General features: G+C 71.8%; 185 protein-coding genes and 3 pseudogenes (2 of these 188 cut by a window edge). 98 read left to right on the top strand and 90 right to left on the bottom strand.

Going from position 1 to position 230,686, the window contains the following annotated elements; translation table 11 throughout:
- From AB852_RS19075 to AB852_RS19015, 13 genes are all read left to right on the top strand, one after another.
- Positions 1-335 carry the 3' portion of a helix-turn-helix domain-containing protein gene (locus AB852_RS19075; protein WP_245876831.1) on the top strand. It extends 868 nt beyond the left edge of the window, so 335 of the gene's 1,203 nt are visible here — the last part of the coding sequence; its start codon lies beyond the left edge, outside the window; its stop codon occupies positions 333-335.
- Between the two features lie 774 nt (positions 336-1,109).
- Positions 1,110-1,559 (top strand): hypothetical protein, encoded by a 450-nt coding sequence (locus AB852_RS39285; RefSeq protein ID WP_073789896.1) that lies wholly within the window; start codon positions 1,110-1,112, stop codon positions 1,557-1,559.
- 211 nt (positions 1,560-1,770) lie between these two features.
- Positions 1,771-4,689 (top strand): Na+/H+ antiporter subunit A, encoded by a 2,919-nt coding sequence (locus AB852_RS19065; protein WP_073789893.1) that lies wholly within the window; start codon positions 1,771-1,773, stop codon positions 4,687-4,689.
- The gene (locus AB852_RS19060) at positions 4,686-5,357 is read left to right on the top strand and encodes a Na(+)/H(+) antiporter subunit C (protein ID WP_079184756.1); all 672 of its coding nucleotides are present in this window, start codon (positions 4,686-4,688) and stop codon (positions 5,355-5,357) included. Before AB852_RS19065 ends, AB852_RS19060 begins: the two co-directional genes overlap by 4 nt.
- A complete protein-coding gene (locus tag AB852_RS19055; protein WP_073789891.1) occupies positions 5,354-6,985 on the top strand; it encodes a Na+/H+ antiporter subunit D in 1,632 nt (543 codons plus the stop codon). Before AB852_RS19060 ends, AB852_RS19055 begins: the two co-directional genes overlap by 4 nt.
- 7 nt (positions 6,986-6,992) lie before the next feature.
- Positions 6,993-7,598 (top strand): Na+/H+ antiporter subunit E, encoded by a 606-nt coding sequence (locus AB852_RS19050; RefSeq protein ID WP_073789889.1) that lies wholly within the window; start codon positions 6,993-6,995, stop codon positions 7,596-7,598.
- Positions 7,595-7,912, top strand: a complete 318-nt coding sequence (locus AB852_RS19045; RefSeq protein WP_073789887.1) for an MrpF/PhaF family protein — start codon at positions 7,595-7,597, stop codon at positions 7,910-7,912. The genes AB852_RS19050 and AB852_RS19045 overlap by 4 nt, the downstream gene beginning before the upstream one ends.
- Positions 7,909-8,301, top strand: coding sequence for a monovalent cation/H(+) antiporter subunit G (gene mnhG, locus AB852_RS19040; RefSeq protein WP_073789885.1), 393 nt, complete (start codon positions 7,909-7,911; stop codon positions 8,299-8,301). Before AB852_RS19045 ends, mnhG begins: the two co-directional genes overlap by 4 nt.
- A 106-nt stretch (positions 8,302-8,407) precedes the next feature.
- The gene (locus AB852_RS19035; RefSeq protein WP_073789883.1) at positions 8,408-9,493 is read left to right on the top strand and encodes a CdaR family transcriptional regulator; all 1,086 of its coding nucleotides are present in this window, start codon (positions 8,408-8,410) and stop codon (positions 9,491-9,493) included.
- 366 nt (positions 9,494-9,859) lie between these two features.
- The gene (locus AB852_RS19030; RefSeq protein ID WP_218623274.1) at positions 9,860-10,993 is read left to right on the top strand and encodes a glycerate kinase; all 1,134 of its coding nucleotides are present in this window, start codon (positions 9,860-9,862) and stop codon (positions 10,991-10,993) included.
- A gap of 273 nt (positions 10,994-11,266) precedes the next feature.
- Positions 11,267-12,694 carry a GntP family permease gene (locus tag AB852_RS19025; RefSeq protein ID WP_073789881.1) on the top strand — a complete coding sequence of 476 codons (1,428 nt, stop codon included), beginning with the start codon at positions 11,267-11,269 and terminating at the stop codon, positions 12,692-12,694.
- Between the two features lie 152 nt (positions 12,695-12,846).
- Entirely contained in the window at positions 12,847-14,904 is a 2,058-nt protein-coding gene (locus AB852_RS19020; RefSeq protein ID WP_073789879.1) for a PhoX family protein, read from the top strand.
- 215 nt (positions 14,905-15,119) lie between these two features.
- Entirely contained in the window at positions 15,120-15,887 is a 768-nt protein-coding gene (locus AB852_RS19015) for a FadR/GntR family transcriptional regulator (RefSeq protein WP_202535702.1), read from the top strand.
- Positions 15,888-16,088: 201 nt separating this feature from the next.
- Here AB852_RS19015 and AB852_RS19010 read toward each other — a convergent pair whose 3' ends face one another.
- Complete coding sequence (locus AB852_RS19010; RefSeq protein WP_073789876.1) at positions 16,089-16,946, bottom strand: enoyl-CoA hydratase/isomerase family protein; 858 nt, start codon at positions 16,944-16,946, stop codon at positions 16,089-16,091.
- A gap of 316 nt (positions 16,947-17,262) precedes the next feature.
- Here AB852_RS19010 and AB852_RS19005 point away from each other — a divergent pair, with 316 nt between their 5' ends.
- Positions 17,263-18,111: a 1-deoxy-D-xylulose-5-phosphate synthase N-terminal domain-containing protein gene (locus AB852_RS19005; RefSeq protein WP_218623273.1), complete on the top strand. Its 849-nt coding sequence runs from the start codon at positions 17,263-17,265 to the stop codon at positions 18,109-18,111.
- Entirely contained in the window at positions 18,104-19,117 is a 1,014-nt protein-coding gene (locus AB852_RS19000) for a transketolase family protein (RefSeq protein WP_073789874.1), read from the top strand. The genes AB852_RS19005 and AB852_RS19000 overlap by 8 nt, the downstream gene beginning before the upstream one ends.
- Positions 19,118-19,144: 27 nt before the next feature.
- Here the strand turns inward: AB852_RS19000 and AB852_RS18995 are convergent, their stop codons facing one another.
- A complete protein-coding gene (locus tag AB852_RS18995) occupies positions 19,145-19,849 on the bottom strand; it encodes an SAM-dependent methyltransferase (protein WP_073789872.1) in 705 nt (234 codons plus the stop codon).
- A gap of 80 nt (positions 19,850-19,929) precedes the next feature.
- Positions 19,930-20,415: a hypothetical protein gene (locus AB852_RS18990; RefSeq protein WP_073789870.1), complete on the bottom strand. Its 486-nt coding sequence runs from the start codon at positions 20,413-20,415 to the stop codon at positions 19,930-19,932.
- A gap of 214 nt (positions 20,416-20,629) precedes the next feature.
- Here AB852_RS18990 and AB852_RS18985 point away from each other — a divergent pair, with 214 nt between their 5' ends.
- The 5 genes from AB852_RS18985 to AB852_RS18965 all read left to right on the top strand — a co-directional run bounded on the left by AB852_RS18985 (position 20,630) and on the right by AB852_RS18965 (position 26,134).
- Positions 20,630-21,877 (top strand): helix-turn-helix domain-containing protein, encoded by a 1,248-nt coding sequence (locus tag AB852_RS18985; RefSeq protein WP_073789868.1) that lies wholly within the window; start codon positions 20,630-20,632, stop codon positions 21,875-21,877.
- An 84-nt stretch (positions 21,878-21,961) separates the two neighbouring features.
- Positions 21,962-23,146: a helix-turn-helix domain-containing protein gene (locus AB852_RS18980; protein WP_073789866.1), complete on the top strand. Its 1,185-nt coding sequence runs from the start codon at positions 21,962-21,964 to the stop codon at positions 23,144-23,146.
- A 169-nt stretch (positions 23,147-23,315) separates the two neighbouring features.
- Positions 23,316-23,720 (top strand): hypothetical protein, encoded by a 405-nt coding sequence (locus AB852_RS18975; protein ID WP_143201255.1) that lies wholly within the window; start codon positions 23,316-23,318, stop codon positions 23,718-23,720.
- The gene (locus AB852_RS18970) at positions 23,717-24,112 is read left to right on the top strand and encodes a hypothetical protein (RefSeq protein ID WP_073789862.1); all 396 of its coding nucleotides are present in this window, start codon (positions 23,717-23,719) and stop codon (positions 24,110-24,112) included. The genes AB852_RS18975 and AB852_RS18970 overlap by 4 nt, the downstream gene beginning before the upstream one ends.
- Before the next feature lie 465 nt (positions 24,113-24,577).
- Positions 24,578-26,134, top strand: a complete 1,557-nt coding sequence (locus AB852_RS18965; RefSeq protein WP_079184753.1) for an alpha/beta hydrolase — start codon at positions 24,578-24,580, stop codon at positions 26,132-26,134.
- A gap of 111 nt (positions 26,135-26,245) precedes the next feature.
- Here AB852_RS18965 and AB852_RS18960 read toward each other — a convergent pair whose 3' ends face one another.
- Positions 26,246-28,123, bottom strand: a complete 1,878-nt coding sequence (locus tag AB852_RS18960; RefSeq protein ID WP_073789858.1) for a siderophore-interacting protein — start codon at positions 28,121-28,123, stop codon at positions 26,246-26,248.
- Positions 28,124-28,386: 263 nt separating this feature from the next.
- On the opposite strand from AB852_RS18960, the gene AB852_RS18955 reads away from it, so the two are divergent.
- Positions 28,387-30,105: an ABC transporter transmembrane domain-containing protein gene (locus tag AB852_RS18955; RefSeq protein ID WP_073789856.1), complete on the top strand. Its 1,719-nt coding sequence runs from the start codon at positions 28,387-28,389 to the stop codon at positions 30,103-30,105.
- Positions 30,098-31,798, top strand: coding sequence for an ABC transporter ATP-binding protein (locus tag AB852_RS18950; RefSeq protein ID WP_073790477.1), 1,701 nt, complete (start codon positions 30,098-30,100; stop codon positions 31,796-31,798). Before AB852_RS18955 ends, AB852_RS18950 begins: the two co-directional genes overlap by 8 nt.
- Positions 31,799-31,871: 73 nt before the next feature.
- Here the strand turns inward: AB852_RS18950 and AB852_RS18945 are convergent, their stop codons facing one another.
- Genes AB852_RS18945 through AB852_RS18930 form a run of 4 tightly spaced genes read right to left on the bottom strand, consistent with a single transcriptional unit; the run spans position 31,872 to position 35,927 of the window.
- Entirely contained in the window at positions 31,872-32,921 is a 1,050-nt protein-coding gene (locus AB852_RS18945; protein WP_073789854.1) for an ABC transporter substrate-binding protein, read from the bottom strand.
- A complete protein-coding gene (locus AB852_RS18940; protein WP_073789851.1) occupies positions 32,918-33,784 on the bottom strand; it encodes an ABC transporter ATP-binding protein in 867 nt (288 codons plus the stop codon). Before AB852_RS18940 ends, AB852_RS18945 begins: the two co-directional genes overlap by 4 nt.
- Positions 33,781-34,875, bottom strand: coding sequence for a FecCD family ABC transporter permease (locus AB852_RS18935; protein WP_079184752.1), 1,095 nt, complete (start codon positions 34,873-34,875; stop codon positions 33,781-33,783). The genes AB852_RS18940 and AB852_RS18935 overlap by 4 nt, the downstream gene beginning before the upstream one ends.
- Positions 34,876-34,880: 5 nt before the next feature.
- Positions 34,881-35,927: a FecCD family ABC transporter permease gene (locus AB852_RS18930; protein ID WP_073789848.1), complete on the bottom strand. Its 1,047-nt coding sequence runs from the start codon at positions 35,925-35,927 to the stop codon at positions 34,881-34,883.
- A gap of 146 nt (positions 35,928-36,073) precedes the next feature.
- Here AB852_RS18930 and AB852_RS18925 point away from each other — a divergent pair, with 146 nt between their 5' ends.
- Entirely contained in the window at positions 36,074-36,865 is a 792-nt protein-coding gene (locus AB852_RS18925; RefSeq protein ID WP_241561900.1) for a helix-turn-helix transcriptional regulator, read from the top strand.
- A 30-nt stretch (positions 36,866-36,895) separates the two neighbouring features.
- Here the strand turns inward: AB852_RS18925 and AB852_RS18920 are convergent, their stop codons facing one another.
- Positions 36,896-37,885 (bottom strand): ABC transporter substrate-binding protein, encoded by a 990-nt coding sequence (locus tag AB852_RS18920; RefSeq protein ID WP_073789843.1) that lies wholly within the window; start codon positions 37,883-37,885, stop codon positions 36,896-36,898.
- Between the two features lie 712 nt (positions 37,886-38,597).
- Here AB852_RS18920 and AB852_RS18915 point away from each other — a divergent pair.
- The 4 genes from AB852_RS18915 to AB852_RS18900 all read left to right on the top strand — a co-directional run bounded on the left by AB852_RS18915 (position 38,598) and on the right by AB852_RS18900 (position 43,343).
- Positions 38,598-38,936, top strand: coding sequence for an RNHCP domain-containing protein (locus tag AB852_RS18915; RefSeq protein WP_073790469.1), 339 nt, complete (start codon positions 38,598-38,600; stop codon positions 38,934-38,936).
- A gap of 12 nt (positions 38,937-38,948) precedes the next feature.
- Positions 38,949-39,380, top strand: coding sequence for an RNHCP domain-containing protein (locus AB852_RS18910; RefSeq protein ID WP_073789841.1), 432 nt, complete (start codon positions 38,949-38,951; stop codon positions 39,378-39,380).
- Between the two features lie 1,040 nt (positions 39,381-40,420).
- Positions 40,421-42,058, top strand: a complete 1,638-nt coding sequence (locus AB852_RS18905) for a M48 family metallopeptidase (protein ID WP_073789838.1) — start codon at positions 40,421-40,423, stop codon at positions 42,056-42,058.
- 169 nt (positions 42,059-42,227) lie between these two features.
- Positions 42,228-43,343 carry a hypothetical protein gene (locus AB852_RS18900; RefSeq protein ID WP_073789835.1) on the top strand — a complete coding sequence of 372 codons (1,116 nt, stop codon included), beginning with the start codon at positions 42,228-42,230 and terminating at the stop codon, positions 43,341-43,343.
- A 75-nt stretch (positions 43,344-43,418) separates the two neighbouring features.
- Here AB852_RS18900 and aztD read toward each other — a convergent pair whose 3' ends face one another.
- The 4 genes and pseudogenes from aztD to aztB all read right to left on the bottom strand — a co-directional run.
- Positions 43,419-44,612: a zinc metallochaperone AztD gene (gene aztD / locus AB852_RS18895; protein ID WP_073789833.1), complete on the bottom strand. Its 1,194-nt coding sequence runs from the start codon at positions 44,610-44,612 to the stop codon at positions 43,419-43,421.
- A gap of 43 nt (positions 44,613-44,655) precedes the next feature.
- Positions 44,656-45,594 carry a zinc ABC transporter substrate-binding protein AztC gene (gene aztC, locus AB852_RS18890; RefSeq protein WP_073789830.1) on the bottom strand — a complete coding sequence of 313 codons (939 nt, stop codon included), beginning with the start codon at positions 45,592-45,594 and terminating at the stop codon, positions 44,656-44,658.
- Positions 45,591-46,835, bottom strand: a complete 1,245-nt coding sequence (locus AB852_RS18885; RefSeq protein ID WP_073789828.1) for a hypothetical protein — start codon at positions 46,833-46,835, stop codon at positions 45,591-45,593. The genes aztC and AB852_RS18885 overlap by 4 nt, the downstream gene beginning before the upstream one ends.
- Positions 46,836-47,065: 230 nt before the next feature.
- Positions 47,066-47,902 (bottom strand): annotated as a pseudogene (gene aztB, locus AB852_RS18880) (zinc ABC transporter permease AztB); the annotation flags it as partial.
- Positions 47,903-47,952: 50 nt separating this feature from the next.
- Between aztB and aztA the strand changes: the two are divergent.
- The gene (aztA, locus tag AB852_RS18875; protein ID WP_245876830.1) at positions 47,953-48,825 is read left to right on the top strand and encodes a zinc ABC transporter ATP-binding protein AztA; all 873 of its coding nucleotides are present in this window, start codon (positions 47,953-47,955) and stop codon (positions 48,823-48,825) included.
- Between the two features lie 100 nt (positions 48,826-48,925).
- On the opposite strand, the gene AB852_RS18870 is transcribed toward aztA, so the two are convergent.
- The 6 genes from AB852_RS18870 to kdpF form a co-directional block, all read right to left on the bottom strand.
- Positions 48,926-51,466: a sensor histidine kinase gene (locus tag AB852_RS18870; RefSeq protein ID WP_073789826.1), complete on the bottom strand. Its 2,541-nt coding sequence runs from the start codon at positions 51,464-51,466 to the stop codon at positions 48,926-48,928.
- 13 nt (positions 51,467-51,479) lie between these two features.
- On the bottom strand, positions 51,480-52,160 hold the full coding sequence (locus AB852_RS18865) for a response regulator (RefSeq protein WP_073789823.1): 681 nt from the start codon (positions 52,158-52,160) through the stop codon (positions 51,480-51,482).
- A gap of 82 nt (positions 52,161-52,242) precedes the next feature.
- A complete protein-coding gene (locus tag AB852_RS18860; RefSeq protein WP_073789821.1) occupies positions 52,243-52,908 on the bottom strand; it encodes a potassium-transporting ATPase subunit C in 666 nt (221 codons plus the stop codon).
- A 5-nt stretch (positions 52,909-52,913) separates the two neighbouring features.
- Positions 52,914-55,031, bottom strand: a complete 2,118-nt coding sequence (gene kdpB, locus AB852_RS18855) for a potassium-transporting ATPase subunit KdpB (RefSeq protein WP_107499283.1) — start codon at positions 55,029-55,031, stop codon at positions 52,914-52,916.
- 35 nt (positions 55,032-55,066) lie between these two features.
- Positions 55,067-56,728: a potassium-transporting ATPase subunit KdpA gene (gene kdpA, locus AB852_RS18850; RefSeq protein ID WP_073789817.1), complete on the bottom strand. Its 1,662-nt coding sequence runs from the start codon at positions 56,726-56,728 to the stop codon at positions 55,067-55,069.
- A gap of 7 nt (positions 56,729-56,735) precedes the next feature.
- Positions 56,736-56,825: a K(+)-transporting ATPase subunit F gene (gene kdpF / locus AB852_RS18845; protein ID WP_073789815.1), complete on the bottom strand. Its 90-nt coding sequence runs from the start codon at positions 56,823-56,825 to the stop codon at positions 56,736-56,738.
- 1,171 nt (positions 56,826-57,996) lie between these two features.
- Here kdpF and AB852_RS18840 point away from each other — a divergent pair.
- The 3 genes from AB852_RS18840 to AB852_RS18830 are packed head-to-tail and all read left to right on the top strand — an operon-like array spanning position 57,997 to position 60,192.
- Positions 57,997-58,791, top strand: a complete 795-nt coding sequence (locus tag AB852_RS18840) for a polysaccharide deacetylase family protein (protein WP_399505061.1) — start codon at positions 57,997-57,999, stop codon at positions 58,789-58,791.
- A gap of 29 nt (positions 58,792-58,820) precedes the next feature.
- Positions 58,821-59,255, top strand: coding sequence for an SRPBCC family protein (locus AB852_RS18835; RefSeq protein WP_073789811.1), 435 nt, complete (start codon positions 58,821-58,823; stop codon positions 59,253-59,255).
- 49 nt (positions 59,256-59,304) lie between these two features.
- Positions 59,305-60,192: a hypothetical protein gene (locus AB852_RS18830; RefSeq protein WP_143201254.1), complete on the top strand. Its 888-nt coding sequence runs from the start codon at positions 59,305-59,307 to the stop codon at positions 60,190-60,192.
- Here AB852_RS18830 and AB852_RS18825 read toward each other — a convergent pair.
- Genes AB852_RS18825 through AB852_RS18810 form a run of 4 tightly spaced genes read right to left on the bottom strand, consistent with a single transcriptional unit; the run spans position 60,149 to position 65,194 of the window.
- Entirely contained in the window at positions 60,149-61,321 is a 1,173-nt protein-coding gene (locus tag AB852_RS18825) for an XdhC family protein (RefSeq protein ID WP_073789807.1), read from the bottom strand. The two genes, AB852_RS18830 and AB852_RS18825, sit on opposite strands and share 44 nt — an antisense overlap.
- A gap of 30 nt (positions 61,322-61,351) precedes the next feature.
- Positions 61,352-63,736, bottom strand: coding sequence for a xanthine dehydrogenase subunit D (gene pucD, locus AB852_RS18820; RefSeq protein WP_073789805.1), 2,385 nt, complete (start codon positions 63,734-63,736; stop codon positions 61,352-61,354).
- 1 nt (position 63,737) lies between these two features.
- On the bottom strand, positions 63,738-64,304 hold the full coding sequence (locus AB852_RS18815) for a (2Fe-2S)-binding protein (RefSeq protein ID WP_073789803.1): 567 nt from the start codon (positions 64,302-64,304) through the stop codon (positions 63,738-63,740).
- Positions 64,304-65,194 (bottom strand): FAD binding domain-containing protein, encoded by an 891-nt coding sequence (locus AB852_RS18810; protein WP_073789801.1) that lies wholly within the window; start codon positions 65,192-65,194, stop codon positions 64,304-64,306. Before AB852_RS18810 ends, AB852_RS18815 begins: the two co-directional genes overlap by 1 nt.
- 404 nt (positions 65,195-65,598) lie before the next feature.
- Between AB852_RS18810 and AB852_RS18805 the strand changes: the two genes are divergently transcribed.
- Together AB852_RS18805 and AB852_RS18800 are read left to right on the top strand one after the other, a co-directional pair.
- Positions 65,599-67,302 (top strand): PucR family transcriptional regulator, encoded by a 1,704-nt coding sequence (locus AB852_RS18805; RefSeq protein WP_073790464.1) that lies wholly within the window; start codon positions 65,599-65,601, stop codon positions 67,300-67,302.
- Positions 67,303-67,472: 170 nt separating this feature from the next.
- Positions 67,473-68,267: a hypothetical protein gene (locus tag AB852_RS18800; RefSeq protein WP_073789799.1), complete on the top strand. Its 795-nt coding sequence runs from the start codon at positions 67,473-67,475 to the stop codon at positions 68,265-68,267.
- 609 nt (positions 68,268-68,876) lie between these two features.
- Here the strand turns inward: AB852_RS18800 and AB852_RS18795 are convergent.
- Positions 68,877-69,554 (bottom strand): GntR family transcriptional regulator, encoded by a 678-nt coding sequence (locus AB852_RS18795; protein WP_073789797.1) that lies wholly within the window; start codon positions 69,552-69,554, stop codon positions 68,877-68,879.
- A gap of 439 nt (positions 69,555-69,993) precedes the next feature.
- Between AB852_RS18795 and AB852_RS18790 the strand changes: the two genes are divergently transcribed.
- Both AB852_RS18790 and AB852_RS18785 read left to right on the top strand, forming a co-directional pair.
- Positions 69,994-70,851: a (2Fe-2S)-binding protein gene (locus AB852_RS18790; protein ID WP_073789795.1), complete on the top strand. Its 858-nt coding sequence runs from the start codon at positions 69,994-69,996 to the stop codon at positions 70,849-70,851.
- Positions 70,852-71,038: 187 nt separating this feature from the next.
- Positions 71,039-72,106 (top strand): DUF2637 domain-containing protein, encoded by a 1,068-nt coding sequence (locus AB852_RS18785; RefSeq protein ID WP_073789793.1) that lies wholly within the window; start codon positions 71,039-71,041, stop codon positions 72,104-72,106.
- 116 nt (positions 72,107-72,222) lie between these two features.
- Here AB852_RS18785 and AB852_RS18780 read toward each other — a convergent pair whose 3' ends face one another.
- The 3 genes from AB852_RS18780 to AB852_RS18770 form a co-directional block, all read right to left on the bottom strand.
- A complete protein-coding gene (locus tag AB852_RS18780) occupies positions 72,223-72,624 on the bottom strand; it encodes an ATP-binding protein (protein WP_245876829.1) in 402 nt (133 codons plus the stop codon).
- Positions 72,625-72,811: 187 nt separating this feature from the next.
- Positions 72,812-74,554 (bottom strand): pyruvate dehydrogenase, encoded by a 1,743-nt coding sequence (locus AB852_RS18775; RefSeq protein ID WP_073789791.1) that lies wholly within the window; start codon positions 74,552-74,554, stop codon positions 72,812-72,814.
- A 128-nt stretch (positions 74,555-74,682) separates the two neighbouring features.
- Positions 74,683-75,978 (bottom strand): protein phosphatase 2C domain-containing protein, encoded by a 1,296-nt coding sequence (locus tag AB852_RS18770; protein ID WP_073789789.1) that lies wholly within the window; start codon positions 75,976-75,978, stop codon positions 74,683-74,685.
- A gap of 1,161 nt (positions 75,979-77,139) precedes the next feature.
- Between AB852_RS18770 and AB852_RS18765 the strand changes: the two genes are divergently transcribed.
- Together AB852_RS18765 and AB852_RS18760 are read left to right on the top strand one after the other, a co-directional pair.
- A complete protein-coding gene (locus AB852_RS18765; protein ID WP_073789786.1) occupies positions 77,140-78,126 on the top strand; it encodes a helix-turn-helix domain-containing protein in 987 nt (328 codons plus the stop codon).
- Positions 78,127-78,212: 86 nt separating this feature from the next.
- The gene (locus tag AB852_RS18760) at positions 78,213-78,695 is read left to right on the top strand and encodes a DUF456 domain-containing protein (protein WP_073789784.1); all 483 of its coding nucleotides are present in this window, start codon (positions 78,213-78,215) and stop codon (positions 78,693-78,695) included.
- Positions 78,696-78,807: 112 nt separating this feature from the next.
- On the opposite strand, the gene AB852_RS18755 is transcribed toward AB852_RS18760, so the two are convergent.
- The 4 genes from AB852_RS18755 to rsgA form a co-directional block, all read right to left on the bottom strand.
- A complete protein-coding gene (locus tag AB852_RS18755) occupies positions 78,808-79,800 on the bottom strand; it encodes an arsenic resistance protein (protein ID WP_073789782.1) in 993 nt (330 codons plus the stop codon).
- Positions 79,801-79,877: 77 nt separating this feature from the next.
- Entirely contained in the window at positions 79,878-80,423 is a 546-nt protein-coding gene (locus tag AB852_RS18750) for a methylated-DNA--[protein]-cysteine S-methyltransferase (RefSeq protein WP_107499293.1), read from the bottom strand.
- Between the two features lie 5 nt (positions 80,424-80,428).
- Positions 80,429-81,910, bottom strand: a complete 1,482-nt coding sequence (locus AB852_RS18745) for a bifunctional transcriptional activator/DNA repair enzyme AdaA (RefSeq protein ID WP_107499282.1) — start codon at positions 81,908-81,910, stop codon at positions 80,429-80,431.
- A gap of 283 nt (positions 81,911-82,193) precedes the next feature.
- Positions 82,194-83,318, bottom strand: coding sequence for a ribosome small subunit-dependent GTPase A (gene rsgA / locus AB852_RS18740; RefSeq protein ID WP_079184793.1), 1,125 nt, complete (start codon positions 83,316-83,318; stop codon positions 82,194-82,196).
- Positions 83,319-83,718: 400 nt separating this feature from the next.
- Here rsgA and AB852_RS18735 point away from each other — a divergent pair, with 400 nt between their 5' ends.
- Positions 83,719-84,276, top strand: coding sequence for a PASTA domain-containing protein (locus tag AB852_RS18735; RefSeq protein ID WP_245876828.1), 558 nt, complete (start codon positions 83,719-83,721; stop codon positions 84,274-84,276).
- 123 nt (positions 84,277-84,399) lie between these two features.
- On the opposite strand, the gene AB852_RS18730 is transcribed toward AB852_RS18735, so the two are convergent.
- On the bottom strand, positions 84,400-85,773 hold the full coding sequence (locus AB852_RS18730) for a radical SAM protein (RefSeq protein WP_073789780.1): 1,374 nt from the start codon (positions 85,771-85,773) through the stop codon (positions 84,400-84,402).
- Positions 85,774-86,026: 253 nt separating this feature from the next.
- Between AB852_RS18730 and AB852_RS18725 the strand changes: the two genes are divergently transcribed.
- Positions 86,027-86,413 carry a VOC family protein gene (locus AB852_RS18725; RefSeq protein WP_079184749.1) on the top strand — a complete coding sequence of 129 codons (387 nt, stop codon included), beginning with the start codon at positions 86,027-86,029 and terminating at the stop codon, positions 86,411-86,413.
- A gap of 16 nt (positions 86,414-86,429) precedes the next feature.
- Here AB852_RS18725 and AB852_RS18720 read toward each other — a convergent pair whose 3' ends face one another.
- The 3 genes and pseudogenes from AB852_RS18720 to AB852_RS18710 form a co-directional block, all read right to left on the bottom strand.
- Positions 86,430-87,125 carry a helix-turn-helix transcriptional regulator gene (locus AB852_RS18720; protein WP_073789778.1) on the bottom strand — a complete coding sequence of 232 codons (696 nt, stop codon included), beginning with the start codon at positions 87,123-87,125 and terminating at the stop codon, positions 86,430-86,432.
- Between the two features lie 11 nt (positions 87,126-87,136).
- Positions 87,137-88,066 carry an AraC family transcriptional regulator gene (locus AB852_RS18715; protein ID WP_073789776.1) on the bottom strand — a complete coding sequence of 310 codons (930 nt, stop codon included), beginning with the start codon at positions 88,064-88,066 and terminating at the stop codon, positions 87,137-87,139.
- A gap of 537 nt (positions 88,067-88,603) precedes the next feature.
- Positions 88,604-89,785, bottom strand: a pseudogene (locus AB852_RS18710) (YihY/virulence factor BrkB family protein); the annotation flags it as partial.
- Between the two features lie 17 nt (positions 89,786-89,802).
- On the opposite strand from AB852_RS18710, the gene AB852_RS18705 reads away from it, so the two are divergent.
- Complete coding sequence (locus tag AB852_RS18705; protein ID WP_073789774.1) at positions 89,803-91,455, top strand: acyl-CoA dehydrogenase family protein; 1,653 nt, start codon at positions 89,803-89,805, stop codon at positions 91,453-91,455.
- A gap of 403 nt (positions 91,456-91,858) precedes the next feature.
- Positions 91,859-93,133 carry a helix-turn-helix domain-containing protein gene (locus AB852_RS18700; RefSeq protein WP_245876827.1) on the top strand — a complete coding sequence of 425 codons (1,275 nt, stop codon included), beginning with the start codon at positions 91,859-91,861 and terminating at the stop codon, positions 93,131-93,133.
- Positions 93,134-93,179: 46 nt separating this feature from the next.
- Here the strand turns inward: AB852_RS18700 and AB852_RS18695 are convergent, their stop codons facing one another.
- Positions 93,180-93,422 (bottom strand): ATP-binding protein, encoded by a 243-nt coding sequence (locus tag AB852_RS18695; protein WP_073789770.1) that lies wholly within the window; start codon positions 93,420-93,422, stop codon positions 93,180-93,182.
- A 304-nt stretch (positions 93,423-93,726) separates the two neighbouring features.
- On the opposite strand from AB852_RS18695, the gene AB852_RS18690 reads away from it, so the two are divergent.
- The 14 genes from AB852_RS18690 (at position 93,727) to AB852_RS18635 (ending at position 104,619) form a co-directional block, all read left to right on the top strand.
- A complete protein-coding gene (locus AB852_RS18690) occupies positions 93,727-93,909 on the top strand; it encodes a DUF397 domain-containing protein (RefSeq protein ID WP_073789768.1) in 183 nt (60 codons plus the stop codon).
- 116 nt (positions 93,910-94,025) lie between these two features.
- Positions 94,026-94,595, top strand: coding sequence for a GNAT family N-acetyltransferase (locus tag AB852_RS18685; protein ID WP_073789766.1), 570 nt, complete (start codon positions 94,026-94,028; stop codon positions 94,593-94,595).
- A gap of 150 nt (positions 94,596-94,745) precedes the next feature.
- Positions 94,746-94,829 (top strand): putative leader peptide, encoded by an 84-nt coding sequence (locus AB852_RS41650; RefSeq protein ID WP_353961789.1) that lies wholly within the window; start codon positions 94,746-94,748, stop codon positions 94,827-94,829.
- A 173-nt stretch (positions 94,830-95,002) separates the two neighbouring features.
- Positions 95,003-96,712: a nitrite/sulfite reductase gene (locus AB852_RS18680; protein WP_073789764.1), complete on the top strand. Its 1,710-nt coding sequence runs from the start codon at positions 95,003-95,005 to the stop codon at positions 96,710-96,712.
- Positions 96,709-96,888, top strand: coding sequence for a hypothetical protein (locus tag AB852_RS18675; RefSeq protein WP_073789762.1), 180 nt, complete (start codon positions 96,709-96,711; stop codon positions 96,886-96,888). Before AB852_RS18680 ends, AB852_RS18675 begins: the two co-directional genes overlap by 4 nt.
- Positions 96,885-97,664, top strand: a complete 780-nt coding sequence (locus tag AB852_RS18670; RefSeq protein WP_079184747.1) for a phosphoadenylyl-sulfate reductase — start codon at positions 96,885-96,887, stop codon at positions 97,662-97,664. Before AB852_RS18675 ends, AB852_RS18670 begins: the two co-directional genes overlap by 4 nt.
- Positions 97,661-98,260: an adenylyl-sulfate kinase gene (gene cysC, locus AB852_RS18665; protein ID WP_073789760.1), complete on the top strand. Its 600-nt coding sequence runs from the start codon at positions 97,661-97,663 to the stop codon at positions 98,258-98,260. Before AB852_RS18670 ends, cysC begins: the two co-directional genes overlap by 4 nt.
- Positions 98,257-99,246 (top strand): sulfate adenylyltransferase subunit CysD, encoded by a 990-nt coding sequence (gene cysD, locus AB852_RS18660; RefSeq protein WP_245876826.1) that lies wholly within the window; start codon positions 98,257-98,259, stop codon positions 99,244-99,246. Before cysC ends, cysD begins: the two co-directional genes overlap by 4 nt.
- Positions 99,247-99,248: 2 nt before the next feature.
- Positions 99,249-100,607: a sulfate adenylyltransferase subunit 1 gene (locus AB852_RS18655; protein ID WP_073789758.1), complete on the top strand. Its 1,359-nt coding sequence runs from the start codon at positions 99,249-99,251 to the stop codon at positions 100,605-100,607.
- Positions 100,608-100,609: 2 nt separating this feature from the next.
- Positions 100,610-100,777, top strand: coding sequence for a hypothetical protein (locus AB852_RS39845; protein ID WP_178391046.1), 168 nt, complete (start codon positions 100,610-100,612; stop codon positions 100,775-100,777).
- Positions 100,778-100,891: 114 nt separating this feature from the next.
- Positions 100,892-102,013 (top strand): aliphatic sulfonate ABC transporter substrate-binding protein, encoded by a 1,122-nt coding sequence (locus AB852_RS18650; RefSeq protein ID WP_073789756.1) that lies wholly within the window; start codon positions 100,892-100,894, stop codon positions 102,011-102,013.
- Between the two features lie 29 nt (positions 102,014-102,042).
- Positions 102,043-102,831 carry an ABC transporter ATP-binding protein gene (locus tag AB852_RS18645; protein ID WP_073789754.1) on the top strand — a complete coding sequence of 263 codons (789 nt, stop codon included), beginning with the start codon at positions 102,043-102,045 and terminating at the stop codon, positions 102,829-102,831.
- Complete coding sequence (locus tag AB852_RS18640; RefSeq protein ID WP_079184746.1) at positions 102,818-103,813, top strand: ABC transporter permease; 996 nt, start codon at positions 102,818-102,820, stop codon at positions 103,811-103,813. The genes AB852_RS18645 and AB852_RS18640 overlap by 14 nt, the downstream gene beginning before the upstream one ends.
- Before the next feature lie 5 nt (positions 103,814-103,818).
- Positions 103,819-104,619 (top strand): sirohydrochlorin chelatase, encoded by an 801-nt coding sequence (locus AB852_RS18635; RefSeq protein WP_079184745.1) that lies wholly within the window; start codon positions 103,819-103,821, stop codon positions 104,617-104,619.
- Between the two features lie 118 nt (positions 104,620-104,737).
- On the opposite strand, the gene AB852_RS18630 is transcribed toward AB852_RS18635, so the two are convergent.
- The 7 genes and pseudogenes from AB852_RS18630 to AB852_RS18600 all read right to left on the bottom strand — a co-directional run bounded on the left by AB852_RS18630 (position 104,738) and on the right by AB852_RS18600 (position 112,099).
- On the bottom strand, positions 104,738-106,237 hold the full coding sequence (locus tag AB852_RS18630; RefSeq protein WP_178391058.1) for an outer membrane protein assembly factor BamB family protein: 1,500 nt from the start codon (positions 106,235-106,237) through the stop codon (positions 104,738-104,740).
- 95 nt (positions 106,238-106,332) lie between these two features.
- On the bottom strand, positions 106,333-106,731 hold the full coding sequence (locus AB852_RS18625; RefSeq protein WP_245876825.1) for a nuclear transport factor 2 family protein: 399 nt from the start codon (positions 106,729-106,731) through the stop codon (positions 106,333-106,335).
- A complete protein-coding gene (locus AB852_RS18620) occupies positions 106,724-107,341 on the bottom strand; it encodes a DUF1697 domain-containing protein (RefSeq protein ID WP_073790444.1) in 618 nt (205 codons plus the stop codon). Before AB852_RS18620 ends, AB852_RS18625 begins: the two co-directional genes overlap by 8 nt.
- Before the next feature lie 111 nt (positions 107,342-107,452).
- Positions 107,453-108,704: pseudogene (mgt, locus tag AB852_RS18615) on the bottom strand (macrolide-inactivating glycosyltransferase).
- A gap of 208 nt (positions 108,705-108,912) precedes the next feature.
- Positions 108,913-110,205, bottom strand: a complete 1,293-nt coding sequence (locus AB852_RS18610) for an extracellular solute-binding protein (RefSeq protein ID WP_073789746.1) — start codon at positions 110,203-110,205, stop codon at positions 108,913-108,915.
- Between the two features lie 38 nt (positions 110,206-110,243).
- Complete coding sequence (locus AB852_RS18605) at positions 110,244-111,167, bottom strand: carbohydrate ABC transporter permease (RefSeq protein WP_079184744.1); 924 nt, start codon at positions 111,165-111,167, stop codon at positions 110,244-110,246.
- A complete protein-coding gene (locus AB852_RS18600) occupies positions 111,164-112,099 on the bottom strand; it encodes a carbohydrate ABC transporter permease (protein WP_425444175.1) in 936 nt (311 codons plus the stop codon). The genes AB852_RS18605 and AB852_RS18600 overlap by 4 nt, the downstream gene beginning before the upstream one ends.
- A gap of 201 nt (positions 112,100-112,300) precedes the next feature.
- On the opposite strand from AB852_RS18600, the gene AB852_RS18595 reads away from it, so the two are divergent.
- Entirely contained in the window at positions 112,301-113,257 is a 957-nt protein-coding gene (locus AB852_RS18595; protein ID WP_073789743.1) for a phosphotransferase enzyme family protein, read from the top strand.
- A gap of 578 nt (positions 113,258-113,835) precedes the next feature.
- On the opposite strand, the gene AB852_RS18590 is transcribed toward AB852_RS18595, so the two are convergent.
- The 6 genes from AB852_RS18590 to AB852_RS18565 all read right to left on the bottom strand — a co-directional run bounded on the left by AB852_RS18590 (position 113,836) and on the right by AB852_RS18565 (position 120,053).
- Positions 113,836-114,051: a ferredoxin gene (locus tag AB852_RS18590; RefSeq protein WP_178391057.1), complete on the bottom strand. Its 216-nt coding sequence runs from the start codon at positions 114,049-114,051 to the stop codon at positions 113,836-113,838.
- A 5-nt stretch (positions 114,052-114,056) separates the two neighbouring features.
- The gene (locus AB852_RS18585) at positions 114,057-115,283 is read right to left on the bottom strand and encodes a cytochrome P450 (protein ID WP_073789741.1); all 1,227 of its coding nucleotides are present in this window, start codon (positions 115,281-115,283) and stop codon (positions 114,057-114,059) included.
- Between the two features lie 338 nt (positions 115,284-115,621).
- Entirely contained in the window at positions 115,622-116,353 is a 732-nt protein-coding gene (locus AB852_RS18580; RefSeq protein ID WP_073789739.1) for a 3'-5' exonuclease, read from the bottom strand.
- Positions 116,354-116,449: 96 nt separating this feature from the next.
- Positions 116,450-117,691 (bottom strand): SAV2148 family HEPN domain-containing protein, encoded by a 1,242-nt coding sequence (locus AB852_RS18575; RefSeq protein ID WP_073789737.1) that lies wholly within the window; start codon positions 117,689-117,691, stop codon positions 116,450-116,452.
- 126 nt (positions 117,692-117,817) lie between these two features.
- Positions 117,818-119,119 carry a copper amine oxidase gene (locus AB852_RS18570; RefSeq protein WP_073789735.1) on the bottom strand — a complete coding sequence of 434 codons (1,302 nt, stop codon included), beginning with the start codon at positions 119,117-119,119 and terminating at the stop codon, positions 117,818-117,820.
- 40 nt (positions 119,120-119,159) lie between these two features.
- On the bottom strand, positions 119,160-120,053 hold the full coding sequence (locus tag AB852_RS18565; RefSeq protein WP_342748482.1) for a Tat pathway signal sequence domain protein: 894 nt from the start codon (positions 120,051-120,053) through the stop codon (positions 119,160-119,162).
- Between the two features lie 171 nt (positions 120,054-120,224).
- Here AB852_RS18565 and glgX point away from each other — a divergent pair, with 171 nt between their 5' ends.
- Both glgX and treY read left to right on the top strand, forming a co-directional pair.
- Positions 120,225-122,390 (top strand): glycogen debranching protein GlgX, encoded by a 2,166-nt coding sequence (gene glgX, locus AB852_RS18560; RefSeq protein WP_073789731.1) that lies wholly within the window; start codon positions 120,225-120,227, stop codon positions 122,388-122,390.
- Positions 122,391-122,559: 169 nt separating this feature from the next.
- Positions 122,560-124,992 (top strand): malto-oligosyltrehalose synthase, encoded by a 2,433-nt coding sequence (gene treY, locus AB852_RS18555; RefSeq protein ID WP_073789729.1) that lies wholly within the window; start codon positions 122,560-122,562, stop codon positions 124,990-124,992.
- 119 nt (positions 124,993-125,111) lie between these two features.
- Here treY and AB852_RS18550 read toward each other — a convergent pair whose 3' ends face one another.
- Positions 125,112-125,663, bottom strand: coding sequence for an FHA domain-containing protein (locus AB852_RS18550; protein ID WP_073789727.1), 552 nt, complete (start codon positions 125,661-125,663; stop codon positions 125,112-125,114).
- A 259-nt stretch (positions 125,664-125,922) separates the two neighbouring features.
- Between AB852_RS18550 and treZ the strand changes: the two genes are divergently transcribed.
- Together treZ and AB852_RS18540 are read left to right on the top strand one after the other, a co-directional pair.
- Positions 125,923-127,668 (top strand): malto-oligosyltrehalose trehalohydrolase, encoded by a 1,746-nt coding sequence (gene treZ, locus AB852_RS18545; protein WP_073789725.1) that lies wholly within the window; start codon positions 125,923-125,925, stop codon positions 127,666-127,668.
- A 133-nt stretch (positions 127,669-127,801) separates the two neighbouring features.
- Positions 127,802-128,818: an aldo/keto reductase gene (locus AB852_RS18540; RefSeq protein WP_073789723.1), complete on the top strand. Its 1,017-nt coding sequence runs from the start codon at positions 127,802-127,804 to the stop codon at positions 128,816-128,818.
- Positions 128,819-129,062: 244 nt separating this feature from the next.
- Here the strand turns inward: AB852_RS18540 and AB852_RS18535 are convergent, their stop codons facing one another.
- Together AB852_RS18535 and AB852_RS18530 are read right to left on the bottom strand one after the other, a co-directional pair.
- Positions 129,063-130,190: a phosphotransferase gene (locus AB852_RS18535; RefSeq protein ID WP_079184743.1), complete on the bottom strand. Its 1,128-nt coding sequence runs from the start codon at positions 130,188-130,190 to the stop codon at positions 129,063-129,065.
- A gap of 31 nt (positions 130,191-130,221) precedes the next feature.
- The gene (locus AB852_RS18530) at positions 130,222-131,346 is read right to left on the bottom strand and encodes an aminopeptidase P family protein (RefSeq protein WP_073789721.1); all 1,125 of its coding nucleotides are present in this window, start codon (positions 131,344-131,346) and stop codon (positions 130,222-130,224) included.
- Positions 131,347-131,678: 332 nt separating this feature from the next.
- Here AB852_RS18530 and AB852_RS18525 point away from each other — a divergent pair, with 332 nt between their 5' ends.
- Complete coding sequence (locus AB852_RS18525) at positions 131,679-132,431, top strand: metallophosphoesterase (protein WP_073789719.1); 753 nt, start codon at positions 131,679-131,681, stop codon at positions 132,429-132,431.
- A 240-nt stretch (positions 132,432-132,671) separates the two neighbouring features.
- On the opposite strand, the gene AB852_RS40860 is transcribed toward AB852_RS18525, so the two are convergent.
- From AB852_RS40860 to AB852_RS18500, 5 genes are all read right to left on the bottom strand, one after another.
- The gene (locus AB852_RS40860; protein WP_245876824.1) at positions 132,672-135,029 is read right to left on the bottom strand and encodes a terpene synthase family protein; all 2,358 of its coding nucleotides are present in this window, start codon (positions 135,027-135,029) and stop codon (positions 132,672-132,674) included.
- Between the two features lie 377 nt (positions 135,030-135,406).
- On the bottom strand, positions 135,407-135,814 hold the full coding sequence (gene msrB, locus AB852_RS18515; RefSeq protein WP_073789717.1) for a peptide-methionine (R)-S-oxide reductase MsrB: 408 nt from the start codon (positions 135,812-135,814) through the stop codon (positions 135,407-135,409).
- 78 nt (positions 135,815-135,892) lie between these two features.
- On the bottom strand, positions 135,893-137,278 hold the full coding sequence (murC, locus tag AB852_RS18510) for a UDP-N-acetylmuramate--L-alanine ligase (RefSeq protein WP_073789715.1): 1,386 nt from the start codon (positions 137,276-137,278) through the stop codon (positions 135,893-135,895).
- Positions 137,279-137,410: 132 nt separating this feature from the next.
- Positions 137,411-137,884 carry an indole-3-glycerol phosphate synthase gene (locus AB852_RS18505; RefSeq protein ID WP_073789713.1) on the bottom strand — a complete coding sequence of 158 codons (474 nt, stop codon included), beginning with the start codon at positions 137,882-137,884 and terminating at the stop codon, positions 137,411-137,413.
- A gap of 121 nt (positions 137,885-138,005) precedes the next feature.
- Positions 138,006-138,884, bottom strand: a complete 879-nt coding sequence (locus AB852_RS18500) for a pyrimidine reductase family protein (protein WP_079184742.1) — start codon at positions 138,882-138,884, stop codon at positions 138,006-138,008.
- Positions 138,885-138,920: 36 nt separating this feature from the next.
- Between AB852_RS18500 and zapE the strand changes: the two genes are divergently transcribed.
- The 13 genes from zapE to AB852_RS18435 all read left to right on the top strand — a co-directional run bounded on the left by zapE (position 138,921) and on the right by AB852_RS18435 (position 154,420).
- On the top strand, positions 138,921-140,015 hold the full coding sequence (gene zapE / locus AB852_RS18495; RefSeq protein WP_073789711.1) for a cell division protein ZapE: 1,095 nt from the start codon (positions 138,921-138,923) through the stop codon (positions 140,013-140,015).
- 540 nt (positions 140,016-140,555) lie between these two features.
- Positions 140,556-141,050, top strand: a complete 495-nt coding sequence (locus AB852_RS18490; RefSeq protein ID WP_073789709.1) for a hypothetical protein — start codon at positions 140,556-140,558, stop codon at positions 141,048-141,050.
- Positions 141,051-141,338: 288 nt separating this feature from the next.
- On the top strand, positions 141,339-142,880 hold the full coding sequence (locus tag AB852_RS18485) for a SulP family inorganic anion transporter (RefSeq protein ID WP_073789708.1): 1,542 nt from the start codon (positions 141,339-141,341) through the stop codon (positions 142,878-142,880).
- Positions 142,881-143,082: 202 nt separating this feature from the next.
- Positions 143,083-143,772 carry an alpha/beta fold hydrolase gene (locus tag AB852_RS18480; RefSeq protein WP_073789706.1) on the top strand — a complete coding sequence of 230 codons (690 nt, stop codon included), beginning with the start codon at positions 143,083-143,085 and terminating at the stop codon, positions 143,770-143,772.
- A gap of 172 nt (positions 143,773-143,944) precedes the next feature.
- Positions 143,945-144,862, top strand: a complete 918-nt coding sequence (locus AB852_RS18475) for a polysaccharide deacetylase family protein (RefSeq protein ID WP_073789704.1) — start codon at positions 143,945-143,947, stop codon at positions 144,860-144,862.
- A 23-nt stretch (positions 144,863-144,885) separates the two neighbouring features.
- Complete coding sequence (locus AB852_RS18470) at positions 144,886-145,080, top strand: hypothetical protein (protein ID WP_073789702.1); 195 nt, start codon at positions 144,886-144,888, stop codon at positions 145,078-145,080.
- Between the two features lie 191 nt (positions 145,081-145,271).
- The gene (locus tag AB852_RS18465) at positions 145,272-146,030 is read left to right on the top strand and encodes an aminoacyl-tRNA hydrolase (protein ID WP_073789699.1); all 759 of its coding nucleotides are present in this window, start codon (positions 145,272-145,274) and stop codon (positions 146,028-146,030) included.
- A 175-nt stretch (positions 146,031-146,205) separates the two neighbouring features.
- Positions 146,206-147,075, top strand: coding sequence for a hypothetical protein (locus AB852_RS39840; protein ID WP_178391056.1), 870 nt, complete (start codon positions 146,206-146,208; stop codon positions 147,073-147,075).
- A 236-nt stretch (positions 147,076-147,311) separates the two neighbouring features.
- Positions 147,312-148,073, top strand: a complete 762-nt coding sequence (locus AB852_RS18455) for a DUF4142 domain-containing protein (protein ID WP_178391067.1) — start codon at positions 147,312-147,314, stop codon at positions 148,071-148,073.
- A gap of 435 nt (positions 148,074-148,508) precedes the next feature.
- Positions 148,509-149,864, top strand: coding sequence for an MbnB/TglH/ChrH family RiPP precursor modification enzyme (locus AB852_RS18450; protein ID WP_245876850.1), 1,356 nt, complete (start codon positions 148,509-148,511; stop codon positions 149,862-149,864).
- A 7-nt stretch (positions 149,865-149,871) separates the two neighbouring features.
- On the top strand, positions 149,872-150,999 hold the full coding sequence (locus AB852_RS18445) for a TIGR04222 domain-containing membrane protein (RefSeq protein ID WP_073789693.1): 1,128 nt from the start codon (positions 149,872-149,874) through the stop codon (positions 150,997-150,999).
- 529 nt (positions 151,000-151,528) lie between these two features.
- Positions 151,529-152,362 carry a TIGR04222 domain-containing membrane protein gene (locus AB852_RS18440; protein WP_073789691.1) on the top strand — a complete coding sequence of 278 codons (834 nt, stop codon included), beginning with the start codon at positions 151,529-151,531 and terminating at the stop codon, positions 152,360-152,362.
- Positions 152,363-152,707: 345 nt separating this feature from the next.
- A complete protein-coding gene (locus tag AB852_RS18435) occupies positions 152,708-154,420 on the top strand; it encodes an alpha/beta hydrolase (protein ID WP_107499279.1) in 1,713 nt (570 codons plus the stop codon).
- 136 nt (positions 154,421-154,556) lie between these two features.
- Here the strand turns inward: AB852_RS18435 and hemQ are convergent, their stop codons facing one another.
- Together hemQ and hemG are read right to left on the bottom strand one after the other, a co-directional pair.
- The gene (gene hemQ / locus AB852_RS18430; protein WP_073789689.1) at positions 154,557-155,276 is read right to left on the bottom strand and encodes a hydrogen peroxide-dependent heme synthase; all 720 of its coding nucleotides are present in this window, start codon (positions 155,274-155,276) and stop codon (positions 154,557-154,559) included.
- A 4-nt stretch (positions 155,277-155,280) separates the two neighbouring features.
- Positions 155,281-156,756: a protoporphyrinogen oxidase gene (hemG, locus tag AB852_RS18425; protein ID WP_073789687.1), complete on the bottom strand. Its 1,476-nt coding sequence runs from the start codon at positions 156,754-156,756 to the stop codon at positions 155,281-155,283.
- 182 nt (positions 156,757-156,938) lie between these two features.
- Between hemG and AB852_RS18420 the strand changes: the two genes are divergently transcribed.
- On the top strand, positions 156,939-157,985 hold the full coding sequence (locus tag AB852_RS18420) for a DUF4349 domain-containing protein (protein ID WP_073790432.1): 1,047 nt from the start codon (positions 156,939-156,941) through the stop codon (positions 157,983-157,985).
- A 27-nt stretch (positions 157,986-158,012) separates the two neighbouring features.
- On the top strand, positions 158,013-159,407 hold the full coding sequence (locus tag AB852_RS18415) for an FAD-dependent oxidoreductase (protein ID WP_073789685.1): 1,395 nt from the start codon (positions 158,013-158,015) through the stop codon (positions 159,405-159,407).
- A gap of 165 nt (positions 159,408-159,572) precedes the next feature.
- On the opposite strand, the gene hemE is transcribed toward AB852_RS18415, so the two are convergent.
- The gene (gene hemE / locus AB852_RS18410) at positions 159,573-160,649 is read right to left on the bottom strand and encodes a uroporphyrinogen decarboxylase (protein WP_073789682.1); all 1,077 of its coding nucleotides are present in this window, start codon (positions 160,647-160,649) and stop codon (positions 159,573-159,575) included.
- Between the two features lie 103 nt (positions 160,650-160,752).
- Here hemE and AB852_RS18405 point away from each other — a divergent pair, with 103 nt between their 5' ends.
- The 5 genes from AB852_RS18405 to AB852_RS18385 all read left to right on the top strand — a co-directional run bounded on the left by AB852_RS18405 (position 160,753) and on the right by AB852_RS18385 (position 167,836).
- Positions 160,753-161,424, top strand: a complete 672-nt coding sequence (locus AB852_RS18405; protein ID WP_073789680.1) for a DUF3000 domain-containing protein — start codon at positions 160,753-160,755, stop codon at positions 161,422-161,424.
- Positions 161,425-162,159: 735 nt separating this feature from the next.
- Positions 162,160-162,822 (top strand): response regulator transcription factor, encoded by a 663-nt coding sequence (locus AB852_RS18400; RefSeq protein WP_030687574.1) that lies wholly within the window; start codon positions 162,160-162,162, stop codon positions 162,820-162,822.
- A gap of 77 nt (positions 162,823-162,899) precedes the next feature.
- On the top strand, positions 162,900-164,192 hold the full coding sequence (locus AB852_RS18395; RefSeq protein ID WP_073789678.1) for a ribonuclease D: 1,293 nt from the start codon (positions 162,900-162,902) through the stop codon (positions 164,190-164,192).
- A 294-nt stretch (positions 164,193-164,486) separates the two neighbouring features.
- Positions 164,487-165,707, top strand: a complete 1,221-nt coding sequence (locus AB852_RS18390; protein ID WP_073789676.1) for a thiolase family protein — start codon at positions 164,487-164,489, stop codon at positions 165,705-165,707.
- A complete protein-coding gene (locus tag AB852_RS18385) occupies positions 165,704-167,836 on the top strand; it encodes a 3-hydroxyacyl-CoA dehydrogenase NAD-binding domain-containing protein (protein ID WP_073789674.1) in 2,133 nt (710 codons plus the stop codon). Before AB852_RS18390 ends, AB852_RS18385 begins: the two co-directional genes overlap by 4 nt.
- A 208-nt stretch (positions 167,837-168,044) precedes the next feature.
- Here AB852_RS18385 and AB852_RS18380 read toward each other — a convergent pair whose 3' ends face one another.
- The 7 genes from AB852_RS18380 to AB852_RS18350 form a co-directional block, all read right to left on the bottom strand.
- On the bottom strand, positions 168,045-168,419 hold the full coding sequence (locus tag AB852_RS18380; protein ID WP_073789672.1) for a PIN domain-containing protein: 375 nt from the start codon (positions 168,417-168,419) through the stop codon (positions 168,045-168,047).
- 113 nt (positions 168,420-168,532) lie between these two features.
- Complete coding sequence (locus tag AB852_RS18375; protein WP_073789670.1) at positions 168,533-170,092, bottom strand: amino acid permease; 1,560 nt, start codon at positions 170,090-170,092, stop codon at positions 168,533-168,535.
- Between the two features lie 129 nt (positions 170,093-170,221).
- Complete coding sequence (gene dxs, locus AB852_RS18370; RefSeq protein WP_073789667.1) at positions 170,222-172,144, bottom strand: 1-deoxy-D-xylulose-5-phosphate synthase; 1,923 nt, start codon at positions 172,142-172,144, stop codon at positions 170,222-170,224.
- A gap of 762 nt (positions 172,145-172,906) precedes the next feature.
- Entirely contained in the window at positions 172,907-174,274 is a 1,368-nt protein-coding gene (locus tag AB852_RS18365; RefSeq protein ID WP_079184740.1) for a sugar ABC transporter permease, read from the bottom strand.
- The gene (locus tag AB852_RS18360) at positions 174,271-175,050 is read right to left on the bottom strand and encodes an ATP-binding cassette domain-containing protein (protein ID WP_073789664.1); all 780 of its coding nucleotides are present in this window, start codon (positions 175,048-175,050) and stop codon (positions 174,271-174,273) included. Before AB852_RS18360 ends, AB852_RS18365 begins: the two co-directional genes overlap by 4 nt.
- 217 nt (positions 175,051-175,267) lie before the next feature.
- The gene (locus AB852_RS18355; protein WP_245876823.1) at positions 175,268-176,386 is read right to left on the bottom strand and encodes an ABC transporter substrate-binding protein; all 1,119 of its coding nucleotides are present in this window, start codon (positions 176,384-176,386) and stop codon (positions 175,268-175,270) included.
- Between the two features lie 121 nt (positions 176,387-176,507).
- Entirely contained in the window at positions 176,508-177,716 is a 1,209-nt protein-coding gene (locus AB852_RS18350; RefSeq protein WP_073789660.1) for an ROK family transcriptional regulator, read from the bottom strand.
- 605 nt (positions 177,717-178,321) lie between these two features.
- Here AB852_RS18350 and AB852_RS37910 point away from each other — a divergent pair.
- Positions 178,322-178,966 (top strand): response regulator transcription factor, encoded by a 645-nt coding sequence (locus AB852_RS37910; protein WP_178391054.1) that lies wholly within the window; start codon positions 178,322-178,324, stop codon positions 178,964-178,966.
- A 137-nt stretch (positions 178,967-179,103) separates the two neighbouring features.
- Here AB852_RS37910 and AB852_RS18340 read toward each other — a convergent pair whose 3' ends face one another.
- Genes AB852_RS18340 through ngcE form a run of 3 tightly spaced genes read right to left on the bottom strand, consistent with a single transcriptional unit; the run spans position 179,104 to position 182,449 of the window.
- Positions 179,104-180,024, bottom strand: a complete 921-nt coding sequence (locus AB852_RS18340; RefSeq protein ID WP_073789655.1) for a carbohydrate ABC transporter permease — start codon at positions 180,022-180,024, stop codon at positions 179,104-179,106.
- Positions 180,024-180,950 (bottom strand): carbohydrate ABC transporter permease, encoded by a 927-nt coding sequence (locus AB852_RS18335; protein ID WP_073789650.1) that lies wholly within the window; start codon positions 180,948-180,950, stop codon positions 180,024-180,026. The genes AB852_RS18340 and AB852_RS18335 overlap by 1 nt, the downstream gene beginning before the upstream one ends.
- A gap of 50 nt (positions 180,951-181,000) precedes the next feature.
- The gene (gene ngcE / locus AB852_RS18330) at positions 181,001-182,449 is read right to left on the bottom strand and encodes an N-acetylglucosamine/diacetylchitobiose ABC transporter substrate-binding protein (RefSeq protein ID WP_073789647.1); all 1,449 of its coding nucleotides are present in this window, start codon (positions 182,447-182,449) and stop codon (positions 181,001-181,003) included.
- Positions 182,450-182,953: 504 nt separating this feature from the next.
- On the opposite strand from ngcE, the gene AB852_RS18325 reads away from it, so the two are divergent.
- Positions 182,954-186,352 carry a GH92 family glycosyl hydrolase gene (locus AB852_RS18325; protein WP_073789645.1) on the top strand — a complete coding sequence of 1,133 codons (3,399 nt, stop codon included), beginning with the start codon at positions 182,954-182,956 and terminating at the stop codon, positions 186,350-186,352.
- Between the two features lie 134 nt (positions 186,353-186,486).
- Here the strand turns inward: AB852_RS18325 and acnA are convergent, their stop codons facing one another.
- Positions 186,487-189,213, bottom strand: coding sequence for an aconitate hydratase AcnA (acnA, locus tag AB852_RS18320; protein ID WP_073790427.1), 2,727 nt, complete (start codon positions 189,211-189,213; stop codon positions 186,487-186,489).
- Positions 189,214-189,858: 645 nt separating this feature from the next.
- Positions 189,859-190,521, bottom strand: a complete 663-nt coding sequence (locus tag AB852_RS18315) for a TetR/AcrR family transcriptional regulator (protein ID WP_073789643.1) — start codon at positions 190,519-190,521, stop codon at positions 189,859-189,861.
- Positions 190,522-190,694: 173 nt separating this feature from the next.
- Here AB852_RS18315 and AB852_RS18310 point away from each other — a divergent pair, with 173 nt between their 5' ends.
- Together AB852_RS18310 and AB852_RS18305 are read left to right on the top strand one after the other, a co-directional pair.
- Positions 190,695-191,207 (top strand): SgcJ/EcaC family oxidoreductase, encoded by a 513-nt coding sequence (locus tag AB852_RS18310; protein WP_079184737.1) that lies wholly within the window; start codon positions 190,695-190,697, stop codon positions 191,205-191,207.
- Positions 191,208-191,457: 250 nt separating this feature from the next.
- Positions 191,458-192,987 carry a helix-turn-helix domain-containing protein gene (locus AB852_RS18305; protein ID WP_073789641.1) on the top strand — a complete coding sequence of 510 codons (1,530 nt, stop codon included), beginning with the start codon at positions 191,458-191,460 and terminating at the stop codon, positions 192,985-192,987.
- A 122-nt stretch (positions 192,988-193,109) separates the two neighbouring features.
- Here AB852_RS18305 and AB852_RS40855 read toward each other — a convergent pair whose 3' ends face one another.
- From AB852_RS40855 to AB852_RS39270, 4 genes are all read right to left on the bottom strand, one after another.
- Complete coding sequence (locus AB852_RS40855) at positions 193,110-193,433, bottom strand: site-specific integrase (protein ID WP_245876822.1); 324 nt, start codon at positions 193,431-193,433, stop codon at positions 193,110-193,112.
- Complete coding sequence (locus tag AB852_RS18300) at positions 193,430-194,326, bottom strand: tyrosine-type recombinase/integrase (RefSeq protein WP_245876821.1); 897 nt, start codon at positions 194,324-194,326, stop codon at positions 193,430-193,432. Before AB852_RS18300 ends, AB852_RS40855 begins: the two co-directional genes overlap by 4 nt.
- 66 nt (positions 194,327-194,392) lie before the next feature.
- Complete coding sequence (locus AB852_RS18295) at positions 194,393-194,686, bottom strand: helix-turn-helix transcriptional regulator (RefSeq protein WP_073789638.1); 294 nt, start codon at positions 194,684-194,686, stop codon at positions 194,393-194,395.
- Positions 194,687-194,815: 129 nt separating this feature from the next.
- Entirely contained in the window at positions 194,816-195,505 is a 690-nt protein-coding gene (locus AB852_RS39270; RefSeq protein ID WP_143201252.1) for a hypothetical protein, read from the bottom strand.
- 812 nt (positions 195,506-196,317) lie between these two features.
- On the opposite strand from AB852_RS39270, the gene AB852_RS39265 reads away from it, so the two are divergent.
- Positions 196,318-196,803: an ATP-binding protein gene (locus AB852_RS39265; protein ID WP_143201251.1), complete on the top strand. Its 486-nt coding sequence runs from the start codon at positions 196,318-196,320 to the stop codon at positions 196,801-196,803.
- An 83-nt stretch (positions 196,804-196,886) separates the two neighbouring features.
- Here the strand turns inward: AB852_RS39265 and AB852_RS18290 are convergent, their stop codons facing one another.
- Positions 196,887-197,360 (bottom strand): MarR family winged helix-turn-helix transcriptional regulator, encoded by a 474-nt coding sequence (locus AB852_RS18290; RefSeq protein WP_073789635.1) that lies wholly within the window; start codon positions 197,358-197,360, stop codon positions 196,887-196,889.
- A gap of 57 nt (positions 197,361-197,417) precedes the next feature.
- On the opposite strand from AB852_RS18290, the gene AB852_RS18285 reads away from it, so the two are divergent.
- A complete protein-coding gene (locus AB852_RS18285) occupies positions 197,418-198,194 on the top strand; it encodes an alpha/beta fold hydrolase (RefSeq protein ID WP_079184736.1) in 777 nt (258 codons plus the stop codon).
- Between the two features lie 415 nt (positions 198,195-198,609).
- Here AB852_RS18285 and AB852_RS18280 read toward each other — a convergent pair whose 3' ends face one another.
- Positions 198,610-206,103, bottom strand: a complete 7,494-nt coding sequence (locus tag AB852_RS18280) for a laminin G domain-containing protein (RefSeq protein ID WP_266507392.1) — start codon at positions 206,101-206,103, stop codon at positions 198,610-198,612.
- A gap of 814 nt (positions 206,104-206,917) precedes the next feature.
- Between AB852_RS18280 and AB852_RS18275 the strand changes: the two genes are divergently transcribed.
- Positions 206,918-208,009: a polyprenyl synthetase family protein gene (locus AB852_RS18275; RefSeq protein WP_073789630.1), complete on the top strand. Its 1,092-nt coding sequence runs from the start codon at positions 206,918-206,920 to the stop codon at positions 208,007-208,009.
- A gap of 136 nt (positions 208,010-208,145) precedes the next feature.
- Positions 208,146-209,063 carry an isopentenyl phosphate kinase gene (locus tag AB852_RS18270; protein ID WP_073789627.1) on the top strand — a complete coding sequence of 306 codons (918 nt, stop codon included), beginning with the start codon at positions 208,146-208,148 and terminating at the stop codon, positions 209,061-209,063.
- A 241-nt stretch (positions 209,064-209,304) separates the two neighbouring features.
- Here the strand turns inward: AB852_RS18270 and AB852_RS18265 are convergent, their stop codons facing one another.
- The 4 genes from AB852_RS18265 to AB852_RS18250 all read right to left on the bottom strand — a co-directional run bounded on the left by AB852_RS18265 (position 209,305) and on the right by AB852_RS18250 (position 212,374).
- On the bottom strand, positions 209,305-209,823 hold the full coding sequence (locus AB852_RS18265; protein ID WP_073789624.1) for a pyridoxamine 5'-phosphate oxidase family protein: 519 nt from the start codon (positions 209,821-209,823) through the stop codon (positions 209,305-209,307).
- The gene (locus AB852_RS41375) at positions 209,816-210,169 is read right to left on the bottom strand and encodes an Imm21 family immunity protein (RefSeq protein ID WP_281257802.1); all 354 of its coding nucleotides are present in this window, start codon (positions 210,167-210,169) and stop codon (positions 209,816-209,818) included. The genes AB852_RS18265 and AB852_RS41375 overlap by 8 nt, the downstream gene beginning before the upstream one ends.
- A gap of 411 nt (positions 210,170-210,580) precedes the next feature.
- The gene (locus tag AB852_RS18255) at positions 210,581-211,426 is read right to left on the bottom strand and encodes a helix-turn-helix domain-containing protein (protein WP_073789619.1); all 846 of its coding nucleotides are present in this window, start codon (positions 211,424-211,426) and stop codon (positions 210,581-210,583) included.
- Positions 211,427-211,483: 57 nt separating this feature from the next.
- Positions 211,484-212,374 (bottom strand): SRPBCC domain-containing protein, encoded by an 891-nt coding sequence (locus AB852_RS18250; protein WP_073789617.1) that lies wholly within the window; start codon positions 212,372-212,374, stop codon positions 211,484-211,486.
- A gap of 345 nt (positions 212,375-212,719) precedes the next feature.
- Here AB852_RS18250 and AB852_RS18245 point away from each other — a divergent pair, with 345 nt between their 5' ends.
- Positions 212,720-214,930 carry a methyltransferase domain-containing protein gene (locus AB852_RS18245; RefSeq protein WP_073789614.1) on the top strand — a complete coding sequence of 737 codons (2,211 nt, stop codon included), beginning with the start codon at positions 212,720-212,722 and terminating at the stop codon, positions 214,928-214,930.
- A gap of 228 nt (positions 214,931-215,158) precedes the next feature.
- On the opposite strand, the gene AB852_RS18240 is transcribed toward AB852_RS18245, so the two are convergent.
- Both AB852_RS18240 and AB852_RS18235 read right to left on the bottom strand, forming a co-directional pair.
- On the bottom strand, positions 215,159-215,950 hold the full coding sequence (locus AB852_RS18240; protein WP_073789611.1) for an SDR family NAD(P)-dependent oxidoreductase: 792 nt from the start codon (positions 215,948-215,950) through the stop codon (positions 215,159-215,161).
- Positions 215,951-216,034: 84 nt separating this feature from the next.
- On the bottom strand, positions 216,035-216,742 hold the full coding sequence (locus AB852_RS18235; protein WP_073789609.1) for a winged helix-turn-helix transcriptional regulator: 708 nt from the start codon (positions 216,740-216,742) through the stop codon (positions 216,035-216,037).
- Positions 216,743-216,967: 225 nt separating this feature from the next.
- Between AB852_RS18235 and AB852_RS18230 the strand changes: the two genes are divergently transcribed.
- The 3 genes from AB852_RS18230 to AB852_RS18220 are packed head-to-tail and all read left to right on the top strand — an operon-like array spanning position 216,968 to position 221,032.
- Positions 216,968-218,038 (top strand): class I SAM-dependent methyltransferase, encoded by a 1,071-nt coding sequence (locus AB852_RS18230; RefSeq protein ID WP_073789607.1) that lies wholly within the window; start codon positions 216,968-216,970, stop codon positions 218,036-218,038.
- A 46-nt stretch (positions 218,039-218,084) separates the two neighbouring features.
- Positions 218,085-219,596, top strand: a complete 1,512-nt coding sequence (locus tag AB852_RS18225) for an alpha/beta fold hydrolase (RefSeq protein ID WP_073789604.1) — start codon at positions 218,085-218,087, stop codon at positions 219,594-219,596.
- Positions 219,593-221,032: an alpha/beta fold hydrolase gene (locus AB852_RS18220; RefSeq protein WP_073789602.1), complete on the top strand. Its 1,440-nt coding sequence runs from the start codon at positions 219,593-219,595 to the stop codon at positions 221,030-221,032. The genes AB852_RS18225 and AB852_RS18220 overlap by 4 nt, the downstream gene beginning before the upstream one ends.
- 65 nt (positions 221,033-221,097) lie before the next feature.
- On the opposite strand, the gene AB852_RS18215 is transcribed toward AB852_RS18220, so the two are convergent.
- Positions 221,098-222,120 carry a Rieske 2Fe-2S domain-containing protein gene (locus AB852_RS18215; RefSeq protein WP_073789600.1) on the bottom strand — a complete coding sequence of 341 codons (1,023 nt, stop codon included), beginning with the start codon at positions 222,118-222,120 and terminating at the stop codon, positions 221,098-221,100.
- A 214-nt stretch (positions 222,121-222,334) separates the two neighbouring features.
- Here AB852_RS18215 and AB852_RS18210 point away from each other — a divergent pair, with 214 nt between their 5' ends.
- Genes AB852_RS18210 through AB852_RS18195 form a run of 4 tightly spaced genes read left to right on the top strand, consistent with a single transcriptional unit; the run spans position 222,335 to position 225,895 of the window.
- Positions 222,335-222,811, top strand: a complete 477-nt coding sequence (locus AB852_RS18210) for an ester cyclase (RefSeq protein ID WP_079184733.1) — start codon at positions 222,335-222,337, stop codon at positions 222,809-222,811.
- 52 nt (positions 222,812-222,863) lie between these two features.
- The gene (locus AB852_RS18205) at positions 222,864-223,385 is read left to right on the top strand and encodes an ester cyclase (RefSeq protein WP_079184732.1); all 522 of its coding nucleotides are present in this window, start codon (positions 222,864-222,866) and stop codon (positions 223,383-223,385) included.
- On the top strand, positions 223,382-224,524 hold the full coding sequence (locus AB852_RS18200) for an FAD-dependent monooxygenase (RefSeq protein ID WP_073789583.1): 1,143 nt from the start codon (positions 223,382-223,384) through the stop codon (positions 224,522-224,524). Before AB852_RS18205 ends, AB852_RS18200 begins: the two co-directional genes overlap by 4 nt.
- 42 nt (positions 224,525-224,566) lie before the next feature.
- Positions 224,567-225,895 carry an ABC1 kinase family protein gene (locus tag AB852_RS18195; RefSeq protein WP_079184730.1) on the top strand — a complete coding sequence of 443 codons (1,329 nt, stop codon included), beginning with the start codon at positions 224,567-224,569 and terminating at the stop codon, positions 225,893-225,895.
- Between the two features lie 84 nt (positions 225,896-225,979).
- Here AB852_RS18195 and AB852_RS18190 read toward each other — a convergent pair whose 3' ends face one another.
- From AB852_RS18190 to AB852_RS18170, 5 genes are all read right to left on the bottom strand, one after another.
- Complete coding sequence (locus tag AB852_RS18190; protein ID WP_073789581.1) at positions 225,980-226,360, bottom strand: VOC family protein; 381 nt, start codon at positions 226,358-226,360, stop codon at positions 225,980-225,982.
- 77 nt (positions 226,361-226,437) lie between these two features.
- Positions 226,438-228,102, bottom strand: a complete 1,665-nt coding sequence (locus AB852_RS18185) for an MFS transporter (RefSeq protein ID WP_073789578.1) — start codon at positions 228,100-228,102, stop codon at positions 226,438-226,440.
- Between the two features lie 27 nt (positions 228,103-228,129).
- Positions 228,130-228,537, bottom strand: a complete 408-nt coding sequence (locus AB852_RS18180) for a VOC family protein (RefSeq protein WP_073789575.1) — start codon at positions 228,535-228,537, stop codon at positions 228,130-228,132.
- A gap of 42 nt (positions 228,538-228,579) precedes the next feature.
- Entirely contained in the window at positions 228,580-229,116 is a 537-nt protein-coding gene (locus AB852_RS18175; protein ID WP_073789573.1) for a helix-turn-helix transcriptional regulator, read from the bottom strand.
- A 355-nt stretch (positions 229,117-229,471) separates the two neighbouring features.
- A complete protein-coding gene (locus AB852_RS18170; RefSeq protein ID WP_073789571.1) occupies positions 229,472-229,846 on the bottom strand; it encodes a VOC family protein in 375 nt (124 codons plus the stop codon).
- Positions 229,847-230,399: 553 nt separating this feature from the next.
- Between AB852_RS18170 and AB852_RS18165 the strand changes: the two genes are divergently transcribed.
- Positions 230,400-230,686: the start of a DUF1702 family protein gene (locus AB852_RS18165; protein WP_218623272.1), read on the top strand. Its footprint extends 691 nt past the window's final position; 287 of the gene's 978 nt are visible here — the first part of the coding sequence; the start codon lies at positions 230,400-230,402; its stop codon lies beyond the right edge, outside the window.

Genomic DNA, 230,686 nt, shown 5'->3' with positions numbered 1-230,686 from the left:
TGTTCGGTCCGGTGACCGCGACCACTCAGGCCGTTGGTGTCAACCTGTCGCTCGGACAGGCCGGAAAGGCCCTGGCCCTGGTGAACTCCATCCATGACGTCACGAGCCTGAGCGAAGCCGCGCAGAACCGCTACCAGCTCGACAAGGCACTCGCCCTGGCGGACGCGAAGATGTGGGACGCGAGCCTGGACACGTTGGAGGCGGCCGTACGGGCAGCACCGCACTGGGCTCGCCACCAAGCGCTCCCCCAGGTGATCGTGTCGAAGATCGGCCGCGCGTCCACTGTCCGGCTGCGCAGGGTGGCGAAGCTGATCGGCGCCAATCCGATCGTCTGACCAATCACCCCGACTCGTACGTCGCGTACGACCCGAACCCCGAACGGTGCGGGGAACTCGTACGCGACGGGCGGCTCCCACCGCGCAGCGATCGCAGAAGTCGTACAGCCCCGATCTGTACTGTCACCCGCTGTAGCGGAAGGGTTACGGGCATGAGTGAGAGCCCTCTCCGGACACCGCGCCAGCGTCAGCGCCGCCGCGCCTTGCACAGCGCCGCCGCCGGTCGCACCGCCGTGATCCTCTACATCTGCCTGCGAGACCCGGACCATGGGGCGAACGAGGCCGCAACCATCCTGCGCGGGTACGCACTCGCCCGGGACTGGGAAGTCACCGAAATCGTCTTCTGCGAGGCCCCCACACCAACACCGCTCAACGAGCGTGCCCAGTGGGCCCATGTCCGGCACGCGATCACCGAACATCACATCCAAGGCGTCATCAGCTTGGAGGGGCAACTCATCCCCGTAGAGTCTGCCGATCACGTCTGGATCGCTGAACACGGCGCATTCCTCTGCGAAGTATCGGCAGATGTCCACTCCTCATCACCGACAACGGCACCACCCTCCACTGCGACTGGCCCCGCTTCGAAACCCGCTACCGCACCACCCTCGCCCTGGACGACGAGGAAGACGCCTTCCTCACCCTCGTCATCGCCACCGCCTTCCCCCGCCTCGTCGCCCTCTGGAAAGTCGAAGCACTCGGCAGACGCCGACTCACCATCATCCTGCGCGCCATCGAACACCTCGCCACAACCAGCACCACCGTCCAGGAGCCGACATGATCTGCTCCCACTGCGACCAACCCATCCAGGACCACGAGGCATACGAGGGACAGTCGTCGCCCTCCGCGTCCGGGCCGGGGACGAACCTGTACCGGCACGCGGTGCCGTGCCGGGAGCGGACGGGACCCATGCGCGGGGGCGCCGACACGGACGCGGTCGGACTCGTCTGGGGGCGGCTCCTCACCCATCTGGACAACTGTGCCGAATGCCTCGGCGACGACCCCTGGGACTGCCGGACCGCGCACACGCTCCGCAGGGCATGGCGAGCGGCACGGTCCGCACCCCGGCGAACGCCTGCCGTCTGCGCGGGATGCCTGTCCGCCCGGCTCCTGGGACGCGCCGACGACATCCACATGTGCCACGGCGTCACCTGGATGCGGGTGGAGGGACGGCTCCTCGCGGTGGGCGCGGCGCGCGAGCCGTGTCCGTGTCCGTGCGCCTCGTGAGCCGGGGGTCGCGGGCGGGTGCCCCTGGTCTCCGCCCGGGTCCGGCCCGGGTGGGGGCGCTGGGCCGGAGGGGGGCACCTGGGGGCCGGTCCCGGGGGAACCGGGCGTGCCGGAGGGGGAAACGGGTCGCGGGCTTATAGCAATGGCCCATGCGTGATGTCCGTGTTCCCGACCCTGCCGCGGGGCTCGCTCCGTCGGCCACCGGGGCCTGATGGCGGCGCTGATCCTCGCTCATTTCCTGCTCGCCGCGTGCGCGGGGCCGCTCGTGGGGCGGCTGGGGCCACGGGCGTTTTTGGTACTGGCGGTGCCGCCCGCCGTGACCGTGGGGTGGGCCGCGTTCCAGTGGGGCACCGCCGCCGGGGGCGGTGCGGTCACCTGGTCGCTGGCGTGGCTGCCCGCGTACGACGTGTGGCTCGCGCTGCGGATGGACGCGCTCGCGCTGCTGATGGTGCTGCTCGCGGCCGGGGTGGGTGCGCTGGTCCTGGTGTACTGCGTGCGGTACTTCGACGCCGGGACGCCGATGCTGGGGCGGTTCGCGGGGAATCTGCTGGCGTTCGCGGGGGCGATGCTCGGGCTGGTGCTCGCGGACGATCTGGTGGTGCTCTATGTGTTCTGGGAGCTGACCACCGTCTTCTCCTATCTGCTGATCGGGCACGGCAGCGAACGCAAGCAGAACCGGCGCTCCGCGCTCCAGGCGCTGACGGTGACGACGCTGGGCGGGCTCGCGATGCTCGTCGGGTTCCTGATGCTCGGTCGGGCAGCGGGCACGTACCGGATCTCGGAGCTGGTGGCGAACCCGCCGACACCGTCCACCGCCGTGTCGGTGGCCGTGGTGCTGGTGCTGGTGGGCGCGCTGTCGAAGTCCGCGATCTGGCCGTTCAGTCTGTGGCTGCCGAACGCGATGGCCGCGCCGACGCCGGTGAGCGCGTATCTGCACGCGGCGGCGATGGTGAAGGCGGGGGTCTATCTGGTGGCGCGGCTGGCGCCCGCGTTCGCGGACGCGCCGCCGTGGCGGCCGATGCTGCTGGTGCTCGGTTCGGCGACGATGCTGCTCGGGGGCTGGCGGGCGCTGCGGCTCAACGATCTGAAGCTGGTGCTCGCGTACGGCACGGTCAGTCAGCTGGGGTTCCTCACCGTGCTGGCCGGGGCGGGGAACCGGGACGCCGCGCTGGCCGCCGCCGTGATGATCCTGGCGCACGCGCTGTTCAAGGCCCCGCTGTTCCTCGTCACCGGGATCGTGGACCACGCGACGGGCACCCGGGACCTGCGGCGGCTGTCCGGGGTGGGGCGGACGCTGCCATGGGTGGCGGGCATGGCGTGTGTCGCGGGCGCGTCGATGGCGGCGCTGCCGCCGCTGCTCGGGTTCGCCGCGAAGGAGGCCGCGTTCGAGGCGCTGCTGCACGGCGGCACGGCGGACCGCTGGGCGCTGGCCGCCACGACGGTGGGTTCGGCGCTGACCTGCGCGTACACCCTGCGTTTCCTGTGGGGGGCGTTCGCCCGCAAGCCCGGTCTCGCGGACACGCCCGCGCGCCGGGTGGACGTGGCGTTCCTCGGGGCGCCCGCGGTGCTGGCGGTGGCGTGTCTGGTGCTGGGGCCCGGGGTGCCCTGGCTGAACGGGCTGCTCGGCGCGTACGCGGACACCTTCCCGGCGCCCGCGCACCCCTATGAGCTGGCGCTGTGGCACGGGTTCGGTACCGCCCTGCTGCTGTCGGCGGCGGCCTGGGCGGGCGGTGTGGCGCTGTTCGTGCTGCGTGGGCCGGTGGTGCTGCTGTCGCGGCGGGTGGCCTGGCCGACGGCGGACCGGATGTTCGGGCTGGGGCTGCTGGGCCTGGAGCGGCTGGCGCTCCAGGTCACCGGGTTCTTCCAGCGCGGTTCGGTGTCCGTGTATCTGGCGACGGTCCTGCTGGTGCTGTTCGGCGGGCAGCTCGCCGTGCTGGTGGTGGACGAGCCGTGGACGGGGGCCGCGCCGCCCCGGCTGTGGGACTCGCCGGTGCAGGGCGGGGTCGCCCTGCTGACGTGCGCGGCGGCGCTGCTGTGTCTGCCGGTGCGGCGGCGGATGAAGGTCGTGGTGCTGGCGGGGCTCACCGGCTACGGCACGGCGCTGCTGTTCGTGGTGCACGGGGCGCCGGATCTGGCGCTCACCCAGTTCTGTGTGGAGACGGTCTCGCTGCTGGTGTTCGTGCTGGTGCTGCGGCGGATGCCGGTGTACTTCCAGGAGACGATCAGCCGCCGCCGGCTGCTGATGCGGGTGCCCTTCGCGCTGGCCGCGGCGGCGGTCGCCGGGACGTCGATGTGGGTGGTGGCCGCCGCGCGCGTGGCCGACCCGGCGGGCGGCGCCCTGGTCCGGGCCACCGCCGAGCACGGGGTGAAGGACGTGGTGGCGACGATCCTGGTGGAGTACCGGGCGTGGGACACCCTGGGTGAGTCGGCGGTGCTCGCGGTCGCCGCCGTCGGGGTGACGAGTCTGATCTATCTGCACCGCAGGACCGGGCCCGTCGAGGGCGGTGAGACGCTGCTCGCGCCGGGCGCCGCCGAGGCGCCCACCGCCCCGGCCGGTCCGACGGCGTGGTCGTACGGCTCACGGTTCGTCACCCGGGGGCCGGTCGCGGAGGACACCGCGCCCGAGCGGACGTGGCTGGCCGCCGGGGGCACGCTGGCGCCCGAGTACCGGTCGGTGGTGTTCGAGGTCGTCGCGCGGCTGGTGTTCCACCCGATCCTCGTGCTGTCGGTATATCTGCTGCTGTGCGCGGAGAACCTGCCGGGCGGCGGCTTCGTGGCCGGTCTGGTGGCGGGGCTCGCGATGATGGCGCGGTATCTGGCGGGCGGTCGGCACGAGCTGGCCGACGCGGCGCCCGGCCATCCCGGGCTGCTCACCGGGCTCGGACTGCTGCTGTCCGCGTCGGTCGCCGTCGTCGGACTCGTCGACGGGACGGTGCTCCACGCGTTCTCCTACGACGGGCATCTGCCGGTCGTGGGCCACTTCCACCTGGGCACCCCGGTCCTCTTCGACACGGGGGTGTATCTGCTGGTGCTCGGGGTGGTCCTGGACATCGTGCGGGCGCTCGGGGCCCGGGTCGACCGGCAGATCGAGCACGCGGCCCGCGCGGCGCACCGGGAGGCCGGCCGGTGACCGTCAGTCTGACGCTGCTGGCGACCGGGTCGCTGCTGTGCGCGGTGGGCGGGGTGCTGCTGCTGATGCGGGCGCTGACCCGCATCCTGACCGGTGCGGTGATCCTCAGCAACGGGATCAACGTCCTGATGCTGACGGCCGCCGGGGCCGCCGGTCCACCGCCGCTGCTCTACCCCCGGGTGGACATCGCGCGGGTCACCGATCCGCTGCCGCAGGCCATCGCGCTGACCGCGATCGTCATCACCCTCGCCACCACGGCGTTCCTGCTGGCGATGGCGTACCGCAGCCAGCGTGTCAACGGCTCCGACGAGGTCATCGACGACATCGAGGACCGGCGGGTCGCGCTGCGCGCGGAGGTGCAGGAGCAGCGGGCCGCGCTGCGGGAGCTGCACGGGCCCCGGGGGCGGGGCCCGGAGGGCGACCGGGACGAGTACCTCTCGGAGCGCAAGCGGCTGCGGGCGATGCTGCGGGAGGACCGGGCCCTCCAGGCGCGGGCCCGGGACGCGTCGGGCGATCTGTGGAACGACATCCTCGGCGAGGACCCGGGCGACCACCCGGACCCGTCCGCGCCTCCCGCGGCCCCCGACCACCGCGACCCGTCCGAGCCCCCCGTACCCCCCGAACACCGTGAACCGCCGCCCGGCGGCGCCGAGGAGGGCCGTCCGTGAACGCGCTCGTGCCGCTGCCCGTCCTGCTGCCGCTGCTGGCCGCCGGGTCCGAACTCGTCCTCGGCACCCGCTACCCGCGCGCCCAGCGGTTCGTCGGTGTCGCCGTGCTGACGGCCGTGCTGGGGCTGTCGCTGACGCTGCTGGTGGCCGCCGACAGCCGGGGGCCGATCGTGATGCACCTGGGGGACTTCGCGCCGCCGCTCGGCATCACGCTGGTCGCCGACCGGCTGTCCGCGCTGATGCTGACGGTGTCGGCGGCGGTCACGCTGTGCGTGCTGGTCTACTCGGTCGGCCAGGGCATGGCCGACCGGGAGGAACAGTCGCCGCTCGCGGTCTTCCACCCGGCCTACATGGTGCTGGTGGCCGGGGTGTCGTGCACGTTCCTCGCCGGTGACCTGGTCAATCTGTACGTCGGCTTCGAGATCATGCTGGTGGCGAGCTTCGTGCTGCTGACCCTCGGCGGTACGGCGGCCCGGCTGCGCGCGGGAGCGACGTACGTCCTGGTGTCGCTGGTCTCGTCGATGGTGTTCTTCACGGCGGTCGCCCTGACCTACGCGGCGGCGGGCACGGTGAACCTCGCGCAGCTCGCCGTCCGGCTGGCGGAGCTGCCGATCGGGGTGCGGACCCTGCTGGAGGCGACGCTGCTGACGGTGTTCGCCGTGAAGGCCGCCGTCTTCCCGCTCGCCGCCTGGCTGCCCGACTCGTACCCGACGACCCCGGCGCCGGTCACGGCGGTGTTCGCGGGACTGCTCACCAAGGTCGGCGTGTACTGCGTGCTGCGCACCGAGACCCTGCTGTTCCCCGGCAACCGGCTGGGGGACCTGCTGCTGGTGGCGGCCCTCGCGTCGCTGGTGGTCGGGGTGCTCGGCGCGGTCGCCCAGACCGATCTGAAGCGGGTGCTGTCCTTCGTCCTGATCAGCCACATCGGGTACATGATCTTCGGGATCGGGATCGGTACCCGGGCGGGACTGGGCGGCGCGATCGTGTACGTCGTCCATCACATCACCGTGCAGACCGCGCTGTTCCTGGTGGCCGGGCTGATCGAGCGGCGGACGGGCACCACCGAGCTCACCCGGGTCGGCGGACTCGCGGCGGCCGTCCCCGCGCTGGGGGCGCTGTTCCTGCTGCCCGCGCTGAACCTCGCCGGGATTCCGCCGATGTCCGGGTTCATCGGGAAGCTGGAGCTGCTGCGGGCGGGTGTCGCGGACGCCGGGGTCCTCGCGTACGTCCTGGTGGGGGCGGCCTCGCTGACCAGTCTGCTGACCCTGTACGTGATGGCGAAGGTGTGGAACCTCGCGTTCTGGCGGGCGGCCCCGGCGGGAGCGGCCGAACGCGGGACGGTGCTGGAGGAACCCGACACCGACGACTCCGGCCCGGACCCGGACGACGTGGTGCGGCGGCCCGCGCCCGCCGGGCAGGCCGTGACCGCGACGCTGTCCGGGCGGGCCATCACCGTCACCACCACCACGGACCGGCTGCCGCGCACCATGACCTGGGCGACGGCCGCGCTGGTGCTGCTGTCCCTCGCGTACACGGTGCTGGGCGACCCGTTCACCGCGGTCACCGGGCGGGCGGCGGACGAGCTCCTGGAACGTTCCCCCTACATCGAGGCGGTGCTCGGCCAATGACGTCCCCGTGATCTCGGTCAGGTTCCATGACCCGGGGCTGCCCCCGTACAGCTGTGTGGTGGTGGGGCGCCGGCGGCGGGTGCTCGATCTGCCGCTGATCGCCTGGCTCACCGTCGTATGGGTGCTGCTGTGGGGCAATCTCAGCGTCGTCAATGTGGTCGGCGGGGCGCTGGTCGCGGTGGTGGTGTGCCTGGTCTTCCCGCTGCCGCTGGTCAACATCGGGCTGCGGCTGCATCCGCTGGGCATCGCGCGGCTGGCGGTGCGGCTGGTGTGGGAGATGTACACGGCCGGGCTGAAGGTCTCGCACCAGATGCTCGACAACCGTCCGTTCCTCGCGGCCGTCCTCGCCGTCCCGCTGCGCTGCCGCGGCGATCTGATGCTCACCGCGACCGCGGTGGCCGTCTCCAACATCCCCGACGGCTCGGTGGTCGAGGTCCACCGGGCGCAGGCCACCCTCTTCGTGCACGTCCTGGAGGCCGACGACCCGCGGACCCCGGAGCGGACCCGGCAGGCCGTGTGGCGGATGGAGGAGCTGGTCGTACGCGCGTTCGGCGACCGGGACGAGATCGCCCGGGTCCGCGAAGCGCCGCCCCGGCCGGAGGGCGCCCGGTGAGCGCCGCGCGGAACGTCGACCAGGTGCTGCTCACGGCCGCCGCGGTGATGATCCTGCTCGCCGGGGCGCTGGTGCTGTACCGGGTGTGGCGCGGCCCCTCGATGCTGGACCGCGCGATGGCGCTGGACGTGTGCGCCGCGCTGATGATCGCGGGCATCGCGGTGCGCTCCGCGCTGAACCGGGACGCCTTCTACTTCCCGGTGATGCTGGTGCTGGCGTTCCTCGGCTTCACCGGGTCCGTCGGCATCGCGCGGTTCATCGCCGTCCGGGACCGGCCGCCGGACCCGACCCGGGCCGGGGAGGAGGGCCGGTGAGCGCGGGCACGCAGATCGCGGACACCGCCGGGGCGGTGCTGCTGTTCCTCGGGGCGGCGGTGAGTCTGCTGGGCGCCATCGGGATGGTGCGGATGCCCGATGTCCTCTCCCGCAGCCACGCGGCCACCAACCCCCAGGCGCTGGGCATGCTGCTGGTGCTCGCGGGGGTCGCGCTGCGGCTGCGCAGCGGTATCGACCTGGGGACGCTCGGACTGGTCGGCTTCTTCCAGCTGCTGACCGGCCCGGTCTCGGCGCATCTGGTGGCCCGGGTCGCCTACCGCACCGGGTACGCGGGCCGCGAGGGCCTCGTCTTCGACGATCTGGACGCGCAGCTGAGCGCGGTGCCGCAGGACGGGGAAGGGGGCACGGGGGCGGGTGGGGGACGGTGATCCGCCGGGACGGTGGGGCGGCCGGGGTGGGCGGTTCGCCGCGGCCGCCGGTCCCCCGGTGGCACTGCGGCCACAGTGGTGACATGTTCAAGCTATGTTTGGCCGGGTGATTGCGGAAGCTACGGCACAGTCGATCGTGGACGACATCGCCGGCCGCCTCGGGGTCAGCGTGAACATCATGGACGAGCGCGGGGTGATCATCGCCAGCAGCGACCGTTCCCGGGTGGGCGGCGCGCACGGCGGGGCGCTGCACGTGCTGTCCACCGGGATGCCGCTGTCGGTGACCGCCAAGGAGGCCCGTTCGCTGGACGGGACCCGGGCGGGCGTCAATCTCCCGCTGTGGCTGAACGGGAACGTCGTCGGGGTCGTCGGGGTGCGGGGCGAACCGCGCGAGGTCGGGGAGATCGCGCGCGCGGTCGCGCGGCTGGCCGAACTGATGGTGATGCAGGAGGCGTTCCTCGGTGAGGCCGGCTGGCGCCACCGGGTGCGTCAGCAGATCATGGAGGATCTGCTCGCGGCCCGGCTGACCGAGGAGGGCTTCCGCCAGCGCCAGCAGCTCGCGGGGTGCCGGGTCGAGGCGCCGTACTCGCTGTTCGCGCTCCGGCACGCGCCCGCCGCCGGGTACACCGAGCCCCGGGACCTGTACCGGCTGCTGGAGGTGGACGAACGCTCCGCGCTGGTCGTGGCGGACGCCGCCGGGGTGGTGTGGACGGTGACCGGCGGCTCCACCTCCGTCGCGCTGCGGTACCGGCTGTCGGGACTGTGCGCGGCGCACCCCGACACGGGCGTCCTGGACGCGGGCCGGGTGGACGACTTCGGGGCGCTGACGGAACTGACCGGGCAGGCCCGCTTCGCGCTGCGCCGCAGACTGGTCGGCGAGGTGCGGCTGGCGGACCTGGAGCTGCCGGTGCTGCTGGCGCGGCTCGATCCGGGGGTACGGGTCGAGACCGCGGAACGTGTCCTCGGGGCGCTGTCCGCGGAGCTGCGCAACACCCTGCGGGCGTACTTCGCGCACGACTGCGGTGTGGTGGAGGCCGCCCACGCCCTGAACGTGCACCGCAACACCCTCGCGTACCGGCTGGGCCGGGTCGCCGAGCTGACCGGCCGCGATCCGCGGGCGTTCCAGGACGCGGTGGTGCTCCAGATCGCGCTGCACCTCGCCGAGATCGACCAGGACCAGCCGCCCCGCTGAGACGGGGTCCGGCGCCTTGGGCCGGGTCGGGTCCGCCGCTTCGTCGAGGGGCCGGGTCCGCCGCCCCGCCGCGCGACCCGCCCCGCCGCGCGACCAGGTTCCGCCGCCCCGCTGAGACGGCGTCCGGTGCCTTGCCGGGCAGGGCCGCGCGAAGGGCCGCAGGGCGTCCAGCGGAACGGCCGTCACGCTGTGTCGTGCGCTGTTCTCGTGCGTGGTGCACAAATCCAGGGGTGCCCGGGGGCGGAAAATCCGGTCGCCCCGCCGATGCCGCCCTTGCCTTCCCGTACCTAAAGTGCCGACACAGCTCAAGCAGAGCCGCCCCTCCCCGGAGTTCCCCTCCGCCCGGGTGTTCTCCCACGAAAGGCCGTGGACGTGCGTGTCGTCATCGCTCCGGACTCCTTCAAGGGCAGTCTGACCGCCGCCGAGGTCTGTGCGGCCATCGAGAACGGGGTGCTGCGTGCCCTCCCCCACGCGGAGGTGGCCCGGGTGCCGATGGCCGACGGGGGTGAGGGCACCCTGGACTGCGTCGGCGCGGCGACCGGCGGCCGGGAGATCACCCTGACCGTCGGCGGTCCGATGGGCCGTCCCGTCGATGCCCGGTACCTGCTGTCCGCCGACGGGACCTCCGCCGTCGTCGAACTCGCCGCCGCCTCGGGGCTGCCGCTGGTGGAGCCCGGCGAGGTCGACGCGCTGCGCGCCGACACCACCGGCACCGGTGAGCTGATCGCGGACGCCGTGCGCCGGGGCGCCCGTGAGGTGCTGGTGTGCATCGGCGGCAGTGCCAGCACCGACGGCGGCACCGGGCTGATGCGGGCCCTCGGCGCCCGCTTCCTGGACGCCGACGGCGCCGAACTCCCGCCGGGCGGCGGCGCCCTCACCGAACTGGCCCGTATCGACCTGGACGGGCTGGGCGACGAGGTCCGGGGCACCCGGTTCCGGATCGCCTGCGATGTGACCAATCCGCTGGTCGGGCCGGAGGGCGCCGCCGCGGTGTTCGGCCCGCAGAAGGGCGCCACCGCCGACCAGGTCCGGCGGCTGGACGAGGGGCTGACCCGCTTCGCGGACGTCCTCGACCGGCAGTTCGGCGTCCGGGTCCATGATCTGCCGGGCGCGGGCGCGGCGGGCGGCACCTGCGGCGGGATGCTCGCGGTACTGGACGCCGAGGCCGTCAGCGGCTGCGAACTGGTCGCCGACACGGTGGGCCTCGCCCGTCAACTGGACGGCGCGGAGCTGGTGTTCACCGGTGAGGGCCGGGTGGACCGGCAGAGCGCGGGCGGCAAGGTCGTCTCGCTGGTCGCCCGGCTCGCCGCGGAGCGCGGCATCCCCGTCGTCGCGCTCGCCGGTCAGCTCGTCCCCCCGCTCGACGATCTGCACGCGCTGGGTCTCACGGCCGCGTTCAGCATCGCGGACGGTCCGCGCCCCCTCGCGGACATGACCGTCTCGGCCGCGGAGCTGCTGTCCGGCGCGGCCGAACAGATCGTGCGGCTGCGGGTCGGCTGACCCGGCCGGGCAGGCACCCGTACGACCGGTTCCGCCGGGCCCCGACGCCCCCGGGACGCTGCACGGCCCGTACCCCGCCCTGCCCCCGCTCCCCCACACCCGTCACCTCCCCCACATCCACGGCGTCCCCCCGCACCCGGACCGCCCAGGACTTCCCCGGTTCCCCACCCTGGGCGGTCCGGTCCTCCGCGCCAAGGCCCCACCCGCCCCCCACAGCCCAAGGTCCCCACCGCCCCCACAGTCCCTTCCTCTCCGGTCCCTACGAGGAGTTCCATGAGCACCGCCGGCCCCGCCCTGCTCGCAGCTCTGGCGGCGAGCATCGCCCTGATCATCTTTTTGTGCGGCCGCTTCAAGCTGCATCCGTTCCTCGCCATCGTCCTGTCCACCTACGCGTTCGGCATGATGGCGATGGGCATCGGTGCCGCGACGGGCGCCGACGAGCGCTTCGTCGACAATCTCGGCACCACCATCGCCGAGGGCTTCGGGACGATCCTCGCCAGCATCGGTCTGGTGATCCTCTTCGGCACGATCATCGGCAAGGTGCTGGAGCGCACCGGCGCGGCCGTCACCCTGGCCGAGGCCGTGCTGAAGGTGGTCGGCAAGCGGCATCCCGCGCTCGCCATGTCGCTGATCGGCTGGGTCGTCTCGATCCCCGTGTTCTGCGACTCGGGCTATGTGGTGCTGTCCCCGCTCCAGCGCTCGATCGCCCGTAAGACGGGCAAGAACCCGGTGGTGCTCGGTACGGCGCTGGCCACCGGTCTGTACGCGTCGCACACCTTCGTCCCGCCGACGCCAGGCCCGATCGCCGCCGCGGGGAACGTGGGCATCGGTTCCGACGGCCTCATCTGGGTGATCCTCTTCAGCATCCCGGTCTCGCTGGTCGCCGCGCTCGCCGGTCTCGCCTGGGCGCTGCGCCGTACGGGCAACCTGGAGAGCAAGCTGCCCGACGCGCACCAGACGTTCGAGGAGTACAAGGCCCAGTTCGACCGCCTGCCGAGCCTGAGCCGGGCGCTGACCCCGATCCTGCTGCCGATCGTGCTGATGGCCGTCGGTTCGGTCGCGGCGTTCCCCTCGGGTGACGGCACCCTGGTCGACGGGGCGTTCGGCAGTCTGCTCAAGGACCTGGGCAACCCGGTCAACGCGCTGCTGATCGGTGTGCTGCTGGCGCTGGCGCTGCTGCCCAGCAAGCTGGACGCGAAGGCGCTGACCACCTGGGTCGCCGAGGGTCTGGTGGACGCGGCCCCGATCCTGGTGATCACCGGTGCGGGCGGCGCGTTCGGCGCGGTGATCAAGGGCACCCCGATCGCGGACTACATCGCCACGCTGATCGGCGACGGTTCGGCGGTCAGCGGTGTCACCGCGCTGCTGGTGCTGTTCGCGCTGGCCGCGCTGCTGAAGACGGCCCAGGGCAGCAGTACGGCGGCCCTGATCATCACCTCCACCCTGGCGCAGCCGCTGCTGCCCGCGCTGGGGCTGGACGGGAACCTCGGCTCCATACCCATCGGCCAGGTGATGGCCGTGATGGCGATCGGCGCGGGCGCGATGGTCGTCAGCCATGTCAACGACTCGTACTTCTGGGTGGTGTCGCAGTTCTCCGGGATGGACGTGAAGACCGCGTACCGGGCCCAGACGGCGGCCACTCTCGTGCAGGGACTCTCCGCTCTGGTCGTGGTGCTTGTCATGGGTGCCTTGCTGCTGTAGCCATCGGCCCGGGGGCGGCAGACCCGCCGCCCCCGGGCCCAGGGAAGTGGAGGAGTCGGTCGTACGGCGGCGGGGCAGGGCGAGCCCCGCCGTTCGCTGTCCCCGGATGATCCGAGATTTCGTCGGTGCGTCACGCACCTGAGGAGGACGACGTGCACGAACTGCTGCCGGTTCTGAGCACCCCGCGCCACGCGGGCGGCCGGTCCGCGCTCACCTGCCGCTACCGCTGCGGTGACGCGTGTTTCCAGGAGGTCCCCAACACCAGCGCCAACGCGTACGCCGGTGACATCATCGCCGGGGCGCTCTCCCGGCGTTCGATGATGCGGGCCGCCGCCGTGGTGACGGTCGCCGCCGCGGCCGGGGCCACCGCCGTCGGTCCGGGCGCGGGGCGGGCCGAGGCCGCTGCCGCCGCCCGGCCGACGAGTTCCCGGCACGGCCGGACGGACGGGGCCCGGGGCCTGCGCTTCACCCCGGTCGCCCCCAACGAGCACGACACGGTGACCGTACCGGCGGGCCATGCGCAGAGCGTGGTGATCCGCTGGGGCGAACCGATCCTGCGCGGTGCGCCGGACTTCGACCCCGAACGCCAGAGCGCACGGGCGCAGTCCGGTCAGTTCGGCTACAACAACGACTTCCTGTCCCTGCTGCCGCTGCGGGGCGAGCACGGGCGCCAGGTGATGGTGGCGAACCACGAATACACCACCGAGACGCTGATGTTCCGCGACTACGACCCGGAGAACCCGACGCGCGAGCAGGTGGAGATCGCCTGGGCCGCGCACGGTCTGTCGGTGGTCGTGGTGGAGGAGCGGCGGCGGTCGGGCGCGCTGGCGCCGGTGCCCCGGCACCGGCTGAACCGGCGGATCACCGCGACCACCCCGTTCCGGATCACCGGCCCGGCGGCGGGCGCGCCCCTGCTGCGCACGGGCGCCGATCCGTCGGGGACCCGCGCGCTCGGTACGTTCAACAACTGCGCGGGCGGTACGACGCCGTGGGGCACCACGCTGCACGGCGAGGAGAACATCAACATCTACTTCGCCAACGGCTCCCGCCCCACGGACCAGCGGTACGGCATCGCGCCGGGTGCCACCGAGCGGAAATGGGAGCGGTTCGACCAGCGGTTCGACGTGGCCCGGGAGCCGAACGAGGCGCATCGTTTCGGCTGGGTGGTCGAGCTGGACCCGTTCGACCCGGACTCGGTGCCGCGCAAGCGGACCGCGCTGGGCCGCTTCAAGCACGAGGGGGCGCAGCCCCGGCTGACCGACGACGGCCGTCCGGTGGTGTACATGGGCGACGACGAGCGGTTCGAGTACTTCTACAAGTTCGTGTCGTCGCAGCGGATGATGCGGGGCACCTCGCGGGCGGCGCGGGAGCACAACCTCACGCTGCTGGACGAGGGCACCCTGTACGTGGCGAAGCTGACGGGCGACAGTCCCGGCGAGATCGACGGCAGCGGGCGGCATCCCGCCGACGGCGAGTTCGACGGCGCCGGTGAGTGGATCCCGCTGGCGACGGGTGAGGTCTCGCACGTACCGGGGATGACGGCGGAGGAGGTGTACGTGTTCACCCGGCTGGCGGCCGACCGGGCCGGGGCGACGAAGATGGACCGTCCCGAGGACGTGGAGCCGTCCCCGCGCACCGGGCGGGTGTACGTGGCGCTGACGAACAACACCGAGCGCGGCAAGCCGGGCAAGCCCGGCGCGGACGAGGCCAATCCGCGCGTCCTCAACAAGCACGGGCAGATCCTGGAGCTGGCGGAGGAGCGCGACGACCCGGCGCGGGAACGTTTCGCGTGGCGGCTGTTCCTGGTGGCGGGCGATCCGGCGGACCCGGCGACGTACTTCGCGGGGTTCCCCAAGGAGCGGGTCTCCCCGATCTCGTGCCCGGACAATGTCGCGTTCGACCCGCACGGCAATATGTGGATCTCCACCGACGGCAACAAGCTCGGTTCGAACGACGGGCTGTTCGGGGTGGCGACCCGGGGCGAGCGGCGCGGTGAGCTGAAGCAGTTCCTGACGGTGCCGGTGGGTGCGGAGACCTGCGGTCCCGTCATCCAGGACCGCAGGGTGCTGGTCGCCGTGCAGCACCCCGGGGAGCTGGACGGCGCGTCGGTCGAGAACCCGGCGAGCACCTGGCCCGACGGTCCGGGCCGGATCGTCCGCCCGGCCGTGGTCGCGGTGTGGCGCACCGACGGGCGTGACATCGGCGTCTGAGCCCACGCCGCGCCCGGTGCCCTGGCTCCCGCCGCCCCGCTCTCCGGGGTGACGGGAGCCTTCGCGGTCCCCGGACCCCTTCGCCGGCGGACCGGCGGGACCCGCGCACCCGGGCCGGTCCGGCCCCGTCCGGACGGCGCGGGGGCGGGCCGGGGCTGGGGTAACGTACCGGGCGCGGGTGCCGGACCCGGGTCATGAGCGGTGGAGGTGGTCGCGTGACGCGTACGAAGCAACTCCCGCCGGACAGTCCCTGGCAGGCACTCCAGGGCATCGGCGCGGCCGGGCAGGACGGGGTCGCGCAGGAGATCGCCGCGCAGGTCCAGCAGCTGATCCTGTCCCGTGAGCTGAGCGACGGCTCGCGTATTCCGTCGGAGCGGGATCTCGCGGTGCTGCTGTCGACCAGCCGCCCCACGGTGAGCCAGGCCATCCGCATCCTGGTCGTCAAGGGTCTGGTGGAGTCGCGGCGCGGATCGGGCGCGTACGTACGGCTGCGGCCCGAGGTCAACCTGGCCGCCTCGATGAGCCTGATGCTGGAGGTGGACCCGGAGTCGGTGGGTTCGCTGGCCGAGCTGCGGCTGTCGCTGGAGTCGACCGGGGTCGTCCGGGCGATCGAGCGGGCGACACCGGAGGAGCTCGCGGAGGCGGAGCGGGCGCTGCGGCGGCTGGCGGGCAGCGCGGGCGACATCGCGAGCTGGATGAGCGCGGACACCTACTTCCACGCGACGCTGATCGGCGCCTCGCACAACACGTACCTCGCGGCGATGTTCGACAGCGCGCACACCGCGCTGATCGACTACGAGTACCGCGCGTGGGTCGACAGCGGCACGGTCCCCCGGTGGCTGGAGCCCGACCGGATCGGGGACCTGACGGCGATCCACGAGCCGATCCTGCGGGCGGTGCAGCGCCGGGACGTGGACGCGGCGCTGTACGCGGTGCGCCATCACCATGAGGTGATGAGCCGCCATCTGCGGCTGAGCGCGTGAGCCCCCTGAGACGTGTGAGCCCGAGGCGCGTAGGCCGCTGAGCGCGTGGGCCCCGCGCCCGCCCCGGCCTGTGAGGGCGAGGGTCGGGGGCGGGGCCCATGGTCGCGCCGCACCGCGACGGAAAGGCGCGCCCCGGCCGGGCCGGGGCGCGCGGGAACCGGGCGCGCGGGAAAGCGGGTGCGCGGGCCCTGGGTGCGCGGGTCAGTCGAAGTTGTTGGGACGGCCCTCACGCACATACGCGACGGTGTCCGCGATGTGCTTCTTGCTGTGGATGGACTTCTGCTTGGCCAGATGACCGAACATCTGGATGCCGAAACCGCCGTCGAGGTCGTCGGTGATCCGGCGGCGCCAGGGCCTGCGGACGATCTGGGTGGTCAGCCGCCGGGTGACCCGGGGCTTGGACATGATGTGGGCGGCGATCGTCCGGGCGCGCTCCAGCAGCTCCGCGCGCGGCAGCAGCTCGTTGACCATGCCCCACTCCAGCGCCTGCTGGGCGCTGATGGCCTCGCCGGTGAGCAGCGCGTACGCGGCGCGCTTGACGCCGAGGAGTTCCTGGAAGCAGCTGTGGATTCCGTCGCCGGGTACCGAGCTGATGTCGTAGTGCAGGTCGAAGACGGTGGCGTCCTCGGCGCACAGGGTGATGTCGCACATCAGGACGATCTCGGAGTGGAACCCCGAGCCGTTGAAGATCCCGATGGTGGGGATCTCCAGGTCGTTGATCAGCGAGCTGACATTGATCCGGCCGTCCTTGTAGGCGTACTCGTACGCCCAGTGCGGCAGGTCCTCGTCCTCCAGCGCGAACCCTTCCGGGTCGGCGTCCATCATGAACTCCTCACCGCTGCCGGTGAGGATCAGGACCTCGTTCTCGGGGTCGGCGCCGATCGTCTTGAGCATCTGGCCGAGGGCCCGGTGGTTCTGGACGCTGAGCTGGATCGGGCCGCCGAGGGTGTGCGCGCGGGCGACGATGACACCGTCGGTCCGTTCGAGGTGGAAGAAGTCCTTGAACGTCTCGCGGTACTCCTCGAAATCCGGGGTGGGAATGAACTCCTGGAGCGACATCGGGTGCCCCCTCCTTGGCTGGCGTGCGGGTGGGTGGTGCTGCTGGGTGGCGCTTCGGGTGCTGCTGGTGGTGCCGGTGACACGCGTGGTGCCCGTGCTTCTGGTGGTGCTGTGGTGCGGCCGATAGTCGGCCGCGCGGCAACTTAATTGGCTTAACCACTTACGACCGTAGATCGACAGCAAACCCCCGGTCAAGGCCCTCTTCGCTCACCACTTGCCCTGAAAGGCCCTCGCAGGGCGATTGACGACCCCCGCCACCCTCCCTACATTGGCTAGGCCACTCAGTGCTCCATGTCTTCTGGAGGGATCACCACCGATGCTGATGCCCACCGTGCGGCGCTTCTCCGACCCGGGAAGCCGCTGGACAGTCACCGATCCCGTGGAGCTGGCGCTGCGCGTCCGGCTCAACGCGGTCCGCATGGTCGCCCCGCAGGGCTTCGGCTATCTCGGACAGGCCCTTTCCTCCGCCGAGCAGGTCGCCGCGCTGTTCAGCGCCGCGCGGCCCGGCCGGGACCGGCTGGTCTGCTCACCCGGCCACTACGTCATCGGCCCGTTCGCCGCCGCCGTCGCGCTCGGGCTGCTGGACGAGAGCGCGCTCAGGGACTACGGGAAGAACGGCTCCGGGGTCGAGGCCATCGGCAGCGAGCGCTCCCCGGTCGTCGACCACACCTGCGGCTCGCTCGGGCAGGGGCTGTCCGCCGCCGCCGGCTTCGCCCTGTCGGACCGGATGCGCGGACGGGACGTCCGCACCTTCGCGATGGTCAGCGACGGCGAGCTGGAGGAAGGCCAGGTATGGGAGGCCGCCATGTTCGCCGCGCACCACGGGCTCGCCTCGCTCACGGTGCTGGTGGACGCCAACAACTCGCAGGTCGACGGGCCCGTCGACACCGTCACCACCCTGGAGCCGATCGCCGCGAAGTGGGAGTCCTTCGGCTGGCACACGGCCGATGTCGACGGTCATGACCCGGTGGCCCTGGCCGCCGCGCTGGCGGACGCGGACGCGGAGCCGGACCGCCCGAGCGTGGTCGTGTGCCGGACCTCCACCAGCCATGGACTGGACTGTCTGCCGCCGGACGCCGACGGCCACTTCATCAAACTGTCCCCGGAGCTGGCCTGGCGGGCGATCGACGAGCTGACCCGCGAGCTGGAGGCACTCCATGCGTAGGCCCCCTTACCCCGTACGCACCAAGCCGTACGGCACCGCGTTCCTCGAACTGGCCCGGGAGCGGCCCGAGATCGTGTGCCTCAGCGGGGATCTGACCCGGCAGTGCGAGATCGATCTGTTCCAGGCGGAGTTCCCCGAACGGTTCGTGCACGCGGGGATGGCCGAGGCGAACATGATGGGTGTCGCCGGGGCCCTGGCACGCTCCGGTCATCTGCCGTTCGTCCACACCTTCGGGGTCTTCGCGACCCGCCGCGCCTACGACCAGATCGCCAACGCCATCGCCTACCCGGCGCTGCCGGTACGGATCATCGGCTTCATGCCCGGGGTGTCCACCCCCGGCGGACCGAGCCACCAGGCCATCGACGATGTGGCGCTGATGCGGGCCCTGCCCAACATGACGGTCGTCGATGTGGCGGACGCGGTGGAGACGGCGCAGGTGGCACGCGCCGTGGCCGACCTCCCCGGACCGGTGTACGTCCGGCTCAAGCGCGGGGAGATCCCCGTGGTGTTCGACGACGGACACCGGCTGTCGCTCCAGCACGCGGAGGTGCTGGCGCGCGGCATCGACGTCGCGCTGTTCTCCAGCGGGATGATGCTCGCGACCACACTGGCCGCGGCGCGCACGCTGGAGGAGGCCGGGGTCTCGGTCTCCGTGGTCCACGTCCCCACCCTCAAACCCCTGGACGGCGCGACCGTACGGGAGGTGGCGGGCGGGGTCCGGGCCCTGGTCACGGCGGAGAACCACTCGGTCGTCGGCGGCCTCGGATCGGCGGTCGCGGAAACCCTCGCCGAGGCGGGCATCGGACGGCCGCTGCGCCGGATCGGCATCCAGGACACCTTCGCCGAGGGCTCCTTGACCGCGCCGTACCTCTTCGAACGCTACGGACTGTCGGTACGGCACGTGGTGGAGGCCGCGTGGTCCGCCCTCGACCGCCCCGGCCCCGCACCCGAGACACCCGACACCCCGGAGACGACCACGGGGAGCGGGGCGTACTCCCCTGTCTGAGCGGTGTCCGCCGGAGGTTCTCCGGCTTCAGTCCGACGCCACCGGCTGCTCGTGGCCGCCCCGGACGCCCCGGACGAGCAATGTGCCCGTGGTGCGCCGGGAACCCGGGGGCGCGGCGATCACGGAGGCGGACACGTCCACGTACCCGTGCTCCTTGAGGATCAGCGCCCAGACATCCGGTTCGTGGTCCCACCGCTTGACGACGGCGGGGTCCTCGTCGGGCCCGCGAGGGATGTACGACGCCTGGCACCCGTAGCACCCCTCGATCGGAGGGCGCTGGGACATCGCGAACACGCCGCCGGGCCTGAGGTTCGCATGCACGACCGGCAGCAGCAGGCCCGGGGCGGAGAACCAACCCGCGCCGAAGACGCTGTAGATCGCGTCGAAGACCGTGCGGCTCTCTCGCAGGTAGGCGGGCGCGTCGCCCTGGTGCAGCTCCATCCCGTCCACATCGGCCCACCGCTCCCGTGCCTTCGCGAGCTGCTCGGGGGAAAGGTCGATGCCCACAGCCCGCACACCGAGACCGGCGAGGTGAGCGGCGTTCCCGCCCGCACCACAGCCGAGGTCGAGCGCGGTCCCACCCGGTTCCAACGCCAGCACCTCGGCCCCGGGTCCGTGGTCGGCGTACTGGGTCCAGTTGAACCACGTGGTCTCACCACGTGCGTTCGTCGTACGCCGCTGGGGCTTGGTCCGCGCGTACTCGTCCCAGGCAGCACTACGGGTGTCGGTCACTGCGGTTCCGTTCCGTTCTCGTTCATGGGCACAGCCGCCCGGTACGGGTTCCGTCCGAGGCACGAGGCGGGACGGTCGGGTCACCCGCGCCGGGCCGCGCCGTCCGGCCAGATCCGGTCGACGGGGACGCCCGCCGTCCGCGCTTCGAGCACGGTGTCCGCGGTGCCGCCGCCCTTTCCGGTGGGCGGCTCACCGTTCCATACGGCGACCAGGCGATCGGCACGTTCCAGGAGCACGGAGTTCGCCGCCTCGTACGCCTGCCGGTTCGCGGTCTCGTGCGGAAGGACGACGACCTCGTCGGCCGCCTTGACGAGACGGTCGAAGGTCTCGGCGTGATCGGGGCGGACCTTCCGCTCCCGGTAGTCCCGCGACGGGATCACCACGACGAGACGGCCCCCGGCCTCCAGAACGGCCTCGGCGAAGAGGGAGTCCGAGCCCTTGGCGATACAGGACACCCCGACCAGGCCGCCGGTGTGCGGTGCCAGCGTCTCCGCCAGAGCGGCCCGTACCAGCGGCACGCTGGCATCGGTCAGGTCCATGTGTCCCGTGACCGCGATCGTAGTCATGTCTCTCCTTGAGCTCGTCGGCGATTCGTGGGCTGAGGCCCGCACTTCGGAGACCGTACGCGATGCGGAACGAGCCACCATGTACACGCGGCGGAAGGCGAGTTGACGATGAAGCCGTACCGGGGCGCCGACCGCCGGGCCTCCGTCATCAGGCAGGGCCCGATGACGGAGGCCGGGTACCGTTCTGATGTCGACTCGGAATGGAGCTCCCCGTATGACCGAGGCCACGGACCAGCACATCGGTACTCGTGTGCGTATCGCCCGAACAGCTTCAGGACTCACCCAAGTCGAGATGGCAGGGTTCCTGGGCCGCTCCGAGCATTGGGTGCAGGACATCGAGCGCGGGCGGCTGGCCCTCGACCGGTACTCGGTGATCTCGTCGATCGCGGACCTGACCGATGTTGACGTGGTGTGGCTGCTGGGTCAGCCGTACCGGCTGCGGGGCGACGGCGGGTCCCTCGCACACGCTCACATCCCCGCACTCCGCACCGGACTGCGCCGGGCCGGACTCGCCCTGTCCGGCCACCCGGGGCTCACCCCGCAGGGCACCCCCTTGGCCACAAGGGACCTGCACGCACGTGCCGCCGCGGCGAATCGGGCGAGGCAGGCGGCGGACCTTCCCGCCGTCGCGGTCGAACTGCCGCTCCTGATCGAGGACCTGACCACGGCGATCATGACCGAATGCGGAAGGCCGCGCAGCGAGGCGCTGCGACTGATGGCCGACGCGGCACGCACGGCCCGCATGTGTCTCAACCAGCTCGGCTACCCCGATCTCGCGTGGGTGGCCGCCGAGGTCGCGGCGGGCGCCGCCACCGTTCTGGACGATCCGCTGGTGCGGGCCGCTGTCGCGTGGGACCGCTGTGGCGCACTCCTGCACCAGGGCTCCTTGCCGGAGGCCGTGGCAGTGGCCGAGGCGGCTTTGCGGGACCTGGAGCCGCTGGCCGCCGCCCGCACGCCCGAGCCCCAGGCTCTCTCGATGCGCGGAGCCCTGCATCTGCGCGCGGCGGTCGCGTTCGCCCGGGGCGCGGGCACCAGTGGTGACGCGTGGGCACGCATCAACGAGGCGTTGACGGACGCCGACCGGCTCGGCCCCGACTGGCACGACGTGGACCAGCAGACCGTGTTCGGACGCGGCACCGTCGCCGTCCACGCCGCCGAGGTCGGGGTCGAGGTCGAGGAACCGGACACCGGGCTGACCAAAGTGCCAGACGCCGATATCACCAGCGTGCCCAGCAAGGAACGCCGCACCCACTACGAGATCGACCGGGCGCGCGCGTTCGAACGGATGGGGCGACTGCCGGCGGCGGTCGCCACTCTGAAGGGAGCGGCGAGTTCCGCCCCCTATTACGTCTATGCCGACCCCATGTCACGAGCTCTGGTGTCGACGCTCGCGTTGAAGGGCGTTCCCTCACAGGCATCGGCTCTGTCATCGCTGGTCAGAGGGATGGAACTCGCGCGCTGAGGCGGAGCGGCCCGCCCATTGCGACGCGGAGACGGTCCCGAGCTCCGGGTACCGTTCTGGTGTCGAGTCGGAACGGAGCCCACCATGCCTGCACTTCCGTATGACCACACGGCCGCGCGTATCAAGCGCCTCCGCCTGGAACGCCACCTCACGCAAAAGGCCCTCGCCGATCTGTCCGGGGTCGCCTACTCCACACTCACCAAGACGGAGCAGGGGGTCATCCCCGCCACTCCCTACGTCCTCGGGTGCCTGGCCCGCGCCCTCCGGATCGATGTCAGCACGCTCAACGGCCAGCCCTACGCGACGGAACTGCGCGCCGACGAGCTGGACATACTGATCCTGCCGATCCGTGAGGCGCTGGATGTGTACGACCTCGGCGCCGACCCCGACATCGCACCCCGCCCGCGTGACCGGATCGCGGCCGACGCCGAGGCGCTGTGCGCGGCCGTCCGCCACGGGGACCTCAAGCTCGCCGCCGCACGTGTGTCCGCCCTGGTCCCCGAGGCCACCACGGCGGCGCACCTGGACGGCGCCACCGAGGACTGGCTGACGCTCGCCAGCACCTATCGCACCGCCTACGACGTGACCACGAAGCTCGGGTACACCGACCTCGCCACGCTCGCCCTCGCCCGGATGGACTGGGCGGCCCAACGCGGCTCCAGCGCCGTGGTCGGCGGCATCCACCGGTACATGCGGGCTATGACCTATCTACGGTCCGGCCACTACAGGACCGGACGGCGCCTGGTGGACCTCGGCCTGGAAGCCCTCGGACAGGCCGACCCGGGGCGGGAACGGGACGTCGCCACCGGCCAGTTGTACCTGGGCGCGGCGGTCGTCGCCGGACGTTCGCAGAACCGTGGCCAGGCGGAGGAACATCTGACGGCGGCCGAACACATCGCACAGCGGACGGGCGAGGCCGTCCAGGTGTGGTGGCTCGCGTTCGGACCCACCAACGTCGCCGTGCACCGGGTGAGCGTCCTCGCCGAGATCAACGAGTACGAAGCCGCCGTCACGGCCGGACGCGGCCTGACCCTTCCGGAGGACTGGCCCGCCTCCAGGAAGAGCCACCACCACGCGGAACTGGCCCGCTCCCGCATGTGGACCGGCGACACCGACGGGTCGTACCGAAGCCTCGTCCGCGCCCGGAAGTCCGCCCCGCAGCAGGCCCGTTACTCCCCGACGGTCCGCCAGACCTACCAGGGACTGGAGACCGCGAAGCGCCGCCTCCCGGGCGACTTCCTGTCCTACGGGACATGGCTGGGCGTCTGACCCGCCGACCCCTCGCGCACGGCCACCCTTTGGCCCCAACTATCAACAACCACTGATAGTTGGGGCCTTGCGCTGCCCTCATCCTGGTGCATGCGAGAGCCCCGGCGACCGCGTGAACGGTCCCGGGGCGTGGCCGACCCAAGGAGTCGACATGCAGCACCGTACAACCGTGCCCACCCCAACCGGAACGGCACCCCCATTCGCACCTCCGTCCCTCGGGGAACTCCTCACCGAGTGGGCCCAGCACCGCGCCCCACGCGAGCGGGCCGCCGTCGCCGCACTCGTCGCGGACCGCGAACTCCTGGACCGCGACGAGATCCGCACCGCCCTGATCACCAAACAGGACGGCCACATGGCCTGCGACTGGGCCCGCCTCACCCGCCGTCACGTACTCGTCCCCGATCTGTCGGCCTCCGACCGCGCCTTCCTTGTCCTGGTCCTCGCCATCGCCCAGCGCACCGCCGCACCCCTCGGCCAACTCGACACCCTCGGCCAACACCGACTCACCCTCGTCCTACGCGCCCTCGCCCACCTCGGCGGATCCGACACCCCCGCCGCAGGAGAACGCGCATGACGACTGAGACACCCCCGGCGGAACACCCACAACTCCTCACCGACCGCCTCCTCATCTGGGCAGGCGGACGAACCCCCGGCGAACAAGCCGCCGTCATCGCCCTCATCGACGAAGGCGACCTCCTCACCCGCCCCGACGTGCGGCAACTCCTCATCACCGACAACGGCACCACCCTCCACTGCGACTGGCCCCGCTTCGAAACCCGCTACCGCACCACCCTCACCCTCGACGACGAGGAAGACGCCTTCCTCACCCTCGTCATCGCCACCGCCTTCCCCCGCCTCGTCGCCCTCTGGAAAGCCGAAGCACTCGACAGACGCCGACTCACCATCATCCTCCGCGCCGTCGAACACCTCGCCACAACCAGCACCACCGTCCAGGAGCCGACATGATCTGCTCCCACTGCGACCAACCCATCCAGAACCACGAGGCATACGAGAGACAGTCGTCGCCCTCCGCGTCCGGGCCGGGGACAACGCTCCACCGGCACGCCCTGCCGTGCGACGAACGATGCCCCGCACCCCGGCGGGCCATCGCCGTGTGCCCCGCGTGCCTCACGGCCCGGATCTCGGGGCGCGCCGAGGACACCCACGCATGCCACGGCGTCACCTGGATGCGGGTGGAAGGACGGCTCCTCACGATGGGCGCCGTAGCGGACCGGTGTCCGTGTCCCTGTCCCTCGGGCACCGGGCGCCGCAGCATCACCCAGGACAACTCCCCTACACCCAGGGGTTGATGTCCGGGCCACGGGATACCGCCAGGGGACGACGGTTCCCGCCGATGCGGAGGATTCGCCGGATGCCGGGGATCGGGCAGGGTCGGACGTGTTCGTGCGGCGACCCGGAAGGAACCCCTTCGTGCAGGTAAGACGACTCGTGCCCGTGCTCGCGGTGAGTGTGCTGGCGACCCTGATCCCTACGGCGGCCGGCGCGGCCACGGAACGGGCGCGGGCGCCCGTCACCGACCCGCTTCGGCCGTTCACCCAGCAGCGCCCCGACTTCGCCCGCTGCGGGCCCGGCACCCCGGCCGCCTTCGAGTGCGCCACCGTCCGGGTGCCGCTGGACTATCGGGCGCCGGGCGGGGACACCCTCGGGATCGCGGTGTCCCGGATCAAGGCGGCCGACCCCGCGGCGCGGCGCGGTGTGCTGCTCACCAATCCCGGCGGCCCCGGCGGACCCGGACTTGAGATACCGCTGGACCTGTCCGAGATGCTTCCCGGGTCCGTGAAGGACCGTTACGACCTCATCGGGTTCGACCCCCGGGGCGTGGGCCGCAGCGCTCCCGTCAGCTGCGGTCTCACCGACGAGGAGAAGCCCTGGCCCCGGCACTCGGACCGGACCACGTTCGATGCGTCGGAGCGCTGGGCGCGGACGGTCGCCGACAAGTGCCGTACCGCCGAGCGGAAGACGCTGCGGCACATCACCACCCGCAACACCGCCCGGGACATGGACATCGTCCGGGCGGCGCTCGGGGAGAAGCGGATCAGCTATCTCGGCTACTCGTACGGCACCTACCTCGGGGCCGTGTACACCCAGATGTTCCCGCGCCGGGCCGACCGGTTCGTCCTGGACAGCGCCGTCGATCCGGCGCAGGTCTGGCGCCAGTTCTTCCGCGGCTGGGCGCCCGAGTCCGAGAAGGCGTTCCACCGGTGGGCGCGCTGGACGGCGCGGCATCACGACCGGTACGCGCTCGGCGGGACGGCCGCCGAGGTCAGCCGTACCTTCCATGATCTGATGCGCCGCGCCGACCGCGAGCCGGTGACCATCGGCGGTGTCCGCTACGACGGTGTCGCGCTCAGGGAGATTCTGCGGGCCCCGTTCTTCACCCCGGTCGTGGCCGCCGACGCGGTGGCGACCGTGCGGGACGCCTCGGCGGGACGCGCGACGAGTTCCGCTCTCCTCGCCCCGGAGTATCCGTCGGACAACGAACTGTCCTCCGTGTGGGCGATCCTGTGCGGCGATGTCGCCTGGGAACGCGACCCCGCCCGCTACCGCGCCGACTCCCTGCGGGACGCCGTCCGCTACCCCGTGTACGGGGACTTCGCCGCCGGGATCACCCCGTGCGCCCACTGGGACCGGCCCGTCGAGCCGGTCACCCGGGTCTCCAACCACGTCAAGGCGCTGATCGTCCAGAACGAGTGGGACTCGCAGACCCCGCTCGCCCTGGGCCAGGGCATGCGCCGGGCCCTGAAGGGTGCCCGGATGGTCACGGTCGACGAGGGCGAGGGGCACGGTGTCTACGGCTACGGCACCAGTGAGTGCGCCGAGCGCGCGGGGACCGCGTACCTCACCACGGGGCGGCTGCCCGCGAAGGATCTGCACTGCGACGTGAACCCGGCCCCCGCCGGGTCGGACCCGGGTGGGCGGTCCGGCCCCAAGAAGGTTCCGGGACCGCTGGGCGTCGGGCCACGCTGAACCCTCTCCGCTGAGGTCGCTCAGGTCGCTCAGGACAGACACGTCCCTGCCGCTCGGTGTTCCCCCGGCGGCAGGGACGTGCGTGTGGGCCGGCGGCTTGCCGGACCACCGTTACCGGGGTTTGGTCAGAACCCACAGGCGGTGGTCCCAGCCCACGTCCCGGCCGTCGGTGACGGCCAGCCCCGCTCGGACCGCCAGCGTGGTCAACTCGCCGGCGGTCCGTACCCCCGATCCGAAGGCGCACTTGAGGCGCAGATGATGCAGGGCCGCGTCGGTGTCCTCGAACGCGTCGGGACCCTCCGGGCGGACCTGCTCGACCATGAGAAGCGTGCCGCCCTCGGGCAGTCCGGCGGCGGCGTCGGACAGCGCCTGGACCGCGTCCTCGTCGGGCAGCCAGTCGAGGAGCCGGGAGACGAGGACGGCGTCGCCGCCGGTCGGCACCGGGCCGCTCTGGGCGATCAGCTCGACCCGGGGCAGGGCGTCCGTGTCCAGGATCCGCTCGCGCAGCACCCGCAGCGCGGACGGCAGCGCGGCGATCCGTATCCGCAGCTCCGGCACCGCCTTGACCAGCGCGTTCGCCAGGGCGCCGACCCCGTGACCGGCCGCCGTGAGGGTGCCCACCGACGTCCAGTCGTAGGCGCCGACCACACCGGGGGCGAACCACAGCGCGTCCTCCTCGATGAGGACGCGGGCGGAGCCGCCGAGGCGTTCGTCGTCGCGCATCGCCACCCCGAGCGGGACACCGGACGGGCCGCGCCGGCCCGCCGCTCCGGTGCGGACGGTGTCGAGCAGGCCCGCCAGCGACAGGTCCAGGGCGGCCTGGGCGCCGTCGAGTCGGTACTCGTCAAAGGAGTGGTCGTCCTCGACGAGTTCCTCGGAGACCGGGGTCAGCCGGATGCCGTCGGCGTCGGCGTCGAGCAGGCCGATGCCGGTCAGATAGGACAGCAGCGCGCCGAACGTGTCCGGATGGGCGGCGCAGCGGCGGGCCAGCTCGGTCTCGTCGCGCACCCCTTGCCGTACCAGTTCGAAGAGGCCGAGGGTCACGGCCGTGCGGATCGCGAAGCCGGGGGCCAGATCGGTCAGCTCGTGCAGCCGCTCATGGGCCTCGTCCTCGTCGTCGTCCGGTTCGGGGGCCGGGGCCCGCTCGCCGGGCGGGGTGTCCGGGCCCGGTACGGGCGCGGTGGCCGCGCGCCGCCAGTAGCCGGTGATGTCGGTCAGCTCGCGGGGGACCTCGCGGTCGACGCGCAGATGACGGCGGATGGCCTTGAGGGTGACGCTCTCCCCGGCGGCCCAGACGAAGGCCGTGCCGGGCAGCCACTCCAGGTCGCGCAGTGCGCGTTCCAGCAGATCGGTGGTGCCGGCCGGGGCACCGTCGCGGGACAGCCAGACGATCTCGGCGTCCGCGCGGGTCGGCAGTTCCTGGCGGTGGCTGTCCTCGCCGACCTCGATCAGGACGCGGGCCCGGGTGCCCCCGGGCATCTCCGCCAGCCAGCGGCCGATCGCGGGCAGGGCGGTCTCGTCACCGATCGCCAGCAGCCAGTCGGCGCCCTCGGGGTGACCGGCGGACATCTTCGGGCCCGCGATCCAGGTCACGGACCCCGGCTCGACGGACTCGGCCCACGAGGAGGCGATCCCGCCTTCGTGCCGGACGAAGTCGAAGTCGATCTCCCCGGCCTCCGGGTCGAACCGGACGGGCGTGTAGTCCTTGGCGACGGGGCGCTCGTCCTCGGGCCAGTCGAGGCTGCCGAACTTCTGGCGGGGCAGCACCGGCGGGGCGTCGCCCTCGGCGAAGAAGAACTTGACGTGGTCGTCGAAGCCGTCGGTGCGCAGCGCGGGCAGATCGAGACCGTCCCGGTGGAACGCCCCCAGTTGCGCGCCGCCCAGCGTCACCCGGCGCATCCCGGGGGTGACGTCCGCGACGCGCAGCACCGTGAGCTCCCTCAGCACGATGGGGAAGGTCGCGACAGGACGGGGACTGCGGGCCGGCATACGTGACTCCTCAGGGACGGGCGGTACGGGTCAGGTTACGTACAGCGGAGAGTCCGCGATCCAACCGGCGGGTCATTGTCGTGGCACCACGAGCACGGCCGCGCCGGGGTCCGCCGGTGGACGGGACGGGACCCCCGCCGGCTGCCCGGTGGACGGCCGCCCGCTTCGACGGGTCCGCGCTGTCCCTTGGACCGCGCGCCGCGTACCGCTCCTAGCGTGGCCGGAGATCGTGCCTTCGCCCTGCTCGTGACAAGGACCGCCCCGTGAAACGCCGCCGTGCCGCGCCCGCCCCCCGACTGCTCAGGCAGTGTCTCGCCGAGGTCAGGGGGGAGTTCGCGCGGTCGGTCGGCTGGGCCGCGCTGCGTCAGTGCGCGTTTCTCGCGCTGCCCTGGCTGCTGGGCCGTGCGGTGGACGCGGGGGTGGCGCGGTCCTCGCCGGGGGTCGCCGCCGGGTGGGCGCTGGCGTTCGTCGCGGTGGCCGCCGTGGAGTACGCGGGGATGCGGGGCTGGCAGCTGTGGTCCAACCTCGCGGAGGCGCGGGCGGGGACGTGGCTGCGGGGGCGGCTGCTGAAGGCGGTCCTCACCACCGGCACGGAGACCCTGCGCGGCCGGACCGACGGCTCCGGGGACCTCACCACCCGGGCGACCCGCGATGTGGACACCGTGCTGACCTGGGTGCACGGGCTGACGACCTGGGTGGTCATCGGGCTCACCGGGCTCGTCCTGGTGCCCGCGATCGGCGGTCTCGACCCGCTGCTGCTGCTGGTGGCCGCGCTGACGGTGCCGGTGCTGATGGTGCTGAACCGGGTGTTCCCGCCGGTGTTCGCGCGGCGCGCGGAGGAGCTCTCCGAGGCGCACGGGCGGCGGGCGTCCGTCACGGGGGAGCTGCTGGCGGCGCTGCTGCCGCTGCGCGGGGTCGGCGCGGAGGGGCGGATGGTGGAGCGTCATCATCTGCGCAGCGCGGAGGTCACCCGGCGGACCCGGCGGCTGGCGTCGGTGAGTTCGGTGTGGGAGGCGGCGGCGGCCGTGGTGCCGCTGCTGGCGGTGGCGGCGGGGCTGCTGGCCGGTGGGCACGCCGTCGTGGACGGCCGTATCACGGTGGGCGCGCTGACGACGTTCGTGCTGTGGATGGGCACGGTGTCGCTGGCGGTCACGGTGATGATCGCGCGGCTCGGCGACCGCGGCGAGGCCCTGGTCGCGGCGGGGCGGATCTCCGCCGTCCTGGCGCCGGTGCCCGTGCCCGGCGCGGGGGTGGCACTGCCGGGCGCGGGTGCGCTGCGGGTGCGGGGGCTCACGGTCCGGCGCCCGGGACGGCCGCCGGTCGGTCCGCTGGACCTGGACGCGGTACCCGGTGAGTGGATCGCGCTGACCGGGCCGACGGGCTGCGGCAAGTCCACGCTGCTGCGCGCGCTGGCCCGGCTCGTCCCGTACGAGGGCGAGGCGGGGTTCGGGGGTGTGCCGCTGGCGGACGCCGGCGGCGACGAGCTGTACGACACGGTGGGGCTCGTCCCGGACGGGCCGCTGCTGCTGCACGGCACCGTCCGGGAGAACCTGCTGCTGACCGGTGACCACGACGACGCGGTGCTCGACGCGGTGGCGCGCGTCGCGGGGCTGGACCTGGCGCTCGCGCCGCTGTCCGAGGGCTGGGACACCCAGGTCGGGGAACGCGGCCGGGCCCTGTCGGGGGGCCAGCGGCATCTGGTGGCGCTGACGCGGGCCCTGCTGCGGGACGGTCCGGTGCTGCTGCTGGACGACGTGACCGCCGCGCTGGACGCGCGGACCGAGGCCGTGGTGCTGGCCCGGCTGCGGGAGGCGACCGCCGGCCGGATCGTCGTCCTCGCGACCCACTCCCCCGCCGTCCGGGCGCTCGCCGACCGGGAGATCGTCCTGCCCCACGCCGTACCGGCGGACGGCGCCGCCGATGTCCCGGCGCCCCGCCGTGCGGGCCCCGCCCCGTCCGATCAGGAAGCGTGCCATGGCTGACCAGCCCGTTCTCGGTGAACTGCCCGACCAGCGCGCGGTGTTCCGGCGCGCCGCCCCCTGGCTGCGGGGGCATCGCGTGGCGCTCGCGGCGGCCGTCGTGCTCAATCTGGCGGGCGCGGCGCTCGCCGTCGGGGTGACGGCCGCGATCGGCCGGGTGGTCGACGCGGCGGACGACGGCGACCGGGAGGCGCTGGTCGGGCGGGTCCTGCTGCTGCTCGTGGCTGTGGCGGCGACGGGGGTGCTGACCTGGGCGTCGCGGTACTGGCTGATCCGGGTCGGGGAGCGGGTGCTCGCGGGGTTGCGGGAGCACGCGACGGCCGCGGTGGGCGGTGCGCCGCTGCGGTTCGTGGAGGCGCACCGCGGGGGTGAGCTGCTGCGGCGGCTGACCGGGGAGCTGGACGGGCTGGCGCGGTTCGCCGGGGGCACCCTGCCCGATCTGGTGGCGGCGGCGCTGGTGCTGGTGTTCACGGTGGTGATGCTGGCGCTGTACTCCTGGCCGCTGACGCTGGCGCTGCTGATCGGGTTCCTGCCGCCCGCCGTGCTGATCGTCCGGCGTTTCCAGCGCCGGGCGGGCGACGCGTACGCGGGGGTGGCCGCGGCGGAGACGGCGGTCGCGGCCCGGTTCGCGGAGTCGCTGCCCGCGCGGGAGCAGTTGCGGATCTCCGGTGCGGTGCCGCGCTGGCTGAAGCGTTTCCGCGCCGACAACGACCGGTTGCGGGCGGCCCGGGAGCGGGAGGTCGTCACGGAGCTGACCCTGAATCTGCTGACGCTGCTCCAGGCGGGGTGTGTCGCGGGGCTGCTGGTGCTGAGCGCGCTGTTCGTGGGGTACGGGCGGCTGAGTGTGGGGGTGGCGGTGGTGTTCGTCCTCGCGACCCGGGACATCCTGGGCCGGTTCGAGGATCTGGCGGCGTCGCTCGGTGAGGCGCGCTCCGCGCACGTACGCCTGGCCCGGCTGCTGGACCTGGTGCGGGCCACGGGCGCCTCCCCGGCCGGTGGGGTGGCCGGCGGTGTCGATCCGGTGGGGCTGCCCGCGCGGGGGCGGCTGGTGCTGACGGGGGTCGGGTTCACGTACGGTCCGGGGGCCCCGGTGGTGGACGGGCTGTCGCTGACGGTGGCGCCCGGGGAGCGGCTGGTGGTCGTCGGCCCGACCGGCGCGGGCAAGTCCACGGTCGGGAAGCTGCTGGCGGGGCTGTATCCGCCGGACCGGGGCACGGTCACGTACGGGGGACATGAGCTGACGGCGCTCACCGCCCGGTCGCTGCGGTCGCGGATCGTGCTGGTGCCGCAGGAGGTGACGCTGGTCGCGGGGACCCTGGGCGAGAACCTGGCGATGGTGGCCGGGCGGCCCGGCCCCGACCGGGTCGCGGAGGTGCTGGACACGCTGGGGCTGTCCGGGTGGGTGGCGTCGCTGCCCGGGGGGCTCGGTACCCCGCTGGAGGCGGACTCGCTGTCGACCGGGGAGCGGCAGCTGGTCGCGATCGCGCGGGCGGTGCTGGCCGATCCGGCGGTGCTGGTGCTGGACGAGGCGACCGCCGGGGTGGACCGGGAGACGGCCGCGCGGATCGAGGACGCGCTGTCGGCGGCGGCCGGGGACCGGGCGCTGGTGGTGATCGCCCATCGCGCGGAGACCGTCGCGCGGGGGCACCGGGTGCTGACCATGCCGGAGGGGACGGTCGGCGGCGTCCGCCGCTGACCGTCCCCTCGTTGTCCGCTGCCGCGCCGTGTTCCCGGCCGCCCGCCCCCCGCGCGGGCGGCCGGGTCCTCGGCTACTTGCCGCGGGCGGCCTTCGCCAGGATCGGCGTCAGCTCCTCGACGACCCAGGACGCGCTGAGGGCGTCGGGGTAGGCGATGGACGAGGACAGGGTGTTCTCCGCGGGGATGACGGCGAAGTGGCCCTTCTGCACGGCGTTCAGGGAGCGGAAGAGCTTGTTGCCCTCCAGTTCGGAGGAGCTGAGCAGCCCTTCGTCACCGAACGGGTAGGTGACCAGCAGGACGTCCGCCTCCAGCTGGTCCAGGTTCTCCAGGCTGACGCCGTTCTTGGTGGCGGAGTAGTCCTTCGCGTTGGCCGTCTTGCGCAGGCCCAGGTCTTCGAAGACACCGGGGTCCTGGTCGCCGTACGACATGAAGGTGACCTGCTCGGGGTGGACGACGGTGTACGTGTACGTCTTGCCCTTGAGGATCGGGTTGGCGGTGGCCGCGTCGCGGACCGCCTTGCTGTTGGCGGCGATCACCTTGGCGGCCCGGTCCTCCAGACCGAGGGCCTTCGCGGCGGTGGTGAGCCGGTCCTGCCAGGTGAGGGTGTCGGCGTGCTTCTTGTCCTTGAAGGTGACGACGGGCGCGATGGGCGTCAGCTTGGCGTAGTCGGCGTCCATCTCCCAGGTGTTCATCCCGAGGATGAGGTCCGGGTCCTCGGCGGCGATCGCCTCGTAGTCGGTGCCGTCGGTGTCGTCGTACGTCTTCAGCTTGCCGACGCCGAGGTCGTCGAGGGCGCGCTGCTTGTACTCGGCGGTCCTGTCGCCGTCCTCGACATCGGGGGTGATCACCGGGACCAGGCCGAGGGCCAGGGCGATGGAGGTGTCCCCGTCGGAGACGGTGGCGACGCGCACCGGCTTCTCACCGACCTTGGTGGTGCCCCACGCGTTGGTGAGGCTCACGGGGAAGCCCTTGGCGGACCCCGGCGCGGAGTCCTTGGAGCCGCCGCCGGAGCCGCCGTCGTCCTGCGCGCCGCAGCCGGTGACCAGGGCGAGGGTGGTGGCGGAGGCCAGCAGCAGCCGGACCGCGCCACGGCGGCGGATCGGGGTGTTCGGGCGGTTCATCGTGTCTCCTGGATGGATGGAACGGGTGGTGCGGTGGTGGTCGCGGGGGTCCGGCCGCCCATATGGCGGCCGAGGGGGAAGATCTGCGGCCGGTCGGCGCGGGGGTGGGGGACGACGACGCAGTCGAGGCCGAACACCTCCGCGACGGTCTCCTCGGTGAGGACCTCCTCGGGCGTGCCCTGGCGGACGATCCGGCCGTCGCGCATCGCGACGATGACGGAGGCGTACAGGGCGGCCTGGTTGAGGTCGTGGGAGACGAGGACGATCGTCTTGCCGGTGCGGTCGTTGAGGTCGGCCAGCAGATCCATGACCTCGATCTGATGGGCGACGTCGAGATACGTGGTGGGTTCGTCGAGCAGCAGGGTCGGGGTGTCCTGGGCGAGCGCGAGGGCGATCCACACCCGCTGGCGCTGGCCGCCGGACAGTTCCTCGACCGGGCGGTCGATGAGTTCGGCGGTGCCGGTGGCGGTCAGCGCCCGGGCGATGACGATCTCGTCGGCGGCGGTCCTGCGGTGGCCGAACCGCTGGTGCGGATGGCGGCCCCGCCACACGAGGTCCCCGACGGTGATGGACTCGGGGGCGATCGGTGACTGCGGGAGGATGCCGAGGCCGCGGGCGACCTCACGGGTGGGCATCCGGTGGATGTCGGCGCCGTCGAGGAGGACCGATCCGGCGGCCAGCGGCAGCAGCCGGGCGATCGACTTCAGCAGTGTCGACTTGCCGCAGGCGTTGGGGCCGACGAGCGCGGTGATCCGGCCGTCGGCGATACCTAGGGACAGTTCCTCGATGATCAGGGACGTGCCGTATCCGGCGCTGACGCCGCGGGCTTCGAGCCGGGAGTCCTTGGGCTGTTCGGTTCTCACGTGGTGGCTTTCTGTCCGCGCCGCAGGAGCAGCCAGACGAAGTAGGGCGCGCCGAGCAGCGCGGTGAGGACGCCGGTGGGGACCGGGCTGATGAGGGGCGCGTTGCGGGCGAGGACGTCGGCGGCGAGGACGACGACCGCGCCGACGAGGGCGGAGAGCGCGACCGAGCGGTCGGCGCCGACGAGCCGGGCGGCGATCGGTCCGCTGATGAGGGAGACGAAGCCGATGGGTCCGACGATGCTGGTGGCGAGCGCCGCGGCGGCGGCGCCGAGCAGCAGACAGCCGACCCGGGCCCAGGAGACCCGGGCGCCGAGCCCGGTGGCGAGCGAGTCGCCGAGGGTCATGGCCCGCAGCGACGGGGACAGCAGCGCGGCACACACCCCGCAGCCGGCGACGGCGACGGCGAGGGTGGTGACGCCCTCCCAGGTGACGTCGTTGACGCTGCCGACCAGCCAGCGCAGCGCGACGGCGATGCTGTGCTGGTCGGCGACGGTGAACAGGTAGTTGGTGTACGCGACGCAGATCCCGCTGAGTCCGATACCGACGAGGACCAGCCGGTAGGTGTCGACCCCGCCGCGCCAGCTCAGCAGATGGACGAGCCCGACGAGGGCGAACGAGCCGACGATCGCGGCGATCGGCGCCCCGTACGGCAGGGCGGGCGCGAACAGCAGCACGGTGACGGCCCCGGCTCCGGCGCCCGCCGAGATCCCGACGATGTCGGGGGTGGCGAGCGGATTGCGGATCAGCCGCTGGTAGAGGGCTCCGGAGAGACCGAACAGGGCGCCGGACAGCAGGGCGGCGAGGGCGCGGGGCATCCGGGTCTGGAAGATCATGTAGTCGGCGAGCCCGGTCCGCAGCCCGAAGGCGGCGGGCAGGATGTCGGCGGTGGCGACCCGTCCGACCCCGCCGAGCAGGACCGAGGCGGCGAACAGGGCCACCAGCAGGGCGACGAGGACGGCCGACACGACGGTCAGCCGCCGGTTGCGCCGCCGGTGACCGGCGCGCAGGGCCGCGACCGTCACGGCGACCTGGTCGGGGGAGCGGGTCGCGGCGGGGCGGGTGTCCGGCTCGGTGGTGCGGGACGCGGTCATGGCGCTCACACCCTGACCAGGTCGCGGCGGCGGGCGAGCCAGATGAAGAACGGGGTGCCGACGACCGCGGTCATCACCGCGACCTGCACCTCGCCGTGGTCGATGACGAGGCGTCCGGCGGTGTCGGCGGCCAGCAGCAGGATCGCCCCCACGGTCATGGACAGCGGCAGCGACCAGCGGTGGTCGGCGCCGACGAGGAGCCGGGCGCAGTGCGCGGCGACCAGTCCGACGAACGCGACGGGCCCGACGGCGGCGGTGGCGGCCGCGCACAGCAGTACGGCGACGGCCGCGACACCGAGCCGCGCCCGTCCGACCTTGACGCCGAGGCCGCGGGCCGCGTCGTCGCCCATGCCGAGGATGTTGAGGGTGCGGCCCAGCGGCAGGGCGAGCAGCAGTCCGGCGACGGCGAACGGCAGGATCTCGTCGATGACCTTGGCCCGGCCGGTGAGCTGGCCCATGGACCAGAACCGCAGACTCGCGAAGACGGCCTCGTCCCGGACCACCAGCAGGGTGATCAGCGAGGACATCACGGCCGCGACGGCGACGCCCGCGAGCACGAGTCCGACGGTGGAACTGCCCGCGTTGGTACGGGTGCCGATGAGGTAGACCAGGGCCGAGGTGACCGCGGCGCCGACGAGGGCCAGCCAGAAGTAGCCGGTGGGTCCGCTGACATCGAGGAACAGGATGCCGAGGACGACGGTCATGGCCGCGCCCTGCTCGATCCCGAGGACGCCGGGGTCGGCGAGCGGGTTCAGGGTGACGGCCTGGAGCAGGAGTCCGGAGGCGCCGAGCGCGGCGCCGACCATCAGTCCGAGGAAGGTGCGCGGGACGCGTTCGGTCCACAGGACATGGGAGTTGTACGCGCCACCGTCAGGATCGAGGAGGATACGGACCACCTCGGCCGGCGAGATGTCACGGGCGCCGAGCCCGATACTGGCGACGAGCACCGCGGCCAGGACGAGGACGGAGCCGGTCACCATCGCCGTACCGCGCGAGGACCGGGTCCTCGTCGGTGGCGGTGGTGTCGACACCGTCGGGGACGTGTCAATCATGGGTGTTCCTCGGACTCCTCACCTGGACAAGCGACGAGTTAGGCTACCCTTACCTGGCCGGGGACCGATCCAAGGCCGGGGGCGGAACGCTCACAATCAGGGGTCGGACCGGGCCCGAGTGATGGGGAGAAGAAGTGGCCGGAGAAGTGGCCGGAACCATACGCCCGACCGCGGTCGGCACGATCGGCGGCGAGCCTTCACCGCCGGACGACCGCTTCGCGGACGACGACTTCACCGCGGCGGCGGGGCACCCGACGCACGCCCACGACTACCACCAGTTCCTGTACGTGCCGGTGGGCCGCATCGTGATCAGCGCGGAGGGCCGTGACCACGAACTGTCCCCGTCGGTCGCCTTGTGGGTGCCCGCCGGGCTGCCGCACAGCGCCCGCTTCGACAGCGAGTCGCTGATCGTATCGGAGACGTTCGATCCGGACCAGCACCATCTGCCCTACACGGACGCCGTCCCCGTGAACGTCACCGACGAGCAGCGCCGGCTGCTGCTGGGGCGGATGCGCTCCTCGGAGGCGCAGGAGGACGACCCGGTGGTGTTCGCCGCGCTGTCGTCGGGCCACGAGGACTGTCTGCCGCTGCCGCAGCCCACCGGGCACGCGGCCAGGAGCGTGGCGGTCGCGCTCGGGCGCGACCCGGGCGACCCCCGGACGGCCACCGAGTGGGCGGACGAGTTCTACACCAGCTCCACCAGTCTGCGGCGGGCGTTCCGCGCGGAGACCGGGCTCGCGTTCTCCGAGTGGCGCACCCGGCTGCGGCTCAACCACTCGCTGGATCTGCTGGCGCAGGGGCATCTGGTCAGCGCGGTCGCCGCCCGGGTCGGCTTCGTCAGCACGAACGGCTACATCCTGGCCTTCCGCCGCTACTTCGGGCAGACGCCCGGCGCCTATGTGAAGAAGGCGGCGGCGCACCAGGCGCCGGCCGCGTAGGCCGTTCGCCGGTGCGCCGCCGCCGGGGCGTCACTTGGTGAGCGCGGCCTCCAGCTCGTCCAGGATCTTCGCGGCGCCGGTGTAGCCGATGGCCTGGATCCACACCTCGTCCTTGACGGGGTGGACATCGCCGCGCTTCACCGCGTCGAGGTTCTTCCACAGCGGGCTGCCGAGGACCTGGGTGGCCTTGGCCTTCTCCGGGTCACCGATGGTGGAGTGGAAGATGACATCGGCCTCGGCCATGTCGATCTTCTCGGGGCTCACATTCAGCATGAAGCCCTCCTCCGCCTTGTCCGTGACGGCCGGACGGCCGAGACCGACGTCCTTGAAGATGGTGCCGACGTAGTTCTCCTTGCCGTAGATGCGGATGTCCGCACCCTCGACGAAGCGGACCAGGTTGACCTCGATCCCCGCGGCCTTGTCCTTGCCGCCGAGCGCGGTGGTGACCTCGGCGGTACGCGCGGAGTACTCGGTGACGGCCTTCGCTGCCTCGTCCTTCTTGCCGAGGGCGTCGGCGTGCACCAGGAAGTTCTCCTTCCAGGGCAGCCCGGTGGACTCCGTCATGACCGTCGGGGCTATCGCCTTCAGCTCGTCGTACTTGTCGCCGTGGCGCAGCTTGCTGGTCAGGATCAGATCCGGGTCGAGGGCGGCGATGGCCTCCATGTTGGGCGCCGCCATCTCACCGACGAGCTTCACGCCCGCGACCTGGTCCGCCGGGAGATGCGCGGGGAAACCGGACGGCGAGTCCGTGCGGGTCGCGCCGACCGGCTTCACCCCGAGGGTGATCAGCGAGTCGAGCTCGGCGGTGTCGAGGGCGACGACCCGCTTCGGTTCGACGGGCACCTTGACGTCACCCATGACCGTCTTGACCGTACGGTCGCCCTTCGCCGCGGCCGACTTGTCGCCGCTCGCGCTCTTGTCGCCGTCCGAGCCCGATCCGCAGGCGGTCAGGGCGAGGGCACCGGCGAGAACGGCCGCGAGGGCGGCACCCGAGCGGCGCGCTGTGGTCTTCGGCGTCATGGTCTTCTTTCTCTGCTTCCTACGGGGGCCGTTGGGGGCCCTGGGGTGGGGAACGGGCGGCACGCTCCACCCCCGGCACACGGCCAGGTTTGGTTAGCCTTGGCTAAGTCTAGAACGACCGGCGCCCGACCCCCGCCCGATTAAGCCGATATGCACCTGTACACCACGAATACACGTGCCACTCACATCAGTTGATCTCCTGGTGACGCCCCGAAGAAAATGGCTCGCCGGGCCCCGAACCGCACTGTTAGCGTGCACGCGTGCCCCGACGGCGGGCACCCCGGTGCGGCTCATGCCGTCCCGGACGATTCCCGGGCTCCCGAGCCCTAGAAAGCAGTGATGTATGCCCCGGCCCGTGCCGAGCGAGCCTCGGAAGACCGAGCGCCTTTCCGGCTGCTGATCCCCGTCCCGCCCCGGTGAACCCGTGGGCCGCTCCCCGCGACCCTTCCGTTCACCGTGTCCGTACGCGGTCCCGCACGCCGTGCGCCCCGGTCCGCCGGTCCGTCCGCCCCACCCGCATCCCCCGCCGGTGCCCTTCGCACCGTGCCCGCGCATGCCCTGGGGCGTTCCTCCCGCTGCTTTCCCCGAGTACCGCTCGGCCGACTCCTGCTGCCTTCACCACCTCATCCAGCCAGGAGAACGCCCGGTGTCACACCACCACCGCCCGGCCCACGAACCGTCCGGCACCCCGTCCCATGAACCGAGTCCCGTCCTGCGGACCAGCACCTTCCCCTGTGTCCGCTGCGGACTGACCGTCGGCACGCTCGACCCCGACGGCGCCGTCCGCAACCACTGCCCCAGCTGTCTGCACTCACGGCATCTGCACGACCAGGCCGACGACGGCCCCTCGGACTGCCGCTCACGGATGACCCCCATCTCCATCGCCGTCCTGCGCACCGGCGCCTGGACGGTCATCCACCGCTGCACCCGCTGCGACGAGCTGACCTCCAGCCCGCTGAGCCCCGACGACAACCAGCTGATCCTGATGCGGATGGCCGTCCGGCCGCTCGCCCAGCCCCCGTTCCCGCTCGAAGCGTTCGCCGGACTGTGAGGAGAGGACGTCATGCCACGACGAGCGAGCACCACCAAGGGGGGCCGGCGCGGGGGCGGCCGGCCGCAGCGGCGCAAGGATGTTCTGCACGGCAGGGGCGGCGAGCGCGGCGACGCGTTCCGCTGTGTCGGCTGCCGTCTCGACGTGCCGCTGATCGCGCCCGGTACCGCCCATCGCAACCACTGTCCGCACTGTCTGGCCAGCCTGCATGTGGACGGCCGGACCCCGGGTGACCGGGCCTCCCGGTGCCGGGGGCGGATGGACCCGCTGAGTCTGTCCGTCCGGGCGGACGGGGAATGGCTGGTCATCCATCAGTGCGGGGCCTGCGGTGAGCTGAGCGCCAACCGGATCGCCGGGGACGACAACCCCCTCCCCCTGCTCCGCCTGGCAACCCGCCCCCTGACCGCCCCACCCACACCACTCCGAGCCCTCCTGTCCCTGTAGAACACGGGCCGCCTTCGCTTGGGCCCCCGAGGTTTCCTGTACTGGGCGTACTTGTCCTCGTGCGGGTCGTTCGTGGGTGCGCAGTTCCCCGCAGGTCGCCTTCGCTTGGGCCGCCGAGGTTTCCTGTGCTGGGCGTACTTCGTCCCGGCACAGGTACTCGTCGTTTTCGCGCAGTTCCCCGCGCCCCTTTGGGGCGCCCCTTGCGGTAGCTGTTCGGGTGCGGGTCGCCCTTGGTTGCTCGCGCAGTTCCCCGCAGGTCGCCTTCGCTTGGGCCGCCGAGGTTTCCTGTGCTGGGCGTACTTCGTCCCGGCACAGGTACTCGTCGTTTTCGCGCAGTTCCCCGCGCCCCTTTGGGGCGCCCACCTGGGGCTGTCCTGAGTCTGCTGGGTCGGGGTTGAACCATGCTCCTCGCGCAGGCGCTTGGCTGCGGGAGGGGGTGGGCGGGAATCTCTGCCCGCAGACTCCGATGCTCTTCAGTAGGACCACAGGTACGTCGTACCGAGCGCGTTGGAGCGAGGACGGAGAATCCCGACCGGCCCCGCCCCGAAGAACAAACAGGACGCGCCCCAAAGGGGCGCGGGGAACTGCGCAAAAACGAGAACAGGCCCGCACCCGACGAGCGACAGCAGGAGGCAGCATCCAGGGGCGCGGGGAACTGCGCAAAACCACCGAGCGACAGCACAGGAACAAGCGCGTCCACCCGGACAGACCTAGGAAGCGCAAGCAAAGGCGACCTGCGGGGAACTGCGCAAACCACGAACGACGGCACAGCAAGGAAGGACGCCCAGCACAGGGAGACCTCGGAAGCGCAAGCGAAGGCGACCCGCGCCCGCCACCGTCGCCACGACCCCGTGACCGGTGTCCGCGCCCCCGCACAGAGGGCACGACCACCATCGCCGGGCGCGGCCCGACTGCCATACCCGGTTGATGTTGGCCCAGGCTTGGGCGATACTCCACATCTTCCGCCTTCTTTTGCTATGCCCTGATCAGCTTTTTAGATCGCTTTTGGTGATCCCCGTCCCCTGGGAGACAACTGCCCGATGGGCGCCACCCTGCGTGCCGCGCGAGCCCTGCTGCTGCTCGTCGGCTTCCACCTCCTCGGGTTCGCCCTCCTGGCGATCCTCGCGGGGGCCAACGCCGTACTGCTCCTGTGGGAGCCCACGGTCGTCACCCTCCTGCTGCACACGGTCACCGTCGTGCTCGCCGTACCCGTGCTGCGGGGCGTGTTCCTGCTGCGGCTGCCCCGGCGGGACGAGCCGGGGGGACTGCGGGTCAACGCCGAGGACGAGCCGCGGCTGTGGCGCGTGGTCGGGGAGCTGGCGGAGCGGCTGGACACGGGCGCGCCCTCGGAGATCGTGCTGACCGGCGAGGTCGCCGCGACCGTACGGGAGCGTTCCCGGCTGCTCGGGCTGCTGCCGGGCAAGCGGCGGCTGGAACTCGGACTTCCGCTCGTCCAGGGCCTCGGGGAGGCCCAGTTGCGGGCCGTCCTCGCCCATGAGCTGGGGCATTTCGCGGAGCACGGCACCCGGTTCGCCCCGGCCACGGTCCGCACCCGGACCCGGTTGCTGCGTACGGTCGCGCACTTCGGTACCCGGGAACGCGCGAAGCGGGAACGCGACCGCGAGCGGGCGACACGCAAGGCCGCGGAAGCCGCGGCCCAGGGCAACGAGGACGGACGGCTGCGCCAGGAGCGCAAGGCCGCACGGGCGGAGCGCGGCTCCCGCAGGACGTACCGGGTGATGACGCGGATGTACACGCTGTACGCGCGGCTGGGCCTGCGGGCAACCCTGGCCGCGGCCCGCCGCCATGAGCTCGCCGCGGACCTGGCCGCCGTGCGGATCGCCGGCCGGGACGCGAGCGTGTCGGCGCTGCGGGAGATCCCCGTGCTGGAGGCGGCGTACGAGCATTACACCGGCCGCTATCTGTCGCTGGGCGTGGACTCGGAGCTGTTGCCCCCGCGCGGTGAGGTGTTCGGCGGTTTCGGTGCGCTGCTGTCGGCCCGCACCCTGGATCTGCTGCGGATGCGCGACGGGCTCGGGACACCCGCCCCGGCACGCCACGACGCCCATCCGCCGCTCGCGGAGCGGGTGCGCCGGATCGGGGAGCTGCCCGCCGACGGCAGGACCGACGAGGGCGCGGGCGCCGCGCTGGACCTGCTGGCCGACCCGGGCCGCACCCTCGCGGAGCTGGAGGACGCGGCGCTGACGCCGGAACTGCTGGCGCTGCCGCGCACGGACAGCTGGCAGGACCTCCTGGAGCGGTCCATGGAGCGCGAGATGCGCGAGTTCGGCTCCCCGCTGCACCACGCGCTGGCCCGCTACACCGGCCGTCCGCCGACCCTGTCCGCGCTGCTCGGGGTGATCGACGAGGGCAGGCTGTGGCGGGTCGCGCAGCGGCTGCCGCTGTCGGACGAGGCGACGGCCGCGCGCGGCCGGGCCTTCCGGGAGTTCGTCCGGCCCTCGCTGCGGGACGCGATGAGCGGGATGGCGCTGGCGGAGCTGGCCGCGCACGGGCTGCTGCGCTGGGAGTTCTCCTGGGAGACGGCACCCCGGGTGCTGGTGCCGGGCGACGGCCCCGATCTGGACGCGGCCGTCGAGGCGGCCCTCGCCGATGTCCCGGACACCGGCCCGCTGCGGGCCCTGCTGCCGCACGCGGGCACCGCGGACCCCCTGCACTGACCACGCCCCACCGCGTACTCCCCGCACCGCCCGCGTCACCCGCCGCCCACCCCCGCGCTGAACCCGCGTCACCACGGCGCACCACCGCGCACGACCGCCCCACTCGCCCCGCCCCCACCCCGCCACGCCCCGAACGCCGTACCCCCGCTCTCACGAAAGCGATCCACCCGTGTCAACTCTCACCTGGGTTCTGCTCATCGTCCTGGTCCCCGTCGCGCTCGTGGTGGTCGGATTCGGGCTGTACATGCTGAAGGCCGTCGTCCAGGGCGCCCTCGAAGGCTGGCGCTCCGGGAAGGAGGACGACGACGACGCGTACGAGTCCCCCGACGAGGTGCTGGCGCAGGGTTTCCTGCCCATGGAGCGGCAGAACACCGACCGGCGCGAGGCCGACTCCCCCGAGCGGTCCCGGGCGCTCGCCGCCGTGAAGGGCGGCGACTGGAAGGCCGCCGCCGCGCTGATGGACGCGGCCGGCCGTGACTGGCAGGCCCGCACCGACCTCACGTACCAGCTGGGCGATCTCGCGGCGGACGACGACAGCTGGCTGCTGGCCTGGGAGAACGAGCGGCCCGACGACCCGACGGCCGCGCTGCTGCGGGCCAGGAGCACGGTGGGGCTCGCCTGGAACATCCGGGGCAGCAGACGCGCCAAGTACACGACCGGTGAGCAGTTCGAGGGCTTCCACCGCACGCTGGCCCGCTCCCGGGAGGAGCACGCGCGGGCGGCCGAGCTGGCGCCCGAGGACCCGACGCCGTACATCAGCGAGTTGGACACGGCGAAGGGGCTCGGCTATCCGAACGCCGAGGTGGACCGGCTCTGGGACGAGATCGCGGCCCGGGCCCCGCACCACTTCATGGCGCACTACTCGGCGCTCCAGTACTGGTGCAAGAAGTGGGGCGGTTCGGAGACCCTGGCGCGGGACTTCGCGGCGCGGGCGGCCGAGAGCGCCCCGCTGGGCAGTCTGCTGACGGCGCTGCCGCTGTTCGCGCACTTCGAGCACGACGAGTCGGAGGACACCGAGGCGGACCGCACCCCCCGGATGCGGGCGCTGGTCGACGCGGCCCTCGCGGACGCGGCGGCGGCGGACCCGGCGCATCCCCAGCTGTCCGGGGTGCGGCACATCCTGGCGTTCTATCTGTCGCTCCAGGACCGGGACAAGGCGGCGGCGGAGCTGTTCCGGCTGGTGGACGGGCATGTCGGGGTCGTCCCGTGGAGCTACCGGGGCGACCCGGCGCTGGCGTACGTGAAGCTGCGGGACGCGACGGTGCTCGCGGCGGCGGAGGACTGAGCCGGGGAGAGGTCCGCCGACGGCCGTCCGGTACGGGTTCCCACCGCGGGGGCCCGTACCGGACGGCCGTCGTCGTCAGGCGCCCGTCAGTTCGTTGGGGATGTGCGGGAGCCGTACCGGGGTGCCGCGTTCGGCGGATTCGAGGTCGACGGTGTGCAGCCGCTTGCCCGCCGGGTCGGTGATGTACGCGGTGTGGTCGCGGACGAACAGGGACGGGCGGGGACGCTGCCAGTCGAGGGGCTCGCGCCACGGGTCGAGGACCGGGACGCGCCGGGTGACCTTGCCGGTGCCGGGGTCGATGATGTGCAGCGCGCCGTCGGTGCCGAGGACCAGCGCCTCACCGTGCGGTCCCCGGCCCAGCGAGCGGAAGGTGTAGCTGGTGCCGAGGTCGACGAGGGTGAGACGGCCGGTGGCGGTGTCGATGAGGGACACCTTCTCGGGGCGTTCGAGTTCGGCGTCGGGGTCCTGCTTGTAGTCGCCGAGGACGACCGCGGAGTGCTCGCTCCCGGCCTGGTTGCCGATCCTGCCGTACGGGGTGGGGCTGTCGACCTTGGTGATGCGGCCGTCACGCACGACGAGCGCGCCGTCCTCGCAGCCGACGACGACGGCTCCGCCCCGGGCGGTGGCCTCGCCGTGCACCCCGGGGCACTTGTCGCTGCGGGCGATCACCGCACGGTCCTTGTCGAGGAGTTCGATCCCGGTGCGTTCCTCCTCGGTGCCGAGGGTGCTGACGAGTTCCCCGCCGGGGAGGGTGACGGCCACCCCGTGGTGGGGCCGGGCGGCGCGGTAGGTGTCGGTGGGGGGCTTCTTCTCCCCGGCGGGCAGATCGCGCAGCGCGGCGGGGTCGAACAGGGTGACCTCGCCGGAGCCGTCCGCGAACAGGGCGGTGCGGCCCGCGTGATGGACGACATGGCCCGGGTCGGCGGCCGGGAAGCGGATACCGGTGAGCGCGGGCGCGGCGGCGTCGAGGGCGCGGAAGCCGTCGGCCTCGGAGACGAGGACATGGCGGCCGTCACCGGCCGGGTTGACCCGCAGGAACCCGGGCAGCGGCAGATCGGCGGCGACCTTCAGGGTGTCGCCGCGCAGGACGAGGAGGCCGCCGTCGTAGCTGGCGACGAGCGGGTCGGGCACGGTCGCGGCGGGTGCCTTGGCGGCGGGCCGCTGACCGCGGGAGCCGCCGTCCTGTTCGCCGCAGGCGGTCAGGGTGAGGGAGAGGGCGAGCAGCGCGGAGAGTCCGGCGGCCGTCCGGGGGGTCGTTGGATGACGCATGGTCGGGTGTTTCCTTTCGGGCCGCCCGGCGGGCGGCGAGGGGTCAGCGGGAGGTCAGGGCGGCGGTGATCGCGCGGGTGTTGGCGCGCATCATGGCCAGGTAGGTGGGGGCGCCGCCGTCGGGTCCGGTGAGGGACTCGGTGTACAGCGGGACCACGGAGACGCCGAGTCCGGTCTCGTCGCGCAGCACCCGGGCGAGCCGGTCGGGCTGCGCGGCGCCGGTGAAGACGGCGGGTACGTCCGCCGCGCGGATCGCGTCGGCGAGGGACTTCAGGTCGGACGCGCTGGGTGAGGCGAGGGTGCTGCCGCCGGGGATGACGGCGCCGACGACGGTGAAGCCGAAGCGCTGGGCGAGATAGCCGAAGACATGGTGGTCGGTGACGAGCCGGCGGCGTTCGGCGGGCAGCGCGCCGAAGGCGGTACGCATCTCGGAGCCGAGCTGGTCGATGTCCCGTCCGTAGCGTGCCGCGTTGTCCCGTACCCGGCCGGGGTCGACGCCTTCGACATCGGCGGCGATCCGGTCGGCGATGAGCGTCACGGCGGTGCGGACCCGCTGGGGGTCGGTCCAGAAGTGCGGGTCGGGCTGTCCGGCCCCGTCACCGCCCCGGTGGTCGATGGGGTCGACGGCGGGGGCGACGGCGAGCACGGGGACGCCGTCGTCCTCGGCGGCGCGGACATGGTGCTGGACGTTCTCCTCCAGGCCGAGTCCGTTGTGGACGACGAGGTCGGCCTGTTCGAGGCGGGCGGCCTGCGGGGCGGACACCCCGAACGAGTGGGGGTCGGTGCCGGTCGGCATCAGGACGGTGACCTCGGCCTCGTCACCGGCGATCTCCCGGGTGATGTCCCCGAGGATGTCGGTGGTGACCACGACGCCGGGCCGGTCCGGCCGTTCGGTGGCGCAGGAGGTGAGCGTGGCGGCGGTGACCGCGCACAGCAGCGCGGCGAGGGCGGTACGGCGGCCGGGGAGGCGGGGGCGGGTCATCGTCCGGTCTCCACGAGGTGGGTGGGGCTGAAGCCGAGCCGCAGGACGCGGGCGACCCGCAGTCCGTCACCGAAGTCGATCTCGTGGACGCGGTCGCCCCCGGGGTCGTTGACGTAGGCGCGGCCGGAGTCGACGGCGACGACGGCGGTGGCCCCCGCGCCGGAGGGGTCCTTCAGCAGCGCGCGGGACGCCGTGCGGCGGCCGGTCGCGGGGTCGTACGCCCGCAGCACGCCGTCCGTGCCGAGCGCGAGCACCGGGGTGCCCTCGCCCGCCGTGTTGACGGCGGCGACGGGTCCGGTGCGGATCAGGGTCCACCGGCGGGCCGTCACATCGAGGACCCACACCGCGTCCTCGCCGGAGCGTGCGGTCAGGGTGGTGGCGCCGGGCCGGTGGTCGAAGCGGGTCGCGCGCTCGCCGGGCGCGACGGGCCGTCCGTACGGGACGCGGTGGGCGGTGAGGTCGCCGTCCTCGCCGCTGACGATCAGCGCGCCGTCGGCGCAGCCGAGGACCGCGCCCCGGCGGGTGACGGTGGCCGCGCGCGGTGCGCGGCAGCGCTCGTCGAGGACGGTGACGGTCTTCACGGTGCGGTCGCGTACCTCGACGGTGTCCCGGCCGGGGCCCGTGCCGGGTACGAGGAGGCGGCCTTGGTAGGGCACGACGGGGGCCGCCGTACCGAGCCGCAGCGCGCGTTCCCCGCCGGGGGCGGCGGAGGTCGGCGCGGGGCGGGCAAGGAGCCGGGTGGTGCCGTCCGCGCCGGTGACGGCGGTGACCGTGGCGTCGGTGTGGATCCGGTGCGGGGGCCGGACGGGTACGGGGTCCAGGGCGCGGGGCGTGGCCCGGTAGTGATGGACGTGGTCGCCGTGGTCGACGGTCCAGCCGCCGCTGTCGACGACCGTGAGGCCCTTCGGGGTGCTCAGATACGCGTAGCGGCCGTCGCCGGTCATCGCGCGCACCCCGGGCGCGCGGCCGGTCGCGGTGACCTCGCCGGTGACGAGGTCCAGGACATGGACGGCGCCGCTGCCGCCGTCGGCGAGCACCAGCCGGGACTGGGCCTCGCCGGTCTCCTCGGCCCCTTCGACGTGGCCGTGCGGCCGGGCTCCGGCGGATTCGGCGCGGTCGGTGCCGGGCGGGGTGGGGGCGGTCCCGCAGGCGGTGAGGGCGGTCAGGGTGGTCAGGGCGAGGCCGAGCGCGAGGGTGCGTGCGCGGGGACCCGCCGTACGTATCCGGTGCGTGGTGGTCATCGGTCGGTACCGGTGTTCCTTCCCGGGAGCCGTGACGGTCCCGTTCGTACGTGTTCCTGAGCGGGTCGCTCGGGCGGTCGCGCGGTTTCCTGGTCCTCCGGTCCGCGCTGCTGGACGTGGCTGTCGGGTGCGGGGCGCTCGTGGGAGCGCGGTTCCTCGGGGCCCTGGGTCGTCGGCGCCCGGCCCGCCCGTTCCGGCGAACCGCGCGGGAACACGTCCGCCCACCCACGCGGCGCCGCGGACCGGACGCCCGGACGGCCGCGTACCGCGAGGACCGCGGTCGACACCAGGAACTGGAGCACCGCGACCGCCGCGACACTCGCCCCCGCGGCGGTGCCGAGGTGCCACGACAGCAGCAGTCCGAGGAACGTCGCGCTCGCCCCGAGGCACGCCGCCGTCGCCATCACGGCCGGGATGCGCCGCGCCCAGGGCAGCGCGGTCGCGGGCGGTGCGATGAGCAGCCCGAGCACCAGCAGGGTGCCGACGACATGGAACGAGGCCACGATGGCGACGGTCAGCAGTCCGAGCAGGGCGGCGTGGGCGGCCCGGGGCCGCAGTCCGAGGGTGCGGGCCTTGCGTTCGTCGAAGGCGAGGGCCACGAACGCCCGGTGCCCCAGCGCGGTGACCGCCAGGGCGAGGACCGCCGCGAGGGCGAGCCGGACGAGATCGGCGTCCCGGACGGCGAGCACGTCACCGAAGAGGAAGCCGGTCAGATCGACGGCGAAGGACGGCGAACGGGACACCACGATGACCCCGAGGGAGAGCATCCCGACGAACAGCAGACCGATGCTGGTGTCCTGGGAGAGCCGGGGCACCCGTCCGACGGCGGTGACCCCGAGCGCCATGACCACCGCGCTGACGGCGGCCCCGGCGGCCGGCGGGCCGCCGAGCAGCGCGGCGACGGCGACACCTGGCAGCAGCCCGTGGGCCATCGCGTCCCCGAGGAACGCCATGCCCCGCAGCACGACCCAGGTGCCCGCCAGGGCGCAGATCAGTGACACGAGGATGCCGCCCCACAGGGCGCGTTGCACGAAGGCCACCTCGAAGGGCGCCGTGAGCCAGTCCATGAACCGGGACCCTATAATGAAAATGATTATCACTTCAACATAGCTTCGTCATGACTTCGGCCGACTTCGGCATGGCAGGGCACGGCTTCGACATGGAGGTGCGGCGGATGCGCCGACGGAACACGGCCACGGACCGGAAGACGACGGGAACGACGGGAACGCCGACGAACACGCGGACGAACGCGGCCGGGCCGGTGGCACCGAAGGAGCCCGGCGGCGACGGCACCTGGCGGATCGGCCTCGACGGGGTGGCGGCGGGCTACCCCGGACACCCTGTGCTGTCGGGGCTCACCGCACGGCTCCCGGCGGCGGCGAACACGGTCCTGGTCGGCCCGAACGGCTCGGGCAAGTCGACGCTGCTCGCCGTACTGGCGGGGGTGCGTCCCGTGACCTCGGGCACGGTCACCCATCACGCGGGCGGGCGGCCCGCGTTCGTCGCACAACGGGCCGCGGTGCCGGACGCGCTGCCGCTCACCGTCCGGGACACCGTCGCGATGGGCCGCTGGGACCGGCTCGGCCCCTGGCGGCGGATGTCCGCGCGCGACCGTTCGGTGGTGGACGCGTGCATGGCACGGCTCGGGATCACCGGCCTCGCCGACCGCCGGCTGGGGGATCTGTCGGGCGGTCAGCGGCAGCGGGCGCTGGTTGCCCAGGGCCTCGCCCAGGAGTCCGGCCTGCTGCTCCTGGACGAGCCGACGACGGGCCTGGACGCGGCGGCCCGGCGGATCATCACGGAGGTCCTGGCCGACGCGGTGGCCGACGGGGTGACGGTGGTGCAGGCGACCCACGACATGACGGCGGCCCGCCGCGCGGACCACTGCCTGCTCCTCGACCAGGGGCGGCTCGCGGCCTCCGGCCCGCCGGCCACGGTCCTGTCGGACGCGGCGCTGGTACGGGTCTGGGGGCTGGACGGCGACCGATGAGCCGACCGCGCGACGGTGTTCATCCGGTGCCCGCGCCGGTGTTCATCCAGCGCCCGCCACCGTGTCCAGGAGGATTCCCGCCGGTCCCATGTCTCCTGTCTCATGGAGCGGCGGGGTGCTCCGGGGCCGGTCCGGGGCGGGCGGCGGCCTTGAGGGACAGCACCATGGTGAGGCCGCCGCCGGGGGTGTCCTCGGCGGCGAGGGTACCGCCGACTGCCTCGGTGAACCCCCGGGCGACGGCGAGCCCGAGTCCGACCCCGGCGCCGCGCGGGGCGTCACCATAGCGCTGGAAGGGCTCGAAGATACGGTCCTTGACCGGGTCGGGCACCCCGGGCCCCCGGTCCACCACCCGGATCTCGACCCGGTCGGCCATCGCACTGGCCGACACCAGGACGAGCTCGCCGTCCGGGCTGTACTTGACGGCGTTCTCCACGACGTTGGCGACGGCGCGTTCCAGCAGACCCTTGTCGACGGACACCATCGGCAGCCGCTCCGGAATGTCGAGCAGCACGCTCCGCTCCGGGTCCGGCAGCCCGCCGAGGGCCATCGGGACGACCTCCTCCAGGTCGATGTCCCGGATCAGCGGCTGGACGGTGCCCGTCTGGAGGCGTGACATGTCGAGCAGGTTGCCCACGAGGTGGTCGAGCCGGTCGGCGCCCTCCTCGATCGCGGCGAGGAGTTCCGCCTGGTCGGCGGCCGACCACTCGACGTCGTCCGAACGCAGGCTGGACACCGACGCCTTGATCCCGGCGAGCGGGGTGCGCAGATCATGGCTGACGGCGGCGAGCAGCGCGGTACGGATGCGGTTGCCCTCGTCCAGGGTGCGGGCGCGTCCGGCCTCCTGTTCCAGTCGCTGGCGGTCGAGGAGTACGACGGACTGCGCGGCGAACGCGGCGAGGACCCGGCGGTCCTCGGCGGGCAGCACCCGTCCGGACAGCGCGAGCGCCATATGGTCGCCGACCGGCATGTCGACGTCGGCGTCCTCGGGCCGTTCCACCGGGGCGGGGCCGACGCTGCCCGCGCAGGTCCACGGTTCGCCGTCCCCGGCGCGTTCCAGCAGGGCCACCGACTCCATCGCGAACGTCTCGCGCACCCGCTGGAGCAGTGCGTCGAGGGTGGTCTCGCCGCGCAGCACACTGCCCGCGAGGAAGGACAGGATCTCCGACTCGGCGCGCAGCCGGGCCGCCTGATGGGTGCGCCGCGCCGCGAGATCCACCACGGACGCCACCGCCACCGCGACCCCTATGAAGATCACGATGGCGACGATGTTCTCGGGATCCGCGATGGTGAGGGCGCTCAGGGGCGGGGTGAAGAACCAGTTGAGCAGCAGGGAGCCGAGGACGGCGGAGGTGAGCGCGGGCCACAGTCCGCCGAGCAGGGCCGCGCCGACCGTCAGCGACAGATACAGCAGCATGTCGTTGGCGAGGCCGACCTCGGGGGCCGCGCTGTGGAGGAGCAGCGTCAGCAGCGCGGGGCCGAGGACCCCGACGAGCCAGCCCTGGACGACCCGTCGGCGTCCGAGGCGGGCGCCCCGGGCGCCGGGCAGTCCGCGGCCCTTGCCCATCGCGGCATGGGTGACGAGGTGGACGTCGAGGTCGGGGCCCGAGTCCCGGGCGACGGTGGCGCTGACCCCGGGGCCGAACATGTACTGCCAGGGTCTGCGCCGGGACACCCCGAGGACGATCTGGGTGGCGTTGACCCCGCGCGCGAAGGCGAGGAGAGCGGTGGACACGTCGTCCCCGACGACCTGGTGGTAGGTGCCGCCCATGTCCTCCACGAGGGCGCGCTGGTCCGCGAGTTCCTTCGGGGAGGCGGCGGTGAGTCCGTCGCTGCGGGAGATGTAGACGGCGAGCACCTCTCCGCCCGCGCCCTTCTCCGCGAGCCGCGCGGCACGCCGTATCAACGTCCGCCCCTCCGGACCGCCCGTGATGCCGACCACGATCCGCTCCCGGGAGCCCCATATCTTGGAGACCCGGTGGGCGCTGCGGTACTCCTGGAGGTATTCGTCGACCCGGTCCGCGACCCACAGCAGCGCCAGCTCACGCAGCGCCGTCAGGTTCCCCGGCCGGAAATAGTTCGACAACGCCGCGTCGACCTTGTCCGACTTGTAGATGTTCCCGTGCGCCATCCGACGCCGCAACGCCTGCGGCGACATATCCACCAACTCGATCTGATCCGCCCGCCGCACCACCTCGTCCGGCACCGTCTCCCGCTGCCGCACCCCCGTGATCGACTCCACCACATCACCCAACGACTCCAGATGCTGGATGTTCACCGTCGAGATCACATCAATACCCGCGGCCAGCAACTCCGCCACGTCCTGCCACCGCTTGCCGTTCCGCGAACCCGGCACATTCGAATGCGCCAGCTCGTCCACCAGCACCACCGCAGGACCCCGCGCCAGCACCGCGTCCACATCCATCTCCGTGAACACCGCACCCCGGTACACCAGCTCCCGACGCCCCACCTGCACCAGGCCGTGCAGCATCACCTCCGTACGCGGGCGGCCATGGTGCTCCACAAAACCCACCACACAGTCCGTACCCCGCTCCACCCGACGATGCGCCTCCGACAACATCGCGTACGTCTTGCCCACACCCGGCGCCGCACCGAGATAGATCCGAAGCTTGCCGCGTCCCATGTTCCGCCGGCCCTCAATTCTCGAAGCGGTAGCCCATGCCGGGTTCGGTGATCAGATAGCGGGGGTGCGAGGGGTCGGGTTCCAGTTTGCGCCGGAGCTGGGCCAGATAGACCCGGAGGTAGTGCGACTTCCCGCTGTGTGAGGGACCCCAGACCTCGCGCAGCAGTTCCCGTTGGGCGACGAGACGGCCGGGATTGGTCACCAGGATCTCCAGCAGATGCCATTCGGTGGGGGTGAGACGGATGTCGCGGCCGTCGCGTGCCGCCTTCTTCGCGACCAGGTCGACGGTGAAGTCGGGGGTCGTGACGAGCGGGACGGGCCCCGGGGGCGCGGCGCGGGTGCGGCGGACGGCGGCCCGTAAGCGGGCGAGGAGTTCGTCCATGCTGAACGGTTTGGTGATGTAGTCGTCGGCGCCCGCGTCCAGGGCGGCGACCTTCTCCTCGGGGGCCCGGCGCGCCGACACCACGAGCACCGGGGCCGGGCTCCGGCCGCGCAGGGCCCGCAGTACGGCGACCCCGCTCATGTCGGGCAGTCCGAGGTCGAGGAGGACGGCGTCCGGGGGGCGCGCCGCGGCACGCCGGATCGCGGTGGCGCCGTCCGGTGCGGCGTCGGTGTCGTAGCCGCGGGCTCTCAGGGTGATGACCAGCGCCCGCACGAGTTGGGGATCGTCCTCCACCACCAGCACCCGGGTCATCGGTGTGCGGCCTCCTCCGTGCGTGTTCGTGTGGGGGGTGTGCGCGGCCCGGGGAACCGTGGGGTTCCCCGGGCGTACGCGGTCAGCGCCGGGTCAGTTCCCGTAGCGCGATGTTCAGTTCGAGGACGTTCACGGTGGGTTCGCCCATGAAGCCGAGGATGCGGCCGTCCGTGTGGTCGTCCACGAGCCGCCGTACCTGGTCGACGGGCAGCTTGTTGCGTTCGGCGACCCGGTGGACCTGGAGGTCCGCGTACCGGGGGGAGATCGCCGGGTCGAGGCCGGAGCCGGAGGAGGTGACCGCTTCGGCGGGCACGTCGGAGGGCCGCACCCGGTGGGTGGCCGTGGAGTTGTCCGCGACGACGGCGGCCCGCGCTTCCTTGACCTGCTTGATCAGCTCGGGGTTGTCGCCGGCGAGGTTGGTCGCGCCGGACAGCAGCAGCGAGTACTGGGTGTTGACGGAGTTGGTGCCGAGGCCGTTCTGGGGGCGGCCCTGGAACCATCGGAGGTCGGCGGCCGGGGTCTCCTCGCCCTTCTTCAGCGGCAGGTTGTACGCCTGGCCGATGAGCGAGGAGCCGACGACCTTGCCCTCGGAGGTGAGCTCGGAGCCGTTCGCCTTGTCGCGGAACAGGCCCTGGGCCACCCCGGTGACGGCGAGCGGGTAGAGGACGCCGGTGATCACGGTCAGCACCAGCAGGGCGCGCAGTCCGGCGCCGAGCAGCCGTGCGGTGTTCGAGACGGATTTGTTCATGACGGTCAGCCGATCCCGGGGATGGTCGAGATGATCATGTCGATGACCTTGATGCCGATGAAGGGGGCGATCAGTCCGCCGAGTCCGTAGATCCCGAGGTTGCGCCGCAGCAGCTTGTCCGCGCTGACCGGCCGGTAGCGGACGCCCTTGAGGGCGAGCGGGACCAGCGCGATGATGACGACCGCGTTGAAGACGACGGCGGACAGGATCGCCGAGTCGGGTGACGACAGCCGCATGATGTTCAGGGTGTCGAGGCCCGGGTACACCGCCGCGAACAGTGCCGGGATGATCGCGAAGTACTTCGCGACGTCGTTGGCGATGGAGAAGGTGGTGAGCGCGCCCCGGGTGATGAGGAGCTGTTTGCCGATCTCCACGATCTCGATGAGCTTGGTGGGGTTGGAGTCCAGGTCCACCATGTTCCCGGCCTCCTTGGCGGCCGAGGTCCCGGTGTTCATCGCTACGCCCACGTCGGCCTGGGCCAGGGCGGGCGCGTCGTTGGTGCCGTCCCCGGTCATCGCGACGAGTTTGCCGCCGGCCTGTTCGCGTTTGATGAGGGCCATCTTGTCCTCGGGGGTGGCCTCCGCGAGGAAGTCGTCCACCCCGGCCTCGTCCGCGATGGCCTTGGCCGTGAGCGGGTTGTCGCCGGTGATCATGACGGTTCTGATGCCCATACGGCGCAGTTCGGCGAACCGTTCGCGCATACCGTCCTTGACGACGTCCTTGAGGTGGATGACCCCCAGGACCCGGGCCCCTTCGGCGTCCTCGACGGCGACCAGCAGGGGGGTGCCGCCCGCCTCGGAGATCCGCCGGGCGGCGGCGTCGGCGTCGGGCTGGGCGGTGCCGCCCTGCTCCAGGACCCAGGCGAGTACGGAGCCGGTGGCGCCCTTGCGGATCCTGCGGCCGTCGGTGTCGACGCCGGACATCCGGGTCTGGGCGGTGAACGCGACCCAGTCGGCGCCGGTCAGCTCGCCCTGATGGCGTTCACGCAGACCGTACTCCTCCTTGGCGAGGACGACGATCGAGCGGCCCTCGGGGGTCTCGTCGGCGAGCGAGGAGAGCTGTGCCGCGTCCGCGACCTCGGCCTCGGTGGTCCCGGCGACGGGCACGAACTCGGCGGCCTGACGGTTGCCGAGGGTGATGGTGCCGGTCTTGTCGAGGAGCAGCGTCGACACATCGCCCGCGGCCTCGACCGCGCGGCCGGACATGGCGAGGACGTTGCGCTGCACCAGCCGGTCCATGCCCGCGATACCGATCGCGGACAGCAGCGCCCCGATGGTGGTGGGGATCAGACAGACCAGCAGTGCCACGAGGACGACCATGGAGAGGTCGGCGCCGGCGTGGGCGGCGAACGGCTGGAGGGTCGCGACGGCGAGCAGGAAGACGATGGTGAGCGAGGCGAGCAGGATGTTCAGCGCGATCTCGTTCGGGGTCTTCTGCCGGGCCGCGCCCTCGACCAGGGCGATCATCCGGTCGATGAAGGTCTCGCCGGGCTTGGTCGTGATCTTGATGACGATCCGGTCGGAGAGGACCTTGGTGCCGCCGGTGACGGCCGAGCGGTCGCCGCCGGACTCCCGGATGACGGGCGCGGACTCACCGGTGATGGCGGACTCGTCGACCGAGGCGACCCCTTCGACGACGTCCCCGTCGCCGGGGATGATGTCGCCGGCCTCGCACACCACCAGGTCACCGATGCGCAGGTCGGTGCCGGGCACCCGCTCCTCGTAGCGGCCCTCCGCGCCGAGGCGGCGGGCGACGGTGTCGGTCTTCGCCTTGCGCAGCGTGTCGGCCTGGGCCTTGCCGCGCCCCTCGGCGACGGCTTCGGCGAGGTTGGCGAAGACGACGGTGAGCCACAGCCAGGCGGAGATGGCCCAGCCGAACCAGTCGCCGGGGTCCGCCAGGGAGAACCCGGTGGTCAGCACCGAGCCGACGAGGACCACGAACATCACGGGCGACTTGACCATCACCCGGGGGTCGAGCTTGCGGAAGGCGTCGGGCAGCGACTTCAGGACCTGGCGCGGGTCGAACAGACCCGCGCCGACGCGCCCCGCGTCCTTGTGTCCGGTGGTGACGTCCTGGTGGGGCGCCCGGGTCGGGGATGCGCCGGGGGGCGCGGGAGCTGTCATGGGGTCACCTGGGAGGTCATCGGTACGGGTGTTCATCACGCCAGCCCTTCGGCCAGCGGGCCGAGGGCCAGCGCCGGGAAGTAGGTCAGACCGGTGATGATGAGGACGGTTCCGGCGAGCAGCCCGGTGAACAGCGGCTTCTCGGTGCGGAGGGTGCCGGCCGTGGCCGGTACGGGCTGCTGCTCGGCGAGCGATCCGGCGAGCGCGAGGACGAACACCATGGGGAGGAAGCGGCCGAGCAGCATCGCGAGGCCGATCGTGGTGTTGTACCAGGGGGTGTCGGCGCCGAGTCCGGCGAACGCGGAGCCGTTGTTGTTGGCGCCGGAGGTGTACGCGTAGAGGACCTCGGAGAAGCCGTGCGCGCCGGGGTTGAGCATCGAGTCGGCCGGGGTCGGCAGGGCCATCGCGGCGGCGGTGAAGCCGAGGACGAGTGCCGGGGTGACGAGGATGTACAGGGCCGCGAACTTGATCTGGCGGGTGCCGATCTTCTTGCCCAGGTACTCGGGGGTGCGGCCGACCATCAGTCCGGCGATGAACACGGCGATGATCGCCATGATGAGCATCCCGTACAGCCCGGAGCCGACCCCGCCGGGCGCGATCTCGCCGAGCATCATGCCGAGCATGGTGATGCCGCCGCCGAGCCCGGTGTACGAGGAGTGGAAGGAGTCGACCGCGCCGGTGGAGGTGAGGGTCGTGGACACCGCGAAGATCGCGGAGGCGCCGATCCCGAACCGGGTCTCCTTGCCCTCCATCGCGCCGCCCGCGATCTCGTAGGCGGGCGAGCGGTGGGCGAACTCGGTCCACCACATCAGGGCGATGAAGGCGACCCAGATGGTGACCATCGTGCCGAGGATCGCGTAGCCCTGGCGCACCGAGCCGACCATGGTGCCGAAGGTGCGGGTGATCGAGAAGGGGATCACCAGGATCAGGAAGATCTCGAAGAGGTTCGAGAACGCGTCGGGGTTCTCGAAGGGATGCGCGGAGTTGGCGTTGAAGTAGCCGCCGCCGTTGGTGCCGAGTTCCTTGATCGCTTCCTGCGAGGCGACGGCACCGCCGTTCCACTGCTGGCTGCCGCCGGTGAACTGGCCCACCTCGTGGATACCGGCGAAGTTCTGGAGGGCGCCGCAGGCCACGAGCACGATCGCGCCGACCGCGGCGAGCGGCAGCAGGATACGGACCACGCCGCGCACCAGGTCGGCCCAGAAGTTGCCGAGTTCACCGGTGCGGGAACGGGCGAAGCCGCGTACCAGGGCGACCGCGACGGCCATGCCGACGGCGGCGGACACGAAGTTCTGCACGGCGAGGCCGCCGGTCTGCACGACATGGCCCATGGCCTGTTCGCCGTAGTACGACTGCCAGTTGGTGTTGGAGACGAACGAGGCGGCCGTGTTGAACGCCTGGTCCGGGTCGATCGAGGCGAAGCCGAGGGAGCCGGGCAGGCTGCCCTGGACGCGTTGCAGCAGATAGAGGAAGAGGACGCCCACGGCCGAGAAGGCGAGGACCCCGCGCAGATAGGCGGGCCAGCGCATCTCGGCGCTCGGGTTGGCGCCGATGCCCTTGTAGATCCACTTCTCGACGCGCAGATGTCTGCCGGAGGAGTAGACCCGGGCCATGTGGTCGCCCAGGGGGCGGTGGACCAGTGCGAGCGCGGCCATCAGCGCCAGCAGCTGGAGCACTCCGGCGAGTTCGGAGCTCATATCCGTCTCAGAACCTCTCCGGGTAGATGAGGGCGAGGACGAGATAGCCCAGCAGGGCGGCGGCCACGAGCAGGCCGACGATGTTCTCGGCGGTCACAGCTTCGCCACCCCCTTGGCGACGAGTGCCACCAGTGCGAAGACAGCGATCGTGGTGACGACGAAGGCCACGTCGGCCATCGTGAACTCCTGAGTGAGAGACAAATGCGTCAGCCGGATGAGCGGACTTTCCGAGGAAACCGCCTTCCCGGGCGTCGGCGGTCCGCGTTGACGCGCCTCTTACGGCGCTGTGCACCGTATTGACGGCTCCCATACGGGTCGCCTTCGCTCGCGCTTGTGAGGTCTCCCGTGCGGGGCGCCTTCGCTTGCGCCCCCGGAGGTTCCTTGTGCCGGGCGTACTCGTTCCTGTGCCGTCGCTTCCCAGGTCTGTCCGGGTGGACGCACTTCGCTCCTGTGCCGTCGCTCGGTGGGTTCGCGCAGTTCCCCGCGGGTCGCCTTCGCTTGCGCTTCCCAGGTCTGTCCGGGTGGACGCACTTCGTTCCTGCGCCGTCGCTCGGTGGGTTCGCGCAGTTCCCCGCGGGTCGCCTTCGCTTGCGCTTCCCAGGTCTGTCCGGGTGGACGCACTTCGTTCCTGCGCCGTCGCTCGGTGGTTTCGCGCAGTTCCCCGCGCCCCTTTGGGGCGCCATCTGCTTGTTCTTCGGGTCGGGGCCGGTCGGGATTCTCCGTCCTCGCTCCGACACGCTCGGTAACACGTCCAGTGGTCCTACTGAAGAGCATCGGAGTCTGCGGGCAGAGATTCCCGCCCACCCCCTCCCGTAGCCGGGCGAGTCCGCGAGGAGGGTGGTTGAACCCCGGCCGGGCTGTTGCCGGCCCGCTGTCTGATCCCACCCGCAGACTGAGAACAGCCCCAGGTGGGCGCCCCAAAGGGGCGCGGGGAACTGCGCAAAGACGAGGGCGGACCCGCACCCGAAGAGCGACCGCAAGGAGGCACCACCCAGGGGCGCGGGGAACTGCGCACCCACGGCCGTACCCGCACGGGAACAGATACGTCCAGGTGGGGAACCCCAGGGGCGCGGGGAACTGCGCACCCACCGAGCGACGGCACAGGGACAAGCGCGTCCAGCCGGACGGACCTCGGAAGCGCGAGCGAAGGCGACCCGTAGGGGGCCGACCAGCGGTTACCCCACTATGCGCTGCGCGTATACACCGTGCGTATAGTGGCGGCCATGCCAATCCACGACCAGCGCGGCGCGACGGCCGCGCGCAACAAGATGTCCACGCCACACAAGACGGGGAACCGACCCCGCGGGTTGCGTTCGCGCGCGGGTGTGGCCGTGATCACCCTCGTCACCCTCGGACTCACCACCGCGCTGACCGGGTGCGGCACCGACACCGAGGCGCCCAGCAAGGTCCGCTCCGACGCGGGTGACGACGGGAAGGGGAAGTTCGGGTCCGTCGACTGCCGCGAGGACAAGTGCATAGCCCTGACCTTCGACGCGGGGCCGCACGGCAAGCACACACCCCGGCTGCTGGACATCCTCAAGAAGGAGAAGGTCCCGGCGACGTTCTTCCTGCTGGGCAAGAAGCACATCGACACCCACCCCGAGCTGGTGCGGCGGATCGACGCCGAGGGGCATGAGATAGCCAGCCACACCTGGACGCACCGCAGGCTCACCGAGCTCGACGCCGACGAGGTGCGGTGGGAGCTGGAGCGCACGAACAAGGAGCTCAAGAAGCTCACGGGACGCGCGCCCACGCTGATGAGGCCGCCGCAGGGCCGCACCGACGAGGAGGTCAACAAGATATCCAAGAGCCTCGGGCTCTCCGAGATCCTGTGGACCGTCACGGCGAAGGACTACAAGACGACCGACTCCGCGCTGATCAAGCGCCGGGTGCTGGAACAGTCCGGGCGCGACGGGATCATCCTGCTCCACGACATCTACGACGGCACGGTGCCCGCGGTGCCGGGGATCATCGAGGAGCTGAAGTCCAAGGGCTACACGTTCGTCACCGTGCCGCAGCTGTTCGCGCCGGGGGTCCCGGAGCCGGGCAAGGTCTACCGCTGACCCGGGGCCGGGGGATCTAGGGTCGGGGGGTGGCTCTCATCGACCTGGAACGGCACTGCGCGCTCGACGCGGACGAGGCATGGCGGCGGCTCATGGACTGGCCCCGGCACGGCGCTTTCGTCCCGTTCACCCGTGTCGGGGTGGACACCCCGGTGGGCGAGGGATCGACGGTGCTCGCGCGGACCGCGCTCGGACCCGTCGGCTTCGACGATCCGATGGAGATCACCGTCTGGCGCCCGCCCGAGGAGGGCCGGCCGGGCCTGTGCGGGCTGGAGAAGCGCGGACGGCTGGTGCTCGGCCGGGCCGAGATCGAGGTCCGTCCCGACGGACCGGGCAGCCGGGTCCGGTGGCGCGAGGAGATCCGGGTCCGCGGTCTTCCCCGGTTCTGCGATCCCGTCCTGGCGGCGGCGGGCCGCCGGATGTTCGGGCGCACCGTGGACGGGTTGCTGCGCACCGGGAGTTGAGCCCCGGGGAAGCCTTGGTGGCCGTGGCGTGTGTACCTATCATCTGATCATGTCCTCAGACAGAGCCCTGCCCGTGACCCCGGTGACCGTACTGACCCGGGGCGGGACCACGGCACGCTTCGACGGCGTCCGGCTGATCGTCGTACGGGGCCGGTCGACCTGGACCGTGCCGGTGCGGGCGCTGGAGTACGTCGAGCTGACGGACGACGGTGCGATACGCGCGCTGATCGCCGGTTCCGCCGACTCGGCGGATCACGGTCTGGGAGCCGTGGTCGATCTGCGGGGCCCCAACCGGTCGGCGGTCGAGGCGTTCTTCGGGCAGCTGAGCTCCGCCGTGGACCGGACCCCGTCGGCGGCCGACGGTCATGCCCTGGTCCGCCAACACGTCCGGGCGGCCGGCCGCGCCCCGCTGAGTCCCGGCTTGCGCAAGGGGCTCAGGGTCGCGGGGCTGATCCTGCTGCATCACACGGCGCTCTTCGTGTTCGGTGTGATCGCCGTGGGTTACCCCTGGCTGGTCCTGTTCACCGTGGTCACGACGGGGACGCTCGGGCTCGCGGGCGGGCTCGTCCTGTGGCGGGTCGGTCGGCGGTGCAGGTCGCTGTGGCTGCTGCGACGGCGCGGGATCGGGGTGGTCGGCGAGGCGGTCGGCCATGTCCGGATCTGGTCCAAGGGCGGGCACTGGTGGGAGTTCTCGCGGATGGACTTCGTCACGGTCGACGGGCGGCGGATGAAGGGCGTTCCCTCGGTCGTGACCGTCTGGTCCTTCTCCGACGCGTCGCGCGGCCGGGTCGAGCTCAGCTACGACCCGGAGAACCCGGAGCGCGCGAGCCGTCCGCTCACGGCCGGGTTCAGCTTGCGGACCCTGATCCTGGCCGCGCCGGGTGTGGCGCTGTTCAGCGGTTACGTGGTGACGTTCGCGCTGTTCCTGGAGGTCTGAGCTCCGGGCGGCGGACGCGGCCGGGCGCGTCGTGGTGGATGGGGGTGCGACCGCCGGTCAGGGGCGGTCCGGCGCCGCCGCGCAGTACGGCGACGATCTCCGCGGCGATCGACAGGGCCGTCTCCTGCGGGGTGCGGGCGCCGAGGTCCAGTCCGATCGGGGAGCGCAGCCGCTTCAGCTGGTGTTCCGTCACACCGGTCTCGCGCAGCCGCCGTATCCGGTCCTCGTGGGTGGTGCGTGAGCCCATCGCGCCGATGTACGCGACGGGCAGCCGCAGGGCGAGTTGCAGCAGCGGTACGTCGAACTTCGGGTCATGGGTCAGGACGCAGAGCACCGTACGGGCGTCCACCTCGGTGCGCTCCAGATAGCGGTGCGGCCAGTCGACGACGACCTCGTGGGCCGCCGGGAAGCGGGCGGGGGTCGCGAAGACGGGGCGGGCGTCGCAGACGGTGACGCGGTAGCCGAGGAACGCGCCGAGGCCGACGAGGGCGGAGGCGACGTCGACCGCGCCGAAGACGATCAGCCGGGGCGGGGCGGCGGACGACTCCACGAAGAGGGCGGGCCGTCCGGTCGAGGGGCAGCCGGGAACGGTTCCGGTGCGGCCCGCCGCGAGCAGCGCCGCCGCCTCATGGGCCGCCCACCGGTCCAGCTCCGGGGGGCCGCCGAGGGTCCCTTCGTGGGCGCCGTCCGGGTGGACCAGCAGGGGGCGGGGGTCCTCCGGGGTGTCGGCGGAGGGCAGTGGGCGGGCCAGGGCGGTGGGCCGGCCGTTCGCGGCGGCGGCCAGGGCGCGGGCGGTCAGGGAACGGGCGGGGCTGGTCCGGGGGACGGGGGTGACCAGGACGTCGATGCTGCCGCCGCAGGTCAGGCCGGTGGCGAAGGGGTCGTCGGCGGTGGGGCCGAAGGGTGCCAGGACGGTCCGGCCGTCCCGCAGGGCCTGTCGGCACAGCTCGTACACGGCGGCTTCGACACAGCCGCCGGAGACGGAGCCGACCGCTTCGCCGCCGGTGTCGACGGCGAGCGTCGCGCCGGGGCCCCGGGGGGCGCTGCCGTCCACGGCGACGACGGTGGCCACCGCGAAGTCGCGGCCCTGGCGGACCCATTCGTGGAGTTCCGCGGCGATGTCCAGCATCTCTCGCTCCTCGCCCTCGTCGTGCGGTCCCTACCCGGTGCCCGTCAGATGTTCGGGGCGCACGGGGGTCCGGTTCAGCTCCAGGCCCGTCGCGGCGCGGATCGCGGCGAGGACCGCCGGGGTGGCGGACAGGGTGGGCGCCTCCCCCACCCCGCGCAGTCCGTAGGGGGCGTTCGCGTCGGGGAGTTCGAGCATGTCGACGGGGAGCGAGGGGGTGTCGAGGATCGTGGGGATCAGATAGTCGGTGAAGGACGGGTTGCGCACCTTCGCGGTCACCGGGTCGACCACGATCTCCTCCATCACCGCGATCCCGAGGCCCTGGACGGTGCCGCCCTGGATCTGGCCGATGACGGACAGCGGGTTGAGGGCCTTGCCCACGTCCTGCGCGCAGGCGAGTTCGACGACCTTGACCAGTCCGAGTCCGGTGTCGACCTCGACCACCGCGCGGTGTGCGGCGAAGGAGTACTGGAGGTGGCCGTCGCCCTGGCCGGTGCGCGGGTCGAGGGACCTGGTGGGGCGGTGGCGCCACTCGCGTTCCTCCTCGATCACCTCGTCGTCGAGGACGTCCGCGAGGGAGGCGAGGACCTCCCCCGCCTCGGTGACCACGTGCCCGTCCTCCAGCCGGAGCTCGGCGGTGGCCCAGGCCGGGTGGTGGCTGCCGAATCTGCGGCGGCCCAGCTCCAGGGCGCGTTCGCGGACGAGTGCGCAGGCGTTGCGGACGGCACCGCCGGTCATGTACGTCTGCCGGGAGGCGGAGGTGGAGCCCGCGCTGCCGACCTGGGTGTCGGCGGGGTGGATGGTCACCTGGTCGACGCCGAGTTCGGTCCGGGCGATCTGCGCGTGGACGGTGACACCGCCCTGGCCGACCTCCGCCATCGCGGTGTGCACGACGGCGACGGCCTCCCCGCCCGCGCTCTCCAGCCGGACCTTGGCGGTGGAGTAGTCGTCGAAGCCCTCGGAGAAGCCGACGTTCTTGATGCCGACGGCGTATCCGACGCCCCGGACGACGTCCTCGCCGTGGGTGGTGTTGGACAGTCCGCCGGGGAGCTGGCGGATGTCGGCGCCCTCGGTGGTCTCCCACTGGCGTTCGGGGGGCATCGGCCTCGCCTTGACCCGGCGCAGCAGTTCGGCGACCGGGGCGGGGGCGTCCACGATCTGTCCGGTGGGCAGCCGGCTGCCCTGTTCCATGGCGTTGAGCCGCCGGAACTCGACGGGGTCCAGGCCGAGTTCGGCGGCGAGTTTGTCCATCTGCGCCTCGTAGGCGAAGCAGGCCTGCACCGCGCCGAAGCCGCGCATCGCTCCGCAGGGCGGGTTGTTGGTGTAGAGGGCGAGGGCCTCGATGTCGACGTGGTCGACCACGTAGGGGCCGACGGACAGGGAGGAGGCGTTGCCGACGACGGCCGGGGACGAGGAGGCGTAGGCGCCGCCGTCGAGGACGATCCGGCAGCGGACGTGGGTGAGTTTGCCGTCGCGGGTGGCGCCGTGTTCGTAGTGGAGTTTCGCGGGGTGGCGGTGGACATGGCCGAAGAACGACTCGAACCGGTTGTAGACGATCTTCACGGGCCTGCCGGTGCGCAGGGCGAGCAGGCAGGCGTGGATCTGCATCGACAGGTCCTCACGGCCGCCGAACGCGCCGCCGACCCCGGCGAGCGTCATCCGTACCTTGTCCTCGGGCAGTCCGAGGACGGGCGCGATCTGGGCGCGGTCGTTGTGCAGCCACTGGGTGGCGATGTAGAGGTCGACCCCGCCGTCCTCGGCGGGGACGGCGAGCCCCGATTCGGGGCCGAGGAAGGCCTGGTCCTGCATCCCGAAGACGTATTCGCCGCGCACCACGGCGTCGGCGCGGCGGGCGGCGGCGTCGGCGTCGCCGCGGACGATGGGCTGGCGGTGGACGATGTTGGGGTGCGGGACCCGGTGGGAGTGGTGGTCGGCGCGGTCGGGGTGCAGGACGGGCGCGCCGGGCGCGGTGGCGGAGTCCTCGTCGGTGACGACGGGGAGTTCCCGGTACTCGACCTTGATCTTGGCGGCGGCGCGGCGGGCGGTCTCGGGGTGGTCGGCGGCAACGGCGGCGACGGGTTCGCCGTGGTGGCGGACCCGGCCGTGCGCGAGGACGGGGGTGTCCTGGATCTCCAGCCCGTAGTGGCGTACGGCGGTGGGCAGGTCGTCGTAGGTGAGGACGGCGTGGACGCCGGGCAGGGCGAGGGCCTCGGAGACGTCGAGGGAGACGATCTCGGCGTGGGCGACGGGTGAGCGCAGGATCTGGCCCCACAGCATGTCCTCGTGCCACATGTCGGAGGAGTACGCGAACTCGCCGGTGACCTTGAGGGTGCCGTCGGGGCGGAGGGTGGAGACGCCGATGCCGCCGGGGGCGCGGGTGGGGCGGGTGAGGCCGGTGGGGGTCGGGTCGGTGCCCATGTCAGGAGCCTTCCTGCCGGGCGGCGGCGAGCCGTACCGCGTCCATGATCTTCTCGTAGCCGGTGCAGCGGCACAGATTGCCGGACAGCGCCTCGCGGATGTCCGCGTCGGACGGGTCGGGGCAGCGGGCCAGCAGGTCGTCGGCGGCGACGAGGAGTCCGGGGGTGCAGAAGCCGCACTGGACGGCGCCCGCGTCGACGAACGCCCGCTGGACGGGGGCGAGGGTGTCGGCCCCGGCGGTGCGCGGGCCGCCGGTGGCCGGTTCCGGACGGTCGGTGTCCGGTACGTCCCGCTCGCGTCCGCGTTCGGCGGCGCGGTGGCGGGCGTGCTCGGCGAGGCCCTCGACGGTGACCACGTCCCGGCCCTCGGCCTGTCCGGCGGCGACCAGGCAGGAGCACACGGGGACATCGTCGAGGCGGACCGTGCAGGAGCCGCACTCGCCCTGTTCGCAGGCGTTCTTGGAGCCGGGCAGCCCGAGCCGTTCGCGCAGGACGTGAAGCAGGCTCTCGCCCTCCCAGACGTCGTCGGCGGTCCGGGTGCGGCCGTTGACGGTGAAGGTGACACGCATCAGAGGGCTCCTCCGCTCGCGGGGCCGGGGCGGCGGTACGACTCCCAGGCCCAGGTGAGGGTGCGGCGGGCCAGTACGGCGACCGCGTGGCGGCGGTACGCGGCGGTGCCGCGGACATCGTCGATCGGGGCGCAGGCGGCGGCGCAGAGCCCCGCGAACTCCTTGGCGACGGAGGGCGGGACGGGCCGTCCGCTGTCCCACAGGCCGTCCTCGTCGAGGGCGGCGGTCAGGAACTCCTCGGCGGTGCCCGCCCGGATCGGGGTGGGGGCGGCGGAGCCGACGCCGGTGCGGACGGTCCGGGTCCGGGGGTGCAGGGCGAACGCGAACGCGCACACGGCGATGACCATCGCGTTGCGGGTGCCGACCTTCGAGAACTGCTGGGGTCCGTCGGCCGTGTCGACATGGACGGCGCGGATCAGCTCGTCGGGGGCCAGGGCATTGCGCTTGACCCCGGTGTAGAAGGCGTCCACGGGGATGCGCCGGACGCCGCGCACCGACTCGGCCTCGATCTCGGCGCCGGCGGCGAGCAGCGCGGGGTGGGCGTCCCCGGCGGGCGAGGCGGTGCCGAGGTTGCCGCCGACCCCGCCGCGGTTGCGGATCTGCGGGGAGGCGACGGTGTGCGCGGCGAGCGCGAGGCCGGGCAGTTCGGCGCGCAGCTCGGTCATGACGCGGGTGTAGGGGACGGAGGCGCCGAGCCGGACGGTCCGCTCGCCGCGCTCCCACTCGTACAGCTCATCGATCCGGGTCAGATCGAGCAGGTGGTCCGGACGCAGATGGTCGAAGTTGATGCCGACCATCACATCGGTGCCGCCTGCGATCGGTACGGCGGCGGGGTGCGCGGCCTTCGCGGCCAGCGCCTCCTGCCAGGTCGCGGGGCGGAGGAAGTCCATCGGGCCCTCTTCGGGTCGGGCGTCGGCGGGGTGCCGGGCCGCACGGGCCCGGTCCGGTGGGCGGTCCGGTGGCCCCGGGGAGGGCGGGCCGGCCGGAGGGCCCGTTGCCCGCGCTGAGCGCGCGGTACCTCCAGTACACCGCTCGTGGGGGCCCCGCGTCAGTCAACGAACCCATGAAGAGGTCGTTCCGCCCTTCCGCGAGTCTTGTAGATTCGTATGAACAACGGGACCCGGACATCCCGGGGACTTCGTACGGAAAACCACCGCTCGCGAAGGCCGCGGGCGGGGAGCGGGTGGGCGCTGGTCCCCCGTTCCCCGTGTCCAGCGGTGCCCGGCACGGGCCGTCACCCATCGGCCCGTGCCATGACCGGATCACGACGGAACAGAACGGCGGCGACGACACCATGCGGCTGCGCGCACTGCTGGACACGGACGCGCTGGGGCTGCGGCTGCTCGGCGGCGAGGACGAGCTGGACCGGACGGTGCGCGGGGTGATGACCACCGATCTGCGGGACCCCAGCCGCTATCTGTCGGGGGGCGAGCTGGTCCTGACGGGGCTGGCGTGGCGGCGCGGACCGGCGGACTCCGAGCCGTTCGTACGCATCCTGGCGGGCGCCGGGGTCGTGGCGCTGGCGGCCGGGGAGGCGGAGCTGGGGGATGTCCCCGAGGACATGGTGCGGGCCTGCGCCAAGCACCGGCTGCCGCTCTTCGCGGTGAACGAGCGGGTGGCGTTCGCGACGATCACCGAGCACGTGGTGCGCCAGGTGTCGGGCGAGCGGGCCGGTGACCTCGCGGCGGTCGTGGACCGGCACCGCAGGCTGATGACCTCCGGGCCCGCGGGCGGCGGCCCCGACGCCGTACTGGACCTGCTGGGCTCGGACCTGGATCTGCGGGCCTGGGTGCTGTCCCCGACCGGACGCCGGATCGCCGGGCCGCACGGCCCCGGCCGGGACCTGCCGGCCGAGACGCGTACGGAGCTCGCCGCGGCCCATCTGGCGGCGGTGCGGGGCGGGCGGCGAGGACCGCACCGGACGGCCGTCGGCGGGACCACGTACTCGCTGTTCCCGGTGCGCGGGACGCGGGGCGCCGGGGGCGGCGGCCGGGAGGGCGCCCTCGCCCAGTGGGTGCTCGCGGTGGCGGCGGACGCCGGGGAGTGGCCCGAGGAGCGTCTGGACCTGCTGCGCGGGGTGACCCAGCTGATCGCGGTGGAACGGGACCGCCGGGACTCGGCCCGCACGGTCCGGCGGCGGCTCGCGCACGAGGTGCTGGAGCTGGTGCGGTCGGGCGCCGCGCCCACCGAGATCGCGGCCCGGCTGCGGGTCGCGGCCCCGGTGCTGCTGCCGGGCCTCACGGCGGCGCCGCACTGGCAGGTGGTCGTGGCCAAGGTCGACTGGCGCGGTGAGCCGGACGGCGCCGAGCGGACCCCGGACACGGGTGACGGCGGGGCGGCCGTCCAGGCGCTGCTGGAGGAGATCCTGGTCGACCCCCGGACGGCCGGGACCGAGCCGTCGGACCGGATCGCCGTCACCCACGCGGGGGACGAGGCCGTCGCGCTGGTACCGCTGCCCGCGGTGGCCGCCGACGGGGCTCCCGTGGACGGCACGACCGGTTGCGAGCTGGCCGCCGACATCCTGCTGCGGACGGTGCGGGAGCCGCTGTCGGCGGGGCTGGGCGACGAGGGACGGCTCACCCTCGGGGTGAGCGCCACGGTCCACTCGGCGGAGGGGCTGCGCGGGGCGCTGGAGGAGGCCCGGCACGCCCGCCGGGTCGCCGCGGCCCGCCCGGGGCGGGTCAGCGCGGCGGGCCACCAGGAGCTGGCGTCGCACGTCCTGCTGCTGCCGTTCGTGCCGGACGACGTGCGGCGCGCGTTCACCGCGCGACTGCTCGACCCGCTGCGGGAGTACGACCAGCGGCACCGGGCGGAGCTGATCGCGACGCTGGAGGCGTTCCTGGACTCCGACGGCTCATGGACCCGCTGCGCGGCGCGGCTGCACCTCCACGTCAACACGCTGCGCTACCGCGTCGGGCGTATCGAGCAGTTGACGGGACGGGATCTGTCGCGCCTTGAGGACAAGCTCGATTTCTTCCTCGCGCTGCGGATGAGCTGACGTCCCAAGGGGCCGCGCGGGTTCCGGGTCGTCGCTTCTACCCCGGTCGAACAGGTTTCGCACCCCAGGACTTTGTGAAATCCTTCACCTACCCCCTTGGCCGGGTGTGCCGATCCATGCTGAGATTCCGCATCGGCTCAAGACGCACGGGTGTGCTCCGGGAGGGCAATGTGGCGTATACCGCCAGGTCTGGTACAGGAACGACCAAAGGTGACGATCCACTCCAGACCGCGGTATGGCGGTTGCGTTCGCGCGCCTGCTGGACCGACGCGGCAGCCTTGCTGGAGCGGCGCGCCGCCACGGACGCGGGGGCCGCGCTCCAGCGGGTGGCCCTGCTGGGGGAACGCTGCCTCTACACGGCGCAGGGCTGGGCGGAGGCGGAGGACGCGCTGCGGACCGCCGAGGCGCTGGCCCAGGGTGACGACGAACGCGGGGCCGCCGCGTGCGAGCGGGGGCACCTGGCCTACGCCTCGACACTGCTCGGGGTACGGGACCGGGCCGACGAGGCGCGGTCCGCGCTGGGGCGGGCCGCCGCGCTCATCGCGCCCGGGGCGCAGGCGCGGGCCCTGCTCGACTTCCGGCGCGGACTGATCGCCGAGAACCTGTCGGACTCGCCGCAGTCCGCTCGCGCGGCGTACCGGCGGGCCCACGCGGGGGCCACCGCCTCCGGGGACGCGCTGCTGCTGTCCTTCACCTGGCGGCAGCTGGCGGGGCTCGCGCTCGCGGACGGGGAGCTGGCGGAGGCGCGGCACGGGTTCGCGGAGTCGCTGCGCATCCGGGAGGAGCTGGGGTATCTCGTCGGTACGGCGCCCGCGTTGGCGTCGCTCGCGCAGGCCGAGACGGAGCCGGAGGCGACGAGGCTGCGGCAGGAGGCCGCGCGGTTGCTGCGGTTGTTGGGGGGCGTCCCCACGTGGTTGGGTCCGCAGCTTGTCGCTGCGCAGGCTCGGGGGGTTCAGGCGGTGTGACGGGGCGCCGCCTCCCGTTGCCCGCCGGTTCCCCGGGGCGCGCCGCCGGTCCCCGGGGCTTGTCCGATGCTTCACCGGTGTCCGGGGTCGGCCGGGGGCTTGTCCGATGCTTCACCGGCATACGGGCTGAGGTACGCGCAGTTCCCCGCGCCCCTGGGTAATGCGTCCGGGTGTCGGACGTTGGCTCGCCGGTGTCCGGGGTCGGCCGGGGGCTTGTCCGTTGCCTCGCCGGTTTACGGGTTTGGGGTACGCGCAGTTCCCCGCGCCCCTGGGTAATGCGTCCGGGTGTCGGACGTCGGCTCACCGGTGTCCGGGGTCGGCCGGGGGCTTGTCCGATGCTTCACCGGTGTCCGGGGCTGAGGTACGCGCAGTTCCTCGCGCCCCTGGGTAGTACGTCCGGGCGTCGGGCGTTCGCTCGCCGGTGTCCGGGGCTGGGGTACGCGCAGTTCCCCGCGCCCCTGGGTAATGCGTCCGGGTGTCGGACGTCGGCTCGCCGGTTCCCGGGGTCGGCCGGGGGCTTGTCCGTTGCTTCACCGGTGTCCGGGGCTGGAGTACGCGCAGTTCCCCGCGCCCCTGGGTAATGCGTCCGGGTGTCGGGCGTTGGTTGGGTCAGGTGCCTGCGAAGTGGTTTCGGACCAGGGACTGGACCTTGGTGGCGTCGCGGGCCGTGAGGGCGTCGAGAAGGGCGCTGTGCTCGGCCGCGTCGGAGACGAGGTCGGCGCGGCGCATCGGGAGGGGGCCGCTGATCAGGGGCCACTGGGCGCGGCGGTGAAGATCGTCGGCGACCTGGACGAGCTGCTGGTTGCCCGACAGGCCCAGCAGCGCCCGGTGGAACGCGCGGTCGGACTCGGCGTAGGCCGCCCGGTCCCCGCACGCCGCCGCGACGGCGGTGGCCTCGGCCAGCGGACGCAGCTCCGCCCAGCGGGCGGCGGACACCGACTGGGTCAGCCGGAGCATCACCGGCACCTCGATCAGCGCCCGGACCTCCGCCAGCTCGGCGAGCTGGCGCTCACTGCGCTCCACGACCCGGAAGCCGCGGTTGGGCACGACCTCGACGGCCCCCTCCGCGGCGAGCTGCTGCATGGCCTCCCGTACGGGGGTCGCGGAGACGCCGAGCCGTTCGCCCAGCACGGGCGCCGAGTAGACCGCGCCGGGCGCGAGTTCCCCTTCGACGAGGGCGACGCGCAGCGCGGCGAGGACCTGTCCCCGTACGCTCGCGCGGACCACCGGCCGGGGGCGGCGGGGCAGCGGGGGTTCTCCGTGGGTGTGCTCGCCCCGGGCGGGCACCGTGCCCGTCGTGGGTTCCCGGGCGGACGGCGGTGCGGGGGCGGGCGGCGGTACGGGGGCGGGGCGGGGGGTGTCCGCGGCCTGCGGGTCGGGCTGGGGGGCCGGACGGGACCGGGGGTCGGGCTGGGGGCGGGGCTGCGGGGGGACACGGGTGTCGCCGCCGACCGGGCACCAGGGGGCCTCCGGGGGCCCTAAGGGCCGGGGAGCACGGCCGGGCGGTGGGCAGGCACGGTCACCGCCGCCGGGTGCGGGGCCCGTCGAGCCCGGGGCGGGGAGCGGTCCGGGACGGGTCATCGGGTCCTCCTCCGGCGCTCGTGCGCTGCGGCGGCCGGTCGGCCGCACCCGGAGAACGATAGGGGGACGGGCCCTCAGTTCAAACCTCGATCACATCTTGTAAGGTTAGCCTTACCTGTAGAAGATCGTGATTCGGTGGTCCCGTATGAGCGCTCCCACCCTGGCCGCGGCGCCGGAGGCGTCCTCCCCCGTGGCCGCGGCGTATGCCCGGCTCACCGAGGTGTTCCCGGGTGTGCGGATCGAGGAGCTGGGTCCGGGTGACCCGCTGCCCGGAGGCAGCGGCTGGGTGACCGCGGCGGAGCTCGCGCGGGGCGGCGCGGAGCTGGACTCCTTCCTCGACTGGGACGACGCGCAGGTGCTCAAGGACTACGGCACCCGGGCCCGTCCCGATGTCGTCGCCAGTTTCGGGCTGCACCGCTACGCCTGGCCCGCCTGTCTGCTCGTCACCATGCCCTGGTTCCTGCACCGCAGGGTCCCCCGCTTCCCCGCCGAACGCGTCGCGTTCCAGCGCGCGCTCGGCCGGATGGCCGTACGGACGGGCGAGTTCGCGTGTCTGGCCGACGACCCGCTCGCGGATCACCCCGACGCCCGGGTCGTGGCGGACGAACACGCCCTGCGCGAGGAGGTCCGGGCCGCGGTCGCGGAGCATCTGGAGCCGCTGCTCGGCGCGTTCGGGCCGCGGATGCGGCGCCGGGGCCGGGCGCTGTGGGGCATGGCGACCGACGAGATCGTCGAGGGCCTCTGGTACATCGCGCATCTCCTCGGCGAGGAGGGGCGCGGGATGAGTGAGCTGGAACAGCTGCTGCCCGGGGCCACCCAGCCGTACGTGGGCGCGGCCGGATTCCGTTCGCTGACCGGTCCGGCCGGTGAATCCCTGGCCACCCGGGACCGCGCGAGCTGCTGCATGTTCTACACGCTGCGGCCCGAGGACACCTGTGTGACGTGCCCTCGCACGTGCGATGCGGATAGGGTAGCCAGGTTGGGCGAAGCAGCTTCCTCCTGAACCACCCGTACCGGTAGTGTTTCTCGAACTCAACTCGCACGAATCGCGTGGGAGTTCGAGCGGACGGCGGCACTTGGCGGCTCCCCACACCCCCTTGGCGTTCTCTTGCACCGAAACCCCCTGAGCGGCTCCGGGTTTGAGGAACGATGACGCCCGAAAAGCCCTACTGCGATGCAAGGGACGCGTGATGAGATTGACCGACATATCGCTTGACTGGTTGCTTCCGGGCGCCGTACTGCTCCTGGGCATACTGGCGGCGGTTGCGGTGCTGGCGCGGTCCAAGCGGGCCAAGGACTCGACCAAGCCCGCGGACGACAGCTGGGAGCGCACCGAGGAACGCCGCAGGCGCAAGGAAGCGATGTACGGCACCGCCTCCTATCTGCTGCTGTTCTGCTGTGCGGCGGTCGCCGCGGCGCTGTCCTTCCACGGCCTGGTCGGCTTCGGCCGGCAGAACCTGAACCTGTCCGGCGGCTGGGAGTACCTGGTCCCGTTCGGTCTCGACGGCGCGGCGATGTTCTGCTCCGTCCTCGCGGTGCGCGAGGCCAGCCACGGTGACGCGGCCCTCGGTTCGCGACTGCTGGTGTGGACGTTCGCCGGTGCCGCCGCCTGGTTCAACTGGGTGCACGCCCCCCGTGGCCTCGACCACGCGGGCGCCCCGCACTTCTTCGCCGGTATGTCCCTGTCGGCGGCCGTGCTCTTCGACCGCGCGCTGAAGCAGACCCGTCGGGCCGCGCTCCGCGAGCAGGGCCTGGTGCCCCGTCCGCTGCCGCAGATCCGGGTGGTCCGCTGGCTGCGCGCGCCCCGCGAGACCTTCGCCGCCTGGTCGCTGATGCTGCTGGAGAACGTGCGCACCCTGGACGAAGCGGTCGACGAGGTCCGTGAGGACCGCCGGCAGAAGCTGCACAACCGTCAGATCAGGCGTGAGCAGGACAAGCTGAAGCGTGCTCAGCTGAAGGCCATAAGCCGGAGCCAGCCCCGCGGCATCCTCCCGCGCGGTGGCGGTGGCGGCGGTGGTGGCCGGCAGGTCGACATGCAGCCCGCGATGAGCGGCGGTGGTGGCGGTGGCGGCTCGGACCCCGCTATATCGGACCCCGAGCCACTGCCCCCCGTCGCTTCCCGTCCCTCCCTCACGCCCGTCCGGCGCAAAAGTGAACCGATCACCGTCGACCTGACGGCCGAGGACGACACCCAGGCCCTGCCGAGGCTCGATTCCCTGGAGCGCAAGCTCAAGGACCTTGAGCAGCAGTTCGGCTGAGTCCCGGTCGGCCACGCCGACCGGTTGAACGGCGCTTTCGGGGCGGCGGTGCACGGCGTGAGCCGTGCCGCCGCCCCGGCCCCGTTCCAGGGCGGTGCACGGCGCCGGCGGAGCGCTCACGAGCGTCCGCTGTCCAGTTCGAACCACACCGCCTTGCCGAAGCCGAGGCCCTTCACCCCCCACGCGTCCGCCAGCGACTCCACCAGCATCAGCCCCCGGCCGCCCGTCCCCTCGTCGGGAACCGGGACCCGGCTCCTCGGGCGCCGGCGGACGAAGTCCCGCACCTCCACCCGCAGTCGCCGCGGTCCCGCCGCGACCGTGAGAACCGCCGGACGTTCCGTATGGACGAGTGCGTTGGTGACGAGTTCACTGGTGAGCAGTTCGGCGGTCTCCGCCTGCCCCGGCTCGCCCCAGTGCCCGAGAAGTTCGCGCACCGCGCGGCGGGACTCGGGCACCGCCCGCAGATCCGCCCGCGCGAGTCTTCTCCTCAGCCGTCGCACCCTTGCCTGCCCCGTCATGGCCCCCGCCCGCATGATGCCGTCCACCTCTTCCGAACGTCGGTCGAACACGTACACCGGAATGCATGCCCGCGACGGTCGCGGGCACGCCTCCCGATCGCCTCGGCTGTGACGGGTGTGGCGTGCGCCGGTGCGCGGCGCGGGGGTGGGCGCGGGCCCCGCGCACACCCTGCGGACCGGCCGGATGTCAAGGCCGGGGCACGTTGCGGAGGTTGGAACGGGCCATCTGCACCATCCGCCCCACACCTCCGTCGAGAACCATCTTCGAGGCCGACAGGGCGAAGCCCGTGACCATCTCGGCGCTGATCTTCGGCGGGATGGACAGCGCGTTGGGGTCGGTGACCACATCGACCAGGGCCGGTCCCTTGTGCCGGAACGCCGCCTTCAGCGCCCCCGTCAGATCCTTGGGCTTCTCGACCCGGACCCCGAAGGCACCGCACGCCCGCGCCACCGCGGCGAAGTCCGGATTGAGATTGGTGGTGCCGTACGAGGGCAGCCCCGCGACCAGCATCTCCAGTTCGACCATGCCGAGCGACGAGTTGTTGAACAGGACCACCTTCACCGGCAGGTCGTACTGGACGAGGGTGAGGAAGTCACCCATCAGCATGGTGAAGCCGCCGTCCCCGGACATCGAGACGACCTGGCGTCGCCGGTCCACGAACTGGGCGCCGATGGCCTGCGGCAGGGCGTTGGCCATGGAGCCGTGGGAGAACGAGCCGATGATGCGGCGGCGGCCGTTCGGCGAGAGATAGCGGGCGGCCCACACGTTGCACATCCCGGTGTCGACGGTGAACACGGCGTCCTCGGCCGCGAGATCGTCGAGGACCGAGGCGACGTACTCGGGGTGGATGGGGATGTGCTTGTCGACCTTGCGGGTGTACGCCTTGATGACCCCTTCGAGCGCGTCGGCGTGCTTCTTCAGCATCTTGTCCAGGAAGCGCCGGTTGCTCTTCTCCTTCACCCGCGGGATCAGACACCGCAGGGTCTCCCGGACATCGCCCCACACCGCGAGGTCCAGCTTGGACCGCCGCCCGAGCCGTTCGGGCCGGACATCGACCTGCGCGATCAGCGCGTCGTCGGGCAGGAACGCGTTGTACGGGAAGTCGGTGCCCAGCAGGATCAGCAGATCGCACTCGTTGGTCGCCTCATAGGCCGCGCCGTAACCCAGCAGCCCACTCATCCCCACGTCGTACGGATTGTCGTACTGGATCCACTCCTTGCCGCGCAGCGCATGCCCGACCGGGGACTTCACCTTCCCGGCGAACTCCATGACCTCGGAGTGCGCCCCGGCCGTACCGCTGCCGCAGAAGAGCGTGACCTTGTCGGCGGCGTCGATCATCCGGACCAGCTTGTCGATCTCCTCGTCGCCGGGCCGCACGGTCGGCCGTGAGGTGACCAGCGCGCTCTCGGCGGCCTTGTCGGGGGCGGGCTGGTCGGCGATGTCCCCGGGCAGCGAGACGACACTGACCCCGCCCTGTCCGACGGCGTGCTGGATCGCCGTCTGGAGCAGCCGGGGCATCTGCTTGGGGTTGGAGATCAGCTCGCTGTAGTGGCTGCACTCGCGGAACAGCTGGTCCGGATGGGTCTCCTGGAAGTAGCCGAGACCGATCTCGCTGGACGGGATGTGCGAGGCGAGCGCGAGGACCGGGGCCATCGAGCGGTGCGCGTCGTACAGACCGTTGATGAGATGCAGATTGCCGGGCCCGCAGGACCCGGCGCACGCGGCGAGCTGCCCCGTGATCTGGGCCTCGGCACCCGCCGCGAAGGCGGCGGTCTCCTCGTGCCGGACATGGATCCAGTCCATGTCCGGGCTGCGGCGGATCGCGTCGACCACCGGGTTAAGGCTGTCGCCCACGACCCCGTAGAGCCGCTTGACGCCCGCGCGGGAAAGGATGTCGACGAACTGTTCGGCGACGTTCTGCTTGGCCATGAGCTCACGTACCCCGTCCGTGTCGCGGGCGCCGCTCCTTCGCGTCGCCTGTGTTCTCCGGTCGCAGCGCCGGGTACCCGCTCACGGGCCCGGTATGTGCTGCGTCCATGAATTCACAGGCCGCGGGATCACGCCTCCCAGACGGCGGCGGCGGTGCGGTCGTCGGAGTAGCCCTTGACCCGGACGGTGGCGTCCGCGAGGAACGCGGCGAGCCCGGGTGGTCCCTCCGACCAGCGGGACGTGAGATGCGCGGCCAGCGCCCGCTCCCCGCGCAGGGGTTCCGCGAGGCCGCGTGAGCACAGCAGCAGGGTGTCCCCCGGGCGGGCGACGGACGCCCGGAAGCGGAACGGGTCGCGGGGCTGTTCCCGGGCCGGTTCGTAGGGGCTCGGAGGCGCGGCGATCCCCGGCTCCCCGGCCTGCGGGTCGTCCGGGACGCTCGCGTCCGGCGGTGAGCCGAAGCCCATCACCGGCTCACCGGCGGCGTCGGTGGCCCGGGGTTCGATGTCCTGCCATTCACCGTCGCGCAGCCGGAACAGTCCGCCGTCACCGACACCGAAGAAGACCCGGGTCCGGCAGGCCGGGTCGGCGGGCAGCAGCAGACAGCGCAGGCTCACCGGGTGCTCCGGCGGCGCCTCGCCGGCCCGGGCGCGGAGCATCCCGAGACCGCGGTCGGTGAGCCGGTGCAGTCCGGACTTCAGATCGCCCCGGCGGGCCGCCCGGATGTCCCCCGCGAGCCGGGCGTGACTGCGGCCGACGGCACCGGCGATCCACCGGGTGGCCTCGACGGCGTCGGGCCGGGCGGTCGCCGAACCGCGGGCGCCGGTGGCCAGGGCCACCAGGACCAGCGCGTCGTCGCCGCCGCCGAACCGGACGGTCAGCAGGGCGTCCCCGCGGTGCTCGCCCCGGTAGCGGGCCGAGTCCCCCCGGGTGGACACGGCCCGCAGCACGGACGTCCCGTACCGGGCCCCGTCCAGCACGGTGTCCGGCACGAGTTCCGCCAGCGCCTCCGGATCGGCGGCGGGCAGCGCGGTGGGCTCGGCCTCGTACGTGGGCGGACGGTCCCCCACATGGGCGACCACCGGCGGCTCCCCCGCTTCGGCGCGTTCCCGGCGCGCGCGTGCGGGACGGCCCAGCCGGAAGGTACGGGGTCCGGTGGACGAGCCGGCGGGCTGCCACGGCGGCGGCACCACCGCGGGCTCCGCCGGACGCGGAGCGGGTACGGGCGCCTCGGGCGGTTCCACCGGCCCGGCCTCGCTTGTGCCGGTGTCGGTCACGGTGGCGACGGAGACGAAACGGTCGTCGACGGTGTCGGTGTCCCCGGCGGGGGCCGGGTCCTCGCTCCGCCCCTCGGACCAGTCGGCGTACAAGTCGCCCCACCCGTCGTCCTCTTGGCGGTCCGACGGCTTCTCCCCCTGCTGGCTCATGGCGGTATTGTTCACGGCCCGCGGCGCCCGAAAACGGTCATACAGAAAATCCGTCGATACATAAGAAGACGAATCGACAAAGTGAGACCACGGGTCGCCTTCGCTTGCGCTTCTGAGGTTCCCCACCTGGACGTACCTGTTCCCGTGCGGGTACTCCGGGGGTGCGCAGTTCCCCGCGGGTCGCCTTCGCTCGCGCCCCATAGGGTTCCCCACCTGGACGCACCTGTCCCCGTGCGGGCCGTCCGGGGGTGCGCAGTTCCCCGCGCCCCTTTTGGGGGCGCCCCCTGCGGTAGCCGCTCGGCTGCGGGTGGCCCGTGGTTGCTCGCGCAGTTCCCCGCGCCCCTGGATGCTGCCCCCTTGCGGTCGCTCCTCGGGTGCGGGTCGGCCCTCGTCTTTGCGCAGTTCCCCGCGCCCCTTTGGGGGCGCCCCCTGCGGTAGCCGTTCGGCTGCGGGTGGCCCGTGGTTGCTCGCGCAGTTCCCCGCGCCCCTGGATGCTGCCCCCTTGCGGTCGCTCTTCGAGTGCGGGTCGGCCCTCGTCTTTGCGCAGTTCCCCGCGCCCCTGGATGCTGCCCTCTTGCGGTCGCTCCTCGGGTGCGGGTCGGCCCTCGTCTTTGCGCAGTTCCCCGCGCCCCTTTGGGGGCGGCCGACTGGGGCTGCCGTCCGTCTGCGGGCCGGCGTCAGCCCGGGCGGGGTTGGCACACCCTCCTCGCGCAGTCGCAGGACTCAGCGAAGGGGGTGGGCGGGAATCTCTGCCCGCAGACTCCGATGCTCTTCAGCCGGGTAAGGACACGTCGTACCGAGCGCGTTGGAGCGAGGACGGAGAATCCCGACCGGCACCGACCCGAAGAACAAGCAGAACGCGCCCCAAAGGGGCGCGGGGAACTGCGCAAAGACGAGAACAGGCCCGCACCCGACGAGCGACACCAGGAGGCAGCATCCAGGGGCGCGGGGAACTGCGCACCCCACGAACGACGGCACAGGAACGAAGCACGCCCCGCCGGACGGACCTGGAAGCGCAAGCGAAGGCGACCCGCGGGGAACTGCGCGAAAACGACGAACGACGGCACAGGAACGAAGTGCGTCCCGCCGGACGGACCTGGGAAGCGCAAGCGAAGGCGACCCGCATACTGCACATGAACGAACGGGGAGGGACACCGTCTGATGCTGTCCGCACTGGGACTGGACGAGGTGCACGAATCCGCGTACCGCGCCCTCGTGGCGGTGGGCGCCGCCGACATCCCCGAACTGGCCCGCAGGCTCACCCTCGCGGAACCGGCCACCGACCGGGCCCTGCGCCAGCTGGAACGGCACGGCCTCGCCGCACAGGCGTCGGGCCGCCCGGGCCGCTGGGTGGCCGCACCCCCGGGAGTCGCCCTCGCCGCCCTGCTGGCCCGCCGCCGCCGGGAGCTGGAGCGGGCGGAGCTCTCGGCCGCGCTGCTGGCGCAGGAGTACCAGGAACGGGCCGCCGCACCCGCCGTGCACGACCTGGTCGAGGTGGTGACCGGCACCGGCGCGATCGCCCAGCGCTTCCTCCAGCTCCAGCTCGGCGCGCACCGCGAGGTCTGCGCCCTGGTGACCGGCGACCCGATCGCCGTGTCGGGCGCCGACAACGAGGCCGAGGCGGCTGCAGCGGGACGCGGCGTCGCGTACCGGGTGGTGGTCGAGCGCGAGGTGCTGTCGCAGCCGACCGGGGTGCGGGAGCTGTCCGCCGCGCTCGGCCGGGACGAGGAGGTCCGGGTCGCGGACCGCGTCCCGACGAAGCTGCTGATAGCGGACCGTTCGCTGGCGATGGTGCCCCTGGTGGCGCACTCGGCCGAGCCGTCCGCGCTCGTCGTGCACAGCTGCGGCCTCCTGGAGTCGCTGTCCGGGCTGTTCGAGGCGGTCTGGCGGGAGGCGCTCCCGCTGCGGCTGGGCCGGGGCGGCACCGTCGCGGCGCCGTCCCCCGACGGACCGGACGCGCTCGATCTGGAGATCCTCTCGCTGCTGCTGATGGGACTGACCGACGCGAGCGCCGCGCATCAGCTGGAACTCGGGCTGCGGACCGTGCAGCGCCGGGTGAAACGGCTGATGGAACTGGCGGACGTGACGACCCGGCTCCAGCTCGGCTGGCACGCGTACGAGCGCGGCTGGGTGTCCCGGACCCCCTGACCCGGCGGCGGGTCCGGAGCCCGGAGCCGCCGAAGGCTCCCGACGCCCGGCGCGCGCGGCGGGGCGTACTCCGGCAGGCTGGGCGGATGGGAGCGTGGGAACTCCTGCTGGTCGGCGTGGTGATGCTGCTCGGCCTGTGCGGGGTGCTGGTGCCGGGCGTGCCGGGTTCGTGGCTGGTGTGGGCGGCGGTGGCGTGGTGGGCGGTGCAGGACACCCGGACGACCGCGTGGGGGGTCCTCGTCGGTTCCACCGTGCTGATGCTGGTGGCGCAGGCGGTGCGCTGGCAGCTGCCGCCCCGCAGACTGCGGCACAGCGGCGCCACCCGCCGGATGGCCCTGTACGCGGGGCTCGGCTCGGTCGTCGGTTTCTGTCTGGTGCCGGTGGTGGGGTCGGTGCCCGGCTTCGTCGGCGGTATCTATCTCGCGGAGCGGGTACGGCTGGGCGGCCACGGCGAGGCGGTCGCCTCGACCCGTACCGCGCTGCGGGCCGGAGGCTGGAGCGTCCTCGTCGAGTGGTGCGCCTGCCTGCTGGTCGCGGGCGCGTGGCTGGGCACGGTGCTGTGGGGCTAGCGCTCCCGCCACGGGGGACCACGCCATGAGCCCGAACCGGCCAGGACCCGGCCCGCTCACCCGTTCGGCCGTACGGGTCGGGTGCGACCGGACCGGTGCGTGGGGACCGGGATCAGACGGTGACGGTGGCCTCGCGGTCGGGGACGAGACGGGGGACGAGGCGGACGTAGGCGACCATGCCGAGGACCTCGACCAGGGTCTGGGTGACCACCACGACCGCGGCCACCGACAGGGCGTCGGGCAGCGCCAGTGCGAGGGGCAGGACGACCAGGGAGTTGCGGGTCGCGCCGGAGAAGACGACGGCCCGGGAGGCGGGGGCGTCCAGCCGGAACACCCGGGCGACGGCCTTCCCCGCGAAGGCCATGACGACGAGGAACGCCACGTAGAACGGGACGACGGCCGCGACATCGGTGAGGCCGGCGCCCAGCTTGGGGACCTGGGAGGCGACCACGACCAGCAGCGTGGCGGCCATCAGCGGCACCATCGTGGCCGTCGCGGCGTCGGAGACCCGCTGCCCGGCCGGGCGGCGCGCGGCCCATGCCTGGAGGGCCCAGGCCAGCGCCAGCGGGACGACGATGAGGACGGCGAACGCCTCCACGAACGGCCCGGTCTCGACGATGTCGGCGAGGTCCGGGCCCATGAACAGATACAGGAATCCGGGCAGCAGGAGCATCTGCGCGACCAGCAGCAGCGGGGTCGCGGCCAGCAGCCTGCGCGCGGAGCCGCCGGCGAGTCCGGAGAACACGATCACGTAGTCCACGCACGGGCACAGCAGGACCAGCAGGACCCCGATCCGTACGGCCTGGTCGGCGGGCAGCAGGACGAACATCGCGGCGACCACCAGCGGCACCACCACGAAGTTCACCACCAGGGCGGCGGACAGGAACCGCCCGTCGCGCAGGGAGCGGACCAGCTCGGCGGCCGGGACCTGGAGGAAGGTGACGAACAGCAGCGCGCCGAGCACCGGGTTGATGGCGTGCTCCAGGCCCGGTCCGGCCGCCGGGGCCGCCCAGCCGGTCAGGGCGCCCGCCGCCATCGCGCCGAGATACACCGCGATCTGGTGGCGCTCCATCCGCTCGACCGGACCGGACCGTTCCTGCGACACCCGTGCTCCTTGCTCCGTACCGGCGCCCGCCCCTGAATCTCAAGACCTCCATGGTCCCTCGCGGACGACCACCATTCTCAGGCCGACGGCGGTACCGGTGCTCCCCCAGGTCCGGACCCCTCCAGTGCGAGCAGCAGCCGCTTGCGGTCGAGGCCGCCCGCGTACCCCGTGAGGGAGCCGTCGGCGCCGATGACCCGGTGGCAGGGGCGCAGCACGAGCAGCGGGTTCGCGCCGATCGCGCCGCCCACCGCGCGGACGGCGGCACGGGACGCGCCGATCCGCGCGGCCAGCTCGCCGTAGCTGGTGGTCGTGCCGTAGGGCACGGCGTCGAGGGCGTCCCAGACGCGGCGCCGGAACTCGGTGCCCTCGGGGCGCAGCGGGAGCCGGAACTCCGTACGTTCCCCGGCGAAGTAGGCGGCGAGCTGTTCGCGGGCGTCCCGGAACGGTTCCTCCGCGGTGCGCCAGCCGTCCTCGGACGTCCGTCCGCCCTTCTGCCCGGGGACGGACAGCGAGGTGAGGGCCCCGGAGTCGTCGGCGGTGAGCAGCAGCGGGCCGAGGGGGCTGTCGAGGGTGGTGCAGAGGACGACGGGTGCGGTGGTGGCGGTCGTGCTCGGGCCGGTCATGGTGATCACGGGCTCCCTGTCGGGGTGTGCGGTCGGGGTGCGGGGCGCGGGCAGGGGGTGGCCACGGCGTGCGGTGGCGTGCCCGCCGCCCACAGATGCCACAGGGCGTAGGCACGCCAGGGCCGCCAGGCGTCCGGGACGGGCAGACCGTATGAACCGGGTTCCGGGGCCGCGTCCGGGTCGCCGAGGGCGCGGGCGCGGATCGTCGCGGCGGTGCCCGGGTCCATACCGGGCAGGGCGAGCAGGGCGCGGTGGGCGGTGTCACGGTCGGCGCCCGCGTCGAGGCGCAGCGTGCCGTCGGCGAGCGCGGTGGTGAGCGCGCCGAGAAGGCCCCCGGGTTCGGCGGCGGCGAGCACGGCGGGCTCGGGGAAGAGATGGGTGAGGGTGCCGGACGGGGCGTCGAGTGCCTTGCCGTAGCGGGCGACGAGCCGCCGGACGTCGGCGGGGCCGAGCAGCGCGCGGACGGCCAGTTCGTCGGGGTCGGCGGTGCCAGGTGCGCGCAGTCCGGGGCGGGCGGCGACGAGCGGGGCGAGCCGGGGGTCCGCGCCGAGGCGTTCGTCCACGGCGTAGGGGTCGGCGTCCAGGTCGAACAGGCGCCGCAGTCGCTGGACGGCGGTGGTCAGGTCCCGCAGATCGGTGAGATGCAGCCGGGCGTCGAGCCAGCCGCCGTGCCGGATGCCGCCGGTGGCGGTGCGGCGGGGTCCGCCGGGGCGTTCGTCCACGGCGACGACACCCGCGCCGTGCGGCAGCCGCAGGGTGCGGCGGTAGACGCGGGCGCCCGGGGCCCCGGTGACCTCCTCGATGCCGGGGACGGCCTCCTCGGCGAGCAGGTCGAGGAGGGGCCCGGTCGGGCAGGGGCCCCGGTGGGCGAGGCGCAGGGGGAGGCCGGTCGACGGGGTGACCGGGCCGCGCGGGCCGCGGGGCGCGGCGGCGCGCAGTCCGGTGGGGGTCGTGCCGTAGCCGTCGCGGATGGTGTCGTTGAACTGGCGGACGCTGGCGAACCCGGCGGCGAACGCGATCTCGGTGACGGGCAGGGCGGTGGTCTGGAGGAGGACGCGAGCGGAGTGCGCGCGCTGCGCGCGGGCGAGGGCGACCGGGCCCGCGCCGAGTTCGGCGGTGAGCTGGCGCTGGACCTGGCGGGCGCTGTAGCCGAGCCGGGTGGCGAGTCCGGCGACGCCCTCGCGGTCGATGACGCCGTCACCGATCATGCGCATGGCGCGGGCGACGGTGTCGGCGCGGGTGTTCCACTCGGCGGAGCCGGGTACCGCGTCGGGGCGGCAGCGGCGGCAGGCCCGGAAGCCGGAGCGCTGGGCCGCCGCCGAGGTGGGGTAGTAGCGGACGTTCTGCCGTTTGGGGGTCACCGCGGGGCAGCTGGGACGGCAGTAGATGCCGGTGGTCTCGACGGCGAAGAAGAACTCCCCGTCGAAGCGGGCATCGCGGCTGCGTACCGCCTCGTACCTGGTCTCTTCATCGATCACGGTTCCCATTGTCCGCGAGCCGAGGGCATGGTTCCGGCGGATTTCGGACATGGAGTCCGGGCGTCACGGCCGGTCCCCCGGATGAGCGCCCCGGGTGAGCGCCCGAAGGGGCACGGGGAACCCCGCGCCCCCGGACGTACCCGCGCGGGAACAAGCGGGCCCACGCGCACGAACCTGCGGCGGGCACGGGGAACCGCCCTCCCGCGGACGTACCCGCACGGGAGCGAGCACGTCCGCGGGCGAGCACCCGGGGCACGACGGCACGGGGCACGACGGCACGCGGCACGACGGCTCAGAGCCGGCCGCCCCGCTTGATCGCACCCGCCGCCCGCCCCTCGGCGTCCTTCCGCTTCCATTCGCGCCGCAGTTCCGCGCGGGCCCTGGCGTCGGACTTGGCGACGATCCGCTGGTTCTCCCGCATCAGCTTGCGGAAGCTCTCCAGGCGCCGTGCGGGGAGGGTGCCGTCCGCGACGGCCGCGGTGACCGCGCAGCCGGGTTCGGCCTCGTGGGCGCAGTCGTGGAAGCGGCAGTCGCGGGCCATCGCGTCGATCTCGGAGAAGACCTGTCCCACGCCGCTGCCCGCGTCGTAGAGTCCGACGCCGCGCAGTCCGGGGGTGTCGATGAGGACCCCGCCCCCGGGCAGCACGAGGAGGTTGCGGGTGGTCGTGGTGTGGCGGCCCTTGCCGTCCACGTCCCGGTTGTCCTGGACGGTCTGGACGTCCTCGCCGAGCAGCGCGTTGGCGAGGGTGGACTTCCCGGCGCCGGACTGTCCGAGCAGCACGCTCGTCCCTCCGGCGACCACCGCGGCGAGCACGTCGAGGCCCTCCGCGGACCGGGCGCTGACCGGCAGTACGGGCACCCCGGGCGCGCTGGTGCCCACGTCCTCCACGAGGTGGGACAGGGTCGTGGCGTCGGGGACGAGGTCGGCCTTGGTGAGGACGACGACGGGCTGGGCGCCGGACTCCCAGCCGAGCGCGAGGAAGCGTTCGATCCGGCCGAGGTCGAGTTCCACGGCGAGGGACACGGCGATGATCGCGTGGTCGACGTTGGCCGCGAGGATCTGCCCCTCGGACCGCTTGGAGGAGGTGGAGCGGACGAACGCGGAACGGCGCGGCAGATAGCTGCGGACATAGCGGGGGTCGCCGCCCTCGGGGTCGACGGCGGCCCAGTCACCGGTGCAGATGACCCGCAGCGGGTCGTGGGGGACGACGAAGGCGGTGTCGGGACGGACGAGTCCGTCCTCGGTCATGACGTCGCACTGTCCCCGGTCGACCCGGACGACCCGGCCGGGTACGAGCCCCCGCGCGGCGTGCGGGGCGAACGCGGCGGCCCAGTCGTCGTCCCAGCCGTAGACCGCGAGCGGATGCGGGGCGGGCAGCGACGGGACGGACGGGGAGTACGCAGAGCGCGCGGACAGCGCGGAAGAGGAAGGTACGGAGGATACGGAAGGCACAGCGGACAACGGAGTTGACCCTTCAGGGGTGTGGCTCCCGCCGCGCGCGAGGCGCGGGTCGCTGATGGAGAGAGTTCTCGCTGTCAGCCGGGAACCACGGAGGTGGCATACGTGGACTTCGGGTCGAGGGCAAGGCCCTTAGCGGCGACAGCCATGGTCGACACCTCCTGGATCACACTGCGCTGTGGTGCCGGCGGTCCGCCGGCACGGGAACGGGATCACCGTAGCGTCCGCACCCGGCGGCACGTCAACGGGTTTTCCGGGCCGGGCCGTCCATGGATCACGGGAGCGTCACTTCGCCCGTCCGGCGGGGTCCGGCCGCGCATCATGTCCGTGGGGACATCCATCACGTACAGGGGGAATCGTGCACCGATGTATCGTCGCGCTGCTGACCACCGGGCTGCTCACCACGGGGCTGGCCCTCGCCGGGTGCGGGAGTCCGCAGGAGGAGAAGGCGAAGCTGCCGGATCTGGCGGGCAAGGGGCTCCAGTCCGCGCAGGACCAGGCGAAGGAGGCCGGGTTCAGCCGTCTCACCTCGCACGACGCGCTGGGGCGCGGACGGCTCCAGGCACTCGACCGCAACTGGAAGGTGTGCGGCCAGAGTCCGGAGCCCGGGACGCATCCGAAGCGGACGAAGATCGATCTGGCGACGGTGAAGCTGGCGGAGAAGTGTCCGGCGAAGGACGGGGAGCTCCAGCGGACCCGGAGCACCCTGCTCGACTTCCGGGGCAAGTCGGTCCGGGCGGTACGGCAGTCCCTCGACAGTTCGGCGAGCGTCACCGTGAACGATCTGGGCGGGAAGGACCGTTCGGTGGTCGTGGAGTCCAACTGGAAGGTGTGCACGCAGAAACCGGCGCCGGGGACCGCGTACGCGGGTGAGCCGGTGACGCTCGGCGTGGTGAAGTTCGGCGAGCGCTGCTGAGGTCCGGCGAGCGCCGCCGAGGTCCGGCGAGCGCCGATCAGGTCCCGCGGGTCCCCGGCCGGTGCGCGGCCGGGGACCGTCATGGGTCGGGGGCCGGCGCGGTCGGCCGGGGACCCCGCCGGGTCAGTCGCGGGTGACGGCGACCGGTTCCTGCGGGGCGAGACTGTCCATGAACGAGCTGACGGAGAACACGGCGCGGCCGGGGCCCGCCGGACCGTAGCCGGGCGGGGAGGTCAGCCCGAACTCGTCCATCGTCGCGCGGTACGCCTCCAGCAGCCGGATGTGGTACTCGAGCGGCGCGCCCTGCGGGTTGGCCTTGCCGAGGGGGGTGGTCGGTTCGGGGCACCAGGTGGTGAACCGGGGGGTGATGCCGTGCGACATGAAGTAGCGCAGGCCCTCGGTGGTGGAGGCGATCGCCTCGTCCACGGTGGTGAAGCCGAAGGGCTCCGCCATCTCTACCCCGGCGACGAAGTTGGGGATGACGTTGCGGGCGCCGAACACGTCCGCCGAGTCGAGGACACGGCGGTGCCATTCGTCGCGGCCGACGTAACGTTCCTTCCCGGGGCAGTACAGCTGGAACAGCCTGCGGTCCCACACCTCGTAGTTGGGGTGGTAGATCTGCACGCCGTAGTCCTTGAAGCGCTGGACGTCGTCCTTGGGCAGCGCCTGGGCGACGACCTTGCCGATCCAGCGGCCGGGGAAGCGCTCCTCGATGGCCTTGGCGTAGTGGCCGTAGAAGTCGGCCTCGTCGCGCCCGGCGATCTTCGAGGTGACGGCGCCGCCGGTGAGGGTGTACGCGGTGGACGTCCTGGCGGTGTCGTACTTGTCGATGATCTCCAGGGCCTCCAGCACCTCGTCGACGTCCTTGACGCCGGTGTAGGGGCGGCCCGCGGCCTTCTGCTGGCGCCAGTTGTGGTTGATGTCGCAGTACTGGCACTCCTCCTTGGCGCCGAAGTACTGGCAGACCCGGAAGACCGTCAGATAGATGAGGTAGCCCCACTGGATGGTCGGGGCGACCTCCATCACGGACTTGCCGTTCGCGAGTTTGTGCCGGTAGTAGTCGGGCATCGGCGGCAGGCCCACATCGGCGATGCGGCGGCCGTCGAGGTACAGCCCGAGGACCCCGTCGTCACCGGCGGCGACCCGGTACGGGGACGCCGGGTTGACCCGGACCGAGACCACCGTACGGCGCAGGTCGTAGGGGCCGCCGGTGAGCACGATCTCCTCGGGCGGGCGGCGCAGCGCGGCGGCGCCCAGCTCGGGGAGGGTGCCGTGGTCGAAGGAGAAGATGAAGTACGACTTCGGTTTGACGTCGCCGGTGGCCTCGTTGCCGGTGTCGCTGAGGGCGGACTCGTCGAAGGCCATCCCGCCGCGCAGCAGGTCCTCCTTGAACACCGCCTCCCGGGGTACGTGCGGGAACCGTTCCAGCAGATCCTCGACCAGCGCGGTGCGTGGCACCGTGCCGTCCGCGGTGTCGGTGCTGTCGGTGGTACCCATCGTGTCTCCTCGCTCCCTGGCCGCGGACGGGTGCCGTGCACCGGGTCCGCGGCGCCGGTGCTCGCCGCTGTCCGTCTGCGTTCCGGTCCTCCACCGTATGCCCCCGCGCGCGGGGGACGGACCTGGGCCCGGGCCCAGGAGACCTACGACCTGCGACGTATCCCGTCCCGGTCGCGGCGGTCGCGGGGCCGACCGGGCGGCGCTGTCCGATTCGTTCAAGACCGGGGCGGCCGGAGGTGTCTACGCTCGCCCCATGAACGTACGATTCGATCTTGTCAGTGTCGTGGTCTCCGACATGGCGGCCTCCGTCGCCTTCTACCGCCGGCTCGGTCTGGCGTTCCCCGCCGGTTCCGAGACCGCTCCGCACGCGGAGGCCGAGCTGCCCGGGGGCCTGCGCTTCGCGCTCGACACGGAGGAGACCATCCGGTCCTTCCTGCCCGGGTTCACCACGCCGTCCGGTGACGGCCGGGTGGGTCTCGCGTTCCTCTGCGAGGACGGGGTGGACGCCGTCTACGAGGAGTTGCTCGCCGCGGGGTACCAGGGCGAGCACCCGCCGTGGGACGCGCCCTGGGGGCAGCGTTACGCGCTGGTCCTGGACCCGGACGGCAACTCGGTGGACCTGTTCGCGCCGCTGGGCTGACCGGGGGGCCGGTGGTTCAGGCGAGCAGACCGGTCAGCGGGGTGCCGGTGAGGGCGCGGGCCTCGCGGGCGAGGTGCGGCTGGTCGGCGTAGCCGCAGCGCACGGCGACCTCGGCGAGCGGCGCACCCGTCCGCGCGAGGTCCAGCGCCCGCTGGAAGCGCAGGACCCGGGCCAGGGTCTTGGGCCCGTAGCCGAACACGTCGAGGGAGAGCCGGTGCAGGGCCCGCGCCCCGATCCCGGCCCCGTCCGCGACGGCCGCGACGCTGTGTCCGGCCCGCAGTCCCGCGACGATCCGTCCGACGAGCGGGTCGGTGCCCGCCGAGCGACTCCACCCCTCCCCCGCGACGGCCTCCAGCTCGCGCACCGGGTCGTCGGACGCGTCCACCCGGCCGATGAGCGCGCGCACCAGCGGCCGGGGCCACAGCTCGGTGAGGTCGACCCGGCGGTCGCGCAGCACGCGGGCGGGCGTCCCGAGGACGGCCGGCGCGGTCCCGGGCGCGAAGCGGACGCCCACGACACGGCTCACGTCACCGCCGCCGCCGTGATGGGCGCGGGTGTCCGGTCCGGCGACGAAAAGACGCCCCTCGGTCCACAGCAGATCCATGCAGCCGTCGGGCAGCACCGGTGTCCGGCGCCCGCCCGCGCCGGGCGGCACGTCCCGGCTCCACACCACCGCCCCGGGCACCCGGGAGGCGCGTTCCACGTACCCCATGCGTACCAAGGCTACGGCGCCCGGTGCTCCTGCGGGCTCACCCCGTACACCCGCTTGAAGGCGCTGGACAGCGCGAACGCGCTGCCGTAGCCCACCTGGCGGGCTATCGCGCCGATGGTCAGTTCGGTGTCCCGCAGCAGATCGGCGCAGAGCGCGAGCCGCCAGCCGGTGAGGTACGCCATCGGGGGCTCACCGACGAGGTCCGTGAAGCGGCGGGCGAGGGCCGCCCGGGAGACCCCGGCCTTGGCGGCGAGCGAGGCGACGGTCCAGGGGTGCGCGGGATCGTCCTGGAGCAGCCGCAGGGCGCGTCCGACGACGGGGTCGGCCAGGGCGAGGTACCACGCGGGCGCCTCGGCCTCCGGGCGGGAGAACCAGGCCCGCAGCGCCTGGATGGCGATCAGGTCGAGCAGCCGGTCGAGGACGACGTCCTGGCCGGGTTCCTCACGGTCCATCTCCTGGGCGAGCAGCGGCAGCAGCGCGTGGTCCCAGCTCCCGGCGGTGAGGGTGAGCAGCGGGGGCAGCGCTTCGAGGAGACGTCCGCTGATCTCGCCGCGCAGCTGGTACGTCCCGATGAGCAGCGACACCGCCCCGTCGGCCCGTTCGCCCCAGTTGCGCGAACCCAGGTCGAGCGCGCCGCCGAGGAGTACGCCGTCGGGGGTCGCGCAGACCTCTCCGGGCAGGCAGTGGACGCGGGGCGCGGTCGCGGGGTCGTCGGCGCAGGTGTACGGGTCGGGGCCGCGGGCGATGGCGATGTCACCGGGGCCGATACGGACGGTGGCGCCGGACTCGGGGACGATGTACGCCTCGCCGCGGAGCATGACCATCAGGGACAGCGGCGCGCGGTCCTCGACCCGGACCGACCAGGGCGGGTCGAAGCAGGCGCGGATCAGGAAGGCGCCACGCGCGCGTGGGCCTTCCAGCAGACCGGCGAGGGCGTCCATGGCGGTCAGCGTAGCCGCGGCACCCCGGGCCCCGGAACCGGGTTCCCGCACCTGGGCCGACCGGTGCGGGACGGGTGCCGGTGCGGGTACTCGCGCGGGTGCGGGCGTGACCGGTCAGGGGCGGGGGTCGCCTCAAGGACGGTGGTCGCCTCAAGGACGGTGGTCGCCTCAAGGACGGTGGTCATCTCTGGGGCGGGGGTCGTCTCAGGGGCGGGGGTCGTCGCGGCGGTGGCGTCCCGCCGGGCTGCCGGGGGGACGGGCCGTGCCGCCGCCCCACACGTCCTCGCCGTTCTCGGTCTCGGTGACCCACCAGCCGCCCTGACCGCCCTGGACGGCGGCGCCCTCAGTACTCCCCGCGGGCCCGGGGCCGACCGCCCAGCCGTTGGCCACGCCCCTGCCGTTCGTCCCATTCAGGCCGTGGGCACCGCTCCCACCCTGGGCGCCGTTCATCTCGCGGGTGCCGTCGGCGGGCGGTGGCTTCCCGGGGCCGCCCTCGGCGGTGGGGTCCTCGTCGGGGCGGCCGGGGTCGGCGCCGCGGCGCAGATGGTGACGGAGCCGGGAGCCCACGTCCTCCGGCGGCAGGAACCTCGACCAGCGCTCGGGGAACTCGGACGGCATCCCGGGTTCGTCCGAGTAGTCGGCGTAGTCCGCGTCGTCGGAGAAGCCCGTCGGCGCGGGCTCGCCGAGGTCGGGGAAGACGGAGTACTCCTCGCCGCCGTGCCGTCGCCAGGCGGCGGCGCGGGCGACGTACTCCGCGATCTGCGCCTGCCGCGCCCGCTCCTGCGCGGCGCGGGCCGCGGCGGTGGCGACGGACGGCCAGACCCGGTCGATCGCGGCGTTCACCGCGGCGCCCACGAGGACCGCGAACGCGGAGACACCGATCCACAGCAGCACCGCGACGGGCGCGGCGAGCGAGCCGTAGATGGTGGGGCCCTCGACGGTGTTCGTCAGATAGATACGGAGCAGGAAGCTGCCGAGCACCCACATGGCGAGGGCGACGAGCGCGCCGGGCACGTCCTCGACCCAGGGCGAGCGGACGGGTACGGACACGTGGTAGAGCGTGGTCAGGAAGGCCACGGACAGCACGATGACGACCGGCCAGTAGAACACCTGGACGACCGTCGCGGACCAGGGCACCACCTTCACCACGGCGTCCGGCCCGGCGACCATCAGCGGCAGCGCCACCGAACCGATCAGCAGGGCCACCAGGAACAGCAGGAAGGACAGGAGCCGGGTCCTGACGATGCCCCGGGCGCCGTCGAGGCCGTACATGACGGTGATGGTGTCGATGAAGACGTTCACCGCGCGGGAGCCGGACCACAGGGCGAACAGGAACCCCAGCGAGATGATGTCGGGCCTGCCGCCCTTCATCACGTCCTCCAGGATGGGTTGGGCGATCTCGCTGACGCCCTTGTCCGAGAGGACCGTACGGGACGCCTCCAGGAGATTGGCCTCCACGCTGGCGATGGTGGAGGCGCCGGTCCAGGAGTCGACGTAGCCGAGCAGTCCGATGAGGCTCAGCAGCAGCGGCGGCACCGACAGCAGGGTGAAGAACGCGGCCTCCGCCGCGAGGCCGAGAATCCGGTACTCGATGCACGAGTTGACGGTGTCCTTGAGCAGCAACCAGGTGGTCCTGCGTTTGGAGACGTCCCGGTAGAGGGCTCGGGCCCGATGAAGACGACCGGCTGGCCGGTCAGGTGTTTCTTTTGCCTGCTGCACGTCCTTACCGTATCGGCATGGCAGCGAGCACCCACACAGTGACCAACCAGTCCCCGCCCCTGACGGGGTACGACGTTTTCGCCGCCGACCGGGCCCTGTCGGAGGCGGTGGCGCGGCATCTCGACCCGGTGCTCCTGCCGGTGGCGGCGGCCGAGTTGTCGGTGCTCGGGGAGGCCGCCGGGTCGGCGCAGGCGCAGGAGTGGGGTGCCCAGGCGAACGAGAACCCGCCGAAGCTGCGGACCCATGACCGCTACGGCCACCGGATCGACGAGGTCGACTTCCATCCGGCCTGGCACCGGGTGCTCGGCAAGGGGGTCGGGGCGGGGCTGACGGCCGCGTGGGCGACCCCGGGCGGGCATGTGCGGCGGGCGGCCGGATTCATGGTCTGGTCGCAGGTCGAGGCGGGGCACGGCTGCCCGCTGTCGATGACCCACGCGGCGGTGCCCGCGCTGCGCGCCGAGCCGGACCTGGCGGCCGAGTGGGAGCCCCGGCTGACCTCCCGGGTGTACGAGGCGGGGCTGCGTCCGGCGGCGTCGAAGGCGGGGGCGCTGCTCGGGATGGGGATGACCGAGAAGCAGGGCGGCAGTGACGTCCGGGGGAACTCGACGGTCGCGCGGGCGCTCGCCGCGGACGGCGAGTACGCGCTGACCGGTCACAAATGGTTCTGTTCGGCGCCGATGTCGGACGGATTCCTGGTGCTGGCGCGGGCGGCGGACGGGCTGACGTGCTTCCTGGTGCCGCGGGTGCTGGGGGACGGTTCACGGAACGTGTTCGCGATCCAGCGGCTCAAGGACAAGCTGGGCAACCGGTCGAACGCGTCCGCCGAGGTCGAGTTCGACGGGACCTGGGCGCGGCGGGTGGGGCCGGAGGGGCGCGGGGTGCGCACCCTCGTGGAGATGGTGGCGGCGACCCGGCTGGACTGCGTCCTCGGTTCGGCGGCGCTGATGCGGCAGGCGGTCGCGCAGGCGGTGCACCACGCGACGCACCGGGAGGCGTTCGGCGGGCCGCTGATCGACAAGCCGCTGATGCGCAATGTGCTGGCCGATCTGGCGCTGGAGTCGGAGGCGGCGACGACGCTGGCGCTGCGGCTGGCGGCGGCCTGCGACGCGGCGGAGGCGGCGGACGGCTCCGGGGAGTCGGAGCGGGCGTTCCTGCGGCTCGCGGTGCCCGTCGCCAAGTACTGGGTGACCAAGCGCTGCACCCCGCTGGTGGTGGAGGCGCTGGAGTGCCTGGGCGGCAACGGGTACGTGGAGGAGTCCGGGATGCCGAGGCTGCTGCGCGAGTCGCCGCTGAACTCCGTCTGGGAGGGCTCGGGCAATGTGCAGGCGCTGGACGTGCTGCGGGCGCTGCAACGCGAACCGTCGGCGCTCAACGCGTTCCTGGTGGAGGTGGGACGGGCGCGGGGCGCCGACCACCGGCTGGACCGGGCCGTGAGGGACCTGCTGACGGAGCTGGCGGACCTGAGCGGGCTGGAGGCGCGGGCGCGGCGGGTGGTGGAGCGGATGGCCCTGGTGCTGACCGGTTCGCTGCTGGTGCGGTTCGCACCGGCGGAGGTCGCGGACGCGTTCTGCTCCTCACGGCTGGGCGGCGATTGGGGCCACGCGTTCGGCACCCTCGCGCACACCCTGGACCTGAGGTCGGTGGTGGAGCGGGCCCGTCCCGTGGCGTAGGGGGAAGCGAGGGCGGGAGCGCCGGAAGAGGGGAGCGCCGGGAGGCGTGCGGGCCCGGTGGATTCGCGGCCCGGCGGGGTGCGGCTCCGGCGGGATCGCGCGTGGCCGACGGCCACGGGCCCGGCGGGTGCGCGGCCGGGTGGTACGTACGGTCGCGGGGGTGGTGCCGCGCCGACACGGCGCCACCCCCGCACCCGGCCCCGTGAACGGAGCGCGCGCCGAACGAGCGGCGCCGTGCTCAGCTTTGAACAACGTTCGACGGTCCGCCAGAGTTGCACAGGGTTGCAACGGAAGCGCACGGTCCGTGTGCCCGGACCATGTATGGGGGCACCATGGGTACGGGGGAGCCCGCTCCCGGATGGCGGTACGCGCGGGCGGTGCGTGAATCGGGGAGGCTTTTGTGATGCCGTCAGCCATGGACGTGGCCAGGCTCGCCGCCATGGACGCGGAGCGGGCGGCCGGACTGCTCAAGGAGATCCGGGCGGCGACCCTGGCGGGCCGGCGTGCCGGCCCGCCGCCGCGCGCGGTGATCAACGAGTCCTGGATACGGGCGGTGCGTGACGGTCTCGATCCGGAGCAGTGCTGTGTGGGCGATCTGCTGAGCCTGGAGGAGCTGGCCGAGCGGCGTCAGCGCTCACCGCTGGCCGAGGTGCTGCCCCTGGTGAGGGAGTCGCTCGCGCCGGTCACCGACGAGGCGCAGTCGATCATGGCGATCTGTGACGCGGAGGGCCGGGTGCTGTGGCGGGAGGGGCATCCGGCGGTGCTGCGGAAGGCGGATCTGCTCGGTTTCGAGCCGGGCGCCGACTGGAGCGAGCGGGCGGTCGGGACGAACGGGGTGGGGACGCCGCTGGTGATCCGGCGGCCGGTGCGGGTCCACTCCGCCGAGCACTTCGTCCGCGCGCAGCACCCCTGGACGTGCGCGGGCGCGCCGATCACCGATCCGCGGGACGGGCGGCTGCTCGGCGGGATCGATGTGAGCGGCCCGCACGAGACCCAGCATCCGGCGACGCAGGCCCTGGTGGCGTCCGTGGCGAAGCTGGCCGAGGCGTGGCTGAGGGAACGCCATCTGACCGGGCTGGACCGGCTGCGGTCGGTGGCGGCGCCGGTGCTGGCGCGGGTCGGCGGGCGGGCGCTCGCGGTGGACCGGGACGGCTGGACGGCCGGGGTGACGGGGATGCCGCCGGTGGACCGGGTGGCGCTGCCCCGGGGGCTCGCCCAGGGACGGGCGTGGCTGCCGTCGCTCGGTGACTGCCGGGTGGAGATGCTGCCCGGGGGGTGGCTGCTGCGGATCGAGGAGCCGCGTGAAGCGGCCGCTACGCGCGTCTTCCTGGATGTCTCCGGGACCCGGCGGTCGTTCGTGACGGTGTCCGGCGGGGCGGGCGACTGGACCCATGAACTGACTCCAAGGCACGCCGAGTTGCTGTACCTGCTCGCCGTGCACCGCCCCGGGCGCAGCGCCTCCGAACTGGCCGAGGCACTGTTCGGCGACCCGGGCCGCACGGTGACCGTCCGGGCCGAGGTGTCACGGATACGGAGGTATCTGGGCGGGCTGCTGGAGCACCGGCCGTACCGGTTCCGGGAGGACGCGGTGGTGGAGGTCGCCCGCCCGGAGCGGGGGTGCGACCTGCTCCCCCACTCGTCGGCCCCGTCGATCCGGGGCGGGCCGGAGGCGGGGTGACGGCTGCCACGTCCGCCATCGGCGCGGATACGGCACACGGCCACCGTCATCGCCGCACCTCCGCCCAGACGGCCTTGCCCAGCGGCCTCGCGTCGACACCCCACCGGGCCGACAGCACGTCGAGCAGGAGGAGGCCGCGCCCATGGGTCCCCGGTGCGGCGTTCCGGCGGCGCCGTGGACGGCGTCGCGAGTGATCCATCACCTCCACCCGCGTCCGGGACTCGTCGGCGTCGATGACGACGTGTACGGCGTCCCCCGGACGGGACCCGTACCGCACGGCGTTGGTCACCAGCTCGCGGCAGCAGCAGGGCGGGTGCGTTACCGGTGCCGGCCCGTGGTCGTTGCCATTGCTGGATCATGTGTCCCTTTCGAGCGGGTGCCACGCCATGCCCGGCACGCCGCTTCACGCGTCGACACAGGCCCTCTTCTCGCGGCCGGCGCCACCTACCCTGCTGGGGCGCTGGGGGGTACCACGACAAGATGGCCGAGTCATCACAGTACGAGCGCGCGTTCGCGGGTATCTGGTCAGTGGCACTCGACGAGGACGCGACACTCCGCGTCCTCGCGGACGGAGCAAGGAGATACAGGGAGTCATGAGTCAGGAATGGGTGAAGTCGTCGTACAGCAGCGGGCAGGCCAACTGCGTTGAGGTACGCCTCGGGGAGTCGGTGGCCCAGCGGGACAGCAAGCAGGCGGCAGGACCGGTGATCACCCACACCCGTGAGGGGTGGCGGACGTTCGTGACGAGCCTGCGTCGCGGCGACCTCGCCTCGTAACGGCGGTGCGGCCAGACCTCGAAACGCCCCCAGCGCGGCCGTAGCCGCACCGGGGGCGTACTCCATGGACGCGAGGGCCCTGTGACCTGCCCGGACGGGCTCCGTACCCTTGCCCCATGAGCATCTCCGTGACCACGTGGTCCCTGGAACAGACCGCCCCGGGGGACCTGATCCCGGCGAAGGAGCCCGACGGCGACGTCCGGATCGTCCGCGCCGAGGTCCCGTCCCCGGAATTCAGCCGTTTCCTGTACACCGCCGTGGGTGGTGACATCCGCTGGACGGACCTGCTGCCCCGGACGTACGCCGAGTGGCTGCGGCATCTGGAGCGGCCGGGCACGGAGACGTGGGTCGCCTACGAGCGGGGCACCCCGGCGGGGTACGTGGAGCTCCAGTCCCAGGAACACGGTTCGGTGGAGATCGTGTACTTCGGCTTGATCCCGGCGTTCCGGGGCCGCAGGATCGGGGGTCATCTGCTGACGTACGGCACGGCCCGCGCCTGGGATCTGGCGGACCGCTGGCCCGGTCTGCCCCCGACCGACCGGGTCTGGCTGCACACCTGCAGCAAGGACGGGGAGCACGCCCTGGGCAACTACCAGCGGCGGGGCTTCCGGCTCTTCGACACCCGCGTCGAGGAGGAGCGGGACGTGGCGACGCCGGGTCCCTGGCCGGCCGCCGGACCGTACTGACCTGCGAGGACGCCGAACGACCCCGCGGGGCGCGCCCTGGCGCCCCGCGCCGTGTGACCCACACCACCCCCGTCTCACGATGCGGGACCAGGGTGTCCACATCTCGGATAACGCTGGACCGGCCCGACAACCCCGTGCCACGCTTCCGCCATGCCTTCCGCTGGAATCCCCTTGGTGAGTCGACGTCATGTCGACCTCGGCCGCGTGTCCAGCGCCATCTGTCCGGCGCGCTGACCGCTCTCCGCAAGCCGTCGCACAGCCGTCCCCCCACCCGCAGCACCTCACGTCACCGCTGACGTCTTCCTCGAACGCAACTGCGCAGCGCAGCGCACGGATGCACACATCCGTGCCCTTCCCGTATGCGCAGGCAAGAGCCGCATTCCTGCCTGTCCGAAGGACGTATACCCATGGTCTCCACGGCCTCGACGCCGCCGCAGAAGCCCGCCGCAGCCGCGCCCCGCCGCAAGGTGAGCCGTCACCGCGGTGAGGGCCAGTGGGCCAAGGGGCACTACACCCCGCTGAACGGCAACGAGCAGTTCAAGAAGGACGACGACGGTCTCAATGTGCGGACCCGCATCGAGACGATCTACTCCAAGGCCGGTTTCGACTCGATCGACCCCAACGACCTCCGGGGACGCATGCGTTGGTGGGGTCTGTACACCCAGCGCAAGCCCGGGATCGACGGCGGCAAGACCGCGATCCTGGAGCCCGAGGAGCTGGACGACAAGTACTTCATGATGCGCGTGCGCATCGACGGCGGACGGCTCAGCACCCAGCAGCTGCGGGTGATCGGAGAGATCTCCCAGGAGTTCGCGCGCGGCACCGCAGACCTCACCGACCGGCAGAACGTCCAGTACCACTGGATCCGGATCGAGGACGTCCCGGAGATCTGGCGGCGGCTGGAAGCGGTCGGCCTGTCCAGCACCGAGGCGTGCGGCGACACCCCCCGGGTGATCCTCGGTTCGCCCGTCGCGGGCATCGCCGAGGAGGAGATCATCGACGGCACCCCCGCCATCGAGGAGATCTACCGCCGGATCGTGGGCAACAAGGACTTCTCCAACCTGCCCCGCAAGTTCAAGTCCGCGGTCTCCGGCTCACCGCTGCTCGACGTGGCGCACGAGATCAACGACATCGCCTTCGTCGGGGTCGAACACCCCGAGCTGGGACCCGGCTTCGACGTCTGGGTCGGCGGCGGGCTGTCCACCAACCCCAAGCTCGGTGTCCGGCTGGGCACCTGGGTGTCCCTGGACGATGTCCCGGACGTCTACGAGGGCGTCATCTCGATCTTCCGCGACCACGGCTTCCGCCGGCTGCGGACCCGCGCCCGGCTGAAGTTCCTCGTGGCCGACTGGGGCGCGGAGAAGTTCCGCCAGGTCCTGGAGGACGAGTACCTGCTGCGCAAGCTGCACGACGGGCCCGCGCCCGAGCAGCCCGTGGAGCGCTGGCGCGACCATGTCGGCGTCCACCGCCAGAAGGACGGCCGCTACTACATCGGTTTCGCGCCGCGCGTCGGCCGGGTGGACGGCACGATCCTCACCAAGATCGCCCAACTCGCCGAGGACCACGGCTCGGGACGGCTGCGGACCACCGCCGAGCAGAAGATGATCGTCCTCGACATCACGGAGGACCGGGTCGACTCGGTGGTCGCCGCGCTCGAAGCGCTGGACCTGCGGGTCACCCCGTCCCCGTTCCGCCGCGGCACCATGGCGTGCACGGGCATCGAGTACTGCAAGCTCGCCATCGTCGAGACCAAGGCGCGTGCCGCGTCCCTCATCGACGAGCTGGAGCGCAGACTGCCCGAGTTCGAGGAGCCGCTGACCATCAACCTCAACGGCTGCCCCAACGCCTGTGCCCGTATCCAGGTGGCGGACATCGGTCTCAAGGGACAGCTCGTCCTGGACGACGACGGAAACCAGGTCGAGGGCTACCAGGTGCACCTCGGCGGCGCGCTCGGTCTGGAGGCCGGGTTCGGCCGCAAGGTGCGCGGGCTCAAGGTCACCTCCAGCGAACTTCCCGACTATGTCGAGCGTGTGGTGCGACGGTTCGAGGCGGAGCGCGAGGACGGCGAGCGGTTCGCCACCTGGGTGACCCGTGCCTCCGAGGAGGCACTGTCATGAGCGAGCGCGCGGCACCCTTCCACTGCCCCTACTGCGGCGACGAGGACCTGCGTCCCAACGAGCAGGGCCACGGCGCCTGGGAATGCGCGGCGTGCAGCCGCGCCTTTCAGTTGAAGTTCCTCGGGTTGCTCTCCCGGGGACTTCGACGGCAGGACAGCGGAGGGGACGAGATATGACAGCCACTCAGACCTCGGATCAGCGCGACACGGAAGGCCACCATCCGGACGGCCACCGCACCGGAGGACCGGCCGGTCCGCCCACCGGCCGCGACGCCGAACTGAAGGCCCTCGCCGAGCGGGCCGGACGCGAACTGGAGGACGCCCCCGCGCTCGACGTCCTCACCTGGGCCACCACCACCTTCGGCCCCCGGTTCTGCGTCACCTCCTCGATGGAGGACGCGGTCGTCGCCCATCTCGCCGCCCGCGCCATGCCCGGTGTGGACGTCGTCTTCCTCGACACCGGCTACCACTTCCCCGAGACCATCGGCACCCGGGACGCGGTCGAGGTCGTGATGGACGTCAACCTCATCACCCTCACCCCCCGCCGCACCGTCGCCGAACAGGACGCCGAGCACGGCCCGCGGCTGCACGACCGCGACCCGGACCTCTGCTGCGCGCTGCGCAAGGTCAAGCCGCTGGAGGAGGGCCTGACCCACTACGACGCGTGGGCGACGGGACTGCGCCGCGACGAGTCCCCGACCCGGGCGAACACCCCGGTCGTCGGCTGGGACGCCAAGCGCCGCAAGGTGAAGGTCTCCCCCATCGCCCGCTGGACGCAGGACGACGTGGACCGGTACGTGACCGAGCACGGCGTGCTCACCAACCCCCTGCTCATGGACGGCTACGCCTCCGTCGGCTGCGCGCCCTGCACCCGCCGGGTCCAGGCGGGCGAGGACGCCCGTACGGGCCGCTGGGCGGGCCGCGCCAAGACCGAGTGCGGGCTGCACGGATGACCGCCCCCACCCAGGGCGCCCCCACCCCCCAGGAGGAGAACCACAGTGCCGAGGAGAACGACGTGACGGGAGCCACCGTCTGGCTCACGGGCCTGCCCAGCGCGGGCAAGACCACGATCGCGTACGCGCTGGCCGACCGGCTGCGCGCCGCGGGCCGCCGGGTCGAGGTGCTCGACGGTGACGAGATCCGTGAGTTCCTCTCCGCGGGCCTCGGCTTCAGCCGCGAGGACCGGCACACCAACGTCCAGCGCATCGCCTTCGTCGCCGAACTCCTCGCCTCCCACGGCGTGCTCGCGCTGGTGCCGGTGATCGCGCCGTACGCCGACAGCCGGGACGCCGTACGCAAGCGGCACCAGGCGGCGGGCACCACCTATGTCGAGGTGCATGTGGCCACCCCCGTGGACGTGTGCTCCGTACGTGATGTGAAGGGCCTGTACGCCAAGCAGGCGGCGGGCGAGATCTCCGGACTGACCGGGGTGGACGACCCGTACGAGGAGCCCGAGGCGCCCGATCTGCGGATCGAGTCGCAGGACCAGACCGTGCAGGAGTCCGCGGCGGCGCTGCACGCGCTGCTCACCGAGAGGGGTCTGGCATGACACCGACCGCGACCACGGCCCGCGGCGAGCACGGCAGCCACGGCGAGCACGGCGGCCACCGCGCACCGGCGCCGGCGCAGACACGGAGCCCGTACGCGCTGTCGCACCTGGACGCGCTGGAGTCCGAGGCCGTCCATATCTTCCGCGAGGTGGCGGGCGAGTTCGAACGGCCGGTGATCCTGTTCTCCGGCGGCAAGGACTCCATCGTCATGCTGCATCTGGCGCTGAAGGCGTTCGCCCCCGCGGCGGTGCCGTTCACGCTGCTGCACGTCGACACCGGGCACAACTTCCCCGAGGTCCTCGACTACCGCGACCGGACGGTGGCCCGGCACGGGCTGCGGCTGCACATCGCGTCCGTGCAGGACTACATCGACCGCGGTGTGCTGCGCGAACGCCCGGACGGCACCCGCAACCCCCTCCAGACCGTGCCGCTGACCGAGGCCATCCAGCAGCACCGCTTCGACGCCGTGTTCGGCGGCGGACGGCGCGACGAGGAGAAGGCCCGCGCCAAGGAGCGGGTGTTCTCGCTGCGCGACGAGTTCTCCCAGTGGGACCCGCGCCGTCAGCGCCCCGAGCTGTGGCAGCTCTACAACGGCCGGCACGCGCCCGGTGAGCACGTCCGGGTGTTCCCGCTGTCCAACTGGACCGAGCTGGACGTGTGGCAGTACATCGCCCGGGAGTCGATCGAGCTGCCGCGGATCTACTTCGCCCACGAGCGCGAGGTGTTCCAGCGCTCCGGTATGTGGCTGACCCCCGGCGAATGGGGCGGCCCGAAGGACGGCGAACCGCTGGAGCGCCGGCTGGTGCGCTACCGCACCGTCGGGGACATGTCCTGCACCGGAGCCGTCGACTCGGACGCGGTCACGCTCGACGCCGTGATCACGGAGATCGCCGCGTCCCGGCTCACCGAGCGGGGTGCCACCCGCGCCGACGACAAGATGTCCGAGGCCGCGATGGAAGACCGCAAGCGCGAGGGGTACTTCTAGCCATGACGAACAGCACTGCCACCACGGACCCGTTCGCCGGTCTCGCGGCGACGACCCTGCTGCGCTTCGCGACCGCCGGTTCCGTGGACGACGGCAAGTCGACGCTGGTGGGACGGCTGCTGCACGACTCCAAGTCGGTCCTCACCGACCAGCTGGAGGCCGTCGCGCACGCCTCCCTCAGCCGTGGCCAGGAGACCCCCGACCTGGCGCTGCTCACCGACGGCCTGCGCGCCGAACGGGAGCAGGGCATCACCATCGACGTGGCGTACCGCTACTTCGCGACCCCGCGCAGACGGTTCATCCTCGCGGACACCCCGGGCCATGTGCAGTACACCCGGAACATGGTCACCGGCGCGTCCACCGCCGAGCTGACGGTGATCCTGGTGGACGCCCGCAACGGCGTGGTCGAGCAGACCCGGCGGCACGCGGCCATCGCGGCCCTGCTGCGGGTGCCGCACGTCGTCCTCGCGGTCAACAAGATGGACCTGGTGGACTTCGCCGAGCCCGTCTTCGCGGACATCGCGGAGGAGTTCACCGCGTACGCCACCGAGCTGGGCGTGCCCGAGGTGACCGCGATCCCGATCTCGGCGCTCACCGGGGACAACGTCGTGGACCCGTCGGCGCGGATGGACTGGTACGGCGGCCCCACGGTGCTGGAGCACCTGGAGACGGTCCCCGTCAGCCATGACCTGGCCGAGTGCCACGCGCGGCTGCCGGTGCAGTACGTGATCCGGCCGCAGACCGCCGAGCACCCCGACTACCGGGGGTACGCCGGGCAGATCGCCGCCGGGACGTTCCGGGTCGGCGAGGAGGTCATGGTCCTTCCGTCGGGCCGCACCTCCACGGTCACCGGGATCGATCTGCTGGGCGTACCGGTGGACGTGGCGTGGACCCCGCAGTCGGTGACGCTGCTGCTGGCGGACGACATCGACATCTCCCGCGGTGACCTCGTCGTCCCGGCGCGGGACGCGCCGTCGACCACCCGGGACATCGAGGCGACGGTCTGCCATGTCGCGGACATACCGCTCACCGTGGGGCAGCGGGTGCTGCTGAAGCACACGACCCGCACGGTCAAGGCGATCGTCCAGGAGATCCCGTCCCGGCTCACGCTGGACGATCTCTCGCAGGCCAGGAACCCGGAGCGGCTGGTCGCCAACGACATCGGCCGGGTCCGGGTCCGCACCGCCGAACCGCTCGCGCTCGACGCGTACGCGGAGTCACGGCGCACCGGGTCGTTCCTCCTGATCGACCCGGCGGACGGTACGACACTCGCCGCCGGAATGGCGGGCGAGTCGTTCGCGGCGACCGGGGCGGCCACGGCCACCGGCACGACGGACGACGAGGAGGGGTGGGACTTCTAGCGATGAGCACGCAGGGGGAGCAGGGGGAGGTGACCGGCAGGATGAACGACACCACGACCACGACCGTGGGTCTGTTCTCCGTCTTCGCGACCTTCGCGAAGGAGGGGGGCCGCGTCGGCAGCGGCGCACTGGGCAGTGGGCAGGGCGGTGTGGGGCGATGTGCGCGATGACGTACGCGCACCGCTTGCGCGCCCTCACCCCCCACCCGCCGTGCCGAAAACCCGCCGAATTCCCGGCCACGACTTGAGTACGTGAGCGCCGGGCCGACGAGAGGACCACCTCCCGTGCCTGCCACCTTCCGATCCACCGCCCTGCGCCGCCACCTGGCCGTCGCGGCGGCCCTGCCGCTCCTCGCGATCACCGCGACCGCCTGCGGCTACGGCTCCGAGGCCGACGAGGACACGGCCGACAAGGCCGCCCCGGCCGCGAACGCCAAGAAGCTCTCCGCCGACACGGTGAAGATCGGATACTTTCCCAACCTCACCCACGCCACCGCGCTGATCGGTGACCACAGAGGGCTCTTCCAGAAGGAACTCGGCGGCACGAAGGTGTCGTACTCGCAGTTCAACGCCGGACCGTCGGAGATCGAGGCGCTGAACTCGGGCTCCATAGACATCGGCTGGATCGGCCCCTCCCCCGCGATCAACGGCTACACCAAGTCCAACGGTGAGAACCTGCGCATCGTCGGCGGTTCGGCATCCGGCGGGGTGAAGCTCGTCGTCAACCCGAAGAAGATCAAGACGGTCGACGACGTCAAGGGCAAGAACATCGCCACCCCGCAGCTCGGCAACACCCAGGACGTGGCCCTGCTCAACTGGGCCGCCGAAAAGGGCTGGAAGATCGACGCGCAGAGCGGCAAGGGCGATGTCAACGTCGTCCGCACCGACAACAAGATCACCCCGGACGCCTACAAGGCGGGGTCCGTCGACGGTGCCTGGGTGCCGGAGCCGACCGCGTCCCGTCTGGTGGCCCTCGGCGGGAAGGTCCTGCTCAACGAGGCCGACCTGTGGCCGGACAAGAAGTTCGTGATCACGCATGTGATCGTGTCGCAGAAGTTCCTCAAGTCCCACCCGGACGTGGTCGAGGCGGTGCTGCGCGGCACGGTGAAGACCAACGCGTGGATCAACGCCAACCCGGACGAGGCCAAGAAGGCCGCCAACGACAAGCTGAAGGCCCTGTCCGGCAAGCCGCTGCCCGCGGACGTCCTCGACAGCGCCTGGCCGTCGATCGAGTTCATCGACGACCCGCTGGCGTCGACCCTGAAGACCGGGGCGGACTACGCGGTGAAGGCGGGTCTGCTGGAGGACCCGGACCTGGACGGCATCTACGACCTGTCGACCCTGAACAAGGTCCTGAAGGCCGAGGGCAAGCCCGCGGTCGAAGACGCCGGGCTCGGCGTCAAGTAGCGGTTCCCCGACCTCAGGAGGTGACGACCATGGCCACGACCTTCGCCAAGGCCGCCGACGGTATCCGGCACGCCGCTCCGGCGGCCCGGATCGAGCATGTCTCGAAGTCCTTCAACGGTCCCGCCGGGGCCCAGCTCGTCCTGGACGACATCACCCTCGATGTCGCGCCCGGGGAGTTCGTCACCCTCCTGGGGGCGTCGGGCTGCGGGAAGTCGACCCTGCTGAACCTGGTCGCCGGGCTGGACCGCCCGAGCACCGGGACCATCAGCACCGAGGGGCGGCCCGCCCTGATGTTCCAGGAGCACGCGCTGTTCCCCTGGCTCACCGCGGGCAAGAACATCGAACTCGCCCTGAAGCTGCGGGGTGTCACGAAGTCCGACCGCCGCGACAAGGCGGAGGAACTGCTGGAGCTGGTACGGCTGAAGGGCTCGTACGGCAAGCGGGTGCACGAGCTGTCCGGCGGGATGCGGCAGCGGGTGGCGATGGCCCGCGCGCTGGCGCAGGACAGCCAGCTGCTGCTGATGGACGAGCCGTTCGCCGCGCTCGACGCGATCACCCGCGATGTGCTGCACGACGAGTTGACCCGCATCTGGCGGGAGACGAAGGTGTCGGTGCTGTTCGTGACGCACAACGTGCGGGAGGCGGTACGGCTCGCCGAGCGGGTCGTACTGCTGTCGTCCCGGCCCGGCCGGGTGGCGCACCAGTGGACGGTGGACATCCCGCAGCCGCGCCGTATCGAGGACAGCGCCGTCGCGGAGCTGTCCGTCGAGATCACCGAAAAACTGCGTGGGGAGATCCGCCGCCATGGCCAGCACTGACCCGACCGCCGGTCACGACGGCACCGACGGAACCGGCCGGGACACCGTCCCGGCCGGGGGCGGCACCGTCACCAAGGAGGACCCCGCCAAGGGCACCGGCGCCCAGGGCCGGGCCGACAGCGATCCACACGACCTCGCGGGACTGGAGGCCGGGCTCGACGCGCTGGACGCCGTGCCGAGCAGCCGCACCCCGCTGCGCCAGACCCTGGTGCAGAAGGTGCTGCCGCCGCTGATCGCGGTGGCGCTGGTGCTGGTGGTGTGGCAGGTCCTCGTCTGGGCGGAGGTCACCGAGAGCTACAAGCTGCCCGCGCCGGCCGAGGTGTGGGACGAGGTGGTGACCGCCTGGCAGCGGGGCACGCTCCTCGAATACATCTGGACCAGTGTGTCCCGGGGTCTGCTCGGGTTCCTGCTGGCCCTGTCGATCGGCACCCCGCTGGGGCTGGTGGTCGCCCGGGTGAAGTTCGTCCGGGCGGCGATCGGTCCGATCCTCTCGGGCCTCCAGTCGCTGCCGTCGGTGGCCTGGGTGCCGCCCGCGGTGATCTGGCTCGGGCTGAACGACTCCATGATGTTCGCGGTGATCCTGCTGGGCGCGGTCCCCTCGATCGCGAACGGTCTGGTCTCCGGTGTCGACCAGGTGCCCCCGCTGTTCCTGCGGGCGGGCCGCACCCTGGGCGCCACGGGACTGCGGCACACCTGGCACATCGTCATGCCGGCGGCGCTGCCCGGTTATCTGGCGGGACTGAAGCAGGGCTGGGCGTTCTCCTGGCGTTCGCTGATGGCCGCCGAGATCATCGCGTCGTCGCCGGAGCTCGGGGTGGGCCTCGGACAGCTGCTGGAGAACGGCCGTACCGCCAGCAGCATGTCCATGGTTTTCCTCGCCATCCTCATGATCCTGATCGTCGGTATCGCGATCGACCTGCTGATCTTCAGTCCGCTGGAGCGGTGGGTCCTGCGCAGCCGCGGCCTGCTGGTGAAGAGCTGATCGTCATGAACGAACCGGTCCTGTTGGTCGTCGCCCACGGCAGTCGTGACCCGCGCCATGCCGCGACCGTGCACGCTCTGGTGGAGCGGGTACGGGCGCTGCGGCCGGGGCTGCGGGTGGAGACCGGCTTCCTCGACTTCACCGTGCCGTCGGTCGCGGCGGTACTGGAGTCACTGGCCGCCGAGGGCGTCCGGGACGTGGTGGCCCAACCGCTGCTGCTCACCCGGGCGTTCCACGCCAAGGCGGACATCCCCGCGGTGCTGCGGGAGGCTCCCGCGGCGCTGCGTATCCGGCAGGCCGGGGTCCTGGGACCGTCCCCGCTGCTCACGGCCGTGCTGGAACGGCGGCTGTACGAGGCCGGGCTCACGCCCGGCGACAAGCCCGCGACCGGGGTCGTCCTGGCCTCGGCGGGCTCCACAGACCCGGAGGCGATCGCGGTGATCGCAGAAATCGCGCGGGAGTGGCGGCACACCGGTTGGTGCGCCGTGCGGCCCGCGTTCGCCTCCGCGTCCCTTCCCCGTACCGAGGACGCGGTACGGGAGCTGCGCGCGCGGGGGGTCCGCCGGATCGCGGTGGCCCCCTATGTCCTGGCCCCGGGCAGGCTGCCGGACCGGATAGCGCGCGGCGCGGCCGAGGCGGGCGCCGATGTGATCGCCGGGGTACTGGGCCCCGCGCCGGAGGTGGCGCGGGTCCTGCTGCGACGCTACGACGAGGCGGCGGCCCGTCCGGCGGCGTACGGTCCCCCGGCTCATGGCGCCCCGTCGTACGGCCCCGGGGCCCGGCAGCGGGTCGCGCTGGGCGCCTGAGCGCCTGAGCGCCTGAGTACGAACCGGACGTATGTGTCCGGCACATGGCCGGCCCCCGTGCCCGTGCGGGTACGGGGGCCACGCCGTTTGTCGTGCCTGGTCATGGACCGGGACGCGTTCAGTCCTTGGGGGTGAGACCCACAAGCGGCGGATAGCTACCGCTGGACAGGTTGACGAGTATCCAGCCGTCATCGGGCCCAGCGAGGATATCCACGCCTGACCCCGTCTTCGTCGCTCCTTCGTCGATCACGGCACCGTGGTCGTGCTGCTTCGCACCGGTGTACGGATCAAGGCTGAGCACCCGTTGGTCGTTCACGTAGACCCCGATCCGCCCGCCCGCGACGGTCAGCGACTGGACGGAGTCCCGTCGGCTGTCCCCGACCTTGACCAGCCATCGCCGTTCCCCGTCCCGCAAGGAGTACGCGGAGACATGATGGGCTTTGCCGGTGCCAGAGGTCTGGGTGATGGCGAACAGGGTGCCCCCGTGCACCACCGCGCCTTCCAGGAAGATTTCCCCATCGGTCCCCACCCGCTTCATGATCATGGGTTCACCGCTGTCCCGTTCGAACGCGACCACGGCGTCGAGCCCCCGCTCGTCGCTCTCCTTCACCTGGATCACCAAGGGCTCGGCGGAGATCACGCCGACCTCGCTCATGCTGGTCTCCGTCGGCAGGTCCTGCCTGTGAAGCTCCTTGCCGTTCCCGCTGTCCAGGGTGAGAACCCGGGTCGTCACCTTGTCGGCACCTAGAGGGTCGCAGACCTCCACGATCCGGGTCCGGCCGCCCGCCGCGGACACGAGTGCGGGCCCGCAGTAGTCGTCGTCCGCCCGGTAGGTCCAGCGCGGCCTCCCGTCCCGCAGGCCGAAGGCCCGCGCACCGTCCTCGGTCGCCGCGACCGCCACCTCTTGGTCGACGGCGACCCGGCCGCCCTGCACTTGGGCGAAGTCGAGGTCGTCCGCGACCACCGTCGTCCTCCACAGGATGCGTCCGCTGTCGAGGTCGACCGCCGACACGGAGGCACAGGGCTTCTCGTGCCGCTGGTGGACGACGATGCCGATCCCCTGTGACACGCTGTCACTCATCGAACAGAGGGACATCCGCACCGGGGCATCGACGCTCCAGCGGCGTTCACCGTCCCGCGGGTCATGGGCGATCAGGGCGTCCTCCCGGCCCCGGATCACCATCCCGTCGTCGGTCACCCACAGCCCCTGGGTGCTCACCGTCCCGGGCCCGTCCAGAGGGACGGTCCACGCGATGTCCAGCATGGGCCCGCGTACCCACTCGGTGAACTGCCAGCCGGGCCACGCGATCAGCACGGCACCGGCGAGAGGCAGTCCGAACACATACGCCTTGTGGTAGCCGCCCGCGGCGAGGTTGGTCAGCACCACCAGCAACAGGACGAGGCCGACGATGCTGAAGAGGAAGGCGAGGAAGACCAGCCAACCGGTTCCATCGGCACTCGCCTCGTACTTCGAGTTCCTGGCCATCGAGTCCCAGCCCTGGACGTGGAACACAATGGCCATGAGTGCCAATGCCCCCGAGAGGGGACCGAGCACCCAGCGCAGCGCCAGCACCCTTGCCACCGGCGCACCGGCCGCCGGTGTTTCGTCCTCGGTCATGCACATCCCCTTGTCCCCGGGCGCTCCCCAGCACCCCATGAATGAAGATCACATCGTAGGGGCAGGGCTCCCCGGGTGGACGGGGGAAGGGACCGTCAGATCTCCTCGTCGTCGATGTACGGCGTGCCCTGGTGGAAGTACAGCCGCCAGCCCGCCTCGGTGCGGCGCCACACGGAACTGCGATGGGCGAGGCGGCCGTTGTTGTCGGTGTCGAAGGTGAGGTGGACGCAGTCCGGGGTGAGCTGCACGCCCCGCATCCGTGAGGTGGTGATGGGGCGGACGCCGTTGCCGGGCCGCTCCGCGAGTGCGACGAGGACGGAGTCACGGTCCCAGAGCCGGCCGGAGGCACCGATCTCGGTGAACTCGGGGTGCAGCAGCGCGCCGACCAGTTCCGGGGAGGGCCGCACGTCCGGGTCGAGAAGCCGCAACTCCCCCTGGACGGCGGCGTCCACGGCGGACAGCGCGTCGGCCGCGGCGGACGGGGTGTCAGTCACGGGTCATCTCCATGAGTCTGGTGACGGTGTTCCAGTTGCGGGACGTGGCGACGACGCCCTTCCACAGCGCGGGCTTCGCGAGGGCGTCGGCGAGGCGGGAGCGGCCGAGCCCGTCGGGGACGTACAGGTACAGGGCGTGGTCGCCGACGCGGAACTCCTCGGGGAGGAACGCGGCCCGGTCCAGCGCCGCGAAACGGTCCTCGTCCACGTCCTTCGAGAGGTAGGTGACGTGCAGTTGGCGTCCCTCCAGGCTCTCGGCCGGGAAGGGGCAGTCCTCGACGACGGCCCGCAGATATCCGTGGGCGCGGACCAGGATCTCCACGGCGAAGCCGAAGCGGTCCTCGACGGCCCTGCCCAGGGCGGCGGTTACGGCGTCGGTGTCCCCGCAGACGGCGGCACCGGAGCGGGCGGCGGGCCCGGCGCCACCGGTCGGCGCCCCGGCAGCGCCCGGCTCCGCCGCACCGGTCGAGAAGACCGCGTTGCCGCTCTGGAGATACGTCCGCACGTTCTCGTACCCGAGGTCCTCAAGGAGCCGTCGGAGGTCCGCCATGGGAACCTTCCGGTGGCCGCCCACGTTGATGCCCCGTAACAGCGCCGCGTACGTCGTCATGAGGTCACGATAGGGGACCTCGGGGGCCCTCTCAGGGACGCTCCGGCCCGTGCGGCCCACGGTCAGGGGGGTCTGCCCCATGACTTCCCGTACCGCCCGTGGGGTTCGCGTTCAGCCCTCGCGCGCCGCCGTGGCGGCCAGCTCCGCCTCGATCAGATCGGCCGCGCGCTTCGTCCCGCCCTCACCCGCCATGTCCGCCCGGATCTCCGCGAGCCTGCGTGCCACCTCCGGGTCGCCCACCAGGTCGAGGACGGCGGCGCGCAGCGTGTCGGCGGTCGCCTCCGCCTTGGGCACATGCCGGGCGACGCCGAGGCCCTGGAGCATGTCGGCGTTGCCGAACTGGTCGACCGCCTGCGGTACGGCGACCATCGGGGTACCCGTCGCCAGGCCCTCCTGGCTGCCGCCCGCGCCCGCGTGGGTGATGAAGGCGTCCGCCTGCCGCAGCACCGCGAGCTGCGGCACCCACGAGTGGACCTCCACATTGCCGGGCACCTCGCCCAACTCCGCAGGGTCCACGAACTTGCCGATCTGGAGCACCACATGCCAGCCCGGCAGATCCCCGAACGCCTTCACGCACTCACGGTAGAAGCCGGGTTCCTTGGTGAAGGTGGAGCCGAGCGACACCAGCAGCACCTGCTCCGCACCGGCGGGCCGGTGCCATACGCCCTGCTCACCACGGTCGCCCTGGCAGGCGCCGACGAAGGAGTACACGGATTCGTCGACCCGGTCCGCGTTCGGCTGGAGCACCTTGGGGATGAGGACGAGACTGCGGTCGGGCCTGCCGCTGAAGTCGTCCACGGACAGGTCGAGCCCGTTCTCCGTGAGCCATTCGCCGAAGGTGTCGTAGTACGCCTTGCCGCGCGGGGTCTGCTTCAACGGCTCGAACATGGGCCGGCCGACCTCCTCCTCGTACCCCTCCCACGCGACGAGGTTCGGGGAGAGCTGCACCTGGGGAACGCCCCAGCGGTGTGCGAGCACCCGCGCCGGATACGCGGTGATGTCGGAGAGCACGAGGTCCGGTTCATCGCCCTCGTAGGCCGCGATCAGCTGCGGCAGCGCCTGCCGGGCGTCCGCGAGGAAGGGCTCGATGTTGTCGATCAGCTCGGTGCCCCACTTCTCCGGTTCGTCGTCGGTGGGCAGGGTCGAGTTCCAGAGCCGGGGTTCCGCGCCGGTCGCGGCGACCTTCTCGGCGAAGGCCGGCGGAATGGCGTAGGTGACGCGATGGCCGCGGGCGACGAGTTCCCTGATCACTTCGAGGCTCGGGTTCACATGGCCATGGGCCGCGATCGAGAACATGGCGATATGGGCAGGTCGGGGGGTAGGCATACCGGGAACCATACGTGAGACGATACGTCTCGTCCAATCTGTTTCCCGGATGCCGGGGATCACTCCGGGGGCGGGGGCCGGGGGCGGGGCGGCGAGGGGGGCGGGGTCAGCCAGGGGGCGGGCTCCGAGGGGCGCGGGTCGGCCAGGGGGCGGGGTCGGACGCCGGGGGCCGGGGCCGGGCGGGGGACGAGGTCGGGGCCCGGGCCCAGAACCGGGACCGGGACCGGGACCGGGACCGGGACCGCTCAACGCTGGTAGCGCGCCAGCACCAGGTTCCCGTCCCGCTCCAGCCTGCGACGCAGTTCGTCCAGCCCGATGGCACCGCTGTAGTACTCCTGGAAGGCCGGTGTCGCCACCTTGTCCTTCCACTCGGGGTAGCCCCGTACCGACGGCGCGGGCGCCGCGCGCAGATGTGCCGCAAGCGCGGTACCGGTCGCCCAGCCATGGGTGGCGGTACGCAGCGCCGGGTCCCGCAGGGCCTCTTCGCCCGTGGGCAGCATCCAGTCACCGAGCGCCAGCCGGACCATGTTGCGCGGCTGGAGCAGGAAGTCGACGAACCGTGCCGCCTCCTCCTTGTGCGGGCTCTCCTCCGCGATCGACAGCGTCTGCGGGCTGACCCCCTGCACCGGTCCTTCCGGCCCGGCAGGCGCCGGGAGGACCCGCCAGCGGAACCCGGCCGGTGCCTGCTGCACGATCTGCTGCCGGTAGGAGAAACCGAGCGGCACCATCGCGTAGCGCCCGCCGAAGAAGCCCGGCAGCGTGTCCGAACCGCCCATCCCGAGGGTGGTGCGCGCCGCGCTGCGGTCGTCGTTCACCTGGTCGCGCACGGTCCGGGGCATCACCTCGTCACCCGGCCCGAACGTGACCCTGGCCTTGCCGTCCGCTCCCCGGACGAACATCCGGCCGCCGGTGGACAGCGACAGATTGAGCGTGGAGGAGACCGGTTCCCTGAGCGGCCAGCCCACCCCGTGCACCCCGTCCCCGGTCAGCCGCCGGGTGACCTCGCGGAACTCCGGCCAGCTCCACGGCTCCTGCGGGGTGGGGACGCGCACCCCGGAGCGCTCCAGCAGCTCCGCGTTGACGATGAGCACCTTCGGCTCCTGGAGGAACGGCACGCCGTACACCCCGTCCCCGAAGGTCACCGTGTCCCAGCTGCGCCGGGGGATGTCCCGCTCCAGCCGCCGGGACAGCAGCCCCCGCAGATCGGCGAGATACCCCCCGTACGCGAAGTCCGCGAGATCGTCCGAGGCGTCATGGATGATGTCCGGCGCCTCGCCGCCCTCGAACGAGGTCAGCAACTGGTCGTGGACGCTGTCCCAACTGCCCTGGACATAGCTGACCCGCACCCGCGGATTGCGCGCGTTCCACTCCCGGACGAGTTCCCTGGTGACGTCGACCGAGTCCTTCTGCCACGCGAGCGACTGGAACCGCAGGGTGATCCGGCCGTCGGGACCGGTACCGTCCCCGTCCCCCGCGCACCCGCCCAGCAGCAGCGCGAGAACGGTGAGGACCGCGAGCGGCCCCGAACGCCCGCGCATGTTCCCCGTGCTCCTCCCCTGCCGACGGCCGCGCCGCATCAGCTCTTCACCGCCCCGGCCATCATCCCGCCGGTGATCCGCTTCTGGATCAGCGCGAAGATGACCAGCGAGGGGATCGTGGCGAGGAACGCCGCTGCGGCCAGCGGACCGAGATCCGCCGCGCCCTCCGCCCCGATGAAGTGCGTCAGCACCACCGGCAGGGTCTGCCGCTCGGGTGTCTTCAGCAGCACCAGCGCGAAGAAGAACTCGTTCCACGCGCTGATGAAGGCGAACAGCGCGGTCGCCACGATCCCCGGCGCCAGCAGCGGCGCCACCACCGACACCAGGGTCCGCGCCCGTCTCGCCCCGTCGACCGCTGCGGCCTCCTCCAGTTCGGGCGGCACGGCACGGACGTATCCGACGAGCATCCACAGCGCGAAGGGCAGGGCCCACACCACGTACACGAGGATCAGGCCCGGTACGGAGTTGACCAGCCGCAGTTCACGCAGCACCAGGAACAGCGGAATGATGACCAGGACGAACGGGAACGCCTGGCTCACCACCACCCATCCCGTCGCCGCCCGCGCCAGTACCGTCTTCCGCCGGGCCATCACATACGCCATCGGGGTCGCCAGCACGACCGCCACCAGCGCCGCGCAGAACGCCGCGACGAACGAGTTGAGCCCCGCGCGCAACAGCGGCTGCTCGTCGAAGGCCTGCCGGAAATTCGCGAGCGTCGGATCGTCGGGCAGCCAGCCGGGGTGCAGTCCGCCCAGCTCACGCGGCGGTTTGAAGGCCGTCGAGATCAGCCAGACGAACGGGAAGGCGAGGAACACCAGATACGCCAGCAGCGCCGCGTACTGTCCGGCCCGCCGGAGCCGGGCCCCGCCCCGGCGCCGCACCGGCCGGCGCTTCCCGGGCCGCACCCGCCCGCCGGTGACCGGCCCTTCCCTCACCGCGTGTGTCACAGGGTCCCGTGTCATCGGTCGCCACCCTCCCGCAGCCGCCCCACCAGATACAGCGCGAGCAGCACCGCGATCAGCGCCACCATCACACAGCCCATCGCGGCCGCGTACCCGAACTGCCCGTACCGGAAGGCCTCCTCGTACGCGAACAGCATCGGGAGCCGGGTCCGGCCGCCGGGACCCCCCGCGGTCAGTACATAGACCAGGGCGAAGGCGTTGAAGTTCCAAATGAGGTTGAGCGCGGAGACGGCCAGCGCGATCGGGCGCAACGCCGGCCACGTGACCGTCCGGAAGCGGCGCCAGGCACCGGCGCCGTCCATCGCCGCCGCCTCGTGGAGTTCGCGCGGGGTGTTCTGGAGCCCGGCGAGCAGCACGACCGTGGTCTGCGGCATGCCCGCCCAGATCCCGACGAGGATCACCGCGGGCAGTGCCGTGGCCAGCCCGGTGAGCCAGTCCCGGCCGTCGCCGAGCCCCAGATCCCGCAGGGTCTCGTTGAGGACGCCCGCGTCGGGGTGGTAGACGAGGCGCCATATGATGCCGACGACGACCTCCGGCATCGCCCAGGGGATGATCGCCAGCGCCCGTGCCAGCCACCGCAGCCGCAGCCGCTCGTTCAGCAGCAGCGCCAGCCCGAGCGCGAGCACGAACTGGGGGATCGTCACCCCGACAGCCCACACCAGCCCGATCCGGAACGATTCCCAGAACAGCGTGTCTTGGAGCAGATCCCGGAAGTTCAGCGTCCCGATCCACTGCGTGGACCGGGTCCGGCCGGACTGCGCGTCGGTGAACGCCAGCGCGATCCCGTAGAGCAGCGGACCGACACTGAGCACGAGGATGGGGATCAGCGCGGGCAGTACCAGGAACCACGCACCGTGATCCGGACGGCGCCGGGACCTGCCGGGGGTGGGCCCGGCCCGCTCGGCCCGTTCCGTCGGGGGCGCCAGTGTCACCGGTCCGGCTCCTTCCGGGGGCCTCGTCCGGTCCGCCCACGGCGGCGGCCCCGGCCATCGTGCTGTCGCCGGCGGACCTCGTCAAGACGCCCCGCTGGCCCTTGTGAACCCCGCGAACAGGCCGAATGCGACACTTGCGCCCGGCGCCGGTCCCGGAACGCGGACGCGGTGCGGTCAGGTCGGTTCGGCGGAGGGTCGGGGATGGACGAGGCGCGGGCGCGCGAGGTGCTGGAGGCCGCGCGGGTACTGCCCGCCGACGGCGGCGGAGGTACGGACACGGGCCCCGGTGGGATCGGTGGCCCGGGCGGTACGGGAACCTGGCCCGGTACGGGAACCTGGCCCGGTACGGGCGCTGCGGGCGCCGAGCTGCTGGCGCTCGGTGAGAACGCGGTCTTCGCGGCGGGCGACCTCGTGGTCAAGGTGGGCCGCGGCGCCGAACTGCTGGCGCGGGCCCGCCGGGAACTGGCCGTCGCGGCCTGGCTGGCCTCGGCGGACGTACCCGCGGTCCGTGCGGCGCGTCCCGATCCGCTGCTGGTCGACGGGCATCCCGTGACCGTGTGGTGGCGACTGCCCGACGCGGTCCGGCCCGCGGGCGGACGTGACCTCGCGACGCTGCTGCGCAGGGTGCACTCCCTTCCCTCCCCGGAGATCGAGCTGCCCCGCCGTGAGCTGCTGGGCGGGGTGGAACGCTGGCTGCGGCTGGCCGGTGACGCGATCGATCCGGCCGACGCCGCGTATCTGCGGGAGCGGCGGGACGGTTTCGCGGCGGCCGCCGCCGCGCTCACCCCTCGGCTCGTCCCGGGGCCGATCCATGGTGACGCGCTCCCCCGCAATGTCCATGTCGGCCCGGACGGGCCGGTCCTGGTCGATCTGGAGACCTTCGCCCACGACTTCCGCGAACACGATCTGGTGGTCATGGCCCTGTCCCACGACCGCTACGGCCTGCCCGGCCATGAGTACGACGCGTTCACCGACGCGTACGGCTGGGATGTGCGGGAGTGGGACGGCTGCGGGGTGTTGCGGGGCGCGCGGGAGACTGCGAGCTGTGCGTGGGTCGCGCAGCATGCCCCGGCCAATGCGGGGGCGCTCGCGGAGTTCCGCCGCCGGGTGGGGTCCCTGCGGGACGGTGACGAATCAGTGCGTTGGCACCCGTTCTAACGGGTCGTCCTGGCTTCCGTCCCTTGGTTTCGCGTGCTGGACGCACTTGTTCCTGTGCCGTCGCTCGTGGGTTTCGTGTGCTGGACGCACTTCGTTCCTGTGCCGTCACTCGTGGGTTTCGCGCAGTTCCCCGCGGGTCGCCTTCGCTTGCGCTTCCCAGGTCTGTCCGGCAGGACGCACTTCGTTCCTGTGCCGTCGCTCGGTGGTTTCGCGCAGTTCCCCGCGCCCCTTTGGGGCGCGTTCTGCCGGTCCTTTGGGTCGGGGCCGGTCGGGATTCTCCGTCCTCGATCCGACACGCTCGGCACGACGTGACCTTGCCCGACTGAAGAGCATCGGAGTCTGCGAGCAGAGATTCCCGCCCACCCCCTCCCGCAGCCATGCGACTGCACGAGGAGGAGGGTGAAAAACAACCCCAGGTGGGCGCCCCCAAAGGGGCGCGGGGAACTGCGCAAAAATGAGGACCGACCCGCACCCGGAGAGCGACCGCAAGGGGGCAGCATCCAGGGGCGCGGGGAACTGCGCACCCAACGAGCGACCCGCAGGGGAACAAGTGGGTTCAGCCGGGGGACACGGACACGTCACCCGGTGAGGGTGATCGCTTCTGCGGGGCAGAGGCCGACTGCCATCCGGGCGGCGGGGCGGTGCTCCGGAGCCGGCGCGGGGCTGAGGAGCACCACCAGGCCCTCCTCCTCGTCCTGGTCGAACACGGCGGGAGCCGTCAGCGCACACATACCGGCGCCGACACAACGCTGACGGTCGACACCGAGACGCAGCGGCGCTCGCGGGTCGCTCATGGCGGCTACACCTGATCCCAGGTGACGGGCAGGCTGACCACCCCGTAGATGTTGGAGCGCTCACGCAGCGGCACCTCCCGCGGCGGCACCGCGAGCCGCAGCGTGGGGAAGCGGGCGAGAAGCGCCGGGAACGCGACGGCCATCTCGACGCGGGCGAGCTGCTGGCCCAGGCACTGGTGGACGCCGTGGCCGAACGCCAGATGCCCCGTGGCCTTGCGGTGGATGTCGAGCCGGTCGGGGTCGGGGAACCTGCGCGGGTCCCGGTTGACGGCCTGCACGGAAACGGTCACCGTCTCGCCCGCCTTGATGAGCGTGCCGTCCACCTCGACGTCCTCAAGCGCCGACCGGAGAAGGGGGTCGGCCACGCTGAGGTAGCGCAGCAGCTCCTCCACGGTCTGCGCGGCAAGGCCCGGGTCCGCGCGCAGGGCGTCCAGCTGGTCGGGGTTGCTGAGCAGGGCGAAGGTGCCGAGGGCGAGCATGTTCGCGGTGGTGTCGAGTCCGGCGGCGAGCAGCAGCCCGCCGATTCCGGCCAGTTCCTCGTCGGTGAGGTCGGAGGTGGTCAGATCGCTGAGCAGGTCGTCGGTGGGCTCGGCGCGCTTGGCGAGGACGAGTTCGCCCAGGTACTGGAGCAGCGCCGTATGGGCATCGCCCTTGGCTCCCGCGTCCGCCGTCTGGTCGAAGAGGGTCGCCACCTGGCTCTGGAAGCGCTCCCGGTCGGAGTACGGGACGCCGAGCAGTTCGCAGATCACAAGTGCGGGCACGGGTTGCGCGAAGGCCTCCACCAGGTCGGCCGTGGGTCCGGCCTCTTCCATGGCGTCCAGGCATTCCTTGGTGAACCGCTCGACGCGTTCGGTGAGTTGCCGCATCCTGCGGACGGTGAACCTACCGGTGAGCAGGCGCCGGTAGCGGGTGTGCTCGGGGGCGTCGAGGCCGATGATGTCGCCGATCGGCGCCGGGGGTATCTGCCCCGGCATGCCTTCCATCGGCTCCGGCAGATGTAAGAGTTCGTAGCGTGAGCTGAAGCGGGGGTCGGCCAGGGTCGCGCGGGCCGCGGCATGGCCGGTGACCAGCCGGCCCACATGTCCGTCGGCGTAGCGCATACGGCGCATCGGCTCATCGCTCAGGGCGGTGAGCCCTTCGGGCGGGTCGAAGGGGCAGCCGGTGTGCCGGTCGGTGGGCAGGGTGGGCAGATCGTCGGTGGTGGTGCCGACGGCGTTCGGGTCGTGCGACATGGGTTCTCCCGTGATCGTGGGCCCAGGTGCGGCTGATGCGAAGCGGTGAGGCGGTCCGAGGCGAGTGGCGGATACCGCGAAGGTGCGGCCCTGAAGGCGCGGATCACGCCCTCGGCCATGGCGCCATCATGGCACACCTTTGGCGCCGCGGCGAGCCAATGTGACCCCCCAGCGCCTGCCGGGGCCCTGACCTGCAATGCTCTGCCGAACGCCGACGCGATAGCGCATATTCGTCAGCAGGATCAGCGCCACCGAGCCATCTCCGTGGCGCCAATATGGCACCACCGGCGCCGGCGTCAGCGGCCTCCCCGGTGAACCCGGGGCGGGCGTCCCGCTCGCTAGACGCCGCCGGTCACGGAGTCCGTGAGTTCCCGCATCGGCCACTCGGAGTCCACCACGGCGGTCTCGTTCCCCTTGCGCCGCAGGAAGCTCTGGAAGTCGGCGGCCCACTCGGCGTACCAGCCGATCTGCCGGCGGTGCAGCTCCGCGGGGCCCACCTCGGCGACCTTCGGGTGCCGCTCCGCTATCGCGCAGGCGAGGCGCGCCGCGGCCAGCGCGTCGGCGCAGGCGTCGTGCGCGGTGCCGAGCACCACCCCGTACTCGGCGCTCACCGCCTCCAGGTTCCGCTTGCCCCGGCGGTACCGCTCGACGGTCCGGTCGATGGTGTAGGGGTCGATCACCGGCGCCGGGTCGAGGCCCCCGAGCCGTTCGCGCAGGGACGGCAGGCCGTGGCGGCGGAGCTCGGCGGACAGCAGGGTGAGATCGAAGGCCGCGTTGTAGGCGACCACCGGGACCCCGGTCTTCCAGTAGCCGGTGAGGACATCGGCGATCGCGTCGGCGACCTCGGGGGCCGGGCGGCCCTCCGCCTTCGCCCGCTCGTCGGATATCCCGTGCACCGCGGAGGCCTCCCGCGGTATCGGGACGCCCGGGTCGGCCAGCCACTCGCGTCGCCCCAGCGTCCGGCCCGCCCGCACTTCGATCACCGCGGCGGTGACGATCCGCGACTCACCCGGATCCGTCCCGGTCGTCTCCAGGTCGAATCCGACCAGCAACTCCTGGTGCCAGCCCATGCGGCGCCCCCTCCTTCGTGGTGCTTTATCCCCCGGTGGTTCTCACCCTCGCACGGGCCACTGACAACAGGACGGCAGGCCGACTCCCCGGCCGGTTCAGGACACGGGCCGGGAGTCGGCCCACGCCGTCTCGAACTCCTCCCGGTATGTCTCGAAAAGGCAGCTCTCGCCGGGTTCACCCGGTTTCACGATCCGGCCGCCGCCGCGCAGGACGAACACCGGCGCCTCCATGCCGCGGGTGCGGCGCAGATACGTCTGGACGACACCGACGCCGTCGGGGCCGTCCCCGTCCACGAGGTAGGCGGTGAACCTCGGGGTCTCGTCGAAGACCTGGATCTCGAAGGCGCCCGGGTCCCGCAGCCGCGCGCGTACCCGGCGCATGTGCAGGATGTTCATCTCCACGGAACGGCTCAGCTCACCGCGTTTGAGCCCCAGCTCGCGCTCGCGCCGTTTGACCGAGCTGGAGGCGGGGTTCAGGAAGAGCAGCCGGACCCGGCAGCCGGACTCCGCGAGCCGCATCAGACGCCGCCCGGAGAAGTTCTGGACCAGCAGATTCAGCCCGATGCCTATCGCGTCGAGCCGCCGCGCGCCGCGGAAGATGTCCTCGGCCGGGAACTGCCGCAGCAGCCGCACCCGGTCCGGGTGCACCGCCACCACGTCGGCGTACCGGTCACCGACCAGGTCCTCGACCGCGTCGACGGGAAGCCGGCGGCCGGACGGCGCGTCGGAGCCCGCGCCGAGGATCTCCAGGAGCCGCGCCGAGGCCCGCTCGGCCTGGGCGAGGACGGCCTCGGACAGGGCCCGGTTGCGGGAGACGACGTTGCGGGTGACCTCCAGTTCGTCGAGTGCCAGCTCGACATCGCGGCGGTCGTCGAAGTATGGCTCGAAGCAGGGCCAGTGCTGCACCATCAGCTCACGGAGCTGCGGCAGGGTGAGGAAGCTGAGGACGTTGTCGTCGGCGGGGTCGAGCAGATACCCCTTGCGGCGGCTCACCTCCCGGACGGCGACCGCGCGCTGCACCCACTCCTGCCCGGCCGGTCCGGCCGCGGCGACGACCCAGTCGTCGCCGTGCACCGGTTCGTAGACCGGACGCAGTACAGCGGCCACGACGGTGCGCAGCCGCTGTTCCACGAGGTTCAGCCAGATGTAGGCCCGTCCCGCGCGCTGGGCACGGGTGCGGACCTCGCTCCACTGTTCGGCGCCCCAGACGAGTTCGGGGCCGATCTGTGATCCCGTCTCCATGGGGCGGGCCAGTGACACCGCTCCGGGCGGGCCCTCGGTGGAGCCCCCCTCGTGACCACTGTCACCAGGTGGCAGCTCCAGCCCTCCCGAGCTCACCCGCGCACCGCCTTCCGCACCCCTTGTGACTCCCCTGGTCAACGATCAAGGAAGGGTACTCCGGGAGCGGCCGGCGGTGCAGCCCGATGAGCAGGGTCGTCGATTCCCGCCGGAACGGGACACGGGCTACGGCAGCGGACCGACGTTGCCGTTGCGCCGCGCGAGGTCGGCGGGCGTGAGCGGGTTCATCGCGGTGACGTCACGGGGCGAGAGGGAGAATCCCTGCCAGTGGACCGGCATGGGCTCCTGGTCCTCGTCCCTGGCTATGTGGTGGAAACCTATGTTCACCCAGGTGACGGGGTTCTTCAGCGCCTGTCCGTTGACCCACTTGTCGACGCTGTTCGGGGTGCCGGAGGGGCAGCCCGCGTTGTGGCTCGCGTACTTCTCGCACTTCTTGTACTCGGTGAAGTACACATCGCGCTTGGTGTAGGACCGGCCGGGGAACTTGTCGGTGCGGCCGGGCACGATCTCGTAGCTGCGCGCGTGGCCGTCCTTGTTCTTGCCGGTGGTGCTCACGAGCCGCCACCAGCGCATGCTCTTCGCGTCGCCGCCGAGTTCCTTGGTGACGGCCGTGCGCTTGGTCTTCGTGGTGGGGCTGCCGCCGCCGGTGGGCGCGGTGACGGTGGAGTCGAACTGCTCGACCTTGTTCTTGGTGTTGCCGTCGAGCGCGGTGTCCAGCCGCCAGAAGACATTGTGGTTGTGGCTCTCGGCGTGCGCGGTGGCGTTCTTGCCGATCGGCCAGCCGCGGCTGTCGCCACCGTCGTAGTCGAACGGGGACAGCATGCCGGTGGCACCCACGTTCGACGTGATGGTGCCGTCCGAGGCGAACCGCCACTCGGTGATGTACTCGTACCAGGAGGCCTTGTTCACCGAGTAGACCAGCAGGTCCTTGCCCTGGGCCTGCCACACCTTGGTGCCGGAGTCGTTGGCGAGGCGGTAGGCGTGGCCACGCGCGCGCGTGGTGGTGCACAGGCCCTTGACGTTGCCGCGCTGGGGGACCTTCACCGTCTTGATGGTGCCGCCGGGGCACTCGGCGGCACTCAGGTTCTGGAGGGCGTATCCGAAGTCGGTGCCCGTGACGTCGTCGTACTCGGTCTTGCCGTCGTCGTAGGGGACGTGGATCTGGGCGAGACGCGCGCTGTTGAGCACCCGGATGGGCTTCGGCTCACCCTTGGGCTGGTAGGTGACCTTGTCGAGGACGACCCCGGCCAGCGTGTCGTAGCGCCAGCACATACGCCATGTGGTGCCGCCGTCGAGCTTCTGTTCGATGCGGTAGGCGGCGCTGCAGTCGGCGGCGGGGGCGGGCGCCTCCGGCGGTGACTGGGGAGCGGCCTGGGCGGGCCCGACGGTGGCGGTGCCCAGGAGCGCGGTGACCGCGAGGGCCAGTCCGGCCCCCTTCTGGGCACGCGAAAGTCTGCGGACGTGCATACGGAATGACTCCTCGTCGAGAAGTGGAGGCGAAAGAGATTCAGCCGAGGCGGCCGACGGTGCGCGCGCTCAGATCGACGATGTTCGCGCGGGTGTCGATCCAGGGGCCGTTCTTGACCTTGAAGACCACGCTCAGGCAGCGGTTCTTGCCGCAGTCCTTGAGGACGGCCGGAACCTTGAGGGTGGTGTCCTTACGGAAGATCATGCCGCTGAGCTCAGCCTGACCGGGTTCCGTGAGGTTCTTCCCGGTGGCGTGGCGGAAGTCCTTCTTCAGGTCCCGGCCGAGCGGGTGCGCGATCAGCAGTCGCGCCGCCTCGGCGAGCTCCCCCTGGCTGGGCGGCGGCTGCGCGCCGCGCGTGGTGACGGTGTCCAGCACCTTGCCGCTGCCCAGGTCGACCGTCTTGGTGACGGTGGCTTCCTGGTCGTAGTCGTAGAAGACGACCTCGGCCATACGGTTCGCCTGACCGGCCGGCGCGTTCGGGTCCGGCTCCTGGAGGTTCGTGTAGAGGAGCTCCGGCCCCCGGTCCCCCTCGACATCGCGCGCGGCGCGGCGCAGATCGCCCGCCGACGCGAGCCGCTCGGCCTGCTTCAGCTCGTCGTCGGTCAGCGGGTCGCTGCCGATGCCCTTCTCGCCCTCGGTGGGCGCGGCCTGGATCTCGGCGGGCGGCGGCACGTCCGCGTCGGCCGAGCCCTGCCGCTGTCCGTCGTCCTGCCCGGCGCCCGCCTTGCCGCCCTCGGCCCGGCCCTGCTCGCCCTGCTCGCTCGGGTCGCCCTGACGGCTCTGTCCCGCGCTGTCGCCCTGGCTCTGCCCCGGGCGGTCGTCCGCGTTCTCGTCGGCGCCTGCCGTGCCCGGCAGGGTCACGGCCACCATGAGGGCCGTACCGGCCACCGCGATCGCCCCGCCCGCCATGACCTTCCCCAGATGGCGTCTCACCAATTGACGCACTGTCTCCCCCAACTCCCCCACGTGCTGTACCCGTAGACATACCGGGTATGCGGTCACCCGGTAGGACGGACCGAAGTCCTAGGAGGTTGCCTCGGTTTCGGGAAGACTCTGCCCGCAGTGGCCCCAGGGACAAGGGCCTGGAACGGAAGAGTCTCATCCATGCAGGTCTGGCCCGGACAGGCGTATCCGCTGGGTGCCACGTACGACGGCGCCGGCACCAACTTCGCGGTCTTCTCGGAGGCCGCCCACCGCATCGAACTGTGTCTGCTGCACGACGACGGCTCGGAGACACGCACGGAGCTGCGCGAGACGGACGCGTTCGTCCGGCACGCCTATCTGCCCGGTGTGATGCCGGGACAGCGCTACGGCTTCCGTGTGCACGGTCCGTACGCGCCCGAACGGGGGATGCGCTGCAACGCGGCGAAGCTCCTCCTCGACCCGTACGCGCGCGCGGTGAGCGGCGCCGTCGACTGGGGCGAGGAGGTGTACGGCTACCACTTCGGCTCGCCCGAACGGCGCAACGACATGGACTCGGGGCCGCACACCATGGCGTCGGTGGTGGTGAACCCCTACTTCGACTGGGGCGACGACCGGCCCCCGCGCACCGACTACCACCGCACGGTGATCTACGAGGCCCATGTGAAGGGCCTGACGATGACCCATCCGGCGCTGCCCGCCGAGCTGCGCGGCACCTACGCGGCGCTGGCGCACCCGGCGGTCCTCGAACACCTCACCGAGCTCGGGGTGACCGCGCTGGAGCTGATGCCGGTGCACCAGTTCGTCGACGACCACCGGCTGGTCGACATGGGGCTGAACAACTACTGGGGGTACAACACCATCGGCTTCTTCGCCCCCCACAACGCGTACGCGTCGTGGGGGGACCGGGGCCAGCAGGTCCTGGAGTTCAAATCGGCGGTCCGGGCCCTCCACAAGGCGGGCATCGAGGTGATCCTCGACGTGGTCTACAACCACACCGCGGAGGGGAACCATCTGGGCCCGACCCTGTCCTTCCGGGGGCTGGACAACGCGTCCTATTACCGGCTGGCGGACAGTCCACGGCACTACATGGACACCACCGGCACGGGGAACTCCCTGTTGATGCGGTCCCCGCACGTGCTGCAACTGATCATGGACTCACTGCGGTACTGGGTCACGGAGATGCATGTCGACGGCTTCCGCTTCGACCTGGCGGCGACCCTCGCCCGGCAGTTCCACGAGGTGGACCGGCTGTCCTCGTTCTTCGACCTGGTCCAGCAGGACCCGGTGGTCTCCCAGGCCAAGCTGATCGCCGAGCCGTGGGACGTGGGCGAGGGCGGCTACCAGGTGGGGAACTTCCCCCCGCTGTGGACGGAGTGGAACGGCAAGTACCGGGACACGGTCCGCGACCTGTGGCGCGGTGAGCCCCGAACGCTCGCGGAGTTCGCGTCCCGGCTGACCGGTTCCTCGGACCTCTATCAGGACGACGGCCGCCGCCCGCTGGCCTCGATCAACTTCGTCACCTGCCACGACGGCTTCACCATGCACGACCTGGTCGCCTACGACGAGAAGCACAACGAGGACAACGGCGAGGACAACCGCGACGGCGAGAACCACAACCGCTCCTGGAACTGCGGCGCGGAGGGCCCGACGGACGATCCGGCGGTACGGGAACTGCGGCAGCGCCAGATGCGCAACCTCACCGCCACCCTCCTGCTGTCCCAGGGTGTGCCGATGCTCAGCCACGGCGACGAGTTCGCCCGTACCCAGGGCGGCAACAACAACGCCTACTGCCAGGACAACACGGTCTCCTGGGTGCGCTGGCCCGGCACGGCGCCGGACGGACGGGCCGCCGGTGACGTGGCGGAGGAACCCGTCGAGGACTCGGTGGCGGCCCGGCATCTGGCGTTCACCCGGTCGATGGTGTGGCTGCGCCGGGACCACCCCGTCTTCCGCAGACGGCGGTTCTTCCAGGGCCGCACGCTCCGGGGCACCCCCGACGAACTGTCCGACATCGCCTGGTTCACCCCGGAGGGTGGTCAGATGCGGCAACGGGACTGGAGCGCGGCCCAGGCCAGGGCGCTGACCGTGTTCCTGAACGGCAACGCGATCTCGGAGCCCGGACCGCGCGGGGAGCGCGTCAAGGACGATTCGTTCCTGCTGATGTTCAACGCCTCCCCCGAGACGCTGGACTTCGTCGTCCCGCTCGACCACGGCCATCAGTGGCGGATCGTGGTGGACACGGCCTGCCCGGAGGGCGTGCCGCCGGGCGGCGCGGCCAAGGTGACCGCCGGGGACCGGATCACCCTGGTGGACCACAGCATGGCGGTACTCCAACGGCCGACGTGAGTGCGGCGGCGGAGCCGGTGACCGCCCCTGAAGGCCCCGGCACGGCTCCGCCCCGTACGGGCGGTGTCCCCGGGGCCTCCCGGGCCCGGACGTACGGTTCGCGGCCCGGACTGCGCCACCTGCTGCCGACGGTGACAGGAAGGGCGTCCGTCCGGGTACGTACCGTCGCATGACACCTGAGCCCGCCGAGCCATGGATTCCCGCGCCGCCGACCGCCACGTACCGTCTTCAGCTCCAGCCGGACTTCCCGTTCGCCGCGGCGGAGGCGGCCGTGCCCCATCTCGCCGGGCTCGGCGTGTCCCATCTGCATCTGTCGCCCGTCCTGGAGGCCGTACCGGGTTCCACCCACGGCTACGACGTGGTGGACCACGCGCGCGTGCGTGACGAGTTGGGCGGCGAGGAAGGGCTGCGGGCGCTGGCGGGTACCGCGCGGCGGCACGGGCTGGGGCTGATCGCGGACATCGTGCCCAACCACATGGCCGCCGCGCCCCGGTGGAACCGCTCCTGGTGGGAGGTGCTGCGCGACGGCCCGGGGTCGCCCTACGCGCGCTGGTTCGACATCGACTGGGACGCCCACGGAGGGCGGGTGCTGCTGCCCGTGCTGGCCCACCGGATCGGCATGGAACCCGGCGCGCTCCGGGTCGACGGGGACGTCCTGCGCTATCACGAGCACACGTTCCCGCTGCGGGCCGGCACCGAGGGGCTGCCCGTCGAGCGGCTGCTGGACGCCCAGTGGTACCGCCTCGGCTGGTGGCGGCTGGCCCGTACGGAGCTGAACTACCGGCGTTTCTTCACCGTCCCGGAACTGATCGGGCTACGGGTCGAGGACCCGGAGGTGTTCCACGCGACCCACGCCAAGGTGCTGGACCTGCTGCGGGAGGGGGTCCTGGAGGGACTGCGGGTCGACCACCCGGACGGGCTGGCCGACCCGGGCGGCTATCTGCGGCGGCTCCACGCGGCCACCGGTGGCCGCTGGACGGTCGTGGAGAAGATCCTCACCGACGGGGAGGTGCTGCCCGCCTCCTGGCCGGTGGCGGGGACCACCGGGTACGACGCGCTGCGGCGGGTGGACGGGCTGTTCACCGACCCGGCGGGCGCGGCCGAACTCCGCCGACAGTACCGGGACTTCACCGGCCTGCCCGCCGACCGGGGCGGCCGCTGGCCGGACACCGTGCGGCGGGCCGCCTACCGGGTCGTCACCCATGAGCTGGCCGCCGAGGTGGAGCGCCTCACGCGCGCGTGCCACCGGCTGTGCGCCGCGGACCCGGCACTGCGCGATCACGCGCCCTGGGCGCTGCGCACGGCGATCCGCGAGCTGCTGGTCCGGCTGCGGGTGTACCGCCCGTACGGCCCCGGGGACGCGGCACAGGTGCTGACCGAGGAGGCCGCGCGGGACGCCAGGAGCGTGTACACCGTGCCCGAGGAGGCCACCGCCGTCGACGCCGTACGGGGCCTGCTGACCGGGGAGCGGGGCCGGGGGGCGGAGGTGGACGCGTTCCGCGCGAGGTTCGCGCAGACGGCGTCCGCTGCGCACGCCAAGTCCGTCGAGGACACCGCCTTCTACCGGTACGCGCCCCTGCTGTCCGCCACCGAGGTGGGCGGTGCTCCCGGCGCTCCCGCGTCGTCGGCCGACGACTTCCACCGGCACTGCGCGCGCGTGCAGCGCGACTGGCCGCTGACGGGGACGGTGCTGTCCACCCACGACACCAAGCGCAGCGCGGACGTACGGGCGAGGATCGCCGTCCTCACCGAGGTCCCCGAACGGTGGGCCGCCCTCCTCGCCGACCTGACGGAACGTACCGCGCGTCCCGGGGGCGTCCCGGCGCCCGATCCGCTCGTCGCCTGGGCGGCCTGGCAGTCGGTGGTGGGGATCGGCTTCCCGGGCGCGGGACGGCTGGAGGGGGCCCTGCTCAAGCATGTGCGCGAGGCGGGGCTGCGTACCTCGTGGACGGAGCCGGACGCGGACTACGAGCGGTCCGTGACGGACTTCGTCGCCGCGGGTCCCGGCGGGGCTCCCCTGGAGAGGGTGACGGAGTTCCTGGCCGGACTGCGGCCCCATGTGCGGGCGAACGTCCTGGGTGCGGTCCTGCTCCAGTTGACGATGCCCGGGGTTCCCGATGTGTACCAGGGCACCGAGGCGGAGTACCTGGCGCTGGTGGACCCCGACAACCGGCGGCCCGTCCGCTTCCGGCCCGAGGACCTTCCCGCGCCGGGGGCCGCTGTCGCGGGGCCGGACCCGTCCGCCGAGAAGGCCGCGCTCACCGCCACGGCGCTGCGTCTGCGCCGCCGCCTGCCCGGGGTGTTCGGCGAGGCGGCCTCGTACACGCCGCTGTATGCCTCGGGGAGCGCCGCGGAGCATGTCGTCGCCCATGTGCGGCGCGGCGGGGGCCCCGAGGCGGCCCTGGTGGCCGTCACGCGGCTTTCCGCACGGCTGCTCGACGCGGGCGGCTGGGGCGGCACCGGGTTGCCCCTGCCGGACGGGGTGTGGCGCGATCTGCTCACTCCTGGGCGGGAGTTCACCGGCCAGGTGCTGACGCGGGATCTGTTCGCGGACCTGCCGGTCGCGTTGCTGCTGCGGGACTCCGCCGAGGGCGGCGGGTGAGACGCGGTCCGCGGCGGGGGTCCTGGGCGTCCGGGGCGGGCCCGGCGGCGGAGGGGCCGGGTGTCCGTACGAGGTCGGGGCCGGGCCCCGGTCCGGTAGCGGCCGGGTACGACCGGGGGTCAGGAAGCGGTGAGGCGGTACGTCACGTTGCCGAAGCCGATGTGGTCACCGTCGCGTACCACCGCGGCGCCCACGACCCGCCGTCCGTTCACGGAGGTGCCGTTGGTCGACCCCAGGTCGCGCAGCACCCACAGACCGCTCTGCCGGGACAGTTCGGCGTGCACCCGGGACACCGTCTCGTGGTTGAGCCGCAGCCCGTTGCCGGGGTCCCTGCCGATACGCAGCGGGGACGTGGCGGTGTGCCCCGGCAGGAGCAGCTTCGGCAGCCGCTCGCCCTGCCAGGCCCGGCGCAGCCGCCCGGGGAAGCCGGAGGCCGCCGCGACCCCGCCGAGCACCACGCGCGACCAGCGGCCCTCGGACCGCAGATCGGCGGTCAGTACCGCGAGTTCGTCGGGCCGCCGCGCCACGAGGGCGAGTTCCATGCGCCGGATGTAGGTGTCCTGCGACAGCCTGCCCTCCGCGACACCGTCCCGCAGGGCGGTGAGCGCTCTGTCGCGGTCCGCGTCGGAGATCCGCGCGGGATACGTGGAGAACTCGGAGGACGACGTCACAGATCCGATTGTCGGACAACGCGACCCGAGGTGTCCACCACGACGACGGTCCTGTGACCAGGCACGGACACACGGCACCGCCGCCGGTCCCCGGTGGCGTCCGGGCGGACGTACCGGCGGGGGCACCCGCGCGCGGGCCGTCGTCCGCCCGGCTCCCACGCGGTGGGGAGCACGCCGGCCGTGGCGGATCGACCGGTCGCGGCCCTGGTGCCGCACGATGGTTTCGTAGTCCGCCGTCCGACGACGAGGGGAACCGTCCGTGCAGTTCGAGGTGTGGGCACCGGAAGCCGGAGAGGTGGCCCTTGAGGTGGAGGGCGGCACGCGCGCGTTGTCACGCGCCCCGGACCGCGCGGGGTGGTGGACGGGGGACGCCGAGGCCGTGGACGGCACCCGGTACGGCTTCCGGCTGGACGGCGGCCCCGTGCTGCCCGATCCGCGTTCCCGGCGGCAGCCGGACGGCCCGGACGGGCTCAGCGCGGTCGTCGTCCCGGACGGACAGGTCCGGGGTACCCCATGGCCGGGGCGGGGGCTGCCCGGCGCCGTCCTGTACGAGCTGCATGTGGGCACGTACACCCCTGAGGGCACCTTCGACGCGGCGGCCGACCGGCTCGGCCATCTCGCGGAACTCGGCGTCACCCATGTGGAGCTGCTGCCGGTGTGCCCCTTCCCGGGGCGGCATGGGTGGGGCTACGAGGGTGTGTCGCCGTGGGCGGTGCACGAACCGTACGGCGGCCCGGCGGGGCTGAGGCGCTTCGTGGACCGGGCGCACGCGCTGGGGCTCGGTGTGGTGCTCGACGTGGTGCACAACCATCTGGGGCCGTCGGGCAATCATCTGCCCGCGTTCGGACCGTACTTCACGGACACCCATCACACCCCCTGGGGCGCCGCGGTCAATCTGGACGCCCCCGGCTCGGACGAGGTACGCGCGTATCTGCGGGACAGCGCGCTGGCCTGGCTGCGCGAGTTCGGTCTGGACGGGCTGCGGCTGGACGCCGTGCACGCGCTGCGGGACACCCGCGCCCACACGTTCCTGGAGGAGCTGTCGGAGGCCGTCGACACGCTCTCCGGCGAGCTGGGCAGGCCCCTGTTCCTGATCGCCGAGTCGGACCTCGGTGACCCCCGGCTCATCACCCCCCGCAAGGAGAACGGCCTCGGGCTGCACGCGCAGTGGAACGACGACTTCCATCACGCGCTGCACACCGCCTTCACGGGTGAGTCAGGCGGTTACTACGCCGACTTCGCCGAGGACCCGTTCGCCGCTCTCGCGAAGACCCTCACGGGCGGCTTCTTCCATGACGGCACGTACTCGTCGTTCCGGGGCCGCCGGCACGGCCGTCCCCTGGACCGGGGGCGGGTGTCCGGCCATCGGCTGCTGGGCTACGCGCAGACCCATGACCAGATCGGCAACCGTGCCCAGGGCGACCGGCTGTCGGCGTCCCTGTCCCCCGGGCTCCTGGCCTGCGTGGCCGCGCTGGTGCTGACCGCGCCGTTCACCCCGATGCTGTTCATGGGCGAGGAATGGGCGGCGGGCACCCCCTGGCAGTTCTTCACCGACCACACGGACCCGGAGCTGGCCGAGGCGGTACGGCAGGGCAGGAGGCGGGAGTTCACCGACCACGGCTGGGCCGCGCGGGACGTGCCCGACCCCCAGGACCCGGCGACGCGTGAGCGGTCCTGTCTGGACTGGTCGGAGCCGGGGCGCGAGCCCCACGCGCGCGTGCTGGCCTGGTACCGCGAGCTGATCGCGCTGCGCCGGACCCACCCCGATCTCGCGAGCACGGACCTGACGGCGGTACGGGTCACGTACGACCGGACGGCCCGGTGGCTGATGGTGCGGCGCGGTGATCTGCGGATCGTCGTCAACGTCTCCGAGCGACCGGCCGTCATCGGGCTGGGGCCCCGCCCCGCGCGCGCGGTGGCGGCCTGGGAGCCCGTGTCCGGGCCCGGTACCGACGGACTGCTCACCGTGCCCGCCGAGTCCTGCGCGGTGCTCGTCCAGCCCTGACGGCCCTGGAGCCCGTACCGCCTCCCCGCCCGATCCCGCCCGTCTCCCTCGCCGTCCCCTCGACCGTCCACTTGCGTTGGAGCGCACTCCAGCTCCTAGCCTTCGCCACGAACCGATCTGGAGGAGACACACCATGCGACAGCGATTTCTGGGCGGTACGGGACTGCGCGTCAGCGAGCTGTGCCTCGGCGCGATGACCTTCGGCGGCGGGGCCGACGAACCGGCCTCGCACCGCATGCTCGACACGTTCGTGGAGGCGGGCGGCACGTTCGTCGACACGGCCGACGTGTACGGCAAGGGCGTGTCCGAGGAGATCCTGGGACGGTGGCTCAAGGACCGGCGCCGTGACGAGCTGGTCATCGCGACCAAGGTGTTCGGCACCATGGGCGAGGCACCGAACGCGGGCGGGCTCGGACGCAAGCACATCCTGTCGGCGGTCGACGCGAGCCTGCGGCGGCTCGGCACGGACCACATCGACCTCTATCAGACGCATGTGTGGGACGCGTCCACGCCGATCGAGGAGACCCTGTCCACCCTGGACACACTCGTGACCGCCGGCAAGGTCCGCTACATCGGCGCAAGCAATCTGTCCGCGGCGCAGCTCCAGAAGTCGCTGGACGTGTCCCGCGCGGGTGGCTGGGAGCGCTATGTGTGCCTTCAGCCGCTGTACAACCTGCTGGCACGTGAGACGGAGTGGGAACTCCTTCCGCTGAGCCGCGCCGAGGGGGTCGGGGTCATCCCGTGGAGCCCGCTCCAGGGCGGCTGGCTGACGGGCAAGTACACCCGGGGGATGTCCTCGGCGCCCACCGGGTCCCGGGAGGCCGGTGCCGAGCGGGACCATGGGCGGGAGACCTGGCGGGACAGGGACACCGAGGACACCTGGCGGGTCGTCGACGCGGTCCTCGCGGTGGCCGAGGAGACGGGACGCACCCCGGCGCAGGTGGCGCTGCGCTGGCTGCTCCAGCGCCCGGGGGTCACGGCGCCGATCATCGGCGCCCGCACGGTCGAACAGCTCACCGACAACCTCGGCGCGGTGGGCTGGGAGCTGTCCGCCGAGCAGGAGTCCCGGCTCACCGAGGCCGGTAAGCGGCCCCTGCCGTACCCGTACGACGTCCTGGAGCAGTTCCGGGACAAGGACGCCCGGGACTGACGCCTCGGCCGCCCCAGGGGCCGCCGAGGGCCCGTACGGGCCCAACGGGTCGGCGGCGGCCCGGTGTCGGCCCGCCCGCTCGGCGGAGCGGCACCGGGCCGGGTAGGGGCGGGCCGGGGCGGGGTCGGCGGCGCGGGTGGTTCGCCGGGTCCCCGGACGGCCGACGGGCCGCCATCCGCCCGCCGCCCGTCGCTCGTCGCGCGCCGACCGTCACCCCCCGTCAGCCGCCGGCGACCGTCGACCGCTACCCGTCGTCCTCGCTGAGCCGCTCCAGCAGGATCGCCTCCCAGGCGCGCGCGAGTTGCGACCGCAGCAGCGGCAGCGGGCTGTCGTCCGTCCCGTGCAGGCGTTCGGCCAGCAGGATCAAGGTGTCGCACCGGGCGAGCCACAGTCCGCGCAGGCACTCACGGGGGCTGTATCCGGCGAGGGTCGCCGCACGGACCGCGGCCGGGGCGCCCACCGACAGGGCGAGGCCGCGGATGTCCTCGGCCGGGTCGCCGATGAGGGCGTCCGCCCAGTCCAGGACCCCGCGTACCCGGCCGTCCGCGCTGATCCGCAGATGCTCGCCCTTGAGGTCACCGTGCACCACCACGGCGGCGGCACGTGGGGCGAGCTCCACGACCGCGCGGGGCGTGAGCCGGGCGAGCTTCCCCGCGTCGAACTCACGGTCCGGGACGAGTTGCCGGGCGGCGTGGCGCGCGGCCGTGCGCAGGTCGTCCAGGGAGCGCGGCGGGGTACGCGGCACCCCGAGCGCGGCGGCGTCCGCGACGGGCACCTCGCGCAGCCCGGTGAGCAGCGCCGCGAGATCCGGCTCCCCCACCGCCGAGACGCTCACGTCCTCACCGGATTCACCGAACAGCCGCTGATCGAGTGTGTACACATGGGCCTCGGCCCAGATCCCGGTGGCGGCGCTGACGGGCACGGGTACGGCGACATGCCGGCGGACCAGGTCCCGCAGCCGGATCTCCCGGCGCAGCCGCGCGGAGACCTCCCGGTCGGGGGCCATGCGCAGCACATGACGGGCGCCGACCCACCAGCTCCAGTGCTCCCCGCCCTCGGCCACGGGACGGACCCGCGGGCCGTCGTCCGCGCGCGGGATGCGGGCCGGGGTGGCGGTCGCGGACGGGGTGGTCGCGGACGGGGCGGATGTAGCGGTCGGGGATTCCTGCCGGTGGGCGGCACCGGGGGTGGCGGTGTCCGCGCCGGTGCGCAGGGCGGCGCGGGCGATGCGCCGCACCGTGTCGTCGGTCGGACGTCGGGGGTGACCTGGTCGTGTTCCGGTGAGGGGTGAGGTGTGGTCACCCGGCGGCTCTTCACCGGTGCGCGGGTCCGCGGTGGCGCGGGTCCGTTTGTCGATGGGAGGCTGCTTCATCTCTCGTTCCCAGGGCCGGTCCGTCACGCGGTCAGTGCACGATGGCCATCTCGCGCGCGGTGTCGTTGAGTCGTCGACCGCCGTCCTCGGTGACGGTCACGATGTCCTCGATCCTGACGCCGAATCGCCCCGGGAGGTAGATGCCCGGCTCCACGGAGAAGCACATCCCGGGAACCAGGGGCTGCTCCTCGCCCTCGATCATGTAGGGCGGTTCATGCGTGGTGACCCCGATGCCGTGGCCCGTGCGGTGGATGAAGAAGTCGCCGTATCCCGCGTCGGTGATGTACGCGCGTGCCGCGCGGTCGATCTCCTGGCACGCCACTCCGGGGCGCACGGCCTGGAATCCCGCCTCCTGAGCGGCGCGGACGATGTCGTGGACGGTCTGTTCGACGGCGCCCGGGTCGCCGACGTGGACGGTGCGGGAGGTGTCGGACCCGTAGCCGTGTTTCAGACCGCCGAAGTCGAGGACGACCATGTCCCCCTGCCGGATGACCCGGTCGTCCGCCTCATGGTGCGGATCGGCGCCGTTGGGTCCGGAGCCGACGACGGTGAAGTCCACCTGTTCGTGTCCGAAGTGCCGCAGCAGATCCGCCAGATCACCGGCGACGTCCGTCTCCTTCCGCCCGGCGAAGGGAACTTCTCTGATCGCCTCGTACGTTGCGTCAGCGGCGGCTCCGGCCGCTGTGAGACGTTCCAGTTCGGCCGTGTCCTTGACCGCGCGCAGCATCGGCAGGGAGCGCGTGAGCGAGACGTAGGAGGTGTCGGGCAGGGTGCTTTGGAGACCGAGCAGATGCATGGACCAGGCGTTGTCGCTGATACCGAAGCGGCCCCGGGGGTCGAGCAGGGGCGCTGTCACGTCGTAGGGGTCCTTGCCGTCGGTCCAGTCGCGCAGGGTGAGCGCGGGGGCTCCGACGGACCTGGCCGCGTCGGGGGCCTCCAGGGTCGGGACGACGAGGACGGGGTCGCGGCCGGGCGCGAGGACGAGCGCGGTGAGGCGTTCGGTGACGGCCGTGGGCCGGTATCCGGTGAGCCACACCAGGTCCGGTCCCGGGGCCACGACGATCCCGGCGAGACCCGCGTCGGCCGCGGCCCGCGCGGCCCGGTCCATCCGGGCCCGGTAGTCGTCCACCGTGAACGGATCGGGGGTGGTGGTCATCAAGGTCTCCGTCCCGTCGGGCGCGCGGCCCGGAACGCCGCCGCGGCGGCGGGCCCGGGTCACCGCTGTGGAGCCTCGGCGGCCCCTGGGCAGCATCCTGCCCGTACGGCGGGGCCCACGCGAGCGGGATTCGCCGCGCGGCGACAGGGGAACAGTGGGTTCGGACAGGCGGGTTCGGAACCGCGCCCCACCCCGCGCGCGTCCTCCGCTCCGTCCCGCTCCCATGGCTTGCAACCCTGCTCCAGGTAATGCTTGTATGCGCTTCAACCATTAGATCGGAGCTGCTCCCGGCATCGGGGACGGGCAGCCCATGAGGGGGAGGGCCCACGACGATGGTGGTGCTGGCTCAGATCAGCGATCTGCACCTGGACGGGACCGCGCGGGCGACGGAGCGCGCGGAGCGGGTCATGCGCCGACTGCTCGCCCTGCCCGGGCCCCTGGACGCGCTGCTGGTCACCGGGGACATCACCGACCACGGTACGGAGGCCGAGTACGAGGAAGCCGCACGGATCCTGGGACTCCATGACCCGGACCCGCCCTTCCCGGTCCTGATGTGTCCGGGCAACCACGACAGACGTGAGCCCTATCGCAAGGCGCTGCTGGGCGAGCCGCCCGCGAGCGATCCGGTGAACCGGTCCTACTGGGTCGGCGAAGCCGTGGTCGTGATGCTGGACTCCAGCATTCCCGGCTCCGACGAGGGGGAGCTGGGTCGCGGCACCTACGCCTGGCTTGAGGACACCCTGGACGAGTTGGACGGTGAGACACCCGTGCTGCTGGCGCTGCACCACCCGCCCGTGGCGGTGCACCATCCGCTGCCGGACGGCTTCGGCCTGCGCCGGCCGGCCCGGTTGGCCGCGCTGATACGGGACCGGCCGGAGGTCGCCGGGGTCGTCACGGGCCACGCGCACTCCCCCGCCGCCTCGGTGTTCGCGGGCCGCCCGCTGATCGTCGGCCCCGGTGTCACCTGGACGCTGCGGTTGCCCTGGGAGGGCGAGGACCCGGCCGATCTGGACGCGCCCGTCGGCTTCGCCTTCCATGTGCTCGACGACGAGAGACGGCTGACGACCCACTTCAGGGCCGCCTGACCGTCGGCGGGCCGCCTCACCCCCGGCGGGGCGCGCGCCCGACGTGGACGGCGCGGCGCGCACGACCCGTCGGACGAACCGCCGGACGGCGCCCGCCCCGGCCCTTCGCACCCACAGGAGCGCGCCCGCCGGGATCACCCGCACGCGTCCCGTGAAGCCACCTCCGTGGTGTGCCGCACGGGTGCGCGGCACACCACGGGGCCACGGACAGCCGCGGCGGTCAGCCGGGCCGACGGGCCGTCACAAGGCCATGGCCTGGGTAGCCGCCTTCCACGCGAACGGCAGCCCCGGGTTCGCGGGAACGATTCCGCGCGGCTCACCGGAGGACGCGCCCGCGCCCGGCGGACGCAGCGTCCCCACCCCGTGCGAGAGGTACTGCGACGAGTAGCGCTGGCAGCCGTAGTGCCAGGTCAGAATGCCCGCGAGCCAGTTCTCCAGCTCCTTGACATGCCCGGCGAGGATCTCCCGGACCTCGTCGTCGAGGTCGAAGTCGTCGTACAGGATCGGCAGTTCGTGCTCCGCGACATGCTGGAACTGGCGCAGCCGCCCGTTCATCAGGTCATGGACGATCGTGAGCGCGGTCGGATAGTCGCAGCCGAAGAAGTTCTGGACGACCAGGATCAGGTTGTGCACCTCACCCTCGTACTCGATCTCCTTCTGGTACGAGAAGACATCGTTGATGAGCATGCCGTAGTCGATGGCCGCGTTCTCCAGGGAACGCATGGGGCCGCTCTCGTAGATCTCCGGCGGAACCTTTTTCCCATGGGCGATCCGCGACAGGCTCAGCGTCAGATCGGAGCCGAACGTCGCGCGCCGCATCTCGATGTAGTCCACGGGGTCGGGGATGCGGTGCTGCGCCTGGTTCATGAGTTCCCACATCCAGGAGTCGAGCATGACCTCGACGGAGTCGCGGAACATCACCCGCGAGTCATGGTCCATGGGACCCGCGGTCCGCGCCCAGAGGTCCACCAGGGCGCGTTCCAGTCCGTTCTGCGCAGCCACGCCCGCTGCGGCTCCGGCGCTGGCCGCGAGCGCCTCGGGGGCGCCGCCCCCGGAAGCGGCCCGGAGCGTCTCCCGTGCGGCGGCGCCGGGGTCCGCCGGGACGTCCCGCTCCGTACCCGGCTCGGGGAGCAGGGGCCCGTCGACCGGCATCAGCGCCTTCAGCCGGTCGGTGAGCGCCTGGGCCCCTACCAGGTCGCGGGCGCGGCCGTAGACCACCGGGTACCAGTCGTCGCCGTAGGTCCCCCAGGCCAGCCAGGCGGCGCTGAGGTCGATCTCGGCCTGGGTCCCGGACGGGTCGAGTCCGGCGGAGCACAGGGGCAGGTCGTAGCGGCGCAACGCCGCCTCGTCCCACACCCCCTCATGGACGATGCCCATCGCGTGGCACCAGTCCACGAGGTTCTCGCGGGCGGCGGGCAGATGCTGGTTGAGGGTGGTGGGGTACGGGAGTTGGAAGTCCGGCAGGATGGACGGCCCCACCCGCTGATGGGGTACGTGGGTGTGCGCGCGGAAGCGTTCCGTGCCCGCGGCCGTCAGCAGGTCCGCGACACGGGCCGCCGAGGTGCCGAGGCCGGTGGGGCCGCCGAGCGGGGAGTCCTTCTCGTCGAGCGCGCCCTGGTTCATGTACCGGCTGGAGCGCAGATGCCACTCATGGCCGCCGGACTGCCAGTCCTGGAGGCCCTTCACATAGGCGGCGACCGCGGCGCACCGGGCCGGGTCGAGCCCTTCCTGGACGCACATCGCGGGTGTCTCGGTGAGGGCCGTGTGCTCGAACTGGTGCAGCCGTGAGGTGAGGATGTCGTTGACCATGTCGGCGGCCTGCTGTGTGGTGCAGCCGAAGAAGGTCTCCAGGACGAGGACACCGTTGCTGAGCTCGCCCTCGTCCTCCACCTCCCGCTGGTACGAGAACAGGTCGTTGCGCAGATGGACGCCGTCGGAGAACGTCTCCATGAGGACACGCAATGGCCGCGACCTGGCCACTTCGGCGGGCACCTCCGCGGTCGCGTACTCGATGAGCCCCGCCGACCAGGGCGCCCCGCCCACCTTGCGGCGCATCTCGATGTACTCGACGGGGTTGGCGACCCGTCCCTCGTTGATGTTGGAGAGTTCCCAGATCGACTCGTTGAGCAGATGTTCCGTACTGACCGCGAACCGTTCGCGCCACTCACGTGACATCGCCGGGACCGTACGGGCCCACAGATCCGCGAGGCCCGCCTCGACGGGGTTCGTCGGTTCGGGCACGGGGGTGGACAGGTCCAGCGGCATGAACATGGGCAGACGGTCCAGGTACGCCTTGCCGCCGACCCGGTCCTGGCTGCGCTTGAAGGTCTCCAGGAAGTGGTCGTCGAAGAAGAACACCCATACGTACCAGTCGGTGATCAGCGACAGCGCGGGGCCGTCGCAGTCGGGGTGGGTGTAGGAACAGAGCAAGGCGTAGTCATGGGCGTCGAGGTCGCTCAGCTCCCAGATGCCGGAGCCTTCCAGCATCCCCATGTCGCGGGCCCACTCCCTGGAGTGGACACGCGCCTGTTCGAGATGGGGATTCAGGCTCGCCTCGTACGGCATGTAGAACGATGGGAGTTCAAACGGCTGGGTCATGGCCCGGCCCTACCCCTGGTCCCGCAAGGCCATCCCCGACCGGTCCCATGATCGCTCCATAGCGTGAAACGACCGCCCGGGACGCATCGAATGGCGAAACCCTGTACACGCGATGCCCGTACACCTGACCAGCGCACAGATGTACGAAACGGGAGCACGTACGGCCGCACACGCGGGTGTCCACCCCTACGGAAAACCGGAAGGGCGCCCCCGGGCGCCTGGCGGGCTGCCAGGCACCGGGAGCGCCCTTCCGGACGCGTCCAGGGCCGCTCAAGCGTTCCGTACGGGACCGGCCGCCGCGCGGGTGTTCCGCGCGGCGTCGGAGCGCCGCGTGAGCGTTCCCTGCGGCAGCGACGGAGTCCGCCGCGGCCGGGGCGTCACTCCGCCTCGGGCGCCAGGGTCAGCGAGATGCTGTTGATGCAGTACCGCTGGTCGGTCGGCGTGGCGTAACCCTCGCCCTCGAACACATGACCGAGGTGGGAGCCGCAGCGGGCGCAGCGGACCTCGGTGCGGCGCATGCCGTGGGAGCTGTCCTCCAGGAGTTCCACGGCGTCGGTGTCCTTGGGGTCGAAGAAGGACGGCCAGCCGCAGCGGGAGTCGAACTTGGTCTCCGAGGTGAACAGCTCGGCCCCGCACGCGCGGCAGGAATAGACGCCCTTCGTCTTGGTGTCGGTGTACTCACCGACGAACGCGGGCTCGGTACCGGCCTGGCGCAGCACCGCGTACTCCGCCGGGTCCAGCTCGGCGCGCCACTGCTCGTCCGGCTTCTCGATGTCGTACGCCATGGGATCGGTTCCTCACTTCCGTCGGCGGATCACTGCGGTACGGGCCGTCCGGGGACGGCCGCGTACGGGTCCGTCCCGCTACTTCGCGAGCCGGTCCAGAATCCGTGGGCCGAGCTCCGTGACGTCACCCGCGCCCATGGTGAGAACGAGATCACCGGGCGCCGCCATTCCCGCGACGATCTCAGGAGCGGTGTCCTTGTCGTGTGCGGCCCGCACATCGGCCCCGGCGGCCCGCGCGGCGTCGATGATCATGGCGCTGGTGACACCGGGCAGGGGGTCCTCGCGCGCGGGGTAGATGTCCAGCACCACGGAGGCGTCCGCGAGGGCCAGGGCCTCGCCCATCTCCTTGCCGAGTTCCTGGGTGCGGGAGAACAGATGCGGCTGGAAGAGCACGAGGATGCGGCCGTCGCCGGCGGCGGCCCGCATGGCGTCGAGGTCGGCGGTCATCTCGGTGGGGTGGTGCGCGTAGGAGTCGATGACCTGGACCCCGGCTTCCTCGCCCTTGAGCTGGAGGCGCCGCTTGACACCCGTGTAGGTGGCGAGGGCGGGGGCCAGATCGTCGGCGGGCACGCCGAGGGCGACGCCCGCGACCAGGGCGGCGACGGCGTTGTGCGCGTAGTGACGGCCGGGGACGGACACCGTGAAGGTCGTCTCGTGGCCGTCGAGCAGGACGGTGACCTCGCTCATGAGGCCCTGGGGGACGACGGACAGGACGCGGACGTCGGCGTCGGCGGACTCGCCGTAGGTGACCACGCGCGCGTGGCGCACGCGCCGGGTCAGTTCCCGGGCGCCTTCGTTGTCGGCGTTGACGACCAGCGTCCCGCCGGGGACGACGCGGCCCACGAAGGTCTCGAAGGACTCGTAGATCTCCTCCATCGACGCGTAGTTGGCGTGATGGTCGAGTTCGACGTTGAGGACGATGGCGACCTCGGGCGCGTACTTGTGGAAGCTGCGGTCGCTCTCGTCGGCCTCCGCGACGAAGATCTCGCCGTCGCCGTGGGTCGCGTTGGAGCCGGGCGCGTCCAGGTCGCCGCCGATGGCGTAGGAGGGGTCCAGACCGAGCGAGGTCAGGGAGACCGCCAGCATCGAGGTGGTGGTGGTCTTGCCGTGCGTGCCCGCGACCGCGATGGGCCGCACTCCGTCCATCAGGGACGCGAGGGCGTCGGAGCGGTGGACGACCGGCACGCCCAGTTCGGCGGCGCGGGCCAGCTCGGGGTTGTCCTGGCGGATGGCGGAGGAGACCACGACACAGGTGGCGTCGTCGGCGAGGTGGCCGGCGGCGTGGCCGATGTGGACGGTGGCGCCCAGCGCGCGCAGCGCGGCGGCGGTGTCGGAGTCCTTGGCGTCGCTCCCGGCGACCTCGGCGCCGCGCTGGGCGAGGATCTTCGCGATGCCCGACATCCCGGCGCCGCCGATGCCGATGAAGTGCGGTCGGTCCATGGCGGTGGGAAGGCCGGGTGCCATGCGTGTCTCTCCCTGCGGTGGTGTGGCGCTGTGTCGTGGTCCCCACGGGTGCCGTGGGATCGCCTGGCCGTGGCGGGTCCGGTGCCCTGGGCTGCCGGTCACGCGCGCCGGGCGGCCGGGCGCGGCCCCAGCCTAAGCCTTGCTGTGCGAGAACAGTTTCAGCACGGGTACGCCCACCTTGTGGCGGGCCCGGGAGGCCCAGTCCCGGTGGAAGAACTCCTCCACGTAGTGCGGGTCGGTGAGGACGATCACCTCGTCGGCCCCGACCTCGTCCACGAGGGCCTTCAGGGCGTCCAGCGGATGGTTCTCGATGAGTTTGCCCTCGGCCTGGCAGCCGGCCGCCCGCAGGGCCGTCAGGGAGACGCTGAGCGCCTGTTCCGCCGGGCCGGTGGCCTCATGTCCTTCGGGGGTGTCGCCCTCGCGTGCGGCGTCCTCCAGCTCGCCGAGCGCCACGTCGTCGATGGCCCGCAGAAGGCGGTCCGCCTGGTCGCCGCGGGGCTGGAGGAGCACATGGAAGGTGGCGCCCTCGTCGCCGTGCAAGGTCGTGACGAACTCCACGTCGACGGACGTCAGGGCTTTTTCGATCATCAGTACGCTCGTGAACACGACAGGTGCCCTTCTCCATCCCGTGGGCCCCTTCCGGAGCCCGCTGCGGAAACCATCCTGCCCCGTGATCGCACGGGGTCTGCGTGTTTTAGTGTGCCCACCGGAAGCGAAGCGGAACAGATCATTCCGCTGAATGTCGACCTTGGTGGTACCGAGCGAACAAGAAGCCGTCCTCCTCCAGGAGCGAGCGGAGGGCGAACCGTTCCGGCACGGTGAGCGCGGGGCCGCCCGCGATCCGCTGGGCGTCCCCGGCGGTGAGCATCGGCGAGACGGTCAGACACAGCTCGTCCAGGACCCGCGCCGCCACGAACTGGCCGAGCAGCCGGGGTCCCCCTTCGGTGAGCAGCCGCCGCAGTCCCCGCTCCGCCAGGGCGCGCACCGCGCGCGCGGGATCCACCGCCGCGCCGTCCCCGGCGATCACGATCTCCGCGCCCGCCGCGCGGGCGGCGGCCACCCGGTCGGCGGGGGCACCGGCCCCGGTCACCAGCAGGGTGGGCACCGAGGGCTCGGTGAACAGGGGAGACGAGAAGTCGAGGTCGAGACCGGCGCTGACGACCGCGACGGCAGGAGCGGGTGCCTGTCCGTCGGCGGCGCGGCGGGCGGCGAACGCCTCCCGCGCGCGTGCGGGCCGGTAGCCCTCCTGGCGTACCGTTTCTGCACCGACGACCACGACATCGGCCAGGCCACGCAGGGTGCCGAAGACACGCATGTCGGCGGCGCTGGAGATGGGCTGTGAGCGGCCGTCGTGCTGGGCGGCACCGTCGAGGGTCGACACCATGTTGGCGCGCAGCCACACGTCGCGGTCCGCCGGATAGGCGTAGGCGTCCGCGAGTTCGTCCAGACTCCACTCACGGTCCGGGGCGGGAGCGGCGGCCTGCGTCTGCGTCTGCGCCGAAAGGTCGTCCGGGGCGGACGCACCCGTGGGGACGCGAGCGCTCCCGGTCCCGCCCAGGGGCCCGCGGCCGGATGTCTGGTCGGTCACAGGGAGCAGGCGTCGCATTCGTGCAGTCTCGCATGGCGCATAGAGTGGGGAATCGTGTCGTCATCCCCCGCCTCCGCAGGCCGCAGCCCCATAGCCGACCTGGCTCCGCAGTCCCTGTGCGCCCGTGAGCCCCATGTCGCGGCGGACCGTCTGGTCGCCGAGATGGTCCCGCCGCCACGCTTCGACTCGGTCCGTTTCGAGACCTACGTACCGGACCCGGACCAGCCGAGCCAGACCGAGGCGGTGCGGGTGCTCAGCGGTTTCGCCGCGGGCCTGGGGGGCGCCCACGCGACGGGGTCCGGCCGACGGCGATGGTTCACCCGGACGAAGCCCGCGGCCCCGGCGGGACCGCGCGGTGTCTACCTCGACGGCGGCTACGGCGTCGGCAAGACGCATCTGCTGGCCTCCCTGTGGCACGCCACCCCGGCGGCACCCGAACAGAAGGCGTTCGGCACCTTCGTGGAGCTCACGAACCTCGTGGGGGCCCTCGGCTTCCAGCAGACGGTGCGGACGCTCGGCGGGCACCGGCTGCTGTGCATCGACGAGTTCGAACTGGACGACCCCGGTGACACGGTCCTCGTGTCCACCCTGCTCGGCAAACTGGTCGAACAAGGGGTGGCGCTGGCGGCGACCTCGAACACGCTGCCGGGCAAGCTCGGCGAGGGCCGCTTCGCCGCGGCGGACTTCCTCCGGGAGATCCAGGGGCTGTCCGCCCAGTTCCGGCCCCTGCGCATCGACGGCGAGGACTACCGCCACCGGGGGCTGCCGCAGGCTCCGGCACCGTACTCGGACGAACAGGTGACCAAAGCGGCGTACGCCGCCGAAGGTGCGTCGCTGGACGACTTCCCGCATCTGCTGAAGCACCTCGCCCGGGTGCACCCGAGCAGGTACGGGGCGCTGACGGACGGGGTACGGGCGGTATGCCTGACCGGGGTGGAGCCGGTGCCCGACCAGTCCACGGCCCTGCGGCTCGTGGTGCTGGCCGACCGCCTGTACGACCGCGAGGTCCCGGTCCTGGCGTCCGGGCTGCCGTTCGACCAGCTGTTCAGCGAGGAGATGCTGAACGGCGGATACCGCAAGAAGTACTTCCGGGCCATCTCGCGGCTCACCGCGCTGGCCCGTGACGCGAAGGCGCTGGTCGAGGACTGACGGCCGGTCGGCCCCGTGCTGATCCTGCCCGGGGCGGACGGTGGCCGGTTCCGGGCGGTGAACGGCGACCGGACGGCGGCGGGTTCCGGGGTTCCGGGGCGGTGGGTTCCGGGTGGCGGCGGTTCCGGGCGGCGGGCACCGCCCGATGGTCCGCAGCGTGTCGTCCGCACCCGTCGGCTGCGCGACGTCCGCACCGGGCGGCTGTCCGGTCGGCTGTCCGGTCGGCTGAATCGATGCGCGAGGGCGGGCACGTGGCGGGGGGCGCACTCGTCCCCTGAGGCGTATCAAGGTGCGCAGGGGCGCGTTACCGAGGGTCGCGCCCCCTTGTTTCGGTCATCACCTTCCTCCATCTGATCATTTCCGGTCGATCACCTCCCCGCAACGTCTCGGTAACCACATCAGGCGGTCAGCCCGCTAACGTGGTCGTTGCCGAAGGGAACGCGGCGCCCGCTCCCGACCGTTGAGGTCGACGGACGCCGGTGCTCCGTTCCGCCGACGCTCCTAGACCGGTGCCACAGGGACCAAGGGGGAGGTGGACAGATGACGCGCAGCCCGTTCGCGTGGATACTGCCGACCGCTCTCGCCGCCCTGCTGCTCGCCCTGCACCTCTTCACGCCCGTCTCCCCGTTGGCGATCGCACATTCTTCCGAACGGCCCACGGCGTCGGCGCCCGCGGCCTCCGCGGCCGTCGTGCACGGCGTCTCCGCCACGGTCGCCGAGGCGGAGACACCCACCGAGGCGGCCGACAGCGGGAGCCGGGCCCTGGTGCGCCCGCGCGCCACCCGTCTGGTCTGGTCGACCCCCGTCCATGACCGGCTGCGGCACCGCCACCCGGTGGAGGAACCGGCGCCGGTGCTGCGGGCCCGTGACCGGTACCGGTGCGAGGAAGCCGCACCGCAGCTGCCGCCGGACATGGACCGGCTCGGGTCGGTGCCCGCCGTCCGGCCGCCGCAGGCGGTCGGCGCCACGGACCGGACCGCCGTCCGGCTCAGACCCACCACATGTCCGTCGGAGCTCCAGGTCTTCCGCTGCTGAGCGTTCCCGCGGACGGGTCCGGCCACGGCTGATCACTCGAACGGAGCAACTCCGCCCAGGAATCGCCCGCCCCGTCGTTGGGCAGGCGGGGCGGAAGCACACGGTTGCGATCACCTCCCGAACCACGACAGCGCCTGCCCGTGCGTCGGGTGCCGTCGGGGCTCCGGCGAAACGTGCCCGGGTCTCCCTACGCGGCCCGCACGGCACGAACGGTCCCCGTCCGATCCACGCACGACTTCCCCCACACGCAAGACCCACGCGCCCACCCGGCGCGCAGGAGGCATACCCATGAACACCCTCAAAGGACGCGTCAGCCGTCCTGGTTCCGCCGGACCCCCGGGTCCCGCCCCCACCCCCGTCACCGGCCGTGGGCTCTCCGCCCTCAGGCAGGATCTCCCCGCCTCGCTCGTCGTCTTCCTGGTCGCGCTGCCGCTGTGCGTCGGCGTCGCGGTCGCCTCCGGCGTACCGGCCGAACTCGGCCTGGTCACCGGCATCGTGGGCGGCATCGTCGTGGGCGCCCTGCCCGGCAGCAGTCTCCAGGTGTCGGGTCCGGCGGCCGGCCTCACCGTGCTCGTCCTGGAGGCCGTGCGGGCCTACGGGCTCGCCGCGCTGGGAGTCATCGTCCTCGCCACCGGACTGCTCCAACTGCTCATGGGCGCACTGCGCTGGGGCCGTTGGTTCCGCGCCATCTCGGTGTCCGTGGTCGAGGGCATGCTCGCCGGGATCGGGCTGGTGCTGATCGCGGGCCAGCTCTACTCCCTGACGGGCGCCGAGGCCCCCGCCGCCGGTCTCGACAAGATCGCGGGACTGCCCGGCATGCTCATCGAGGCCCTGGGCTCCCCCGGCCCCCGGGCGTCCCTGCTGCTCGGGGCCGGGACGATCGCCGTACTGGTGCTGTGGAAGCGGCTGCCCGCGAAGGTGCGCGTCGTCCCTGCCCCCCTCGCGGCCGTCGCCCTCGCCACGATCGCCACGGCGGCGCTCTCCCTGCCCGTGGCCATGGTGGAGGTCAAGGGACTCCTGGACTCCGTACGGCTGCCGGGCGCCGACGACTTCGCGTCGCTGGTCAGCGTCGGTGTCCTCGGCACGGTCCTCGCGTTCACCCTGATCGCCTCGGCGGAGTCCCTGTTCAGCGCCGCGGCGGTGGACCGGATGCACGAGGGACGGCGTACCGACTACGACAAGGAGCTGATGGCCCAGGGCGTCGGCAACACGGTGTGCGGGATCCTCGGCGCCCTGCCGATGACGGCGGTGATCGTGCGCAGCGCCGCCAATGTGCAGGCGGGGGCGCGCACCAAGGCGTCCCGGGTGCTGCACGGCGTATGGCTGCTGCTCTTCGCGGCGCTGCTGCCCGGCGCGCTGGCGCTCATCCCCCTGCCCGCGCTGGCGGCGGTGCTGGTGCACGCCGGAGGCAAGCTGGTCCCGCTGCGGTCGCTTCCGCCGCTGTGGCGTGATCACCGGGGCGAGGTGGTGATCCTCGGGGTGACCGCGGTGTCGATCGTCGCCATCAGCATGTTCGAAGGGGTACTCATCGGGCTGGCCCTCGCGGTGGCGAAGACCGCCTGGGAGGCGTCGCATGTACGCCTGGAGGTCCAGGACACCGGGCGCGGTCCCGTACGGGCCCGGCTGTCGGGCAACGCGACGTTCCTGCGGCTGCCCCGCATCCTCGACACCCTGGAGTCCCTGCCGAGCGACCGGCCCGTCGAGTTGGACCTGTCAGGTCTGCACCATCTGGACCACGCGTGCCGCACCGCGCTGGAGAACTGGTCGGCACGGCACAGCGCCTGCGGTCCGGAGCGTGTGACGGTGACATCGACGGGCGGCCGTATCTGACCGTCCCGTCCGGGAGCGGCACCCGTCGGACGGCGGGTGCCGCTCCCGCTCCGCGCCCGGACACCGTGACGAACACCTCCCCCGTGCGGACGATCAACTGCTCGGACGCACTCCTCGGGAGGGAGGGCGCCGTGTTACGTATGGGGAGCGCGTGCCGTTCCCGCAGGCGGCACCAAGGGTTCATCAGGGAAGGGGCGTCGCCGTGAAGTTGCACAGCCAGGAGTGGGGCACGGGCGATCGGGTGGCCGTACTCGTGCACGGGATCATGTCGGACCACCGGACATGGCGGAAGGTGGGTCCGGCCCTCGCGGCGCGGGGCTACCGGGTCATCGGTGTCGATCTGCGTGGTCATGGAGCGAGCGGGCGGGGCGCGTACGACGCCTCGTCGTTCGCCGACGACCTGGTCGAGAGCGTGCCCGCGGGGGTGGAGCTGGCGCTGGGTCATTCACTGGGCGGGCTGGTGCTGTCGCTGGCCGTGGAACGGCTCGCGCCCGCACGGGCCGTGTACTCCGACCCCGCCTGGGCGCTCGGCACCACGCGGGTGGACCCCGTCGCGATGCGCGAGTTCCAGCACGCGGACCGGGCCCGGATCGAGATGCTCGCCCCCCGGTGGGATGCGGAGGACATCGACATCGAGCTGGCGACCTTGCGGGCGTGGGACCCGGACACCACGCTCGTCCTGACGGGGGACGGAGCGGTGGACCGGATACCGGAACGCGCGGTCACCAGGTCGTTGATCCAGCTCGCGGACCCGAGCCAACTGGTGCCGGCCGAGCTGAGGGACGACCTCACGGCACGAGGGTTCGAGATACGCACGGTGCCGGGCGCGGGGCACAGCATCCACCGGGACGACTTCGACGGGTTCATGGCGTCGTTGGACGGCTGGATCTGAGAATCCGCGGGCACAGGGGGCGCTGACCGGCCGGAAGGAACGCGGGAACGGCGCGGGTTCCGAGGGCGATCGAGGACCCGCGGTGACGGTAAGCGGGTGATGTTCGACGGGACATCACTCCGCCGGTCCGGATGATCACAGCGTGACGCTTATCTGACTATACGTTCGGATAATGATCATTTCCGTACGTAGAGCCGTCGGCGTGCGCGAGGTCGCCGCCCTCGGGCTGGTCTGTGCCGTACTCGCGGGGTGCGGAGCCGAGGGTGCTCAGCGGGCGGGCCGGAACGGGGTGTCGTCGTCCACCGTGTCACCGGCGCCCGCCGCCGAGCCCTCCCGGGTCCCCACGCTGGCACCGGGCCCGGGTGGTCTCACCCCGGTGTTCATGAACGGTTCCAGGGACCTGGGCAAGACCGTCGCGCTCACGTTCGACGCCGATATGACCGCCGATCAGGGACCGAGGGCCGCCGCCGGGGAGCAGTTCGACAACCCGGGGCTGATCGCGGCACTGCGGGACCTGAAGGTGCCGTCGACGGTGTTCATGACCGGCCGGTGGGCCGAGCAGTATCCGGACCAGGCGCGGTCGATCGGCCGTGATCCGCTGTTCGAGGTCGCCAACCACTCGTACAGCCATCACGCCTTCACCGGTGACTGCTACGGCCTGCCGACGGTGCCGCCCGAGCGGATGCGGTCGGATGTGGAGCGGGCCTACGCCTCCTTCCGGAAGGTCGGTGTCCCCGACCCGATGCCGTACTTCCGGTTCCCCGGCGGTTGCTACGACGATCGCGCGCTCAAGGCACTCGTCCCGGCCGGTGTGACGGCGGTGCAGTGGGACGTGGTGGGCGGCGACGCCTTCGCCACGGACGCCGGCGCGGTGGCACAGGAGGTGCTGGGCGGGGTGCGGCCGGGTTCGGTGGTCGTCCTGCACTGCACGAGGAGCGCGGCCCCGACCACCGAGCGGGTGATCCGGGACGTGGTTCCGAAGCTGCGCGAGCGCGGGTACCGGTTCGTGAAGGTGTCGGAGCTGATCGGGCCGACGGGTACGGGGAACGGCCCGGACACGGCCGGCCCGGACGCGCCCGCCCGGCCGTGAGGGGGTCCGCCTACCCTGACCGTATGGACGAGTACCGCGCGCGACCCGCACGTTCCGGGCCGGTCCCCTCCGCTCCCGTACCGGACGGGGACGAAGTGGAGTACGCCGAGTGTGTGCTGTGCCGGGAGCGGACCGAGTACCCCGAGACGCACAAGGGGATCACGCTCTGCCCGGTGTGCGAGTGGCACGAGGCGCAGCGTTCGGCCTGCTCGGGCTGAGTACCGGCTGGTCGGGACCGGGTTACGGCTGGTGGTGACCGGGTTGCGGCCGGTCGGGCGGGCGAGGCGACCGGGGTGCCGTGCGGGCGGGGGCGGCGACCGTCACGGGTCGGCGCCCGGAGGGGTCCACGGGGTGGCCGGGCGGGGCGTCGCGCGGCCTGGTGACCGCCCGTGCCGGGGGCCGGTGGCGGATGTCCCGGGGCTGGCAGACTGGACGGGTGAGCAGCCAGGAGAGCCGGCCCGAGGGCCAGGAGAGTCCGTTCCGTATCGAGCCGACCGGGCGGGACGAAGCGCCGCAGTTCGTGTTGCCCATGGTCGTGCAGCTGGAGCGGGCCGATCCGCCGGGCCGGACCGACGCGCTGGAGACGGCCGCCCGATCGGTGCTCCTGATGCTGAGCGATCCGCGCTCGACGGGTGACGGCGAGTGGGCCGAGGCGGTCCGGCTGTGGCAGGACGCGCGTATCCGCAAGGTGGTGCGCAGGGCACGGGGCGCGGAGTGGCGGCGGGCCGAGGCGCTGCCGGGGATCACGGTGACCGGGAAGTCGGCGCAGGTACGGGTCTTCCCGCCGGTGCCGCTGGACGGCTGGCCCAAGGATCTGGCACGGCTCCAGGTCTCGGGGACCGAACTGGAGGACCCGCAGCCGCCGGGGGAACCGGCGCCCGGCGCGCCGGTGCTGTGGATGAGCCCCGAGGTCACCCTGACGGCGGGCAAGGCCATGGCGCAGGCCGGACACGGCGCCCAGCTCGCGTGGTGGGACCAGTCGGACGAGGAACGGGAGGCGTGGCGGGCCGCGGGCTTCCCGCTGTCCGTGCGGATCGCCGGGCCGGAGCGGTGGCGGACCTTGGTGACGAGCGGACTGCCGGTCGTGCGGGACGCCGGGTTCACCGAGATCGCGCCGAGCGACACGGTGGTGGCCGAGGGGCACCGGGGGTTCGGAGCTCACCAGTAGGGCGCCGCTCCCCCGTACGCGGGACCTCCTGGACGCACGTTCGACACGGAACGTAACGCTTACGTCACCATCCGTAGGATCGCACTCGGATCGTGCGCGGCGCGCGGCATCGTCGGGCGGGTCGGGGTGGTGACCGGTGTGTCCACGGACCGCCGGGTGCCACGGGTGGGGAAGCGTGGGGAGTGTCGTGCTGGAGATCCTGCTCGTCGGGGTGCTCGGAGCGTTGGTGCTGGTTCTGGTGTTGCTGCTGCGGCAGTTGCGGGACCTGCGGCGCGGCGGTGGGCCCGCGCACGCGATGCCCCGGCGGCTCTCACGCGGGGTCAGGGCGCTGGCGCTCACGGGGGTGGCCGTGGCCGTGACGGTCGCGGCCACGACACTGTCGTGGATGGACCGGCCGCACGCCGGTGCCACCGCCGAACGGTGGGGCCGGGGGCCCACGGCCCTCGCCGCACCGGCGGAGACGCCCCCTCCGAGGCAGGACGTGGCCGCTCCGTCCCGACCGGACACCGACAGCGTCGGGGACCGGCGCGGCTCGGCGTCACCCGGTGACGGGACGCGGGCGCACCGGCCGACCGGTACGGAGGACGGCGCCCTGGGGTCCGGGTCCGCCGGGGACAGCACCCCGGGAAACCGGGCGGAAGGGCCGCACGCCCAGGACACCCCGGACACCCCGGATGCCGCGGAGGCCGGAGGGCCGGGGGGCACCTCGGGAGGCGGTCCGGGGCGAGAGGGCGGAAGCGGGAGCGGGGACCGGCCGGGTGCGGTGGACGGCGGGGCCGCGGGCCATGGTCCCGGTGGCGGGAGTGGTGGCGGGAGCGGTGGCGGCGCGCCGGGCGGAGCGGCGGGCGGCGGGTCCGGCGGCGGCAGCCCGGGCCCCACCACGCGGCCGGGCACGACTCCGCCGCATTCCCCCCGGCCGTCCGGCTCCCCGGCGCCGTCCGCCCCCGCGCCGTCCACCCCGCCGGGTCCCGTTCCGGTCGACGAGAGGTGCCTGGACTCCAGGCTGCTCCCCCTGCTCGGCCTGGGAATCTGCCTGGCCGACTGAGGGGCAGGACCGGGCGAATGCCCGGCCCAAGGGCACATCCGGTCACGCACCGGCAGTTCGGCCACAGCGGACCGATCTGCTCCGCTCCGCAGGGCCGACGTTGAACGGACGGGCTCCCGGCTGCGTACGTCCCCATGTCACGAAGCAGGTCGGCCCCGCCCGTTCGGCCGGCGGTTCATCCGGGTATCCCGCGTGTCCCCACGCGTGAAGCACCGTCGCTCCAGGAGGTCCATTTGCTGCGGCGTATCAACGGCACAGCACTCATCATCGGCGCGCTCGTCGCCACCCTGGCCGCGCTGGCCTACCCGGTGTGGTCGTACGCCGACCGCTCGGGGACCCCACGGGCGAACCTCGCGGCGGGCACCGTGGCCACGCAGTGGGGGCCGCTGACGGCCACCGACCGGGACTTCATCGTGCGGGTGCGGCTCGCCGGGCTCTGGGAACTGCCCGCCGGGCAGCAGGCGCTGGAGCGGGCGCCCACCGAGTCGATCAGGACCGCCGGGGACCATCTGGTCGTCGGGCACACCGACCTCGACAACCGGGTCCGCGAGGTCGCCGCGCAGCTGAACGTCGCCCTGCCCAACCAGCCCAACGACCAGCAGCAGGCATGGCTCCGCCAGCTCACCGACGCGACGGGGGAGCAGTACCAGAGGGACTTCGTGAACCTGCTGCGCATCGCGCACGGCAAGGTCTTCGCGCTGGTCGCCCAGGTCCGCGACGGCACCCGCAACACCCTGGTGCGCCAGCTCGCGACGGACGCCAACCAGACCGTGCTCGACCACATCACGGTGCTGGAGAACACAGGGCTGGTCGACTTCGACGCGATCGCCGACGGCGCGGCCACCGCCACCGCGAGTCCCACCGGGCCTCCCCCGCCCAGCGGGATCGCCCCGCCCGCGCCGGGAGTGACGGCCGGCGGGGACATCTCCACCACCTCGCGGCCCTCCGCGACCACCCCGGGTACCGTCAACACGGACCGGGCGGAACCTCAAAACTAGCTCTGAACATCCTCCTCCGTGGATTCGGCGGCGCGCGACAGGGCCATGACCCCTGCACGCGCCGCCGCGTCCGCTTGTACCGCCGCGCGCTCCCGAGTGCCGGGGTCGCGGGTACGGCCCGCACCCGCGGGCGGCACACCCGCCCGGAGGGGGGCGGGCCGGAGCACGACCCATCCACGGTACGGGCGGGGCGTGTGCGGCTCATCGAAGGAGGGGGACATGACCATCACACCGACGGCAGGACCGGCACCGACCTCACGACCCGCAGCGACCACGCGGCCCGAGGCACTCCCACCGCCCGCAGCGCTCGCACGGCCCGCGGCACGGGACGCCGCCGCCCGGCGGACGCGGACCGGCAGCGGGCCCGCCCGGAGCGCCACCCGGCTGGGGACCGGGATCGGCTGGCGTCCCGAGATAGCCGACGCGGTCGAGCGGATGCCCGGGATCGACTGGGTGGAGGCCGTTTCCGAGAACCTCTGCCCGGGTCATCTGCCGGAGTCCCTGCTGAGGCTGCGGGCGCGCGGGGTCACGGTCGTCCCGCACGGTGTGTCCCTGGGTCTCGGCGGCGCGGACCGGCCCGACGAGAACCGCCTCGCGGAGCTGGCCGCACGGGCCGAGGCGCTCGGCTCGCCGCTCGTCACCGAGCACATCGCGTTCGTCCGGGCCGGGGGCGGGCTCACCGCGTCGCCGCCGCTGGAGGCGGGGCATCTGCTGCCCGTGCCCAGGAGCCGGGACGCGCTGGACGTCCTGTGCGAGAACATCCGCATCGCCCAGGACGCGCTGCCGGTACCGCTCGCGGTGGAGAACATCGCGGCGCTGATCTCCTGGCCGCACGAGGAGATGACGGAGGGCCAGTTCCTGTACGAGCTGGTCGAGCGCACCGGCGTCCGGCTGCTGATCGACGTGGCCAATCTGCACACCAACCACGTCAACCGGGGCGAGGACCCGGCGCGGGCCCTGGACGAGCTGCCCGTGGAAGCGATCGCGTACGTGCATGTGGCGGGCGGCTTCGAGCGGGACGGCGTGTGGCACGACAGCCACGCCCACCCCGTCCCGGACGCGGTCCTGGACATCCTGGGCGACCTGGCCTCGCGAGTGGACCCGCCCGGGGTCCTGTTGGAACGCGACGAAGACTTCCCCGCGGCCCACGAACTGGAACGCGAACTGACGTCGATCCGCACCGCCGTGGTCAAGGCCCGCGCGACCGCCACCGTCCTCCCCCCGCCCCCGAACCCCATCACCGCCACCGCCACCGCCACCGACGTCTCCGACGCCGCCGCCTCCGAGACCCCTGGTACCTCCGGTGCCTCCGGTGTCTCCGACGCCGCCCGGCAGCGCGTCGGGCTCGCGGAGGCGGCGCTGCTGTCCGCCCTGGTCGCCGGGACCCCGGTCCCGGAAGGCTTCGACCGGGCACGGCTCGCCGTACAGAGCCGTGCGCTGCTGGCCAAGCGGGCGGACATCATCGCGAAGGTCGCCCCGGAGCTGCCGGAGATCCTGGGCGCCGCGTACCGGCCCGCGTTCGTCGCGTACGCCCACGCGCGGCCGATGACCGGCGGATACCGGCGGGACGCGCTCGGCTTCGCCGAGCACATACTGCTGGACCACGCGCCCGGGGACCCACGGACCCGAAGGCTGCTGACGCAATGGTGGCTCGACCGCTCGGGGGCGAAGCCGCCGTCCGGACGGCGGCTGGCCCGGCTCGTACGGGCGGCGCGGCTCAGGGCTCCGGCACGGTTCGCCGGACCGTCCCGGCCCCGCCCGGTCACCCGCTCCGTGCCGGGCAGGGGGTGACGGGACGATGCCCACCACCCTGCCCTGGCTGATCACAGCCGGGCTCTACAGCGTGCTGCTCGCCCTGCTGCTGGTGGCGGTCGGGAAGACGCGCGGTGCCCGCGCCGGCCGTTTCACGGGAAACGACGTGCCGGTCGGAACGCTGGAGGCCGCGTTCCTCGCCGGAGGTCCCGGCCGGACCACCGACGCGGCGATCGCCACGATGGCCGAGGACGGACGCCTCGCCGTCGGACTGCCGGGGATCGTCGCCGTCCGCCGCGCCGAGGCCCGGCACCCCGTCGAACAGGCCGTGCTCGACGCCTGCGCGGCAGCGCCCAGCGGCGACCTGTCCTGGGTGCGGGGCGTGGTGACACGCAGCCCGGCCGTCCAGTCGATGGGCGACGACCTCGCGGAGCGGGCGCTGATCGCCCGACCAGCCCGGCTGCGTCCCGTACGGGGATGGCTCGCCGCGCACCTCTTCGTCGCGTTCCTGGCGTTCATGGCGAGCATCCCGCTGACCGTCCTCCAGCTCGCGCTGTGGACCACGGGCTGGCACTCACCGCCGCTGCTCCTGACCACGACTCCGGCACTCGTCCTGGCCGTCGTCGCCATGTGGCGATACGGAAAGCGGGCCAAGAATCTGCTGACCCCGGCGGGTCGCCGGTCGCTGGAGCGCTACCGCACGGCGGGCTGGGGATCGGCCGACCCGGGATACACGGTGGCGGCGCGCAGCGCGTACCTCCTGGAGGACGAGACGTTGCGCACCGTGCTGTGCGCCCGGGCGACCTTCCCCAGGACGGTGCCCCGAACGGCGGCGCTGCGGACCGGAGGCGGTGCGGGTGCCGGTTCCACCGGGGCGGACATCGCGTACTGGGCGACGGTGCCCACCGTGTGGTGCGGGGCGGGTCCGGGACGCGGTGCCTCAGCCGGCCGGGTGGACGGCGCGGACTGGGGCTGGGGTGATGTGCCCGCACCGGGTCCCTGGTCGGGCGGGTCCGGCGCCGGTCACGGGGGCAGCGGCTACGGCGGCGGATCGAGCTGCGGGAGCGGGAGTTCCTGCGGCGGTTCCAGCTCCGGCGGATCGAGCTGCGGGGGCGGTGGCGGCGGTTCCAGCTGCGGAGGCGGCGGATCGAGCTGCGGAGGCGGCTCCTCGTAACGGCCAAGGCGGCGTGGGCCGGGCGACGCGCGGCGCGGCGGACACACCGGGACGGAGCGCACCGCACGAGGGCGACCCGGCATCGCACGAGGACCACCCGGCACGAAGGGTACGTACGCGTGACCCGAGGGACGGGCGAGCGCCGCCCTGACCGGGGAACCGGCCAGGGCCGCCTCGCATCCTCGTATGAGGGGTGCCCACGAAGGGGACGGGGGGCAGGGCCGGACCCGTCGTGCGACGGCTCCGCGGCGGGCCGTGGCCACCGCCAGGTCAGCCGTTCGTCCTGGTGCCCCTCCCCCGCCGCGTCGACCCGCGTCACCTGCGAACGGCCGGTGGCGAATACGCCGATCGCGGCAGAGTGCCGGTCGGGGTGCGCGTACCTGATCCGGTCCCCAGGGCAGGACGACAGAGCGGCGATGCCCTCCAGACGACAGCTGATGGCGACCGACACGTCACAGCGTGGCAACACCCGGTCCACATCGCGGATAAGTCATGGCGGTTACCCACCTCGGTCACATAGAAAACCGCCATGTTCTGGCTCTTCTTCCTGTCGGCCTGTGCGGTGGCCGGCATCTCGTGCACCAGGCTCTGCCGCGCGGCCGTCCGCGCGGCGGCGGCCGAGGGCGCGCCCATCCCTCGTGGGCACCGGCTGACGGTCTATGAGGCCGCGTTCCTGTCAGGCGGTCCCTATCGCGTCGCCGATGTCGCCATGGTCTCGATGGCGCGTCAAAGACGCCTGCTGCTCGCCCACACCGGTTGGGCGACCGTGATCGACCCACGCGGCCGGGACGCCCTGGAGCGTTCCGTCCTGGGGGCGATCGGCCCTGACGGACAGTCACGTATCGGCACGGTCCGGGAGGCCGCGGCGGTCGGCGACCCGGTGCGGGTGCTCGCCGACCGGCTGGTGGCGGCGGGACTCGCGGTGCCGGAGAGCGCGCGGGGCACGGTCGCGGAGGCGGTCCGCCAGGTGCGGGCCGCGCTGTTCGCCGTTCTCGTGCTCGGGGCGCTGGCCCTGTCCACGGCCCCACGGGGTTCCGGCGGCGACGAACCGGCCTGGTTCGCGCTGCCGCTGCTGCTGATCGTCAGCTGTCTGCTGATCGCCCGGGTCGAGGCGTACCCCTACACGCGCTGGGCGTCCGCCTCGGGCCACCGGCTGCTGGGCGGGCTGTCGTCGCGGTCCGCCGGTGACGACCGGACGTATCTGACGGCGGTGGCCCTCGGCGGGGTCACCGCCGTGGACGATCCGGACCTTGAGGCGGCGTTCGCCCGTCCCGACCGGCGCGGCGACCGGGAGGACGTCCCGGGTGCGCGCCGGGACGGACGCGACGGGCCGGACCGGGGCACGGCGAAGCGCGAGCGCTGACGCCCGTCTCGCGTGAGGTCGGGCGAGGTCGGGTGAGGTCGGGCGGGACGCGGGCACTCACGCCCGCACTCCCGCCTGACCTGAGCCCACGGTCACGCGGGGATGTCAGCCCGTCCAGCTGCCGGCGCACCCGGTGGGCGCCTGAGCCCACGGTCACCCGGGGTGTCCCGCACCCGACGGGACACCCCCGACCCCCTCGGCCATCGCGTCCCCTCGGCCCCCGCGACCCCGCGCATCGGAGTCATCGCGCCGACATCCGGGGCCGGGTGCTTTACAACGCGCATCACCGAACGAAACATCCTTCTTGTCAGCTTTTACGGCAAACCTCTCCCGCAGGAGCGCGCGATGAGAGCAGTCGCCCTCCGGGGCGCCGCCGGGTCCCTGGTCCTGTCGGCGCTGGTCGTCGCGCCCACGGGTGTGTCGGCCCTGCCCGGCGGCCCCGGGCCGCCCGCCCCCGCCCCGGCGGCGAGCCCCCTCGCCGCGCCCCGGACCGACACCCGGACCGACGCCCGGGCCCACGCCCAGGCCGACGCCCGGGCCGACACTCGGGCCCTCACCGCTCGGGAGAACGCGGGGACCAGGGCCGCCGCCGCCCGGGCCGCCGACGAGGGCATCCGGTTCGGGGCGTGTGCCGCCGAGGAGTACCTGGAGGCGCCCGTGGAATGCGGCACCGTCCAGGTCCCGCTCGACTACGCCGACCCGGACGGCCGCCGCATCACCCTCACCGTGAGCCGGGTACGGGCCACCGGCCGGACCCCGGACGGCGAACCGGCCGCCCGCCAGGGCGCGCTCGTCTTCAATCCGGGCGGACCGGGCGCCAGCGGGATGTACTTCCCGCTGGTCGGGGCGGTCCCCGCCTGGCGGAACATCGCCGCCGCGTACGACCTGGTCGGCTACGCCGCGCGCGGGGTGGGCCGCTCCGCTCCGCTGTCCTGCCAGGAGCCCAGGCACTTCCTGAAGGCGCCGACCCACGCGCCCGCGGACCCCTCGCCCTCGTACAAGAAGGAACGCGTCGCGGAGGCCACGTCGTACGCGCGGGGCTGCGCGCGGCGGGCCGGGGACGCGCTGGCGCACTACACGTCCCTCAACAACGCCCGTGACCTGGACGTCCTGCGGGCCGCGCTCGGTGAGCCTCGGCTGACGTTCATGGGCGCGTCGTACGGGACGTACATCGGCTCGCTGTACGCGACGCTGTTCCCCGAGCGGGTGCGCCGGATGGTGTTCGACTCGGCGGTCGACCCGAGGCCCGAGCGGATCTGGTACCGCAACAACCTCGACCAGGCCACGGCCTTCGAGCGGCGGTGGGAGGACTTCCGGACCTGGGTCGCGAAGCACGACGACGTCTACGGACTGGGCCGGACCGCCGACGCCGTGCGCCTCTCGTACGAGGAGGTGCGGGCGGCTGTCGCGGCACAGCCGGCGGGCGGCAAGGTCGGCCCCGGCCAGCTGCACTCGGCGTTCCTGCGGACCGCGTACTACGACGACTACTGGCCGATGCGGGCCGCCGCGCTCGCCGCGTACCGCGAGGGCGAACCGGAACTGCTGATCGCGCAGGCCACGCCGGTCGCGGAGGCCGCGGTGGAGGCGGAGAACTCGCACGCCGTGTACACGGCCGTCGAGTGCAACGACGCGCCCTGGCCGACGGACTTCAGGGTCTGGGACGACGACCACACCGCGCTCGCGCGCACCGCGCCCTTCGAGACCTGGGACAACGCGTGGGCCAATCTGCCGTGCGCGTTCTGGACAGCGCCCCAGCGGCAGCCGCTGGACATCAGGGCCGACGCCGGGTCGCTGGCCCCGACCCTGATCCTGGCGGCGGAACGCGACGCGGCGACCCCGTACCAGGGGGCGGTGGAACTGCGGCGCCGACTGGGCGGTTCACGTCTGGTGACCGAGCGCGGCGCCGGTCAGCACGGGGTCGGGGGCGGCCCCAACACCTGTGTCAACGCCCACCTCGACGCCTATCTGCTGACCGGCGAGGTACCCGCCGAGGACACGGACTGCGCCGCCCACCCGGAACCCCGCCCGCTGGCCCCGCGCGCCGCGAAGCACCGCTGAGACGCCCCGCCGGAGAGCCGGGGCAGGGACCGCCGGACCTCACGCCACCATGACGCCCCGGGGCCGACGCCACCACGGCGTCCCGGGGCCGCCGTCGCGGAGACCGGCGGACGGCATGGTGGCGGCAAGGGCAGGGTCAGGCGAGCCCGGCGACGAGTTCGGCGACGCTGCGGCGGCGGCCCGTGTAGAAGGGGACCTCCTCGCGGACGTGCATCCGCGCCTCGGACGCGCGCAGCAGACGCATCAGGTCCACGATCCGGTACAGCTCGTCGGCCTCGAAGGCGAGAATCCACTCGTAGTCGCCGAGGGAGAACGACGCGACGGTGTTGGCCCGGACGTCCGGGTAGCCGCGCGCCATCTTGCCGTGGTCGGCGAGCATCTTGCGGCGCTCGTCGTCCGGCAGCAGGTACCACTCGTAGGAGCGGACGAACGGGTACACGCTCACGTAGTCGCGCGGGGTCTCGTCGGCGAGGAACGCCGGGATGTGCGAGCGGTTGAACTCGGCGGGACGGTGCAGGGCCATGTTCGACCAGACCGGCACGAGCGCGCGGCCGAGGCGCGTACGGCGGAAGAGGTTGTACGCCTCCTGGAGCTCGTCGGCGGTCTCGGCGTGCCACCAGATCATGAGATCGGCGTCGGCGCGCAGCCCGGACACGTCGTACGTGCCCCGGATCTTGACGTCCTTGGCGGCGAGCTGGTCGAACAGCTCCTGGACCTCTTCGGCGTAGCCGGTGCGGTCGTCGGGGAGCACATCACGGAGTTTGAAGACGGACCACAGCGTGTAGCGGATGACCTCGTTGAGGTCCTTGGCCAGCTTGCCGCGGTTGGGTGTCCTTGCGGGGGCGTCGTCGCTCATGTCCTCATTCTCCCGCGCCGCCGTGACGGCTCGGCACCGGGTGCCTCCTCAGGTGTCCGGTGCTCGCCGTGTCCGCCGCGACCAGGTCGGCGGCGGCGTGTCCGCTCGCCACGCACGCGGGGATGCCGACGCCGTCGTAGGCGGCGCCGCAGACGGCGAGCCCCGGCAGAGCGGCCAGTCGCGCGCGGACCCTGGCCACCCGGGCGTGATGGCCGACCGGGTACTGGGGCAGCCCGTCGTCCCAGCGGGTGACCCGGGTGGCGACCGGTTCGGCGGTGAGGCCGACGGCGTCCCGCAGATCACCGCGGGACAGGGCGACCAGCTCGCTGTCGTCGCGCGCCAGGTCGGCCTGGTCGCCGTACCGTCCGACGGAGGTCCGTACGACCAGGAGTTCCGGGGCCCCGGCGGCGATCCACTCCCACTTCTGGGAGGCGAACGTCGACGCCTTGACGGTGTGCCCGTCGACCGGCGGTACGAGGAAGCCGCTGCCCGCGGGCAGTCGTACGGCGTCCCGCCGGTACGCGAGGGTGACCAGGGCCATGGAGGCGTACTCGACGGTGTTCAGTTCGGCGGCGGCCGCCGGGGCCCGGTCGGTGAGCAGCCGGGCGGCGGCGGGGGCGGGCAGGGCGACGACGACCCCGTCGGTGTCGAGGACCTGGTCCCCGGCCGTGATCCGCCAGCGGGCGTCGGGGGTGCGGCGCAGCTCCGTCACGGGTGCGCCGAGGCGGATGTCGCCGCCCAGGGCGCGTACGGCGTCCGCGACGGCGAGCGGGAGGGTGCCGACACCGCCCTCGATACCGAGGAAGACGGGGCCCGGGTCGGGGTGGGCGGCGGCGCGGCGCTGGATCGCGCGGACGGCGTCGGTGAGCGAGGGGTGGGTGCGGGCGGCCTCGAAGAGCTGGGGGACGGCCATCCGCAGGGAGATGCGGTACGCGTCCCCGGCGTAGACCCCGCCGAGGAGGGGTTCCACGAGGCGGTCGACGACCTCGCGGCCGAGGCGCGCGGCGACGAGGGCGCCCACGGCGATGTCCTCGCCGAGACTGTCGGGGTCCAGCGGCGGCAGTTCGTGCTCGGCGGCGGCGCGGCGCAGGCCCGCCGGGGAGAGGATGTCCGCGAGGGCGTCGGCGGTGCCGGGGACCCCCATCACATGGCCCTTCGGCATGGGCCGCAGGGTGTTCCGGGTCCACAGGGACGCGGTGGCCGTGGCCGGGGGCCGGAGCCGGTCCGCGAGGCCCACCTCGCGGGCGAGGTCCACCGCCTCGGGGCGGCGGGCCAGGATCGACTCGGCGCCGAGGTCGACGCGGGCGCCCGCGATCTCACCCGGGAGCAGCTTTCCCCCGACCCGCCCGGACGCCTCCAGCAAGGTCACCCGGGCGCCGCCGCGCAGCAGCCGGTGGGCGGCGGCGAGCCCGCTGATCCCGCCTCCGACGACGGCGAAGTGACGCGGGGACGGGCCGGACGGAAGGTGCTCTGCGCGCATGCCCCCACTCTCTCAAACGCCCCGGCCGGACGAGGCCGGAGGCCGCCCGAGGCGCGTGCCGCCCGCGGGAGGCACGCCGAGTCCGGACCGTGATCCGTTCGGGACCGGACGGCGACATCGTCCGGGGGGTCCGCCGCGTCGAAGGGATGTCAGCAACCGGCCACCGCTCGGGGGAGAACGACATGAACACGATCCCAGGACCCGCCCGGGTCCACGTCACGGCACACCCGGGCGGAGCGCGTCGCGCCCGTACCCGGCTCGTCGCCGCCGTCCTGCTCGCCGCGTCGCTGGGCCTCGCGGGGTGCTCCACCGGGGGCGACAGCGGCGAGTCGGGCAGCGCCAAGGCGTACGCGCCGTCCGCCGAGGGCGCGGGCGGCGGGGCCGCCGAGAAGGCGGACCGGAGCGCCCCGGCGGACGGGGACGGGAAGTCCGCCGGTGGGCTCAGGGCGGACCAGCTCACCGACCGGGAGATCATCCGGACCGCGGAGCTGAGCGTCCGGGTCGAGGATGTGCCGAAGGCGCTGGTCATGGCGCGCTCGGCGGTGCGGGCGGCGGACGGTCTGATCGGCGACGAGTCGACGGACCGCGACGACCTGGGCCATGAGCACTCGACGATCGTGATGCGGGTCCCGCAGGACCGGTACGACGACCTCCTCAAGAAGCTGGGCGACGCCGGTACGCTGCTCAGCCGCGACACGAAGGCGGAGGACGTCACCGAGAAGGTCGTCGACGTCGAGAGCAGGCTCAAGAACCAGCGGGCCAGCGTCGCCCGTATCCGGGAGCTGATGGACCGGGCGACGAGGATCAGCGACGTGGTGACCCTGGAAGGCGAGCTGAGCAGCCGCCAGGCCGATCTGGAGTCGCTGCTGGCCCAGCGGGAATCGCTGAGGAACCGCACGGCGATGGCGACGGTCACCCTGTCCCTCACCGAGGCCCCGGCCGAGGACGGCGGCGACGACGGGTTCCCCGGCGCGGTGGCCGACGGCTGGGACGCGTTCCTGTCCATGCTGCGCTGGCTGTCGGTCGCCCTCGGCACCGCGCTGCCGTTCCTGGCCCTGGCGCTGGCGCTGCTCCTGCTGTGGCGGTGGCTGGCGCGCCCGCTGCGGGCCCGGCGGGCGACGGCCGCGGCCCCCGCACCGGTCCGGGTCCCGGCCCCGGTGGGCGCCCCGGCCGCGCCCACCCGGGCTCCGGAGACCGCGCAGGCCCCGGAGCAGGGCGGCGACCACTGAAACACCCGTTCCACGTAGCGTGTTCGTATGAGCGATTCGAGGGAGCGGCTGGTAGTCGTGGGCGGCGACGCGGCGGGCATGTCCGCCGCGTCGCAGGCGCGCAGACTCAAGGGCCCGGACGAGCTGGAGATCGTGGCGTTCGAGCGGGGCCATTTCACCTCGTACTCGGCGTGCGGCATCCCGTACTGGGTCGGCGGGCAGGTGTCCGAGCGGGACGAGCTGATCGCGCGGACACCACAGGAGCACCGGGAGCGCGCGATCGATCTGCGCACCCGGACCGAGGTCGTGGCGATCGACCCGGAGCGGCGCCGGGTCCGCAGCCGGGTCCTGGACGGTCCGGGGCGCGGCACCGAGGAGTGGACCGGCTACGACAAGCTCGTCATCGCGACCGGCGCGCGTCCGGTGCGCCCGCCGCTGCCGGGCATCGACGCGCCCGGGGTGCACGGGGTGCAGACCCTGGACGACGGCCAGGCCCTCCTCGACACCCTGGAGGGCACCCCGGGACGCCGCGCGGTGGTCGTCGGCGGCGGGTACATCGGCGTGGAGATGGCCGAGGCGATGATCAACCGGGGCTACGAGGTCACCGTCGTCAACCGCGGCAAGGAGCCCATGTCGACGCTGGACCCGGACATGGGCCGGCTGGTGCATGACGCGATGAGCTGGCTCGGCATCACGATGGTCAACGACACCGAGGTCACCGAGATCCGCACCGGGGACGACGGACAGGTCCGGGCGGTGGTCACGGCGGACGGTGAGTACCCGGCGGACGTGGTGATCCTCGGGCTCGGCGTCCGCCCGGAGACCGGGCTGGCGCGGGCGGCGGGACTGCCGCTCGGCGCGTACGGCGGGCTGCTCACCGACCTCGGGATGCGGGTGCGGGGCCATGACGACATCTGGGCGGGCGGCGACTGCGTGGAGGTCCTGGACCTGGTGTCCGGCCAGGAGCGCCATGTCGCGCTCGGCACGCACGCCAACAAGCACGGTCAGATCATCGGCACCAATGTCGGCGGCGGCTACGCGACGTTCCCCGGGGTGGTGGGGACGGCGGTCAGCAAGGTGTGCGATCTGGAGATCGCGCGGACCGGTCTGCGGGAGAAGGACGCGCGGGCCGTGGGCCTGCGCTTCGTGACGGCGACGATCGAGTCGACGAGCCGGGCCGGGTACTACCCGGGGGCGCAGCTGATGACGGTGAAGATGCTGGCCGAGCACCGTACGGGACGGCTGCTCGGGGTGCAGATCGTGGGCCGGGAGAGCGCGGCGAAGCGGGTCGACATCGCGGCGGTGGCGCTGACCGCCGGGATGACGGTGGAGCAGATGACGGCCCTGGACCTGGGGTACGCGCCGCCGTTCTCCCCGGTGTGGGACCCGGTGCTGGTCGCCGCGCGCAAGGCGGTACGGGCGGTACGGGAGGCGGGCTGGTGAGCCGCCGACCCGTTCTCGCGCCGCACGGGCGCGAGAACGGCCGGAACTGAACGATTGGCGGCGGCCCCGGACGGACATCAAGGGTCGCCGCCGACCGATACGACTGCCCCGGCACGGCCGTGCCGGGGCAGTCGTGTCAGCGCTTGTCGTACCGGCCCGGTCGGGTCAGCGGGCGGTGCGGGCGTGCACGTCCGCCACGAGCCGGGTGAGGGCGTCGGGGTCGGTGTCGGGCAGGACGCCGTGGCCGAGGTTGAAGATATGGCCGTCCAGCCCACGGGCCGCGTCGAGCACCTCGGTGGTCTTGGCGACGACGGCCTCCGGGGTGGCGAACAGCACCGCGGGGTCGAGGTTGCCCTGGAGCGCCTTACCCGGGCCGACCCGGCGGGCGGCCTCGTCCAGCGGGACACGCCAGTCGACGCCCACGACATCGGCCCCGGCCTCACCGAGCAGCCCGAGCAGTTCCCCGGTGCCGACGCCGAAGTGGATACGCGGGACGCCGTAGCCCTCTACCGCCTCGAACACCTTGCGGGAGGCGGGCATCACCGAACGGCGGTAGTCGGCGGGCGCGAGGGCCCCGACCCAGGAGTCGAAGAGCTGGACGGCGCTCGCGCCCGCCTCGATCTGGACCTTGAGGAACTCCGAGGTGATCCGGGCGAGCCGGTCCAGCAGGTCGGCCCACAGCTGCGGATCGCCGTACATGAGGGCCTTGGTGTGCTCGTGGTTGCGGGACGGGCCGCCCTCCACGAGATAGCTGGCCAGGGTGAAGGGCGCGCCCGCGAAGCCGATCAGCGGGGTCGGGCCGAGTTCCGCGGTGAGCAGCCCGATGGCCTCCGTGACGTACCAGACGTCCTCGGGCGTGAGGTCACGCAGCCGGTCGAGGTCGGCGCGGGTACGGATCGGGCGCTCGACGACCGGGCCGACACCGGGCTTGATGTCGAGGTCGATCCCGATGGCCTTCAGGGGGACGACGATGTCGCTGAAGTAGATCGCGGCGTCGACGTCGTGCCTGCGTACGGGCTGAAGGGTGATCTCGGTGACCAGGTCGGGACGCATGCAGGAGTCGAGCATGGCGGTGCCCTCGCGCACCTTGCGGTACTCCGGCAGGGAGCGGCCCGCCTGGCGCATGAACCAGACCGGGGTGTGCGGCACCGGTTCACGGCGGCACGCCCTCAGGAACGCGGAATCCTTGACGCCGTCTCGCGTCGCTGTCGGCTGGTTCGTGGGGATGTCGTTGGCACTCACGCCGCAAAGTCTCCCACGCGGACAGGGTCGCGATCCGGACAGCCCTCACGCGTGCGGGTGTCTCTCCCTGCGCCGGGCGCGGGTTCCCCTTACTCTTCCGGGCATGGCTGCGGCTCAGGAACGACTGTCGGACGGCACGGGCGGGACGGACAACGGCGAGGGGGCGACACGGGAGACGGACCCGGGCCCCCCGGCGTTCCGCTCGGCGGTCGACGCGCTGCGCGCGGCGCGGCTGCGGCCGGGGATCGAGGTCGATCCGACCCCGGCGCCCAAGCGGCTCGCCCCGCACGCGTACGCGCTGGAGGCCGCGGTCGTCGAGGGCGACGAGGATCTCGCGGACGGCCGGCTGGTGCTGCTGCACGACCCCGACGGGCACGACGGCTGGCAGGGCACGTTCCGGCTGGTCACCCTGGTCCGGGCGGAGCTGGAGGCCGAGATGGCCGCGGATCCGCTGCTGCCGGAGGTGTGCTGGTCGTGGCTGACCGGGGCGCTGGAGGACCGGGGGCTGTCGTACGGGGAGCCGAGCGGCACGGTGACCCGGGCGGGGTCGCACTACTTCGGGGGGCTGGCGGAGCGGGCGCCCGCCTCCCAGATCGAGATCCGGGCGTCCTGGACGCCCCGGGAGGGCGTCGGCGGGGTGCCCGACACCGCGGCGCACCTGGCCGCCTGGTGCGATCTGCTGTGCCAGGTGGCGGGGCTTCCCCCGACCCCGGCGCCGGCGCCCGACGCGTCGGTGGTCACCCTCCCCCAGCGCAGGGGGCCCCGCCCGGCCTGATCCCCGTCCCGGTGCGGCTGCGCGGGTCGCCTTCGCTTGCGCCTTCGAGGTTTCCTGTGCCGGGCGCGCTTGTCCCTGTGCCGTCGTTCGTGGGGTGCGCGGTTCCCCGCGGGTCGCCTTCGCTCGCGCCGCCGAGGTTTCCTGTGCCGGGCGCACTTGTCCCTGTGCCGTCGCTCGGTGGGTGCGCGGTTCCCCGCGCCCCTGGATGCTGCCCCCTTGCGGTCGCTCTTCGGGTGCGGGGCGGTTCTCGTCTTTTGCGCAGTTCCCCGCGCCCCTTTGGGGCGCGTTCTGCTGTCTTTCGGGTCGGGGCCGGTCGGGATTCTCCGTCCTCGCTCCAACGCGCTCGGTACGACGTCCAGTGGATGTACTGGTGGCGTCGGAGTCTGCGGGCAGAGATTCCCGCCCACCCCCTCCCGCAGCCGGGCGGGTCCGCGAGGGAGAGGGTGAAAAGCAACCCCAGGTGGGCGCCCTTCAGGGGCGCGGGGAACTGCGCACCCCACGAACGACCTGCACGGGACAAGTACGCCCAGCCGGACAGACCTGGGAAGCGCAAGCGAAGGCGACCTCGCGATGATCGATCGCGTGTCCGAATTGCACGAAATGTTCTCACGAATTCGTGATCTTTCTCTAAAGGCGACCGGGTTTGATGCCGAAGAGGTCTGTGACCTTGAAAGCACGGTTCGTCCCGGCTTCATCCCCAGAGCCGGCCCCGTCCCGCCACCCCAGGAGGGCCTTGTGTCCGTTCTCCTTGAGCAGCCCGCAAGCCTGGTCGCCTACCGTCCGAACAAGCCGACCGCCATGGTCGTCGTGGCCGACCCGCGCGTCCGCTCCACCGTCACCCGCCACCTGTGGGCGCTCGGGGTGCGCGATGTCATCGAGGCGTCGTCCATCGCCGAGGCCCGGCCCCGTATCGGCAATCCCCGAGACATCTGCGTCGCCGACGTCCATCTTCCCGACGGCAGCGGCCTCACCCTTCTCTCCGAGACCCGTGCCGCGGGCTGGCCCAACGGCCTCGCCCTTTCGGCCGCCGATGACATCGGCGCCGTCCGCAACGCCCTCGCGGGCGGCGTCAAGGGCTATGTCGTCACCGGCACCCGTACCAATGTCGGGCTCCCCACCCGGCCGGGTGCCGCTCCGATCGGGTCCGCCGCGGCCCGTATGCACCGTCGCCCCCCGGGTGCCCCGAGCCACCCGGGTGGCTACCGAGAACTGTCCGGACGCGAGGTCGAGGTGCTGCGGCTGGTCGCCGAAGGCCAGTCCAACAAGGCCATCGGCGTCTCGATGGGCCTGTCCGCCCTGACCGTGAAGAGCCACCTCGCCAGGATCGCCCGCAAGCTCGGCACGGGCGACCGTGCCGGGATGGTGGCCGTGGCCCTGCGTACGGGGATCATCCACTGACCCTTCTCACCCGCACCGCGCCCGCCGACGGAACGTTCCGTCGGCGGGCGCGGTGTTTTCGCAAGTACCCTTGACAGGTGACAGACGCCCAAGAGACCGCAGCAGACACATCACTGCGAACCACCGGGGGCGCCCCTCCGGACGACGGCGTCACCGGCGTCACCGAGGACGGAGCACCGATCGCGCTGCTGGAGCCGCGCGAGGGTGTTCCGCCGGTCGTCGCCGACGAGGGCGCCCTGGCGGACGTGATCGCCGCCTTCGCGGCGGGCAGCGGACCCGTCGCGGTCGACGCGGAACGCGCGTCCGGCTATCGCTACGGGCAGCGCGCCTATCTCGTGCAGCTGCGCCGCGCGGGCGCCGGGACCGCGCTCATCGACCCGGTGGCCTGCCCCGATCTCACCGCGCTCGGGGACGCGCTCGACGGCACCGAGTGGGTGCTGCACGCCGCGACCCAGGATCTGCCGTGCCTGCGGGAAATAGGCATGCGGCCGACCGAGCTGTTCGACACGGAGCTGGCGGGCAGGCTCGCCGGATTCCCCCGGGTCGGACTCGGCGCGATGGTCGAGGGCGTCCTCGGCTACGTCCTGGAGAAGGGCCACTCCGCCGTCGACTGGTCCACCCGCCCGCTGCCCGAGCCCTGGCTCCGTTACGCCGCGCTGGACGTGGAGCTGCTGGTCGATCTGCGGGACGCCCTGGAGGAGGAGCTGGAGCGCCAGGGCAAACTCGACTGGGCGCGCCAGGAGTTCGCCGCGATCGCCACCGCCCCGCCCGCGCCCCCGCGCAAGGACCCCTGGCGGCGGACCTCCGGCATGCACAAGGTGCGGCGGCGCCGTCAGATGGCGGTCGTCCGGGAGCTGTGGGAGGCGCGGGACCGGATCGCCCAGCGGCGGGACGTGTCGCCCGGGAAGGTGCTGGGCGACACCGCGATCGTGGAGGCCGCGCTCGCGCTGCCGCTGACCGTACGGGCGCTCGGGGCGCTGCCCGGGTTCGGCAGCCGGACCGGGCGCAGGCAGCTCGAACAGTGGCAGGCCGCGGTGGAGCGGGCCCGGGCGCTGCCCGAGACACAGCTGCCGCAGCCTGGCCTGACAGTGGCCGGACCGCCGCCGCCGCGGGCCTGGGCGGACAAGGACCCCGCCGCGGCGGCGCGGCTGTCCGCGGCGCGGGCCGGGGTGTCGGAGGTGGCCGAGCGGCTCGGGATGCCCCAGGAGAACCTGATCGCCCCGGACACGGTGCGCCGGGTGTGCTGGGAGCCGCCCGTGGTCGTGTCGGTGGAGTCGGTGGGCGACGCGCTGCGGGCGCTGGGCGCCCGCGAGTGGCAGGTCGAACAGGTCACCCCGGTGCTGACGGAGTCGCTGGCGGCGCATCCCTGACCGGACGCACCCGCCGGAACTGACGCATCCCTGACCGGACGCACTGCCGGACACGGCACACCTGCCGGAGCGGGCCTGTCCCGGAGCGGCCACCTCGCCGCTCCGGCGCACCGGCACCGACGCACCCGCTCCGGCGCGTCCGCCCCGCGCGGGGGCCGGTGTGATGTACGCCGCTCGCGGCGGGGGGACTGGGCAGTCTGGTTACCCGCAAGTAGCATGTGGGTACCGCGGTGCGCCGGTGCCTTCGGCGAGGTGGGCCGTGTCGTGCCAGTTCGCGTCTGGAGGAGAGCCATCGTGCCTCGTACCGTCAGGGATGTCGTCTTTGTCGACGGTGTCCGTACCCCGTTCGGCAAGGCGGGCCCGAAGGGCATCTACCACGAGACCCGGGCCGACGACCTCGTCGTGAAGGCGATCCGGGAGCTGCTGCGCCGCAACCCGGGCCTCGACCCGGCGAAGATCGACGAGGTGGCGATCGCGGCCACCACCCAGATCGGTGACCAGGGGCTGACCCTCGGCCGTACCGCCGGCATCCTCGCGGGCCTGCCGCAGTCCGTACCCGGGTACTCGATCGACCGGATGTGCGCGGGCGCGCTGACGGCCGTCACGAGCACCGCCGGATCGATCGCCTTCGGCGCGTACGACATCGTCGTGGCCGGTGGTGTCGAGCACATGGGGCGGCACCCGATGGGTGAGGGCGTCGACCCGAACCCCCGGTTCGTCAGCGAGAAGCTGGTCGACGAGTCGGCGCTGTTCATGGGGATGACCGCGGAGAACCTGCACGACCGGTTCCCGCATCTCACCAAGCGGCGGGCCGACGAGTACGCGGTGCGCTCGCAGGAGAAGGCCGCCAAGGCGTACGCCGACGGCAAGATCCAGCAGGACCTGGTGCCGGTCTCGGTACGGCGGACCAGCCCGGAGGCCGGGGAGACCGGCTGGGGGCTCGCCACCCAGGACGAGCCGATGCGGCCCGGGACCACCCTGGAGACGCTGGCCGGTCTGAAGACCCCGTTCCGTACCCATGGGCGGGTCACCGCGGGCAACGCGGCCGGGCTGAACGACGGCGCCACCGCCTCGCTGATCGCCGCCGAGGACTTCGCGCGCGCCCATGACCTGCCGGTCCGGATGCGGCTGGTGTCGTACGCCTTCGCCGGTGTCGAGCCCGAGGTGATGGGGTACGGACCGATCCCGGCGACCGAGAAGGCGCTCGCCCAGGCGGGCCTGTCGATCTCCGACATCGGACTGTTCGAGATCAACGAGGCGTTCGCCGTGCAGGTGCTCGCCTTCCTCGACCACTACGGCATCGCCGACGACGACAGCCGGGTCAACCAGTACGGCGGCGCCATCGCCTACGGGCACCCGCTGGCGTCCTCCGGGGTCCGGCTGATGACCCAGCTCGCCCGGCAGTTCGAGGAGCAGCCCGAGGTCCGTTACGGCCTCACCACCATGTGCGTCGGCTTCGGCATGGGCGCGACGGTCGTCTGGGAGAACCCGCACTTCGACGGAGGCACCAAGTGAGCACGTCCACCACCGAACTGCTCAAGGGCGCGGCCGAACTGTTCCCGGACGAGGTCGTCACCCAGGCGCACGTCCGTCATCTGGAGCTGCCCGACGGTGCCGGCCGGTTCGCGCTGATCACCCTGGACAACGGCTTCGACCACACCAAGCCGACCACCTTCGGCCCGCAGTCGCTGGCCAATCTGGACGCCGCGCTCGACCAGGTCGAGCAGGAGGCCACCGCCGGGACGATCGTCGGTGCCGGGCTCACCGGCAAGCCGTTCATCTTCGCCGTCGGCGCCGACCTCAAGGGTGTCGAGCTGCTGAAGCGGCACGAGGACGCGCTCGCCATCGGCAAGGGCGGCCACGATGTCTTCAAGCGCCTCGCCTCCCTCGCCGTCCCCACGTTCGCGTACTACAACGGCGCGGCGATGGGCGGCGGGGTCGAGGCCGGGCTGCACTGCTCGTACCGCACCGTCTCCCGGGCGGTGCCCGCGTTCTCGCTGCCGGAGGTCTTCCTCGGGCTGGTACCCGGCTGGGGCGGCTGCGCGCTGCTGCCGAACCTGATCGGCGCGGACAAGGCCGTCTCGGTGATCGTCGAGAACTCGCTCAACCAGAACCGCCAGCTCAAGGGCGCCCAGGTCTTCGAGCTGGGGATCGCCGACGCCCTCTTCGACGGCGCCGACTTCCTGGAGCGGTCGCTGGTCTGGACCGCCGGGGTGCTGAACGGCTCGGTCACCGTGGAGCGGCCCGAGGTGGACCGCGGCGAGGGATGGGACCGGGCCGTGGCCCGGGGCCGGTCCGTCGCGGACTCCAAGGTGCACGGGGCGGCGCCCGCCGCGTACCGCGCGCTCGACATCATCGCCGCCGCCAAGGACGGTGACCTCCAGGCCGGGTTCGACGCCGAGGACCAGGCCCTCGCGGATCTGATCATGGGCGGGGAACTGCGCGCCGGGCTCTACGCGTTCAACCTGGTGCAGAAGCGCGCCAAGCGGCCCGCCGGCGCCCCCGACAGGAGCCTCGCGCGGCCCGTCACCAAGGTCGGTGTGGTGGGCGCGGGCCTGATGGCCTCGCAGCTCGCGATGCTGTTCCTGCGCCGCCTTGAGGTGCCGGTCGTGCTGACCGACATCGACCAGGAGCGGGTCGACAAGGGCGTCGGTTACGTCCACGCCGAGATCGACAAGCTGCTGCTCAAGGGCCGCGTGAACCAGGACAAGGCCAACCGGCTCAAGGGCCTGGTCAGCGGGGTGCTGGACAAGGCGGAGGGCTTCTCCGACGCGGACTTCGTCATCGAGGCCGTGTTCGAGGAGATCGGCGTCAAGCAGCGGGTGTTCGCCGAGGTCGAGGCCGTCGTCCCGGCGCACGCGATCCTCGCGACGAACACCTCGTCCCTCTCCGTGAGCGAGATGGCGGCCGGGCTGAAGCACCCCGAGCGGGTCGTGGGCTTCCACTTCTTCAACCCGGTGGCGATCCTTCCGCTGCTGGAGATCGTGCGCGGCGAGCAGACGGACGACGCCTCGCTGGCCACCGCGTTCGCCGTGGCGAAGAAGCTGCGGAAGACCGCGGTACTGGTCAAGGACGCCCCGGCGTTCGTGGTGAACCGCATCCTGACGCGCTTCATGGGCGAGATCCAGAACGTCATCGACGAGGGCACGCCCGTCGTCGCGGCGGAGAAGGCCGTCGAGCCGCTGGGGCTGCCGATGTCGCCGCTGGTCCTGCTGGAGCTGGTCGGACCCGCGATCGGTCTGCATGTCTCCGAGACGCTGAACCGCGCGTTCCCCGACCGCTTCACCGTCTCCCCGAACCTGGCCGCCGTGGTCAAGGCGGGCAAGCGCGGCTTCTACGTCCATGACTCCGGCACCCCGGAGCTGGACCCCGAGGTCGCCGCGCTGCTGGTGCAGGGCGACACCGTGCTGACCGAGGAGCAGGTGCGGGCGCGGGTCCTGGACGCGGTGGCCCAGGAGATCGGGCTCATGCTGGACGAGGGTGTCGTCGCCGAGGCGCAGGACATCGACCTGTGCCTGATCACCGGCGCGGGCTGGCCCTTCCATCTGGGCGGCATCACCCCGTACCTGGACCGCGCGGGCGTCAGCGAGCGGGTCAACGGCAAGCCGTTCCTGGCGCCGGGCCTGGCGAGCGTCCCCGAGTAGCGGACCGGACGGACGACCGGCGGACACCGGCGGACACGCCGTGGCAGGGGCGGTACGGGGTCTCCGTGCCGCCCCTGGCGCATGCCCGGGGGCGGGGCGGCGGCTGCCCCGGCCCGGGACCTGTCCGTACGCCGCCCGGGACCCGTCCGTGCACCGCCCGGCCCATCACTCGTACACCGCCCGCGGCTGTCCCCGCGCCGCCCGGGGCCTATCCGTACACCGTGCGGGGGCCGACCGTACGGGCTCCCACCGCGCTCACCCGCTCCCTCAGCTCACGGTCGGCAGTGACCACCACGCACTCCCCCGGCGCGCTCCGCGCCCCGGCGGCGAGCTCCACGATCCGGTCGTCCCCGCTGCCCGGCGCCTCGTCCACCCGGACCCCGGGGACCGGCGCGACCCCCTTGGCGGCGCCCTCGACGACCAGCACGATCTCGACCGGCCCCGGCAGCCCCTCGACGCCCTCCGCCGCCTGCCGGGCCAGCCGGTCGCGCAGCCGCTCGGCGGCGGCCCTGCGGTCCTTCCACCAGCCGTCGGGCACCGACCCCACGACGTTCGCCCCGTCCACGATCAGCAGTGTCGTCATCCGCCGCACATGCTCCCTTCCCCGGCCGCCCGGTGCCGCGCGCCGGACCGGAACACCTATCATCGCGTCCGGCGGGGCGTCCCGGGAGGTTGTCCACAGGGCTGTTCCTGCGGTCACGGGTACGGGATCTGGCTGTCGTCGCCCTTGGCCGGTGGGGTGGGACGGCGCGGCATGCCCTTGCCGAGGCGGCTGTGATGACGGCCGTAGAAGAAGTAGACGACCACGCCGATGACCATCCAGGCGCCGAAGCGGAGCCAGGTCTCGGCGGGCAGGTTCAGCATCAGCCACAGCGAGGCCAGGATGGACAGCGCGGGAATCCAGGGGACCAGCGGGGTGCGGAACGCGCGGTGCAGATCGGGCCGGCTGCGCCGGAGCAGGATGATGCCCGCGGCGACCACGACGAACGCGGACAGGGTGCCGATGTTGACCAGTTCGGCGAGTTCGCTGATCGAGGTGAAGCCCGCGACGATCGCCACGACGCCCCCGAGGAGGATCGTCGAACGGTACGGGGTGCCGAAGCGGGGGTGCACCTTGGAGAAGGTCTGCGGGATCAGCCCGTCCCGGCTCATCGCGAAGAAAACCCGGGTCTGCCCGAGCAGCAGGATCATGCAGACCGAGGTGAGGCCGACCGCGGCCCCGAAGCTGATCAGACCCGCCCAGAAGGGGTGCCCCACGGCCTTGAAGGCGTCCGCCAGGGGGGCGTCGACCGTCAGGTCCGTGTACTTCTGCATCCCGGTGACGACGATGGACACGGCGACGTAGAGGACCGTGCAGATCAGCAGCGAGCCGAGGATGCCGCGGGGCACGTCCCGCTGCGGGTTGCGGGTCTCCTCGGCAGCGGTGGCGACGATGTCGAAGCCGATGAACGCGAAGAACACCACGGCCGCGGCGGTGAAGATGCCCATCACCCCGAAGTTGGTCGGGGTGTAGCCGAACATCAGCTGGATCAGCGGCGCGGTGATGTCGGAACTGCCACTGGTGTGCTCGGCCGGCGGGATGAACGGGTCGTAGTTGGAGCCGGTGATGAAGAAGGCGCCGACGACGATGACGATCAGGACGACCGTGACCTTGATCGCCACGACCACCCCGGTGACCCGTGACGACAGCTTCATACCCACCACCAGGACGCAGGTCAGGGCGAGCACCAGCAGACAGGCCAGCAGATCGAAGCCGAACTCCCCGCCGTGCGTCCCGGACAGCGGCTGCGGCATACGCAGACCCGCGCTGTCCAGCAGCGACTGGATGTACCCGGACCAGCCGACCGCGACCACCGCACAGCCCAGCGCCAGCTCCAGGATCAGGTCCCAGCCGATGAGCCAGGCGGGGAACTCCCCCAGCGACGCGTACGAGAAGGTGTACGCCGACCCGGCGACCGGGACCGTCGACGCGAACTCGGCGTAGCACAGGGCCGCGAGGGCGCACACGACGCCCGCGACGACGAAGCTGAGGGCGACCGAGGGGCCCGCGTTCTCCTTGGCGATCTTCCCGGTCAGGACGAAGATGCCCGTCCCGATGATGACGCCGACACCGAACACGGTCAGGTCGAGGGCGGACAGCGATTTCTTGAGCGCGTGTTCCGGTTCCTCGGTGTCCTGGATGGACTGTTCGACGGTCTTCGTCCGGAAGAGAGTGCTGCTCACAGACGTACCTCCCACGCTTGTCGTCCCCGACATGATCGAGAGGGCTGCCAGTGGTCAAGCTCCGGCGCGCGGGGGTTCACCCGTACGGGGTGGGCGGGTACGGATACGGGCCGGTGCCCTGCCCCTGGCGGGGAAGGCACCGGCCCGTGTACGCGGCTCGGGTCAGTCGCGGGCGCTCTCCACGGCTCCGGCGGTGGCACCTTCGTAGCGGCCGTCGAGCCGGGCCACCAGACCGGTGACCTGGCGGGCGATGTCGGGGGCCGTCAGCCCGATCTCCGCCATGACCTCCTTGCGGGAGGCGTGGTCGAGGAAGCGCGGCGGGATACCGAAGTCACGCAGCGGTACGTCGACACCGGCGTCCCGCAGATGCTGGGCGACGGCGGAGCCGACACCTCCGGCGCGGGAGTTGTCCTCGACGGTGACGACGACCCGGTGGCCTTCCGCGAGCGGGGCCATCGCCTCGTCCACCGGCTTGACCCAGCGGGGGTCCACCACGGTCGTGGAGATGCCCTGCTTGTCCAGCAGGTCCGCGATCTCCAGGCACATCGGCGCGAGCGCGCCGACGGAGACCAGCAGGACATCGGGCCGGTCGGCGCCCGGCTCGCGCAGCACGTCCATCCCGCCGACCTTGCGCAGCGCGCGGACGGCGGGGCCGACGGCGCCCTTGGAGTAGCGGACGACGGTCGGGGCGTCGTCCACCTCGACGGCCTCGCGCAGCTGGAGCCGGACCTGGTCGGCGTCCCGGGGCGCGGCGATCCGTACGTTCGGGACGCACTGGAGGATCGACATGTCCCACATACCGTTGTGGGAGGCGCCGTCGGTACCGGTGACCCCGGCCCGGTCCAGGACGAAGGTGACCCCGCACTTGTGCAGGGCGACGTCCATGAGGAGCTGGTCGAAGGCCCGGTTGAGAAAGGTCGCGTACACCGCGAAGACGGGGTGCAGTCCGCCCGTCGCCAGCCCGGCGGCGGACACCGCGGCGTGCTGTTCGGCGATCCCCACGTCGTACACCCGGTCGGGGAACGTCTGCGCGAACCGCTTCAGGCCGACCGGCTGGAGCATCGCCGCCGTGATCGCGACGATGTCCGGCCGCTCGTGACCGAGCTTGACCATCTCCTCGCCGAAGACGGACGTCCAGTCCATACCGCCCGCGGCGATGGGCAGGCCCGTGTCGGGGTGGATGGGGCCGATGCCGTGGAAACGATCCGCCTCGTCCTCCTCGGCGGGCTGGTAGCCCCGGCCCTTCTCGGTGAGGCAGTGCACGATGACGGGGCCGCCGAACCGTTTCGCGCGGGACAGCGCGGACTCCAGGGCCTCGATGTCATGGCCGTCGATGGGGCCGACGTACTTGAGACCCAGGTCCTCGAACATGCCCTGCGGGGCGATGAAGTCCTTGAGGCCCTTCTTCGCGCCGTGCAGCGTCTCGTACAGGGGGCGGCCGACGACCGGGGTGCGCTCCAGGAGGTCCTTGCCGCGGGCCAGGAAGCGCTCGTAGCCGTCCGTGGTGCGCAGGGTCGCCAGATGGTCCGCGAGGCCGCCGATCGTCGGCGCGTAGGAGCGCTCGTTGTCGTTGACGACGATGACCAGGGGGCGGTCCTTGGCGGCGGCGATGTTGTTCAGCGCCTCCCAGGCCATACCGCCGGTGAGCGCGCCGTCACCGATCACGGCGACGACATGGTCGTCCTTGGCGAGGACCTGGTTCGCCTTGGCGAGGCCGTCGGCCCAGCCGAGGACGGTCGAGGCGTGGCTGTTCTCGATGACGTCGTGCTCGGACTCCGCGCGGGAGGGGTAGCCCGACAGGCCGCCCTTGGCGCGCAGGCCGCTGAAGTCCTGGCGGCCGGTGAGAAGCTTGTGGACGTAGCTCTGGTGGCCGGTGTCGAACAGGACACGGTCCTTGGGCGACTCGAAGACTCTGTGCAGGGCGATGGTCAGCTCGACCACACCGAGGTTGGGGCCGAGGTGGCCGCCGGTCTTGGACACCGCCTCGACCAGGAAGGTCCGGATCTCTCCGGCGAGCTCGGTCAGCTCATCCGGGGTGAGCCGGTCCAGATCGCGCGGTCCCGTGATGCGGGTCAGCAACGGCACCCGTGCCTCCTTGCAATAGAGCATCGACCTTTGCCGGGTCTGTCGAGTCTAATGTTCCCCGCGGGTCGCCTTCGCTTGCGCCCCGAGGTTTCGCCTCCGGTCGTACTTTGTTCGAAGGGTTGCCCCTTCGGTTGCGCTTCCGGGGTCCGTCCGGCTGGACGTACTCCGTTCCTGTGCCGTGGTTCGGTGGTTTCGCGTAGTTCCCCACGGGTCGCCTTCGCTTGCGCCTCCCAGGTCCGTCCGGCGGGACGCACTCCGTTCCTGCGCCGTCGCTCGTGGGGTGCGCAGTTCCCCGCGCCCCTGGATGCTGCCCCGGTCCGTCGCCCTTCGGGTGCGGGTCCGCCCTCGTCTTTTGCGCAGTTCCCCGCGCCCCTTTGGGGCGCGTTCTGCTTGTTCTTCGGGGCGGGGCCGGTCGGGATTCTCCGTCCTCGATCCGACACGCTCGGTACGACGTGACCTTGCCCGACTGAAGAGCATCGGAGTCTGCGAGCAGAGATTCCCGCCCACCCCCTCCCGCAGCCGAGCGCCTGCACGAGGAGGATGGTTCAACCCCGTCCCCGCAGACGGAGAACAGCCCCAGGTGGCGCCCCCAAAGGGGCGCGGGGAACTGCGCAAAAGCGAGGACGGCCCCGCACCCGAAGAGCGACCGCAACGGGGCAGCACCCCAGGGGCGCGAGCGAAGGCGACCTGCGGGGAACTGCGCACCCCCGGACGGCCCGCACAGGGACAGGTACGTCCAGGTGGGAGTACCTCGAAGGTCAGCTACACGCGACCCGCTGCCTTCTGGGTGCGGCGGGAGACCGAGTCGATCACGACCGCCGCCAGGAGGACGCCGCCCGTGATCATGTACTTGACCGGTTCCGCGATGGACTCCAGCTGGAGGCCCTTCTGGATGGAGACGATCACCAGTACGCCGAGCAGCGCGGACCAGGTCCGGCCCCGCCCCCCGAACAGGCTCGTCCCGCCGATCACCGCGGCGGCGATCGAGCTCATCAGGAGGTCACCCGCCCCCGCGCCCTGGTTCGCCGCGGCGATCTTCGACGCGATCATGAGGCCGCCCATCGCGGCCAGCGTCCCCGAGATCGCGAAGACCGTGATCCGGACCGCGGTGACGTCGATCCCCGCCCGCCGGGACGCCTCGATGCTCCCGCCGAGTGCGAACACCTGACGTCCGAAGGCCGTGCGGCGCAGGACGAGGTCCGTGACGACGACCACACCCACGAAGATCACCAGGGCCAGCGGCAGCCCCTTGTACTGGTTGAGCAGATACGCGGCGGAGTAGCACAGCACGGCCAGCACGCCCGCGCGCAGCGCCAGCTCGCTCAGCGGCCGGGAGGGGATGCCCGCGGCGTCGCGTTTGCGGGCGGCGTGCAGGGCGGAGAGGAAGTACCCGGCGACGGCGACGGTCGCGAGCCCGTAGGCGGCGGCGATGTCGGTGAAGTAGTAGCGGGTGAGCTGGGCGACGAGCCCGGCGTCGTCGAGGTTGATGGTGCCGTTCGCGCCGAGGATCTGGAGCATGAGCCCGTTCCAGGCGAGCAGCCCGGCCATGGTGACGACGAAGGCGGGTACGCCGATCCGGGCGAAGAAGAAGCCGTGGACGGCCCCGGCGGCGGTACCGGTGAGGATCGCGAGGATCAGCGCGGGCCACTCGGGCATTCCGTGGCTGACGCTCAGTACCGCGAAGGCGGCGCCGGCCAGTCCGCTGACCGAGCCGACCGCGAGGTCGATCTCGCCGATCAGCAGGACGAAGACGACGCCGACGGCGATGAGGCCCGTACCGGCGATGTCGACGGAGATGTTGGAGAGGTTCTCCGCCGAGAGGAAGGCGGGGTTGAGGGACTGGAAGACGGCCCAGATGACGACGAGCCCGACGACCACGGGGACGGAGCCCAGCTCGCCGGAGCCGAGCCGTCGGCGGAACTCCGCCGCGTAGCCGCCGAAGCCCTGTTCGCGGACCAGCAGCCGGGGGTCGGTCACGGTCACCGCGCCCCGGGCGGGCGCGGGCGCGTCGACCGGGGTGAGCACCGCGGCCGGGGCGTCGGACGGGGTGGCGGTGTCCGCCGGGGCGGGGGTCTTCCGCAGGTCGGCGGCGGGGTCGGGGGCCGGACCGTTCAGGTTGTCGGTGCTCATCGGACCGCCTCCTCGCCGCGTGCCGCGCGCCGGGTCACCGCGTTGTCGGTGGCGCCCGTGATCGCGGAGACGATCTCCTCCTGGGAGGTGGTGGCCATCGGGAAGAAGCCGTTGTTGCGGCCGAGCCGCAGTACGGCGACCCGGTCCGCGACGGCTTTGACGTCGGCCATGTTGTGGCTGATCAGGATGACCGCGAGGCCGCGTTCGCGGAGCCGTTCCACCAGGTCGAGCACCTGCGCGGTCTGTTCGACGCCGAGGGCGGCGGTCGGCTCGTCGAGGATGACGAGGCCCGGGTCCCCGAGCAGTGAGCGGGCGATGGCGACGGTCTGGCGCTGGCCGCCGGACAGCGAGGCGATCGGGATGCGGACGCTCGGGATGCGGATGGAGAGGGTGGTCAGCAGTTCACGGGAGCGGCGTTCCATCTCGACCTCGTCGAGGACCGCGTACCGGCGCAGCTCCCGGCCGAGGAAGAGGTTGCCGACGACATCGAGGTTGTCGCAGAGCGCGAGGTCCTGGTAGACGGTGGCGATGCCCAGTTCCTGCGTGTCATGGGGCTTGTCGATCCGGACGGGGGCGCCACGCCATTCGATGGCGCCGCCGTCGACGGGGTGGACCCCGGCGATCGCCTTGACGAGGGTGGACTTCCCGGCGCCGTTGTCGCCGACAAGGGCGACCACCTCACCGGCGTGGACCTCTAGTTCGACCTCGGTGAGCGCCTGGACGGCTCCGAAGCGTTTCGAGATCCCGCGCAGCGCCAGCACGGGGGTTGCGGACACGTGGCACCATCTCCTTCACCGCCTGACCGGCGGGGGTACCGCGCCTTGGGGGCCGGGCGCGGAGCTGAGGGGAAGGACGGGTTCGTGCGGTGGCCGTGCGGCCCTGGGTGGTCCGGTGCCCTGTCCGTGCTCGCGGGGCGTCGGTGACGGGACACCGGACGGGGGCGGGTCCCGCCGGGGACCCGCGCGGCCCGTGGGCCGCCTGCCATGGGGCGGGTCAGTCCGTCAGACCGAGCTTGTCGCAGTCGGCCCGGTACTTGGCGGTGCAGATCTCCGCGACGGAGTAGACGCCGTCCTTGAGGACGGTGTCCTTGATGTTGTCCTTGGTCAGCGCGACGACGGGGACGAGGACGGACGGGACGCCCTTGGTGGTGGGGCTGTCGACGGTGTCCTGGGTGAGGGTGTCGAGCTTCTCGCCCCTGGCCAGGGCGACGGCCATCTCGGCGGCGGCGTCCGCCTCGGGCGCGTACGGCTTGTAGACGCTCATGTACTGCTCACCGGCGACGATGCGCTGGACCCCGGCGAGTTCGGCGTCCTGGCCGGTGACCGGCGGCAGTGGGGAGACACCGGCGGCCTTGAGGGCCTGGATGATGCCGCCGGCCATGCCGTCGTTGGCGGAGTAGACGCCGATGATCTCGCCCTTGCCGAGGGCGGTGATGGCGCTCTCCATGTTGGAGTTGGCGTTCTCCGGCTTCCACTCCTTGGTGTCGAACTCCCGGCCTATGGTCACCTTGCCGTCGAGTTCCTCGTGGGCGCCCGCTTTGAACAGGGCCGCGTTGGGGTCGGTGACGGAGCCGTTCATCATGACGACCCGGCCGTCCTTGGGCTTGTCACCGAGGGCCGCCACCAGGGCCTTTCCCTGGACGCGGCCCACTTCCTCGTTGTCGAAGGAGGTGTACGCGTCGATCGGGCCCTCGGCCAGCCGGTCGTAGGCGACGACGGGGATGTCCGCCTCCTTGGCCTTGCGGACGGCCCCGGCGATGGCCTTGGAGTCGACGGCGTCCAGGACGAGCACGTCGACCTTGTTCGTGATCATCGTGTCGACCTGCTGGTTCTGCACGGTGGCGTCCTGCTTGGCGTTGGCGTACCTGACGTCCGCCTTGCCGTCGGTGAGTTCCTTGACGCGCTTCTCGATGAGGGGTTTGTCGAACTTCTCGTACCGGGCGGTCTGGTTCTCCGGCAGGAGCAGACCTATCTTCAGTGAGTCGCTCTTCTTCGGGCTCCGGCTGCCGTCGGACTGACGGCCGGATTCCTTGGCACTGCCGCAGGCGGCCAGTGTGACAGCCGCGGCCGTGACGACAGCGGCCATGGCCGCCCGACGCGTACGCGTGTTCACCACAGATACCTCCCTGACGGGGCCGCGTCATTGCGGCCGAGGTGGCTGGCAGTCAACTCGGCCCCACCACAAGCGTCAAGGAGTTAAGCCTTAACGAGACGACAACGGTGCCATGTGTGAACTAAGTGAAGGCGGGAGTGGTCCGCCCGTTCACGGGAACGGACGCGTCCAGAAGAGTGGACGCGTCCATCTCGGTGAGCGCCAGCACGAGCGCGCCCAGCACCTCGGCCCGGCCGCCGAGCGCGCCGGGCAGTACGGAGAGCTGCCGTGCCGCGCTCGGTATCGCGTACCGGCCGACGGATTCGCGTACCGGGCCGAGCAGCAGTTCACCGGCTTCCGCGAGGTCCCCGCCGATGACGATCCGGCTCGGGTTCAGCAGATTGCACAGGCTCGCCACCCCGGTGCCGATGTGGCGGCCGACGTCCGCGACGACCCGGCGGCATCCGGGGTCGCCGTCGCGGGCCAGCCTGACGACGCGCTCCATGGTCAGGTCGGGGCCGTGGCTGGAGCGCAGCAGGGGAAGGACGTAGCGGGCGGCGGTGAACGTCTCCAGGCAGCCGCGGTTGCCGCAGCGGCAGACCGGGCCGGACTCGTCGAGGGTGATGTGCCCGATCTCCCCGGCGGTGCCGCCGGGGCCCCGGTAGATCTCCCCGTTGATCACCAGTCCGGCGCCGACCCCGCTGGAGACCTTGATGTACGCGAGGTCCTTGACGCCCCGCCCGCTGCCCCAGACGAGTTCGCCGAGGGCGCCGAGGTTGGCGTCGTTGTCGACGTGGACGGGGATGCCGAGCCGGCCGCCCAGTTCCTCGGCGGGCCTGGTGCCGACCCAGCCGGGCAGTATCGAGGTGGACCCGAGGGTGCCGGTGACCAGGTCGATGGGGCCGGGGACCCCGAGGCCCAGGCCGGTGATCTTGGCGCGGTCCAGTCCGGCCGCCTCGATCAGCCGGTCGACCAGCCGTTCCGCGCGGTCGAAGCCGTCCTGTGCGGAGGCGTCGACGTCCACCGGTTCGGACTCCTCGGCGAGCACCTGGTGGGCGAGGTTGCCGATCGCCACCCGGAGGTGGGTGTGTCCGAAGTCGACCCCGACGACGATGCCCGCGTCCCCGCTGAGGGAGACGCTGCGGGCCCGTCTGCCACCCGCCGAGGTGGGGGTGACCTGGACCTTTCCCTGGTCCTTCAGCTCGCGGACGATGTTCGAGACGGTCGCCGCCGACAGTCCTGTGCCCCGGGCGATCTCCGCCTGGGTGAGGGAGCCCGCCAGCCGTACGGCCCGGACCACGCGTTCCAGATTGGCCCGGTGCAACGACGACTGCGAACCCGGAGTCTCCATCGGCCCATCCACTCCTGTTTCCCGGGGGCGGCCACGGTGCGCCGCCCCAGTGCCCGGGTCGGTGAAGCGGAACCGGGCTGTGTACAAGTCATGAACACCAAGCTCCGCCGAACGGGTTACCGCAGTCAAGTCCTTGAGGGAAATCGGTGACGAATCGCATCAAGTACCCCAAGGCCCCCGGACCGCTGCCGCGAGGTCTTCCCGGACCCGCCCCGGGCCCGCGGCACCCGTCGCGCGGTCCGGACAGCACGGGCGCCCCGGTTTGTCCAGCGCGGACCCGCCCGGTCGCCGTCCGCGGCTGATACCCACCCCTGTACGACCGTCCGGGGGAATTCGGTGCGATCCACGGGAACCGGACGGCCCCGTACATGGCACCCCCTCCGCCCTTCGGAGGCCGGGGGGTGGGCAGGGGTTCGCTGGGGTCGCCCAGAGGGTCCGGCACCACCGATCGGCGGGGGCGATCCCCCGGTCACCCCCCGATCGGTGGGGCGCAATGTCACTCCAGTGGTGTAGACGTATACCTGACCACGTTCTACGTATGGACACATGCGTTCATGAGACCCGGGGGGGCCGTGATCGACATAGGGCTGTTTGACGACAGCGAAGTGTATCGAGCAGGGATCGAAGCCGTTTTAGCTACTGAAGCGGACATCAAGGTCACTGTCTCCGGAAAGGTGCATGAGGCGACGGCGCAATTGCGCCATGTTCGCCCGCAGGTAGTGCTGCTGGGCAGTGTGCGCGGGCATGATCAGGTGCTCACCGCGCTGGGACGGCTGCGGCGGATGGGCACCCCGCCCGTGCTGCTGCTGATCCCCGCGCAGGAGCGGATCTCGCTGCACGGGCTGCTGGAGGCCGGGGCACTCGGCATCACCGACCGTGACGGCGGGGCGGCAGCGCTCGCCCATGCCGTCAGAACCGTCGCCTCCGGAGGGTGGTCGCTGCCCGCGCAGCTCGCCCGGACGGTGGTGACGGGCTATCTGCGCGGTGGTGCGCGGGAGCACGGCAACCGCGCGCTCCAGGAGGTCCGGGAGAGACTGACGCCCCGGCAGCAGGAGGTGCTGACGCTGATGAGCGAGGGAATGACCAACCCCGAGATCGCCGAGGTCCTCTCCGTCGGCACCGCGACCGTCAAGGATCATGTCCAGACGATCCTGGACCGGCTGGGCACGCCCAACCGGACGCTGGCGGCGCGGCTCGCCTGGGAGGCGCAGCTCGCGACATGCGGGCCCGCGACCCCTTCCGGGGTGTGACGCACGGGGGCGGACCTCGTCCGCCCCCGCTTCACCCGCGGGTTCCACGGGTGCGCGGTTCCACGCGTCGTACGTGCCGGATACGACGGAAGGGGCCCAAGGCTTCGCGCCTCGGGCCCCTTCCGGAGTGGTGCTTGTTACTTCAGGGCGCCGGCCGTGAGGCCGGAGACCACCTGGCGCTGGAAGACGATGTACGCGGCGAGCACCGGCAGCATCGCCATGACGAGACCGGCGAAGAGGCCGGACCAGTCACCCTTGTAGCCCTGCGAGACGGAGAGCTGCACCAGGCCCTGGGTCAGCACCCGGTTCTCCGGGTCGCTGTTGAGCACGGTGGGCAGCATGTACTGGTTCCACTGGCCCAGGAAGTTGAAGATGCCGACGCTGATCAGACCGGGCCGCGCCATCGGCAGCATGATCTGGAAGAACGTCCTGGTGTGGGTGGCCCCGTCCACGAACGCCGCCTCCGCCACCGAACTGGGCAGGCTGCGGAAGAAGGAGGTCAGGAAGAACACCGTGAACGGCAGTGAGTAGGCGATGTACACCAGGATCAGACCGTGGATGGTGTTCAGGAGCCCCATGTTGTTCACGACGTAGAACAGGGGCACCAGGGCCAGCATCACCGGGAAGCTCATACCACCGACGAACAGGTAGTAGAGGAACCGGTTCCCCGGGAACTCGAACCGGGCCAGCACATAGGCCGCCATCGAACCGAGGACCAGGGTGCCGATCAGCGACCCGCCCACCACCATGATGGTGTTCAGGAAGTAGTCGGCCATACGGGCCTGGCTCCAGGCCCTCGACCAGTTGTCGAAGTTCAGCGAGGTCGGGAGCGACCAGGGCGAGTTGAAGATCGCCGCGTCGTCCTTGAAGGAGGTCATCACCGCCCAGAGCAGCGGCATCACCACCAGGATCGCCCAGACGATCAGGATGCCGTGCGAGAAGACGTTGAGGACCTGGCCCTCGGACTTCTCCTTCGGACGCGGCGGGCGTCCGTCCTGCTTGCTGACCCGGGGCGCGGGAACGGCATCCGGGGCGGTGGGGGTCTCAGTGGTCTTCATCAGAACTCCAGCCGCTCGCGCCGGCCCAGCTTCATCACGATGGCCGCGAAGGCCAGGGTCACGACGAGCAGAGCGACACCGATCGTGGTTGCGTAGGCGGCCTGGCCGTCACGGAACGCCTTCTGGTACACGTACAGCACCATGACGGTGGTGGAGTAGTCCGGGCCGCCGGGGCCGATCGTCATGATCTGTACGACCGCGAACGACTCGGCGCCGAGCGCCAGGACACCGATGTAGACCCAGCCGGACTGGACCGTGTCCCACAGCAGCGGCAGGGTGACCCTGAAGAAGGTCGTGATCCTGCTGGCGCCGTCGAGCAGCGCGGCCTCGTACAGCTCGGTCGGGATCGACGCCATTCCGGCGGAGAAGAGGACCACGAAGAATCCGACCGTGGACCAGACGAGTACCGCCATCACGCACCAGAGCGCGAGATCCGGGTCCCCCAGCCACACCGGCTGGAGGTCGTCGAGTCCGATCGCCTTGAAAGTGGAGTTCAGGGCCCCGCTCTGCGGGTTGTAGGCGAACTGGAAGAGCAGGGCGACGATCGCGATCGACAGGACCTGCGGGAAGAAATAGACGATCTTGTAGAAGCCCGAGCCACGTACCCCGCTGACCACGGGGCCGCCCTTGCGGCGCCTTCCTCCGACGTTGATCATAAACGCGAAGAAAAGCGCCAGGCTGAGTGTCACCAGCGGCAGCAGCAACGCGAACAACATGCTGTGCTGCAACGATCTCCAGAAGATGTCGTCTTCGAACATCCTGCTGTAGTTGTCGAAGCCCACCATCTCGAAGTCCGGGCTCAGGCCGGTCCAGTTCGTGAAGGAATAGAAGATGGACTGGATGAACGGCCAGATGACGAAGAGTGTGTACAACGTCATCGGGATCACTAGGAATCCCACGATGAACCGGTACTTACCGTGCTGCATTGCTACCGACCCCGATCTTTCCGCGGGTGCCGCCGCTGGTGACCCATGGCTTACTGGTGCTTGTAGTGCTTGATCGAATCGTCCTTGGCCGTGGCGTCGGCGAAGTCCTGGATCCGCTTGACGGCCTCGGCCGGTGTCACGCTGCCGGCCAGCAGACCGCTGAGCACCGCGACACCGATCTGCTCACGCTGGAGCTGCCCGTACCAGTCCTGGAGACGCGGGTTCACCACGTTCTCCCCGGCCTTCTCCAGCGCGGCCACGCCCGCCTTGAGACCCGGGCTGAGGTCGATGCCCGTGGTGCCACCGTTGAAGGCGGTCAGGGACTTGACCTTGGAGGTGAAGTTCTTGGAGGACTCCTCGCTCAGCATGGTGCGCAGGAGCTCCATGCCTCCCTCGGGGTTCTTCGCCTTCGCGGGGACGATGAAGGGCTCGCCGCCGGACGCCCAGATGGTCCCGAAGGGCATCTTGTCGGAGGAGTCGATACCGGTCGGGGCGGAAACCGTGAGACCGAAGTCCTTCGGCATGGTGGACGCGGCCTCGTTCTCGACCCAGGAGCCGTTGGGGATGAACAGCGCCTTCCCCTTGGTCCACTCGGTCTGCGACTGGATGTGGTCGAGACCGGGGGTGCCCTTGAGGATGTAGCCCTTCTTGAAGAGCTCGTAGTACGCCTCGAAACACTCCTTGACCGCGGGGTGCTTCCACGCGTTGGGCTCAAGGTTGTCGATCGCGTCGAGGACCTCGCGGCCACCGCGCTTGGCGATCATCGGGTACAGCGAGAACGGCAGGTAGTACGGGTGCTTGCCCGCGTAGGTCCAGCCCGCGATGCCCTTCCTCTTGGCCTTCTCGCAGACCTTGAGCATGTCGTCCCAGGTCTCGGGGTAGGTCTCGTCCAGGCCGTCGAGGGCCTTCTGCGAGTACCAGACGCCGTACAGGGTGTAGGCGTAGTAGAGGATCCAGACCTGCTCGCCCTCGAACTGGCCCATCTCGACGATGCCGGGCCGCAGGGTGTCGCGGACCTTCTTGTTCGGGTCGTCGTACGACGCCGAGTCGAGCAGGGTGGTGAGGTCGGACAGCTGCTTCTTGCCGACCAGGACCCCCATGTCCATCTGGTCCTTGCCGGAGTTGTCGATGAGGTCCGGCGGGGTGCCCCCGTTGAAGCGGGGCTGGAGGACGGGCTGGATCGTCTGGGTGGTGGTGAACTTGACCTTCCCGGCCTTGGGGAAGTTCTTCTCGTAGATCTTGTTGGCGTCCTCGGCGTACTCCTTGCCGAATCCACCGTCGAAGAGGACGAATTCCACCTGGGCGCTCTCGTTCACGCCAAGCGGGTTCTTCTCCGTCTTCTTGCCCTTTTCCACCTTGTTGCCCGAATCGCTGTCGCCGCTCGCGCAGGCCGACAGGAAGCTCATCGTGGGCACGGCCACCAGGCCGAGTGCAGCGGACCGCTTGATCAGATCACGGCGGCCGACGCCGTTCTGCTTGTTCTGGGCGGAAGATCCCATGCTCAAGTCCTCGCCTTCTCCAGGACTCAGGCGGTGAACCGGACCCTCCCCGGCACCGCGGTGTGATGAAGCTGGGGTCGAACAGAAAACCACGGGATCGGCTGGAATGTGCGGTACCGGTGCCCCCTGACACCACTGTTCCGCGTTCCCCTCTTCCCCCCCGGTCGGCCCGCGGCCAGAAACTGCTGCGGACGCGCACAGGTATAGTCCACTTGAGGACGCGCGGGCAAGATCGAATGCAGGTTTGGGCGGCAGTCTTTCCCTAGTTGAGACCTCACGGATATATAGCCCGACCTCCCCCGGGCCCTCCCCGCGACCACCGCGGGACGCGTTCGCTTCCGCACATCCGATGACCCGATGAACCTCCCGGGCCCGGCGCGCCGAACCCCCCGTACGCCCCACGGCATCACGGACAACACCCTGGACACCTCACGCCACTTACCGCAGTACTGTTCCTTGCGCAACGGAATTGACAACGTTGTCCACTTCCCGGAGGGAACTCGGATGCGGCGTGGAACGCGGCATGGATCAGGTAACGGCCTCATCGTGGGCGTGGCGGCCCTCGCGCTGCTGGCCCCGGGGCGGGCGGACCCCGCCGTAGCCCTGCCCGGGGCGCCACCGCCCAGGCCCGCGGCGGGGTTCGCGTCCTCCTTCGAGAACGGTGAACCCGCGCCGGACTGGCTGGACTCCGCCGAGACCACGGCCACCGGTGAACGCCGGACCTCCGGTGTCGACGGCGGCTCCCCGGATATCCCGCACATGCGGACCCGGGTCGACCGGGGCCCGACCGCCTCCCCCACCGCCAAGGCCCGGGCCGGCTTCACCGGGGCCAGAGCGCTCACCTACACGGGGCGGCACCGCGGCGAGGGACGGGCGTACGCGTACCACAAGGTCTTCGACGTGGATGTGGCCGTCGGCCGGGACACGGAGCTGGCCTACCGGGTCTTCCCCGCGATGGCCGACGGGGACCCCGACTGGGCGGCGACCCATGTGGCCGTGGACCTCGCGTTCACCGACGGCGGCTACTTGAGCGATCTCGGCGCGGTCGACCAGCACGGCTTCCCGCTGAGCCCGCGGGGCCAGGGCGCGGCGAAGTCGCTGTACGTCAACCAGTGGAACGACGTGGTCGCGCGGATCGGCGCGGTGGCGCGGGGCCGGACGGTGGACAGGGTGCTGGTGGCGTACGACGCGCCCGGCGGTCCGGCGCGGTTCCAGGGCTGGGTCGACGACATCGCGCTGCGCACCGCGGAGCCGGAACCGGTGGCGGCGGCCGGGGTACGGCCGTCGGAGCGGGTCTCCACGGTCCGGGGCACCCACTCCAGCCGGGCGTACTCGCGTGGCAACACCTTTCCGGCGACGGCCGTGCCGCACGGTTTCAACTTCTGGACGCCGGTGACCGACGCGGGCTCGCTGAGCTGGCTGTACGACTACGCGCGGAAGAACGGCGCGGACAATCTGCCGAGACTCCAGGCGTTCAGCGCCAGCCATGAGCCCAGTCCGTGGATGGGTGACCGGCAGACGTTCCAGATCATGCCGTCGGCCGCGCCCGGCATCCCGGACGCGGGGCGGCGGGCCCGCGCGCTGGCGTTCCGGCACGAGAACGAGACGGCGCGCCCGCATCACTACGCGGTGACGTTCGAGAACGGGCTGCGGGCGGAGATGACGCCGACGGACCACGCGGCGATGCTGCGCTTCACCTTCCCCGGTGCGGACGCGAGCGTCGTCCTCGACAACATCTCCGACCGGGCGGGGCTCACCCTGGACCAGGAGCGGGGGGTGGTGACCGGCTTCTCCGATGTGAGGTCGGATCTGTCGACGGGGGCGACACGGCTGTTCGTGTACGGGGAGTTCGACGCGCCGGTGCGTGACGGCGGCAGGCTGCGGAGCGACGCGGGCGGAGAGGTCGCCGGGTTCCTGCGGTTCGACGCGGGCCGGGACCGGACGGTCACGCTGCGGCTGGCGACCTCGCTGATCGGGGTGGAGCAGGCGAAGGCCAATCTGCGCCGCGAGATCCCGGAGGGCATGCCGTTCGGCGCGGTGCGGGCGGCGGCGGGGCGGAGCTGGGACCGGCTGCTGGGCCGGGTGGAGGTCGAGGGCGCGACCCCGGAGCAGCTCACGACCCTGTACTCCGGTCTGTACCGGCTGTATCTGTATCCGAACTCGGGCTTCGAGCGGGTCGGACGGCGGTTCCTCTACGCGTCGCCGTTCTCGCCGCAGCCCGGTCCGGACACGCCCACCCGTACCGGGGCGCGGATCGTCGAGGGCAGACCGTATGTCAACAACGGTTTCTGGGACACGTACCGCACGACCTGGCCGGCGTACGCGCTGCTGACGCCGCGGCACGCGGGCACCCTGGTGGACGGGTTCGTGCAGCAGTACAAGGACGGCGGCTGGACCTCGCGGTGGTCCTCGCCGGGGTACGCGGACCTGATGACGGGCACGTCCTCGGACGTGGCGTTCGCGGACGCCCATCTGAAGGGGGTCCGCTTCGACGCGGGGGCCGCGTACGAGGCGGCGCTGAAGAACGCGACGGTGGTGCCGCCGATGCCGGGGGTGGGCCGCAAGGGCATGGAGACCTCGCCGTATCTCGGGTACACGGCGACGGACACCAGGGAGGGGCTGTCCTGGGCGATGGAGGGGTACGTCAACGACCACGGCATCGCGCGGATGGCCGGGGCGCTGTACGCGCGGACCGGTGAGCGGCGCTACCGGGAGGAGGCGGAGTACTTCCTGGACCGGGCCCGGGACTACGTCAACCTCTTCGACGCGAAGGCCGGGTTCTTCCAGGGGCGGGACCGGCTGGGCCGCTGGCGGGTGCCGTCGCGGAGCTACGACCCGAGGGTGTGGGGCCACGACTACACCGAGACCAACGGCTGGGGCTACGCCTTCACGGTGCCGCAGGACTCCCGGGGGCTGGCGAACCTGTACGGCGGCCGGGCCGCGCTCGCGGCCAAGCTGGACACGTACTTCGCCACCCCGGAGACGGCGCGGTTCCCCGGTTCGTACGGTTCGGTCATCCATGAGATGACGGAGGCGCGGGACGTCCGGATGGGGCAGTACGGGCATTCCAACCAGGTGGCGCACCACACGCTGTACATGTACGACGCGGCAGGGCAGCCGTGGAAGACGCAGAAGAAGGTCCGCGAGGTGCTGGCCCGGCTGTACACGGGGTCGGGGATCGGCCAGGGCTACCACGGGGACGAGGACAACGGCGAGCAGTCGGCCTGGTACCTGTTCTCCGCGCTGGGGTTCTATCCGCTGGTGCTCGGCGGGAACGAGTACGCGGTGGGGTCGCCGCTGTTCACCGAGGCGCGGGTGCGGATGGACAACGGCCGCACGCTGGTGGTGAAGGCGCCGCGCAACAGCGCGCGCAATGTGTATGTGCGGGGGCTCAAGGTCAACGGGAGGCCGTGGCACTCGACGGCGCTGCCGCACGGGGTGCTGGCGCGGGGCGGGGTGCTGGAGTTCGAGATGGGGCCGGAGCCCTCGTCGTGGGGCACCGGGCCGGACGCCGCGCCCGCCTCGATCACCGGGGACGACCGGCCGCCCGCGCCCCGTTCGGACATCCAGCGGGGCACGGGTCCGCTGTTCGACGACACCTCGGCGACCTCGGCCCAGGTGGGAGTGCTGGCGCTGCCGGTGGCCGGGGCGAGGCGGGCCGCGCAGTACACGCTGACCTCGGCGGACCGGGGGCGGGCGCCCACCGGCTGGACGCTGGAGGGTTCGGCGGACGGGCGGCGCTGGCGAATCCTGGACCGCCGGGCGGGTGAATCGTTCGCGTGGGACCGGCAGTTGCGGGTGTTCCCGGTCGGCGCGGAGCAGGGGAGACCGGTGGCCTATCCCCACTACCGGCTGGTGTTCGACGGTCCGGGGGCCCTCGCGGAGGTGGAGCTGCTGGGCTGAGCGGCGCGTGGGTGCCCCGTACAGCCGTCCGTACGGCTCGCTGGCGGCCGGGGCCGCACGGAAAGGAGGGCCGCCCCCGTTCAGGGGGAGCGGCCCTCCTCGGTGTCCTGACGCGGGCCGGGGCCCGCCGCCGGCTACTTGCGGATCAGCGAGCGCAGCACGTACTGCATGATGCCGCCGTTGCGGTAGTAGTCGGCCTCACCCGGGGTGTCGATGCGGACGACCGCGTCGAAGTCCACGCCCGTGTCGGTGGTGACCTTCACGGTGCGGGGGGTGGAGCCGTCGTTCAGCACAGTGACGCCGGTGAAGGAGAAGGTCTCCTCGCCGGTCAGGCCGAGCGACTCGGCCGTGGCGCCCTCGGGGAACTGGAGCGGGAGGACGCCCATGCCGATGAGGTTCGAGCGGTGGATGCGCTCGTAGGACTCGGCGATGACGGCCTTGACGCCGAGCAGCGCGGTGCCCTTGGCGGCCCAGTCACGGGACGAGCCGGAGCCGTACTCCTTGCCCGCGAGGACGACGAGCGGGGTGCCCTGCTCGATGTAGTTGCGGGACGCGTCGTAGATGAACGACACGGGCGCGTCGGCGGACTCGGCGGCCTGGGTGAAGTCGCGGGTGTAGCCGCCCTCGGTGCCCGGCGCGATCTGGTTGCGCAGCCGGATGTTGGCGAACGTGCCCCGGATCATGACCTCGTGGTTGCCGCGGCGGGAGCCGTAGCTGTTGAAGTCGCGGCGCTCGACGCCGTGCTCCGTGAGGTACTTGCCGGCGGGGGTGTCGGCCTTGATGGCACCGGCCGGGGAGATGTGGTCGGTGGTGACCGAGTCGCCCAGCTTGGCCAGCACCCGGGCGCCGGTGATGTCGGAGACCGGGGTGGTCTCCATCGTCATGCCCTCGAAGTACGGGGGCTTGCGGACGTAGGTGGACTCGGTGTCCCACTCGAAGGTGTTGCCGGTCGGGATCGGCAGGGACTGCCACTGGGCGTCGCCCGCGAAGACGTCGCTGTAGGACTTGTTGAACATGTCCTCGCCGATGGAGTTGGCGACGACGTCGTTCACCTCGGCCTCGGTGGGCCAGATGTCCTGGAGGTAGACCGGCTTGCCGTCCTGGTCGATGCCCAGGGCGTCACGGGTGATGTCGACCTTCATGGAGCCCGCGAGGGCGTAGGCGACGACCAGCGGCGGGGACGCCAGGTAGTTCATCTTGACGTCGGGGTTGATCCGGCCCTCGAAGTTGCGGTTGCCGGAGAGCACCGAGGTGACCGCGAGGTCGTGGTCGTTGACGGCCTTGGAGACCTCTTCCGGCAGCGGGCCGGAGTTGCCGATGCAGGTGGTGCAGCCGTAGCCGACGAGGTTGAAGCCGACCTTGTCGAGGTAGGGGGTGAGCCCCGCCTTGTCGAAGTAGTCGGTGACGACCTTGGAACCCGGCGCGAGGGTCGTCTTGACCCACGGCTTGCGGGTGAGGCCCTTCTCGACCGCCTTCTTGGCCACCAGCGCGGCGGCGACCATGACGTACGGGTTCGAGGTGTTGGTGCACGAGGTGATCGCGGCGACGGTGACGGCGCCGTGGTCGATCTCGTAGGTGGACCCGTCGGGCGCGGTGACCGTGGTCGGGTTCGACGGCACGCCGTTGGAGGAGGCCGGGGCGTCGGACGCGGGGAAGGACTCCTTGCCCGCCTCCTCGTCGTCGGACACGTAGTTGCGGACGTCCAGCGCGAACTGCTGGGCGGCGTTGGCGAGGACGATCCGGTCCTGCGGGCGCTTGGGACCGGCGATCGACGGGACGACCGTCGAGAGGTCCAGCTCCAGCTTCTCGGAGAAGTCGGGCTCGGCGGCCGGGTCCAGCCACAGGCCCTGCGCCTTGGCGTACGCCTCGACGAGCGCGACCTGCTGCTCGCTGCGGCCGGTCAGGCGCAGGTACTTCAGCGTCTCGCCGTCGATCGGGAAGATCGCGGCGGTGGAGCCGAACTCCGGCGACATGTTGCCGATGGTGGCGCGGTTGGCGAGCGAGGTCGCGGCGACGCCCTCGCCGTAGAACTCCACGAACTTGCCGACGACACCGTGCTTGCGGAGCATCTCGGTGATGGTCAGCACCAGGTCGGTGGCGGTGGTGCCGGGGGTGAGCTCACCGGTCAGCTTGAAGCCGACGACGCGCGGGATGAGCATCGAGACCGGCTGGCCCAGCATCGCGGCCTCGGCCTCGATACCGCCGACGCCCCAGCCCAGCACACCGAGGCCGTTGACCATGGTGGTGTGCGAGTCGGTGCCGACGAGGGTGTCGGGGTACGCCTGGCCGCCTCGGACCATGATCGTGCGGGCCAGGTGCTCGATGTTCACCTGGTGGACGATGCCGGTGCCCGGCGGGACGACCTTGAACTCGTCGAACGCGGTCTGGCCCCAGCGCAGGAACTGGTACCGCTCGCGGTTGCGGCCGTACTCCAGCTCGACGTTCTGCGCGAAGGCGGTGTTGGTGCCGAACTTGTCGGCGATGACGGAGTGATCGATGACCAGCTCGGCCGGGGCCAGCGGGTTGATCTTCGCCGGATCGCCGCCCAGCTCCTTCACGGCCTCACGCATGGTGGCGAGGTCCACGACACAGGGCACACCGGTGAAGTCCTGCATGATCACACGGGCCGGGGTGAACTGGATCTCCTGGCTGGGCTGCGCCTGCGAGTCCCAGCCACCGAGGGCCCGGATGTGGTCGGCGGTGATGTTCGCGCCGTCCTCGGTACGGAGCAGGTTCTCCAGCAGCACCTTCAGGCTGTAGGGAAGGCGCGCGGAGCCCTCGACCTTGTCCAGCTTGAAGATCTCGTACGACTCGTCGCCCACACTCAGTGTGGCGCGGGCGTCGAAGCTGTTCGCCGACACGACAGTCTCCTTCATCAGTGCGCGTACTACCGCCATCGCAATCCTGCCGCCACGCCCCCTCGCCGATCCGCTAAGGTAAGGCTAAGTTAGGTAGACCTAACCGGGGTGGGCGGCTGCGGTACGCCTCGGCAGATATCTCGATGTCGAGATAACTCTAGTACATCGCGGCGGCGCGGTCATGCCCGGACCCGGTGTCCTGGCTCACCGCGCCGTCCCCCATGCCCCGGACCCGCCGCCCCTTCCCGCGCTCCCGCCCCCCACGACCCGGCCGCCCCATACGCGTTGACCACGGGCGGGGGGGCGATCGCCGGTCCGCGGCGGCACGGGAGGTCCCGGACCGGCCACCGGAAGAGAATCGGTCACCGACGGGACGAGATCGGTCGCCGGTGGGGCCGGATCGGTCCGGGGCGGTGCCGGATCGGTCGCCGGGTGGGCAGGACCGGTCGCCGGGTGGGCGGGGCCGGTCACCGGAGGCAGTCGGCGGGGTGGACCCCGGTCGGTCGCGGACCGCAGCCACCGTCGCGGGGCCAGGTCACGGACCCGGGAGCGGGGCACGAACACGGCAGCGGGTCACAGTCACGGGGCCGGGTCGCGGACAACGGGAGCGGGTCACAGGCACCGGCCCAGGCCGGCATCGGGGCCGGGTCAGTCGCGGGACCAGCGCTCCGTGAACAGCCGGAGCGAGGGGGGCGTGCCGGGCAGCCGACCCGCGCCCGGTGCGCGCAGACCGTCCAGCGCGAGGGCGACGAGCCGCCGCCGGGCCGCCTCGGCCTCGGGCACCAGATCGTCACGGCCCTGCTTGCGGAGCTGGTCCAGCACCGGGGAGGTCCCGAGCTGCTCGATGAGCAGCGCGATGTCGACCGGGGTGACGTCGGTGCGCAGCACTCCGGCCCGGTGGGCGCGGTCCACGAGCTCGTCCAGGAGCCGGTCCGAGCGGTCGCTCGCCTTCCGCATCCGGTCGGTGACCTCGATGGTCCCGGCGATCGGGCCGAGCGAACCCTGGCCGAACTCGACGCACGCGGTGAGGAACCCGGCCAGTCCGGACCAGGCGTCGGGGTCGGTCAGGCCCTGTTCGGCGGCGGCGATCCAGTGCTCGACGGAGAGCACGCTCAGCCGCTGGAACAGCTCCTCCTTGGTGCGGTAGCGGCGGTAGAGGCTGCCGATGCCGACCCCGGCGCGCGCGGCGATCGCGGCCACCGAGGCGTGCGCGCCCTCGGTGGCCAGCACCTCACGAGCGGCCCGCAGCAGCGCGCGGTCGTTGCGCTCGGCCTCCGCCTGGCGGGGGCCCCGTCGTTCGGGTGGCGTCATAGCGACGCATCGTAATCGCCGTGCGGGCGGGCAAAGCGGGCGGGATTCCCCGGACCTCTTGCGGAGCGAAACGCTCCGCGATTAGAGTCCCCATCCAACCGGAGCAATTCGCTCCGCAGGGCGTTCGCGGGCAACCGGCCGGACGGCCCACCGACATGACGGGGAGCGGCACCATGACCAGCACACCGCAGGGGACGACCACGGGCGACGGACCGGGCACCGGTTCCACGGCACCCGAGGTGACCGGGGTCGGCGTGGCGAGCGGGGAGCGGGTGGCCGACATCGATGCCATCCAGCGGCTGATCGCGGACGCCGGCGAGCACCAGAACGATGTCGAGCGGCTCATCGCGCTGCACACCCCGGACGTGTCGATCGTGAACTTCGTCGGACGCCGGCTGCTGGGCCGGGACTCCATGGAGAAGGTCATGCGCGTGGCCGTCGCCTCGCCGCTGGCCAAGATCCTCACCACGGTCGACGTGCTGCACATCCGGTTCGTCCGCGCGGATGTGGCGGTGGTCGCCTGCGTCAAGCATGTGAGCGACGAGCGGGACCCGGCGACCGTGACAGGCGACGACGTACAGGTGCATACGACGACCGGTTCGCTCACCTATGTCCTGGAGAAGAGCGGAACGCCCGGTACCGGATGGCGGATCACCCATGCGCAGACCACTCCGGTCCTGGGCTGACCACTCGACCGGACGGGCGAGGTGCGGGGCCGGTGCCCGGGGAGGCGACGGCCCCGACTCCCCCACTGGGCCCAACAGGCGGTTCGCGCCCGGACGGAGCAGGCGCGGTTGCCCCGCCGGGCCGGGTCCCGCAGGATCGGAAGCAGACCGCCGACCGGGCGACAACGGTGGGTCCATCCGAGGGATTCGGCAACTCCAATGGCGCACCCTGGCGATAACGTCATCTCATATCTGAGATAGCCTGCGGCACATGGCAGACGACTACCTCGTACGCATCGGCAAGCTCATCCGTGACGCCCGGCAGCATCGTGGCTGGACCCAGTCCCAGCTCGCCGAGGCGCTCGGCACAAGTCAGAGCGCCGTCAACCGCATCGAGCGCGGAAACCAGAACATCAGCCTTGAGATGATCGCCCGCATCGGTGAGGCTCTCGACAGCGAGATCGTGTCCCTCGGCTACGCGGGCCCCATGCATCTGCGTGTGGTCGGTGGACGCCGGCTGTCCGGTTCCATCGACGTCAAGACGAGCAAGAACGCCTGCGTCGCGCTGCTGTGCGCGACCCTCCTCAACAAGGGCCGTACGGTCCTGCGCCGGGTCGCCCGTATCGAGGAGGTCTTCCGGCTGCTGGAGGTCCTCAACTCCATCGGTGTGCGCACCCGCTGGATCAACGACGGTGTCGACCTGGAGATCGTGCCGCCCGCCGAGCTCGACATGGGGGCCATCGACGCGGACGCCGCCCGCCGCACCCGCTCCATCATCATGTTCCTCGGTCCGCTGCTGCACCGGATGGACCACTTCAAGCTGCCCTACGCGGGCGGCTGCGACCTCGGCACCCGCACCATCGAGCCGCACATGATCGCCCTGCGCCGGTTCGGCCTGGACATCACCGCGACCGAAGGGCTCTACCACGCGGAGGTCGAGAGCCGCACCGAGCTCGACCGGCCGATCGTCCTGACCGAGCGCGGCGACACCGTGACCGAGAACGCGCTGCTGGCCGCCGCCCGGCACGCCGGCACCACGGTCATCCGCAACGCGTCCTCCAACTACATGGTCCAGGACCTGTGCTTCTTCCTGGAGGCGCTCGGCGTACGGGTCGACGGCGTCGGCACCACCACCCTGACCGTGCACGGCGTCCCCACCATCGACGTGGATGTGGACTACTCCCCCTCCGAGGACCCGGTCGAGGCGATGAGCCTGCTGGCCGCGGCCGTCGTCACCGAGTCGGAGCTGACGATCCGCCGGGTGCCCATCGAGTTCCTGGAGATCGAGCTGGCGGTCCTGGAGGAGATGGGACTCGACCACGACCGCTCCGCCGAGTACGTCGCCGACAACGCGCGCACCCGGCTGATCGACCTCACGGTCCGCCCCTCCAAACTGGAGGCGCCGATCGACAAGATCCACCCGATGCCCTTCCCCGGCCTGAACATCGACAACGTGCCCTTCTTCGCGGCCATCGCCGCGACCGCGCAGGGCAAGACCCTCATCCACGACTGGGTCTACGACAACCGCGCGATCTACCTCACCGACCTCAACCGGCTCGGCGGCCGCCTCCAGCTCCTGGACCCGCACCGCGTCCTGGTGGAGGGCCCGACCCGCTGGCGCGCCGCCGAGATGATGTGCCCGCCCGCGCTGCGCCCGGCGGTGGTCGTCCTGCTGGCGATGATGGCCGCGGAGGGCACGTCCGTCCTGCGGAACGTGTACGTCATCAACCGCGGCTACGAGGAACTGGCGGAGCGCCTCAACTCCGTGGGCGCCCAGATCGAGACGTTCCGGGACATCTGACATACGAGCGCCGCCGCACCCCGTCTGACCTGCCAAAACAAAGGTCTGATGGGGGTGCGGCGGCGTCTGTGGGACTTCTCTGGGACTTTGGGCCCGGGAACACTCCCGGGCCGCAATCTCGGTTAGCCGAACAGGGCGTCGATGGCGGCGGTGCCGCGGGCGCCCGCCCGGGGCAGGAAGTGCGCGTACTTCCTCAGAGTGAACCCCGGGTCGGAGTGTCCCAGCCACTGGGCGAGTGAGACGACCGACTCACCGGCCTCCAGCTGCTCCGAGGCGTAGAAGTGGCGCAGCGCGTGGAAGCCGTGTTCGCGGGAGGGTTCCCAGACGCGCTGTCCGTCGGCGCGCTGCTCCAGGCCGCCGATTACGCCGGCCTTGGTGAGTGCGGGTTTCCAGATGTAGGAGTTGAAGTAGTTCCGGTTGATCGCCTTGCGCTCGCGGCCGGTCACGAGCAGGTTGTACGTCCGGGGCGGCGGTGCTTGGCCTCCACCGGTGTCTCCGGTGGGCGGGGGTCGTCCCAGGCCATGGTGACCGGCACGGACGGGAACGCGGTCGCGTACCGTCGTGCTGCTTCGCCAACGCTGGAGGGCAGTGCCACGTCGCGGACCTTGCGGCCTTTGGGGAGCGCGAAGCACAGGCTCGCCCGGACCATCTTGATCTGGCGGCGGATGTGGACGACGCCCTCGTCGAAGTCGAAGTCGTCCAGGCTGAGTCCGAACGCCTCGCCCTGGCGCAGGCCGAGACCGGCGCCGATCTCCACGAGGATCCGGTAGCGGTCCGGGAGGGCGGCGCGGACTGTCCGTACGTGTTCCTGCGGCCATGCCTCCAGCCTGCCCGGAGCAGCGGCGGGCGGGCGGACGGTTTTAGCGCGGCACGGGTTGCGTGCGAGCCTGCGGTCCTCGACGGCGGCCTGGAGCACGCTGGACAGCGTGGCCCAGACGAGGCGGATGGAGGTGGGCCCGAGGTCCTGTTCCAGCCGCTTCTTCCAGCTTCGGAGGACGTCGGTGCCCACGGCGTTCAGGGGGAGCGCTCCGAGGTGCGGAAGGATGTGGCGCCGCACCCGCTGTTCGATGCGTTCGATCGTGGACGGGTCCCCGCTCTGGGTAGGCCACCAGTGCACGCTGATGTAGTCCTTGACAGGCAGGTCGCCGTCCCGCGGGTCGACGAATTCCTGGCGCCGCACGTCGGTCTGGGCTGTCGCGAGCCAGGTCTTGGCATCGTTCAGCGCGTCGAACGAACGGTCCTTGACACCCGGGATCCCCTTCACCCGGTAGCGGGTGCACTTTCCGTACATGGCGGTGCGCTCACGCCTGCCGGTCTCCCGGCTGGGGCGCTTCTTCAACCAGCGATCTTCGATGTAGCCGGGCAAATCTCTCCTTCGAACGGAAACGGGGGGCGACCGATCAGGTCAGGCGACCGCTGAGCTGCCGGATCGGTAGTGACGCGGGGCGTTGAGGGGGCTCAGTTCCGTATTGCAGCGGGAGTCGGCCAGTTCTTGTTCATGGATCCAGGCGTCCAGGGTTTCCCGGCGGTACATGACGCGGCCCCGTGGCCCCATACGGAAGCTCGGCGGCCCTTGGCGCCGGTGCCGCCAGACGTAGAGCGTATGTGGCGAGAGGCCGAGGTATTCGGCCGCGTCTTTCACATTCAGGAACGCCGCGCCGACAGCGACGAAGGGGGCGGGAAGTGGGTGTGTGGGCATGGGGAGTCCTGTGTGAGTGAAGCGAGTGGCCGACCGCGGGCGGGGAACGGCGAGGTTCTCCCACCCGCGGCAGTTGCTGAGAAAGTGACGAGATCTGTGATCCGGCCGCTGATCGAATGCGCGTTGCGGCTATCGGGCAGCGTGCGTCGGTGCGCGCTCCGGGCCGGCTGTGCAGAAGGCGGCTTCAATAAGGGCGTTGGAAGCTTCGGCCGACGCGGGCGGCTGAAAGCAGTGCGGGAAGCGGCGGGCGAGTGCAGAAACGCTGATGCCGGTCCGATCAGCCAGGTTGGAGATATCCCAAGCGGTGCGGTGCCCGCTCAGCCAGGTTGCAATACAGGTGTCTCGGAGGTCGGAGACCCTTCTGCCCAGAGGCGAGCTGAACTCGTGGGGCTCCAGGACGGCTTCCCGCGCGCTGCGCCATGCCTTGCGGTAGACGGCCCCGGGCAACGGTCGACCGTCATCGCGGGTGAACATCAGGTCCACCGGACCTAGGCCACGCCGGGCGACTTCCGCCTTCAGAATCTCCACCAATTCCGGGCTTGCCGGAACCACCCGCACAACACCAACGCCCTCCACGGCTTCGTCCCCGCTCCTGAGACGGCCAGGAAGAACCATCAGCTCGCCCGGGCCTTGGTTGGGCAGATTCGCGTCACGCACCCGCAGAGCCAATGCCTCATGCGGCCTCAGTGCCGCCAGGGCTACGGACGACAGGAAGGCGCGCAGTGGGCGGCCGTTCCGCGGGCATTGACCGATCCGATTCAGCAAGTCGTCTCGCTGCCGATCCGACAGCAGGAACCTTTCATCAACAACAGCAGCCACAGGGGAGACTCCTCGAAATAGGGGTGCGTTTCCAACGGAACAAGGCGCCCATCCGGCTTCAGCACCGAAGGACACCTACAAGGCTCCGGAAGATTCCCGGTTTCGCGAACCGGGGATTGCGTGGTACAAGGAGCGACGAAGCCCGACTTGCCGTTCGTGGTTGAGTCACATGGCCGGCGTCTCACGAGAGAGAAGAGTTCGGGTGCGCCGAGCACCTTGGCAGATCACTGGGCCACAGGTTTCGACTGTTTCCCGAGGCCCCTCAGCAGGCCCTCGCACCGACATGATCAAGGTTGACATATCTCTGGCGAAAATATCCAGTCAAATCAAGCACGAATTGGTCTGCCGTCGGCGAACTGCACTCGAACGCATCGCGCACCCAACGCCTCGCCGACACAAGGGGAAACCCGGAGGTGAGTTCTGCCAGACGTACAGCCACCCTGAACAAATACCGACCAGAGCGCCTCCCGCCAAGCCGCTGACACCTTTCCGCTCGATCGACTACTCGTCACTAAAAAAGCGAAACGGCCTCCGGAGCCGTGTGCGCAGGTTCGAATCCTGCCGGAGCCTCGCCTCAACCGGCACGATGTTGCGGTTGACCAGCGCAGATGCCAAGGATGAAGAGCGGGAACCAGTCTCACTGGTTCCCGCTCTTTGTCGTTGGTTCGCGCTGATCGCGATAGACCTGCGACAGGGGCTGACCTCCAGGCATCATCTGAAGACCGCAGCGGCGAACAGGGGCCGCGCAGCGACGGGATGCGCGACCCCGCGCCAAACGATCGCCCCCGTCGACACCCCTGGGAGGCCCTCCGTTGCCGCGAACCATCCGCTTCGACAAGACCCAAGAGGAACTTCAGTTCGAGAACACCTGTCGCCCGTATCGCGATGTTGAAGCCGCCGAGAGCGGGGAACTTACCCGCGAGACGACCATCGAGCCGCTCCGTGCGGGGCGGGCCGATGTTCTGATCGGCCAACCAGAAGGCTCATGGCTCGACGTAAAGCGTGCACATTATGACCTCGATACACAGCACGGAAAGATCTCAATTGCCCAGGCAGTAGCAAGGTTTGCAAACGCCGAGCACGGCGGCATCGTCGTGGTGGGCATGCGAGGAAAGAAAATTCCTTCGGGAGAACTGATTCACAGCATTTGCCCCGTACCCCTCGACGGACGCACGCTGCGTCGCTATCAGAGCGCCCTGGAGCACCACCTATACCCTCCTCCGAATCTCCTTGACATTGAGGAGTTCTCCCATGGATCAGGGCAATGGATTGTCTTTCTCCATATCCCGCCACAGTGACGGCGGCCAGTTGGGATTCCCCACGTACGGCCAGTTACTTTGTCACTCCCTGCGAGCAATCGGGCGATCTCCTGCGGCCTGGCTCAGTCGACGTCGCCGTTGCCCATGAGTTCGAGGAGGCGGGAGAGGACCCGAAGGCAGGCGTCGACCTCGGTGTCGGTGAGGTCACCGCCGACTTGGCGCAGCACTGCGCGTTCGCGGTCGAGCACGGCGGTGATAGCGGTCCGACCCTGTTCGGCCAGCCGGATGAGGGGGGACCTTTTGTGGGCCGGGTTGGGGGCAGGTTCGACCAGACCTCGTGTGGTCGCGTCGTTGACCATACGCTGGACGAACTGGCGGCTGAGTGTCTGCGCCCGTGCCATCTGAGGGACGGTCATGGGGCCATGTTCATGGAGCAGATTGAGTACGGCCCGCACCCCTACCGACAGTCCTTCGACGGACACGTCCTGCTCCACCTTGCGCTGGGTACGCCGGTACAGCGGGCCCACCAAGTCGAACACCTCGGTGAGTCGTTCAGTGAGTTCTTCGGATGCCAGGCCACGATCTGTCTCATTCATCCCATAAGGATGACACCCTGGTTGCCATTTTCCTACAGGAATGACACCTTGATTGTCATGAATGATCTGTTCTGGCTCGATACCGGCACTGGCCGCCCCCTCGTCCTGCTGCACGGTGGCTTCCTGGACCACCGCATGTGGAATGACCAGATCCCCGCCCTCGCCGCGCGGTACCGCATTATCGCGCCCGATGCCCGAGGCCACGGCCGGTCCGCCAACGCCACCGAACCGTTCCGGCACACCGACGTCCTCGCCGCGCTGCTACGACATTTGGGCACCGGCCCCGCCATCCTGGTGGGCGTCTCCATGGGGGGAAGCATCGCGGTCGACACCGCGCTGGAGCATCCGGAACTGGTCAGTGCGGTGGTCGTCAGCGGCTCCGGGACCAGCGAACCGTACTTCACCGACCCCTGGACCACTCAAACCTGGACCGCGTGGCAGTCGGCGATGTCCGCCGGCGACCTGGACGCCGCCGTCGAGGAGTTCACACTCTTCGCCGCAGGCCCGCACCGCACCCTCGACGATCTCGACCCGGAAGTCGTCAGCCGACTGCGCGAGATGACACGCAGCACCCTGTCCAAGCACACCCCCGACGAACCCGACCCGCGCATCCCCGTCCGCGACACCTGGAACCGTGCCGCCAAGATCGACGTACCCGTGCTGGCCATCAACGGCACCATCGACTCACCCGACCACCTCGGCATGGCCGAACGCCTCACCAACACCGTCACCAACGGCCACGCGACATCGATCGACGGAACCGCCCACTACCCCAACATGGAACGCCCGAACGTCTTCAATAGGGCGCTCGAAGACTTCCTACGCACCTTGTGACCACCCAACCGACTCCTCGCTCCACGATCACCGAATGTCACCAACGGCGGCCAGATAGCTCCCCCGCTAATTGGCCGCCAGTGGGGGAATCCCAACTGGCCAACATCACCACAGCCCGAGGAACTTAAGCCTTTCCTTGTCCATGGGTCAGTAGTCGACGGATGCATCGAGGGCGCCTTCATCAGCATCGTCCGCCGCAGAGGCGAAGGGTCGATCCCTATTACCGCGCCTGCAATTCACTCCACGCTGGCTGCTGGCCGCGCCCTACTCAGGCGCGGCCAACTCCCCAGGGGCCCACAGAACTAATCGGCCCAGGCAAACTCCTTCTCAATCTTCATTTGCTGCTTGGTGGCCGTAGACGCACCCTTCGTAAACGCGATGGGTCACTTCGACGGAGTGCGGGCCCGGTGCTCTGCTAGTCGGTGATGCCGTAGTAGTCGCCGAGGAACTGGGCGATCTCCGCTGCGTGGGGCAGGAGCAGGGGGAGGTGGGTGGTGAGGGCGGTGCGGGTGGCGTCGGCGAGTTCGGCGCGGGAGGAGGTGGCGGTGGAGACGTAGGGGTCGAGGCGTCGGATGAGTTCGTAGTTGCTGGTGACGTCGACGTCGTGGAGGGCCTTCTCCAGCGGGGGTGCTCCGGGTGGGGGGATGGCGGGGAGGATGCGGGAGATGTAGGTGACGCGGTGGAGGATGCGCCAGCAGGGGGGTTTGCGGTCGCTGTGGCGGGCCTGGCGCAGGGCGGCTGCGTTGGGGTTGTTGCTGTTGGCGAGCCAGGTGGGGTCGGCGACTTTGTTGTAGAAGTCGTCGAAGTGGGTGGTGTCCTGGCCGAGGTAGAAGGTCATGAAGCGGTAGGCGTCGACTTTGCCGGGGACGAGGACGGGTTTGCCCGCGGCGTATACCGGTACGCCCTTGTCGTCGTATTTCTGGAGGTCGCGGGTGGGATTGCACTCGACTTCGATGCTGTGGGAGCGGGTGGCTTCGCGGCTTCGGGTGCGGGTGACGGTGGTGCCGCCGCCGAGGCTGGCCTCGAACTGGAGGCCGACGCCGACGCCGGAGATTTCGAAGCTGGTTTCCAGGGTGCCGGTGACTTTGCCGGAGAAGGTGTAGGAGCCGCCGGTGGTCTGGGTGACGACGTCGGTGGTGCCGGTGGTTTCGGCGAAGAAGCCGCCGTCGGCGGTCCAGACGTAGGTGTTGGCGATGTTGCGGTTGGCGAAGGCGTCGGCGGTGGCGGTGGGCTGTTTGGCGTCGGGGCTGGGGGGTGTTGCTCCGATGAAGGATTCCAGGACCTTGCCGGCGCGCTCGGCGGTGGGGTCGCTCTTGCTCGTTTCGGTGGAAACGGTGTTGTAGTAGTTCTCCAGTTGCTGGCGTTCGCGCATGATGCGGCGTTTGATGGCGTACGCCTCGCGGGGTTTGAAGTAGCTGTAGTCGCCGCGCTGAGTGGCGTTGGGGTAGGCGGGGTCGAGAACCTTGCCGCGTTCGTTGAAACCGACGGCTCCGTCGAGGGTGCCCTGTTTGGTGTATTGGGGGTTGATGGGGAAGCTGATGATGTTCCAGTCCCTGGGGATGTCGGGGTTGGGCATCATCCGGTAGGCGACCAGGTCACCGGTGTGGGCCAGGCGCAGGGCGTAGACGTCGGCGGTCTCGGACTGGACGAGGGCGTAGCCCTGGTTGGCGGGGGCGTAGCGGCGGCCGATGGCGTCATTGAGGAGGGTGGCGGGGTCTTCCCAGGCGCCGGTGAGGGTGGCGGTGGTGTTGCGTTCGGTGCTGGTGCCCTGGGAGACGGAGGTCTCGTTGGTCCAGGCGTTGGAGAATTCGAGGCTGCCGCCGAGGCCGCCTTTGACCTTGGCGTCGAAGAGTGGCCTGGCGATGCCGAACCCGACGGGCGCGATGATCATCAGGGTTTCCTGGTCGACTTCGGTTGCGGCGGTGAGGCTGAAGCTGGTGTCGACGCTGCGTTCGTGGGCGGAGGAGAGGGTGGAGGTGACCTCGTCGGCCTGCTGGAAGGTGACGGTGGAGCAGCCGGCGGGGTCGGTGCCGCCGGTGAGGTTTTCGGAGGGGACGGGTGGGGCGCCTTCGATGTAGCCGATGAGCTGGGGGTCGAACTGGATCTGGCTGACCCATTCGCTGACCAGGTCGCCGACCTTGTAGCCGGTGGTCAGGTGCCAGAAGCCGTCGCTGAGGTGGCTGTAGGAGCGTTTGAGGACGCCGTATGCCTCGCCGCTCTGGGTGTACTGGAGGTCGGCGTATTCGGCTGCGGCGGGTCCGGCGGTGGCGCTCTGGTGGAAGAGGGTGCGGACGCCGGCGAGGGCTGAGCGGACGGTGGCGGTGTCGGTGGAGACAGGGGCGGTGGACAGAACGATGCGGGGGCGGGTGGCGTCGGTGCCGACATCGAGGTGGTTGCCGCGCAGGGAGTGGTCCGCCACGGTTTCGGCGGTGACCGTGGTGGAGTCGGAGTCGAAGGGCCAGTAGGCGAGCAAGTCCTGTTTGTCACCCTTGAGGCGGGTGAAGAGGTTGTCCAGGAGCTGTTCGGGGGTGCGGGCGGTGCGCCACAGGCGCACCTCTTCGAGGGTGCCGTGGAAGAAGTCGCTGACGGTGCCGGCACGGTTGAGAGCGCCGAGGGTGAGCTGTTCGTCGCCCCACTCGCCGAGAGGAGAGGTGGCGGGGGTGTCGCAGGGGATGGGGCGGCCGTCGCGGTAGAGGGTGAAGGCGCTGGCGCGGGGGTCGGGGTCGGTGGTCCAGCGGGCCCGGCGCAGCTTCAGGTCGTATCCGCCGGCGGTGTCGGTGGTGGAGTTGCCCTCGTTCTCCTCGAACGTCCAGCGGGCGATCAGGCCGTCGTCCCTCGGCTGGAGTACGGTGCCGAGCTGCTGGTTGTCCCGGGCCTTGCCCCAGATGCGGACCTCGCCGATGGTGCCCTTGAGCGCATGGGCGGTGGTGCCGTCCTGGACGCGGCCGATCTCCAGGGCGCCGTCGTTGCCGCGGGGGCCGGGGCCGGTGTACCGGCCGTAGTCGACGGGGATGAGTGTTGCGGGCTGGTTCTGGGGCTGGGGCTGCAAAAGGAATGCGGGGTTGATGATGGCGAGCTCGGTGCCGTCGACGACGAACCGGATGTCCTGCCATTCCGCGACGTCGACGCGTTCCACGACGTCGAATTCCTGGCTTGTGGTGGTGCCGTCGGCGCCGGTGACGGGGAAGTTGCGTTTGCCCTTGACTTCCTGGGTGGTGCTGCCGGCCTTGCGGACGACGGCGATCCGGTGGAAGCCCGCGGTGATCGCGGTGGCGGAGGTGAAACGTTTGACGACCGGTCCCGGTTCCTCGAAGGCAAACTCCAGCTTCCCGTTCGCGAGGACAGTGAGCTGGTAGGGGACGCTGCCGCCGGTGCCGTCCCCGAGCCGGCCCTTGGAGATCAGGCCCTGGCGGGTGCCGATCGCGTCGATGGTGGCGAAGACCTCGACGGTCAGGTCCCCGGTGATGTCGAGGGCGTCCGCGTCCGGGGTCTCGGCCCACGCCGTGCCGTCGAACCGCAGCGCCCAGGACTGCTCGTGGACGGCCGCCAGATGGGACCAGTCACCGCAGGGGTAGCTGTCCCGGCTCTGCCGGACCTTGTCCCCGACGGCCGCCACGATGCGGTACTTCGTCAGGGCGGAATCGGACGTGGCGGGGTCGCCCCAGACGCCGCCGTGACGTCCGAGCGGACCCGTGTCCGTGAACAGGAGCTGGCCGTCCGCGTACGCGGTGTCCAGACGGGACTTCTCGTAGATCCAGGCGCCGGTCAGCCCCGGCTCGGTGGAGGTGATACGGCGGTAGCGGTCGGCGTTGATGTCGGCCGCCGACCGGGCCACGTTCCACGTCCGCAGCTCCGCCAGCCGCCCGGAGAAGAAGTAGGTGGTGCCGGTGTCGGTGCGGCCGACGACGATGAAGGTACTGGCGGTGGGCACCCCGGTGGCTGTGCGGCGGGCGACCTCCAGCCCGTCCCGGTAGATGACCTGGACCTTGCTGGTCCGGTCGAAGGTGACCGCCCAGTGATGCCACTCACTGTCGTTGTAGGCCGCGGCGGTGGTGAGAGTCTGCGCGGAGCCTGAGGCGTTGAACCCGAAGCTGAATTTCCCGTCCGCGGTGAAACCCATGGTCAGCCCGTTGACACCACAGCAGACGATGGTGTCCACGGAGGTGCGGTTCGCAGTGCGCTTGAGCCAGCACTCGATGGTGAAATCCGTCCCCGTGGGGTCGGCCTGGTTAATCCCCAGGGCGTCGTTGCTGCCGTCCAGGAGCATGCCCCCGGGGAGCGCCTCTGCGGAGGTGAGGGCGAGAGCCGCCTTGGTGTCCGCGCTCCTGGCGTGCAGGATCCGTGAGCGGGCGGCGGGGATGAGGTGGGGCTTGATCCATGCCTCCGCGGTCAGGTCCCCAGCCGGGGCGGTGACCTGTTCGAGCCGGGCGGCGGGCAGGGACAGCCGGTGCGAGGCCCCGTTGAACGAGAAGGCCCGGCCCGGGGAGTCCCCGCGCCACCGGCTGCCGTGCCCGGACACCCGCACGGTCGCGGTCCCGTTCGGCACCGGCGACTCGGCCTTGTCCGCGCTCACCGTGATCCACCGCGAGCCCCGGGTCAGTGACACACCGGGCTGCGAGGCGGTGGCCTTGGTGGTGTCGTAGCGCACGAGTGAGATCACCGTCCCGGGGGTGATCCCGGCCGACGGCGGGGGCGTCACCCGCAGCGTGGTCGCACCGACCACGGCGGCCGTCGTCACCAGATGGGAGGCACTCCCGATCCACAGATACCCATACGCGGGAACCGCCACGGGAGTGGCCTGGGTCAGGCGCACCTGGTCGCCGGAGACACTGGCCACCGTGCCGACCTGGACCGGCTCGTCCGGCACACCGTTGACGATCGCCGCCAGATCCCGGGCCCGCCGCGGCAGCCGCGCGAACACCTCCGTCTCCGTACCCCGGGTGACCGTCAGATCACACAATCCTGCGGCCGCCGCGCCGTTCACCGTCGCATCGGTGACACGGATCTGCGTTCCCGCCCCCAGATCGAGCCCCGGATCACGGGCGGTGAACAGCGCCGTCACCCCGGCCGCGGCGATCTGCTGAACCCCGCGCACCGCACTGGTGTCCAGATACGCGGCGAACAATTGCCCGTTCGCCCCCCGGAAATACATGGCCACCCGCCCGGCCGCACTGTCCATCAGGAACGGTGTGGCCGAACTCCGCGCGAACCGCAGCACCGCCCCCGCACTGCTCAGACCGTTCGCGTCGACCGCGATGATCGGCACCGACAGCACCAGATCAGCCGAACCCAGCAGCGCCCCGGTCAGCCGCGACAGCTCCTCGCGCGCCAGCCCGAGGTCCGCCTGCTTCACCGCCAGATCCTGCTCCCGACGCTGGATAAGGGGACCGACGACAGCGAGCCGGCTCTGCTTCAGCAGCAGCTGCGGGTCCGGGGCCATCCCCACCTTCTCGGCCCGCAACGCGATGGCAAGGTCCTCCGGCCCCACTTGAAAGCCGCGATACCAGAGATTGGAGTCCACCTGCTGGAGGGTGAAGCCGGTACGTATGTCGCCCTTCACATACCACTGGACGTTCGTGGACGGCGTGCCGGTGACAGCGGGCTGCAGCACGCTGCCCACAGCGCCCGGTGGGTGGGGGCTGGGGAGTGCCGACGACGTGCCCATGACCCTGTCGCCCACATCCAGAGCGACCACCATCACCCTGGGGTTGCCGTAACGGCCCTCCACACCGGGCACCGGCCTCAACTGCCAACGCATCCCGGGCGTGGAAGTATCCCCCACCATATCGCCGGACCAGCGGCCCAGGTAAATTTCCTGGCCGGCCATCCTGATAGAGACGGCCCATTTCATCGGGTCGGTGGAACCCGACCCGATGATCCGGGCGATCTCCGCCTCAAGCCCCGCCTTCTCCACCGTCAGGGCAGTGACCTCGTTCTGAATGGTCCGCACTTCCTGCTCCAGCTGCCCGACCCGCCCTTCCTGAGCGGTGACCCGGTCGGCGGACTCCTCCACCGGGCGGCCGACCTCCGACAGGGTCACCACGTCCGGCACGTCGGCGAGACGCCCGTCCACCCCCACCCCGAAGTCGACAGCGGCGATGTGCGCCTCCGCCGCCGGGGTCCCGCTGGGCCGGGTGGCACACGCGAGCAGGACGCGGGCCTGACGTTTCGCCGGCTTGGCCTCGTCACCGTAGCCGGACACCGCCTCCTCCTGCTGGTAGTACAGCGAGGCCGACAGACCGGACACCACATCCCGCCCGGACACCGTGAAACTGTCCCGGCGCACCCCCGGATGGTCACCGACCGGGGCCAGCGAGGTCACCCACGCGGGCGTCCCGGTCAGTGTCCCGTGCGCGGCGCTGTCCGTCTGGTCAAAGGCCCGCGTCCCGGCGGCCTCGTCCAGCCGGTAGTACGCGGCGAGACCCGGCTCGTTGCCGATCAGCCGGTGGACCCGCTCCTCGGCCACCTCGTGCTGGGCCCGGCCCCGCCGCCAGATCCGCACCTCGTCGATCACCCCGGCGAAGAACCCGCCGCCCTGCGCCGCACCGATCCGCAGCCCCGCCGTGCCGTCCTGCCCGTAAGCGAGCACGGCGCTCCCGCTGAACGCACCGTTCACGTACACGGTGGCGACCGACCCGTCGAAGGAGACCGCCACATGCGCGTACACGCCGGCGGTGATCGTCTGCGCCGCGGTCAGCGAACCCGCGCCGTGGTCCAGCACCACCTGCCCCGTACCGGTCACCCGCAGGCGGAACCCGCCCTGCCCCGTACCCGACCAGCGCGCCACCACCGGACCACCGGCCGCATCCGGACGGATCCACGCTTCCACCGCATACGCCCGGCCCTCGAACCTCAGCGCCGGCGCCGCCCCGAGATCGACATACGCACTCGTGCCGTTGAACCTGAGCGCGGTCTCGGCGTGCCGGGTCTCCGAGCTGACCGGCACCAGCGCCAGACCCGTGAACGGGCACGTCCCCGGCTCCCGCTCGAACACCGAAGCCCGGTAACGCTCATCCGGACTCGTCCAGTACCGGCTGCCCTGCGTGTTGAACAGACCGTCCGCGCCCTGCTCCACATTGAACGAGTCGATCCGCCCGGTGACCTGGTTGAAGGCGAAGAACTGCCACCGCTGCTGCCCCTGTACCGCCGTCGGCGTCAGCACCGCCGCGAACCGTCCCCCGGTCAGATTCCGGATGAACGCCAGCTCCTGCGTCGGCTCGAAGAACGGCTGCCCGTCCATGTCCGCCGCGCCCAGACTGTCCTTCGCCGACTCCGGCTCGCTCTTGTGCCGGCTGCGCTTGAACCGCACCTCGCCCACCGGCTTCAGCGCACCGCCGACCAGCAGAAACCGGTCACACAACAGGGTGTCGGCCACCACCGGCACCTTCGCCCCCGCGGTGTCCGTCACCACGTCCGCCCGCGACCGGTCACCCGAGCAGCCACCGCCCGACAGCGCGAACACCGCATCCGCGTGGGCCGCGCCGACCGCCTGCCGCAGCACCACCACATGGGTCCCGTCCGATATCACCTGGAACGGCACACCGGACGCGGTCAACCGCGCCGTCGACGACAGGAAACCATCGGTCTCCTCCGCCGACAGCTCCTCACCGTCCTCCGCCTCGACCCGACCACCCCGCTTGACCACCGGCATCGCCGTCGACCCCACCACCGCGTACCCGACGGTGACGATCTCCCCCGGGAACGGCAGCTCGACCGGGTTCTCCGACCAGTACGCGGCATCCAGCTCACCCCGCTTCTCGTCATGCAAGGACAGATCCAGCACCGTGTACACGATCCGCCGCCGGTCATCCAGCGCGAACGCCAGCACCGTCCCCTGATGCCGCACCATCGTCGTATACGTGTACGTCCGATCGCTGTACACCTTCAGCAAGCCCTGATCGACCGTCATGAACCATCCGTCCCCGAAGGCCACCCCCCGAAACAGCAAAGGGCAGCAGGCAGCGAAAGCACCGCGATATCCCGCCGCCCAAGAGCGGCGCAAATGACCAAGAAACCTTGGGCAGCAGTGGACCACGCCCCCATACCGCTCGGATATCGAACACCCAAGCCAATGGGCCCCCTCCCGCGCTCGGATGGCTGGTACCACACCAACGCCCGTGCCCAACCTGACTGAAATCGAGTCGAGACCCTTCTCTCGCATTGCCCTACAAGTGCCTGCACCGCATTACCCCGCTAGCACCAATGCGAGTCTCTGGTGCAGGAGGGTCATGTGTTCCCCGTGCGGTGTCGCGCACGCCGGGGGTGCACGCAAACGGGCAGGCGCAAACAAGTAGAACCGCTCTTCGCATCACACCGGGCCGGAAACCAGCCCGCCCCGTCCCGCCGCATCCCCTTGGATTGTCCGGAACCACTCTCGCCATCACACCTGGTCCACCCGACGCTTACACCGACCCATCCACCGGGCAGACAAGTGCTCCCGCCAGCAGGAGCAACCCCTCGTACCGGCCTGCGTACCCGACAAAACCGCAGCCCGGTCCGGGCACCATCCGGGGTATTGGTTTCCGGCACGGCTGAAACACGACTCTTGCTGCGCAAAAGACACGCACTTAGGCTCCCGTGAACGATCACCACATACGGAATTCTCGTATCCGGTTCCATGCAGCCCGGTACCGGGAAAATCCATCCGCCCGGGGAACGAAAGAATGCCGGTACTCGACCGGCTGGACGTGCATCGTGCAGAAAGCAGGAAGGGGAGTCGGTCAATGAACGCGCCGGAACTGACCCGAGCCGTTACCGATGCGCTGGACCTCCCCCTGCGGGCGGCCGTCGACCGCCTGGAGGATCCGCTGCGGGAGATGGCCCGGCATCATTTCGGATGGGACGATTCCTCAGGAGTCCCTCCCTCCCGCCACAAGGGCGCGATCCTCGCCTACTTGTGTGCCGGCAGCGACCCGGAGCGGGAGTGGGTCCGGGCCACGACGGCAGCGGTCGCGGCGACCGTCCTGCTCCACGGGTTCCTCATCCATGACGACATCATCGACAACGACCGGGTACGGCGGTTCAGGCCGACGTGCTGGACGGTGTACGGCAAGTCCGCGGCGATCGAACTCGGCGCCGCGATGGAGGCGCTCGCGTTCGAGCTGATCGCGGAGACCGACTGGGCGGCGAAGGGTGTCGCTGCGGCTGCCCGGTGCGCGCGGCGCATGGCGGCCGGGCAGACGATGGACATCGCACACGAGGACCGGGACGACATCACCCTGGAGCTCGCGCTGGAGACCTGCCGCCGCAAGGACGCGACCTGCACGGAACTCTTCCTGCTGCTGGGCACCCTCGCGGTGAGCGACGACCCCGACCGGCTCACCGCCGCCGCGGAAGTGGGCAGAAGCGCGGGCATGGCGTTCTCCCTCAACGGCTTCCTGGACGAGATCTGGGGCAGCCCGGACCACCACGGCAAACTCACCCTGTCCGACCTGCGGCAGCGGAAGAAGACCCCGCTGATCACCGCCGCACTCGAACGGCTCGGCCAGCGTGAGGGCCTGCGGCTCCTCGGCCTGCTGGACGCCTACTCCCGGGACGACAGCGGCGCACAGCAGCTCATCGCCCTCCTCGACAGCTCCGGGGCGCGGCAGCACCTCACGGAACTGATCGACGGATACACCGCCGAGGCCGCCCACGCTCTCCCCGCCGCCCTCACCGACCCCGCCGCGCGCCACGCGGCCCACGACTACATCCAGTCCCGGCTCGGCCGCCGCGATGCCGCCGCCGCAGGTGCGGCGGGCATGGCCGCCCAGCAGCCGCACCGGACCGCACCCGGCGATCCGGCAGCGGCCGGCGTACGGAAAGGACCGCGGTGAAGGTTCTGATCAGCCCCGTCAACGCCGCTGAAGCGGTGATCTCGGCACACAGCGGTCCGAAGGTGGAGGCGTTCATGACCCGGGCGAGACAGCTCAGCGGTCCGAACGACCCGGGAGCAGACGGGACCCGGCTCTCTTGACCTCCGACCGACCCCGAGCGAGTGGGCCCGCCGAAGCGGCCGGCTGCCGCATCGTCAAACTGGGCGGCAGCCTCATCACCACCACCGACCCCGACGGCAGTCCCCACGTCAACGAGCAGCGTGTGGCCGCCTTGGCGCAGGAGATCGCCGCAACCGGCCTGCCCACCATCCTCGTCCACGGAACAGGCGCCTTCGGCAAGCCCGCCGCCCGCCGCCACAACTACCTGGACGGCGTCATCACAGCCGGCCGCCAGAAAGTCTTCGCCGAGGTCTCCGCCCTGCTGGCCCGGCTGGAGCTCGCGGTCCTGGAAGCGCTGCAACGGGGTGGCCTGTGCGCGGTGCGGGTGCCGCTCTCCGGACTGTGCGCCTACACCGACGGCAAGATCCGGCTCCGGAGCGTGGATGGGGTACGGCTTCTGCTGAACCACGGCATCGTGCCGGTCCTCGGCGGCAACCTGGCCTGGGGACGAGACGGCTTCGCCGTCCACTCCAGCGACACACTCGCCGCCGACCTCGCCATCGCCTTGCACGCCACCGCACTGATCATGGCCACCAACGCGGGAGGCGTCCACCTCCACCACGGAGCATCCGACCGGATACACCGCGAACTGGACGCGGACGACCCCGTACTGAGCGGCTCGATCCCCCCGGACCGGCAGGACGTCTCCGGCGGCATGCGCGCGAAAGTACGCGAGTGCGGGAGAGTCGCCCGCACCGGCATCCCCACATTCATCATCGACGGCAGACTCCCCGGCAACCTCGCCGCGAGTCTGCGCGGAGCCACTCCCTCCGGTACACGCATCCGGGCAGGCGGCCCCCAAGACACTGATAGCCCGTCACCCGACCGACCCACCTCGACCACGCCGGAGGCACCCCCGGAAGAGGCGCTGCGCTTCCCTCGCGAGCAAGGGTGAACCCGTTGGCACTGTCCTGTGTCATCGAACTTTGAGCGATTGCCACCGAAGTTTGAGTGGTAGGGGGCCGAGCGTCAGGAGCGACAGTTTTCGATCGGGCGGGGCAGCCTTGGGGCGCTGCTGTACCGGCGGGCGCTGGGCGAGGCTGTCGCCACGGTGCCGGCGGTACGTGACGGCGCGCCGTCGACCGGCCCCGCACCCACGTATGCGCAGGTGCAGGTCCTCGTCGACGGGCCCGGCGTCACGGGCCGGTGAGCTTGTCGAGGTCGGGGGCGTAGACGGTCATCCAGTGCGGGTTCAGCCGGTAGTAGACGACCTCGCGGTTCCAGTCGAAGGCGTCGTCGTTGTAGAAGTCCTTCAAGTAGGCCAGGAGTTCCTGCCAGTCGGCCGTGGTCCCGGCGTCCTCGGGGTTCAGCTCCTCCACCGTGCCGTGGGTGAACACGCCGAGGTCCTCGCCGCGCATGTGCGCGACGCTGGCGGCCGGACGGGCCGCGAGATGACGGGCCTTGGCGGCGTTGCGCGCCGTGCCGAAGTGCCACCGGCCGTGCAGGAAGTGCCCGTCGGCGCCGCTGATCCGCGGTTCGCCCTTCGCGGTCACCGTGGAGAGGGCGAGCGTGCACATGCCGGTGAGGACCCCGGTGAGCTGCGCCGCCGTGATGGTGCGGCCCTCGACGATCGAGCGGAGGTGTGCGGTCGAGCCGGAGAGGGAGGAGTCGAGGAGGGACTGGAGCTTGTCGAGTTCTTCCGGGGTTTCACGCATACGTCCATCGTCGGCCGTAAACCCGACACCCTCTGTCGTCATTGATGAAGCAGCGGTGAGGTTGCTCCGCGCGGGTCGCGCTCGGTGCTGCGTGGATGGCAACAGTGACCCACAGTCCGTTGTCCTCCCAAGCGGTGTCCGGATCGGCCAGAACCGCCTCGGCTGCCGTGAACACCTCGGCCTCGGAGTCCGCAGCCAGCCACCGCACGAACACCCGCTTCTCCGGCAGGAAGCACGTAGTCTGCCGCCCTCCACTGACACCGCTCGGAAGCCAGAGCCGGGTCGGCCCCCGACCACTCAAACTTCGGTGGCAATCGCTCAAAGTTCGATGACACAGGACAGGCACCCTCGCATACGACCAGCGCGCACCCCACACTCTGCACAGATCCGAAAGCGTGGCTGCGGGCAGTGGGATTCCCTGGGACTTCCGGCTACATCAACGGGCACGATCGTGAAAGAGCCGAAAGTTCATTTACGCAGGTCAGCAGCCCGACCGCAGCAAACGCAGCAGGTCACAGACCTGGCTGGTCTCTTCCCGGACATCTGACGACTCCTTCGGAGGACGGTTGCCGCACTCCGCCTGGCCTTCCGAGATATGGGTCGGGCGGGGACGCGGTCGCGTCCATGTGAATGTCGTGTGCGCGCATGCGATGCCCTGCGCGGCGTCGCTCCGCCCGCCCATTCCTGTGACGGACCTCATGCCGGTCCACCTGCCGCCGCAGGCTGAGGCGGGGGCGTTCCCCCGGCCCCGCTGCGGTCACCTGACGGCCCGGTTCAGCAGCGGCAGGGCGACGACGATCGGCGGGTCACTGATCTCCGGGGCCCGCAGACGGACGCTGAACCTGACCCGGGAACCGCGCCGGGGCGCACGGGCCGCGCCGATGAGGCGGCGCTCGCCCGCGGGGTCGTCCAGCGCGTCGGCGACCCGGGTGTCCCGGTCGAACCGGACGGCGAGGACCCGGTAGGTCCCGTCGTCGGGCGGTCGCAGACGGACGGGGCCGGGCGCGGTGGTGACGGCGCAGCCGACCGGACCGTCCTGCGGCACCCCGTGCGGGAACAGGCCCGTGAACAGCACCCCGTCGGTGGCGGGGCCGCCGACGATCTCGCCGGCGATCTCGTCCGGCGCCGGCCGGTCGCCGTCTTGGGCAACGGACGTGACGGGACCGCGGGTGTCGACGAGTTCCCCGATCCGGCGGTCGCCGTGCTCGTCGACGAGGAGTTTGAAGCGGCTCGGCGACATGCCAACGAGCCGGGTGAACTGGGTGGTGAAGGTACCCAGGCTCGAATAGCCGACGGCCGTGCACACATCGGTGACACGCGGTGCGCCTCGGATCATCATCCGCTGGGCCTCGGCCATCCGCAGCGCCGCGAGGAATCGCGCGGGGGTCACGGCGGTGACGCTGCGGAAGACCCGGTGGAAGTGGAAGGGGCTGAACAGAGCGGCCTCGGCGTGATCGGAGAGGCACTGGACCTCACCGAGACGTTCACGCATCCGGTGGACGGCACGTTCGACGGAGGCCAGCCGGTGATCGGCCGACAGGGGAGGCACGGTGGCCGTCGCTCCGGGCGGCAGTTCCGTCGGCAGGCCGTCGTGGACAGTCATGTCCGTCGTCCCCTTCGTACGAAGTCCGAACGAGCAGCACGGCAGGGCCGGGTACTGTCATCCCGGCCCGGGGGAACCGGCACGGGCGGCGACCGCCTCAAGGGAGGCGACCCATACCGCGGCGAAGCGTCCGCGCAGTTCCTGGGACCGCCGCGGCGTCAGCCCGAGCCGGGCCCAGCCCCGGTGCACGAAGGACAGCCGGACGGTGTCCCTCCCCACCGGGACGAGCGCGACATGGCAGGCGGGCCGGATCCGGGCGCCGGGGATCTCGACGGTGAAGGCCAGTTGCTCGTCGGACCGCAGCCGCCAGTCGTTGACGGCGAACCTGCGGGGGCCCTCGTCGTCGACGGTGAAGAACCAGGCGGGCCGGAACCCGTCGAAGGCGATGGGGAGCCAGTCGAAGACGGCAGGGTGCCGCAGCGGCCGGTAGGGCCCGGCGGACAGGTCGACCGAGCCGTCGATGTCGTCGCGCCACTGGTAGCGGGTATCACGCCCGGAGTCCAGACAGGCGCCCAGCCGGGTGAGGAAGTCGGTCCAGCCCTCGCGCAGTTGGCTCGCCTCGGCCTGGCCGCGCGTGCCGTCGTGGTCCTCGACGGTGAGCACGGACCCGGTGCCCCCGGGGCCCGCCGCGGGCCCGAGGGTCCACAGGACGGACTGCCGGTTGCCGACGCCGAGGAATCTCCAGTCGAACGCGAGACTCCGTCCCGGGACGATCGATGTGGGGCGGAGGGTGAAGAAGTCCCCGTCCCCGAACTCCAGGCGGTTGTCCGCCCCGATGCGCAGAGGTCCGGCCAGATCGCCGAACCACCGCGCCAGACAGGGCGGTTCGGTGAGCATCGGCCACACCGTTCCGGGCTCATGGGCCAGACGGAGGGTGACCCGGACCTTCCCCGCGAGTACTTCCCCGACGGGCGACTCCCTGGGTGGGGGGCCATGGCTGTCCGACATCGTTCCTCCGATGTTCGACGGTTGCCTGCGCCGCGCCGGTGGGCTACCGCCCACTACATCACTATCATATTATGTAGTCGCCAAGCAGTGTCAACGGTGCTGCTCCCCGCAGTATCGCCTTGAAATCGCTGAAGTTCACGCCTCGTCACATCCATGTCAGTAGTTCTTCAATGAGTCATCTCGTACGGGGGCCACGACGGGGAATCGGGGAGGGCCGACCGCACGGCACCCACCGCGACATGACGCGCGGCCGCCTTGCACCGCGGTGCGCCCGTCCGCCCGTGCACCCCGGCGGCCCGCCCTCCCCGCCCGCCCGTTCAGCCGATCGGTGACAAGAAGGTGCCCATGACGTTCGAAGACACGAACCCCCAAGGCCCACGTATCCACCGCCCGTCCGGCGCCGCCGACCTGGCGCGGGAGTCGGCGGCGTTCCCGCCGTTGCAGGGCAGCGCGGTCCCGGTCGCCCAGGAGCGCTGGGAACGGCTGGTCAGCACCGTCACCGTCCCCGAGCCCCCGGACGAGGTGTGGACCGCGCTCACCGACCCGGAACGGGTGGCCAGTTGGCTGGCCGTCTGCCGTGGCCCCTGGGCCGTCGCGGGACAGGAATCGATGCTGGACTTCGAGGACGGCGAGTTCTTCTGGTGCCGGACCCTGGACGCCGTCGCCCCGCAGACACAGCGCCGTGGTGTGCTGCGACTGCTGTGGCGCTGGGTCGGGGTGGGTCCGGCCACCTCGGTCACCTGGACGGTCGCCGCCGCGGAAGCGGGCGGCACCACGGTTACCGTCGTCGAGGAGGCCGAGAACCCCCCGTCGGACTGGCGTTCGTGGAACGGGATGGGGTGGCCGGGGATCCTCGACCAGCTCGCGGCACATCTGCGCACCGGCACGCAGTGGCGGTGGCCGTGGCGCCGGTTCGGCCCGTACCTCCAGATCCCGCTGCCCGTCCCCCCGTACCAGGCGTGGCAGGAACTCACCAGTGCGGCAGGGATACAGCACTGGCTCCAGCGCTCCAGCGGCACCCTCGCCCCGGGTGAGGAACTCACCCTGGTCATGGGGGACGCCAGCGGTACCGTCCGGATGCGTGTCACCAAGGTGGTGGACGCCGCCCAGGAGTTTCCCTCGTACCTGCCGTATCTGGAGTTCGAGCTGCGCCGTCCGACCTGGTCGGCGGCGCTCGGGGGACGGCTGTGGATCGAGCCCGCCGGCCTGGATTCGTCCCTGCTCCAGGTGTGTCACTTCGGCTGGGAGAACCTGGACATCCCCGAGCCGGTGACCGAGCGCAAACTGCTCACCGGCTTCTGGACGGCGGCGGCGGGCCGCGCGAGCATGCTGTTCCTCCCCCAGGGCCCGCCGGCCGGACCGCACGGCTGGTCGGTCTCGGGAGCTCCGCGACCGCGGGAGGCCACGGAGCGGGCACCCGGTCACGGGTCCGGCGGCGCCATGCCCGCGGCCATGCCCGCGATGCCGCCCGACGCGGACCCGTCGGCCGTGGGGGAGTTCCTCGACCGGGTCGTCTCGGACCTCGGCACCGCCATGGGCGGGGTGCTCTGTTCCCTGGGGGTCAGGCTGGGGCTGTTCACCGCGTTGGGCCAGGGCGGTCCGGCCACCGCGACCGAGCTCGCCGAGCGGACGGGACTGCCGGAACGTCAGCTGCTGGAGTGGCTGCGCGGTCTGACCGGCACCGGATACCTCACCCACGACCGTACCGACGGACGGTTCGCCCTGCCCTCGGCCCACGCGGCGGTCCTCGCCTTCGAGGACTCCCCCTTCCATCTCGGCCCCGGGTACGAGCTGCTGCCTCCGCTGGCCGCCGCCGTCGACGCGGTCGCCGCCGGTTTCCGCTCCGGCGGGGGCGTGGCCCGCTCGGCCTACGCGGAGCCGTTGTTCACCGCGATGGAACGGATGAGCGCGACGTGGCTGGACACCCAGCTGGTGTCCCAGTGGATACCCGCTGTCGAGGGACTCCTTCCCGCGCTGGAGCGGGGCGGCGAGGTGGCCGACATCGGGTGCGGCGGCGGCCGGGCCCTGGTACGTATGGCGCGCGCCTTCGGCAACTGCAGGTTCACCGGATACGACCTGCACCGGCCGAACGTCCTGCGCGCTCGCGAGGCCGTCCGTGCCGCGAAGGTGGACGACCGGGTGTCCGTGGAGGAGACGGACGCGGTCGGCGCCCTGGCCGCCGGCACCCGGGCGTCGGGCGATTCCCTCCCGCTCCTGCTGGTGACGATGTTCGACGTGCTGCACGATGTCGCGGCCCCGGAGGAACTGCTGCGCACGGTCCGTGAGTCGCTGTCCCCGGACGGGGCGCTGCTGGTGCTGGAGTCGCTGTCGGCCGACGACCCGGCGGACAACACCGGGCCCCGTTCCACTGTGCTGTACGCCACCAGCACCCTGTACTGCCTGCCGACCTCCCTAGCCGACGGCGCTCCGGGCCTCGGTACGCTCGGTCTGCCCCCGGCCACGCTGCGCCGGATGGCGACGGCGGCGGGATTCGGCCGCGTCGAGCAGGTGCCGACGGCGAACCCGTTCACGGCCCTCTACGCGCTGCGGCCCTAGAGAGCCGGACGGGGCGCGGTCGCGACGGGCTCCGCGACCGGGCAGTCCCTCGGGGGCGGCAACCCCCCGTCGTCCGTTCGTGGCCCGGTCCCGCGGTGTGCGGAACCGGGTCACGCGTTCCTCCGTACCGGGCTCGGCCCGTCCGCTACATGATCCCGTAGCAAGATCGCAGGCCGCTTCGATCCGGCGACCCCGTGGAGCGGACGTCCGTCCTTGGGGCGGGCCGGGTCAGTCCAGTTGTTCCGTCGGGCGCAGCAGTACCTCGTTGACGGCCATGTGCCGGGGGCGGGTCATCACATGGACGATCGTCTCCGCGACATCGGCCGGATCCAGCGGGACCCCGGGGTCGAAGCCACCGGCCAGCCGCTGGAGCACCTCAGGGCGTGAGTGCAGGGGCAGTTCGGTGGCGACGAAGCCGGGTTCGATCACGGCGACCCGTACATGACGGCGCGCCACCTCCTGGCGCAGCGACTCGCTGAAGGCGTTGACCCCGAACTTGGCGGCGTTGTAGACGGCGGTGTTGGGGGTGGCGATCCGTCCGCCGACGGAGCTGATGTTGACGAGGTCGGCGACGTACCGGGGGCCGGTGCCGGCGGCGCGCAGCAGATGGGGCAGTGCCGCACGGGACACCAAGGCCACGCCCAGCAGGTTGAGTTCGAGCATGCGGCGCCATTCCTCGGTGGGCGCGTCCTCGACGGGGCCGAGCAGCAGGACACCGGCGTTGTTCACCACGATGTCCAGTCGCCCCGACTCGGCGACCGCGGCCGCCACGGCGGCTTCCGCGCCGGGCTCGTCGCTCACGTCCGCCTCGACCACCAGGGCGGCGCCGCCTTTGGCCCTGATGTTCTCGGCGACCTGGGTGAGGCGGTCCCGGCGGCGGGCGGCGAGTGCCACCAGGGCACCCCGGGCGGCCAGCGCCCCGGCCACGGCTTCCCCGATCCCGCTGGAGGCGCCCGTCACCAGGGCGGTGGTGCCGGCCAGTCCGGTGGTGGAGGGTGAGTCCGGTGTCTGCGACGTCATGGAGGAGCCCCTTCGTCTGGGTGCGGCTGGTCGGGCGTCGGTCATGGCCCGGTCCGCTCCCCCAGGTCCTGGGGCGGCGGACCGTCATTCAGGCGCGGCTCCGGCCGGTACCGCCGGCGCGGTCGCGCGCCGTGGCGCGTCGAGCAGGCCGAGGAACTCCACGCATCTCTGGACGGCGTCCGCGTGGCCGTCGATCCTGAGACGGCCGGAGAGCAGCGCCTCGAACGGGGTGCGCATCTCCGCCCCGATCCGTACGAACGTCTGGGCGTCGGTGGTCACGACCAGCGCCGGATCGGCCGCAGGTCCGCGGTGGGTGACGGCGCTGCCGCCGCGTACCTCGATATGGAAGACCTCCTCGGCCACGCGGAACTCGTAGCTCTCGTCCACCGAGGGCACCGGCCGGCCGTTGATCATCGCCTGGACGGCGAGGAAGCCCCAGGCCGCCCGGGTGGTGCCGCTGACCGCGTCCTCCTCGGTCAGGAAAGGCATGCCCCAGCGGGCGAGTGCCAGCACCGGCTCCCTGAGCTGCTCGCCCCGGGCGGTGAGCCGGTACTGCTTGCCCCGGCCGTCGCCGCGTACCCCGCCCGCTTCGACCACCCCGTGCTCGGTGAGCGCACGCAGCCGGTCGGAGAGCAGATTGGGGCCGAGTCCGGGCAGATTGTTGAGGATCTCGTTGAACCGGGCCGGGCCGATGAGCAGTTCCCGCACGATCAGCAGGGCCCAGCGTTCACCGATGATGTTCAGCCCGGCAGCGAGTCCGCAGAACTGAGCGTAGTTCCGCTTACCTGTCATGACGCGTCCTCAGTATTCATGCGGAGTCACTACCACTCATAGTAGCAATATCGGCCAGCGTGCTCCAGGTCGGAGCGGCTCTCCCGGCGGCCGGGGTGCGCGGTCGCCGCCCCCGGCGTGAGCAACCTGGGAGAAGGCCGTCTTCGGCCGCGGCACCTAGAGTCGAGCCGCACGTGCCGCCGACGTGCGGTGCGGTCCGCTCACGAACCCGCTCGGGAGGCGCGCGTGAACGATGCGACGGTAACGGAGGCGTTCGTCACCCGTGTCATGGACGACATGAGCGGTGGCATGGTCAGCATCATGTGTGCCCTGGGAGACCAGTTGGGTCTCTTCCGGGCACTGGCCGAGCAGGGCCCCGCCGACAGCGCGGGACTCGCCACGCGGACCGGGCTCGACGAGCGGTATGTACGCGAATGGCTGCTGTGTCTGTCCAGCGCGGGCTATCTGACCGTCGGGAAGGCGGACGAGGAGGGGCGGGAGCGGTTCATCCTGCCGCCCGAGCACGCGGCGGTGCTGGCGTTCGAGGAGTCACCGTTCTTCATCGCGGGCGCGGCGCGTCTGGTGCCTGCCCTGTCGATGATGCTCGACGGTGTGACCGAGGGTTTCCGCTCGGGCGGCGGGCTGACACCTGAGCAGTACCCCGAGTCGCTGTACCGGACGATGTGGCAGATGAGTGCGAGCTGGCTGGACTCCCTGCTGCTGCCGCAGTGGGTGCCCGCCGTCGACGGTCTGGCGCGGGCTCTGGAGGACGGTACACGCGTCGCCCATGTCGGCAGCGGTGGCGGCCGGGCCCTCGTCCTGCTCGCCGGGCGCTTCCCCCGTTCCCGGTTCGTCGGGTACGACCGGCTGCGGCTGAACGTGGAGCGCGCCCGTCGGGCGGCCCAGGAGGCCGGGGTGGCGGACCGGGTGGAGTTCGTCGAGGCCGACGCCCGGGAGGCGCTGTCCGGGGAGCACGGCCTGATCATGTCCTTCGACGTCCTGCACGACGCCCCCGATCCGGGCGGGACCCTGCGCGCGGTGCGCTCGGCGCTCGCCCCCGGCGGGGTGTTCCTGCTGCTGGAGAGCAACGGCGTCGACCGTGCCGTCGAGAACACCGGGTCCGGTGCCGCCCTGCTGTACGGGGCGAGCGTGCTGTACAGCGTGCCCATCACCCGGGCCGGCGAGGGTCCTTCGCTCGGGATGCTGGGGCTGCCACCCGGCACCCTGCGCACGCTGTGCGAGGAGGCGGGCCTGACCTCGGTACGGCCGATGCCCAGCCCGACGCCCTTCAACGCGCTGTACGAGATTCGTCCCTGAACACGGTTCCCCGCACGATCCGGTACTCCCTCTCTCGGAAGGGAAGATGGTGACAGCACAGGTGCCGCCGCCGCGCGACGGACACGACAGGACCGGACCGGGCAGCGCGGAGTTCTCCGCGCAGCGCCCCGTGTGGCGCGCGCCCGACGACGACGCGCTCGCCGGGCTGGACTTCGCGACCGTCACGGTTCCGGTGGACCATGCCCGCCCCCAGGGCCCGACCCTCGATCTGGCGCTGGCCCGGCACCGGGCCCGCTCCCCCGGGCGGCGGCGCGGGGTACTGCTGGTCGGCCCCGACGACCCGGGCAACCGGGGCACCCTCCTGGTGCCGGATCTGGTGCGGTCGCTGCCGGGCGAGGTGCTCGACAGCTACGACCTCGTGGGGTTCGATCACCGGTTCAGCGGGCTCAGCGAGCCTCTGACCTGCGGGCTGAGCCCCGAGCAGTGGCTGTGGATCTTCCACAGCCAGCAGGGCTTCGACGCGGAGGTGGAGTTCCAGCGCGGTGTGGTCGAGCGGTGCTTCCAGGAGGCGGCGGACGTCCTGCCCCATGTGACGTCGCGGAACATCGCACGGGACATGGAGGTCATCCGCGCCGCGCTGGGCGAGGAGCGGATCTCCTATCTCGGCTACTCCTACGGCAGCTATCTGGGCGCGGTGTGGACCCAGATGTCCGGCGAGCACGCCGACCGGGTGGTCCTCGACAGCGTCATCGACCCCGACTCGGTGTGGCGTCCGATGTTCCTCGGCTACGCGGCCAGTTGCGAGACGGCACTGGGCAACTGGGCGCGCTGGGCCGCCGAGCGCCACGGCGAACTCGGCCTGGGCGCTACCGGGCAGCGGGTGCGTACGGCGGTCGACCGGCTGGTCGAGCGGGCGGACCGCTCCCCGGTGCCGGTCGCCGGGATGCCCGTGGACGGCACCATGCTGCGGCTGTTCACCATGGTGCTGCTGAGCATGGACCGGGCCTGGGGTGTCCTCGCCGACATCCTGCGGGCCGCCGCGCACGGCGGCGAGGCGTCGCCGTCGTCGCTGCGGACCCTGGGCGAGATGTTCGGGCGGGGCAAGGAGGAGAGCGCCGCCGTGGCGCAGTTGGCGGTCCTGTGCGGTGACGCGGCCTGGCCGCGGGACCTCGATGTGTACCGCCGGGGCCTGGCCGGGCACGGTGAGCGGTTCCGGTTCATCGGACCCGCGATGGCCGGCCCGAAGGCCGGTGCGTTCTGGCCGCTGCCGCCCCGGGAGCCGGTGACCGTGTTCGGTGCGGACAACCGTGCGGAGAGCCATTTGCTGGTGCAGTCGGCCGAGGACATGTTCACGCCCGCCCATGGTGCTGTTCGGCTGCGCGGGCAGTTGCCGCGCACCGCCCGGCTGGTCACGGTGGCCGGATCGGCGCATCACCGGGTCTTCCCGTTCCAGGGCGATCCCGGTGTGAACGAGGTGGCGACCGAGTACCTGCTCACCGGGAAGCTCCCGGACACGGACGTGACCCTCACCGGCCGGCCGTCGACGCCGGAGGAGCGACGGACGGACAGCGGCGGACAGCGGGGGAGCCGGTCATGAGCGAGGTGCGGACGGACGCCGTCCGGAGTTTCCAGACGCAGGAGCTGACCTGGACGGAGGCCGACGAACAGGCCCTGGGCAGTCTCGAATGCGCCCGGTTGAGCGTCCCGCTGGACTACGCCAGGCCGGACGGAGGCACCCTCACCCTCGGTCTGGTCCGGCACCGGGCGACCGCGCCGGAGCGGCGGCGGGGTGTGCTGCTGATCGGCCCCGGGGACGATCTGGGCAACCGGGGCACCCTCCTGGGCGCCCAACTGGTGGGAACGCTGCCGAAGGAGGTACTGGCGCAGTACGACGTGGTGGCGTTCGACCACCGGTTCATGGGGCGCAGCAGTCCGGTGGTGTGCGGCCTGGACCCGGAGGAGCGGTTCTGGGTCTTCCACCAGCCTCGGGACTTCGACCACGAGGTGCGGTTCCAGGCGAACGTGGCGGCGAAGGTCGCCGAGCACGCCCTGGACATCCTGCCGTACGCCAATTCGCGGAACATCGCACGGGACATGGAGGTGATCCGCGGGGCGCTCGGTGAGCAGCGGATCTCCTATCTCGGCTACTCCTACGGCACCTATCTGGGCGCGGTGTGGACCCAGATGTTCGGCGAGCACGCCGACCGGGTGGTCCTCGACAGCGTCTGCAGCCCCGACTGGGTGTGGCGCGGGCTGTTCACCGACTTCCCGCCCAACGGTGAGCGGGCGCTGACGCGCTGGGCGCGCTGGGCGGCGCCGCGCGACACGGGGCTGGGGCTGGGTGCTTCCGCGGCCCTGGTGCGGGCTTCCTACGACCGGCTGCTGGCCAGGGTGGACGCCGGTGAACCGGTGGCGGTGGCGGGGTTCCCACTGGACCGCACCCTGGCGCGACTGCTCGTGGTGGGGATGCTGAACAGTGACCGCAACTACGGCTTCCTCGGGGACATCATCCGTTCGGCCGTGCACGGCGGTCCGCTGGAGCCGGCGACGACGGGCTTTCTGGCCTCGATGTTCGGGCAGCCGAAGGAGGAGAGCGGTACGGTCGCGCAGATGGCCATTCTCGCCGGTGACTGGGCGTGGCCGCGGAACGTGGACGTGTACCGGCGGGACATGGAACGCGCGGCGCGCAGTCATCCGTTCACCGGGGCGGCGATGGCGGGGATCAAGGCGACGGCCTTCTGGCCGGTGCCGCCGAGCGAGCCGGTGACGGCGCTGGGCGAGGGCAACGCCGCGGAGAGTGTCCTGCTCGTGCAGTCGGCCGAGGACATGTCGACCCCGCACGCGGCCGCGGTACGGATGGGTGAGGTGCTGCGGCACAACTCCCGGCTGCTCACCCTGGAGGGCTCGGCGCACCATCGGGTCTTCCCGTTCTACGGTGATCCGGGTGTCGACGAGGTCGTCACGTCGTATCTGATCGACGGGGTGCTGCCCGGGTCCGATGTGACGCTCACCCACCGGGAGCCGCAGGTCTGACGGGTGTGCGGGCGTGGTCGCGGGGTGCGGTGCAAGCTGCCGCACCCCGCGCGGCCGGTCGCGGGTCAGGTCAGGAAGTCTCGTGCCGGGTTGGCCCGGGGGTAGCGCCTGACGTACTCCAGGAACCGGGCCAGGGTGTCGTCGCTGCGGGTCAGCATGCCGGGGCGGAACCGGATGGTCGTCAGGACCGGGGCGTCGTCGGCGAACATCCCCATCATCAGTTCCATGGCCCGGTCGAGGAACGCCTCCGTCGCCGGCGGTTCCTCGCCGTCCTCGCGGCGCGCGCCGAGGACGAAGACGGGCCTGGACGCCCCGGGCCGGACCGGGCACAGGGCGGTGATCCAGAAGAACCAGCGGCCGTCGAGAGTTCCGGTCTGCCAGAAGATGTTGGTTCCGTGAATGTCGACCCGCAGGTCGAGCCGGCTGCCGTCGGGTTCGCTGACGCGCAGGGGGTAGCCCATCGAGTGATCGGTGGCGCTGACCGCGTCCTTGGGGTCCTCTTCCATCGTGAACTCGTGCTGGAGGCCGAAGTGCTGGAGGTCAAGGGTCTGCGCGGTCACCAGCCAGGGGTCGAAGGGCGCCTCGTCGAGGACGGAGTGGCGGAACACCAGCTCGTCCTGCGGATAGGGGAGATCCGGGACGTCGAACGTGGGCCGCTCGCCGTTGAACGCCCAGACGATCCCGTGCCGCTCCCGTGCCGGGAAGCGGAACAGCCGTGCCCCCGGCGGCACCGGGTCGCCGATGCCCGTCACCGCGCACATCCCGGCGCCGTCGTACTCCCAGCGGTGGAAGCGGCACCGCAGCCGATCTCCCACCACCTCCCCCACCGACAGATCAGCGCCGAGATGGACGCAGTACGCGCTGAGCACCCGGGCCTCGCCGCCGCCGGCGGCCCGGAACGCGACCACCCGGCCACCCAGGAAGTCCGCGCCGACCACCGAACCCGCGGTCAGTTCGTCCGACAGACAGACCGGGAACCAACTCTGGCTGTACAGACCGTCCTCCCCCTCCCCGGGTACGGGAGGACCGAGTTCCCGGTGGGGTGATTCCTCGGCGGACGGAATGCCGGAACGATCGAGCCCGGTCATGACAACTCCCCTGCCGCGATAAGGCGGCCCGTAGTCATTGATGCTCTTTCTTTTTCCCTGCGAAATTGTTTCCACGGCCTGATCGGCACGTCAACCCCTCGCCCGATCAGGCAGGGCACAGCAATCTGCGAGAAGTGGCATACGGCGGCTCGCGGCTATTGTTTCCAGAACTGCGCACACCCACAGCAGACTGCGACTTCCGGAAGGAATTGGCATGCCGGCTCAGCGGGAAAACCCCCCGGGGAACGACTCCCCCGGCGCGTCGACGGCCGCGAACAAGGCGGTGGTGCGGCAGATGATCGACACCTGGAACAACGGCGACCTCGCGGGGATGATGCGGTTCTGGTCCCCGGACATGGTCCATCACGGCCGGGACGGAAGCCCGATGCCCGGCGCGGACGTCGCCGCCGAGATGGCGCGGTTCATGCGGGCCTTCCCCGATCTGCGTCTCACGGTGCACAGCCTGGTCGCGGAGGACGATCTGGTGTCCACCCGGCTCACCGTGGAGGGCACTCACCAGGGCGAGTACCTGGGTCTGCCGCCCACCGGCCGCAAGGTGAGCTGCGCGCTGCTCGGCCAGCTGCGCATCGATTCCGGCACCGTGGTCGAGCACTGGGGTGTGGCCGACGGACTGTATCTGCTGGAACAGCTCGGACTCCTGCCCGCCGATCTCCTCCAGGCCACCGCCTGACATCCCGTGCTCAGTTCTCCGTCGGTTCACGTCGCTGAGGGGAGTCGCTCTTATGACGCAGTACGCCACCGCGGCGCAGCGGAAATCCACTTACGAGGAAACCGTCCGCCGATTCCGTGGAGCCGTGCTTTTCACCCATGAATACTCGGTGATCCAGGATGTTCTCACACCGGATTTCGTGGATCATTTCGCGCCGCCCTGGGATCCGCCCGGGCGGGAGGGTGTGGCGCACCGGTTCGGTCAGGCCGCTGACGCCCTGACCACCCGCCGGGTGGAGGTGGTGGTCTCGGTGTGCGAGGGCGACATCCTCGCGCAGGCGATCGAACTGCACTTCGAACACACCGGTGAGTTCATGGGTCTGCCGCCCACCGGACGCGCCTTCACCATCGGCGGCTCCAACACCTTCCGGTTCCGGGAGGGAAGGATCGCCGAGCACTGGGGGGTGTTCGATGTCGCGAAGATCCCGGACCTGCTCGCCGCCGCCCCGGGCCCCGAAGGGGGCTGGAGTTCCATGTGGGAACCGGGTGCCCCCCATGGCGGGCGGCCCGCGAACGGTGCCCCGGGGCCGGGGTGAGAGCCCGGCGCGCGCTGATCATCGGGGCGGGCCCCGCCGGACTCGCAACCGCCGTCCTGCTGCGCCGCGCGGGTCTGGAGACCCGGGTGCACGAAGGCGCGCCAGGCCCGCGGACGGGCGGCAGCGCGCTGACGCTGTGGCCGAACGCGCTCACGGCGCTGGAGAGCGTCGGTGTCGCCGCGGCGGTGCTGGCCCGCAGCGCGCCGAGCGCCGGGCTCGCGATGCGTACCGCGGGTGGTGACACCTTGCAGTACACGTCCCCGGATCTTCTGGAGCGGTGCGGGGGCACCGGACGGGCGCTGCTGCGCGCTGATCTTCTCGACGCCCTGTACGGCGCGTACGGGGCGGAGGAGGTGCGGTTCGGGGACCGCTGTGTCGCCGTCGGGGAGGAGCACGGGGTCGTCGTCGCCCGGTTCGACGACGGCCGGGAGGAGGAGGGCGATCTGCTGATCGGGGCGGACGGCATCCGCTCCCGGGTGCGCGCGTCGCTCTTCGGGGGCGGCGATCTGCGGTACAGCGGGTACGCGGTGAGCCGTGGCGTGGCGTCCGTCGCGGAGCCCGGTCATCCGGCCCTGCTCTCCCTGGGCGCCGGACGGCAGTTCGGGCTGTTCCCGCTCCCGAACGGCAGGATGTACTGGTTCGCGGCCTTCGCCGCCCCCGAGAGGAGGACGGTGGGCAGTACCGGGCATCTGCCGTTCCTCCTGGAGCGTTTCGGTGACTGGCACGATCCCGTACCGCGGGTGCTGCGGGCCACCGATCCGGCGGACGTGAGTGTGACGGGCATCCACGACCGGCGTCCGCTGCGGCACTGGGGCACAGGTGCGGTGACCCTGGTGGGTGACGCCGCCCATCCGAGCGCCCCGGCGATGGGGCAGGGCACCTGTCAGGCGTTCGAGGACGCGGTGGTGCTCGCTCGTCATCTCGCCGGTACCGACGATGTCCCGGGGGCGCTGCGCGCGTACGCGGCGCGGCGCCGGCGGCGGGCGCATTCCGTCACCGTCCAGTCCCACTGGATGGGCCGGATGGGCCAGTGGCGCCATCCGCTGCTGTGCGGGGTGCGGGACGGACTGATCGCAGTGATGCCCCAGTCGGCCCAACTGCGGGGCTTGCGCGGCATGTTCGCGTTCGACGCCGCCTGACGGGCCTTCACCGACCGGATCGACGAGCTCCAAGGAGACCCCATGGATCAGCTGGATCCTGCGAAGGAGTCCGCCGCGACCGGCTCCCCGGCCGCCGGGGACCAGCCACCGAAGGTACGGGTCCCCGTGCACCGGGTCCTGCTGCGGCTGTGCTCCCTCACCCTCGCGGTGGCCGCCGAGGCTTTGGTGACCCTCCCGGTCCTGGCCGTCGTACGGGCGGTGCGGGGCCGGGACGCCGCCGGACGCTTCCTGCGCCGCCGGCTCGTACGGCGGATCCAGGCCCTCGGGCCCACCTTCGTGAAGTTCGCGCAGATCGCGGGCGCCCGCCGGGATGTGCTTCCGGGGCCCCTGTGCGACGAGCTGTCCCGGCTCCATGACTCGGTGCGGCCCATCACCGCCCGGCAGTCCCGGCGGGCCTGGCGCAAGGCGTACGGCGGCGCGCCCCCGCCGTTCCTGGCCGGACTCGACGCCGTTCCGGTGGCGGGTGGCAGCATCGCGTGTGTGTACCGCGGGGTGCTGCATGACGGCCGCGTGGTCGCGCTGAAGCTGAAACGTCCCGGTATCGACGGGGTGATGCGGGCGGACCTGGCACTGATCCGCGCGCTGGTACGGGCGTGCGAACGTCTTCCCCAGCTGCGGGGGATGCCGATGGCCGATCTCGTGGGGTATGTCAGCAACGCCATCCTGGGCCAGCTCGACCTGCGCCGCGAGGAGGCGAACATCGTCCGGCTGCGGGAGAACCTGGCGGCCGTGCCCGATGTGGATGTCCCCGAGCTCCATCCGCGGCTGTCCCGGCCGACGTGTCTGGTCTTCGAATTCATCCCGGAGTTGGACACAGGTACTCCGGGGACCCTGCCCGACCCGGTGCGGGCCAGACTCGCCTCCGCCGTGCTGTCCGCGGCGCACAAGATGATGTTCGTGGACGGGTTCGTGCACTGCGACCCGCATCCGGGGAACATCTATCTCCTGCCGCGGGGGCGGGCGGTGATCCTCGACGCCGGGTACAGCGTCCAACTCCCGGACCGGGTGCGGAACCTGATCGGCGGGTTCTTCTCCGCGCTGGCCTCCGGGGACGGCCGCCGGTGCGGGGAGATCATGCTGGCGAGCATGGCCGACGTCGGTCCTGACTGCGACACGGACGCCTTCGTGGACGACATCGCGGAGCTCGTCGCGCGGTCGGCGGGGCCGGGCAACGCCTTCGCCATGGCGCCGTTCGGCAACGGGGTCTTCGAGGTGCAGAGCGCCCACCGGCTTTACGCCGCCTCGGACTTCGCCTTCCCGATCATGTCGTTGATGATTCTGGAGAGCACCGTGCGGGGCCTGTGGCCGGAGGCGGACTTCCAGCAGGTGGGTGCCGCGGCGCCGCAGTGAGACAGCGGCGCCGTCCGTGACCCCGGGCGGACCACCGCCCGCCGGACCCCCGGAGGGCGGCGGGCGGCGGGCGTCCGTGCCGGGTCAGCCGGCGGGCTGGAGCAGGAAGAACTCGTTCCCGTCCGGGTCCTTGAAGCTGGCGTTGGAGCCGCCGAAAGGCATCTGCTCCGGCGGACGGGTGAAGGTCACGCCACGGCCCACGAGTTCCTCATGGGTCGCCTTGATGTCCTCGGTGACCAGCTGGATGTCCGTGAACCTGCCGATCTTGCCCTCCTCGTAGACGGGGAAGTCCTTGGTGCAGAGCACGATCCGGGTCTGGGAGCCGGGGGGCGCGACCTCGACCCAGCGGACGGGCCCGAAGCTCTGGTCCTCCCGGAGCTCGAAGCCGAGGGTGTTCACATAGAAGTCGACGGCCTTGTCCTGGTCGTTGACGAAGACGTCGATCGTACCGATGTGCGAGATCATGGTTCCTCCTGATATATCCGGGCACCGAGGGCGCCGTCGTTGATGTGCTGGACGAGTGGTGTGCGGTGGGAGCGCCGCTACGACGCGGTTTCCGCCCCGGCGGCGGTGTCCCGCTCACCGTCGGACGTCGGCGTGGCGTCCGCGTCCGCCACGATCTCCGCCCGGGGCGCGAGCAGCAGCACGAGCAGCGCGCCCACGACGACGAACGCCGCACCGCCGAGCATGGCGAGCTGGAATCCCTCCATGAACGCGGCGTGTCCCGCGTCGGCCGCGGCCCGCGCCGCCGAGGCCGGTGTGCCCTCCGGCACGGGCACGACGCCCTGGGAGACGACCTTGCTCATCTGTTCGAGTGACGTGGCGAGGGGTTCGGGCACGTCCGCGTCCGCCAGTTCCTGCGGCAGCACGGTGCTGACCCGGGCCGAGATCATCGAGCCGAGGGCGGCCGTACCGAGGACACCGCCGAGCATCAGGGCCGTCTGCTGGAGCCCGGACGCCACGCCCGTGAGCTGGCTGGGCGCGCTGTTGACAATCATCTCGATGGCGGTGGGGGCGACCATGCCCATGCCCACCCCGAGCGGGGCGAGGAACGGCCACATCGCGTGGTACGAGGAGTCCCCCGTCATCCAGGAGAGCCCCAGGAGGGCCACCGCGATCAGGGACAGACCGAGCGAGAGCGGGACCCTGGGCCCGAACCGCTGGTTGAGCACGGCTCCCGTCGGCGCGCCGACACCGAACAGCACGGTGAACGGCAGCAGTCCGAGTCCCGCCTGCATCGGCTCGAAACCGTGCACCTGCTGGAGGTACAGCGCCAGGTAGAACGTGGCGCCGAAGGCGGCGAACCCGCCGACGAGCAGGGCCGTCGTACCGATCGAGATGGCGCGCAGCCGGAACAGCGAGGGTGGGAGGAGCGCTTCGGCGGTCGTGCGTTCGCGCAGGACGAACAGCGTGCCGAGGACGAGCGCCGCGGCGAACGAGCCGAGTGTCCGGCCCGCCCCCCAGCCGTGTTCGGGGACCTGGATGATTCCCCAGACCAGGGCGAACAGCGTGGCGGTGAGCAGGACGACACCGGGCAGATCGAAGGACCGGCCGGCGCCCTCCGGGCGGATCGCGGGGATCGCCCATGCCCCGAGGGCGAACGCGGCGACCCCGACGACCAGGTTGACGAAGAAGACCCAGCGCCAGTTCAGCAGGTCCACCATCACCCCGCCGATGAAGGGTCCGGCCGCCATGGCCAGGGCGCCGACGGCGCTCCAGACCCCGATGGCCACCTTCAGCCTGTCCTTGGGGAAGGTGGCCTTGAGCACGGCGAGTCCGCTGGGTGCGAGCACCGCGCCGCTGATGCCCTGGAGGACGCGCCAGAAGATCAGCATGCCGATGTTGTCGGCGAGGCCCGCCATCACCGAGGTGGCGGAGAAGGCGGCCATCCCGATGAGGAAGAACTTCTTGTGCCCGTAGCGGTCACCGAGTTTTCCCGCGGTGACCAGCACACAGGCGACGGCCAGCATGTAGCCGTTGGTCACCCACTGGAGCGTGGAGAGGTCGGTGTCGAGATCGACGGCGATGACCGGGTTGGCCACGGCGACGACGGTGCCGTCGAGGGCTTCCATCATCGTGCCCAGGGCGACCGCGGTCAGGACGATCCAGGGGCTGCGGAGGCCGTTGCTGCTGCGGTCGCCGGCCGTGGGGGCCGCGGAGCCGGCCGGGCCCGCGCTCCGCCCGGCCTGCTTCGGATCTTGAACCACGATGCGGTCCTTCCCTTCTCAGCGGGTTCAGCCCCGGCTGTCGTTGAGGCTGAACCAGTTGCCGGAGTCGTCGCGGAACACCGCCTCCGTACCGAAGGGCCGCTTGACCGGTTCCTGGACGAACGTGACTCCCGCCTGGCGCAGCCGTTCGTACGTGGCGCGGGTGTTCTCCACATGGAGCACGCCGACGCCGATGACTCCCTTGGCGATGAGGTCCCGGAAGTGCGCGGTGGTCTCCTCGTCGTACTCGGGGGGCCCGACCTTGCGCAGGACCATCTCGACCTCGGGCTCGTCCTTGGGGCCGACGGTGAGCCAGCGCAGTTCGCCTATGGTCATGTCGTTGCGGACCTCGAACCCGAGCTTCTCGGTGTAGAAGGCCTTCGCGGAATCCTGGTCGAGCACCGGGATGGTGACATGGGAGAGACGAGCGCGCATGGACTTCCTTCCGACGTGGAGCAGTTGAGCTGTGAGCAGACGCTATCGAGGCGTCCGGTCAGTGACATCTCCTGGATTGCGGACCTTGGTTCCGCTTGTGTCCGGGGGGTTGCGCGAATCGTCCGGAGGGTCCTGGGGCGCGCTCGCGGTCCGCGGTCCGGCGGTGACGCCCTCACGGCGGGCACACATGAACAGGTAGCACCCGGGGATGGGCGGAGGGCCACCCTGCCGCGCGATCTCCCCCCGGTAGGCGGTCGGGGAGACACCCACGACCTCGGAGAACCGGGAGCTGAACGAGCCGACGCTCGAGTACCCGACGAGATGGCAGATCTCCGCCACGGTGAGGTTCGTGGCGCGCAGCAGATCGCGGGCCCGTTCGATACGCCGCTGGGTCAGATAGCGGCCGGGTGTCTCGCCGTACGCCGCCTGGAACGAGCGCAGGAAGTGGAAGCGCGAGCACCCGGCCTCGGCGGCCAGGGTGGTGAGATCCAGCGGATCGGCGTACGAGCGGTCCATCAGGTCCTTCGCCCGGCGCAGAAACGGGAGCAGTCCGGAGGAGGGGAGTTCGTGGCCTGGCATGACCTCATTAATGGGTGCACTTCCTCACCGTGCGAACGGATTCGGACATCCCGCGGCCACCGGCGTGGAGCGCTGCGCGGCAGGGTGCCGGCCGCCCACGGCCACCGCCCGAAGGGGACGGGTGGACACGCGTCGGCGGTGCGGACGTGGTCCTCGCTGTCCCTGCCCGCCAGGACGGCGGGGCGAGCCCGCCGTCACCACGGGGGCCCACGCCGGTGCCCGTCGCCGTGTCCTCCCCGGCGGGCAGCCCGCCGACGGTGTCCGGCTACTCGATTGCGCAGTGACCTTTCTAGCAGCGGGGCAGGGTGCGGACAAGTGGCCTTCAGGTCGTCAGGTCCGGCCGTGACCTAGGGCCTCAACCGCGTTCGTCCGCACTCTGGTTGAGCCCCAGGACATTGCCGTCCGGATCGGTGAAGGTGGCCTGCCGTCCCCATGGAGTGGCCCTCGGGCCCTCGACCGTCACCCCGCGCTCCCGCAGCCGCGCGCAGTCCGCGTCCACGTCCGTCGTCCGCAGGAGCAGTCCCCGGCCGCTGCCCGGCGCCATCGTCTCGAACCAGTCGACGAGCACCAGGCTGGTGTCCGCCCCTTTCGGTGCGACCTGCAACCACCTTCCGTGCACGCCCGGCTGATCCCTGAGCAGTTCGAAGCCGACGGTCCCGACGTAGAAGTCCTTGGCCTTCTCCTGGTCCGACACCGGCACCGAGAAGAGCTGCACATGCGTGATTCCCATCCACCGACGATAGGAGGGGCCGCCGCCACGATCACCCACTTCGTCCGTGGACGTCATGGATTCCACCGAACGGCGGAATCCGGTTGCCGCACCGCCACTTCCCCCGAGGACGCCCCTCGGGGAGGGGGATGTACGGGTCGGCGCCGGACCACCGGAGGCGTCCACTCCGGTCGCATCACGCGGCAATCCGGCATATATGGCGGTACATACACCTCAGCATGCCGCCCAGAACCTCAACTGATCCTATATCTTTACAAAGTGACCGACCGGCGGGACGATGCGATCCGGGCATGGCGGAAGGGTGCGACGACCCTCATATCCGCAGGCAGAGGGCATGCGTGCGAGGGAGAAGCAACGGGCACCTATCCCAGGAACGCTATATCTTATAGAAACACACAAGCTGATTTGAGCCAGAATCCATCGGTTTGTGATCCTCTCTTCTATATGAAGAGCGAACTTATAAGAATATGACACGGCGTCTATGCCGTGTGCCGGCTGGACCCGTACGGCCTTGATTCCGTGGGCATCCAGCCGACTGGGGTGAAACGTGTCCGTGTCCGTGTCACAGCGCATCCTCGCCCGGCCCCTCCAACGTCTGAGGGGCGGTCTGATCACCCCCGCGGCCACCGTCGCCACGTTCGAACGCAGAGGCTTCCATCCGGGTACCGAGCCCGACCGGCGGGCCCTGGAGGCGGCGGGCACGACCTTCCTGTCCGGGCTGCGCAGCGCGACCTCCGGGACCGGGGTCGACCGGCTCGGGGACACCCTCACCGGCTCCGTCCCGCGCGAACGGCAGGGATTCGCCTTCGAGGGGGCCGCGATGGGACTCGCCCTGCTCGA

Source organism: Streptomyces uncialis (genome assembly GCF_001905345.1).
GTDB lineage: Bacteria > Actinomycetota > Actinomycetes > Streptomycetales > Streptomycetaceae > Streptomyces > Streptomyces uncialis.
Note: the sequence above shows the minus strand (reverse complement) of the source record. Positions and strands in the feature narration are given on the sequence as shown.

Bases quoted from the DNA above. Each gene is read 5' to 3' on its own strand.
- AB852_RS39285 (WP_073789896.1), top strand. From the start codon at position 1,110: ATGATCTGCTCCCACTGCGACCAACCCATCCAGGACCACGAGGCATAC.
- AB852_RS19065 (WP_073789893.1), top strand. From the start codon at position 1,771: ATGGCGGCGCTGATCCTCGCTCATTTCCTGCTCGCCGCGTGCGCGGGG.
- AB852_RS19025 (WP_073789881.1), top strand. From the start codon at position 11,267: ATGAGCACCGCCGGCCCCGCCCTGCTCGCAGCTCTGGCGGCGAGCATC.
- AB852_RS19010 (WP_073789876.1), bottom strand. From the start codon at position 16,946: ATGTCGCTCCAGGAGTTCATTCCCACCCCGGATTTCGAGGAGTACCGC.
- AB852_RS19005 (WP_218623273.1), top strand. From the start codon at position 17,263: ATGCTGATGCCCACCGTGCGGCGCTTCTCCGACCCGGGAAGCCGCTGG.
- AB852_RS19000 (WP_073789874.1), top strand. From the start codon at position 18,104: ATGCGTAGGCCCCCTTACCCCGTACGCACCAAGCCGTACGGCACCGCG.
- AB852_RS18990 (WP_073789870.1), bottom strand. From the start codon at position 20,415: ATGACTACGATCGCGGTCACGGGACACATGGACCTGACCGATGCCAGC.
- AB852_RS18985 (WP_073789868.1), top strand. From the start codon at position 20,630: ATGACCGAGGCCACGGACCAGCACATCGGTACTCGTGTGCGTATCGCC.
- AB852_RS18980 (WP_073789866.1), top strand. From the start codon at position 21,962: ATGCCTGCACTTCCGTATGACCACACGGCCGCGCGTATCAAGCGCCTC.
- AB852_RS18970 (WP_073789862.1), top strand. From the start codon at position 23,717: ATGACGACTGAGACACCCCCGGCGGAACACCCACAACTCCTCACCGAC.
- AB852_RS18960 (WP_073789858.1), bottom strand. From the start codon at position 28,123: ATGCCGGCCCGCAGTCCCCGTCCTGTCGCGACCTTCCCCATCGTGCTG.
- AB852_RS18950 (WP_073790477.1), top strand. From the start codon at position 30,098: ATGGCTGACCAGCCCGTTCTCGGTGAACTGCCCGACCAGCGCGCGGTG.
- AB852_RS18945 (WP_073789854.1), bottom strand. From the start codon at position 32,921: ATGAACCGCCCGAACACCCCGATCCGCCGCCGTGGCGCGGTCCGGCTG.
- AB852_RS18935 (WP_079184752.1), bottom strand. From the start codon at position 34,875: ATGACCGCGTCCCGCACCACCGAGCCGGACACCCGCCCCGCCGCGACC.
- AB852_RS18930 (WP_073789848.1), bottom strand. From the start codon at position 35,927: ATGATTGACACGTCCCCGACGGTGTCGACACCACCGCCACCGACGAGG.
- AB852_RS18920 (WP_073789843.1), bottom strand. From the start codon at position 37,885: ATGACGCCGAAGACCACAGCGCGCCGCTCGGGTGCCGCCCTCGCGGCC.
- AB852_RS18910 (WP_073789841.1), top strand. From the start codon at position 38,949: ATGCCACGACGAGCGAGCACCACCAAGGGGGGCCGGCGCGGGGGCGGC.
- AB852_RS18905 (WP_073789838.1), top strand. From the start codon at position 40,421: ATGGGCGCCACCCTGCGTGCCGCGCGAGCCCTGCTGCTGCTCGTCGGC.
- aztD (WP_073789833.1), bottom strand. From the start codon at position 44,612: ATGCGTCATCCAACGACCCCCCGGACGGCCGCCGGACTCTCCGCGCTG.
- aztC (WP_073789830.1), bottom strand. From the start codon at position 45,594: ATGACCCGCCCCCGCCTCCCCGGCCGCCGTACCGCCCTCGCCGCGCTG.
- AB852_RS18885 (WP_073789828.1), bottom strand. From the start codon at position 46,835: ATGACCACCACGCACCGGATACGTACGGCGGGTCCCCGCGCACGCACC.
- aztA (WP_245876830.1), top strand. From the start codon at position 47,953: ATGACTTCGGCCGACTTCGGCATGGCAGGGCACGGCTTCGACATGGAG.
- AB852_RS18870 (WP_073789826.1), bottom strand. From the start codon at position 51,466: ATGGGACGCGGCAAGCTTCGGATCTATCTCGGTGCGGCGCCGGGTGTG.
- AB852_RS18865 (WP_073789823.1), bottom strand. From the start codon at position 52,160: ATGACCCGGGTGCTGGTGGTGGAGGACGATCCCCAACTCGTGCGGGCG.
- AB852_RS18860 (WP_073789821.1), bottom strand. From the start codon at position 52,908: ATGAACAAATCCGTCTCGAACACCGCACGGCTGCTCGGCGCCGGACTG.
- kdpB (WP_107499283.1), bottom strand. From the start codon at position 55,031: ATGACAGCTCCCGCGCCCCCCGGCGCATCCCCGACCCGGGCGCCCCAC.
- kdpA (WP_073789817.1), bottom strand. From the start codon at position 56,728: ATGAGCTCCGAACTCGCCGGAGTGCTCCAGCTGCTGGCGCTGATGGCC.
- AB852_RS18840 (WP_399505061.1), top strand. From the start codon at position 57,997: ATGTCCACGCCACACAAGACGGGGAACCGACCCCGCGGGTTGCGTTCG.
- AB852_RS18830 (WP_143201254.1), top strand. From the start codon at position 59,305: ATGTCCTCAGACAGAGCCCTGCCCGTGACCCCGGTGACCGTACTGACC.
- AB852_RS18825 (WP_073789807.1), bottom strand. From the start codon at position 61,321: ATGCTGGACATCGCCGCGGAACTCCACGAATGGGTCCGCCAGGGCCGC.
- pucD (WP_073789805.1), bottom strand. From the start codon at position 63,736: ATGGGCACCGACCCGACCCCCACCGGCCTCACCCGCCCCACCCGCGCC.
- AB852_RS18815 (WP_073789803.1), bottom strand. From the start codon at position 64,304: ATGCGTGTCACCTTCACCGTCAACGGCCGCACCCGGACCGCCGACGAC.
- AB852_RS18810 (WP_073789801.1), bottom strand. From the start codon at position 65,194: ATGGACTTCCTCCGCCCCGCGACCTGGCAGGAGGCGCTGGCCGCGAAG.
- AB852_RS18805 (WP_073790464.1), top strand. From the start codon at position 65,599: ATGCGGCTGCGCGCACTGCTGGACACGGACGCGCTGGGGCTGCGGCTG.
- AB852_RS18790 (WP_073789795.1), top strand. From the start codon at position 69,994: ATGAGCGCTCCCACCCTGGCCGCGGCGCCGGAGGCGTCCTCCCCCGTG.
- AB852_RS18785 (WP_073789793.1), top strand. From the start codon at position 71,039: ATGAGATTGACCGACATATCGCTTGACTGGTTGCTTCCGGGCGCCGTA.
- AB852_RS18780 (WP_245876829.1), bottom strand. From the start codon at position 72,624: ATGACGGGGCAGGCAAGGGTGCGACGGCTGAGGAGAAGACTCGCGCGG.
- AB852_RS18775 (WP_073789791.1), bottom strand. From the start codon at position 74,554: ATGGCCAAGCAGAACGTCGCCGAACAGTTCGTCGACATCCTTTCCCGC.
- AB852_RS18770 (WP_073789789.1), bottom strand. From the start codon at position 75,978: ATGAGCCAGCAGGGGGAGAAGCCGTCGGACCGCCAAGAGGACGACGGG.
- AB852_RS18765 (WP_073789786.1), top strand. From the start codon at position 77,140: ATGCTGTCCGCACTGGGACTGGACGAGGTGCACGAATCCGCGTACCGC.
- AB852_RS18760 (WP_073789784.1), top strand. From the start codon at position 78,213: ATGGGAGCGTGGGAACTCCTGCTGGTCGGCGTGGTGATGCTGCTCGGC.
- AB852_RS18750 (WP_107499293.1), bottom strand. From the start codon at position 80,423: ATGACCGGCCCGAGCACGACCGCCACCACCGCACCCGTCGTCCTCTGC.
- AB852_RS18745 (WP_107499282.1), bottom strand. From the start codon at position 81,910: ATGGGAACCGTGATCGATGAAGAGACCAGGTACGAGGCGGTACGCAGC.
- AB852_RS18730 (WP_073789780.1), bottom strand. From the start codon at position 85,773: ATGGGTACCACCGACAGCACCGACACCGCGGACGGCACGGTGCCACGC.
- AB852_RS18725 (WP_079184749.1), top strand. From the start codon at position 86,027: ATGAACGTACGATTCGATCTTGTCAGTGTCGTGGTCTCCGACATGGCG.
- AB852_RS18720 (WP_073789778.1), bottom strand. From the start codon at position 87,125: ATGGGGTACGTGGAACGCGCCTCCCGGGTGCCCGGGGCGGTGGTGTGG.
- AB852_RS18715 (WP_073789776.1), bottom strand. From the start codon at position 88,066: ATGGACGCCCTCGCCGGTCTGCTGGAAGGCCCACGCGCGCGTGGCGCC.
- AB852_RS18705 (WP_073789774.1), top strand. From the start codon at position 89,803: ATGGCAGCGAGCACCCACACAGTGACCAACCAGTCCCCGCCCCTGACG.
- AB852_RS18700 (WP_245876827.1), top strand. From the start codon at position 91,859: ATGCCGTCAGCCATGGACGTGGCCAGGCTCGCCGCCATGGACGCGGAG.
- AB852_RS18690 (WP_073789768.1), top strand. From the start codon at position 93,727: ATGAGTCAGGAATGGGTGAAGTCGTCGTACAGCAGCGGGCAGGCCAAC.
- AB852_RS18685 (WP_073789766.1), top strand. From the start codon at position 94,026: ATGAGCATCTCCGTGACCACGTGGTCCCTGGAACAGACCGCCCCGGGG.
- AB852_RS41650 (WP_353961789.1), top strand. From the start codon at position 94,746: ATGCCTTCCGCTGGAATCCCCTTGGTGAGTCGACGTCATGTCGACCTC.
- AB852_RS18680 (WP_073789764.1), top strand. From the start codon at position 95,003: ATGGTCTCCACGGCCTCGACGCCGCCGCAGAAGCCCGCCGCAGCCGCG.
- AB852_RS18675 (WP_073789762.1), top strand. From the start codon at position 96,709: ATGAGCGAGCGCGCGGCACCCTTCCACTGCCCCTACTGCGGCGACGAG.
- AB852_RS18670 (WP_079184747.1), top strand. From the start codon at position 96,885: ATGACAGCCACTCAGACCTCGGATCAGCGCGACACGGAAGGCCACCAT.
- cysC (WP_073789760.1), top strand. From the start codon at position 97,661: ATGACCGCCCCCACCCAGGGCGCCCCCACCCCCCAGGAGGAGAACCAC.
- cysD (WP_245876826.1), top strand. From the start codon at position 98,257: ATGACACCGACCGCGACCACGGCCCGCGGCGAGCACGGCAGCCACGGC.
- AB852_RS18655 (WP_073789758.1), top strand. From the start codon at position 99,249: ATGACGAACAGCACTGCCACCACGGACCCGTTCGCCGGTCTCGCGGCG.
- AB852_RS39845 (WP_178391046.1), top strand. From the start codon at position 100,610: ATGAGCACGCAGGGGGAGCAGGGGGAGGTGACCGGCAGGATGAACGAC.
- AB852_RS18645 (WP_073789754.1), top strand. From the start codon at position 102,043: ATGGCCACGACCTTCGCCAAGGCCGCCGACGGTATCCGGCACGCCGCT.
- AB852_RS18640 (WP_079184746.1), top strand. From the start codon at position 102,818: ATGGCCAGCACTGACCCGACCGCCGGTCACGACGGCACCGACGGAACC.
- AB852_RS18635 (WP_079184745.1), top strand. From the start codon at position 103,819: ATGAACGAACCGGTCCTGTTGGTCGTCGCCCACGGCAGTCGTGACCCG.
- AB852_RS18630 (WP_178391058.1), bottom strand. From the start codon at position 106,237: ATGACCGAGGACGAAACACCGGCGGCCGGTGCGCCGGTGGCAAGGGTG.
- AB852_RS18620 (WP_073790444.1), bottom strand. From the start codon at position 107,341: ATGACGACGTACGCGGCGCTGTTACGGGGCATCAACGTGGGCGGCCAC.
- AB852_RS18610 (WP_073789746.1), bottom strand. From the start codon at position 110,205: ATGCGCGGGCGTTCGGGGCCGCTCGCGGTCCTCACCGTTCTCGCGCTG.
- AB852_RS18605 (WP_079184744.1), bottom strand. From the start codon at position 111,167: ATGACACGGGACCCTGTGACACACGCGGTGAGGGAAGGGCCGGTCACC.
- AB852_RS18595 (WP_073789743.1), top strand. From the start codon at position 112,301: ATGGACGAGGCGCGGGCGCGCGAGGTGCTGGAGGCCGCGCGGGTACTG.
- AB852_RS18590 (WP_178391057.1), bottom strand. From the start codon at position 114,051: ATGAGCGACCCGCGAGCGCCGCTGCGTCTCGGTGTCGACCGTCAGCGT.
- AB852_RS18585 (WP_073789741.1), bottom strand. From the start codon at position 115,283: ATGTCGCACGACCCGAACGCCGTCGGCACCACCACCGACGATCTGCCC.
- AB852_RS18580 (WP_073789739.1), bottom strand. From the start codon at position 116,353: ATGGGCTGGCACCAGGAGTTGCTGGTCGGATTCGACCTGGAGACGACC.
- AB852_RS18570 (WP_073789735.1), bottom strand. From the start codon at position 119,119: ATGCACGTCCGCAGACTTTCGCGTGCCCAGAAGGGGGCCGGACTGGCC.
- glgX (WP_073789731.1), top strand. From the start codon at position 120,225: ATGCAGGTCTGGCCCGGACAGGCGTATCCGCTGGGTGCCACGTACGAC.
- treY (WP_073789729.1), top strand. From the start codon at position 122,560: ATGACACCTGAGCCCGCCGAGCCATGGATTCCCGCGCCGCCGACCGCC.
- AB852_RS18540 (WP_073789723.1), top strand. From the start codon at position 127,802: ATGCGACAGCGATTTCTGGGCGGTACGGGACTGCGCGTCAGCGAGCTG.
- AB852_RS18535 (WP_079184743.1), bottom strand. From the start codon at position 130,190: ATGAAGCAGCCTCCCATCGACAAACGGACCCGCGCCACCGCGGACCCG.
- AB852_RS18530 (WP_073789721.1), bottom strand. From the start codon at position 131,346: ATGACCACCACCCCCGATCCGTTCACGGTGGACGACTACCGGGCCCGG.
- AB852_RS18525 (WP_073789719.1), top strand. From the start codon at position 131,679: ATGGTGGTGCTGGCTCAGATCAGCGATCTGCACCTGGACGGGACCGCG.
- AB852_RS40860 (WP_245876824.1), bottom strand. From the start codon at position 135,029: ATGACCCAGCCGTTTGAACTCCCATCGTTCTACATGCCGTACGAGGCG.
- msrB (WP_073789717.1), bottom strand. From the start codon at position 135,814: ATGGCGTACGACATCGAGAAGCCGGACGAGCAGTGGCGCGCCGAGCTG.
- murC (WP_073789715.1), bottom strand. From the start codon at position 137,278: ATGGCACCCGGCCTTCCCACCGCCATGGACCGACCGCACTTCATCGGC.
- AB852_RS18500 (WP_079184742.1), bottom strand. From the start codon at position 138,884: ATGCGACGCCTGCTCCCTGTGACCGACCAGACATCCGGCCGCGGGCCC.
- AB852_RS18490 (WP_073789709.1), top strand. From the start codon at position 140,556: ATGACGCGCAGCCCGTTCGCGTGGATACTGCCGACCGCTCTCGCCGCC.
- AB852_RS18485 (WP_073789708.1), top strand. From the start codon at position 141,339: ATGAACACCCTCAAAGGACGCGTCAGCCGTCCTGGTTCCGCCGGACCC.
- AB852_RS18475 (WP_073789704.1), top strand. From the start codon at position 143,945: ATGATCATTTCCGTACGTAGAGCCGTCGGCGTGCGCGAGGTCGCCGCC.
- AB852_RS18470 (WP_073789702.1), top strand. From the start codon at position 144,886: ATGGACGAGTACCGCGCGCGACCCGCACGTTCCGGGCCGGTCCCCTCC.
- AB852_RS18465 (WP_073789699.1), top strand. From the start codon at position 145,272: ATGTCCCGGGGCTGGCAGACTGGACGGGTGAGCAGCCAGGAGAGCCGG.
- AB852_RS18450 (WP_245876850.1), top strand. From the start codon at position 148,509: ATGCCCGGGATCGACTGGGTGGAGGCCGTTTCCGAGAACCTCTGCCCG.
- AB852_RS18445 (WP_073789693.1), top strand. From the start codon at position 149,872: ATGCCCACCACCCTGCCCTGGCTGATCACAGCCGGGCTCTACAGCGTG.
- AB852_RS18440 (WP_073789691.1), top strand. From the start codon at position 151,529: ATGTTCTGGCTCTTCTTCCTGTCGGCCTGTGCGGTGGCCGGCATCTCG.
- AB852_RS18435 (WP_107499279.1), top strand. From the start codon at position 152,708: ATGAGAGCAGTCGCCCTCCGGGGCGCCGCCGGGTCCCTGGTCCTGTCG.
- hemQ (WP_073789689.1), bottom strand. From the start codon at position 155,276: ATGAGCGACGACGCCCCCGCAAGGACACCCAACCGCGGCAAGCTGGCC.
- hemG (WP_073789687.1), bottom strand. From the start codon at position 156,756: ATGCGCGCAGAGCACCTTCCGTCCGGCCCGTCCCCGCGTCACTTCGCC.
- AB852_RS18420 (WP_073790432.1), top strand. From the start codon at position 156,939: ATGAACACGATCCCAGGACCCGCCCGGGTCCACGTCACGGCACACCCG.
- AB852_RS18415 (WP_073789685.1), top strand. From the start codon at position 158,013: ATGAGCGATTCGAGGGAGCGGCTGGTAGTCGTGGGCGGCGACGCGGCG.
- AB852_RS18405 (WP_073789680.1), top strand. From the start codon at position 160,753: ATGGCTGCGGCTCAGGAACGACTGTCGGACGGCACGGGCGGGACGGAC.
- AB852_RS18380 (WP_073789672.1), bottom strand. From the start codon at position 168,419: ATGACGACACTGCTGATCGTGGACGGGGCGAACGTCGTGGGGTCGGTG.
- AB852_RS18375 (WP_073789670.1), bottom strand. From the start codon at position 170,092: ATGTCGGGGACGACAAGCGTGGGAGGTACGTCTGTGAGCAGCACTCTC.
- AB852_RS18365 (WP_079184740.1), bottom strand. From the start codon at position 174,274: ATGAGCACCGACAACCTGAACGGTCCGGCCCCCGACCCCGCCGCCGAC.
- AB852_RS18350 (WP_073789660.1), bottom strand. From the start codon at position 177,716: ATGGAGACTCCGGGTTCGCAGTCGTCGTTGCACCGGGCCAATCTGGAA.
- AB852_RS18340 (WP_073789655.1), bottom strand. From the start codon at position 180,024: ATGAAGACCACTGAGACCCCCACCGCCCCGGATGCCGTTCCCGCGCCC.
- AB852_RS18335 (WP_073789650.1), bottom strand. From the start codon at position 180,950: ATGCAGCACGGTAAGTACCGGTTCATCGTGGGATTCCTAGTGATCCCG.
- ngcE (WP_073789647.1), bottom strand. From the start codon at position 182,449: ATGGGATCTTCCGCCCAGAACAAGCAGAACGGCGTCGGCCGCCGTGAT.
- AB852_RS18325 (WP_073789645.1), top strand. From the start codon at position 182,954: ATGCGGCGTGGAACGCGGCATGGATCAGGTAACGGCCTCATCGTGGGC.
- AB852_RS18315 (WP_073789643.1), bottom strand. From the start codon at position 190,521: ATGACGCCACCCGAACGACGGGGCCCCCGCCAGGCGGAGGCCGAGCGC.
- AB852_RS18310 (WP_079184737.1), top strand. From the start codon at position 190,695: ATGACCAGCACACCGCAGGGGACGACCACGGGCGACGGACCGGGCACC.
- AB852_RS18305 (WP_073789641.1), top strand. From the start codon at position 191,458: ATGGCAGACGACTACCTCGTACGCATCGGCAAGCTCATCCGTGACGCC.
- AB852_RS18295 (WP_073789638.1), bottom strand. From the start codon at position 194,686: ATGCCCACACACCCACTTCCCGCCCCCTTCGTCGCTGTCGGCGCGGCG.
- AB852_RS18290 (WP_073789635.1), bottom strand. From the start codon at position 197,360: ATGAATGAGACAGATCGTGGCCTGGCATCCGAAGAACTCACTGAACGA.
- AB852_RS18285 (WP_079184736.1), top strand. From the start codon at position 197,418: ATGAATGATCTGTTCTGGCTCGATACCGGCACTGGCCGCCCCCTCGTC.
- AB852_RS18280 (WP_266507392.1), bottom strand. From the start codon at position 206,103: ATGACGGTCGATCAGGGCTTGCTGAAGGTGTACAGCGATCGGACGTAC.
- AB852_RS18275 (WP_073789630.1), top strand. From the start codon at position 206,918: ATGAACGCGCCGGAACTGACCCGAGCCGTTACCGATGCGCTGGACCTC.
- AB852_RS18265 (WP_073789624.1), bottom strand. From the start codon at position 209,823: ATGCGTGAAACCCCGGAAGAACTCGACAAGCTCCAGTCCCTCCTCGAC.
- AB852_RS18255 (WP_073789619.1), bottom strand. From the start codon at position 211,426: ATGACTGTCCACGACGGCCTGCCGACGGAACTGCCGCCCGGAGCGACG.
- AB852_RS18250 (WP_073789617.1), bottom strand. From the start codon at position 212,374: ATGTCGGACAGCCATGGCCCCCCACCCAGGGAGTCGCCCGTCGGGGAA.
- AB852_RS18245 (WP_073789614.1), top strand. From the start codon at position 212,720: ATGACGTTCGAAGACACGAACCCCCAAGGCCCACGTATCCACCGCCCG.
- AB852_RS18240 (WP_073789611.1), bottom strand. From the start codon at position 215,950: ATGACGTCGCAGACACCGGACTCACCCTCCACCACCGGACTGGCCGGC.
- AB852_RS18235 (WP_073789609.1), bottom strand. From the start codon at position 216,742: ATGACAGGTAAGCGGAACTACGCTCAGTTCTGCGGACTCGCTGCCGGG.
- AB852_RS18225 (WP_073789604.1), top strand. From the start codon at position 218,085: ATGGTGACAGCACAGGTGCCGCCGCCGCGCGACGGACACGACAGGACC.
- AB852_RS18220 (WP_073789602.1), top strand. From the start codon at position 219,593: ATGAGCGAGGTGCGGACGGACGCCGTCCGGAGTTTCCAGACGCAGGAG.
- AB852_RS18215 (WP_073789600.1), bottom strand. From the start codon at position 222,120: ATGACCGGGCTCGATCGTTCCGGCATTCCGTCCGCCGAGGAATCACCC.
- AB852_RS18210 (WP_079184733.1), top strand. From the start codon at position 222,335: ATGCCGGCTCAGCGGGAAAACCCCCCGGGGAACGACTCCCCCGGCGCG.
- AB852_RS18205 (WP_079184732.1), top strand. From the start codon at position 222,864: ATGACGCAGTACGCCACCGCGGCGCAGCGGAAATCCACTTACGAGGAA.
- AB852_RS18195 (WP_079184730.1), top strand. From the start codon at position 224,567: ATGGATCAGCTGGATCCTGCGAAGGAGTCCGCCGCGACCGGCTCCCCG.
- AB852_RS18190 (WP_073789581.1), bottom strand. From the start codon at position 226,360: ATGATCTCGCACATCGGTACGATCGACGTCTTCGTCAACGACCAGGAC.
- AB852_RS18180 (WP_073789575.1), bottom strand. From the start codon at position 228,537: ATGCGCGCTCGTCTCTCCCATGTCACCATCCCGGTGCTCGACCAGGAT.
- AB852_RS18175 (WP_073789573.1), bottom strand. From the start codon at position 229,116: ATGCCAGGCCACGAACTCCCCTCCTCCGGACTGCTCCCGTTTCTGCGC.
- AB852_RS18170 (WP_073789571.1), bottom strand. From the start codon at position 229,846: ATGGGAATCACGCATGTGCAGCTCTTCTCGGTGCCGGTGTCGGACCAG.